This window comes from Aeribacillus sp. FSL W8-0870, from assembly GCF_037963755.1.
GTDB classification, from domain to species: Bacteria; Bacillota; Bacilli; order Bacillales; family Aeribacillaceae; genus Aeribacillus; species Aeribacillus composti.
This window is the reverse complement of sequence record NZ_CP150165.1, coordinates 3,138,060-3,368,745: the sequence shown is the minus strand read 5'-3', so window position 1 is coordinate 3,368,745 and position 230,686 is coordinate 3,138,060. Positions and strand designations below refer to the sequence as shown.

The 230,686-nt window shown below is 39.1% G+C and carries 208 protein-coding genes, 18 tRNA genes, 3 rRNA genes, 5 pseudogenes, 1 CRISPR repeat array, 1 riboswitch and 1 other annotated feature (2 of these 237 only partly in view); of the genes and pseudogenes, 151 read left to right on the top strand and 83 right to left on the bottom strand.

Annotation, left to right across the window (positions count from 1 at the left end; translation table 11 throughout):
• The 14 genes from NSU02_RS16380 to NSU02_RS16315 all read left to right on the top strand — a co-directional run.
• On the top strand, positions 1-111 hold the final stretch of the coding sequence (locus tag NSU02_RS16380; protein WP_339193309.1) for a fumarylacetoacetate hydrolase family protein. Its footprint begins 687 nt before the window's first position; 111 of the gene's 798 nt are visible here — the last part of the coding sequence; the start codon falls outside the window, past its left edge; it ends in the stop codon at positions 109-111.
• A gap of 75 nt (positions 112-186) precedes the next feature.
• Complete coding sequence (locus NSU02_RS16375) at positions 187-867, top strand: alpha/beta hydrolase-fold protein (protein ID WP_144598166.1); 681 nt, start codon at positions 187-189, stop codon at positions 865-867.
• Between the two features lie 39 nt (positions 868-906).
• Complete coding sequence (locus NSU02_RS16370) at positions 907-1,725, top strand: alpha/beta hydrolase (RefSeq protein ID WP_339193308.1); 819 nt, start codon at positions 907-909, stop codon at positions 1,723-1,725.
• A 1,000-nt stretch (positions 1,726-2,725) separates the two neighbouring features.
• Positions 2,726-4,372: a urocanate hydratase gene (locus NSU02_RS16365; RefSeq protein WP_339193307.1), complete on the top strand. Its 1,647-nt coding sequence runs from the start codon at positions 2,726-2,728 to the stop codon at positions 4,370-4,372.
• Positions 4,373-4,403: 31 nt separating this feature from the next.
• Positions 4,404-5,513: a DUF917 domain-containing protein gene (locus tag NSU02_RS16360; RefSeq protein WP_327872932.1), complete on the top strand. Its 1,110-nt coding sequence runs from the start codon at positions 4,404-4,406 to the stop codon at positions 5,511-5,513.
• Between the two features lie 26 nt (positions 5,514-5,539).
• The gene (locus NSU02_RS16355; RefSeq protein ID WP_339193306.1) at positions 5,540-6,292 is read left to right on the top strand and encodes an IclR family transcriptional regulator; all 753 of its coding nucleotides are present in this window, start codon (positions 5,540-5,542) and stop codon (positions 6,290-6,292) included.
• Positions 6,293-6,317: 25 nt separating this feature from the next.
• Positions 6,318-7,727: a dihydroorotase family protein gene (locus NSU02_RS16350; RefSeq protein ID WP_130157393.1), complete on the top strand. Its 1,410-nt coding sequence runs from the start codon at positions 6,318-6,320 to the stop codon at positions 7,725-7,727.
• Positions 7,724-8,962: a Zn-dependent hydrolase gene (locus NSU02_RS16345; protein WP_339193305.1), complete on the top strand. Its 1,239-nt coding sequence runs from the start codon at positions 7,724-7,726 to the stop codon at positions 8,960-8,962. The genes NSU02_RS16350 and NSU02_RS16345 overlap by 4 nt, the downstream gene beginning before the upstream one ends.
• A gap of 41 nt (positions 8,963-9,003) precedes the next feature.
• Positions 9,004-9,648, top strand: a complete 645-nt coding sequence (locus tag NSU02_RS16340; RefSeq protein ID WP_130157397.1) for an ABC transporter permease — start codon at positions 9,004-9,006, stop codon at positions 9,646-9,648.
• A gap of 71 nt (positions 9,649-9,719) precedes the next feature.
• Entirely contained in the window at positions 9,720-10,640 is a 921-nt protein-coding gene (locus NSU02_RS16335) for a glycine betaine ABC transporter substrate-binding protein (protein WP_130157398.1), read from the top strand.
• Positions 10,641-10,689: 49 nt separating this feature from the next.
• Complete coding sequence (locus NSU02_RS16330; protein WP_339193304.1) at positions 10,690-11,670, top strand: ABC transporter ATP-binding protein; 981 nt, start codon at positions 10,690-10,692, stop codon at positions 11,668-11,670.
• A 5-nt stretch (positions 11,671-11,675) separates the two neighbouring features.
• Positions 11,676-12,308 (top strand): ABC transporter permease, encoded by a 633-nt coding sequence (locus NSU02_RS16325; RefSeq protein ID WP_130157402.1) that lies wholly within the window; start codon positions 11,676-11,678, stop codon positions 12,306-12,308.
• A gap of 26 nt (positions 12,309-12,334) precedes the next feature.
• On the top strand, positions 12,335-13,888 hold the full coding sequence (locus tag NSU02_RS16320; RefSeq protein WP_339193303.1) for an aromatic amino acid ammonia-lyase: 1,554 nt from the start codon (positions 12,335-12,337) through the stop codon (positions 13,886-13,888).
• Positions 13,888-15,132 (top strand): Zn-dependent hydrolase, encoded by a 1,245-nt coding sequence (locus tag NSU02_RS16315; RefSeq protein WP_339193302.1) that lies wholly within the window; start codon positions 13,888-13,890, stop codon positions 15,130-15,132. The genes NSU02_RS16320 and NSU02_RS16315 overlap by 1 nt, the downstream gene beginning before the upstream one ends.
• A gap of 777 nt (positions 15,133-15,909) precedes the next feature.
• On the opposite strand, the gene NSU02_RS16310 is transcribed toward NSU02_RS16315, so the two are convergent.
• Positions 15,910-17,619, bottom strand: coding sequence for an NADPH-dependent assimilatory sulfite reductase hemoprotein subunit (locus NSU02_RS16310; RefSeq protein ID WP_339193301.1), 1,710 nt, complete (start codon positions 17,617-17,619; stop codon positions 15,910-15,912).
• A 1,216-nt stretch (positions 17,620-18,835) separates the two neighbouring features.
• Between NSU02_RS16310 and NSU02_RS16305 the strand changes: the two genes are divergently transcribed.
• Complete coding sequence (locus NSU02_RS16305) at positions 18,836-19,888, top strand: 2,3-butanediol dehydrogenase (protein ID WP_094244530.1); 1,053 nt, start codon at positions 18,836-18,838, stop codon at positions 19,886-19,888.
• 243 nt (positions 19,889-20,131) lie between these two features.
• Here NSU02_RS16305 and NSU02_RS16300 read toward each other — a convergent pair.
• Together NSU02_RS16300 and NSU02_RS16295 are read right to left on the bottom strand one after the other, a co-directional pair.
• Positions 20,132-20,966: pseudogene (locus NSU02_RS16300) on the bottom strand (class II aldolase/adducin family protein); the annotation flags it as partial.
• A gap of 870 nt (positions 20,967-21,836) precedes the next feature.
• Positions 21,837-22,256: a hypothetical protein gene (locus NSU02_RS16295; protein WP_339193299.1), complete on the bottom strand. Its 420-nt coding sequence runs from the start codon at positions 22,254-22,256 to the stop codon at positions 21,837-21,839.
• A 677-nt stretch (positions 22,257-22,933) separates the two neighbouring features.
• Between NSU02_RS16295 and NSU02_RS16290 the strand changes: the two genes are divergently transcribed.
• From NSU02_RS16290 to NSU02_RS16240, 11 genes are all read left to right on the top strand, one after another.
• Positions 22,934-23,608: a YegS/Rv2252/BmrU family lipid kinase gene (locus tag NSU02_RS16290; protein WP_327856733.1), complete on the top strand. Its 675-nt coding sequence runs from the start codon at positions 22,934-22,936 to the stop codon at positions 23,606-23,608.
• Positions 23,512-23,817, top strand: a complete 306-nt coding sequence (locus NSU02_RS16285; RefSeq protein WP_327856734.1) for a hypothetical protein — start codon at positions 23,512-23,514, stop codon at positions 23,815-23,817. Before NSU02_RS16290 ends, NSU02_RS16285 begins: the two co-directional genes overlap by 97 nt.
• 698 nt (positions 23,818-24,515) lie before the next feature.
• A complete protein-coding gene (locus NSU02_RS16280) occupies positions 24,516-26,126 on the top strand; it encodes an IS1634 family transposase (RefSeq protein WP_339192846.1) in 1,611 nt (536 codons plus the stop codon).
• A 541-nt stretch (positions 26,127-26,667) separates the two neighbouring features.
• On the top strand, positions 26,668-27,186 hold the full coding sequence (locus NSU02_RS16275; RefSeq protein ID WP_144598223.1) for a general stress protein: 519 nt from the start codon (positions 26,668-26,670) through the stop codon (positions 27,184-27,186).
• A 30-nt stretch (positions 27,187-27,216) separates the two neighbouring features.
• Complete coding sequence (locus NSU02_RS16270; RefSeq protein ID WP_066247358.1) at positions 27,217-28,047, top strand: DUF1835 domain-containing protein; 831 nt, start codon at positions 27,217-27,219, stop codon at positions 28,045-28,047.
• A gap of 14 nt (positions 28,048-28,061) precedes the next feature.
• The gene (locus NSU02_RS16265; protein WP_044895977.1) at positions 28,062-28,388 is read left to right on the top strand and encodes a YnfA family protein; all 327 of its coding nucleotides are present in this window, start codon (positions 28,062-28,064) and stop codon (positions 28,386-28,388) included.
• Positions 28,389-28,922: 534 nt separating this feature from the next.
• Positions 28,923-30,638: a M56 family metallopeptidase gene (locus NSU02_RS16260; RefSeq protein WP_339193298.1), complete on the top strand. Its 1,716-nt coding sequence runs from the start codon at positions 28,923-28,925 to the stop codon at positions 30,636-30,638.
• Between the two features lie 458 nt (positions 30,639-31,096).
• Positions 31,097-32,452: an aromatic acid/H+ symport family MFS transporter gene (locus tag NSU02_RS16255; RefSeq protein ID WP_066247353.1), complete on the top strand. Its 1,356-nt coding sequence runs from the start codon at positions 31,097-31,099 to the stop codon at positions 32,450-32,452.
• Positions 32,453-32,560: 108 nt separating this feature from the next.
• A complete protein-coding gene (locus NSU02_RS16250) occupies positions 32,561-33,016 on the top strand; it encodes a DUF3237 domain-containing protein (RefSeq protein ID WP_339193297.1) in 456 nt (151 codons plus the stop codon).
• A gap of 38 nt (positions 33,017-33,054) precedes the next feature.
• A complete protein-coding gene (locus NSU02_RS16245; protein ID WP_339193296.1) occupies positions 33,055-33,240 on the top strand; it encodes a hypothetical protein in 186 nt (61 codons plus the stop codon).
• Positions 33,241-33,252: 12 nt separating this feature from the next.
• Positions 33,253-33,345, top strand: coding sequence for a DinB family protein (locus tag NSU02_RS16240; RefSeq protein ID WP_339195824.1), 93 nt, complete (start codon positions 33,253-33,255; stop codon positions 33,343-33,345).
• 31 nt (positions 33,346-33,376) lie between these two features.
• Here the strand turns inward: NSU02_RS16240 and NSU02_RS16235 are convergent, their stop codons facing one another.
• Both NSU02_RS16235 and NSU02_RS16230 read right to left on the bottom strand, forming a co-directional pair.
• Positions 33,377-33,961 carry a DUF1648 domain-containing protein gene (locus NSU02_RS16235; RefSeq protein ID WP_339193295.1) on the bottom strand — a complete coding sequence of 195 codons (585 nt, stop codon included), beginning with the start codon at positions 33,959-33,961 and terminating at the stop codon, positions 33,377-33,379.
• Positions 33,954-34,580, bottom strand: coding sequence for a hypothetical protein (locus tag NSU02_RS16230; protein ID WP_339193294.1), 627 nt, complete (start codon positions 34,578-34,580; stop codon positions 33,954-33,956). Before NSU02_RS16230 ends, NSU02_RS16235 begins: the two co-directional genes overlap by 8 nt.
• 254 nt (positions 34,581-34,834) lie before the next feature.
• On the opposite strand from NSU02_RS16230, the gene NSU02_RS16225 reads away from it, so the two are divergent.
• On the top strand, positions 34,835-35,593 hold the full coding sequence (locus NSU02_RS16225) for a MerR family transcriptional regulator (RefSeq protein WP_339193293.1): 759 nt from the start codon (positions 34,835-34,837) through the stop codon (positions 35,591-35,593).
• Positions 35,594-36,061: 468 nt separating this feature from the next.
• On the opposite strand, the gene NSU02_RS16220 is transcribed toward NSU02_RS16225, so the two are convergent.
• Positions 36,062-36,640, bottom strand: coding sequence for a helix-turn-helix domain-containing protein (locus tag NSU02_RS16220; protein ID WP_339193292.1), 579 nt, complete (start codon positions 36,638-36,640; stop codon positions 36,062-36,064).
• Positions 36,641-36,742: 102 nt separating this feature from the next.
• On the bottom strand, positions 36,743-36,901 hold the full coding sequence (locus tag NSU02_RS16215) for a hypothetical protein (RefSeq protein WP_339193291.1): 159 nt from the start codon (positions 36,899-36,901) through the stop codon (positions 36,743-36,745).
• Positions 36,902-36,994: 93 nt separating this feature from the next.
• On the opposite strand from NSU02_RS16215, the gene NSU02_RS16210 reads away from it, so the two are divergent.
• Positions 36,995-38,176, top strand: a complete 1,182-nt coding sequence (locus NSU02_RS16210; RefSeq protein ID WP_063388773.1) for an IS701 family transposase — start codon at positions 36,995-36,997, stop codon at positions 38,174-38,176.
• A 261-nt stretch (positions 38,177-38,437) separates the two neighbouring features.
• On the opposite strand, the gene NSU02_RS16205 is transcribed toward NSU02_RS16210, so the two are convergent.
• The 4 genes from NSU02_RS16205 to NSU02_RS16190 all read right to left on the bottom strand — a co-directional run bounded on the left by NSU02_RS16205 (position 38,438) and on the right by NSU02_RS16190 (position 41,827).
• Positions 38,438-39,073, bottom strand: coding sequence for an FMN-dependent NADH-azoreductase (locus NSU02_RS16205; protein WP_311066462.1), 636 nt, complete (start codon positions 39,071-39,073; stop codon positions 38,438-38,440).
• 407 nt (positions 39,074-39,480) lie between these two features.
• The gene (locus NSU02_RS16200) at positions 39,481-39,684 is read right to left on the bottom strand and encodes a hypothetical protein (protein ID WP_063386282.1); all 204 of its coding nucleotides are present in this window, start codon (positions 39,682-39,684) and stop codon (positions 39,481-39,483) included.
• A 5-nt stretch (positions 39,685-39,689) separates the two neighbouring features.
• The gene (locus tag NSU02_RS16195; RefSeq protein WP_063386281.1) at positions 39,690-39,905 is read right to left on the bottom strand and encodes a hypothetical protein; all 216 of its coding nucleotides are present in this window, start codon (positions 39,903-39,905) and stop codon (positions 39,690-39,692) included.
• Positions 39,906-40,621: 716 nt separating this feature from the next.
• Positions 40,622-41,827, bottom strand: coding sequence for an aminotransferase class I/II-fold pyridoxal phosphate-dependent enzyme (locus tag NSU02_RS16190; RefSeq protein WP_063386280.1), 1,206 nt, complete (start codon positions 41,825-41,827; stop codon positions 40,622-40,624).
• A gap of 147 nt (positions 41,828-41,974) precedes the next feature.
• Between NSU02_RS16190 and NSU02_RS16185 the strand changes: the two genes are divergently transcribed.
• The 6 genes and pseudogenes from NSU02_RS16185 (at position 41,975) to NSU02_RS16160 (ending at position 47,807) form a co-directional block, all read left to right on the top strand.
• Positions 41,975-42,298 (top strand): antibiotic biosynthesis monooxygenase, encoded by a 324-nt coding sequence (locus NSU02_RS16185; protein ID WP_063386279.1) that lies wholly within the window; start codon positions 41,975-41,977, stop codon positions 42,296-42,298.
• Between the two features lie 215 nt (positions 42,299-42,513).
• Positions 42,514-43,488 carry a bile acid:sodium symporter family protein gene (locus NSU02_RS16180; protein ID WP_311066461.1) on the top strand — a complete coding sequence of 325 codons (975 nt, stop codon included), beginning with the start codon at positions 42,514-42,516 and terminating at the stop codon, positions 43,486-43,488.
• A gap of 336 nt (positions 43,489-43,824) precedes the next feature.
• Positions 43,825-44,778 (top strand): annotated as a pseudogene (gene serA, locus NSU02_RS16175) (phosphoglycerate dehydrogenase); the annotation flags it as partial.
• A 103-nt stretch (positions 44,779-44,881) separates the two neighbouring features.
• A complete protein-coding gene (gene hemA, locus NSU02_RS16170) occupies positions 44,882-46,111 on the top strand; it encodes a 5-aminolevulinate synthase (RefSeq protein WP_144598213.1) in 1,230 nt (409 codons plus the stop codon).
• Positions 46,112-46,209: 98 nt separating this feature from the next.
• Complete coding sequence (locus NSU02_RS16165; RefSeq protein WP_094244543.1) at positions 46,210-46,707, top strand: GNAT family N-acetyltransferase; 498 nt, start codon at positions 46,210-46,212, stop codon at positions 46,705-46,707.
• Positions 46,708-46,727: 20 nt separating this feature from the next.
• Positions 46,728-47,807: a Gfo/Idh/MocA family oxidoreductase gene (locus tag NSU02_RS16160; RefSeq protein ID WP_339193288.1), complete on the top strand. Its 1,080-nt coding sequence runs from the start codon at positions 46,728-46,730 to the stop codon at positions 47,805-47,807.
• A 299-nt stretch (positions 47,808-48,106) separates the two neighbouring features.
• Here the strand turns inward: NSU02_RS16160 and NSU02_RS16155 are convergent, their stop codons facing one another.
• Complete coding sequence (locus tag NSU02_RS16155) at positions 48,107-49,015, bottom strand: LysR family transcriptional regulator (protein ID WP_144598212.1); 909 nt, start codon at positions 49,013-49,015, stop codon at positions 48,107-48,109.
• 142 nt (positions 49,016-49,157) lie between these two features.
• Between NSU02_RS16155 and NSU02_RS16150 the strand changes: the two genes are divergently transcribed.
• From NSU02_RS16150 to NSU02_RS16135, 4 genes are all read left to right on the top strand, one after another.
• The gene (locus tag NSU02_RS16150) at positions 49,158-50,330 is read left to right on the top strand and encodes an MFS transporter (protein ID WP_066247323.1); all 1,173 of its coding nucleotides are present in this window, start codon (positions 49,158-49,160) and stop codon (positions 50,328-50,330) included.
• A gap of 105 nt (positions 50,331-50,435) precedes the next feature.
• Entirely contained in the window at positions 50,436-51,359 is a 924-nt protein-coding gene (gene glsA / locus NSU02_RS16145; protein ID WP_311066460.1) for a glutaminase A, read from the top strand.
• Positions 51,360-51,380: 21 nt separating this feature from the next.
• A complete protein-coding gene (locus NSU02_RS16140; RefSeq protein ID WP_339193287.1) occupies positions 51,381-51,785 on the top strand; it encodes a cytosolic protein in 405 nt (134 codons plus the stop codon).
• 357 nt (positions 51,786-52,142) lie between these two features.
• Positions 52,143-53,384: a trypsin-like peptidase domain-containing protein gene (locus NSU02_RS16135; RefSeq protein ID WP_082829371.1), complete on the top strand. Its 1,242-nt coding sequence runs from the start codon at positions 52,143-52,145 to the stop codon at positions 53,382-53,384.
• Positions 53,385-53,572: 188 nt separating this feature from the next.
• On the opposite strand, the gene NSU02_RS16130 is transcribed toward NSU02_RS16135, so the two are convergent.
• A complete protein-coding gene (locus NSU02_RS16130; RefSeq protein ID WP_232515608.1) occupies positions 53,573-55,045 on the bottom strand; it encodes an MFS transporter in 1,473 nt (490 codons plus the stop codon).
• Between the two features lie 285 nt (positions 55,046-55,330).
• Positions 55,331-57,094, bottom strand: a complete 1,764-nt coding sequence (locus tag NSU02_RS16125; protein WP_339193286.1) for a thiamine pyrophosphate-requiring protein — start codon at positions 57,092-57,094, stop codon at positions 55,331-55,333.
• Between the two features lie 146 nt (positions 57,095-57,240).
• Here NSU02_RS16125 and NSU02_RS16120 point away from each other — a divergent pair, with 146 nt between their 5' ends.
• The 6 genes from NSU02_RS16120 (at position 57,241) to NSU02_RS16095 (ending at position 62,616) form a co-directional block, all read left to right on the top strand.
• Positions 57,241-57,411 carry a LysR family transcriptional regulator gene (locus NSU02_RS16120; protein WP_339193285.1) on the top strand — a complete coding sequence of 57 codons (171 nt, stop codon included), beginning with the start codon at positions 57,241-57,243 and terminating at the stop codon, positions 57,409-57,411.
• A gap of 29 nt (positions 57,412-57,440) precedes the next feature.
• A complete protein-coding gene (locus NSU02_RS16115) occupies positions 57,441-58,106 on the top strand; it encodes a LysR family transcriptional regulator substrate-binding protein (protein ID WP_339193284.1) in 666 nt (221 codons plus the stop codon).
• A 103-nt stretch (positions 58,107-58,209) separates the two neighbouring features.
• On the top strand, positions 58,210-58,923 hold the full coding sequence (locus NSU02_RS16110; RefSeq protein ID WP_235600384.1) for a TerC family protein: 714 nt from the start codon (positions 58,210-58,212) through the stop codon (positions 58,921-58,923).
• A gap of 498 nt (positions 58,924-59,421) precedes the next feature.
• Positions 59,422-59,913, top strand: a complete 492-nt coding sequence (locus NSU02_RS16105; protein ID WP_066247308.1) for a DoxX family membrane protein — start codon at positions 59,422-59,424, stop codon at positions 59,911-59,913.
• 58 nt (positions 59,914-59,971) lie between these two features.
• Positions 59,972-60,187, top strand: a binding site (T-box leader).
• 57 nt (positions 60,188-60,244) lie between these two features.
• Positions 60,245-61,372 carry a glutamate 5-kinase gene (proB, locus tag NSU02_RS16100; protein WP_339193283.1) on the top strand — a complete coding sequence of 376 codons (1,128 nt, stop codon included), beginning with the start codon at positions 60,245-60,247 and terminating at the stop codon, positions 61,370-61,372.
• Entirely contained in the window at positions 61,369-62,616 is a 1,248-nt protein-coding gene (locus NSU02_RS16095) for a glutamate-5-semialdehyde dehydrogenase (protein WP_339193282.1), read from the top strand. Before proB ends, NSU02_RS16095 begins: the two co-directional genes overlap by 4 nt.
• 60 nt (positions 62,617-62,676) lie before the next feature.
• On the opposite strand, the gene NSU02_RS16090 is transcribed toward NSU02_RS16095, so the two are convergent.
• Positions 62,677-63,228, bottom strand: coding sequence for a GNAT family N-acetyltransferase (locus NSU02_RS16090; protein WP_063386267.1), 552 nt, complete (start codon positions 63,226-63,228; stop codon positions 62,677-62,679).
• A 593-nt stretch (positions 63,229-63,821) separates the two neighbouring features.
• Here NSU02_RS16090 and recX point away from each other — a divergent pair.
• Positions 63,822-64,637 (top strand): recombination regulator RecX, encoded by an 816-nt coding sequence (recX, locus tag NSU02_RS16085; RefSeq protein ID WP_339193281.1) that lies wholly within the window; start codon positions 63,822-63,824, stop codon positions 64,635-64,637.
• A gap of 3 nt (positions 64,638-64,640) precedes the next feature.
• A complete protein-coding gene (locus NSU02_RS16080; RefSeq protein WP_327848069.1) occupies positions 64,641-64,958 on the top strand; it encodes a YfhH family protein in 318 nt (105 codons plus the stop codon).
• Positions 64,959-65,373: 415 nt separating this feature from the next.
• Here NSU02_RS16080 and NSU02_RS16075 read toward each other — a convergent pair whose 3' ends face one another.
• From NSU02_RS16075 to NSU02_RS16065, 3 genes are all read right to left on the bottom strand, one after another.
• A complete protein-coding gene (locus tag NSU02_RS16075; RefSeq protein ID WP_082829369.1) occupies positions 65,374-65,529 on the bottom strand; it encodes a YpzG family protein in 156 nt (51 codons plus the stop codon).
• Positions 65,530-65,557: 28 nt separating this feature from the next.
• Complete coding sequence (locus NSU02_RS16070; protein WP_063386264.1) at positions 65,558-65,716, bottom strand: small, acid-soluble spore protein K; 159 nt, start codon at positions 65,714-65,716, stop codon at positions 65,558-65,560.
• Between the two features lie 102 nt (positions 65,717-65,818).
• Complete coding sequence (locus NSU02_RS16065; RefSeq protein WP_327848068.1) at positions 65,819-66,799, bottom strand: metal-dependent hydrolase; 981 nt, start codon at positions 66,797-66,799, stop codon at positions 65,819-65,821.
• A gap of 179 nt (positions 66,800-66,978) precedes the next feature.
• Here NSU02_RS16065 and mutY point away from each other — a divergent pair, with 179 nt between their 5' ends.
• Positions 66,979-68,085: an A/G-specific adenine glycosylase gene (gene mutY, locus NSU02_RS16060; RefSeq protein ID WP_063386263.1), complete on the top strand. Its 1,107-nt coding sequence runs from the start codon at positions 66,979-66,981 to the stop codon at positions 68,083-68,085.
• A 75-nt stretch (positions 68,086-68,160) separates the two neighbouring features.
• Here mutY and NSU02_RS16055 read toward each other — a convergent pair whose 3' ends face one another.
• A complete protein-coding gene (locus NSU02_RS16055) occupies positions 68,161-68,328 on the bottom strand; it encodes a cytosolic protein (RefSeq protein WP_339195822.1) in 168 nt (55 codons plus the stop codon).
• 103 nt (positions 68,329-68,431) lie between these two features.
• Here NSU02_RS16055 and fabL point away from each other — a divergent pair, with 103 nt between their 5' ends.
• Positions 68,432-69,181 carry an enoyl-[acyl-carrier-protein] reductase FabL gene (gene fabL, locus NSU02_RS16050; RefSeq protein ID WP_063386261.1) on the top strand — a complete coding sequence of 250 codons (750 nt, stop codon included), beginning with the start codon at positions 68,432-68,434 and terminating at the stop codon, positions 69,179-69,181.
• A gap of 84 nt (positions 69,182-69,265) precedes the next feature.
• Positions 69,266-69,409 (top strand): annotated as a pseudogene (locus tag NSU02_RS16045) (gamma-type small acid-soluble spore protein); the annotation flags it as partial.
• Between the two features lie 75 nt (positions 69,410-69,484).
• On the opposite strand, the gene NSU02_RS16040 reads toward NSU02_RS16045, so the two are convergent.
• Positions 69,485-70,300: an undecaprenyl-diphosphate phosphatase gene (locus NSU02_RS16040; RefSeq protein WP_117017367.1), complete on the bottom strand. Its 816-nt coding sequence runs from the start codon at positions 70,298-70,300 to the stop codon at positions 69,485-69,487.
• Positions 70,301-70,514: 214 nt separating this feature from the next.
• Here NSU02_RS16040 and NSU02_RS16035 point away from each other — a divergent pair, with 214 nt between their 5' ends.
• The 4 genes from NSU02_RS16035 to NSU02_RS16020 all read left to right on the top strand — a co-directional run bounded on the left by NSU02_RS16035 (position 70,515) and on the right by NSU02_RS16020 (position 76,132).
• Entirely contained in the window at positions 70,515-70,787 is a 273-nt protein-coding gene (locus NSU02_RS16035) for a YgaB family protein (RefSeq protein WP_232515610.1), read from the top strand.
• 104 nt (positions 70,788-70,891) lie between these two features.
• Entirely contained in the window at positions 70,892-71,419 is a 528-nt protein-coding gene (locus NSU02_RS16030; RefSeq protein ID WP_063386259.1) for a DUF402 domain-containing protein, read from the top strand.
• Positions 71,420-71,484: 65 nt separating this feature from the next.
• Positions 71,485-73,233, top strand: a complete 1,749-nt coding sequence (locus tag NSU02_RS16025) for an ABC transporter ATP-binding protein (RefSeq protein ID WP_339193280.1) — start codon at positions 71,485-71,487, stop codon at positions 73,231-73,233.
• 178 nt (positions 73,234-73,411) lie between these two features.
• Complete coding sequence (locus tag NSU02_RS16020; protein ID WP_066247282.1) at positions 73,412-76,132, top strand: hypothetical protein; 2,721 nt, start codon at positions 73,412-73,414, stop codon at positions 76,130-76,132.
• 687 nt (positions 76,133-76,819) lie between these two features.
• Here NSU02_RS16020 and NSU02_RS16015 read toward each other — a convergent pair.
• Together NSU02_RS16015 and NSU02_RS16010 are read right to left on the bottom strand one after the other, a co-directional pair.
• Complete coding sequence (locus tag NSU02_RS16015) at positions 76,820-77,893, bottom strand: aromatic acid exporter family protein (protein WP_066247279.1); 1,074 nt, start codon at positions 77,891-77,893, stop codon at positions 76,820-76,822.
• A 338-nt stretch (positions 77,894-78,231) separates the two neighbouring features.
• Positions 78,232-79,533: a glutamate-1-semialdehyde 2,1-aminomutase gene (locus tag NSU02_RS16010; protein WP_130158649.1), complete on the bottom strand. Its 1,302-nt coding sequence runs from the start codon at positions 79,531-79,533 to the stop codon at positions 78,232-78,234.
• A gap of 162 nt (positions 79,534-79,695) precedes the next feature.
• Here NSU02_RS16010 and NSU02_RS16005 point away from each other — a divergent pair, with 162 nt between their 5' ends.
• From NSU02_RS16005 to perR, 6 genes are all read left to right on the top strand, one after another.
• On the top strand, positions 79,696-80,730 hold the full coding sequence (locus NSU02_RS16005) for an ATP-binding cassette domain-containing protein (RefSeq protein ID WP_063386255.1): 1,035 nt from the start codon (positions 79,696-79,698) through the stop codon (positions 80,728-80,730).
• Positions 80,723-81,514 carry a hypothetical protein gene (locus tag NSU02_RS16000; protein WP_063386254.1) on the top strand — a complete coding sequence of 264 codons (792 nt, stop codon included), beginning with the start codon at positions 80,723-80,725 and terminating at the stop codon, positions 81,512-81,514. The genes NSU02_RS16005 and NSU02_RS16000 overlap by 8 nt, the downstream gene beginning before the upstream one ends.
• 4 nt (positions 81,515-81,518) lie before the next feature.
• On the top strand, positions 81,519-82,304 hold the full coding sequence (locus NSU02_RS15995) for an ABC-2 family transporter protein (RefSeq protein WP_063386253.1): 786 nt from the start codon (positions 81,519-81,521) through the stop codon (positions 82,302-82,304).
• Positions 82,305-82,444: 140 nt separating this feature from the next.
• Positions 82,445-82,849 carry an ion channel gene (locus NSU02_RS15990; protein ID WP_063386252.1) on the top strand — a complete coding sequence of 135 codons (405 nt, stop codon included), beginning with the start codon at positions 82,445-82,447 and terminating at the stop codon, positions 82,847-82,849.
• A 61-nt stretch (positions 82,850-82,910) separates the two neighbouring features.
• Positions 82,911-83,381 (top strand): thioredoxin-dependent thiol peroxidase, encoded by a 471-nt coding sequence (gene bcp / locus NSU02_RS15985; RefSeq protein ID WP_063386251.1) that lies wholly within the window; start codon positions 82,911-82,913, stop codon positions 83,379-83,381.
• Positions 83,382-83,626: 245 nt separating this feature from the next.
• A complete protein-coding gene (gene perR / locus NSU02_RS15980; RefSeq protein ID WP_186439264.1) occupies positions 83,627-84,070 on the top strand; it encodes a peroxide-responsive transcriptional repressor PerR in 444 nt (147 codons plus the stop codon).
• Between the two features lie 24 nt (positions 84,071-84,094).
• On the opposite strand, the gene NSU02_RS15975 is transcribed toward perR, so the two are convergent.
• On the bottom strand, positions 84,095-84,457 hold the full coding sequence (locus tag NSU02_RS15975; RefSeq protein ID WP_063386249.1) for a YgzB family protein: 363 nt from the start codon (positions 84,455-84,457) through the stop codon (positions 84,095-84,097).
• 1,209 nt (positions 84,458-85,666) lie between these two features.
• Between NSU02_RS15975 and NSU02_RS15970 the strand changes: the two genes are divergently transcribed.
• The 19 genes from NSU02_RS15970 to NSU02_RS15880 all read left to right on the top strand — a co-directional run bounded on the left by NSU02_RS15970 (position 85,667) and on the right by NSU02_RS15880 (position 92,146).
• Positions 85,667-87,219: ribosomal RNA gene (locus NSU02_RS15970) — 16S ribosomal RNA — on the top strand.
• 138 nt (positions 87,220-87,357) lie between these two features.
• A 23S ribosomal RNA gene (locus NSU02_RS15965) occupies positions 87,358-90,289 on the top strand.
• Positions 90,290-90,426: 137 nt separating this feature from the next.
• Positions 90,427-90,542: ribosomal RNA gene (rrf, locus tag NSU02_RS15960) — 5S ribosomal RNA — on the top strand.
• Together the 16S, 23S and 5S rRNA genes with 16 tRNA genes alongside form the textbook arrangement of a ribosomal RNA operon.
• A gap of 112 nt (positions 90,543-90,654) precedes the next feature.
• Positions 90,655-90,729 (top strand) — tRNA-Asn (locus NSU02_RS15955).
• A 3-nt stretch (positions 90,730-90,732) separates the two neighbouring features.
• A tRNA-Ser gene (locus tag NSU02_RS15950) sits at positions 90,733-90,824 on the top strand.
• Positions 90,825-90,837: 13 nt separating this feature from the next.
• Positions 90,838-90,912, top strand: a tRNA-Glu gene (locus NSU02_RS15945).
• 1 nt (position 90,913) lies between these two features.
• Positions 90,914-90,989: transfer RNA gene (locus NSU02_RS15940), tRNA-Val, on the top strand.
• Between the two features lie 108 nt (positions 90,990-91,097).
• Positions 91,098-91,174: transfer RNA gene (locus NSU02_RS15935), tRNA-Met, on the top strand.
• A gap of 2 nt (positions 91,175-91,176) precedes the next feature.
• Positions 91,177-91,252, top strand: a tRNA-Asp gene (locus NSU02_RS15930).
• Positions 91,253-91,257: 5 nt separating this feature from the next.
• Positions 91,258-91,333 (top strand) — tRNA-Phe (locus NSU02_RS15925).
• Positions 91,334-91,349: 16 nt separating this feature from the next.
• A tRNA-Thr gene (locus NSU02_RS15920) sits at positions 91,350-91,422 on the top strand.
• A gap of 12 nt (positions 91,423-91,434) precedes the next feature.
• A tRNA-Tyr gene (locus tag NSU02_RS15915) sits at positions 91,435-91,519 on the top strand.
• Positions 91,520-91,523: 4 nt separating this feature from the next.
• Positions 91,524-91,597: transfer RNA gene (locus tag NSU02_RS15910), tRNA-Trp, on the top strand.
• Positions 91,598-91,608: 11 nt separating this feature from the next.
• Positions 91,609-91,684 (top strand) — tRNA-His (locus tag NSU02_RS15905).
• Between the two features lie 12 nt (positions 91,685-91,696).
• Positions 91,697-91,771 (top strand) — tRNA-Gln (locus tag NSU02_RS15900).
• A 16-nt stretch (positions 91,772-91,787) separates the two neighbouring features.
• A tRNA-Gly gene (locus tag NSU02_RS15895) sits at positions 91,788-91,862 on the top strand.
• A 5-nt stretch (positions 91,863-91,867) separates the two neighbouring features.
• Positions 91,868-91,941 (top strand) — tRNA-Cys (locus tag NSU02_RS15890).
• A gap of 6 nt (positions 91,942-91,947) precedes the next feature.
• Positions 91,948-92,036, top strand: a tRNA-Leu gene (locus tag NSU02_RS15885).
• Positions 92,037-92,062: 26 nt separating this feature from the next.
• A tRNA-Leu gene (locus NSU02_RS15880) sits at positions 92,063-92,146 on the top strand.
• Positions 92,147-92,270: 124 nt separating this feature from the next.
• Here NSU02_RS15880 and NSU02_RS15875 read toward each other — a convergent pair.
• From NSU02_RS15875 to NSU02_RS15845, 7 genes and pseudogenes are all read right to left on the bottom strand, one after another.
• Positions 92,271-92,480, bottom strand: a pseudogene (locus NSU02_RS15875) (tyrosine-type recombinase/integrase); the annotation flags it as partial.
• A 100-nt stretch (positions 92,481-92,580) separates the two neighbouring features.
• Positions 92,581-92,931, bottom strand: coding sequence for a transposase (locus NSU02_RS15870; RefSeq protein WP_339193279.1), 351 nt, complete (start codon positions 92,929-92,931; stop codon positions 92,581-92,583).
• Positions 92,932-92,936: 5 nt separating this feature from the next.
• The gene (locus tag NSU02_RS15865) at positions 92,937-93,998 is read right to left on the bottom strand and encodes a pre-toxin TG domain-containing protein (RefSeq protein WP_339193278.1); all 1,062 of its coding nucleotides are present in this window, start codon (positions 93,996-93,998) and stop codon (positions 92,937-92,939) included.
• Positions 93,999-94,121: 123 nt separating this feature from the next.
• A complete protein-coding gene (locus NSU02_RS15860) occupies positions 94,122-94,520 on the bottom strand; it encodes a hypothetical protein (protein ID WP_063387201.1) in 399 nt (132 codons plus the stop codon).
• 23 nt (positions 94,521-94,543) lie between these two features.
• Positions 94,544-94,960, bottom strand: a complete 417-nt coding sequence (locus tag NSU02_RS15855; protein ID WP_094244561.1) for a hypothetical protein — start codon at positions 94,958-94,960, stop codon at positions 94,544-94,546.
• A gap of 381 nt (positions 94,961-95,341) precedes the next feature.
• On the bottom strand, positions 95,342-97,012 hold the full coding sequence (locus tag NSU02_RS15850) for a glycerol-3-phosphate dehydrogenase/oxidase (RefSeq protein WP_339193277.1): 1,671 nt from the start codon (positions 97,010-97,012) through the stop codon (positions 95,342-95,344).
• A gap of 398 nt (positions 97,013-97,410) precedes the next feature.
• A complete protein-coding gene (locus NSU02_RS15845) occupies positions 97,411-97,971 on the bottom strand; it encodes a glycerol-3-phosphate responsive antiterminator (RefSeq protein ID WP_066250997.1) in 561 nt (186 codons plus the stop codon).
• Between the two features lie 369 nt (positions 97,972-98,340).
• Here NSU02_RS15845 and NSU02_RS15840 point away from each other — a divergent pair, with 369 nt between their 5' ends.
• The 18 genes and pseudogenes from NSU02_RS15840 to NSU02_RS15755 all read left to right on the top strand — a co-directional run bounded on the left by NSU02_RS15840 (position 98,341) and on the right by NSU02_RS15755 (position 114,625).
• Positions 98,341-100,386 carry a sigma 54-interacting transcriptional regulator gene (locus tag NSU02_RS15840; protein ID WP_339193276.1) on the top strand — a complete coding sequence of 682 codons (2,046 nt, stop codon included), beginning with the start codon at positions 98,341-98,343 and terminating at the stop codon, positions 100,384-100,386.
• A gap of 115 nt (positions 100,387-100,501) precedes the next feature.
• Positions 100,502-101,497 (top strand): dihydroxyacetone kinase subunit DhaK, encoded by a 996-nt coding sequence (dhaK, locus tag NSU02_RS15835; protein ID WP_311066451.1) that lies wholly within the window; start codon positions 100,502-100,504, stop codon positions 101,495-101,497.
• A 54-nt stretch (positions 101,498-101,551) separates the two neighbouring features.
• Positions 101,552-102,181, top strand: a complete 630-nt coding sequence (dhaL, locus tag NSU02_RS15830) for a dihydroxyacetone kinase subunit DhaL (protein WP_311066450.1) — start codon at positions 101,552-101,554, stop codon at positions 102,179-102,181.
• Positions 102,178-102,570, top strand: a complete 393-nt coding sequence (gene dhaM / locus NSU02_RS15825) for a dihydroxyacetone kinase phosphoryl donor subunit DhaM (RefSeq protein WP_063387208.1) — start codon at positions 102,178-102,180, stop codon at positions 102,568-102,570. The genes dhaL and dhaM overlap by 4 nt, the downstream gene beginning before the upstream one ends.
• A 24-nt stretch (positions 102,571-102,594) precedes the next feature.
• On the top strand, positions 102,595-102,858 hold the full coding sequence (locus NSU02_RS15820) for an HPr family phosphocarrier protein (RefSeq protein WP_063387209.1): 264 nt from the start codon (positions 102,595-102,597) through the stop codon (positions 102,856-102,858).
• A gap of 300 nt (positions 102,859-103,158) precedes the next feature.
• Entirely contained in the window at positions 103,159-103,986 is an 828-nt protein-coding gene (locus NSU02_RS15815; protein WP_311066449.1) for an MIP/aquaporin family protein, read from the top strand.
• A gap of 35 nt (positions 103,987-104,021) precedes the next feature.
• A complete protein-coding gene (glpK, locus tag NSU02_RS15810; protein WP_311066448.1) occupies positions 104,022-105,512 on the top strand; it encodes a glycerol kinase GlpK in 1,491 nt (496 codons plus the stop codon).
• A gap of 320 nt (positions 105,513-105,832) precedes the next feature.
• Positions 105,833-106,231, top strand: a complete 399-nt coding sequence (locus tag NSU02_RS15805) for a hypothetical protein (protein WP_339193275.1) — start codon at positions 105,833-105,835, stop codon at positions 106,229-106,231.
• Positions 106,232-106,570: 339 nt separating this feature from the next.
• A complete protein-coding gene (locus NSU02_RS15800; protein WP_201108580.1) occupies positions 106,571-106,924 on the top strand; it encodes a n-acetylglutamate synthase in 354 nt (117 codons plus the stop codon).
• A gap of 176 nt (positions 106,925-107,100) precedes the next feature.
• Entirely contained in the window at positions 107,101-107,472 is a 372-nt protein-coding gene (locus NSU02_RS15795; protein ID WP_339193274.1) for a dienelactone hydrolase family protein, read from the top strand.
• Positions 107,451-107,651 (top strand): hypothetical protein, encoded by a 201-nt coding sequence (locus tag NSU02_RS15790; RefSeq protein ID WP_339193273.1) that lies wholly within the window; start codon positions 107,451-107,453, stop codon positions 107,649-107,651. The genes NSU02_RS15795 and NSU02_RS15790 overlap by 22 nt, the downstream gene beginning before the upstream one ends.
• A gap of 319 nt (positions 107,652-107,970) precedes the next feature.
• Positions 107,971-108,325: direct repeats of the CRISPR family, unit length 29 nt; unit sequence TTTTTATCTTAACTATAAGGAATTGAAAC.
• Positions 108,326-108,861: 536 nt separating this feature from the next.
• Positions 108,862-109,446, top strand: a complete 585-nt coding sequence (locus NSU02_RS15785) for a DJ-1/PfpI family protein (RefSeq protein ID WP_339193272.1) — start codon at positions 108,862-108,864, stop codon at positions 109,444-109,446.
• Positions 109,447-110,341: 895 nt separating this feature from the next.
• Positions 110,342-110,776, top strand: coding sequence for an Rrf2 family transcriptional regulator (locus NSU02_RS15780; protein ID WP_063387215.1), 435 nt, complete (start codon positions 110,342-110,344; stop codon positions 110,774-110,776).
• A gap of 82 nt (positions 110,777-110,858) precedes the next feature.
• Positions 110,859-111,971: a tRNA 2-thiouridine(34) synthase MnmA gene (gene mnmA, locus NSU02_RS15775; RefSeq protein ID WP_082829590.1), complete on the top strand. Its 1,113-nt coding sequence runs from the start codon at positions 110,859-110,861 to the stop codon at positions 111,969-111,971.
• A 132-nt stretch (positions 111,972-112,103) separates the two neighbouring features.
• Positions 112,104-113,049 (top strand): annotated as a pseudogene (locus NSU02_RS15770) (LLM class oxidoreductase).
• A 43-nt stretch (positions 113,050-113,092) separates the two neighbouring features.
• The gene (locus NSU02_RS15765; protein WP_063387218.1) at positions 113,093-113,737 is read left to right on the top strand and encodes an SDR family oxidoreductase; all 645 of its coding nucleotides are present in this window, start codon (positions 113,093-113,095) and stop codon (positions 113,735-113,737) included.
• Positions 113,738-113,854: 117 nt separating this feature from the next.
• Positions 113,855-114,142, top strand: a complete 288-nt coding sequence (locus NSU02_RS15760) for a hypothetical protein (RefSeq protein WP_327873408.1) — start codon at positions 113,855-113,857, stop codon at positions 114,140-114,142.
• Positions 114,143-114,154: 12 nt separating this feature from the next.
• Positions 114,155-114,625, top strand: a complete 471-nt coding sequence (locus NSU02_RS15755) for a TIM barrel protein (RefSeq protein ID WP_327873407.1) — start codon at positions 114,155-114,157, stop codon at positions 114,623-114,625.
• Positions 114,626-114,743: 118 nt separating this feature from the next.
• Here the strand turns inward: NSU02_RS15755 and NSU02_RS15750 are convergent, their stop codons facing one another.
• Genes NSU02_RS15750 through efeO form a run of 3 tightly spaced genes read right to left on the bottom strand, consistent with a single transcriptional unit; the run spans position 114,744 to position 118,687 of the window.
• The gene (locus tag NSU02_RS15750) at positions 114,744-116,501 is read right to left on the bottom strand and encodes an FTR1 family protein (RefSeq protein ID WP_327873405.1); all 1,758 of its coding nucleotides are present in this window, start codon (positions 116,499-116,501) and stop codon (positions 114,744-114,746) included.
• A 32-nt stretch (positions 116,502-116,533) separates the two neighbouring features.
• Entirely contained in the window at positions 116,534-117,832 is a 1,299-nt protein-coding gene (gene efeB / locus NSU02_RS15745) for an iron uptake transporter deferrochelatase/peroxidase subunit (RefSeq protein WP_327873404.1), read from the bottom strand.
• 3 nt (positions 117,833-117,835) lie between these two features.
• The gene (gene efeO / locus NSU02_RS15740) at positions 117,836-118,687 is read right to left on the bottom strand and encodes an iron uptake system protein EfeO (protein WP_339193270.1); all 852 of its coding nucleotides are present in this window, start codon (positions 118,685-118,687) and stop codon (positions 117,836-117,838) included.
• Positions 118,688-119,217: 530 nt separating this feature from the next.
• Here efeO and NSU02_RS15735 point away from each other — a divergent pair.
• From NSU02_RS15735 to NSU02_RS15715, 5 genes are all read left to right on the top strand, one after another.
• On the top strand, positions 119,218-121,068 hold the full coding sequence (locus NSU02_RS15735; protein ID WP_066250963.1) for a sigma-54-dependent Fis family transcriptional regulator: 1,851 nt from the start codon (positions 119,218-119,220) through the stop codon (positions 121,066-121,068).
• Between the two features lie 154 nt (positions 121,069-121,222).
• Positions 121,223-122,215 (top strand): thiamine pyrophosphate-dependent dehydrogenase E1 component subunit alpha, encoded by a 993-nt coding sequence (locus NSU02_RS15730; protein WP_063387224.1) that lies wholly within the window; start codon positions 121,223-121,225, stop codon positions 122,213-122,215.
• Positions 122,216-122,241: 26 nt separating this feature from the next.
• The gene (locus tag NSU02_RS15725) at positions 122,242-123,276 is read left to right on the top strand and encodes an alpha-ketoacid dehydrogenase subunit beta (protein WP_339193269.1); all 1,035 of its coding nucleotides are present in this window, start codon (positions 122,242-122,244) and stop codon (positions 123,274-123,276) included.
• Between the two features lie 77 nt (positions 123,277-123,353).
• Positions 123,354-124,571, top strand: coding sequence for a dihydrolipoamide acetyltransferase family protein (locus NSU02_RS15720; RefSeq protein WP_094244576.1), 1,218 nt, complete (start codon positions 123,354-123,356; stop codon positions 124,569-124,571).
• 265 nt (positions 124,572-124,836) lie between these two features.
• Positions 124,837-126,039 carry a transposase gene (locus tag NSU02_RS15715; protein WP_339192838.1) on the top strand — a complete coding sequence of 401 codons (1,203 nt, stop codon included), beginning with the start codon at positions 124,837-124,839 and terminating at the stop codon, positions 126,037-126,039.
• A 161-nt stretch (positions 126,040-126,200) separates the two neighbouring features.
• Here the strand turns inward: NSU02_RS15715 and NSU02_RS15710 are convergent, their stop codons facing one another.
• The 6 genes from NSU02_RS15710 to NSU02_RS15685 form a co-directional block, all read right to left on the bottom strand.
• Entirely contained in the window at positions 126,201-127,643 is a 1,443-nt protein-coding gene (locus tag NSU02_RS15710) for a sigma-54 dependent transcriptional regulator (RefSeq protein WP_144597043.1), read from the bottom strand.
• A gap of 18 nt (positions 127,644-127,661) precedes the next feature.
• Complete coding sequence (locus tag NSU02_RS15705; RefSeq protein WP_063387228.1) at positions 127,662-129,311, bottom strand: ATP-binding protein; 1,650 nt, start codon at positions 129,309-129,311, stop codon at positions 127,662-127,664.
• Between the two features lie 2 nt (positions 129,312-129,313).
• Positions 129,314-130,462, bottom strand: coding sequence for an iron-containing alcohol dehydrogenase (locus NSU02_RS15700; RefSeq protein WP_339193268.1), 1,149 nt, complete (start codon positions 130,460-130,462; stop codon positions 129,314-129,316).
• Between the two features lie 259 nt (positions 130,463-130,721).
• Positions 130,722-132,209 (bottom strand): aldehyde dehydrogenase family protein, encoded by a 1,488-nt coding sequence (locus NSU02_RS15695; protein WP_063387230.1) that lies wholly within the window; start codon positions 132,207-132,209, stop codon positions 130,722-130,724.
• A gap of 2 nt (positions 132,210-132,211) precedes the next feature.
• Complete coding sequence (adhP, locus tag NSU02_RS15690; RefSeq protein WP_063387231.1) at positions 132,212-133,231, bottom strand: alcohol dehydrogenase AdhP; 1,020 nt, start codon at positions 133,229-133,231, stop codon at positions 132,212-132,214.
• A 297-nt stretch (positions 133,232-133,528) separates the two neighbouring features.
• Entirely contained in the window at positions 133,529-135,178 is a 1,650-nt protein-coding gene (locus NSU02_RS15685; RefSeq protein WP_339193267.1) for a ribulokinase, read from the bottom strand.
• Positions 135,179-135,385: 207 nt separating this feature from the next.
• Between NSU02_RS15685 and NSU02_RS15680 the strand changes: the two genes are divergently transcribed.
• The 3 genes from NSU02_RS15680 to NSU02_RS15670 all read left to right on the top strand — a co-directional run bounded on the left by NSU02_RS15680 (position 135,386) and on the right by NSU02_RS15670 (position 138,587).
• Positions 135,386-136,474 (top strand): alcohol dehydrogenase catalytic domain-containing protein, encoded by a 1,089-nt coding sequence (locus tag NSU02_RS15680; protein WP_339193266.1) that lies wholly within the window; start codon positions 135,386-135,388, stop codon positions 136,472-136,474.
• A gap of 19 nt (positions 136,475-136,493) precedes the next feature.
• Positions 136,494-137,732, top strand: a complete 1,239-nt coding sequence (locus NSU02_RS15675; protein WP_144597047.1) for an MFS transporter — start codon at positions 136,494-136,496, stop codon at positions 137,730-137,732.
• 90 nt (positions 137,733-137,822) lie between these two features.
• Positions 137,823-138,587, top strand: a complete 765-nt coding sequence (locus NSU02_RS15670) for a DeoR/GlpR family DNA-binding transcription regulator (protein ID WP_066250948.1) — start codon at positions 137,823-137,825, stop codon at positions 138,585-138,587.
• 163 nt (positions 138,588-138,750) lie between these two features.
• On the opposite strand, the gene ssuE is transcribed toward NSU02_RS15670, so the two are convergent.
• The 4 genes from ssuE to NSU02_RS15650 form a co-directional block, all read right to left on the bottom strand.
• Positions 138,751-139,290 carry an NADPH-dependent FMN reductase gene (ssuE, locus tag NSU02_RS15665; RefSeq protein WP_117016930.1) on the bottom strand — a complete coding sequence of 180 codons (540 nt, stop codon included), beginning with the start codon at positions 139,288-139,290 and terminating at the stop codon, positions 138,751-138,753.
• Between the two features lie 279 nt (positions 139,291-139,569).
• The gene (locus NSU02_RS15660) at positions 139,570-140,331 is read right to left on the bottom strand and encodes a class I SAM-dependent methyltransferase (protein WP_063387237.1); all 762 of its coding nucleotides are present in this window, start codon (positions 140,329-140,331) and stop codon (positions 139,570-139,572) included.
• Positions 140,332-140,407: 76 nt separating this feature from the next.
• On the bottom strand, positions 140,408-140,716 hold the full coding sequence (locus tag NSU02_RS15655; RefSeq protein ID WP_339193265.1) for a hypothetical protein: 309 nt from the start codon (positions 140,714-140,716) through the stop codon (positions 140,408-140,410).
• Positions 140,717-140,936: 220 nt separating this feature from the next.
• Entirely contained in the window at positions 140,937-142,139 is a 1,203-nt protein-coding gene (locus NSU02_RS15650) for a transposase (RefSeq protein ID WP_339192838.1), read from the bottom strand.
• A 418-nt stretch (positions 142,140-142,557) separates the two neighbouring features.
• Between NSU02_RS15650 and NSU02_RS15645 the strand changes: the two genes are divergently transcribed.
• The 3 genes from NSU02_RS15645 to NSU02_RS15635 all read left to right on the top strand — a co-directional run bounded on the left by NSU02_RS15645 (position 142,558) and on the right by NSU02_RS15635 (position 146,167).
• The gene (locus tag NSU02_RS15645) at positions 142,558-142,950 is read left to right on the top strand and encodes a VOC family protein (protein WP_339193264.1); all 393 of its coding nucleotides are present in this window, start codon (positions 142,558-142,560) and stop codon (positions 142,948-142,950) included.
• 84 nt (positions 142,951-143,034) lie between these two features.
• Positions 143,035-144,198: a tryptophan synthase subunit beta gene (trpB, locus tag NSU02_RS15640; RefSeq protein WP_063387240.1), complete on the top strand. Its 1,164-nt coding sequence runs from the start codon at positions 143,035-143,037 to the stop codon at positions 144,196-144,198.
• A gap of 1,895 nt (positions 144,199-146,093) precedes the next feature.
• Positions 146,094-146,167 (top strand) — tRNA-Gly (locus NSU02_RS15635).
• Positions 146,168-146,280: 113 nt separating this feature from the next.
• On the opposite strand, the gene NSU02_RS15630 is transcribed toward NSU02_RS15635, so the two are convergent.
• Positions 146,281-146,946, bottom strand: coding sequence for a phenylalanine--tRNA ligase beta subunit-related protein (locus NSU02_RS15630; protein WP_339193263.1), 666 nt, complete (start codon positions 146,944-146,946; stop codon positions 146,281-146,283).
• Positions 146,947-147,012: 66 nt separating this feature from the next.
• Entirely contained in the window at positions 147,013-147,891 is an 879-nt protein-coding gene (locus NSU02_RS15625; protein WP_327848482.1) for an IS982 family transposase, read from the bottom strand.
• A 145-nt stretch (positions 147,892-148,036) separates the two neighbouring features.
• Here NSU02_RS15625 and queG point away from each other — a divergent pair, with 145 nt between their 5' ends.
• The 3 genes from queG to trmL are packed head-to-tail and all read left to right on the top strand — an operon-like array spanning position 148,037 to position 150,637.
• Positions 148,037-149,170, top strand: coding sequence for a tRNA epoxyqueuosine(34) reductase QueG (gene queG / locus NSU02_RS15620; RefSeq protein WP_327848606.1), 1,134 nt, complete (start codon positions 148,037-148,039; stop codon positions 149,168-149,170).
• 40 nt (positions 149,171-149,210) lie between these two features.
• A complete protein-coding gene (locus NSU02_RS15615) occupies positions 149,211-150,131 on the top strand; it encodes an amidase domain-containing protein (protein WP_339193262.1) in 921 nt (306 codons plus the stop codon).
• Between the two features lie 32 nt (positions 150,132-150,163).
• The gene (gene trmL / locus NSU02_RS15610; protein ID WP_094244585.1) at positions 150,164-150,637 is read left to right on the top strand and encodes a tRNA (uridine(34)/cytosine(34)/5-carboxymethylaminomethyluridine(34)-2'-O)-methyltransferase TrmL; all 474 of its coding nucleotides are present in this window, start codon (positions 150,164-150,166) and stop codon (positions 150,635-150,637) included.
• Between the two features lie 200 nt (positions 150,638-150,837).
• Here trmL and NSU02_RS15605 read toward each other — a convergent pair whose 3' ends face one another.
• The gene (locus NSU02_RS15605; RefSeq protein ID WP_327863191.1) at positions 150,838-151,950 is read right to left on the bottom strand and encodes a glycerol dehydrogenase; all 1,113 of its coding nucleotides are present in this window, start codon (positions 151,948-151,950) and stop codon (positions 150,838-150,840) included.
• 450 nt (positions 151,951-152,400) lie between these two features.
• Here NSU02_RS15605 and NSU02_RS15600 point away from each other — a divergent pair, with 450 nt between their 5' ends.
• Both NSU02_RS15600 and yhbH read left to right on the top strand, forming a co-directional pair.
• Positions 152,401-154,296, top strand: coding sequence for a PrkA family serine protein kinase (locus tag NSU02_RS15600; protein WP_339193261.1), 1,896 nt, complete (start codon positions 152,401-152,403; stop codon positions 154,294-154,296).
• A 198-nt stretch (positions 154,297-154,494) separates the two neighbouring features.
• Complete coding sequence (gene yhbH / locus NSU02_RS15595) at positions 154,495-155,661, top strand: sporulation protein YhbH (RefSeq protein ID WP_130156502.1); 1,167 nt, start codon at positions 154,495-154,497, stop codon at positions 155,659-155,661.
• Positions 155,662-155,930: 269 nt separating this feature from the next.
• Here the strand turns inward: yhbH and yidC are convergent, their stop codons facing one another.
• Entirely contained in the window at positions 155,931-156,707 is a 777-nt protein-coding gene (gene yidC / locus NSU02_RS15590; RefSeq protein ID WP_130156500.1) for a membrane protein insertase YidC, read from the bottom strand.
• Positions 156,708-157,187: 480 nt separating this feature from the next.
• Here yidC and NSU02_RS15585 point away from each other — a divergent pair, with 480 nt between their 5' ends.
• Genes NSU02_RS15585 through NSU02_RS15575 form a run of 3 tightly spaced genes read left to right on the top strand, consistent with a single transcriptional unit; the run spans position 157,188 to position 160,386 of the window.
• Positions 157,188-157,748, top strand: a complete 561-nt coding sequence (locus NSU02_RS15585; protein WP_063387249.1) for a biotin transporter BioY — start codon at positions 157,188-157,190, stop codon at positions 157,746-157,748.
• 11 nt (positions 157,749-157,759) lie between these two features.
• Positions 157,760-159,241: an AMP-binding protein gene (locus tag NSU02_RS15580; RefSeq protein ID WP_339193260.1), complete on the top strand. Its 1,482-nt coding sequence runs from the start codon at positions 157,760-157,762 to the stop codon at positions 159,239-159,241.
• On the top strand, positions 159,238-160,386 hold the full coding sequence (locus NSU02_RS15575; protein ID WP_130156496.1) for a thiolase family protein: 1,149 nt from the start codon (positions 159,238-159,240) through the stop codon (positions 160,384-160,386). Before NSU02_RS15580 ends, NSU02_RS15575 begins: the two co-directional genes overlap by 4 nt.
• Positions 160,387-161,227: 841 nt before the next feature.
• Here the strand turns inward: NSU02_RS15575 and NSU02_RS15570 are convergent.
• Both NSU02_RS15570 and NSU02_RS15565 read right to left on the bottom strand, forming a co-directional pair.
• Entirely contained in the window at positions 161,228-161,845 is a 618-nt protein-coding gene (locus NSU02_RS15570; RefSeq protein ID WP_117016936.1) for a DedA family protein, read from the bottom strand.
• Between the two features lie 101 nt (positions 161,846-161,946).
• Positions 161,947-162,186 carry a hypothetical protein gene (locus NSU02_RS15565; RefSeq protein WP_339193259.1) on the bottom strand — a complete coding sequence of 80 codons (240 nt, stop codon included), beginning with the start codon at positions 162,184-162,186 and terminating at the stop codon, positions 161,947-161,949.
• Between the two features lie 198 nt (positions 162,187-162,384).
• Here NSU02_RS15565 and NSU02_RS15560 point away from each other — a divergent pair, with 198 nt between their 5' ends.
• Together NSU02_RS15560 and NSU02_RS15555 are read left to right on the top strand one after the other, a co-directional pair.
• On the top strand, positions 162,385-162,960 hold the full coding sequence (locus NSU02_RS15560; protein WP_327848599.1) for an NAD(P)H-dependent oxidoreductase: 576 nt from the start codon (positions 162,385-162,387) through the stop codon (positions 162,958-162,960).
• 81 nt (positions 162,961-163,041) lie between these two features.
• Positions 163,042-163,866, top strand: a complete 825-nt coding sequence (locus NSU02_RS15555) for an aldo/keto reductase (RefSeq protein WP_094244595.1) — start codon at positions 163,042-163,044, stop codon at positions 163,864-163,866.
• Between the two features lie 441 nt (positions 163,867-164,307).
• Here NSU02_RS15555 and NSU02_RS15550 read toward each other — a convergent pair whose 3' ends face one another.
• Complete coding sequence (locus NSU02_RS15550; RefSeq protein ID WP_063387256.1) at positions 164,308-164,781, bottom strand: thioredoxin family protein; 474 nt, start codon at positions 164,779-164,781, stop codon at positions 164,308-164,310.
• Between the two features lie 299 nt (positions 164,782-165,080).
• On the bottom strand, positions 165,081-165,500 hold the full coding sequence (locus NSU02_RS15545) for a disulfide oxidoreductase (RefSeq protein ID WP_063387257.1): 420 nt from the start codon (positions 165,498-165,500) through the stop codon (positions 165,081-165,083).
• Positions 165,501-165,658: 158 nt separating this feature from the next.
• On the opposite strand from NSU02_RS15545, the gene NSU02_RS15540 reads away from it, so the two are divergent.
• The gene (locus NSU02_RS15540) at positions 165,659-166,081 is read left to right on the top strand and encodes a CBS domain-containing protein (protein ID WP_063387258.1); all 423 of its coding nucleotides are present in this window, start codon (positions 165,659-165,661) and stop codon (positions 166,079-166,081) included.
• A gap of 296 nt (positions 166,082-166,377) precedes the next feature.
• Positions 166,378-168,126 carry a phospho-sugar mutase gene (locus tag NSU02_RS15535; RefSeq protein ID WP_063387260.1) on the top strand — a complete coding sequence of 583 codons (1,749 nt, stop codon included), beginning with the start codon at positions 166,378-166,380 and terminating at the stop codon, positions 168,124-168,126.
• A gap of 342 nt (positions 168,127-168,468) precedes the next feature.
• Here NSU02_RS15535 and NSU02_RS15530 read toward each other — a convergent pair whose 3' ends face one another.
• A complete protein-coding gene (locus NSU02_RS15530) occupies positions 168,469-168,714 on the bottom strand; it encodes a YhdB family protein (protein WP_063387261.1) in 246 nt (81 codons plus the stop codon).
• A 155-nt stretch (positions 168,715-168,869) separates the two neighbouring features.
• Complete coding sequence (locus NSU02_RS15525) at positions 168,870-169,307, bottom strand: Rrf2 family transcriptional regulator (protein ID WP_063387262.1); 438 nt, start codon at positions 169,305-169,307, stop codon at positions 168,870-168,872.
• Between the two features lie 176 nt (positions 169,308-169,483).
• Here NSU02_RS15525 and hmpA point away from each other — a divergent pair, with 176 nt between their 5' ends.
• Positions 169,484-170,704, top strand: coding sequence for an NO-inducible flavohemoprotein (gene hmpA / locus NSU02_RS15520; protein ID WP_339193257.1), 1,221 nt, complete (start codon positions 169,484-169,486; stop codon positions 170,702-170,704).
• A 234-nt stretch (positions 170,705-170,938) separates the two neighbouring features.
• On the top strand, positions 170,939-172,354 hold the full coding sequence (locus NSU02_RS15515; RefSeq protein WP_063387264.1) for a SpoVR family protein: 1,416 nt from the start codon (positions 170,939-170,941) through the stop codon (positions 172,352-172,354).
• A gap of 173 nt (positions 172,355-172,527) precedes the next feature.
• Here the strand turns inward: NSU02_RS15515 and NSU02_RS15510 are convergent, their stop codons facing one another.
• From NSU02_RS15510 to NSU02_RS15500, 3 genes are read right to left on the bottom strand one after another with little or no spacing between them, the layout of a single operon-like run.
• On the bottom strand, positions 172,528-173,217 hold the full coding sequence (locus NSU02_RS15510) for a TerC family protein (RefSeq protein WP_066250886.1): 690 nt from the start codon (positions 173,215-173,217) through the stop codon (positions 172,528-172,530).
• A gap of 52 nt (positions 173,218-173,269) precedes the next feature.
• Entirely contained in the window at positions 173,270-173,545 is a 276-nt protein-coding gene (locus tag NSU02_RS15505) for a DUF1232 domain-containing protein (RefSeq protein ID WP_066250884.1), read from the bottom strand.
• A complete protein-coding gene (locus NSU02_RS15500) occupies positions 173,508-173,954 on the bottom strand; it encodes a sporulation protein (protein ID WP_063387267.1) in 447 nt (148 codons plus the stop codon). The genes NSU02_RS15505 and NSU02_RS15500 overlap by 38 nt, the downstream gene beginning before the upstream one ends.
• A 377-nt stretch (positions 173,955-174,331) precedes the next feature.
• Here NSU02_RS15500 and ytvI point away from each other — a divergent pair, with 377 nt between their 5' ends.
• The gene (ytvI, locus tag NSU02_RS15495; RefSeq protein ID WP_063387477.1) at positions 174,332-175,360 is read left to right on the top strand and encodes a sporulation integral membrane protein YtvI; all 1,029 of its coding nucleotides are present in this window, start codon (positions 174,332-174,334) and stop codon (positions 175,358-175,360) included.
• 141 nt (positions 175,361-175,501) lie between these two features.
• Positions 175,502-176,593 (top strand): AI-2E family transporter, encoded by a 1,092-nt coding sequence (locus tag NSU02_RS15490; protein WP_066250881.1) that lies wholly within the window; start codon positions 175,502-175,504, stop codon positions 176,591-176,593.
• Positions 176,594-176,668: 75 nt separating this feature from the next.
• Here the strand turns inward: NSU02_RS15490 and NSU02_RS15485 are convergent.
• From NSU02_RS15485 to NSU02_RS15450, 8 genes are all read right to left on the bottom strand, one after another.
• Positions 176,669-176,742: transfer RNA gene (locus NSU02_RS15485), tRNA-Pro, on the bottom strand.
• 60 nt (positions 176,743-176,802) lie between these two features.
• Complete coding sequence (gene crcB, locus NSU02_RS15480; RefSeq protein ID WP_063387269.1) at positions 176,803-177,165, bottom strand: fluoride efflux transporter CrcB; 363 nt, start codon at positions 177,163-177,165, stop codon at positions 176,803-176,805.
• A gap of 12 nt (positions 177,166-177,177) precedes the next feature.
• Positions 177,178-177,585, bottom strand: a complete 408-nt coding sequence (gene crcB, locus NSU02_RS15475; protein WP_339193256.1) for a fluoride efflux transporter CrcB — start codon at positions 177,583-177,585, stop codon at positions 177,178-177,180.
• A gap of 87 nt (positions 177,586-177,672) precedes the next feature.
• Positions 177,673-177,963, bottom strand: coding sequence for a hypothetical protein (locus NSU02_RS15470; RefSeq protein ID WP_339193255.1), 291 nt, complete (start codon positions 177,961-177,963; stop codon positions 177,673-177,675).
• A gap of 187 nt (positions 177,964-178,150) precedes the next feature.
• The gene (locus NSU02_RS15465) at positions 178,151-179,194 is read right to left on the bottom strand and encodes a ribonucleotide-diphosphate reductase subunit beta (protein WP_063387272.1); all 1,044 of its coding nucleotides are present in this window, start codon (positions 179,192-179,194) and stop codon (positions 178,151-178,153) included.
• 12 nt (positions 179,195-179,206) lie between these two features.
• On the bottom strand, positions 179,207-181,471 hold the full coding sequence (locus NSU02_RS15460) for a ribonucleoside-diphosphate reductase subunit alpha (RefSeq protein WP_066250873.1): 2,265 nt from the start codon (positions 181,469-181,471) through the stop codon (positions 179,207-179,209).
• A 135-nt stretch (positions 181,472-181,606) separates the two neighbouring features.
• Positions 181,607-181,786: riboswitch (cobalamin riboswitch) on the bottom strand.
• Positions 181,787-181,919: 133 nt separating this feature from the next.
• Complete coding sequence (locus NSU02_RS15455; protein WP_063387274.1) at positions 181,920-182,360, bottom strand: Hsp20/alpha crystallin family protein; 441 nt, start codon at positions 182,358-182,360, stop codon at positions 181,920-181,922.
• 145 nt (positions 182,361-182,505) lie between these two features.
• The gene (locus tag NSU02_RS15450) at positions 182,506-183,687 is read right to left on the bottom strand and encodes an IS701 family transposase (RefSeq protein ID WP_063388773.1); all 1,182 of its coding nucleotides are present in this window, start codon (positions 183,685-183,687) and stop codon (positions 182,506-182,508) included.
• Positions 183,688-184,247: 560 nt separating this feature from the next.
• On the opposite strand from NSU02_RS15450, the gene NSU02_RS15445 reads away from it, so the two are divergent.
• The 5 genes from NSU02_RS15445 to NSU02_RS15425 all read left to right on the top strand — a co-directional run bounded on the left by NSU02_RS15445 (position 184,248) and on the right by NSU02_RS15425 (position 188,851).
• Entirely contained in the window at positions 184,248-185,459 is a 1,212-nt protein-coding gene (locus NSU02_RS15445) for an ABC transporter substrate-binding protein (RefSeq protein ID WP_339193254.1), read from the top strand.
• A gap of 89 nt (positions 185,460-185,548) precedes the next feature.
• Complete coding sequence (locus tag NSU02_RS15440) at positions 185,549-186,409, top strand: branched-chain amino acid ABC transporter permease (RefSeq protein ID WP_094246385.1); 861 nt, start codon at positions 185,549-185,551, stop codon at positions 186,407-186,409.
• A complete protein-coding gene (locus tag NSU02_RS15435) occupies positions 186,410-187,402 on the top strand; it encodes a branched-chain amino acid ABC transporter permease (RefSeq protein ID WP_339193253.1) in 993 nt (330 codons plus the stop codon). It begins immediately after the preceding gene.
• A complete protein-coding gene (locus tag NSU02_RS15430) occupies positions 187,399-188,154 on the top strand; it encodes an ABC transporter ATP-binding protein (protein ID WP_339193252.1) in 756 nt (251 codons plus the stop codon). The genes NSU02_RS15435 and NSU02_RS15430 overlap by 4 nt, the downstream gene beginning before the upstream one ends.
• Positions 188,147-188,851: an ABC transporter ATP-binding protein gene (locus tag NSU02_RS15425; RefSeq protein WP_094244608.1), complete on the top strand. Its 705-nt coding sequence runs from the start codon at positions 188,147-188,149 to the stop codon at positions 188,849-188,851. Before NSU02_RS15430 ends, NSU02_RS15425 begins: the two co-directional genes overlap by 8 nt.
• 373 nt (positions 188,852-189,224) lie before the next feature.
• On the opposite strand, the gene NSU02_RS15420 is transcribed toward NSU02_RS15425, so the two are convergent.
• On the bottom strand, positions 189,225-190,514 hold the full coding sequence (locus NSU02_RS15420; protein WP_130158449.1) for a globin-coupled sensor protein: 1,290 nt from the start codon (positions 190,512-190,514) through the stop codon (positions 189,225-189,227).
• Positions 190,515-190,771: 257 nt separating this feature from the next.
• Here NSU02_RS15420 and NSU02_RS15415 point away from each other — a divergent pair, with 257 nt between their 5' ends.
• Entirely contained in the window at positions 190,772-192,133 is a 1,362-nt protein-coding gene (locus tag NSU02_RS15415) for a transposase (RefSeq protein ID WP_094245809.1), read from the top strand.
• Positions 192,134-192,761: 628 nt separating this feature from the next.
• On the opposite strand, the gene NSU02_RS15410 is transcribed toward NSU02_RS15415, so the two are convergent.
• Both NSU02_RS15410 and NSU02_RS15405 read right to left on the bottom strand, forming a co-directional pair.
• Positions 192,762-192,968 carry a DUF1657 domain-containing protein gene (locus NSU02_RS15410; protein WP_063387284.1) on the bottom strand — a complete coding sequence of 69 codons (207 nt, stop codon included), beginning with the start codon at positions 192,966-192,968 and terminating at the stop codon, positions 192,762-192,764.
• Between the two features lie 75 nt (positions 192,969-193,043).
• On the bottom strand, positions 193,044-193,259 hold the full coding sequence (locus NSU02_RS15405; RefSeq protein ID WP_063387285.1) for an alpha/beta-type small acid-soluble spore protein: 216 nt from the start codon (positions 193,257-193,259) through the stop codon (positions 193,044-193,046).
• Positions 193,260-193,508: 249 nt separating this feature from the next.
• Here NSU02_RS15405 and NSU02_RS15400 point away from each other — a divergent pair, with 249 nt between their 5' ends.
• The gene (locus tag NSU02_RS15400; protein WP_144597080.1) at positions 193,509-193,754 is read left to right on the top strand and encodes a hypothetical protein; all 246 of its coding nucleotides are present in this window, start codon (positions 193,509-193,511) and stop codon (positions 193,752-193,754) included.
• 84 nt (positions 193,755-193,838) lie between these two features.
• On the opposite strand, the gene NSU02_RS15395 is transcribed toward NSU02_RS15400, so the two are convergent.
• From NSU02_RS15395 to NSU02_RS15375, 5 genes are all read right to left on the bottom strand, one after another.
• On the bottom strand, positions 193,839-194,036 hold the full coding sequence (locus NSU02_RS15395) for a hypothetical protein (RefSeq protein ID WP_144597082.1): 198 nt from the start codon (positions 194,034-194,036) through the stop codon (positions 193,839-193,841).
• Between the two features lie 126 nt (positions 194,037-194,162).
• Positions 194,163-195,206, bottom strand: coding sequence for a YheC/YheD family protein (locus NSU02_RS15390; protein WP_339193251.1), 1,044 nt, complete (start codon positions 195,204-195,206; stop codon positions 194,163-194,165).
• Positions 195,193-196,545 (bottom strand): YheC/YheD family protein, encoded by a 1,353-nt coding sequence (locus tag NSU02_RS15385; protein WP_339193250.1) that lies wholly within the window; start codon positions 196,543-196,545, stop codon positions 195,193-195,195. Before NSU02_RS15385 ends, NSU02_RS15390 begins: the two co-directional genes overlap by 14 nt.
• A complete protein-coding gene (locus NSU02_RS15380; RefSeq protein WP_094244613.1) occupies positions 196,529-197,638 on the bottom strand; it encodes a YheC/YheD family protein in 1,110 nt (369 codons plus the stop codon). The genes NSU02_RS15385 and NSU02_RS15380 overlap by 17 nt, the downstream gene beginning before the upstream one ends.
• Before the next feature lie 53 nt (positions 197,639-197,691).
• Positions 197,692-199,053 (bottom strand): YheC/YheD family protein, encoded by a 1,362-nt coding sequence (locus tag NSU02_RS15375; protein WP_339193249.1) that lies wholly within the window; start codon positions 199,051-199,053, stop codon positions 197,692-197,694.
• Positions 199,054-199,173: 120 nt separating this feature from the next.
• On the opposite strand from NSU02_RS15375, the gene NSU02_RS15370 reads away from it, so the two are divergent.
• The 11 genes from NSU02_RS15370 (at position 199,174) to NSU02_RS15320 (ending at position 210,215) form a co-directional block, all read left to right on the top strand.
• On the top strand, positions 199,174-200,301 hold the full coding sequence (locus NSU02_RS15370) for a DUF445 family protein (RefSeq protein ID WP_339193248.1): 1,128 nt from the start codon (positions 199,174-199,176) through the stop codon (positions 200,299-200,301).
• 107 nt (positions 200,302-200,408) lie between these two features.
• Positions 200,409-202,034 (top strand): spore germination protein, encoded by a 1,626-nt coding sequence (locus NSU02_RS15365; protein WP_339193247.1) that lies wholly within the window; start codon positions 200,409-200,411, stop codon positions 202,032-202,034.
• A gap of 24 nt (positions 202,035-202,058) precedes the next feature.
• Complete coding sequence (locus tag NSU02_RS15360; protein WP_066248956.1) at positions 202,059-202,292, top strand: hypothetical protein; 234 nt, start codon at positions 202,059-202,061, stop codon at positions 202,290-202,292.
• Between the two features lie 15 nt (positions 202,293-202,307).
• Positions 202,308-203,417, top strand: a complete 1,110-nt coding sequence (locus NSU02_RS15355) for an endospore germination permease (RefSeq protein ID WP_339193246.1) — start codon at positions 202,308-202,310, stop codon at positions 203,415-203,417.
• A complete protein-coding gene (locus tag NSU02_RS15350) occupies positions 203,414-204,616 on the top strand; it encodes a Ger(x)C family spore germination protein (protein WP_339193245.1) in 1,203 nt (400 codons plus the stop codon). The genes NSU02_RS15355 and NSU02_RS15350 overlap by 4 nt, the downstream gene beginning before the upstream one ends.
• A gap of 122 nt (positions 204,617-204,738) precedes the next feature.
• The gene (locus NSU02_RS15345) at positions 204,739-205,086 is read left to right on the top strand and encodes a YlbF family regulator (protein ID WP_094244619.1); all 348 of its coding nucleotides are present in this window, start codon (positions 204,739-204,741) and stop codon (positions 205,084-205,086) included.
• Positions 205,087-205,269: 183 nt separating this feature from the next.
• On the top strand, positions 205,270-205,686 hold the full coding sequence (locus NSU02_RS15340) for a GreA/GreB family elongation factor (protein ID WP_063387297.1): 417 nt from the start codon (positions 205,270-205,272) through the stop codon (positions 205,684-205,686).
• A 173-nt stretch (positions 205,687-205,859) separates the two neighbouring features.
• Positions 205,860-207,089 carry an ROK family transcriptional regulator gene (locus NSU02_RS15335; RefSeq protein ID WP_063387298.1) on the top strand — a complete coding sequence of 410 codons (1,230 nt, stop codon included), beginning with the start codon at positions 205,860-205,862 and terminating at the stop codon, positions 207,087-207,089.
• Between the two features lie 95 nt (positions 207,090-207,184).
• A complete protein-coding gene (locus NSU02_RS15330) occupies positions 207,185-208,048 on the top strand; it encodes a Cof-type HAD-IIB family hydrolase (protein WP_339193244.1) in 864 nt (287 codons plus the stop codon).
• Positions 208,049-208,145: 97 nt separating this feature from the next.
• On the top strand, positions 208,146-209,639 hold the full coding sequence (locus tag NSU02_RS15325; RefSeq protein ID WP_339193243.1) for a coproporphyrinogen III oxidase: 1,494 nt from the start codon (positions 208,146-208,148) through the stop codon (positions 209,637-209,639).
• 381 nt (positions 209,640-210,020) lie between these two features.
• Complete coding sequence (locus NSU02_RS15320; protein WP_133309138.1) at positions 210,021-210,215, top strand: hypothetical protein; 195 nt, start codon at positions 210,021-210,023, stop codon at positions 210,213-210,215.
• Positions 210,216-210,419: 204 nt separating this feature from the next.
• Here NSU02_RS15320 and NSU02_RS15315 read toward each other — a convergent pair whose 3' ends face one another.
• Positions 210,420-210,605: a YhzD family protein gene (locus NSU02_RS15315; protein WP_339193242.1), complete on the bottom strand. Its 186-nt coding sequence runs from the start codon at positions 210,603-210,605 to the stop codon at positions 210,420-210,422.
• Positions 210,606-210,781: 176 nt separating this feature from the next.
• On the opposite strand from NSU02_RS15315, the gene NSU02_RS15310 reads away from it, so the two are divergent.
• The 4 genes from NSU02_RS15310 to NSU02_RS15295 all read left to right on the top strand — a co-directional run bounded on the left by NSU02_RS15310 (position 210,782) and on the right by NSU02_RS15295 (position 216,301).
• Positions 210,782-212,020, top strand: a complete 1,239-nt coding sequence (locus NSU02_RS15310) for a DNA repair exonuclease (protein WP_165381992.1) — start codon at positions 210,782-210,784, stop codon at positions 212,018-212,020.
• Positions 212,021-212,033: 13 nt separating this feature from the next.
• Complete coding sequence (locus NSU02_RS15305) at positions 212,034-215,012, top strand: AAA family ATPase (RefSeq protein ID WP_339193241.1); 2,979 nt, start codon at positions 212,034-212,036, stop codon at positions 215,010-215,012.
• Positions 215,013-215,092: 80 nt separating this feature from the next.
• Positions 215,093-216,037, top strand: coding sequence for a 3'-5' exoribonuclease YhaM (gene yhaM / locus NSU02_RS15300; protein ID WP_066248928.1), 945 nt, complete (start codon positions 215,093-215,095; stop codon positions 216,035-216,037).
• Positions 216,038-216,106: 69 nt separating this feature from the next.
• Entirely contained in the window at positions 216,107-216,301 is a 195-nt protein-coding gene (locus NSU02_RS15295; protein ID WP_063387307.1) for a sporulation YhaL family protein, read from the top strand.
• A gap of 272 nt (positions 216,302-216,573) precedes the next feature.
• Here NSU02_RS15295 and NSU02_RS15290 read toward each other — a convergent pair whose 3' ends face one another.
• Positions 216,574-217,410: a peptidylprolyl isomerase gene (locus NSU02_RS15290; protein ID WP_066248925.1), complete on the bottom strand. Its 837-nt coding sequence runs from the start codon at positions 217,408-217,410 to the stop codon at positions 216,574-216,576.
• A gap of 209 nt (positions 217,411-217,619) precedes the next feature.
• On the opposite strand from NSU02_RS15290, the gene NSU02_RS15285 reads away from it, so the two are divergent.
• Positions 217,620-217,706, top strand: coding sequence for a YjcZ family sporulation protein (locus NSU02_RS15285; protein ID WP_063387309.1), 87 nt, complete (start codon positions 217,620-217,622; stop codon positions 217,704-217,706).
• Between the two features lie 63 nt (positions 217,707-217,769).
• On the opposite strand, the gene NSU02_RS15280 is transcribed toward NSU02_RS15285, so the two are convergent.
• Positions 217,770-217,949 (bottom strand): hypothetical protein, encoded by a 180-nt coding sequence (locus NSU02_RS15280; protein ID WP_066248923.1) that lies wholly within the window; start codon positions 217,947-217,949, stop codon positions 217,770-217,772.
• 123 nt (positions 217,950-218,072) lie between these two features.
• Between NSU02_RS15280 and NSU02_RS15275 the strand changes: the two genes are divergently transcribed.
• A complete protein-coding gene (locus NSU02_RS15275) occupies positions 218,073-218,411 on the top strand; it encodes a DUF1878 family protein (protein ID WP_063387310.1) in 339 nt (112 codons plus the stop codon).
• On the opposite strand, the gene NSU02_RS15270 is transcribed toward NSU02_RS15275, so the two are convergent.
• From NSU02_RS15270 to NSU02_RS15235, 8 genes are all read right to left on the bottom strand, one after another.
• Positions 218,395-218,997: an HTH-type transcriptional regulator Hpr gene (locus NSU02_RS15270; RefSeq protein ID WP_066248920.1), complete on the bottom strand. Its 603-nt coding sequence runs from the start codon at positions 218,995-218,997 to the stop codon at positions 218,395-218,397. The two genes, NSU02_RS15275 and NSU02_RS15270, sit on opposite strands and share 17 nt — an antisense overlap.
• A 295-nt stretch (positions 218,998-219,292) precedes the next feature.
• Positions 219,293-219,658 carry a hypothetical protein gene (locus NSU02_RS15265; protein WP_063387312.1) on the bottom strand — a complete coding sequence of 122 codons (366 nt, stop codon included), beginning with the start codon at positions 219,656-219,658 and terminating at the stop codon, positions 219,293-219,295.
• Between the two features lie 319 nt (positions 219,659-219,977).
• Positions 219,978-220,505, bottom strand: a complete 528-nt coding sequence (locus tag NSU02_RS15260) for a tryptophan transporter (protein ID WP_063387314.1) — start codon at positions 220,503-220,505, stop codon at positions 219,978-219,980.
• 82 nt (positions 220,506-220,587) lie between these two features.
• Positions 220,588-221,667, bottom strand: a complete 1,080-nt coding sequence (serC, locus tag NSU02_RS15255; RefSeq protein WP_339193240.1) for a 3-phosphoserine/phosphohydroxythreonine transaminase — start codon at positions 221,665-221,667, stop codon at positions 220,588-220,590.
• A gap of 130 nt (positions 221,668-221,797) precedes the next feature.
• Positions 221,798-222,220 carry an HIT family protein gene (locus NSU02_RS15250; protein ID WP_063387316.1) on the bottom strand — a complete coding sequence of 141 codons (423 nt, stop codon included), beginning with the start codon at positions 222,218-222,220 and terminating at the stop codon, positions 221,798-221,800.
• Between the two features lie 686 nt (positions 222,221-222,906).
• Positions 222,907-224,118 carry an ABC transporter permease gene (locus tag NSU02_RS15245; protein WP_339193239.1) on the bottom strand — a complete coding sequence of 404 codons (1,212 nt, stop codon included), beginning with the start codon at positions 224,116-224,118 and terminating at the stop codon, positions 222,907-222,909.
• A complete protein-coding gene (locus NSU02_RS15240) occupies positions 224,102-224,851 on the bottom strand; it encodes an ABC transporter ATP-binding protein (protein WP_063387318.1) in 750 nt (249 codons plus the stop codon). Before NSU02_RS15240 ends, NSU02_RS15245 begins: the two co-directional genes overlap by 17 nt.
• Before the next feature lie 111 nt (positions 224,852-224,962).
• Positions 224,963-225,469 (bottom strand): antibiotic biosynthesis monooxygenase, encoded by a 507-nt coding sequence (locus NSU02_RS15235; protein WP_063387319.1) that lies wholly within the window; start codon positions 225,467-225,469, stop codon positions 224,963-224,965.
• A 133-nt stretch (positions 225,470-225,602) separates the two neighbouring features.
• Here NSU02_RS15235 and NSU02_RS15230 point away from each other — a divergent pair, with 133 nt between their 5' ends.
• From NSU02_RS15230 to hemY, 4 genes are all read left to right on the top strand, one after another.
• The gene (locus tag NSU02_RS15230; RefSeq protein ID WP_339195818.1) at positions 225,603-227,714 is read left to right on the top strand and encodes a PBP1A family penicillin-binding protein; all 2,112 of its coding nucleotides are present in this window, start codon (positions 225,603-225,605) and stop codon (positions 227,712-227,714) included.
• Between the two features lie 127 nt (positions 227,715-227,841).
• On the top strand, positions 227,842-228,882 hold the full coding sequence (gene hemE, locus NSU02_RS15225) for a uroporphyrinogen decarboxylase (protein WP_339193238.1): 1,041 nt from the start codon (positions 227,842-227,844) through the stop codon (positions 228,880-228,882).
• Between the two features lie 41 nt (positions 228,883-228,923).
• On the top strand, positions 228,924-229,862 hold the full coding sequence (gene hemH, locus NSU02_RS15220) for a ferrochelatase (RefSeq protein WP_311066411.1): 939 nt from the start codon (positions 228,924-228,926) through the stop codon (positions 229,860-229,862).
• Positions 229,863-229,874: 12 nt separating this feature from the next.
• Positions 229,875-230,686: the 5' portion of a protoporphyrinogen oxidase gene (hemY, locus tag NSU02_RS15215; RefSeq protein ID WP_063387322.1), read on the top strand. It continues 607 nt past the right edge of the window; the window shows 812 of its 1,419 coding nt (coding positions 1-812); its start codon is at positions 229,875-229,877; the stop codon falls past the right edge of the window.

Genomic DNA, 230,686 nt, shown 5'->3' with positions numbered 1-230,686 from the left:
GACATGATTTTAACTGGGGGCATCACTGAGGCGATCAATCTAACAGCTGGAGATACAGTAATCGGGCAATTAGATCAACTCGGAGATGTTTCGTTTAGTGTAAAAGAATAAGAATGCGGATGCCTTGCTGGCGGTATATGAGATTTCATCTATAAAATAACATTCCATATTTAAGGAGGAATTTTGATGAATAATATCTTGTCATATGAATATGAGATTCACCTCCCTTCAACCGCAGAAGAGGGAAAGAAGTATCCTGTTGTTTTCGCATTACACGGCATAGGGTATGACGAACAATACATGCTTTCATTAGTGGAAGATTTAAAAGAGGAATTTATTTTAATAGGCATTAGAGGTGATCTTCCATATGAAGATGGATATGCATATTATTATTTGAAAGAATATGGAAATCCAGAACGAAAATTGTTCGATATTAGTGTAAATAAATTAAAGAACTTTATTGAAGCTGCACTAAAAAAATATCCGATTGATTCTGACAAAGTATATTTGATTGGTTTTAGCCAAGGAGCAATCTTAAGTATGACACTCGCTTTAATATTGGGCGAAAAAATAAAAGGGATTGTTGCAATGAATGGATATATACCATCGTTTGTGAAGGAAGAATATCCATTGAAGTCTATCGAGCGGTTGTCTGTGTTTTTAACTCAAGGAGAATCAGATCATATTTTTCCTTTAAACATTGGACAGGAAAACTATGATTATTTGCGCAAACATGCAGCTTCTGTGAAATATACCATTTATCCGGCTGGACATGAAATATCACAAGACAATCAACGAGACATCGTTTCATGGCTGCGTCAGGATGCTTACAACTACGGTCAAAATAAGACGACAAATCTCGCATGATAAAAGGCATCGATTTAATAATATTGGGGGAGGTTGATTATGATAGAAACGGGAAAGTATGCTGATGTGAAAGGAATCAAAACACATTATCACGAGGACGGGAAAGGAGAACCCCTTCTTCTTATTCATGGCTCTGGTCCCGGGGTTTCTGCATGGGCTAATTGGCGTTTAGTATTTCCGCTCCTTTCCCAGCATTTTCATCTTTATGCCCCAGATGTCGTAGGATTTGGTTATACGGAAAGGCCGAAAGATATTCAATATTCCGTGAATGTATGGGTCGAACACATGATTAACTTTGTCGAGACGATGAATCTTGAGAAGGTTTCAATTATTGGAAATTCCATGGGTGGAGCTTTAGCTCTGCATATTGCAAATCGTCGCCCTGATCTTGTTAAGAAGTTAATTTTGATGGGAAGCGCAGGGATTGAATTTCCAATTACAGAGGAACTTGATGCCGTTTGGGGATATACGCCGAGCATTGAAAATATGAAAAAAATTATTGGCATTATGTCAAATGATCCAAGCATGGGGGAAAATGACAACCTGGTCAAAATGCGCTATGAAGCTAGCATTCAGGAAGGTTTTCAAGAATCGTATTCCGCCATGTTTCCGCCGCCTAGACAAAAACATGTGAATGCTTTGGCGCTTACAGAGGAACAATTGCGGGCAATAGAAATTCCGGTTTTACTCGTTCACGGAAGAGAAGACCGGGTGATCCCATTGGACAAAACAAGCTGGAAATTATCTCAAATTGTTCCTGACGCCCAACTTCATGTCTTTCCAAATTGCGGCCATTGGGTGCAAATTGAAAAAACAGAATTTTTTGCAGGTCAAGTAATAGAATTTTTGAATAAATAAGCGGATTTTTTACGTACTGCTTCCTGCTTTCAATATGTGCAAAAACCATTTTTTCTTTTCTTAACGTAATCAGAATTCGTTTAATTTAGCGAGGGGATGCTGATGATCACCGTTTGTAAAAAACATATTAAGAACGGAATAAACTTACTCAACACACCGCACGTACAAAAATTATCGCAGAAATATTGGGAGCATGAATGTATTTTTTGTGATGAACCAGCTCATTTTAAACTTTTTTATAGTACGCCTTACAGTACGTCCTATCGAAAATTCCTTTCCTTAAACAAAAATCATTCGTCGCTTACTGGTTAATTCTGAATTTAAAATAGAATCTTTTTGTTTTTAAGCCCGCGCCGGGTTTCGTTTGCTGGCTGCCCTCTGCCTATGGCAGTTTGGCTAGAGCATTCGAAGTCCGGCGTTTTAATTTATCTAAAAAACTCAATACAGGCTGAGCAGTTAATTTAAGTAAGAGAGAAGCTTTGATTCTTTAATAAAATTTTAATCTCCGTTCGATATATGAATTTGGAGATAAGCGAGATTCCCTTTTGCAGTGTCTCTGCAATATAACCCCAAATATACGCAGAGCGATTAGTCTCATCTATTTCCATTTCCATATGCGTTTACATCAGTTGAGATTAAGAAAATATGATGTCAAAAACGGTACAGTGCGCTTTTAGCATTTGGAAAGAAAAATAAATTACAAACTCTAAATTAACTAGTGTTACTCTAATGGCTTCAAGCAACAACAGAGTTTTTAATAAATTCATAGTTTTCAATTGATTAGGTTTTCTTAACAAAAACAAGATAGGCTGTAATCTTATTTTCCATAATGATTTTTAAAAATCTATTTCTCAATTTGAGCCTGTCGGCTTTAAAATATTTCTATAATAATTATTATAATTTCTATTGATTTTATGGGTATTTGCTGTTATATTATTAAAAAATGAAAATTAATTATCAATTATTGATAATTATCGAGTTTCAAATGAAGTAAGGGGGGATGAAAATGGAAGCCATACGAGCTGCAAGGGGTCCCCAGCTTCGTTGTAAAGGATGGCGGCAGGAAGCCCTATTGCGATTATTAGAAAATGTGCTAGAGAATGGGGAAAATCCTAAAGAGCTTGTCGTATATGCCGCATTAGGAAAAGCCGCTCGAAATAGGGGATCATATCAAGCGATTGTCGAGGCATTAAAAAATTTAGAGGAACATGAAACTTTAGTAATTCAGTCTGGTAAACCGATTGGTATTTTCAAGACACATGCTTATGCTCCGCTAGTCGTTATGGCGAACTGTAATTTAGTAGGGAAATGGGCAAATAGCGAAAATTTCTATGAACTTCAAGAGAAAGGATTGATTGCCTGGGGAGGTTTAACGGCTGGAGCCTGGCAGTATATCGGTTCTCAAGGGGTTATTCAAGGAACTTATGAAATATTCGCCACTATTGCTCGCAAGTATTTTCACGGCAGTTTGGCTGGCCGCTTTATTTTAACGGCTGGTTTAGGAGGAATGGGAGGTGCACAGCCGCTCGCAGGTGTAATGGCCAACGCAGCCATCTTGTGTGTAGAAGTGGATGAAGATCGAATTGATAGACGAATAGAAACAGGATATTTGCAAAAGAAAACACACAGTTTGGATGAAGCGCTGCAATGGATTGACCAAGCGAAAAGAGATAAAAAGAGTTTATCTGTTGGATTGGTTGGCAATGCCGCCCAAGTTTATCCGGAAATTTTAAAACGGGGAATCATCCCTGATATTGTGACTGATCAAACATCCGCTCACGATCTTGTGTATGGCTATATCCCGGAAAACTATACGATCGAGGAAGTACATGAAGCAAGAAAGCTAAACCCGAAAAAGCTGGCTGCTGATGCTCGCAAATCTATAGCAAAAGAAGTTCGGGCTATGCTGGAATTTAAGCGGCGCGGCGCCATTGTTTTTGATAACGGGAATAACATCCGGACACAGGCATCACAAGAAGGTGTTCATGATGCGTTCGAAATTGACATTTTCACCGAAGCATTTTTACGTCCATTATTTAGTCGAGCAATTGGACCATTTCGTTGGATTGCTTTGTCGGGGGATCCAGAAGACATTTACAAAATAGATGACTATATTCTTGAACACTTTCCTGACAATGAAATTGCGACCAATTGGATTAGGCTGGCCAAAGAGTATGTTCCATTTCAAGGATTGCCGGCGCGTATCGGTTGGTTTGGCCACGGAGATCGTACAAAACTGGCAACAGCAGTCAATGAAATGGTGCAAAAAGGCCAATTGAGCGGTCCGATTGCATTTACTCGTGACCATCTCGATGCTGCATCGATGGCTCACCCGAATATTATGACGGAACGAATGAAAGATGGAAGTGATGCAATTGCTGATTGGCCGCTTCTGAACGCTATGCTGAATTGCTCTTCAATGGCGGATTTAGTCGCTATTCATTCAGGCGGAGGTGGCTATACCGGTTATATGACAAGCGCCGGTGTAACGATAGTAGCCGACGGTACTGAGCAAGCAAGCATGAGATTAAATCTTACGCTTGATAATGATACAGGACTCGGTGTTTTACGTTATGCTGATGCAGGATATGAAGAAGCATTGGATGAGGTTGAGAAAAAAGGATTGCGGAGAATTGACATAAAGTAGTGATCAGCAACAGATAAATAGATAAGGAGGAATGATGGTTGTGCGTCAATTAACGAAAGACGACGTATTGGCCGCTGTAAAAGGAGGATCAGTCTTTGCTTCCGGCGGCGGCGGTTGGGTTGATCATGGTCTGGAAATTGGCATGGCGGCCATTGCAGTAGGAAAGCCGAAGTTAGTTTCTGTCGATGAATTGCAGGATGATGACATTATTGTCACTGCAACTGCCATCGGTGCTCCAGCGGGAACAACTGATTGGCAAATGCTTGGAAAAGATTATATAAAAGCAGTGCAGCTTGTACAAGAAAACTATAATGGAAAAGTTGTCGGTTTGATGACCCCGCAAAACGGAATGTCCAGCAGCATTAATGGTTGGCTTCCAGCCGCAGCACTTGATTTGGTTGTGGTTGATGCTACTGGGGATATGCGTGCTCATCCGACTGGTAAGATGGGGGCAATGGGGCTTGCTGGACGTTTGGATTTTGAAACGGTGCAGGCCGTTGCCGGAGGAAAACCAGAAACTGGATCGTACATTGAGTTAGTAGTCAAAGGGACGCCTGCGAAAACATCAAATATTTTGCGGACAGCATCAGATATGTCTGGAGGATTTATCGCTTGCGCGCGGCATCCTGTACCTGCTAGTTATGTGAAGCAGCATGCGGCTATCGGCGGCATAAGCCGAGCGTTAGAGCTTGGGTACGCGATTATGAATGCGGAACCGAAGGGGGCTGAAGCGGTAATAGAAACGATTTGTCAGACGACAAAAGGATATATTGTTGGAAGCGGAAAAGTGGTCAAAAAAGATGTCCATTACAAAGGCGCCTTTGATATCGGAACAATTTTGGTTGAAGGAGAGGGGAAAAAACTCACCCTTCATGTCATGAATGAGTATATGGCTGTAGATGACGAAAGAGGCAACAGGTTGACAACATATCCAGACGTCATTACAACACTCAATCCAAATACAGGGGAACCTGTCAGCGTTGGACATGTAGAAGAAGGAATGGACATCATTGTATTTAGCATTAACAAATCCAATATTCCATTGAGTTCTAGCGTGAAGGATCCTTTAGTTTACCCAGAGGTTGAGCAAGCATTAGGTATCAGCATTGCTGATTATGCTTTGGCAACTGATGAGAGTTAAGACAAAGCAGTTGGAAGGTGTAGTGAATGTCGCTAAATGGTTCGCAAACGTTAAAAAAAGCGTTAGACATTTTATTTGTCCTAGGAGAAGCAGAAACACCATTATCTGTAAGTGAAATTGCTCAACGAGCCTCAATTCCGGAGAGCACTGTCTATCGTTTATTGCAAACGTTAGAGAATAACGGAATTATTGAGAGGAAATCTAAAGGACAAATAACTCTTGGGTTACGCATTCTAGAATTAGCCCGCAGTCTAACGCAACAAATGGATCGTTATTTAAACGTAATTGCACGTCCGATAATGGAGAAAATTACTGAGAAAACGAATGAAACATCGATTCTAGCAGTTCGTTCAGGGATTGAAGTAATTTGTATAGAAAGTATCGCAAGCTCGCGCTTAATTCGATTTGCCATTGAGAATGGAAGATTGCTGCCTCTTCATCGGGGGGCATCTGGAAAAATTATTCTCGCATATGAAAATGAAAAAATAGTAGAACAAGTATTGCAAAAACTTTCGAGTGAGCAGGAGAAGAAGCAGCTCATTTCTGAATTAGAAAAAATTAGGAAGCAAGGGTACTGTATAACGATAGGAGAAGTAGATTCGGACATTTGCGGAATTTCAGCGCCTATCTTCAATTACCAGGGACGAGTTGTAGCGAGTTTGACTGTCGCAGGGCCTGCTGATCGGATTGACTTAGAAGCAAGAGAGAACATCGTTAGTGTAATAACGGATGCTGCTCATCAAGTATCGCAAAAATTTATCGAAACAGCTACTTTTTGATCATGGTCAGGAAGAGGGAGTGCAAATGGAGCAGAAAGTGTATGATCTCGTAATTGAGGGAAATATCGTGCTCCCTGATCGGGTGCTATATAATGGTTCAGTTGCTATCAAAGATGGAAAGATCGCATCTGTTTCTAAAATCAGCCATGAACGGAGATCACATAAAGTTTTGAAAGCTCATGGAAAATATGTTCTTCCAGGAGCGATTGACGCTCATGTTCATAGCTACAGCGCTTTGACAGAAGGCTTTACAGCCGCCACCCGCTCTGCTGCTGCAGGGGGAGTAACCACGATTATCGAAATGCCATATGATGCTGATCAACTTATATGCACAAAAGAAAGATATGCCGCAAAAAAACAAAAGCTATCCCAAGAGGCAGTAGTGGATGTAGCGATGCTGGCAACGATTAAACCGAAAAACGGGCTTGATCAAATTCCTCTTCTTGCTGAAGAAGGAGCATGCGGCTTCAAAGTTTCTATGTTTAATACGGATTCTGTCCGTTTTCCACGCATTGATGACGGTGAGCTGTTGGAAGCTTTTTCTCTCATAGCGAAAACCGGTTGTCCAGTTGGTGTTCATGCAGAAACGGACGAAATTGTTAGAAAATATATAGAAAAATACAAACAAAAAGGAGAGACAGACCCACGCGCTCATTGCTGGAGTCGTCCGAAAGTCGCAGAGTCTACCGCGGTTTTAACGGCGTTAGAACTAGCTTACTGGACTGGAGTTCACTTACACATATATCACTGTACGTTTCCGCGCATTTTTGAGCTGGTTCAATGGTTCCGCCAACAAGGCACTAAAGTGACCGCAGAGACGTGCACTCACTATTTGATTTTATCCGAAGAAGACATGCCTTCCTTGCACGCAAGGGGAAAAATAAATCCGCCGTTGCGGACAAAGGAAGATGTGGAACAATTATGGATTCAGCTTTCACAAGGAATGATCGATTTGGTCACTTCAGATCACGCTCCTTGGACGATTGACCGAAAAAATCATGCGGATATTTTCCAAAACTCATCAGGAGCCCCGGGAGTTGAAACGCTGTTGCCGCTGCTTTACAGCGAAGGGGTTGCAAAAGGAAGAATATCTATGCTTACGCTTGTCCATCTACTTAGTGAGAATCCAGCCAAGACGTTTGGTTTATCGCACTGTAAAGGAAGGATAGAGGAAGGGATGGATGCTGATTTAGTGGTATTAGATCCCAACCAAAGCTGGGTATTAAATGAGTCTGAGCTGCACTCTCATGCCGGATGGAGTCCTTATCACGGTTTTACTGTTCAAGGGAAAATTATTAACACATTTGTAAGAGGAAAGCTTGTATATGATGGAAAAGTCATCGGAAATCCAGGTGATGGCAAGTTCATCCACGCAGAGCACGATGCGGTTAAAAAATCATTGCAAAGTGATACAGTGAGGTGCTCTGTTCAATGAGAGTCAATACTGAGCGTTTGAAAGAAGATATTGAAGCTTTGGCTAATTTTGTCGACAAAAGTCAGATTGGTTGGACAAGAAGGGCCTTTACACCGATTTATGAAGATGCAAGGGGCTGGCTCAAGGATAAAATGAAATCATTAAATTTAGAGGTTAATATTGATGCCGCAGCCAATGTGATTGGAACTCTTCCCGGAAAAGAAAAGCATCTTCCTGTCATCATGATCGGTTCTCATATTGATACCGTCAAAGGCGGCGGAAGATTTGACGGCATCATCGGGGTTGTCGCCGGTCTAGAGATTGTTCGGTTGCTTAAAGAAAATGGAATACAGCTGCGTCATCCGTTGCAAGTGGTTGATTTTACAGCGGAAGAACCAAGTGAGTTTGGCATTTCAACGATCGGCAGCCGAGGAATGGTGAATAATTTGCCGGAAACAATGCTGTTTAGGAAAGATTTGCAAGGAATTACGCTGCGGGAAGCATTAAAGCGATCTGGAGGAAATCCAGAGCGATTGACGCTTGAAGCGCGTAAACCGGGAGATGTAGCTCTATATTTAGAGTTGCACATTGAACAAGGTCCGGTGCTTGAGCAGACAAACCATCAGCTTGGCGTTGTTCGAGGCATTGCAGGTATTCAGCGTTATCGCCTCACTGTTGAAGGAGAACCGAATCATGCTGGAACAACACCTATGAACCTAAGAAAAGATGCGCTTACTGCAGCTGCTGAGATCATTCTTTGTTTCGAACAGCTTTGCCAGGAAACCTACCAGGAAGAAGTTGTAGGAACCGTTGGAAAACTCATGAATGAACCGAATGCAGCGAATGTCATACCAGGAAAGGTGACTTGCGAACTGGAGATTCGCTCGCTGGATAAAGATATTCAAGACATGATCATAACTCAGCTCCATCATGCTGCCTTGCAAATTTCAAAGCGACGCGGGGTTTCTGTTCAATTTGACTGCTTGTCACAATCAGAACCGATTCTTGTACAAAATAATGTCCGCAGTGTAATTGAGCAGGCATGCAAAGAGGTGGCACCCACAATGTTTTTATCGAGCGGTGCCGGCCATGATGCCAATCAAATAGCTCGTATTGCTCCAATCGGTATGATCTTTGTGCCGAGTAAAAACGGCAGAAGCCACTGTCCTGAAGAATGGACTGATTATGAAGATGTCGCTTTAGGTGTGCAAGCATTGTTGAAGGCGTTGCTGCTGTTTGACCAGCAGCTGGACTGAAATGCCGGTAAAAAAATGAAAAAACGAAAGTGTGGATAGGGATGGAGTACTTAAAAGACACCGTGACCTATATTTTTGAAAATTCAGATCGTTTTTTGGAGGCTTTGCAGGTTCATTTGGGGCTTAGTTTTATCGCGTTATTGATATCAATGTTAATTTGTATTCCATTGGGGATCGTATGTGCCAAAAAGCCAAAGCTTTCAGGATTGATTATGAATGTATTCAATTCTTTACGAGTTATTCCTAGCTTGGCTATTATTGTGATCATATTGCCAATCATGGGAATGGGATTTTATCCAGCATTAATCGCTTTGATCATTCTGGCATGTCCGCCGATTACGATCAATACCTTTTTAGGATTTCGAGGAATTGATTCTTCCATTATTGAAGCTGCGTCTGGTATGGGAATGGACAGCAAACAAATTTTGACCAAAATAGAAATTCCTCTCGCTCTTCCAGTCATCATTGCTGGCTGTCGAACAGCTGCAGTCGAGATTATTGCTAGCGCAACCTTAGCTGCCTTTATTGGCGGCGGAGGATTAGGAACATTCATTGTTAACGGAATGGGAATGTATAACATTCCTCTGTTGCTAGTCGGAGCATTGCCAGTTGCTTTTTTGGCTATCTGTTCCGAAGTTTGCTTCGCAGCGGTAGAGCGTTTGGTCACGCGCTATCAAAGGGATTAGAGGAAAACATAGGTTAATTGATCTGAATATTATTTATTTTACTTTCTGTTATGAAAATAGGAGGAGTTATCATGAAAAAAAGACTTATTCTTTTATTTACTTTAGTCGTTTTACTAATATCCACGGCTGCTTGCGGCGGTCAAAAAGAATCGGAAAACACAAGTGATAAAAATGAGACGACTATCAAAGTTGGATCGAAAAACTTTACAGAATCGCTTATTTTAGGAGAGATTTATTCTCTAGCTTTGGAGGAAGCTGGTTATAAAGTTGAAAGAAAATTAAATTTAGGCGGTACAATGGTTGCTCATACAGCATTGAAAGAGGGAGAAATTGATATGTATCCGGAATATACGGGTACAGGGCTAATCAATATTTTACAAGAAAAACCTATGTCTGATCCGCAAAAAGTATATGATCTTGTATCCCAAAAATATAAAGAGAAGTTTAATCTTGTTTGGCTAGAACCAACAGATGTAAACAACTCCCAAGCTTTAGTCACGACAAAAAAAGTAGCAGAAAAGTACGGAGTAACGACTTTGTCGAAATTGGCGGAAGTCGCTCCAAAATTAAGACTGGCGGCAGTTCCAGAATTTGAAGAACGCGATGACGGTTTAAAAGGTTTGCAAAAATTTTACGGCGGGTTTCAGTTTAAATCGGTGCAATTATTTGACTACGGAATTAAATATCGCGTAATCCTTAATGATGAAGCGGATGTGACAGTCGGATTTACGACTGACGGCGATTTGACTAATGAGGAATTGGTACTGCTTGAGGACGACAAAAAGTTTTGGCCTCCATATTATGTAGCACCTGTCATTCGTGAAGAAACTTTGGAAAAAGATCCGAAAATTGAGGAAGTGCTGAATAAAGTTTCCAAACACTTGAATAATAAGGTTGTGCAAAATTTGAATGCCGAGGTTGATATTCAAAAACGTGAATACACTGAAGTAGCAAAAGAGTTCCTTGAAGAAAAAGGCATTATTAAAAAGTAATTATGCCTAAATCCGAGTGAAACCAGGAACTTTCAAAGGCGGTGGTTTCGTGTCAAACATAATTATTCAGTTTGATAAGGTGAGCAAGACGTTCCCCAAAGCCAGCAAACCTTCTGTCTATGAAACGAGCTTATCAATAGAAGAAGGAAGCTTCATCACCATTTTGGGAACATCGGGATCAGGAAAGACGACATTATTAAAAATGATAAACAGAATTCATGAGCCTTCATCAGGAAAAATTTTTGTTCAAGGAGAAGATATTACAAAAGTTCCAGTGACACAACTTAGGCGTAAAATAGGGTATGTCATTCAGCAAATCGGTCTGTTTCCTCATATGACTGTCAAAGAAAATATAGCGACAGTGCCGAGAATTTTGAAATGGGATGGAGAAAAGATCAACGAGCGCGTAGATTTTCTTTTAAGGCTTGTTCATCTGCCGCCTGAGGATTTTCGTGATCGATATCCAAGACAATTGTCTGGAGGGCAGCAACAGCGAGTGGGGATTGCCAGAGCGATGGCTAGTGATCCAGATATTTTATTAATGGATGAACCTTTTGGTGCAATTGACGCCATTACCCGTTCCAGTTTACAGGATGAACTGCTGGCAATTCAAAAAAAGATGCGCAAAACGATTCTTTTTGTGACACATGATATTGAGGAGGCGCTCAAGCTAGGGGACAAAATTATTGTGATGAATGAAGGAAAAGTCCAGCAATTTGATACGCCGATTAACATCCTTATGAACCCAGCTAATGAATTTGTCAGCCAACTTGTTAAATCAGACGATGTTTTCCAATTACTTTCTTTTTTGAAGGCAGAAAAAGCAATGGTTCCGTTGCAAGGGGAAATGCATGAAAAAAGTGTGGAAGTTTCAACGGAAACAAATCTTAAAACGGTTCTTTCTCTGTTGCTGAAAAAGGATTTAGACAATGTGGTTGTCGTCGACAATCAAAACAAACCTGTAGGACAAATTGGTCTGGAGCAATTGAAAATAAAGGATCAGGATTCCTTATATTCGGTAAGCAGGTGAAGCCTATGGTAAATTATATTACTAATTATTATGACACTATTTTGGCGCTGTTTCTTGATCACCTTCGCTTGACGTTTGGTGCGCTGGCAATTGCCCTATTATTTGCTCTTCCAGTAGGTTATCTTTTGACTCGCTGGAAGAGTCTTTCTGTACTGGTATTGTCAATATTGGGAATTATTTATGTTATTCCCAGCATGGCATTTTTTGCTTTGCTCATTCCTTTTTTAGGATTGGGCATGAAGCCGGCTATCTTTGCGCTTGTCGCTTACAGTCAGCTGATTTTGGTGCGTAATGTAATGGTTGGTTTTCAATCAATTGATCAAGCGATTATTGAGGCGGGTAAGGGAATGGGGCTTAATTGGTTTCATTTATTTTGGAAAATAGAGTTGCCTCTAGCGTTGCCAATTATTCTTGGCGGCGTACGGATTGCAGCTGTTGCGATTATTGGCATTGGAACGATTGCAGCATGGATAAACGCCGGCGGCTTAGGAGTTCTTTTATTTGAAGGTCTTTACCAAAATTCAACTCATAAGATTATCATTGGGACTATACTCGTTTCCACCTTAGCGCTCATAACGAACTATATTTTGTTAAGACTTGAGAACCGTTTGGCATTAAAAGCGAAAGGGCAGCTATAAAACATTCATAAAAGAGAGGGTTTTTCATGGGGCAACAAACAATTATCCTCGATGGCAAGTCACTCACGATTCAACAAGTTGCTCAAGTTGCTGAACAAAAGGCTGAAGTAGAAATCAGCCAGGAGGCTATGGAACGGCTTCATGCTGCCAGAGAGTTAGTGTTGAATTGGGATTCGGTCCATGCCCCTGTTTATGGATTTAATACAGGGGTTGGGATTAATAAAGATCGTCAGGTGCATGAAAAACAATATGAGCAATTCAATAGAAGTTTAATTTTATCCCACTGTATTGGTGTAAAGCCGGAAGCAGATGAGAAGACGGTTAGAGCCGCGATGCTCATTCGTTTAAATACATTGTTATTAGGTTATACCGGCGTACAGCCGGAAATAGCACAAATGTACAAACGCTTTTTAAATGAGGGAATTCATCCGGTCATACCAGAAAGAGCCTCTGTTGGGGCAGCGGATTTGGGAAATCTAGCTCATATCGGATTAGCTATGATTGGCGAGGGAGAAGTCGTTTATCGGGGAAAAAGAATGAATGCAAGCGAGGCGCTGAAGAAGGCGGGTATAAAATCAATTGTTCTCGGTCCGAAAGATGGCTTAGCCATTGCCAGCTCTAATGCTTTTGCTGCAGCCAAGGCATCGCTGCTGCTGAATGAAGTTAAACAATTAATCGACTTGTCCGACATTGTATTTGCTCTTTCTCTCGAAGGGTTGAACGGCAATATTTCCCCTTTAGATGAGTCTGTTTTAAGAATACGGCCTTTCCCTGGAAATTTAGCAAGTGCCGGATTAATAAAGGCTTGTCTTGAAGGAAGCTATTTGTCGTTGCAGCACTTAAATCGGCCGCTTCAGGATCCGCTAAGCTTCAGAGGAGCTTTCGCCGTGCACGGCGCTGTTAGGGATGCGATCGATTATACTGAACAAAATCTGCTCATACAATTAAATTCAAGCGATGATAATCCATGTGTTCTGGTGGATGAACAGCGGATATTGTCATGTTCCAATTACGAAGTAACGACTTGGGTGCTGGCAATTGAAATGCTTGGACAGGCTCTTGCACATTTGTCCAAAATATCTTGTTTCCGTACGATCAAATTGTCATCACCCAATTTTTCAGGACTGCCGCGCTTTTTATCTCCTGATAACGGTCAAAACGTATTGGCTTTTAGTACAATTCAAAAAACCTTTGCGGCGCTTGACGCAGAAATTCGCCATCTGTCTAATCCAATAAATGCTGATTTTATAGCGTTATCAGGGGAAATTGAAGATCATGCCAACAATTCTGTTCAAGTGGTTGACAAAACAGCAAAAATAGTTGATAACTTGTATTACATTTTGGGAATAGAAGCGATGCATGCTGCTCAGGCGATTGATTTGAGAAAAGATATAAGTCTTGGTCATGGAACGGAAGTGGCATATAAGATGATCAGGCAGGAAGTCCCTTTTTTAGATGCTGACAGAAACCTGTCAGTTGATATTGAGAAAATGTACAAGTTGTTGAAGTCAGGAGAAATTTGCCGTGCAGTAAGAGACAAATTAGGGGGAAATTTGTTGGGGCGTTATGAGGTGTCATAATGATCAAGATTAATGTACAGCGATTGATGAAGCATATAAAAGATTTGAGTAAATTTGGTCACGACCCTAATGGAGGCGTGACCAGATTTCCTTTTACAGCCGAGGAACGCGAAGCTAAACAATACATAGTACACTTGATGAAACAAATAGGCTTAGAGATTTACGAAGATGAAATAGGAAATTTATTCGGAAAACGTGTAGGAACTGATTCTGCTTTGCCGTCAATTTTAATCGGCTCCCACTTGGATACAGTGAAAAATGGCGGCATGTTTGATGGTGCCCTTGGGGTATTAGCCGGTATAGAAATATTACAGACGATGATGGAACAAGGCATTCAAACGAGGCATTCCATTTCAGTTGCGGCATTTACTGATGAAGAAGGAGTGCGATTCTCAACCGGTATGCTTGGCAGCCGGGCATTGACGGGGGAATTGCAAGAAGAAGAGCTGTTTCAGTATAAGGATGAAAATGGCATAAGCATTGCTGATGCGATGGTGCAATGTGGATATAATCCGAAATTAGTGCACCGCGCGCGACGTTGCTCTAAAGAATTCAAAGCTTTTCTCGAGCTGCATATTGAACAAGGAAAAGTGCTTGAAAGTGAACAAGCACCTGTAGGAATCGTTACTGGCATTGTAGGTGTCAAATGGTTAAAGGTAACCATTAGAGGAGAAGAGGGACATGCAGGAACGACACCAATGGCGATGCGAAAAGATCCAGTTACAGTAGCCGCCCGTTTAATTGATTTTGTGGAACAAAAAGCACAGCAGAGCGACGGATTGCGAGCAACCGTTGGAAGTATCCGCGTGTTCCCCGGGAGTATAAACGTTATTCCGCGTGAAGTGGAATTATTTTTCGATATTCGTCATCTATCTTGGGAGCTTATTTGTCAAATGGAAGATGATATCCAAATGTTTTTATCTGCATGCTGCAATACAAAAGGCATGACTTTTACAGTAGAAGCGACTCATGAGCTAAAACCGGTTAGCTGCTCTCCTGTATTAATCGAAGCGATACAAACAGCAGCGAAACGAACAGGGACAAAATTTCTGATGCTGCCAAGCGGAGCGGCTCATGATGCTATGATATTAGCTTCTTTAACAAAAATCGGAATGGTATTTGTCCGGTCAAAAGACGGCATCAGCCATAGTCCATTAGAGTGGTCGGATGCTGATGATATTGAAGCAGCCGCCAATATACTGCTGCACGCTCTTTTAGATATCGCCGAAGCTGAAAAAATATGAAAAGATAACATGATCTAGAGAGATTTTTTAACAATTTAGGTTTTTGCCGACGAGTAAATAGTTAGACTATCATTTTGGTTAAAGTTGCAAAAAATCGTATATAGATTTTCTTCTTGGCTGACGGCTTCTTCGCCTTTGGCAGTCCGCTTAAAGCCTCTGAACCCCAACGCTTAGTTCATGAAAAGAGGCCGCTCAGCAAGGAGAACAAATCATCCAGCCATGCGAAGCGGCCTGAAGAAGCTGCTCATTGCATCGCTTTATGGTGAACAGAAAAAACACATTTTTATGGAAGCGGATCTATCATTATTTTTAATAAGATTGTCGATACAACACTTGCTCTCTTGGTATCTTCTCTGCGGTGTGCCTCGGACTCATTTAGCTTCTTTTGAGAGTCCTTAAAAAATAATTTGTTTTTTTCCTCTTGTCATCATTATTCGAAACTATCTTCTTTACCACAATTGATTTATTCTAGGTGCAAAAACCTTTAAAGCCGCCCCGGTATGGAGCGGCCATGTTGTTTTTTTGATCTTTCTCTGCGTATGAATACGTAATTTAGCATGCCAAATTTCTGCTGCAATCCAGTTCCGGCAAGTTGGTCACAGCACTTTCAACGAAAATAACGGTCAGCTTGCTGGAAACGTAAAACTTGAAAGCTAATACACAAACTGCTTAGCGCAGGTACAGCTGTCATTGTGACGGATCACTTGCATTTGGGGGAATGTGTTATCGGATCAGACCCGGTAAATATCGTCACAACTTGTCTGTTCTTATAAAAGTTTATGACTGCTCGGTCTTGACATTGCGGAACCGATTCAAGCCAACGCGGCGGCAAAAGCTGCCGAAATCCTCACCAGGCTCACGCTCGCAAACGAACGCCTCGAGTACAGGTCGGACGGTGTCGACCAGTTGATCGAACGGTACAGTTTCCGTGAATCGTTCGTTTAGTGCTGTGCCGAGTGAATTTCCGCCTAAAAAAATATCATACTTGCCAGGTGCACGGCCGATAAAAGCGATGTTGGCGTTGTACGGGCGCGCACAGCCGTTTGAGCATCCAGTCATGCGGACGGTGATGGTCTCGTCCGAGAGGCCAAGCTCATGAAACAGCTGCTCAAACTGTGGCAACAGATCGGGCAGAGCCCGCTCCGACTCGGCCAGCGCAAGTCCGCAGGTCGGCAGGGCTACACATGCCATTGTATTTTTTCGGACTGTTGATAGCTCATGTGGAAGCGGCACTCCCGCAGAGCGCAATCGCTCTTCAATCGCCGGTCGAAATTCGTCTGGAATGCCGCTCAGGATCACATTTTGCTGCGTGGTGAGGCGAACGGTCGGACGAAATTCGCGCACAATGTTTTGAAGTGCCGATTTCAATTTCATGGTTTCAGTATCTTTAATACGACCATATGGAACGAACAGGCCAAGGTAGCTTATCCCGTCACGCTCACGGTGCCAGCCGAGATGGTCGTGCCCGTTGTGCCATTCCAGCTTTCTCGGTGGCTCTAAAGTACGCCCAAGCCTTGTCTCAACCTCTTGCCGGAACCAATCCAGTCCTCGCCGGTCGATTAAATATTTCATGCGGGCAAAACGGCGGTTTGAGCGATCTCCGAAGTCCCGTTCGATGGTCACAATGGCTACGCAAGTATCAAGGATTGTGTCTACGACATCCTTCCTGGGCACATAACAAAGCGGACTCGCCAGCCTCGGATAAGTTGTCTGAACGACCGCCGTTCGTCCCATACCGCCGCCTACCAGCACAGTATAGCCAGCAACGTGTCCGTTCTCGATATGTGCCACAAGTCCGATGTCATTGTCGTACACATCGATGCAGTTATCTCCTTCCGGTACCATCGCAACCTTGAACTTGCGCGGGAGGTATACATCACCGTACAGCGGCTCCTCAGTCTCTCCATCAGAAAGCTGAACCGGTTCGCCGTCAAGCCAGATTTCGTGATACGCATTTGTCTTAGGACTCAGCCGATCAGTCAGTGCAAGCAGATCTTCCCGCATCTCGGCGCGGAACGGCTCATCGCCTGGCTTTGCGCAACAGATGATGTTCCGCCCCGAATCGCCGCAGGCGCCAAGTGTTGTGATTAGTGATTCGTTCAGCCTTTTTATGGTAGCCTTCAAGTTCCCTTTCAGTATGCCGTGAAGTTGGATGGTTTGACGCGTCGTAATGCGCAGCGTCCCGTATTCCGAATATTCATCGGCTAAGCGATCGAACACCAAATATTGATCCGGATTCAACACCCCGCCTGGTATTCGAGCACGCACCATCATCGAGTAATGCTTCTCTTTGCCTTCTTTCAAAAGCTTGTGCCGCAAATCCCGGTCGTCCTGCTGGTAAACACCGTGAAACTTCAATACCTGTACATTTTCTTCCGAAAACATCGGTTTGCCATCTTGAAGAGCTTCCTTGATTGTCCCTCGTAAATAGCGGCTTTGTCGCTTAATCACTTCGATTTTTGATTCTTTTTTGTTTTGAGTAGACAAATACAATCACTCCTCCCTGAATTCTGATTTGTTTACTATGATATAAAGAAAAAGACGAAAACACACCATCCAAAAGGACGTCAATTTGACCCATCCACTACAAAACTTGTTATATTTTTCAGCCGATCTATATGGTGAGCTGTTAGGAGCAGTCATCAAGAAAGGAGGCGTCTCCATACGGAAATGTGTGCGGATCAGATTCAGGATTTGTGAAATCTGCGTTTGCAGGATCAGGGAAAAAATCGTTCTAGAGGATACAGATTTAATTAACACGCAAAAAAGTAAACGAATGGAATTTCTTTTTTTGCTGTAAAAGTCAGGATAAACATGGTTCTTACGTTCTTTTGGTGAAAAATCGAGGTCATTGATAACACAGAGATAAAAATACTTATTTGTACACTCATTTTCTCCATTAACCTCCTTCCCATCACCAAGATTGAGTAAGAACCATAAACATGTACATTGTTGACTGTTTAAGAGTGTACATGTTTTTTTCTCTTTAAGTGATTTTGATATGTACAATATTAATCAAGGTCGCGCATGTTAAAATCTTGTCCAATCACTTTTGTGCATTCTTAAACTAGCATTTCATTTCTGCCGATTCACCCCGCACCTTTAAATGTAATGAAGGGGGGAATCAGTTTTTTTTATCATGATATTCTTGAAATACCTTCCTATATTGTAATAAAATGAAAATAGATTCATAGAACTTTAGTTCTATCAGGAGGTGGGATGCGAAAAAACTTAGGACTTTTGTATATATGGTCAGGGAAATGAGAATTTCCTTTTTCAACCGGCATGATCCGGTAAGGAAGGGAATTTGCAAACCCTAAAACCTGTGAAAAATGTGCTTGCCCTCATAACAGTGTGTGCATGCTGCAGACAGCTGGCAGAAAACTATATGATTGATCAAATAGTCACTAAATTCAGGTAAAGAGGCATTTGGCAAATAGAACATTTGAAAGAAGAGGGCTGATTTTTATAATAAGATATTTTTGACATTTAAGGCTTAAGCTGACCTCATGATCATGGTAATTGCCGCATGACAAATATGCTCCTGTTCCATGAAGCTTGTACATATCATAGTTTGAAAAAGAGCCAATCACAAAATAAGCAATTTCTTTTATAAAATAATTTCGAATTTTTTCGATATGATAAAAATAGGACTAAAAAATGATACAATGAAAGCGATTATAAAATTGGGAGGGGAAATGAAATGAAAGCAGCAAGATGGCACAACGCTAGAGACATTCGAGTAGAGGAAGTAGAAGAACCGAAAGCAGGGAAAGGAAAAGTAAAAATTAAAGTAGAATGGGCAGGAATTTGCGGAAGCGATTTACACGAATATGCGGCAGGTCCAATTTTTGTTCCTGTTCAAGAGCCTCATCCTGTCAGTAAAGATGTGGCGCCAATTATCATGGGCCACGAATTTTCTGGTCAAGTAGTTGAAGTTGGAGAAGGCGTTACGAAAGTAAAGGTTGGGGATCCTGTCGTTGTAGAACCTATTCTTCGCTGTGGAGAATGCCCAGCTTGTAAAAAAGGTAAGTACAATCTTTGCGAATCTTTAGGATTCCACGGTTTATCCGGTGGCGGCGGCGGATTCTCTGAGTATACTGTCGTTGATGAGCATATGGTGCATAAAATGCCTGAAGGTCTTTCTTATGAACAAGGAGCATTGGTGGAGCCTGCGGCTGTAGCCTTGCATGCTGTTAGATTAAGCAAAATCAAACCTGGCGATAAAGCCGCTGTGTTTGGAACAGGTCCTATAGGTCTTCTTGTGATTGAAGCATTAAAAGCAGCTGGCGCTGCAGAAATTTATGCAGTAGAAGTTTCCAAAGAACGTTTGCAAAAAGCGAAAGAACTCGGTGCTACATCTGTCATCAATCCAATAGAGGAAGATCCGGTTCAAAAGCTTCATGAATTAACCGATGGCGGAGTCGACGTTGCGTTTGAAGTAACGGGAATACCGGCTGTTTTACAACAAGCTATTGACAGCACTGCATTTGAAGGAGAAACAGTCATCGTTAGCATATGGGAAAAAGAAGCGGGCATTCAGCCAAATAATATCGTATTAAAAGAAAGAAATGTAAAAGGAATTATTGCATACCGCGATATCTTCCCTGCTGTAATGGAATTAATGAAACGAGGCTACTTCCAAGCAGAAAAACTCGTTACGAAACGAATTAAGCTAGATGATATTGTAGCAGAAGGATTTGAAACGCTGATAAAAGAAAAAGACCAAGTGAAAATTTTGGTAAAACCAGAATAAACATTTAAGCAGAGTAGGGAGAAAACGGTGCGGACAAGCTGATGCTTCAATAGATGGATGCAATGTGAAAAACGCGGTGCACCGTTTGGCGAGCAGGGAGAAAGTTGCAGGGGATTTGCCGATGCTTAAAAATACATACAAACCAAATAAGTAAGGTTAAATCCCCTCTCTCTATCCAAATTTTTTTTCGGGAGCCTTAATCATTCCATAAAAATTCCGTTGGTTCAAAAACATGTAAATACGTTAAGACATCGGTACTTGGGGGATAATTTTGCCTTCGATACGTTCAAAGATGTCATCTTTAGTCCATGGTTTTTAAGACCAATAATAGCTTTAGAAGGCTCTTTTGAAATTCGGACAAGTTCAGCCACTGTTTTTGCAAGTTCAATTGTTCCACAAGGATAGTTAATCTCTGTAGCCTTTATGCCGTCCATCCAAGCATGAACATGTACAATCGCTCCTACCTCCGGGTGTTCTTTATAAATCATCCAGTGCTCAATAGCGTCGACAGATGCCCTTTTTGGTGTTATATTCGGGGGAACGCTTACTTTCATGGCATTTTTATCAGGATCATATCCACTTATTAAGAGAAAATCTTCACCGACTGTTTTCATATCTGCTTTGTTAATTCCGCTTGCACTCATCCAAAAGCTTTCACTGTCCCGTCTGGCACTGAGGTTTCCATAGCTTAGTCCTCCTAATCCGTAAAGTTTTTTTAAATGGCGAAGACCACGAGGTGTAAGATATTCTTCCGATGGAAATGGAGCGGGAAGTAAATTCATGCGATCAAGCTTTTTTCCGTATTCGCTTAATGATCTCGTAATCTCATCTCCGTTCCACATCTCTTCCGGAAGATCATCATAAAAATTATTGTCAATGACTAACTGCGAAGCTGCGAGCGGTTCCAATCTTTCAAAAATTTGTTTAAAAAATGTTTCTTCTTCTCCTTTTCTATACTCCAATTTATAAATACCTTGTTTAGGTGTAAGAAAATAAATATCTGTTGTTTCATTATCGTTATCTAAGATATACATAAATGATTTGCTAAAGACCTGATTAAATACGGATAGGCTGATTTCCTAAAGGTAAAAGATGTAAAAACGGGGAAAGTGTCAATCCGAAAAAAAGGGGTAGCTTTTTCGGGTTAAAAACAGGAGCGCCTGTTCTTCCGGTTGCGATTATTTGTCTAGATGCGAAAAAGTGGATTCGAAAGCCAGTAAAAGTTGTTGTTGGGCCAATGATGTATTTAGATGAACTTGAAAGTTCCATTTATACTGCATTTGCTGAGGCTGTTATGAAACTTATGATGGTGTTGCAGCAATCAAAAAAGGTTAGTCTCCCATAGCTAGAACTGATTTAGCAGGAAGAAATCAAAAATTTCCTCGAAATCTAACAGGAGGAACGGCATAGAAGCTACCATCGAAACTCAGCGAATGTGTTTGTAAATGGCTACATTTAACCATATTATTATATTAAAAAAGGGGAAAAGGGATTCTTCCTTTCCAAACAGGAGACTGCCCTATCTATCTTGCATTACACACAAAATTCTTGACGGTACCGTAAAGGACGTAAACGACATTTAGTTAGCAAATATTGATGATAACGATAACATCAAAATTTTTTTGTACTAATAAAAATAGAATGCCAAGCCATTATTAGTGTAAAAACCACTCTCCGATCAGTACTTGAAGCAAATCAGTACTCTTTTTCCACCGCTTAATCCTGTTAAGCGTAAATCCAAACAAAAGGCGGCAGATCAGAATAAAAATTGTTGCTTTGGAACAAGCCGCAAAACACTTAACGGATGGATAAATGGAAATTATATGTGGTAGCAGGAAATTAAATCAAGGGGTGTACAATAGTATAGCTTCAATATAAGCGGAGCAAATTTTCAAGCAAAAAACGGGCAACTCCATAAGGAAGCTGTCGACCGCATAAATGTATTAACTTAAGAAAACGGAAATGAAAAACGACGAATCCTTGAAAACGGGAATCGGAATCTCCTAAATCTCCGAAAACGAAATGGGAAATGCCCAAACCCTCCGAATCCACCGAAAGGAGATCCGAATCCACCAAAGCCAAATTGTCTTTCTTCTTCGTTATCTTCTTCTCGTTGGTCGCCAATAGGTACTAATAAATAGGCATGATCATTATCGGCTTTATCAATAATGCCATCATACATTTTTCCATCGTCCATTTCCAGCAAGACGTAATAATGCTTATGTCTTTTGCAAAAATCATGCTTGCTCACATGGTGATCATAATGATCCCGATCATGCATATTTTCTTCATACGGCTCCTGAGGATTCGCATATGGAACTTGATGATCTAGGTTATAAGTATAGTTCGAGTTATAATCATATTGCATGTTGATTTCTCCTTTCCTGAAATTCGATTATATTGTATTCACCTAATTTTTCTTTGCTACAAAAAATAACATTTGATTGGATATGTCAAGCAATCATCCCTTTTGCAACATAATACAACTCCTTCAATCTATGTCTCATTCATTTTTTCTGCAAAGATAGTAAAGAAGTTTTTTCTTTTGTCTTTTGTTACTCATCAAAAAATTTTTTAAAGGATTGCCAGTAAACTGAGGAAAAAACAAAGATCAATTCCTTGTATTTCAAGTGATAGCCGACGGTCATTGGGGATTTTTCCCATTGACAGCATAAATGGAGTTGTGTGAATAGATTCCTGTAAATAGGAGAAAATTGTAATAAAATAGATAGAGAATTTACAAAAAACTTGGCAAGACAGTGCATGGGAACATCTTTCATTTGAATGTGCAAACGAGATGAATGTATCAACGGATTGGTAACCAAGCAGGAAAGTGGTTGAACCGCTTAATCGGCAAACAAGCAGTTGTTGCTTTCTAATCCATCTAGAAAACTTCCGACAACCTTCTTCTGTACAAGAAGCTTCATCGAGAAACACCCACCTCTAAACGAAGTAAATGTGGAGATGATAAAACCATGCCAAATAAAACGGTTTTGGCATAATATATAAAACTTTCATATCTTTAATAAAGGAAAGATCTTTAGTATGTATTATTTTATCGTCAATAAAATCTCAGGAAACGGAAAAGGATTAAAAGTTTGGAAAAAGACTGAAAAGTTGCTGCAAGAAAAACAGATAAATTATCAAGTGCGCTTTACCAATCGTCCAAAACATGCAGCAGAAATTGCTAAGGAGTTGTCTTCTGAAAAATGTTATGCTGTTGTAGCCGTAGGAGGAGATGGTACAATCCATGATGTTGCTAACGGGTTAATCAATTCGAATATACCTTTGGGTGTTATTCCTGCAGGATCGGGAAACGATTTTGCAAGGGCTCTTGATATACCAAAGGACTATAAAAAGGCTTTAAAACGTATTTTAATGGGAAAACAAAGAAAAATTGATATTGGAAGAATTGGCAACGAATACTTCATTACTGTAATGGGGATCGGTTTTGACGGTAAAGTCGCCGAGATAAACAATGGCTCGAAATATAAAAATTGGCTGAATTTTATTAGATTAGGTAATCTTTCATATGGACTTAGCTTCTTGCATGTTTTATTAAAATATCGTCCTGTCAGCATTCAATTAATGGTTGATGGGGAGAAACTAGTTTTTTGTAATGTATGGTTAATTGCAATTGCCAATATCTCAAACTATGCGGAGGTATTAAAATATGTCCAAATGCTTGTTATAATGATGGACTATTTGACATTTGTATAGTACACGGCATGAATAAATGGGAGCTGTTGCGCACTTTTCCAAAGGCGTTTAAAGGCAAACATATACTACATCCTGGTGTAACCATGATAACAGGAAAACAAGTGGAAGTTATCTCCGAATTACCTGTTATTGTGCAAGGAGATGGCGAGATTCTCACTAAAACTCCGATGAGTGTGACGATTCAAAGAGGTGGGTTGCTTATCATTTAAATAGTGGCCGGTCATTGTAAAGATTAATGATCTTAGTGAGAACACGAATTAGGTATTTCTGTTTAGGAAGTCATTCATCATAATTAGTATAAAAATGGAAAAACAATTTAATACACATGCATTCCAAGTCTTTTCTTGTTAACTTATAAGGGATGTAAATGTCTCTCAATAAAAAGATTTTCTTAAGATAGCTTTATTATCAATTTGAAAATTGGGGAATTATAAAATCGTTATTGGACTTTAAATGCAAAAGTTATTTACTGAATGTTTGTAAATATAATAAATTTTAATCTTTTCAACGTTGCAGATATATTAGTTTTAGGCCAAAAAAAACAGTCAGGAAATTAAAATCTTTGGAAGATGTGGCGAGTTTCTGATATTTTTCGTACAAGTTTGTATTTTTTCTCAGAGTTCATGAGCGTTTGTACATTTGATTTCGCTAACGAACTGTTTGATGATTACAGCTTACTCATAACGCATTTTTTATGGATTTTAGTCTATTACTATATTAATCTGTGTCTCTTTTTTAATCTAACTTTATCTCAAGTTTGACACCATTTCACTACATGTGGATAACTAAAGGTGATTATACCAATAGTTATCCACTTTTTTTATCGAAAATATAATCATTATGTAGTGTTATGTGGATAACTTTTGTATATCCAATAATATGTAATATATGTTATACTATTAGTGCTATGTATATTCGAATTAATAAGCAAAAAAATAAAAATGGTTCTGTTCGTCAATATCTACAAATATGTCGTACATTTCGTGTAGACAATAAAGTTCGGCAACAAACGCTTTGTAATCTAGGGAGGTTAGAACATTTATTAGAGAATGGCTCTGTCGATAACATAATCGAGGGATTAGCCAAATTTTCAGAGCGTTACTTTGACCGAATTCACGGGCAAGGCTCTTCCTCTTCTGTCTCCGTGCTTTGGACAAAAGAGTTTGGGCCGGTTTATCTGTTCCGAAAGGTATGGGAAAAGTTAGGGCTTGGTCGGCTATTACGTAAAATCATGGATGATTCCGAGGCTGCTTCTCAGTATGACGAAGCCATTTTTGCCATGGTGTTAAACCGTCTCATGGATCCCAATAGTAAGCATTATATCTTCAAACAATGGATCGACACGATTTATGCAGAAGGTCTTTCAGACATCCAACTCCATCACTACTATCGTGCATTAGACTTCTTAAGTGAACAAAAAGAAAAAATTGAGGAACAACTTTATGGACATTTAACCGATTTAACCTCATTAGAAGTAGATATCGTGTTTTACGACACGACAAGCACCTATTTCGAAGGAGAGGAAGCAGACGAACTGCTGGCTCACTATGGTTACTCCAAAGATCATCGTGGAGATCGAAAACAAGTCGTGATTGGCTTATTAATGACCAAAACAGGGATTCCGATTGGGCATCAAGTCTTCCCTGGAAACATGCATGATACGAAGACATTTGGCATGGTGGTTGGAGACCTGAAGAAGCGCTATCCTATTCAGAAAGTCATTCTAGTGGGAGACCGCGGAATGGTTAGTGAAGCCAACTTAGATCAAATTCGTGAACTGGGCATGGAATATATTGTGGGTGTCAAATTACGAAAGTCGAAGAAAGCCCAAGAGCTATTATCCATCCGTGGGCCATATAAGAAGGTTCTCCCGAATCTAAAAGTGAAGTCAAAGAAAATCGATGGCGAAACGTATGTACTCTGTTACAATCCGGACGCTGAAGAACGTGATCGAGCGAGTCGTCAAGTCGTGTTAGAAAACCTTCAATCGAAGCTTGATGAACTCGGTCCATCTGGACTCGTCAAAAACCGTGCGTATTCCAAGTTTTTAACGATAGAAAAAGCATCGGCCAAAATTGATGAAGAGAAGGTATCCAATGACGAAAAGTTTGACGGAAAGTACGCCATTCGGACCAACTCGTCATTAACGGATGAAGAGGCAGCACTTGCCTATAAAGAGTTGTGGAGAGTGGAACAAGCCTTTCGTAACCTGAAGTCGAATCTAGAACTTCGCCCGATGTACCATCGAGTGGAATCTCGTATTCGAGGCCATATCATGGTTTGTTTCCTTGCGCTTGTCATGGAATCCTTTTTGGCCTATAAGCTAAAAGAAATAGGATGCCAAACAAGTGTAAAGGATATTTTGCATGATGTAAGCCAGATGAAGGCCTCGAAAATACGCGTGAATGGTGAAGAGCAAATCGTTCGTACAGAATTACAAGGTCAAGCAAATCTAGCATTTGAAGCACTTGTCACACAAGCGCCTCCTAGAGTATTAGAAAAAAACACGTGCCACTAACAAGTGTAGTGGTACGTGTTGTGGGTAAAGTCCAAAACACCAGTATTTTCGGGCTTTTCTTTAGTGTACTCTGTCAAACTTGAGTTTATTTAGAACGAGAATATGTTCGTGGATCCAAAATAATGTTTTGCTCACTTCTCATTGTAAAATTGTTGCAATTTAAATTATTTGCCAATAAATAGTTTGAAGAGAAGGCTCTTGATCGTTCAATCAAAAAATAGGAGAAAGTAAAAAAATGATAAAACATTTTCATGGAAAAGGGCAATGAATCAATTCAGAATTTTAACCCATTTTTTATTAAAAAATAAAGTACCTTAGTCAATTTTTAAACACTGCGATTCAAGTTGTGTCCTAGATGTTGGCAATGGAAAATTAGGATTGTTCGGTGCGAAAAGCACATAAAGTTTCTCCGTTAAATATCAATGAATACAGCATCTAGTGAAACAAAACAAGAGCTGAGACGTATGAAAATGGTGCTATACCGTATTTACATCCTTAACGATTAATCAGCCATCCGAGACGAAGGAACTAGGTGATGCACTTGAGGGGAAAATTGGAGAAGAGATTTTTCTATTTATATACTGGGGAGGCAATGGCAGCAGTCATTTTTTTTATCATTAGTTTCATTTGGAATAAAGTCTTTGCCCATTTGCATTTATATTCGCTGTACTCTTTTTGGATTTCGTTTTTTCTGTTAGAGTTTCTCTTATTTCAGGGTAGTGTGTATTGGTTTGCAAAATGGAAGCGATTAAAAAAAGAAAATACTGCCATAACTCCTGCTTATATCGTCCATCGATTAAAAAATATAAAGAAATGGAATACACTGTTTATCATCATTTCGCCTTTCATGTTTTTTGTCGATCTAGTCAGATGGTATCCGTCGGTACCTGCAACAGGATTGTACATAGCGGGATTTATTTATGTTTTTGCCATACTTGAGTATATAAACTATTTTCATATTCAGCTTTCATATGACAATTTTTCTGATATGAAGTACCTCTTAAAGTCGAAAAAGCTGAAAAAATCGTGTTTACGTAAAGACTTTGAAAGATTAGGATAAAGTAATAAGATAGCGGAAGGAAGATTATAAATGATACATATTCTGCTTGGCGCTTCACCTTCGGGGAGTTTAAAAATGGTCTTAAGGGATTTAGATGTGGAGAAAAAAGAGCGCGTCATTTCTTTTTGGGAAACATTCTCGGTAGGTCCGATCTGGAGACTGCATGAAGACATTGGAAAAGAAGCGAGATTTCATTGGATAAAAAATAATTTGACGGATGCATACAATGAGTTTCATGAGTATGAACAAAACTTTCAAAAAACAGTCAATGAAATAACAGCGATTCCAGAAGGATCACCTATTATGATATGGATTTCTGACAACGCTCATGAACAGACCGGATTGCGATTTGTTTTATATCTATTGAAGAATAAAAATAATGACATCTTCCTCATCAACACGACAAAGGTATATGGCGAGCTTTTTAAGAAACGAAAAGAAAAATATACTGTTTTGGATACAGGTGAAATTCCTCCTGAAAAGCTTCGATTCATATATGAACAAAGTAAAAATGAACCGCCTCTTTCCCAGCATGAAAGAGAGAATTTTGAAAAGGAATGGCTCGCTCTTGCAAATACTCGCGAAGTATTGCGAATTTGGCAAAACGGAACGATACACAGCGTTTCGGAAGATTATTATGATCTTTTCATAATAAACAGAGCGAAAAAGCTGCATAATGAAATGAAGACGAAGGATTTTATAAAATCAGTTAGATTAATCGGTGAAGTACTGGGGCATCTAGACCAATATGTAGGAGATGAATTCTTGGAATATCGGCTAAGAAAGCTGATTGAAAAGAGAGCTTTTGAAATGGAAGGCAGTCTGGAAGCTATGGCCTTCTATAGTGTTAAATTGCGATAGGAAAGTGGTGAAATATGATTTACGCCATTATTTTATTTATTCTTGCTGGTTTAGCTGAAATTGGCGGAGGGTACTTAGTCTGGCTATGGATACGTGAAGGAAAACACTACTTGTACGGAGTTATTGGTAGTATGATCTTGGTTCTATATGGGCTGATCCCTACTTTGCAAAACTTTCCTACATTCGGTAGAGTATATGCCGCTTATGGCGGCGTGTTTATTATTCTTTCTGTTTTGTGGGGATGGTGGGTTGATAAAAAAACTCCTGATATTTACGATTGGATCGGAGCAGGCATTTGTTTAATTGGAGTTTCAATCATGCTTTGGGGTCCAAGACATTAGACTGTCCATTCTGATAGGGATTTTTAATAGAATAGCTGCAATTAAATAATGTGCGAGTGAGTAAGCTTTCTCGGAACATATCGAGCATGAGCAAGACAAATTCCGTATAGGGAGTATGGCATCCTAATTAATTGACAGTTTTAGCGTTATGCTGAATGACTTTTTTCCGGTGATGCCGATAATGTGCGATTTTTTAATAAAGGCTTCAGCTTGCCGTTACACTTCAGAGATATTACAGGCTCTGAATAATGGCAACAAGCGTGGCGGAAGGTGCAATCAAAATGATTTTTTTGTTTTATTTGAATAACAGATCGCTCCCATTCCCGACCAATCCAACGAGTCTTTAAAAAATGGACGAAAATCTCCTTAATGTCAAGCTATTGCAATTTTTTTAGTATATAAAAAGATTGCTGGCGTTCTTAGGAAGCCCCTGCTGTTGAATTGGTGAAGCGAGGAATTCAATTTTTTAGAAACTTTTATAGAAAAAAAACGTTAATACATATGTAAGGAATATAAAAAAAACGGGGTGTGCTCATGATCTGGGCGTTGGTATTGATTATGCTTGGAGGAGTGTTAGCTGGTTTTTTGCATGTTTGGTTGAAAAAGCGGATATCCTTTTTTCCGTTATTGGTGATAGAAATCGTACTGTTATCTGTTCTTGCAGTCTATTTATTTATAGCATATGAATTAGGTTTTACAATTAGAGCGATGTCTAGCTTTGGATACTCTTTTCTTATGTGTTTAATCACGTTTTCCCATGAATCGGGTTACGAAAAAATAAAAAATGAAGCAAACAGAGTGGAAATTGAAAAGATTGAACTCAATAAACATTCGAGTCGGGTTTGGGTTGATGCGGCATTTGCGATGACATTCATTGGTCTATCTGTCTTATATTTTGTTTTCAATTCATACGATTCTGTTTGGTCTCTCATTTTGTTATATACGAATGTTGTAATGATTTGTCAATTGTTAAAAAAAGCTGTTCTTTATCGAAACCTTGAAGTGTATTTCAGCAAAGAAACAAATTGTATTTACATATTATCGAACATCACAGCGAAACGATATCCGCTTTCAGAACTTTCGGAAGCAAAGCTCGAGTCAAATGTTGATGTACTTAAATTATTCCCATTATTTACGATGTTTTCAACAAATGAAGATTTCACGACAAGTATGGGAAAAACATTAAAGCTAGTATTTTCAGGCGAAACTGTCTATTTTAATGCTAAAAACACTTCTTGGCTTACGACCATTGAAAGCCGGGAAGAAAAGGAACTACCGTCGGAAATTGCACAAGTTGAAGTGCTTCCATTTTATCATAAAAAAAATATAAAAAGACTTCTCGGCAAAATGTACTTTGCCATTTCCGTCAAAGGAGTCGGCGCCTACACGACATTGACTGTTATCTTATCACTGCTAAAGGTTCCTATTTGGGCGATCACGATTGCGGTCATTGTTTTGTGGATATTTAATCTTTACATTTCTGATCGATTATTAAAAATTGCATTAGACGTGAAAGAGATAGATGATCCAAATGTTTTAGCTGTTGCAGACAAAGTGCTAAGTCGGGCTGGAATTTCTGATGTGAAAGTTTTTCAAACAGAGGCGAATGAATTAAACGGTTTTGCAACTGGGGCAAACATCGGTCGATCAATGATCGTATTAACGTCGGAAACGTTAAAGCTTCCGTTGGAAGCAATCGAAGCGGTTTTTGCTCATGAAGCTGTGCATGTAAAAAAACGGGATGTCATGATCGGTCAAATTATACGTATACTTGCGCTTTTAGTAATTGTTTTATTTATTTATTGGTTATACCATTCTCTTATACTAAGAAATGAGTCTCTTCTTTTTTACATTGTTTTTGTTCTTATTTTATTCTTTCCTCTTATCCAGTCTCTTCTTTTGCAATGGATGGAAGTGCGGGCAGATCATTTAGGGGCTATATGGCTTGACAACGGAAATGATCAAATGGCAGACGGTTTAACTGCTTTAGCTGTAAAACAAGATGAGTTGACATACAAAGCAGAACGCTACAATTTAAGTAATGAAGAAAAAAATTCATCGATTGAGCGGGATTCATGGTTTTTCAGATTTCTAGAATTTCAATTTATGATCCACCCGCCAATGTATTGGCGTATTCAATCTTTAAAGGAAACTGGAACGGAATGGAACATGAAAAAAATACGAAAGTGGTGGAAAGATCGTTTTTACGAATCGCTTCCTGATAAAAAGAATAAAATGGAAAGCATGTGAATCATTTTTATCGTTTGAAATGCTTATTAAAAATTAAACGATACAAACATAACCCCCATACGAGAAATGTGACGAATTTTCATATTGAGTCGGCATTTTGAGTGCCGGCTTTTTGTATTTTATGGGTATCCGCTGATCATAATCTTTTTGTCTTCACCTTTTCCCAATGCCGGGAAAATCGTAATGAAGACTAAAACCAATTTGGTCCGCTAGCAGTCAGAGTGAAAAATAGAAGAGTATTTGTCAATCTTCTTTTCTGCAGATTTGACCACATAATTTAGGAAAATGAATGTGTTTTTTTCTACAATAAGTAGATAACAATTATGATAATGAGATGCTACAATCAACTTAAAGATAATTCAAAATATTAAGTAAAAGAGAGGTGTTTCAGATAAATTGCAAACGCTTACTTAAAATGTAAAATACAAAAAATTTTTGATGAGGAGGTCTATAATAATATGAAACGAATTAACCCAATGAACGTAATTGACAACAGCCGCATTCATTCATTCCATATTTGGCTGATTTTCTGGTTATTTATCGTTATTATGTTTGACGGATTTGATGTTGTCATTTACGGTGCTTCTGTCCCGCTGCTTATTAAGGAATGGGGAATTTCGGATGTCACTGCCGGGGCTATTGGCAGCTATACAGTTGTCGGAACAGCAATCGGTGCTGTTTTGTTTGGATTGCTATCGGATAAAATAGGGCGAAAAAATATTATTTTGTTGACTACGTTCTTGTTTAGCTTTTTCACGCTGCTCGCAGGTTTTGCAGCAAATCCTGTCTTATTTACGATCTTTCGTGTCATTGCAGGTGTTGGTCTGGGCGGAGTTATGCCTAATGTCGTTGCAATAGCAACTGAATATTCACCGCGACGGGTTCGCACAGCAATTGTTTCATTCATTTTTTGCGGTTATTCTGCAGGAGCTATTCTGGCAGCGCTTACAAGCAGGCAGCTCCTTCCTACAGTTGGATGGGAGTCAGTATATTGGGTAGGCGGAATTCCCTTATTGTTCATTCCTTTCTTGTTGAAAAGTGTTCCAGAATCCATCGACTTTCTTTTGGAAAAAGGAAAGGAAGAAGAAGCTAAAAAAATTCTTGCCAAAATTGAGCCGGGAATTAGCAGCGATGGGGAATTTGAAAAAAAGGAAAAAGTGAAAGAAGCGGGATCGCCTATTGTCAGTTTGTTTGAGGAAAAACGTGCATTCAGCACCGTTATGTTCTGGATTTCCTGCTTTAGCGCATTTGTATTAATTTATTCCATGAATACATGGCTGCCGCGCCTTATGATGGAAGTTGGCTATGATTTAAGCTCAAGCCTTGCATTTACTGCTGTCATGCAAATTGGAGCGATTGTCGGAACAGTTGTTTTCGGCCCTATAGTTGACCGGCTAGGCTTTAAAAAAGTGCTTGTTCCATTGTTTTTCTGTGGAGCCATTGCACTATCTTTAATCGGTTTTGCCAACAGTACATTCATCGCTTTTGCCCTGATTTCTGTTATTGGTGCAGCATCCGTCGGGGTTCAAAATATGGCGAACGCATTCGTTTCTCAATATTATCCTACTAATATGCGTTCAACAGCTGTAGGAAGTACAATGGCATTTGGCCGTTTAGGCGGAATAGTTGCCCCTACATTTGTCGGGATTTTACTTTCATTAAATTTACAGCCGCAATATAATTTTGCAGCTATTGCCAGTGCAGCAGTGCTTGGCGGTTTAGCAGTATTGTTCATTCAAGAGCAGCATTCAGTCTATTACAAAGAGAAAAAACAATCTGAGATAATCAATGAAGATGTAGCCGTTGAAAAATAATTTTTGTAAAGTCCCGAGGAGATATTTTCTTCGAGATTTGAAATTATTCTTAGCGGTAAAGCGATTTGTAAAAAATAAAGTCGCTCAACTTTGGAAGGGGAAAGAAAAATGCCAATAAAAATAGAGCATCTGTTAACTGCCAGCATAAAGGTAGAAGAGCCGATTATTATTGGTGATGTTGGATTAGGGATAAGGAGGGTTATTCCGATTATTGGTGGAAGATTTGAAGGCCCTAACATAAAGGGAAGAGTACTTTCCGGAGGAGCCGATTACCAATTAATACGAAAAGATGGGCTGACGGAACTGTTAGCCCATTATACAATTGAAACAGACGACGGAGTGCCTATTTATGTAGTTAATAAAGGATATAGGCACGGACCGAAAGAAATTATGAATAAGTTGATTTGCGGCGAGGAAGTTCCACAAGACTCGTATTATTTTAAAACATCTCCCGTTTTTGAAGTAGGTAATAAAAAGTATGATTTCCTTAACAAGATGATATTTGTAGGAGAAGGAATTAGAAAACCGTCCGAAGTACAAGTAGCATTTTATCAAATTCTTTAATTCATATGTTATCGGCCTTTTATCGATTTGCAAAAACAGTGAAAACCGGAAATCTGGATGTATTTGGCGAAAAATTGAAAGAGATGGAAAAAGACTTAAAAAAACTAGCAGAAATGTATACTGAAAGAACAAAAAGCCTGCTAGAATCCGTGACGAATGAGGATCTAGATCGCCAAGTCGATCTTTCCAAAATTTTTGGAGCGAAAATGTCTGGATCGCAATGATTGCAAACTGCGATGGATCATGAAATCCACCATAAAGGACAGCTGTTCGTCTATGTGCGGGAAATGGGGAATACGGCCCTTCTACGTTATGTGATGCGCGGTTGATGAAATGAACCAGATGATCATCGAACTGATGTCATCTGGTTTCTTTCAGAACTTTGTTTGTGCGGAAAGCAAAATAAATCGATGTCCCTAGTATGACAATTAAGAAAATATAAAGCGGGTAGACTCCAAGTCCATCTGCTTTTCCGAGTGCGACTTGAGCGGTTCGCCAGACCCCGAATAAAAAGAAATAAACTATTTCTGCTTGCAATAAACGGATGAAAATCCTTCCTTGATTATAAAGAAGCTTTTTTTGTTCTTTTGTAGCATTGTACTGATAATAAAATGCGTCGGGAATGCGGGACAATAATGTTGTCAAGACAAATATTCCTAGTCCTGTAAAAGGCAGAACAAGAATGAAGCCTTTTCCGCCGAATCCATCCGGTTCGCCTTTGAAATTGAAATGCCGTGGTATAGTATCCGGCAAATGCTCCCAAATGAAAATGACGTAAATGAACATTGCTGAAAGCCCAATAATTGAAAGTGTCAAAAGAACATTTTCAATTTTCTTTTTTTTCTCCACAGAGAAAACCTCCGTTTTTCCATTATCGATGTTTTCATACGTATTCACCGTTTGTTGTGTTTCATTTAATCGCAGCTGCAGGATTCTATTACTCATTTACATCCCAAGTAACTGTAAAGCTTCCTTTCAGTTTGTCGCCTGTGACGATGATATGGTAGATGCTTTTTTCTGCCGCTTTGATTTGATATGTGCTTTCGTCGACTTCTTTCATGGCGACAACGTCGCCGTCTTTGTTCAATACATGAAAACCATGTCCGCCTCCGTTATTGTTTTGAATTTTAACGGAAAACGTAATCGTTTGACCTTTTTCCGCATAAATCGGAATGGCGTGTTCTCCGTGGAAATAGTCGAAAAGTGCGATATAGCTTGAATTCCTTTTCCATTCGCGCCAATCTTTTTTTACAGTAAAATCCGTGTTTAAAATAATACACAAAATAAACGGAGCACAGATTGCAAAAATATATTTAAAAAATGCGTTTTTTCGCGCCATGTATGTTCCAAAATAAAAAACTAATGAACAAAGAGCTCCGACTGTTCCGCCAACAATCACCATCATCCATCCGAAAGGCAAAAAAATGAGATATCCTGCCAAAACGTAAAAGGCAATTTTAATGGTTCCAGTGATTTTAGGAATTTTCACAGCCAGCAGGTCAATAAAAATAGAACAAATTATTCCGTATCCGTAAAAAATGCTCCAAAGATAAGGGTTATTCAAATCTTTTGAAACTCCATACAAGTCAAAATCAGCTGCAATGAAAAAAACAGTAAAAAAAATAAACAGCGAGAATCCGGCGCCGGTGAATTTGGGTTTAACATAAGAAATAGCATTGAGGATATTTTTTTGTAAAAACACTAAGTGATCACAGCCTTATTTTATTTTCTCAATATTATGTTTATTATAACATTAATTTTTCTCTGTACATTGACGTTGCGTAAAGGTTTATGATGATCTTGTCAGGAGGTGAAAGGATGGAATATACGGTAAAACAATTAGCAGAATTGACCGGAGTTACAACAAGGACATTGCGATATTACAATGAAATTGGGCTTCTTATGCCAGCGAAAATCAATTCATCCGGATATCGCATATATGGGGAAAAAGAGGTTGATAAACTGCAGCAAATTCTTTTTTATCGAGAGCTTGGAGTTGATTTAGATACAATTAAAAAAATCATCAATTCACCATCCTTCGACAGCATGAAAGCTTTAAAGGAACACCGCGAAAAGCTTCTTGCAAAACGCAGGCAGCTAGATTCATTAATCGCAAATGTGGAGAAAACAATAGCGGCAAAGGAAGGAAGGATCACGATGAGCGATAAAGAGAAATTTGAAGCTTTTAAACAAAAATTAATTGAAGAAAATGAAAGAAAATATGGGCATGAAGTTAGAGAAAAATATGGAGGCGAAGTCGTCGATCGATCTAATCAAAAACTGAAAAACATGACAAAAGAGCAGTTCGAACAGCTGAAACAGCTCGAGGAAGAGGTCTTGAATACACTGAATAAAGCATTTGTAACTGGAGATCCAGCGAGCGAGCTGGCACAGAAGGCAGCTGATTTGCATCGTCAATGGCTCTGCTATTTTTGGGATCATTATACGAAGGAAGCTCATAGAGGAGTAACAGAGATGTATGTAGCAGATGAAAGATTTAAAGCGTATTATGATAAAAAACATCTTGGAGCAGCGGAATTTTTAAGGGATGCAGTTCGAATTTATACCATGAATTGAAAAGAATTTTTTACAATTCGGTCTTTGGAATGCTTTCTTTGATGAACCATATTTTAATTCTGTGACATCAGCTACCCATTTTTCATTTGGCTTTTCCGCTGTGAATTCACGATTCAATATATTTTCTGCAACATGTTGAGGAGTAGATCGCTTATAAGATTTTGCTTTTTTCGAATAACAGATTGTATAGCGGCAACTTTCATCAGTCTTTATGATTGAAGTTCTGACCAAGCTTTCGATTTATATTCAACGTCATTCGACGGTAACCATAGATGCCGTCAACTTGTTTTTTGCAAAATAAAAGTGAAATCCTTATGCAGTGATTTGCAATGGGGCTTTACATGGAGGAGGAGCCATGATAACCTTTTTGGTTTTGCCAAAACTGTTGAATCTGGCGCTTGGCTAAAGAATCATGGCTACAGAGGATCCATGTCAAGCCCTTGATGGATAGATCACATATATGTATATTTATTCAAAATTTTGATAAAGATATACTGCAACACTCTGTATTTTTTTCTTGCAGAAAACAGTTAACTTTCTCCTGGGAGCTTTCATATCTTTTACGATTTCTTCATTCTGAAGTTCTCGGGAGGAAGGCGAACGTTTTAACCGCTTATAGTAAGCAGCTCGTGAAATACCGGCGATTTCACATAATAAGATTATGCTTAGGTTTTCTTTCTCATGAAGTCCCCGGATTGCGATATACTTGTCTTCAAAACGAATTTGGTTTGTTTTCGCCTCCTTTCGATTTCCTCTAACTTTCTTAAAAAGATTCTCCGCACGTAAGCGTTCATTTTCTCTTTCTAACTTTTTCATCTCCAGTTTCATTTTTTCTTCTGGAGATAACTTTGCTTCTTCTTTTTTTCTTCCTCGTTTGTCTTTAAGCGCTTCTTCTTTACCATTTTCATACTTCTTCACCCATTGATATACTTGTTGATAAGAAACTTCATAAGTCTCTGCTGTTTTTTTATAATCTTTTCCGTTCCCTAAACAATCAAGCACAATTTGTATCCGTTCATTGCAAGTCGTTTTTCTTCCTTTAGTCATAGAGCTTGTCTTTCCTTTCGACGTTAAATCTCTATGGCTATTATACTTCTTCATCCATCGTTGAAGTACCGATCTACTAATACCATATGTCCTGACAATCTCTTACTGTGAGAACTCACCAGATAAATAATCTTTTACAGCTGCTTCCTTAAAACCTTTCCAAGAATTTGAACGTTCTAGACCCTCTATTCCAAATTCCTCAAATTTATTTATCCATTGCTTTAAAGAATATTTACTGTAGATGAGCAAATTCACTAACATAAATTTACATCCGAACAAAAAAGGAGACATGAACCCGATTCCTTGATTAGAATAGATGTGTCACCAAACCATTCTCAAGGAGGTTCATGTCTCATGAATAGACTACCACATCACCAAGGAATCGACAAGTTTTTCGCAATGTTGGGGCTGGCCCTTTATTTCTCTAAGCCGGTCATGAAGCATCTCGTTCATATTATCGATGCGCTGACAACGAAAGGATTTGTGGGAACCTTGACCGATCTGCATCATGAGAGCTTTCATCCCAACCATCGAACGACACTGAGCCATTTTTTCACGAAAAGCCCTTGGGATGAAGAAATCTTGCTTCGCAAACTCCAGCAGTGGATGCTTCGTCATGTGGAACGAACGGCCAAGCGAAAGAATCACCCCATTTTTGTTTCGATCGATGATACGATCTGCCGAAAAACGAAGCCTTCGTCACAGGCGAAACACGCTATTGAAGGGTGTAATTGGCATTATTCTCACGCGGACAAAAAGTCGATTTGGGGACACTCTCTCGTCTGGCTCATGGTTCATACGATGACGCAAGCCTTTCCCTTTGCGTTTCGCCTCTACGACAAGGCGGATGGGAAAAGCAAGGGTCAATGGGCCATCGAGATGCTTTCTTCTTTGGATGTGCACGGTTCTGTTTATGTGCTGATGGATTCTTGGTACCCATCGAAAACACTCGTGGAAGCCTGCCTGAAAAAAGGATTCCACGTCATTGCGATGCTCAAGACGAATCGGGTTCTTTATCCAAAAGGCATCGCCATCCAAGCCAAACAGTTTGCCCGCTATATCGAACCGAACGACACCCATCTCGTCACGGTGGGAGAAGAGCGTTATCGCGTGTATCGCTACGAGGGAGCGCTGAAAGGTCTCGATGATGCCGTTGTGTTGTTGGCTTGGAAAGCCGATCAGCCGATGACACCTGAACATCTTCACTGCGTCTTGAGCACCGACCGGGAGCTAAGCGATGAAGAGATCTTGCGCTACTATGCCCAGCGTTGGTCGATCGAATGCTTTTTTCGACAAGCGAAAGACCAGCTGAAGCTCGATGGGTACCGCGTTCGTCAACGTCGGGCGGTGAAACGGTATTGGATCTTGGTGCAACTCGCTTATGTGTACAGTATGGTCGAATCCAACAGCGATTTCTCTACCGGGCTTGACTTCCTTCGAAAGAAGAAAGGACATAGCCTCGTGGAGTTTATTTACGATGCAGCGAAACAAGATATTCCCATTGATGTCGTTAAAAAACAGCTTCATGTGGCATAAGGGGTACTCCGTTTGTCTCTTTTTACATGGTAATTATTGTAATGAAAATTGCTCAACTACAGTATTTAGTAATTTGATACCTTTTACAAAGCTCTTGAATAGTACATTCTCGGTTTTCATATGCAAGTAAAACTTCAAGTTTGAACTCTGTAGTATATTGCTTATACATAGAAAAACTCCCCCTAAAACAGATTTTTTATATTTTAATCTGTCTACCTTAAGGGGAGCATATCATGAAAGATCAGCCTCTTTATTTTTTACTTAAAACGTATGCGCTAAATCTTTTGCTCTCGCAATTGCGTTTTGTTTAATTTCCTCTGCTTTTTCAGGTTGAGCAGCGTGTCCTTCTACAAACAAGCCTTCAAATGAAGGAACACCGAAAAATTGCATCACAACAGCCAAATAGCGGTGACCCATTTCCATTTGAGCTGCTGGACCTTCTGAATAAATGCCTCCACGCGCTTGAATATGCAGGGCTTTTTTATCAGTCAATAACCCAACAGATCCTTGTTCAGTGTATTTAAACGTTTTGCCTGCAACTGCAACTGCATCAATATATGCTTTCAAGACAGGCGGAAATGAAAAATTCCATAAAGGTGTAACAAAAACGTATTTATCCGCTTCAATAAATTGTTCACAAAGCTCTGAAAGACGTCCAACTTTCGCTTTTTCCTCGGAAGTAAGCTCATCTAAGCTTTTTCCGGATCTCAGTTTCCCCCAGCCATTTAATACATCAGCATCGATTTGGGGAATATGTTCTTTATATAAATCAAGGTGAATTACTTCATGGTCAGGATTCGCTTCTTTATAGGTTTCGATAAAAGCCTTTCCTGCTGCCAAACTGTAAGATTGGGTGTCATCAAGTGGATGTGCTGTAATGTACAATACTTTTGTCAACGTAAACCTTCCTCTCTTGGTGCAATTTTAGTTTTTTAGTGAAAAAATAAAATTTATAAATTTTTATTTTGAAAATATTTATTTCGAGATAATTTTATAGGAATTTGTTTTAGATTTCAAATGATTTGTTTGCAAAAAAATCTATCCAATTTTAGTCAAATAATTTGTTTTCAGCTGTCTAATTTGTTTTTCACGTCTTATCGGTCAATAAACATGGCTGATCTACGAATGAGCCTTGATCAGTTATTTTTGATTTTGAACGCTTTCGCCGTGAAAACCGTTTTTCATCCATTTGTTTGGAATATAATTTATTATTCCCTGTAATGTGAAGCTTAGCTATTGCCATCTTCTCCTCAAATGATAAGGCAGCATTTTCTTTACGGAAAGGCAGAGTAAATGCCCGTTTCTTAAATTCTTTTCCAATAATCCCATCGTCCTTCATTTATTTCTTTTTCGATTGTTTTAATATATTTCTTTAGTTCAACGGGCATCTCGTCATTTTCCAGCTCATCCATTGTAAAAGTAATCATTTGCGCACCGCTGAAATCCATGACCTGTACAACTCTTTGCCGACCTTTAAAATATGTTAGCATAATGTGATATCTACCCATTCGTTTCACCCTATTTTTCGTTTTTTTATGGGACCAATTGAAAGAATGTTGGATCGTTTAAACGTTCGGAAAGTTTTTCGAAAGTGGCAGTAAGCGCGAATGTATTTATCGTTAAAGTCTTTTACTGTAATCAATCTTTCTGTTATTACCCCTTGATCGGTCATGTAGATCATCTTTAAAGCAAAACCGTACTTTTTGGCATTCAGCAGCAAACCGTTCATGATTTTCACCTCACAAAAAAGAACGTTTGTTCTATTTTTATTATATGCGAATATATGTTCTGATATGAAGAAGAAAATTTTGGAACGATTCATTTTTTTGGGCATCTTTCTTTAGAATGGAATGGCAGAGATTGAAATCACATGGAGAAGGGAATGCTGTTTTTTTCGAGAAGCGTGCAAGTGGGGAAGTTAAAATCATTTTAAATAAAAAATAGCTGTCAAGCGGGCCTCTATATCGATGATTTATTGACAACACATGCTGTCTTGGAGTGCGTATGTAAAACAAATCAGCTTAACTTTAAGAAGCGAGGCGGAGTGCTGTGTTGACATAACTCATCTGCTCCAAGGATGGGGAGAAACTAATCTTATTTACTATTAATACGGCAAAATTTACATCCCATTAAATAGAACTGATGAAGCAGTTATTTTTTATCATAAGCTGCCAAAGCTTGTTCAGGTAGTGTGTTCAATAGTGATATTTAGAAATGATAGATTTCGAGTGTTTCAAATTGCAAGATGTATGTTTAATAAAATCAAGATTTTTCTGCAAGCACTAGCTCCTAAAATGAAATGCATTTTTAATTGAGGCTGTACAGAAAGTCAAATCTCCATTGAAAACAAAAAATCATAAACTTTCAAAAAGATGAAAGGGGGCGTCAATAAGCCGATAAAACGGCTTATTAGACAGCCCCCGCCATTGTCCGCACATTCCTTCATTAAATTTTTTGCAGAGCTTGTCTGACATCTTCTTTTAAATCTTCGATATGTTCTATGCCGACAGAGAAGCGCACGAAGTTTGCCGGGATTCCTGCGAGCTGCATTTGTTCTTCGTTCATTGTTCCTTCCCACATCGCTGCTGTATGTACAACGAGAGACTCGACTCCGCCAAGGCTTACAGCGTTAGGAGGAAGCTTTAATGCGGAAACAAAGCGCTGTGTTTCAGCATAACCGCCCTTAATGGAAAAGGCAATAACGGCACCAAAGCCTTTCATTTGCCGCTTAGCAAGCTCGTGCTGCGGATGGCTTGGCAGCCCCGGATAATATACCCGTTCAACTTGAGGCTGATTCTCAAGAAATTCGGCTAACGCCAAAGCGTTCGCGTTAATCCGTTCGATCCGCATAGGAAGCGTGCGCAAGCCTCTCAGCAATAGCCAACCATCCATTGGCGAAAGCACTGAACCGATGGAAATATGCGTATTCCAAATACGTTCAGCTAATTCCTCGTTTGTGCAAATTACGCCAGCTGTCAAATCATGATGGCCGCCCATGTATTTTGTTGCACTATGGACAACAACATCAACCCCAAAGTCATGTGGACGCTGATTGATAGGGGAAGCAAACGTATTATCTGCGACAACGATAATTCCATGTTGGCGGGCAAGATCACACACTGCAGCTAAATCTGTCAATACCAATGTAGGATTGGCAGGCGTTTCAACCATAATAAGTTTTGTATTCGGACGAATTGCCTTTTCAAACGCAGAAGTGTCGGATTGGTCAACGAACGTCACGTCAACACCAAATTTCGGCAGCAGCTCATCCATAATTTTCGTTGTGCTCATATAATGATTTTTTTGGGCAATCACATGATCGCCTGCTGCTACAAGCGATAAAATAGTTGTCGCTATCGCTCCCATACCAGAGCCGGTTACTAAGGCTGTTTCAGTTCCTTCAAGATCTGCTACAATTTTTTGAACCCGTTCATGCACTGGGTTTCCGTAACGTGTGTAATATCGCGGATGACGAGGTGTTCCAGCAATTTCAGAAAATTCGCTTGCACTATGTGCCTGGAATGTTGCGGAATAGTAAATAGCAGGATTGACTCCTTTTTCGTCCGTTATAGAATCGTCGCCATGGATGACAATTGTTTCATCTCTGAGTGCTTGAGGATTCCGTTGTTCTTGTTCATTTCTTTTCATTATTTATTTCTCCCTTAAATCAAAGTAATTTTATAGATATTATATATCTATTATTAAAAAAAATAAAACTAGTTTGAGAATTCATTTTTGTTCATTATATGATAAAACAGTATGAAACTTTTCGTTTTGATAAGAAAGGGTGCTTGAAAAATGAATTATACAAAACGTTTAAACGAGTATTACGCCGTGATTTTCACATCGGAAAGAACAGAAGGGGACAATGGTTATGAGGAAATGGCAAAGGAAATGGATCAATTGGTGTCCAAACAGCCCGGTTTTTTAGGAGCAGAGAGTGCAAGAAATGAGAATGGGTACGGAATTACAGTTTCATATTGGGAATCATTGGATGATATCAAACGCTGGAAAGAAAATGCTTTGCATAAAGCGGCGCAGGATAAAGGCAGGAAGGAATGGTATAAACGTTATACAATCAGAATTTGCAAAGTAGAAGAGGAAAGGGTTTTCCATATTTGATAGATACTATAGCCCAGAAGAATGGCCGCTTCCCTAAAAAACCAAGGGAAAAGCATGAGACTAGGTTCATAGTAACTTCGCAAAATGTTTTGACATAGCGCTGGATTGGTGAGAAAAAATTGCATATTATATAATGAAGTAAAGATTGTTCACTATTTGTGAACATTAGGATTGCGCAACTTTTCATTTTAGCTTAACACTGGAGAGAGAGAAAAATGTTAAAAAACATAAACAGCATAATGGAAAAGATGCTTCCTTTTTTAACCCCGTCAAGTGTTGTGATCGGGATTGTATTTTCAACTATATTTGACGATTTTTCTCAGCTTGTTCCGTGGATTTTTGCTTTTATTACGTTTGCGGGCAGTTTAAATCTTAGTTTTCATGCGTTTAAGCAGGCTCTTTTGCATCCGCTGCCGATTTTCGTCGTTCTTTTGCTGCTTCATCTTTTCATCCCGCTTTGGGCGTTTGCTGTCGGCCATCTTGCTTTTCAAGAAGACAGCTTCACAATCATTGGTTTAGTTTTGGCCGTGATCATTCCAACTGGTGTTACAAGCTTTATTTGGGTATCAATCCATAAAGGAAATTTGGCTTTAGCTCTTGCTGTTATATTAATAGATACGTTTATTTCTCCTTTTGTCGTTCCTGCCAGTTTATTAGTATTGGTGGAGAGAACGGTAGAAATCGACGTATGGAATATGATGTCTGGCTTATTTTTCATGATTATCCTGCCTTCCATTTTAGGAATGCTTGTAAATGAGTGGACGAAAAAAGAATTGAAACAGCGTATTGCAGCCGTTTTAAGTCCGTTTTCGAAAATAGCCTTATCGCTTGTAGTGATCATCAACAGCGCGATAGTAGCTCCTTATTTGGCGAACCCGAATAAAAAATTAATTTTGATTGGTTTTTTCGTTTTTTTGATTGCTACAAGCGGCTACTTTTTTTCATGGATGGCCGGGCGTCTATTAAAATTTCAACAGGATGATATCATCACTTTAACGTTTACGGGCGGAATGAGGAATATTAGCGCCGGTGCAGTGCTTGCGATCACTTATTTTCCGCCGCAAGTGGCGGTACCGGTTGTCTTAGGCATGCTTTTTCAGCAGGTTTTAGCTTCTTTTTATGGACGCATGCTTGAAAAAGTTTATCACCATGCGCTTACTGAAAAAAAGTATGCGGCAAATGCAAAATGAACGCTTTTATGCAAAAAAGCATTAATAAAACGTTATGTGAGCATCCCCTTCAATTAAGGCATTTTTGCCTATATTGAAGGGGTTTTTTAAGGGCAATTTCAGGCATTGATGTGTTAATTATTTTATTCGCCAATTGGACGCAGAACTGGTAAGGAGCATCAATAATGACGTTACATGAATCAGCATTTTTTAATAGTATTTTAGTAATATTACAATTTTAACTATAAATTAACAAAAAAATTAACTTTTTTTTACAAGGAAAATAAAAGCAAATATAGAATTGCTTTGTAAGCGTGCGCTAATAGATCCTAAAAATAAATTACAGGTATTTAAACAATGTTTCGGCTACTAGTCTCTGACAAAGTGAACAATGAAGGACTGAAACCGTTGATAGAATCAGAAGCGGTTGAAGTTGTCCAAAAAAGTGTATCGGAAGCAGAAGATGAACTAAATCTTTTTGATGCTCTTTTGGTGAGGAGCAGCACAAAAGTAACGAAAGAGCTTTTAGGAAAGATGACCTCTTTAAAAATTATCGGAAGAGTCGGAGTCGGTGTAGATAACATTGATATTGATGAGGCAACAAAGCAAGGAGTAATTGTCATTAATGCTCCCAATGGAAATACCATTTCGGTAGCCGAGCATACACTTGCGATGATTTCTTCTTTGATGAGGCACATTCCGCAAGCGAATATTTCAGTTAAAGCAAAAGAGTGGAATCGGTCAGCATTTGTTGGATCTGAACTTTACGGGAAGATCTTAGGCATTATCGGTTTTGGGCGCATTGGTATTGAAGTTGCCAAGCGGGCTAAAGCCTTTGGAATGAAAGTGCATGTATTTGATCCAATCCTAACTCCAGAGAGAGCAAATAATTTCGGTGTCGAAATGCTTTTTTTTGATGAAGTTCTTTCAAGTGCGGACATAATTACAGTTCATGCACCCCTGAACGAAAAAACGAGAGGATTGTTAAATAAAGATACATTGGCAAAAACAAGAAAAGGGGTAAGGATTATCAATTGTGCAAGAGGCGGAATTATTGAAGAAGAAGCTCTTTTAGAAGCTCTAGAAAATGGCCATGTCGCAGGTGCAGCGCTTGATGTTTTTGAAGTCGAACCGCCTATTCATTCAAAATTGGCTGATCATCCGTCAGTAATTGCGACGCCGCATATAGGAGCCTCGACAAAAGAAGCGCAGTTTAAGGTCGCTGCACAAATTGCCGAGGAAGTTTTGCGATTTATAAAAGGCATGCCTGTTAGGTTTTCTGTCAATTTTCCGCCCGTTGCACAGGAGGAGAATATTAACAAACAATTGATTTTACATTAAGAGTGCGGCTGAAAAACAAAAATTACAATTCCTTCTTGAATGGAATTTATATTTATTGGAGGATGATAGAGTTATGTATACAGAAATTCTCAGCGACAAGCTAAATTCGTTGAAGGAAAGAGGGCAATACCGTGAATTTATTACGATTAACCGCATATGCGGCCAGTATCCTTTGGCGAAGTTGAATGGCAAGGAAGATGAGCAGCCTGTTGTTGTTTGGTGCAGCAATGATTATCTGGGAATGTCCCAGCATCCTTTAGTAATTGAAGCGATGCAAGAAGCAATCCGGTTAAATGGAGCCGGTTCAGGCGGATCGCGGAACATAGGCGGCACACACTACCAATACACTTTGCTTGAATCATCATTGGCTGACTGGCACGGTAAAGAGGCAGCACTCGTTTTTCCGACCGGATACAGTTCAAATGATGCAACATTACAATGCTTATTGCGTCTGTTCCCTAATTGCATAGTGTTTTCCGACGAGCTTAATCATGCCTCCATTATCAATGGGATACGAAGTGCAAAAGCTGACCGCGCCATATTTAGGCATAATGATGTCGAACATTTGGAGGAATTACTAGCTTCCCAGCCGCATAATCGAGCCAAAATCATCGTATTCGAGTCAATATATTCGATGGACGGCGATATCGCACCGATTAAGGAAATTGTGAATCTTGCTAAAAAATATAACGCACTAACATTTCTCGATGAAGTTCATGCTATCGGTATGTACGGTCCTCGAGGAGCAGGAATAGCTGCAGAGCTTGGAGTTGCCAATCTCATTGACATTATACAAGGAACAATGGCGAAGGCGATAGGAGTGATAGGCGGGTATATTACTGCATCGGAATTGCTGATTGATGCTGTCCGCTCCTTTGCATCCGGCTTTATTTTTACTACCTCCCTGCCGCCGGCAATTGTTGCTGCATGCTATACAAGCATCGGGTATTTGAAATCTTCTGATAAAGAGAGAAATGAACTGCATAGAAAGACTAATCAGCTAAGAAAGATGCTCGTTCAGGCAGGTATACCGGTAATGCCATCGAGTGTAACACACATTCTTCCTGTAATGATTAGGGATGCAAAAAAATGTAAGGCAGCTGCTCAAAGAATGCTTGAAAAACATAAAATCTATCTGCAGCCTATTAACCCGCCGACAGTTCCTGTTGGTACAGAACGGTTTCGAGTCAATGTTACACCGAACCACACTGAAGAGCAGATGTTGCAGCTAACCGATGCATTAAATGAAGTTTTTTGCCACTTTAATATTCCATTTGCACAATCGGCCGATGTGTTCGCATAATTGGTTAGAGATAACCTATTACAATTCTGAGATAAGAGTAGTCCATAGTTTTTTGCCACCCTTAACGTATACAACAGAATAGGAGAGGATATTTATTCATGGATCATAATTTAAAAATTGTTGCTAGAAAGGCAACCATCAATGATGTTGACATGCTGATTGATTTAAGGAAGCTGTTGCTCAATGAAGGGGCAGGCCACTATGTTTCGAAATCACCCGAAGAACAAATGGCATGGCAGAAAAGCTATCGGAAATGGCTTATTCACAATATACCTGCAAATGAAAAAATGGTAATTGCTGTAGCCCACTATGATGGCGAAACCGAAATATCGGCCTGTGCTATAGGAATCATTGATGAACGTGCGCCGATGAAAGGATGTTTAAACGGACTTGTTGGGTGGGTGCAATCGGTTGTTGTTCACCCTGAACGGCGCCGTAGAGGGTTTGCAGAATGTTTAATGAACTATATTTTGGACTGGTTTCAGGCCAATAATGTTGAAAAAGTTATCTTACAAACAACACCGATTGCAAAAAATTTATATAAAAAGCTCGGATTTATTGATTCAGGCGAAGAGCTTTTAATAAAAGAAATTTAAATGTTAAAGGGAGGCAACTGATGAACGTCTTAATTTGTGGTTTGGGATATGCAGGGACAAGATTTCTTAAAGCTTTTTCCAATATGAATAAAGATATTGTTGGAGCTAGAAAAATCAATTTTGCATATGTTAATAGAAATCCTAAACGCAGGGATATTCAATACTTTAAAGAGGTGGATGCTGCTATTGAACAATTTGAGCCTCACATTATTGTAATTAGTGTAAATGATGAGTTCCACATGGATATAATTAAAAAGTTGGAAGGATACAAAGGCTTTGTTATTTGCGAGAAGCCCTTGGCGAATACGAACGATGATTTAGAGCTGCTGGAAGCGAAACTTAAAAGTGTATCTGGATTCTGTCTTAACCTTATAGAACGTTACTCTGATGCAACCATCGTCTTGAAAAAGTTTGTTGAAGAGCATAATTTGCAGCTTATTCGGGCCAATTTTTACTGGGGAAAGAACAGAATGAATGATTATAGGCCAACTGTAGGTGTGATCAGCGAAATAATCCATCCGCTAGATCTTATCCAATGGATTTGTGCATCCAATACTGATCTGGAGTTAAAGTCTATTCAAGGCACTCGATCAGACTTCTCCGTATCAGGTTCTGACGTACTTGACAGTGCAGCCGTAACTGCATGTTTAGGAAAAGCGGCAATAACCGGGTATAGCAGCTTCGTAAATATTGTCCGAAAGAGAGAAGTCGATCTTGTATTCGCTTCTCCACAAAACCGTCTAATCTTTGCCAATATGGTGTTTGATACACCTGTATGGGATGTTGACCATCTTCGTATATGGGAAAGAACTCCTTTCGGAGAACAGGTCATAATGGACATGAAAACGAATATTGATGACTCGAAGCCTGAACTAAAAACAATACGCAAATTGGTAAGATTGGTTAATGATGTTGGCGGGTATGTAGTAAACGGAGCAGCTCCTTCACAACTGTTTGCTAGCCTTCAAACAGCTTTGAAGCTCCAAAAATTATTAAATACAATAGAACGTGATGCTCAGACAATTGGACCGATAAATTATGTTGTTGGTTCACAACGGGAAATTTACAACGATGAAAATGATTGGGAGCGTCTAGGCTAAATGAATGCAAAATTTCAATTGATAATAATTGTAAATTTATCGGTTTTTTGAACCAATTTTTTAACGGCAAAATGATGTTAAAGACAAAAAAAGAGGAGACAGATACAAGAGTTCTTTCCCCAATCATCAAATCGGCTGCTAAAATGCATTGAAATTTACTTTGGCAGAGAGGGAAATGATTATTTTCATTGTACTCCTGCTTCTTTTTTTATTGCGGTTATTTCAATTATTCTCCTTGTTTAATTAAGGATTTGATAGAGAATTTTAATTGCCAGTATCATTTCATGAGATTATTTCTATTAAACTTGGTGAAAAAACGGAATGACAGATTTTCTCATTAAGTTAAGAAATGCATGAACAGTTGGAGACAAATTTCCACTTTTCCACGCAAAGGCAGTTGAAGTAGTAATTGGGTTGTTGTAAATGTCGCGATAGACAACTTTATTTTTTAATACATGCTGGATAGAGGATGGTACAATCGCTACGCCCATTCCTGATGAAACAAGGGATAGGACTGTAGGCAATTCTTGTGTTTCTTGAACTACTTTAGGATGGAATCCCGCTTGATAGCAACTGTTTATCACAGTATCATAGTGGCTTTGATTTGCCTTCCTTCCCGTCAAAATAAATGAATCGCCCGCCAATTCTTCAAGATGAATCGGGGAAGTGCCGGAAGCTAGCCGATGATCCTCTGGCAGAGCAATCATCATTCGTTCTTGCCGAATAACCTCGAAATGAATTCCGTCATTTTTTATGTTGGCGGGTTGGCAAAGGATTCCTATATCAATTGCGCCCTCATGCAAAGCTTTTAATTGCTCTCTAGTTGTCAACTGTTGCAAATCTATATGAATATTAGGATATGCTTTACGATAGTGCTCTATAATTGTTGGAAGAATATCATAGGCTGATGAGGAAATGAATCCTATCGCTATTTCTCCGACCTCTCCACGGTTCACCCTTTTTACTGATTCGACAGCTTCCTCCAGATCTTTGAAAATTTGATTAACTTTTTCCAAAAACAATTGACCTTCTTTCGTCAGTTCTACTTTTCTTTTCGTTCGATGGAAAAGAGGCACGCCTATTTCTTCTTCTAATTGTCGGATTTGAAGGCTTAAAGGCGGCTGTGCCATATTTAAACGGGCTGCAGCTTTCCCAAAATGCAAATCTTCAGCAACTGTTAAGAAATATTTCAAGTGGCGCAGTTCCAATTAATCTCCTCCTTTATTAATATTTATAAGATATTAGTAGTTTTATAAATATATATTAGACATATTACATTCCGTCTTGTAAAGTGAAAAATAGATAAATCTTCCGTAAAGATAATTCCGTAAAAATGGAGGCTAAGTTATTATGCAAAAAGTTTTTCTCTTGACGATCGGTATGTTCGCTCTTGGGTTTGATGCTTATGTGATAGCTGGTTTGCTTCCGGATATCGGTGCAACTTTTCATATAACCCCTTCACAAACAGGGCAAGCCGTGAGCGTCTTTACGCTTTGTTATGCACTGGCCGCTCCGGTATTTGCAACACTGCTTGCTGGAAAACCGATGCGCAATATTTTATTGTTGGCGCTCGCAGTATTCTCGATAGGCAACGGGATAAGTGCACTAGCTTCAAATTTTTCCATGTTGCTGATTGCACGAGCAATTGCAGGCATCGGCGCCGGACTTTACTCTCCGCTAGCATCGGCAGCTGCAGCATCACTAGTGCCCGAACAGAAACGCGGCAGAGCACTTGGCATGACTCTTGGCGGCATGAGCACTGGAACAGTCATAGGAGTCCCTCTTGGACTGGTGATTGCGGAACATCTGAAGTGGAATGGAACTCTTTGGGTGATCACTGCACTAGGCTTAATTGCCATGATGGGAATTGCCATCTGGTTTCCACATTTTGCAGCTTCAGCTCCACCTTCACTCCGCCAGCGCGTCGCAATGATGACAAATAGACGGGTTGCAGCAATTGTTGGCATCACTTTTATGACCAGTGTTGCCAGCTTGGGTCTTTACACATATATTGCTGTTATTTTGAATAACTTGGCGGACATTTCCAACAACACGCCATATCTTTGGGCATGGGGAATTGGCGGCGTAGTTGGCAGTTTTTCCATCGGCGCTTTGATTGACCGGACAGGCAAACCGGGTTTGCTCATGGCAGGAATTTTGGCCATAATGGCTTTGTCCATGTTCAGTGTGCCATTCGCCCTTTCATTTCCGATCCTGTCATTTCTGCCTTTTATTCTATGGGGGGCGATGGGCTGGGCATCGCAAGCCCCGCAGCAGCATGAATTGCTTCACATACAGCCTAATCAAGGTGCAGCGGCCGTTGCTTTGAACAGTTCCGCAAATTATTTGGGCAGTGCAATAGGTTCTCTTCTTGGAGGGATAGTGATGCTGGCTGGATTGGCTCCTTCCCAACTTCCGTTTGCCGCCGGCGGCCTTGCATTAGTGACATTACTGGGACAATGGGGGATTTTATCAAGCAAAAGAAAGCATGGAAGTGAGAGAAAACAATCTATGCAACAATGACTATCTCCAGATTGAATAAACATATCATACTCATTTGTCAAATATCAAAGGGGTTGTTTATAAAATTTTATACAGCGAGCCATACTAAATAATGGTGATGGCTGAATGTACGAAAAAGAAGAATTGATCCGCTTTGTCCAAGAAGCGAAAAAGTATGGGCATCAGGGGAAAGTTGCCAGTTACATACCGGCTCTTGGCAAAGCGAATCCAAATGATTTATCTATTGCAATATATATGCCTGATGGGAGAATCATTGACGCTGGGGATGTAACGGTAAAAGTGACGCTTCAAAGCATTTCAAAAATTATCGCTTTAGCTCTTGTCATTATGGATCACGGTGAAAAGGAGGTATTCCAAAAAGTCGGGATGGAGCCGACGGGCGATCCGTTTCATTCCATTGCCAAGCTTGAGGAAACACAGCCTACAAAGCCGCTGAATCCGATGATCAATGCCGGTGCACTTGCCGTAACGCATATGATTTCGGGAAGAACGGTGAAAGAACGGCTGCAGAGACTCATTCGTTTTGTCCGCAAGCTAACAGGAAATCCAACCATTTCTTATTCGCAAGAAGTCGCTCAATCCGAATTTGAAACCGCGTTTTTAAACCGCTCCTTATGTTATTTTCTTCGACAGCATAATATTATAAACGAAGATGTCGAAGATCTGATGGAGCTTTACACGAAGCAATGCGCCATTGAAATGACATGCATCGATTTGGCGCGCATCGGCCTCGTTTTTGCGATGGATGGGCGCGATCCGTTTACAGAAGAGGAAATCATGCCCCTTGATGTAGCGCGTATTTGCAAAACGTTTATGGTCACCTGCGGCATGTATAATGCTTCGGGAGAATTTGCGATTAAAATCGGGATTCCGGCAAAAAGCGGCGTCTCAGGAGGCATACTCGCATCTGTTCCAAAAAGATGCGGCATCGGCATATTCGGTCCAGCATTGGATGACAAAGGCAATAGTCTGACCGGCATCAAACTGCTTGAATTTTTATCTAAAACATATTCATTAAGTATTTTCTAATATTTGAGGAGGAGACATACGATGCGTGAATTCACTGTTAAATTTCACCTTGAAGATGATATGGAAGAAATGAAAGTGCAAAAGCTGAGCCCGGATGATTTTGAAAGGGTGACAGAAGGAGGGACAAGACATTTGTTTGATCTCGATACAAACATTGGTTTTTTCGTCTTTTTTGACGCTGAGGACAGCGATGGCAATATGTCTTATCTTTCCCTTCGCTACGAGGAGGACGAGGAAGATCCGAGCGAATGCTACCGGTTTGAACTAAAAGACTTTTATGAATTTATAGCTCTTTATCTAAATGACTTAGAATTCGGTGATGAAGTGATGGCGGAGCAGGAGGAAGAGGAAATATACAGCCCCATTCAGCATCTTGCTCATCTTCTTTTCCATGTTGCTGAAGAAGGGAAAACAGTTGAAGTTTGAATACGTTGAATGAAATCCAGGGCATGCATACGAATTCAAATGCCAATTTTTCAGAAAGGCTTATTTTCAATCAACAACATCTATGTGTTTCAGAATTGCATTTTTTGTAATAAATGAAAGTACCGCGGGCGATCCGGATTGATGTTCACCGTTTCGTTAGGGCTTGGCAGGAGAACCGATTTTTGAAAAGTGCTTTTGAACTATGGATTTGGTGAAAAGGTAAGAGGCGCATAATATCGAGTGGCGTCCGATCTTTTTTATATTTCAATGTTTTTTTACCTTTTGTTCATCGTTTCGTCATATTTTTTGCCTAGTATGTCAATAAGACAAACGATGAAGAAGAGGAGGGCTTTTGCTATGGGATATTATGATGAAATAGATCAAAACAATCGTGTGGAAAGAAAAAAGAACAGTTTGTTGAAGCCGGTTCTTTCTTCTTTAATCAGCGGTGTTTTGGGCGGAGCTGTTGTATACGGAGCGTTGACCTACTTGCCATTCCAAGATCATAACAAAGCTTCAAATGAAACAGAGCATGCAGCGGTCAGTCAAAATACAAACGATCAGGAAGCATCTGTTAATGTTGCGAAGATTTCCAATCAAGGCGATATTGCAGAAATAGCTGAAAAACTTTCACCAGCGATTGTCGGCATTTCTAATTTGCAGCAGCAAAGGACAGATTGGTTTGGATCGCGCCAAGATTCTTCCAGCGAAGAAGTGGAAAGCGGAAGCGGAACAGGAATTATCTTTAAAAAGTCCGGCAATGATGTTTTTATTGTTACAAATAACCATGTTATTGAAGGGGCTTCTTCATTGGAGGTAACGCTTTCCAATGGCGATAAGGAAAAAGCAGAGGTAGTCGGTGCTGACTCATTGACAGACTTGGCCGTCATAAAAATTAATAACAATAGTGTTAACACAGTAGCTGAGTTTGGTGATTCCGATAATATACGAGTCGGCGATCAGGTCATTGCAATCGGGAATCCGCTTGGCAGCGATCTTTCTAGAACTGTAACAGAAGGGATTATCAGCGGAGTCAATCGCACAGTGACGATTACAACTTCTGAAGGAGACTGGGCGCTTGATGTCATTCAAACAGATGCAGCGATCAATCCAGGAAACAGTGGAGGCCCTTTAATTAACATGGATGGGAAAGTCATCGGCGTCAGCAGTATGAAAATCAGCCAGGAAGGTGTGGAAGGGCTCGGATTTGCTATTCCAAGCAATGATGTTGTGAAAGCGATCAATCAATTAATGGAAAAAGGAAAAATTGACCGTCCGTTTCTTGGAGTTGCATTATTAAATGTAAGCGAGCTTCCTGAGTATTTCCTTAGAGACACACTCAATTTGCCATCTGACGTTAAAGAAGGTGCGGTAGTTGGAAGAGTTCAGGCAAATTCTCCCGCCGATCAGGCCGGATTGCAGGAAAAGGATGTGATCGTCGCATTGGATGGGCAAAGCATTCACAACACGAGTGAGTTAAGAAAATATTTGTACAGTGAAAAGAAATCAGGAGACTCAGTCAAAGTCAAATTATATCGGGACGGAAAAGAAAAGACCGTCACAGTTACCCTTTCAAGTCAAGACTTATCGCAAACCTGATCGGGAATAGTATTAAAAAGAAAGGGCCCGCAAAAAGTCAGTTCAATTAACTTTTTGCAAAGCCCTTTTTTCAATGGAAATCTTTTTCATCAATGTGAAAATGATCTATCTCTGATAAATGAATGATACTCGCCAATTAACAACAGCATCATTTGCTTAGAAAAATTTCATCGCTATACATAACTTGTTTACATATTTGCTTCGCTAGACGAGATATTTTTTGGTTGAGCAGATTGTACAGCTTTGCTTGAGATTGCTAAAACAAATAAACAACTAATACTAATTAAAACTCCGTCCAATATTAGCGGAGCTCCCCAGCTGCCTGTGCTGTCTCTTAAATATCCTGATACGACTGGCGACAATACGGCGCCAATTTCTGCTATCAGATTCAGCATGCCAAATGCCCCGCCTTGTTTGCCTTCCGGCGCCAATTCTGCATTTAATGCATGTGAAACCGGCTGCAATGCAAAAAAAAATAATCCTGATATAAATAAAATGATTGATGTAATAATCGGGCTGCTATTTTCCGTTTGAATATACCAAGCAAAAACAAATATTGAAACAGCTAAAAGAAAAGTTAAAAGCGCTAATACATTTCTGCGGCCGTTCGGTCTATCAGCTAACAGGTCAGAAATTTTTCCGCCAAGCGGGAACCCGATAACCCCTGCTACTGCGTTAAATGAAGCTACTGCTGCTGCGGCAACTAGTGCTCCGCCGCCAAATTCTTGGACAATTGCTGTAGACCAGAATCCATACAACCATAAATGCCATAAAATCGGCAGGAAAGATAGATAAAGGAAAAACAGGTTTTTATTCATAATCAAAGGGTGCACTTCTGATTTTTTTGTTACATAAAGATATATGATCAATATGGGGGCTAAACTAGCCAAAATAAAAGCTATGACAATCGATGAGAGCCCTAATTTTGTTGATGTGAAGTATATCGCCATGATGATAACCAAAAACACAAGTGAATAAATACTTAAGTGATATAACGATTTTCCGTAAAATTCCTTCACACCAGGTGAATTTGGATCTGCTGATTGTATCAATTTTTTATCAGGCTTCATAAATTTAAACATAAGAACAGCAACGATTAAAGTAATGAATCCCATGAATAGAAAAGGAACTCTCCAAGCCTCATTTCCCATTAGAGGAACAAAAGCTTCCAGAAGAAGAGGTGTACCGATTGTTGCCAACGTTAAGCCGATAGACAGGCCAGTAATAACAACTCCCATTCCTAAGCCCATTTTTTCCGGAGGAGTGTTGAAAGCAATATAGGATCTGTCATTTGAATAAAGGATTCCTTCACCTAATCCAAGTAATACACGGAATAAAACAAACATGACGAGTCCGCCTGATAAGCCTGTGAAAAAAGTGGCGACGGCTGCCCACAAAATACTTAATATAATAATAGGGCGGTATCCAAATTTATCTCCCAAGTTTCCTCCAGGAAATTGGTTTAACATAAATCCGGCAAAAAACAAACTGCCTATTAAGCCCCCAAATTCATGAGGATTCGGGACATCTGAAAAAAATGATATTTTATGTTCTATCATCCAAGTAACAATTGGGCCTGTCGCAGTTCTGTCGATATAAGAAACAACCCATCCTAGGAACAGCATTCCCCATATTGTATGGTACCTTTCCCATTTTTTCATTATCATTTTCACTCCTATCTAGATTTAAAATTTAACATAACCTTTAGATAGCGCTTACATAAAGGGGCAAAAAGAAATAGAAAATGCTGCTGGTTGAATATAAGATCAATTGGCTGCTGGTTTTCTATATTTCGGACGATGTGCGATGAAAGGAATATAAAACTTTTTTAGCCTACATTCTTGATGATTCCATCTTGTTTTTGAACTTTCTCCGCAGCTTTAAAGTTTTGTACTTTCAACTATTCCAAATGAATTCAAATTTTAAATGCTTTTTGCTCCCGCTTTTTAAACTGTGGAATGGTTTTTTTCCTCTCTCATTTGATTTTCTTGACTAATAGCGGGCAAATATACATCTAAAACAGCGGAACGGCCAGACTTGACAGTTTTTATTGCTTCATTCAGAGCCTCTTTCAGCTCATGAGGGTTTTCTATTTTTCTTGCATAGGCGCCACCTGCAGCTTCTGCAATTTTCGAAAGATCAGCATGAGGAGTGAAATCTACGAAAAATTGATTCGTTTCATTTGCGATCCCATTCGGATGAACAGCTAAGGTTGACAGTTTCGGAGATTTCCAACCGCGATTATTATAAATTACGGTTAAAAATGGCGCGTCATATTTTTGCGATATCCAATGAACGCTCGAAGGGACGCTAAACAGATAAGATCCATCTCCAGTAAGGCTGATCACTGTTTTAGACGGGTCTGCCAGTTTTGCTCCTATCGCTGCTCCGCCGTTCCATCCAAGTCCGCCTCCGCCGCTGCCAAAAATAGAACCTGGTTTGGTCATTTGCAAATGGGTATATAATGTTTGGAAATTTGAAATGCCTTCATTGACAATAATCGTGTTTTCATCGCACACTTCCCGTATGCAGGCAGTTAAATACTCAGGCGTGATAATGTCGTCAAAAAATTGTTCAGCTTTTTTCCATTCTTCACGCTGAGCTTTATGATATTTTTCTATTTGTTTTCTCCTTTCATTTACTTGCAAGCTGTCAATGTCAGCGTTTTTAATCACTTCGTTCAACTGCCGCAAGGCCGTTTCGGCATCAGCTGCGAAAAAACGTTTTGATGGGATATACCATAATGTCATCCCTTCCTTCAGCGGATCTTCATCAATATAGTAAATCGTACAATTTGGCGATGGTTTATTATTCACTGGAATCCAAGGAACATCACTGTCAATGACCATTATAAAATCTGCTTTTTCGATTAAATCGTTTTGTGTTGAAGTATTCCACTGATATCCGCAATGAAGCGGATGATCAGATGGAAAGTTCATATAGTTTGGCACTGACTCTAAAACAGGTATCGCAAGTTTTTCACAAAATTTAACGAGTTCTTTCACCGCTTGTTTGTTTTTGCCAATATATGACGTGACAATGAGCGGATTATTTGCTGCCAGTAAATCTTTCACTAAAGGATCTATTTCTTGCGGTGCCAGTGCACGCGCTGCAATTGGTCTCCATTGCTCAGGATGAATTTCTACTTTTTCTACTTCCTCCTCCAAAACTTCTCTAGCGCTCGTCAAATATACGGGTCCTTTCGGGCTGCTTTGAGCAATTTGCAGTGCACGATGGACAATTTGTTTTACATTTTTCCCGGTGCGAATCTCATGAGTATACTTCATGTAACCCCTTACAATTCCGGGCTGATCGGGAACATCCTGAATCCAGTGAATAAATTCGTTCCTGCTTCCCCGAAGCTCCCCTTCTTGAGTATATGGAGAAGTTCCGGCAAAAATGAGGACAGGCACCCGACCTTTCCAAGCATTGTGAATGGCAGCGCCAAGGTTTTGCGTGCCGCATTCAACATGCACTAAAACAGCTTGAGGTTTCCCGCTTACTTGAGCATATCCATGTGCAGCGCTTAAGGCAACCATTTCATGTGGACAAGTAATGATTTTCGGAAAATCAATTCCCTCTTTTTCAGCTTCGGCAAGGGCTTCAATAATGGCAGGGTGATCGCTTCCTAGATTTGAAAAAATAAAGGAAACATCAGCTTCTTGTAACGCTTCTAAAAGTGCCTTGCTTGTCGTATATCGGCTGGTCAAACAACACACACCCTTTCAACATAATTTAGATAATTAATACTAGTCAGATAATTCCGTAATCAGAATTGTACTTGAAAAGAAAAGATAGTACAATACTATAATAACTATCATAATAATAGAAAATATCTATAGAAAGGAGCTATAAAATGGAGTTCCGTCTTTTGCATTATTTTGCAATATTGAGTCAAGAGCTGCATTTTACGAAAGCTGCAGAAAAGCTGGGGATTACGCAACCAACATTAAGCCAGCAAATTCGCCTTCTTGAAAACAGTCTTGATACAGTTCTTTTTCGAAGAATGGGGAAAAAATTGAATTAACGGAAAGCGGAGAGATTTTACTTGAACATGTGAAAAAAATTTTTTCTGAAATTGATCAAGCAAAAATTAAAATACATGAATTAAAAGGATTGAATCGCGGCCATTTAAAAATCGGATGTGTTGGCAATCATCATCTTTATTCTTCCTTGCTTACGTTTCACTCACAGTTTCCAAATATAAAACTCTCTGTTTACGATCTAAAAACGGAAGAAACGTTAGAAAAAATAGTCAAGTCTGAGCTCGATATAGGGATTGTCTATTTACCAGTTCATCATCCGCAAGTAGAGGTTATTAAATGGTTTTCATTAGAGTTTTTTGCCATTGTATCCCTTGATCATCCTTTAGCTGAAAAAAATTTAATATATTTGGAAGAGCTTCAATCGTACCCGATCTTTTTATTGCCCGAGCAATATGTTCTTAGACAGACGATCGATTCATTTTGTAATAAAGAAGGCATTAAGTTAAACCCAATTGTGGAATTGTCGGATACGTATTCGTTGTTAAAGATGACGCTTTTACATAACGGAATTACGATCCTGCCAAAGCTTTATGTTGAAAACAGCCCGGAGTTTTCTGTCAAGCTTTTGAAAATTGCAGACGAACTTCCGCGTAAAGAGGTTGCAATTATTTATCGAAAAGGTCTTCTTTCTTCCACTGCCATTCGAACATTTATCCAGCAGCTGACAAGGAGATGACTCATTTTAATTTTTAAATAGGTAAAATATTGGATTTGCTTTCAAAGGAAGGTAGGGATAGAATCTATACGTATACATTTTTTAATAGAGGAGCGAATAACAATTGGATTTATTTTCAGTTGGTATATCTATTTCATCTGACGCCATCATTGCCTTATTAAAAATTATTGCAATCGATATTATTTTATCCGGCGATAACGCAGTTGTAATTGCAATGGCAACGAGAAATCTGCCGAAAGAACAGCAAAACAGAGCTATATTCTGGGGGACTGGAGGTGCGGTCGCATTACGGATTTTGTTTGCATCCGTTATTGTTGTCCTGTTGAAAATCCCATTTGTCAACATTGTCGGCGGATTTTTGCTGCTTTGGATTGCTTATAAAGTTTTGGTAGATGACGGAGAAGCTGCGCATGTCCAATCTCAAAGCAGTCTGCTTAAAGCTATTCAAACGATCATTCTTGCAGATGCCGTCATGAGTTTGGATAATGTGGTTGCAGTAGCAGGTGCGGCACACGGCCATATCGGCATGATTGCGGTTGGAGTTTTGATCAGTATTCCAATTATGATTTTTGGATCAAAAGCGATCGTAAAATTAATGAACAAATTTCAATGGATTGTATATGTTGGATCTGGAATTTTAGCTTGGACCGCCGGTGAGATGATCTTTAAGGATAAACATATTGAACAATGGTTTCACATCCAAAACTTGTGGATCGAATATTTACTTATCGGAATTATGACATTGATTGTGTTAGCGATCGGTTATGAGAAAAATAAGCGTGCAGAGAAAGAAAATAAATTGCAGCATAGTGCTTAGCAGGCGGCTGTTGAAACGGCGCCTGTTTTTTTATGAAAAGAAATTCCACGTTTTAATAGATTTAGTTATGTCTAAAATTTTTGTTATCGGCAAATATGCACACTTCTGTAAAATGACGGTTTCTTTTACAACAGCTCTAATTTGCATGTAAATTCGAGGGATCGTTCTTGTGTATAAGCATTCATCGTCCAGAGAAGGTGAGTGCTTTTTTATTTTATCCACAGATATTTCAGACAATTCACAACTTATACACATTATCCATACTGTTTTTGTGGATATTATGTAACTGTTGGAGCTTAAGAAGCTGGATTTTTTTCATAAAATCCTACTATGAATGTGGATAACTATAGTAATTGTTAACAATTTGTGAAATATTTCACAAATATATTGAAGTTAAATTCAGAAAATTATATATTGAAATTGAAGAGGTTAGTGAAATATTTCACAAACTTCTTCGAAAAATAAAAGTGAAAAAACAAACAAAGGAGATGGTTGAAGATGGAATGGCTGAAAGGTCCAAAAATGGCGGTTGTCTGGGCGGCTCTTAGAATTTGGCTCGGTTATCAATGGTTTGTCGCGGGAGTCGAAAAGCTGGGTGGATTTGATGCGACAGGATTTTTAAAAGGGGCGATTGCTAAAGCAACCGGAGAACATCCGGCCGTTCAAGGATGGTATGCAGCGTTCCTTGAAAACTTTGCTCTTCCGAATGTAGAACTTTTTAATTTTATTATTCCAATTGGAGAAGTGTTAGTTGGCATCGGACTGATTTTGGGGTTGTTTACAACTCCTGCATTAATTGCTGGTGCGTTTATGAACTTGAATTTTATGTTAGCTGGAACAACAAGCACGAATCCGATTATGTACACTGAAGCAATCATTTTAATGGCAGTAGGTGCAGCTGCGTATTATTGGGGAGCTGACCGGTTTATCCTGCCGTATTTGAGAGATAAATTTACAAACAAAAAATTCAATCAACAAGCAAATGTTTAAATGCAGCAATCATCTTGACTTTTAAAAATTTTTGAAACATAATTTTAAAAAAAGTATATTTTCGGCGTTGAAAGGGGCCAGTAAATAGACTTTAGGCGAAAAAGAGAGTGAAACCCTATGGCTGAAAGGTTTCATCGCTGATAAGCTATTGAACCTACCCCTGGAGCTGTCAGGCTCATAACCTGACCGTATCCTTCGTTACAGGCTAAAGGGAGCACTAAACTAGTGCTAAAAAAGGTGGTACCGCGGATATAGACTCATATTCGTCCTTTTTCGAAAGGATGATATGAGTCTTTTTTATGACTGTCAAGCAATGAAGAGGTGTTTTTTAGTGAGGAAAAAGCGAGTGGTCGTAAAAATAGGAAGCAGTTCTTTAACAGATGACAACGGGGGACTCAGCAAAGAAAAGCTGCACGAGCATGTTGAAGCGATTGCTAGATTGAAGGAAGCAGGGTATGAAGTAATTTTAATTTCGTCAGGAGCGGTATCAGCAGGGTATGGAGATCTTGGATATCCTTCTAGGCCTGTGACAATTAGAGGAAAACAGGCGGCTGCGGCAGTGGGCCAAGGGCTGCTTATCCAGGCTTATACAGAAGCATTTAAAAAATACGGCATTGTATGTGCCCAGCTTTTGATGACAAGGAGCAATTTTCAGCATAAAGAGCAATATCAAAACGCATACGCCACCTTATCGGAGCTTCTAAAGCGGCAAGTGCTCCCGATCATCAATGAAAATGATTCGGTTTCGATTGAGGAATTGACGTTTGGAGACAACGATATGCTGTCAGCTCTTGTGAGCGGATTATTGCATGCCGATTTTCTTATTATTTTGACGGATATTAACGGTTTATATGAAGAAGATCCTACCAAAAATCCGAATGCGAAACGATTTGATTTTTTGCCGGAAGTAACAGATGAATTAATTGAACAAACAGAGGCAACATCCGGTTCGAAAGTTGGAACAGGTGGCATGAAATCAAAGCTCATGGCGGCAAAAACGGCACTTGCCCTCGGTGTATCCGTATTTATCGGGAAAGGTCAAGGAAAAGAGAAATTAATAGAAATTTTAAATGGGAACGGTGACGGAACATATATTGGCAAAAACGATTTAAGTGCTGTTCGTAATTCAAAAGCATGGATTGCTCTTCATTCGATCATATCTGGTGATGTGGAAGTCGATGATGGAGCAGTAGCGGCTATTTTGAAGGAAGGGAAATCGCTCCTTCCTGCTGGCGTTAAGCGTGTCAGCGGCAACTTTCAATCCGGAGACGTGGTGCAAATTTTAAACAAGGAACAAAAGCTGATCGGAAAAGGCATAGTCAATTATTCATCTGAAGAATTAAAAGAAATTATGGGCATGCCGAGTCAAAAAGCGATGGAAATGACAAAGCGCATACATCCTGAAGTGGTTCACCGTGATCAATTTGTAGCGATAACGAGTAAGGAGATGATGATATGAGTGAAGTGTTAACAAAAGGGAAGCTGGCAAAAGAAGCTGCTGCCAAACTGGTTGCAAAGACTACTGAAGAAAAAAACAACGCATTATCAATCATCGCTGAACAATTGCAAAAAGAAACGCCTTATATTTTAAAAGAAAATGAAAATGACATTGAAAATGGGAAAGCGAATGGTTTATCCGACGCTCTAATTGACCGTCTTCTTTTAAACGAAGAACGAATTAACGGAATGATTGAATCGTTAAGACAATTGATTTATTTGCAAGATCCAGTTGGGGAAGTGCTGGAAAGCTGGACTCGTCCGAACGGTTTACAAATCGAAAAAGTTCGGGTGCCGCTCGGAGTTGTTGGGATGATTTACGAAGCCAGACCAAATGTGACAATTGATGCCTCAAGCCTTTGCTTAAAAACAGGGAACGCTGTTCTTCTTCGCGGCAGCTCATCCGCATTGCATTCAAATATGGCGATCGTAAAGGTGATACGAGAGGCGTTAGAAAAAGCGAATTTTCCTGCCGACAGTGTACAGCTTCTGGAAGATACCAGCAGGGAAACGGCAGCGGAAATGTTCAAATTAAATGATTATTTAGATGTGCTAATTCCTCGCGGAGGGAAAAATCTGATTAAAACAGTTGTTAAAAATTCATCTGTTCCTGTGTTAGAAACGGGCGCAGGCAATTGTCATGTGTTTATTGATGAATCAGCAGACAAAAAGATGGCGATTGATATAACTGTAAACGCAAAAACACAAAGACCTTCCGTCTGCAATGCAGCCGAAACTCTTCTCATCCATGAAAATTGGAATAAGGAGTATATTCGCGAGCTCATTGAAAAGCTCGAGGAGAAAAATGTGGAGTTGCGAGTCGATCAAGCATTGTACAATGAATTCCCGCATTTGAAATTAGCGACAGAAGAAGATTGGGAAACGGAATATTTAGATTATACAATGGCAGTGAAACTTGTTTCGAATGTAGATGAAGCAATCGAGCATATTAATCGTTACGGAACAAACCATTCTGAGGCAATTATCACAGAAAATGCCGCAAATGTAGAAAAGTTTTTCAAATTAGTTGATTCCGCAGCTCTTTACCACAACGCATCGACGCGCTTTACAGACGGATTTGAATTTGGGTTTGGCGCAGAAATCGGGATCAGCACGCAAAAGCTCCATGCCAGAGGACCGATGGGACTCCCTGCACTGACTTCTACAAAATATATTATTAAAGGAAGCGGACAGATTAGAGAATAAGAAATGATAAAAAAATGGAAGCAGACATCTTGATTCGTTCGGATGTCTTCTTCCAATTTTTTATGCTTCCTTCAATCTGCTTTCTTCGTCTGTCATGAAACCGTTTCGTTTTGTATACAGTGTGTACATATCCTTTGAAATTTCAAAGATGTTGTATAAGTTTTTGTTTTCAATATGGGGAAGCTGACGAGATTCATCGGCAAGGGAGACATATGGAAGCTTCTGCGCGGCTTTCATGGAACGTTCATTGTCTTTCCGTATTTTCATAAAGATCGTTTGAATTCCAAATTCATAAAAAATCTCTTGAAAAAAAGCGTCCTTAGCAAGCTGATTATATCCTTTACCATGGTACGGCTTGCCGAGCCAAGTTCCGAGAAATCCCGTTTGGTCAAAAATATCATACAAGCTGATTGTTCCAATAGGAGAGCCCCATTCATCCAAAATGGTGCGGGAAATTAATTCCCCTCGTTCCTCTGCTTCAATCAACTGTTTTGTTATAAACATGTATTCTTCAATCGACGTTGCTTTATGACGAACATAAGGGAAGACCTCTGGATGAACCATAAGTTCGAACAACTCTTGACAATCCGCTAGATCACGTTTTTTTAACATGCTCATCCTCCTCTATCAACGAGGGCGGTTACCACGAAATCTAACGGATCCCACCCTCGAAATTTTTATTTATCAAGTAAAAATTTCGGGGTGGGAATCGAACCCACTAGAACCGGTCAAAGACCGGTGGCGCACCATTTGCCTTCCCTTAAAAACAAGTAAATTTAATTGTCAGCATTTCTTCTAGTATCATACTTGATTTCTATGGAAAAGAAAACAAAAATTTTGTAAAAAGATTATTAAGAAAATTTTACTTTTTTCTTACTACTTTAAGAGTTTCTATAAGCAGTGAATAGGGAAAAATTACAATATTTTCTTTGACAATATTTTTTTCCTTTGCTTTGATGCAATAACAGAGAGGACCGCATTTCCTGACTGAAGCAGATTTGCCTGATGCCAGCAAAATATTTAGAAATCATAATAAGAACGGTTGAATTTTGCTTCATAGTTTTATAGCATCAACGGCTAGAAAAGTCAGCAAAATGTTCCTTACAAGCTGAAAAATCTATTGTTACAGTATTCATACACTTTCATGCTTAAAACTTCCATTTATTTATTTTTTCTATGGTACTATAAAAATGAGGTGTCTGTACATGTTTATTGTAAAAATAGAAGTTCAACCTAAAAAGAAAAATCGTTTTAATATTTACGTCGATAGAGGAAACGGTGAAATATTTGCTTTTAGCGTCGGGGAAGATGTTTTAATTAAGCACGGGCTAAGAAAAGGGATGGAGCTTGATGAGCTGGATATAGATGCGATTTTGCACGAGGATCAAATAAAAGCAGCATTCAACAAAGCTTTAACTTTTCTTGGCTATCGAATGAGATCGGAAAAAGAGGTCCGTGACTATCTTGTAAGTCAAGGTATAGATGAGAGGGTTATTGAACGTGTAATGGTTGAGCTTCAATTAAAAAATTATGTAAATGACAAGGAGTTTGCGGAAGCCTTTGTAAGAACGCAAATGAAAACCACTTTGAAAGGGCCCGGCATAATAAAAGCAGAACTGGGACAAAAAGGGATTGAGAACGATTTGATAGAAGCAGCTCTTGATCTTTTCACGAAAGAAAGACAAATAGAAGCAGCGTATAAATTAGCTGAAAAGCAATTGGGAAAAAAAACGAACATATCTTTGTCGCAGCTAAAGCAAAAAATAGAGCAGGCAATGTTTAGGAAAGGTTTTTCATCCGAAGTGATTCAAGCTGTTTTAGAGATGCTGCCTTTACATGAACGTCATGACCAAGAATGGGAAGCATTATTAATACAAGGCGAAAAAGGGAAAAAAAAGTATTCCCATCTAGATATGTACACATATCGTCAAAAGCTTGCGCAATTTTTATATCGAAAAGGTTTTTCGCAAGAACTTATTCAGCAATATTTGCAAAAACACTTAGAGAAAAGCGAGGAATAGGAAATGGAAAAACGGTACAGTGAAATGACGGAATACGAGCTAAAAAATGAAATTGCCCGATTAAAAGAAAAAGCGCGCAAAGCGGAACAGCACGGAATGATCAACGAATATGCTGTCCTGGAAAGGAAAATTGCTATGGCAAAAGCATATATGCTGAATCCTGACGATTTTCCGCCAGGTGAGACGTATGAAATCGATGGAGCTCCTGGTGAATATTTCAAAGTTGAATATTTAAAAGGAGTCTTCGCTTGGGGGTATCGGTTATCATCTCCTTTAAAGGAGGAAGCACTGCCGATATCGATGTTGATTAAAAAAAAGTAATATAAATGAGAAATAAGTTGAGAACGAAAAATGAAGGAAGTTGGGGAAAAGAGTGGCCGTTGATTTCTTTCAATCGTTTTTTTCTTCCTGTTCGTGGCTATGCTTCATCGCGCCTAACTTTACATTATGGTTATCAAACTGAATACTCTCTCAATTGACCTTGAAAGGATACGGATTTCGTTTTTAGCTTGAAATCTTTTGTTAACAAATAGTATCAAAAAAAACCATATATTTAATAAGGCGAATAATGGAAATTTGTTTACTCAAGCAACGTTGAAGCTAAATATTTTCTTTATTAAATTTAATCGAGGAAATCATAGTTGAGTTTTGAATCTAGGCGATTATTTTTAAAAATTAAAAAAGGTCTGTATAAACAAGATCATGCCAAATAATGGCATGATCTCGTATTATTTATTTATGAACGTTTTCGCATTTCGTTTTCCAAAATGATTAAGCTTTGGGTTTGCTGGGTTTCCCCGTTTACTTGACGGAATGAATGTTTCGGTTTTCCCCAAGCTCCTAAAAATTCGTTTTTCTGCTTTTTTGATAAGGATGATCGGTTAGTGTCCATTAGTAAACACCTCTTGAAAGGTCAATGGTTATGAAAAATTTTTATCCCGTTCTCCTGAAGCTTTCATCCTCTCTTGAGGGTGTGTGTTAATGGTTCCGTTCGCACGACGTGACGCGAATTCCGCTTTAGCACGTGGCTCACCGTCAAATTTTTCATGCTTCGGAAATCCTTTTGCTTTATTGCGCATCGCAGATCCTCCAAGGAGAAAAAAATTTGCGCTATTGGACGCGCATAAATAGTATTTGCTTATTAGAAGCCAATATAAAAGAAAATTAAGGAAATGTCATAATCAATCAATTAGCGGTTTAAGTTTTTTCTTCATTCTTTTTTTACTGAAAATCCAACCTGTGTACGAACGAACAATGTTGAGGTCTTTATCGAGCTGTGCAACTGCTACAAAGGGATAATGACCTTTGCTGAAATAACGCAAGTCAATCAAACGGATTTCGGTATAATCAAGCTGCTCTTTTATTTGCCAATGGAAAACAGGGGAAAAATGCAAAAATGCTGAAATATTCCGGTCTTTTTTTGCGGCTTCCATTGCAGGGTGATTCGGCAGCTCTTTGCGCTCAAACTGGTCGACGATTTGAATTTCGGTAAAATTTGAATATGCAACGTAATAATGTTCTTTTGTCACAATGACGAGCTGCCACTTGCGGAATTTCATTGTTGGGTTAAATATGACGTTTTCAACATTTTTCCATCTGTTTAAGATTTTTTTCTTAATCGATCTTTGCATTAGAAGTCTAACGACATAATATAAAGCGATTATGCAATAAATAATTAAAAAGGTATAGCCCCCATGGGCGCCGGAAAGCCAAATGCCAATGCCGACAATATGAGCGATGAAGATAAACGAATCAAACGTATTAATTGTGCCCAGCGCAATCCACTTTTCAGAAAAAGGTCTGAGAGCTTGAGTGCCGTAGCCGTTGAAAATGTCGACAACAACATGAAGAACAACAGCTAATAACGTCCAAATCCATACATGGATGAGGCTGCTGCTTGGCATTAGAAAATGAATTGCTCCAGTGATTAACAGCGACCATAATAAAACTGCGGGAATTGAATGAGTTATTCCGCGATGATTTTTTAAATAAGCTGCATTATTTTTAAATTTAAGAACCGTATCAAGATCTGGTGCTTGTGAACCGATAATCGTGCCAACAAGAACTGCCTCGCTTGTCAGAAAGGAACCGCCGACAGCCGGATCCAAAGTTGCTAAACCTCCCAATGCGATTCCCATGACGAAATGTGTACCTGTATCCAAAGCCATCCTCCTTAGCTGAAAAAACAATCGTTATGATGATATTTGAATTTTTTCCATTGAACGCAAAAAACATAAATTCATTTTTTCTTTCATGCAAAAAAAAAATAATGTACGATAAATTCATAAGTTCTTTTTAGTGTAACATATTTTGAAGTGCATAATGGAGGAAATATTGAAAAATGGGTCAATCACTGCAAAAAATTGAGAATTTCGATATTAAAACATTTCAGGAGGACCTGATCGGCTGGTATATACGGGAAAAAAGAGATTTGCCTTGGAGAAAGGACCAAGATCCATACAAAGTATGGGTATCTGAAATAATGCTTCAGCAAACACGGGTGGAAACGGTTATACCGTACTTTAACAATTTTATTAAAAAATTCCCGAATGTTGAGGCGCTGGCAAATGCGGATGAAGAAGAGGTTTTAAAGGCATGGGAAGGCCTAGGCTATTATTCGCGCGCCCGAAATTTGCACAGTGCAGTGAAAGAGGTAGCAGCAAAATACGGAGGAAAACTTCCGGATGACCCGAAGCAGCTTGGAAAATTAAAAGGAATTGGGCCTTATACGAAAGGAGCAATATTAAGCATTGCTTATAACAAGCCTGAGCCTGCTGTTGACGGCAATGTGATGAGAGTGCTGTCAAGAATTTTACTGATTGAAGAAGATATAGCAAAGCCAAAAACAAGAAGAATATTTGAAGAAGCGGCTGCAAATCTTATTTCAAAAGAACGTCCTTCCGATTTTAATCAAGCATTAATGGAATTGGGAGCAATGGTTTGTACGCCGACTTCTCCGTCCTGTTTGCTTTGTCCTGTACAGGAGCATTGTCTTGCCTTTTCAGAAGGATTACAGGAAAAGCTGCCAGTAAAAACACGAAGCAAATCAACAAAGCAAGTTTCGATTGCTTGCGCGGTTTTAGTGCAAAACAACGATTTATATATTCATAAAAGACCTGACACAGGACTGCTTGCGAATTTGTGGGAATTTCCAAATTGCGAAGTTCGCACAAACAGAATTCCTAAAAGGATATATCTAGAAAATTTTTTGCGGGAAGAATACGGTGTTGAAGCGGAATTAAGCGAGCTAAAAGGAACGATTCAGCATGTTTTTTCCCATTTGACATGGAATATTAATGTTTATTTCGGCAAAGTTTGTAGCGATGAATCAATGAAAGAGCTTGAAAAAGTTTTCATCAAGGATATTGATCGATATGCTTTTCCTGTACCTCATCAAAAAATATTTGCTCTTTATAAGGAAAAAGCTGGCATACAAGTGGAGCCGTAATTCCATTGGGAAGTGAATGAAAATGCAATCGGCATGTACCGATTGCATCCATTATGCCTCTAAAAATTGGTTTAATCAGTCTTTGTTAATACCGCCGCGCGCTTCAATTTCTTCTATAATTTCACGGTGAATAGTATGACCTTCTATATTCAGGTAAGGCATAATTTGTTGAAAGGCGCGGTGATAATACTGAAGCTCTTCACTGCTCCAAGCTTGCTTCGAGATCATGGAGAGCTCTGTCATATCACGTATAGGCAATTTACAAAAACTCCTTTTTATATGTTTTTCTATATCTATTCTTTGTTACGATAGAAATAACTATTCAATACATAAGGAGATGTAAAATATGAATGAAAAAGTAGCGCTTGTCACAGGATCTTCAAGAGGAATCGGCAAAGCTATTGCCTTGAGGCTTGCTGAAAAAGGGTATCACATCGTCATTAATTATGCTCGCAGCAAATCGAAGGCGATCGAAACCGCGGAAGAAATTGAACGTCTTGGTGTGAAAACGCTTGTGGTGAAGGCAAACGTCGGAAAACCTGAAAAAATAAAGGAAATGTTTGCAGAAATTGACAAAACGTTTGGACGGCTTGATATTTTAGTAAACAATGCAGCATCTGGAGTTTTACGCCCTCTAATGGAAATTGAAGAATCCCATTGGGATTGGACGATGGATATTAATGCAAAAGCACTTCTTTTTTGTGCGCAGGAAGCAGCAAAATTGATGGAAAAACACGGCGGCGGACACATCGTGAGCATCAGCTCTTTAGGGTCTATTCGCTATTTAAAAAATTACACGACAGTAGGGGTTTCTAAAGCAGCTCTTGAAGCTTTAACTAGATATTTAGCAGTTGAATTAGCACCGAAAAATATTGTAGTAAATGCGGTTTCCGGCGCAGCTGTCGATACGGATGCATTGACACATTTTCCGAACAGGGAGGAAATTTTAAACGAAGCAAAAGAAAAGACTCCGGCTGGAAGAATGATTGAAAAAGAGGATATCGTAAATGCAGTTGAATTTTTGCTCTCTGAAAAAGCTTTCATGATAAGAGGGCAAACTTTGATCGTAGATGGAGGCATTTCCTTATTGCTGTAACTGCAAATTTTTTTGGATAAGTTTTTTCCCTCCTGGACATGATATATGACGTGGAGGTGAAAAATGATGGCAAAACAACAGCAAAACAAAACAAATGCTCAACAAGTGAGAAAGCAAAACCAACAATCAGCTCAAGGATTTGGAACAGAATTTGCTGCTGAAACAGATGCACAACAAGTAAGACAACAAAATCAACAATCTGAACAAAATAAACAACAAAATTCTTAACTATTAATTTTGAATGTTTCTTTTAAAAGAGCCAGGCAAAAAGCGGAGAACGTTTCAGCTCTCCGCTTTCTTTCATTAAAGGAAAAAAACATAGATGATGATCGCCAAAATGATCCGATAAATAGCAAATGGTGTAAGTTTAATGCGGTTGATCAGCTGCAAAAAGAATCTTATGGCCAAAAGCGCGAAAATAAACGCACTGATGAATCCGGCGATAAAAAACGGCAGGACGTCGATTGTGAAATGCTCCCAATTTTTAATAAGAGAAAGACCGCTCGCCCCCGCCATTATCGGCACAGCCATAATAAACGTAAAATCGGAAGCTGCACGATGGCTTAAACCGGCTAAAACCCCGCCGGAAATCGTTGAACCGGAACGCGAAAAACCAGGCCAAAGGGAAATGCATTGGATGAGGCCGATGGTTAGCGCTTGTTTGTATGTAATTTGATCAACCGTTTCTGCTTTCGGTTTTCTTGGACCAAATAGGTCTGCTGCAATCATTAATAATGCCCCAAACACAAGGCCGACTAATACGCTATGAGCGGAAAACAAGTACGTATCAATATAGTCTTCAAATAAAAAACCTAAGACGGCAGCAGGAAGAAGTCCTGTGATGACAAGGCCAAGCGTTAATCTTTGACCGTTTTGATGCTGCATTTTCTTAATCTGTAATAAATCGAAAAAGCGATCTTTAAATACGATCACCGCTGCTAATATTGATCCAAGCTGAATGACGACTTTAAAAGAGTTGGCGACAGGCTCTGAATATATTTCTTTAGATTTTAGAAGAATGTCATCAACAAGAATCATATGTCCAGTAGAAGAAACAGGGGCAAATTCCGTTAACCCTTCAACAATGCCTAAAATGACAGCTGTGATGATTTCCCACACGATATAGTTACTTCCTTTCTCTCTAAAAAAATCAAAGTTTGTAATGATTCAATCTTGTCAGATTGTACATAATGAATGAATGGAGAGTCAATAATAATTTTGACCTAAGCGTTCATACGACAAAACTTCTTAATTGTCTACATAACTTGTCAAAGGAATCAAGTGAAATAGTTAGAATATGTATCCATAAACATTTTATTAGGGAGGGATTCATTTGAATACATATAACCGCTTTGATCTGCTAGTTGGCGAACAGCTTGAAACGATGGATAAGCTTGTATCGCTTCAATCTAAAATAGAGCATTATCAACAAATGGAATTGGAATTTTTGAGACAAAATGATGATAAGAAATTGCGTTCTGTGCAAAAAGAAATTGAAAAAATGAAAAATGAGTTGATAGACATTCAAAAAACGTTTGAAAAGCAAACGGAAGAAGTTATTAAAATGTACCAAATCGAAATGTATGACTCGAGTCAGCCATTTTAGCGGCATGGCTCTTTTATTTTCTTTTTGAATATCAAACGTTATAATAAAGAAAAATGATTTTTTCGGATTTGAAGTGAACTGTTCATTAGAAAGTAGGGAACAAAATGGCGCTGCCAAAGGAAGGAGATATCATTCAAATACACAGTTATAAACATAATGGATGCATTCATCGTGTTTGGGAGGAAACGACCGTTTTAAAAGGATCGCAAAACTGTATTATTGGCGGCAACGATCGAACAACGGTTACCGAAGCTGACGGCAGAACTTGGATTACAAGGGAGCCGGCGATTTGTTATTTTCATGCACGTCATTGGTTTAATGTAATTGGAATGATTCGTGGTGACGGCATTTATTATTATTGCAACATCAGTTCTCCTTTTGTTTGGGATAATGAGGCATTAAAGTATATTGATTATGATTTGGATATTAAAGTGTTCCCGGATATGACCTATACACTGTTAGATGAAGATGAATATGAACGGCATAAGAAATCAATGAAATATCCGCAAGTCATTGACCGTATATTAAAGAATAATGTGAACAAATTAATTTATTGGATACGCGGTAGAAAAGGTCCGTTTTCCCCTGAATTTATCGATCAGTGGTATGAAAGATATTTAACATATTTATGATGGAAAAGTCTGTTGGAGTATCAACAGACTTTTCGCTTTGCATTGATCTGAAAGGAGAGAAATGGTTGGGTTCGATTAAACGCTATTTTCAATTTGTAAAACCATATAAAAAACAAATTTTTTTAACGATTTTCATCGGGACTATAAAGTTTGGCATTCCTTTGTTAATTCCGCTCGTATTGAAATATATCGTCGACAATATTTTAAACGGATCATTATCAAATGACGTAAAGATAGAGATGCTTCTTTTTTTAATGGGCATCATGTTGTTTATATTCCTCGTCATACGGCCGCCGATCGAGTATTATCGGCAATATTTTGCGCAATGGACGGGAAGCAAAATTTTATATGATATTCGCGATCAACTGTTTACTCATCTTCAGCGGCTGAGCTTAAGATATTATTCAAACAATCGTGCGGGAGAAATTATTTCGCGGGTGATTAATGATGTTGAACAAACAAAGACGTTTGTTATTACGGGCCTTATGAATCTATGGCTTGACCTTTTTACTATTATATTTGCCATTGGGATTATGTTTACGATGGATGTCACGTTGACCATTGTATCGATTATGTTGCTTCCTATATACGGATTGTCAGTTAAATATTTTTACGGCAGGCTTCGTCATTTGACAAGAGTTAGGTCGCAGGCGCTGGCAGAGGTGCAGGGGCATTTGCATGAGAGGGTCAGCGGAATGGCTGTCATTCAAAGCTTTGCGAATGAAGAGCATGAACAAAAAGAATTTGATCGTGAAAATCGCAATTTTCTTGAAAGGGCGATTGATCATACAAAATGGAACGCCAAAACGTTTGCTGTTGTTAACACCGTTACTGACCTAGCGCCTCTTTTCGTCATTTTTTACGGGGCTTATGAAGTGATACAAGGGAATTTAACGATCGGGACGATGGTTGCCTTTACAGCCTATATTGATCGGTTGTACAATCCTCTTCGCCGTTTGATTAATTCATCAACTACTTTAACACAGGCTTTCGCTTCAATGGACAGAGTATTTGAGTTTCTTGACGAACCTTACGATATTGTTGATAAACAGGATGCAATAACAGCAGACAAACTTTCGGGGGAAATTATTTTTGACAAAGTATCCTTTCGCTATCATGACAACGAAGAATTTGTACTAAAGGATATTCATTTAACGATTCAAAAAGGGGAGACGGTCGCTTTTGTCGGGATGAGCGGAGGGGGAAAATCCACCCTTGTGAGTCTTGTTCCGAGGTTTTGGGATGTAACGGAAGGAAAAATTTTGTTGGACGGCATTGACGTTAGAGATTATAAAGTGCAAAGCGTCAGGGACCAGATCGGCATAGTTTTGCAGGATCCTTTTTTATTCAGTGAATCGATAAAAACGAATATTTTAATTGGCAAACCAAATGCAACGGATGAAGAGGTCATAAAAGCGGCCAAAGCAGCTAACGCTCACGAGTTTATTATGAGTTTGCCTGATGGCTATGATACGAAAGTGGGCGAAAGAGGCGTGAAGTTATCCGGCGGTCAAAAACAGCGAATTGCAATTGCCCGAGTATTTTTAAAAAATCCGCCGATTTTCATTTTGGATGAAGCTACGTCTGCTTTGGATTTAGAAAGTGAACAATTTATCCAAGAAGCCCTTGATAAACTGGCAAAAAACCGTACGACCTTAATTGTTGCCCATCGTCTGTCTACAATTACTCATGCAGATAAAATTGTACTAATTGAAAACGGGAAAATTGTTGAGACCGGAACTCATGAAGAACTAATGAAAAAACGTGGACATTACTATAAACTATTTCAAATTCAGCAATTGGGTGAATGGTAAAAAATACCGCAGCAAAATGGGTAATTAGCCATTTGCTTTGAAATCCATAATATACTTTAATTTTAGCAAGACTTTTGCCAGTCAAGTTTTTCATAAATTTTTGATTCAATCCCTTTTGAAAAAACGATTTTGGTAGAATAAAAGAAAAGACTAAATTCGTATAAGAACGGAGGTTGTCATGGCGGCGGAAAAGCAGTTAATTGAAAAAAACTTTTATCAAACATTATTAAAAGAAAATGAAACGAAACATCCGATCCAACTGCTTGGGGAGCTTTTTCAAGAAGAACAAAAAAAGGTCGCATATGATCTGTCTTATGTACGATATGCTCAAGGAGAAGTATATTTCCACCACAAAGATTATGAAGCGGCAATTTTTAAATGGGAAAATATAGAGAATGAGCTGGCGCCATGGGCAAGAAAAAATATCGGAGATGCATATTTTGAATTAGGATTATTTTCATCTGCGGAAGAAATGTACCGTTCCATTGAAACGGATTCAAAAGTTCTTAAAGCAGAAGCATCGCTAAAGCTGTTTTCGCTTCACCGACTTCAAGGAGAAAAAGAAAAGGCATATGAGGCGATTCGTGATGCGGTATCGATCAACCCTGACCATGGTCAAGCATCCACCATCGCTATTCAATTTTATGAAGAACAGGAAGATTGGGACAAAGCTGTCCATCTTACGGTTGAAGAATTAATTCGGACTGAAAAAGCGGAATGGTTTCAGCGTTTGATCAATTATGTTGAACAAGGTTTTGTCAAAGAAAAAGAGCCGGATTATTTCTTTAAAGCATTAACGGTTTTATACAGAACCGACGTAGAGCAATTCGAGAAGCTTGCTGTTTCGCTGTGGCGATGCTATAAACACGATCAAAAATATTTTATTCCATGGTTAAAAACGATAAACAATCTAATTTTCAATGTGAAAGTGGACGAATTTCAGCATTGGGATGAAATATCGCGCTTTTATGAAGAATCCTATAATAAGCTTCTTGGCGGATCATATTTACTAAAAGAGCTTCAAGATATTATGCCGGACATTTTAGCCAATTGGCTGAAACTATCGACAGGAAAACAACTATCGACCGCTGCAGCAGCTGTCGTTGCATGGAGTGAAATTTACCGTTCAAGCTTAGATGAGAAAGTGATTGAAGAAGCGGAGCACGTTTTGGCATCAGGTAGTCATGATCGTGCTGATGGTCATGAAGCCAAAAAACGGCTATTTGCGAAGCTGGCCGATTGGGCGGAAATAAATCAAGTAAATCTTGGGCAGAAATATCATTGGATATTAAAAAAGATTTTTGAACAGAACGAACATTATTTGCTCATTGTTGGAGAAAGCGGTTTTGCCCGATCGCTGCTTGGCCATTCTCTTCCAAGCATTCCTTCATCAAAAATTACTATTTACTGCCATGAAGACCGGACAGACATAAAGCAAATAAATAATGAAAGCATAACAGATGTATTCGCTGAAGAAGATGCGGCAGTTCGTGAAGATGGAACAATTGTTGCGGTATGTGCGCCTAATGATTTGTTAAACGATCATAAGCTAAGTTTAATAGAAGTACCTGACATAGAGCATGTTGATCAAGAGGAGCTAAAGGAATATATACAACTGGCTGATGGGTTGGTATATGTCCATCCAGAGCATCAACCTGCTTCAGTTGAGAAAATGGTAGAAAGCCTGGCATCGATTGCTTTAAAAAAGGAGCTTCCAATTTACTTTTTGCTTGAAGATAGCGGCATGCTTCATAATCATTTTAAAGAACAAATACTTGACTTTTTCCCGGAAGCTGAATTTTTCCCATTCCCTTCAAGAAATGAAGGAGAGAAGCGGAAACAGTCCTTCGCTGAATTTATTCATTCACGTTTTCCGTTTCATCAAGATAACAAAACGGAGAAGCTGTTGTTTTTCTTGAAAAAAGCTATTAAATATGCTTATAGCAAACGGATGGAATTAGAGCAGCATTTAGAAGAAAACATCGATAAAAATAAAGAAATCGTGTCTCGATTAAAAGGATTAATACACAGCCTTGGCGATATGGAAAATGAAAAAGCTAAGGAATTGAGGCAGTCACTCCGCTCCACATTGGAAGAGATAAAAAAGGATCTTCATGATGAGTTAAGGACTATTTTGCGATCTGCATCGAAATTCATAACGGAAAACAGCGATTTCAGCCATTTACACATAGAATTGAACAAAAAAATGAACGATCAAGTGAAGGCGCATTTTGCTGAAACGCTGCTTCCAAAAATGTCGCAAAAAATGGGAGAATGGGTTTCATTTGCTGAAAGCGAGCTAAAACAATGCCAAGTCTATTTAGATGAAATGTGTGAATCGTTTAATTCATTGTACGGTCATGACCGTGTGAAGCTTATGTCTGATTTCAAAGTAGTGGATGATTGGCGGCGGGATATTGATCGTCTGACAACAGTGGTGAACATCGAAGAAGAAAATATTATGAACCGCTTTAAGCCTGCACAAGTTATATTAAAAGGAGCAGGAAAGCTGTTTTCGTCCATTGGGAAAAACAAGCTGTTTATCGCACAGCAATACAAAAAATACATTGAAACTGAAACATTCGATGATGCGATTCAATCGATGATCCGAAAATTTTTTGCTCAATTCGACTTATTTGAAAAAGGAATTGAACGAGATGTGAAAATGTTTTTCCGTGAACCTGTTCACAACCTTGAACAAATTGTGCAAGAAGGAGAGCAGCAAATTCGGACAGATCAACAACAATTGGACAGCTTGAAAACAAACCCAGAGATTTATTATGATCCGCTGACAGTTTTTGAATTAAACTTAAGACAATGTGAAATATTGAATGAATACCATTCCTTAAACAATAAAGCGGTCGAAACGAATATAAATAAGTTTTCTAGCGGAGATTAAAGCAATGCTTAGCACATTTTTAGATTAGGGGCTGTCCATAAAGTCAAATCCCCATTGAAAAACAAAAAAATCATAAACATCGATATATCAACGTTTCTAAAACATTAAAGGGGGCGTCAATAAGCCGAAAAAACGACTTATTAGACAGCTCCTATTTATTTTATTAGTAGAAGTGAAACGCAGGTCAAGACTGTCTGAGAGCTTTGAGCTCAAAAAGCTGACCGTGATTCTAAAGGAGCCTCCTTGTGATAACATCCAACAAAGCTTTGAGTTGGAAAGCTGAGAAAATACAGCTGTTCCAAATGATATAAAACTTGCCTGCGCTTGGATGATATAAGACGATTTCAATTTAACAAGATGAAGCGGTTTGGAAACAGCATTTCGGCGGGGATCAGTTGGATCTTGAAGACAAATTAAAACGCAGTCTTTATCCGCAAAGCTGCGTCCATGAAATTCCAGTTATCATTTGCAGCGGATAAAAATGAAATAAGATTTATTTCCAAGGCAGAAAAGCTACCGATACTTTTCTGAGAGAAGAGAGGTCATTCAGCTTCTCAAATAAATGAAATGATTGTCTTAAAAAAGATGAAAGACTACTGAATTCATGAATGAAATTCTGTAGTCTTTTACAATTTTTTGCTTTTTTCATCGCCTTCTGAAGGCTGTAATATACGGAGATGAACTTGTTTACTCTTCATCCTCCACATGAATTTTATTTTCTTTTTTATGGAAATGTTGAAAGCTGTTAATCAATGTATCTAAATGCTCCAATTGATCGTGATAATCAACGATGGCGGAGACTAAAGATAGTATTTGGTAAAACGAATCGGAATCTTCCGCTTCTTTTTCAAATTTCAAAAACGCTTGAATGAATTCTTTTCGGTTAAATTTGTCATAAGGAAGCAGGTCTTCATCGTGATTGTTTTTAATTTTTTTCGTTATTTTTAACAGCGCCTGCTCATGCAAAATTAATAAAAAGTCAAGCTCTGATATAAGCATTTCATGGAGCTTTCTAGGTATTTGCCGAAGTTCGTTTTCCAAGCAATGAATTTGGCGCAATGTGTAAAATGCCCTGTTCGTTGTGATAATCATCTGTCTATACAGGACAAGTTTTCTTGATTTTGGCAATACCTTCGCTTTAGAATAAGTTCGCTCTTCTTTGTAAAGCAAAAATAAATGATCAAGTTTTATCAGCTGATCTTTGATTTTGTCTATTTCCTCTTTAAGAGGGGCAAACTCAGATTTATTTCGAATATTGATCCGAATCCATTTCATAATCTCATGGGAAATTTCGGTGATTTTATGGTAAAGCTTTGTTTCGTATTTTGGCGGCATAAATATCAAATTAACAAAAAAAGCTGATAAAACCCCAAGTAAAATCGTTAAAAACCGTATGGTAGCAAACTGTACAAAATCGTCACCTGTTGTTTCAAGTATCGCAATAACCGTTACTAAAGCAATTGCGATTGTGTTTTCAATCTTTAATTTTAAACAAATAGCAATGGTAATCACTGCTGTAAGACCAATAATAAACGGGTTTGTTCCGAAAGAAATCCCGAATAAAACTGCGACAACAGCGCCGATTATATTTGCCTGAACTTGTTCAATGACGGTTAAATATGATCTATATATTGACGGCTGTATCGCAAAGATAGCTGCAATCCCTGCAAATGCTGGAGATGGAAAATGAAGCATCTCTGCCAGCATTAATGCCAGTGTAATTGCAATACCTGTTTTTAAGATACGGGCTCCAAGTTTCATGTGAATAAAAATTTTTCCTTCCTTTCATCAAAAAGGTTGTAAGCTATTCAGACTATACATTGTTTAACACGAATATTCAAGGTTATTTTAAGAGAAAGGAAAAAATTAACACTCTTGTAATATGATATGATCCTTTAATATAGACAGACCAAATAGTTACGTTGTGATCGAGCGAACTTTTGCACTTTTTTCGTACAACTGAAGAGGCGGCAGTTTTACATCACCTCCATCGTTTCCAAAAGAAATAAACAACCTGAGTCCATAAATATCGGGCTCAGGCTGCTTAAAGATTTACTTTTTCATTCTGCCTGCTTGTGCAGTAGGCGCTTTAGTAAGACTCATTTTTTGTCATGTGAAAGCTGTTTAAACGATTGTTCGACTGCCGAAATGGTTTTTTTAATGTCCTCTTCTGTATGAGCGATTGTAATAAACCAGGCCTCATATTTAGACGGCGCCAAATTAATGCCTTGATGAAGCATCAGTTTAAAAAATTTAGCAAACATTTCTCCGTCTGTTTTTTCGGCTTGCTCATAATTCGTCACCTTTTCGCGTGTAAAATATACTGTTAATGCACCTTTTAAACGGTTGATGGTGATCGGTATATTATATGATCTTCCAGCGTTTAAAATGCCTTCTTCAAGCATCCTGCCGAGCTTATCAAGATAGTCATAAACTCCTTCTTCGCTCAGCACTTCCAAACAAGCAATTCCTGCTAAGATCGATGCAGGGTTTCCTGCCATCGTCCCTGCCTGATAAGCCGGTCCTAATGGCGCCACCTGCTCCATAATTTCTTTACGGCCGCCGTAAGCTCCGATCGGAAGGCCTCCGCCGATAATTTTTCCAAGTGCGGTTAAATCAGGCTCTACATGAAGCAGATTTTGGGCACCGCCGTACATAAATCGAAACGCTGTAATAACTTCGTCAAAAATAAGCAGCGCGCCTGCTTTGTGAGTAAGCTGTTTGACTGTTTCTAAAAATCCTTCCTTAGGTTCCACAATACCAAAGTTTCCGACAATTGGTTCAACTAAAACGGCTGCAACTTCATTTCCCCATCTATGAATAGCTTGTTCAAACGCCTCCACATCATTAAAAGGTACAGTGATAACTTCTTGAGCAATGCTTTTTGGTACCCCTGCGGAATCAGGCGTTCCAAGGGTAGATGGACCTGATCCTGCTGCGACAAGCACCAAATCGGAATGTCCATGGTAGCACCCGGCAAATTTAATGATTTTATCCCTTCCTGTGTATGCACGGGCAACTCGAATTGTTGTCATTACTGCTTCTGTTCCAGAATTGACGAAGCGGACCTTTTCTAGAGAAGGGATAGCTTCTTTTAACATTTTTGCAAATTTGATTTCATGAGGCGTCGGTGTTCCATATAGGACGCCTGTCTCGGCAGCGTGCTTGATTGCTTTTGTAATATGAGGGTGTGCATGGCCGGTGATGATCGGGCCATATGCTGCTAAGTAATCGATATATTTGTTGCCATCAACATCCCAAAAATAGGCGCCCTGCGCCCGCTCCATTACAACAGGTGCTCCTCCGCCGACAGCTTTATAAGAACGGGACGGGCTATTTACCCCTCCTACAATATGTTCGAGCGCTTCTTTATGCAGCTGTTCTGATTTTGTAAAATTCATTGTTTCACCTTCTTTTTTACTTAACTGTACAGCCAAAAATATTCAAGCATCCTCGTTTATTCTAGCACTTTTCATAAAAAAGAAAAAAGGTGCATGCAAATTGTTAATTTCAAATAATTCGAGTAAACTAATGTTTGTGATTGATCGATGGAGGTTACAGCTATGAATGTCATTGAAGTAGAGAATTTGCGCAAAGAATTTAAGAGCTATTCAAGCCGCTCTGGATTAAAGGGGGCTTTTCGCGATTTATTCACTAGAAACTATAAAATCAACAGAGCTGTTAATGATATTTCCTTTACAGTGAAACAGGGAGAAATGGTGGGTTATATAGGCGAAAACGGCGCAGGGAAATCGACAACGATCAAAATGCTAACAGGGATTTTAACACCGACATCAGGGAAGGTCCTGGTGAACAATATGAATCCTCATAAGGAACGGGAAAAGTTTGTCCGGACAATCGGTGTTGTATTCGGACAGCGTTCACAGCTTTGGTGGGATATTGCTGTTCAAGAGTCATTCAGGCTTTTAAAAAAGGTATATAAAGTGTCCGATCAAGATTATAACGAACATATGGATCATGTCATTAAAACGCTGGATATCGGCCCTTTGTTAGATAAGCCGGTGCGAAAGCTGTCATTAGGGCAGCGGATGAGATGCGAGCTTGCCGCAGCATTAATTCATAATCCTCCTCTTTTATTTTTGGATGAGCCGACGATCGGCTTGGACGTTTTAGTCAAGCTGAAAATTCGTGAATTTTTGAAAGAGATAAATGCCAAATACAAAACAACGATTTTGCTGACGACACATGATATTGCGGATATAGAAGCATTGTGTGAACGCGTCATAATGCTTGATGAAGGAAAGATTATATATGACGGCTCTTTGGACCATTTGCGCGGGAATTGGGGAAAAGGGAAGCAAATTGAATTTCAATTTGCCTCTTCTGTTGATGAATCCCTTTTATTGCAATTAACGAGTGGTTTTCACGTGCAATGGATGAAGGGAGATAAAAGCAATGTTTGGATCGCGCAAATTGCGAATCATGAGGAAATGCCGGAAATCATTAGCCGCGTCATGAAGGCTCAAACTATCGTGGATCTAAGCATTAAAGAAATATCAACGGAGGAGATTATACGCAACATTTATGAAAAAGGTGATGCGAACAGTAACTTAGAAAAGGTGATCATGAATGTCTAAATATTTGGAAATGATCCGCATCCGTTTTTTAATGATGCTCGCTTACAGGACAAACTATTATTCTGGAATTCTCATATACAGCATTAATATCGGTGCTTACTACTTTTTATGGACAGCCATTTATGGGGGAAAAGAAAGCATTCAAGGTTTAGATGCAGCGCAAATGGTGACATACGTGGCAATTTCATGGATGGCAAGAGCATTTTATTTTAACAACATCGACAGGGAAATCGCAATGGAAATTAGAGAAGGAAAAGTGGCAGTGGAGCTGATTCGTCCCTACAATTATCTTGGCATGAAAACGATGCAGGCGTTTGGAGAAGGCGTTTTTCGCCTTTTCTTTTTTTCCATGCCTGGAATGGTGATTGTAAGCTTTATTTTTCCGCTCGAATTGCCGCTTGATTGGCAGGCGTGGTCTTTTTTTGCCATTTCCATATTTTTTAGTTTTGTTATTAATACAGAAATTAATTTATTGACAGGAATCTCAGCTTTTTTCTTATTTAACAACGACGGACTAATGAGAGCGAAACGCGTCATCATTGACTTGTTTTCCGGACTGCTGCTCCCCATTAGCTTCTACCCAGTTTGGGCTCAAGAAATAATGGAATATTTGCCTTTTCAAGCAATCAGTTATATTCCAAGCATGATCTTTACAAAAGGATTCCAAGAAGCTGAAATTACAGACGCTATTCTTTTTCAATTGTTTTGGTCCATTTTATTGATCATTCCAATTTGTGCTATGTGGGCGGTTGCGAAAAGAAAAATGATTATTCAAGGGGGGTGAAAAGATGTTTTATGTGTCAATGTTTTTTCAATATATCGCTCAATATTTAAAAACAAGGATGGAATACAGAGCGGATATGATTGTAGAGATATTGTCTGATCTATTGTTTCAGGCAGTAAATTTAGTTTTCATTCTCGTCGTTTTTGGACATACAGAATCGCTTGGCGGCTGGCAAAGAGATGAAATTATTTTCATTTATGGCTTTTTCTTAGTTCCTTATGCTTTATTCAGCACCTTTTTTAACATTTGGGATTTTAATGAACGATATATTGTAAACGGTGAAATGGATCGCATTTTAACGAGACCGATCCACAGTTTGTTTCAGGTGATATTGGAGAGAATGGAGCTTGAATCGCTTTTTGGCGTTATTACAGGGCTTGTTGTCATGGGGTATGCAGCAGCCCGGCTGAATCTTACTTTTCATTGGTATGACATTTTTATTTTTATTCTATTTGTATTTGGCGGCACCCTTGTCTGCGGCAGTATTTTTGTTGCGCTTGCATCGATTGGGTTTTGGTCGGATGCAAAAACATCGATTATGCCAATGATGTATAACATTGGAAACTACGGCCGCTATCCAGTAAATATTTACAACGATGTGATACGTTTTATTTTAACGTGGATTTTGCCGTTTGCCTTTGTGGGAGTTTATCCGGCTTCCTATTTTTTACGAAAAACGGATTGGTATATTTACGCTTTTTTAACTCCTGTGATAGGCCTTCTGTTTTTTATTTTGTCGGTTATTATTTGGAATATTGGAGTGAAGCGATATCGAGGGGCAGGAAGCTGATCATAGTTTCCTTTCGTTAAGCGATAAAATTCAAAGAGGCTGTTGACATCAGTTTGGTTGACGAACAAGTTTCCTTTAGCTAGTGATAAAATTCAATAAGGCTGAATAACATGTACAAACAATAATTTTCGGGGGAAATTATGGCGATTGTCGTAGGAACAGGGATAATGTTCTGTTTGGTTATGAGCATTCGAACGATGTTTTCTGCTGTGAAAAGAGGTACGTTCCTTACGTTTGAAACTGTATATTTAATTGCTTTAGTATATGCCTCTTTTTTGTTAGGATTTGGTGTGATTTATTTAATTTTAACTCAATACGGCTTTCCGATTTTAGCTGAATCTGGGCGGCCTCTTTATGGGACGTATTTAGAAAATTTAACCACCTGCTTATACTTTAGTGCAGTTACGCTGTTTTCTGTAGGCTATGGGGATATCACTCCTTTCGGCATTGGAAGGTGGATTGCAATTGTACAGGCGATGATTGGCTACATATTGCCTACGGTTGTTGTTGCCAAAACAATGATTGATATTGAGAAGAAACAATAGTTGTAACATGAAGCGAAATTCGGTACGCTGAAGATAAAATGAACAACTGGAGGGATTAGATATGGCAGCTGAAGTGGGAAAGCCTGCACCAGATTTTGAGCTGACTGCTGACACTGGAGAAAAAGTAAAACTTTCTGATTTTAAAGGAAAATATGTAGTGCTGTATTTTTACCCGAAAGATATGACTCCGGGATGCACAACGGAAGCGTGCGATTTTCGCGATAAATATGAAAGCTTTCAAGAGCTTGATGCCGTCATTTTAGGAGTAAGCCCTGATCCGCAGGAACGACATCAAAAATTTAAAGAGAAGCACGGGCTCCCTTTTTTGCTTCTCGTTGATGAAGATCATAAAGTTGCGGAACAATACGGAGTATGGAAATTAAAGAAAAACTTTGGAAAAGAATACATGGGAATCGAACGATCTACTTTTATTATAGACAAACAAGGAATATTAGTGAAAGAATGGCGAAAAGTAAAAGTGAAAGGACATGTTGAAGAAGCTCTCACATTTATTCAAAATAGAGAAGAATGACAGCAAATGATTTGCTCTGTTCACCCTATGTTGTCAAGGCGGGCATTTGTGCCCGCTTTTTCCCGTGCAAAAGCGAAAATCTTTTTCTTAAATTGGTGCATTTTTTCAATGGATAGATAAAATGTTCTACTAAATTAAACGCTCCCATTGACAAAAGTCTTATAATCAATGTACACTAATTATAAATATTATAAAGTAATAATGATACAAAATAAGAATGTTTTCAAGAAATGAGGTGCATGGCGATGTCAGACAATACGTTAAAGGAAGCTCTTGAAATTTTAAAACAAACGGGAGTCCGCATCACTCCGCAGCGTCATGCGATTTTGGAGTATTTAGTTAATTCAATGAATCATCCAACTGCTGATGATATATATAAAGCGTTAGAAGGTAAGTTTCCAAACATGAGTGTTGCAACTGTTTATAACAACCTTCGGGTATTTCGTGAAGTTGGACTGGTAAAAGAATTAACGTATGGCGATGCATCTAGTCGATTCGATTTTGTGACAACGGAGCATTATCATGTCATTTGCGAGGAATGCGGAAAAATCGTTGATTTCCATTATCCAGGTTTAGACGAGGTGGAGGATCTTGCAGAGCATGTAACGAACTTTAAAGTTAGCCACCACCGAATGGAAATATACGGGAAATGCCCTGCATGTCAGCAAAAAGAAAAAAATATGCACTGAGAAAGCTGGTAGGAAAACAAACTATCAGCTTTCTCTTTTCCTTGATTTACGATTGTACTTTTCGTCGAATTCTTTGCCTTCAAGCTCTTTATCAAGAGTCAAAGGCTCTCTGCAATACATGCACATATCCACACGACCGAGCATTTTTGTCACTTTCCCGCATGAAGGACATACAACTTGAACAGCTCTCGTCGATAGCATCCCGATCCAGAAATAGACGACAGTACTTCCGATGATGGATAATAAACCAAGCAGCATGAAAATGGTCATGACCCATACATGTTCTCTGAAAAAGATGCCTATGTACATAATGATAAAACCAACAAATACTAAACTTAAGGCAAAAGTGCGGATTTTATTTATTTTGCTTGTATATTTTTTAGCCATTGTACAAACCTCCTGAACACTACTATAGCATATTTTCACTTTTTTTTCGTCACAGAACGGCCAATTGCTAACAGTATTTCTTTTTTTATTTATAGAAGCTTTTGTTTAATGTGTTTTATTCAGACAGCGGATGAATAAATGATTTGCAGCGAATCTATATACACTTAAAGAAAGGACTCGCCATCCAGATACATTAGCTGTATTATTTAATAGAAAAAGAATGCTGCTTCTCTGCAATCCGATTATTTGGCCTTTGCTTTGCTGCTGTTGTTTATACAAACCTCCGATAAACCTTTGATTATAAAATATTATGGATTACTTAATGAAAAGGCAGCACTCAATATAGCAACAAATTTTTTAGGCAGTAGCCGGAGAATTATCGACTGATGTTTAAATAATGGAAAAATATTGTTTGACTGGAACGAGTATCTTTCCGATCTGAATCGAGCGTTAAAATACATTACCATTTCGGGGCGGAAAAGTTACCATCGTCGAAGATAATCAGGAACTCAACCAGAAGAGAGAAAGTGGAAAAATTCAGTTGAATTTGCAAAATTAATTAGACAGTGTTGGCTAAAGGAAAAGCATTGTTGATGCAAAACGATATCTTTGAAGCATATAATCATATTGTTGCTGCACTGCATCACTTGTAAAGACCGGAAGTGATCGGTTTCTGGTTGCTATATGTGCTCAAGTAAACCAAGCTGTATAAATAATTGAATTAATTGAATATGATAAAGGGCAGTATAAAAACGTTTCAAATTATTTTTATATTGCGTTTGGCTGTCTAATCCGTTCAATAGCTGATTTCTGTGCGGCTCAAAAAATGTTTTTCCGAGTTATTTGAACATCTTAAAGTCAGACTGTATTTTGCGGATTAAGTGTGCTGCTGGAATATTTAATCGAGCGGATTCAGTTGTTTAGAATCAAAGGAACAGGCGTTGGCAGTTTTTATTGATTTTTTTTAAAAAAAAGTGTTGACACTAAAATTTCATGATGATATATTATAAAGCGTCGCTGTTGAAAAGATGAATAATCTTCGAAACAGCAAAATAATCTATAAATGTAAGTTTAAAAATTTTATTCCGATTGTTGACATAACTTCATTTATCTGCTAGAATAAAAAACCTGATCGGAAATGATCTTTGAAAACTGAACAAAACGAAAAGCGTGCCTGTTGATTCTAAAAGAGCATTTGGTAACAAACTTTTTTTGGAGAGTTTGATCCTGGCTCAGGACGAACGCTGGCGGCGTGCCTAATACATGCAAGTCGAGCGAACCGAAGGAGCTTGCTCCTTTAGGTTAGCGGCGGACGGGTGAGTAACACGTGGGCAACCTGCCCTGCAGACTGGGATAACTTCGGGAAACCGGAGCTAATACCGGATAACACCGAAAACCGCATGGTTTTCGGTTGAAAGGCGGCTTTTAGCTGTCACTGCAGGATGGGCCCGCGGCGCATTAGCTAGTTGGTGAGGTAACGGCTCACCAAGGCGACGATGCGTAGCCGACCTGAGAGGGTGACCGGCCACACTGGGACTGAGACACGGCCCAGACTCCTACGGGAGGCAGCAGTAGGGAATCTTCCGCAATGGACGAAAGTCTGACGGAGCAACGCCGCGTGAGCGAAGAAGGTCTTCGGATCGTAAAGCTCTGTTGTCAGGGAAGAACAAGTGCCGTTCGAACAGGGCGGTACCTTGACGGTACCTGACGAGGAAGCCACGGCTAACTACGTGCCAGCAGCCGCGGTAATACGTAGGTGGCAAGCGTTGTCCGGAATTATTGGGCGTAAAGCGCGCGCAGGCGGTTCCTTAAGTCTGATGTGAAATCTCGCGGCTCAACCGCGAGCGGCCATTGGAAACTGGGGAACTTGAGTGCAGGAGAGGGGAGCGGAATTCCACGTGTAGCGGTGAAATGCGTAGAGATGTGGAGGAACACCAGTGGCGAAGGCGGCTCTCTGGCCTGTAACTGACGCTGAGGCGCGAAAGCGTGGGGAGCGAACAGGATTAGATACCCTGGTAGTCCACGCCGTAAACGATGAGTGCTAAGTGTTAGAGGGTATCCACCCTTTAGTGCTGCAGCAAACGCATTAAGCACTCCGCCTGGGGAGTACGGCCGCAAGGCTGAAACTCAAAGGAATTGACGGGGACCCGCACAAGCGGTGGAGCATGTGGTTTAATTCGAAGCAACGCGAAGAACCTTACCAGGTCTTGACATCCCCTGACAACCCTAGAGATAGGGCGTTCCCCTTTCGGGGACAGGGTGACAGGTGGTGCATGGTTGTCGTCAGCTCGTGTCGTGAGATGTTGGGTTAAGTCCCGCAACGAGCGCAACCCTTGACCTTAGTTGCCAGCATTCAGTTGGGCACTCTAAGGTGACTGCCGGCTAAAAGTCGGAGGAAGGTGGGGATGACGTCAAATCATCATGCCCCTTATGACCTGGGCTACACACGTGCTACAATGGGTGGTACAAAGGGCAGCGAAACCGCGAGGTGGAGCGAATCCCAAAAAACCACTCTCAGTTCGGATTGCAGGCTGCAACTCGCCTGCATGAAGCCGGAATCGCTAGTAATCGCGGATCAGCATGCCGCGGTGAATACGTTCCCGGGTCTTGTACACACCGCCCGTCACACCACGAGAGTTTGTAACACCCGAAGTCGGTGGGGTAACCCTTACGGGAGCCAGCCGCCGAAGGTGGGACAAATGATTGGGGTGAAGTCGTAACAAGGTAGCCGTATCGGAAGGTGCGGCTGGATCACCTCCTTTCTAAGGATATATACATTGAAATAGGGTGCGCTTTTCCGTTTTGTTTAGTTTTGAAGGATCATATCCTTCCTGATTGTTCTTTGAAAACTGGATAACGGAAAGACATTCACGAATAGATCGCTCATGTTAGGAAGAAACGGTTAAGTTAGAAAGGGCGCACGGTGGATGCCTTGGCACTAGGAGCCGATGAAGGACGGGACAAACACCGAAATGCTTCGGGGAGCTGTAAGTAAGCGTCGATCCGGAGATGTCCGAATGGGGGAACCCACTGCCCGTAATGGGGCAGTATCCATACCTGAATCCATAGGGTATGGAGGGCAACCCGGGGAACTGAAACATCTAAGTACCCGGAGGAAGAGAAAGCAACAGCGATTCCCTGAGTAGCGGCGAGCGAAACGGGAACAGCCCAAACCAAGAGGCGTGCCTCTTGGGGTTGTAGGACACTCGATTAAGGAGTGACAAAGGAACGGGGTAGACGAAGAGGTCTGGAAAGGCCCGTCAGAGAAGGTAACAACCCTGTAGTCGAAACTCCGTTCCCTCCCGAGTGGATCCTGAGTACGGCGGGACACGTGAAATCCCGTCGGAAGCAGGGAGGACCATCTCCCAAGGCTAAATACTCCCTAGTGACCGATAGTGAACCAGTACCGTGAGGGAAAGGTGAAAAGCACCCCGGGAGGGGAGTGAAAGAGAACCTGAAACCGTGTGCCTACAAGTAGTCAGAGCCCGTTAACGGGTGATGGCGTGCCTTTTGTAGAATGAACCGGCGAGTTGCGATTTCGTGCAAGGTTAAGCCGAAAGGCGGAGCCGCAGCGAAAGCGAGTCTGAAGAGGGCGAAATAGTACGAGGTCGCAGACCCGAAACCAGGTGATCTACCCATGTCCAGGGTGAAGGCAAGGTAACACTTGCTGGAGGCCCGAACCCACGCACGTTGAAAAGTGCGGGGATGAGGTGTGGGTAGGGGTGAAATGCCAATCGAACTTGGAGATAGCTGGTTCTCTCCGAAATAGCTTTAGGGCTAGCCTCAAGGGAAGAGTCTTGGAGGTAGAGCACTGATTGGACGAGGGGCCCCCATCGGGTTACCGAATTCAGTCAAACTCCGAATGCCAATGACTTATCCTTGGGAGTCAGACTGCGAGTGATAAGATCCGTGGTCAAAAGGGAAACAGCCCAGACCGCCAGCTAAGGTCCCAAAGTATACGTTAAGTGGAAAAGGATGTGGAGCTGCTTAGACAACCAGGATGTTGGCTTAGAAGCAGCCACCATTTAAAGAGTGCGTAATAGCTCACTGGTCGAGTGGCTCTGCGCCGAAAATGTACCGGGGCTAAACGTATCACCGAAGCTGCGGGTTGACACCGTTGGTGTCAGCGGTAGGAGAGCGTTCTAAGGGCATCGAAGCCGGACCGGAAGGACCGGTGGAGCGCTTAGAAGTGAGAATGCCGGTATGAGTAGCGAAAGAGGGGTGAGAATCCCCTCCGCCGAAAGCCTAAGGTTTCCTGAGGAAGGCTCGTCCGCTCAGGGTTAGTCGGGACCTAAGCCGAGGCCGAAAGGCGTAGGTGATGGACAACAGGTTGATATTCCTGTACCACCTCCTCACCGTTTGAGCAATGGGGGGACGCAGGAGGATAGGGCAAGCGCGCGGCTGGATGTGCGCGTCCAAGCAGTTAGGCTGGCAAGCAGGCAAATCCGCTTGCCGTGTGCTTGAGCTGTGATGGCGAGGGAAAGGAAGTACCGAAGTTCCCGATTCCACACTGCCAAGAAAAGCCTCTAGCGAGGTGAGAGGTGCCCGTACCGCAAACCGACACAGGTAGGCGAGGAGAGAATCCTAAGGTGAGCGAGAGAACTCTCGTTAAGGAACTCGGCAAAATGACCCCGTAACTTCGGGAGAAGGGGTGCTCATCAAGGTGATAAGCCATGATGAGCCGCAGTGAAAAGGCCCAGGCGACTGTTTAGCAAAAACACAGGTCTCTGCGAAACCGTAAGGTGAAGTATAGGGGCTGACGCCTGCCCGGTGCTGGAAGGTTAAGGGGAGCGCTTAGCGAAAAGCGAAGGTGCGAACCGAAGCCCCAGTAAACGGCGGCCGTAACTATAACGGTCCTAAGGTAGCGAAATTCCTTGTCGGGTAAGTTCCGACCCGCACGAAAGGCGTAACGATCTGGGCACTGTCTCAACGAGAGACTCGGTGAAATTATAGTACCTGTGAAGATGCAGGTTACCCGCGACAGGACGGAAAGACCCCGTGGAGCTTTACTGCAGCCTGATATTGAATGTGGGTACAGCTTGTACAGGATAGGTAGGAGCCAGAGACGCGTGAGCGCCAGCTTGCGCTGAGGCGACGGTGGGATACTACCCTGGCTGTACTGACATTCTAACCCGCGCCCCTGATCGGGGCGGGAGACAGTGTCAGGTGGGCAGTTTGACTGGGGCGGTCGCCTCCTAAAAGGTAACGGAGGCGCCCAAAGGTTCCCTCAGAATGGTTGGAAATCATTCGGAGAGTGCAAAGGCAGAAGGGAGCTTGACTGCGAGACCTACAAGTCGAGCAGGGACGAAAGTCGGGCTTAGTGATCCGGTGGTTCCGCATGGAAGGGCCATCGCTCAACGGATAAAAGCTACCCCGGGGATAACAGGCTGATCTCCCCCAAGAGTCCACATCGACGGGGAGGTTTGGCACCTCGATGTCGGCTCATCGCATCCTGGGGCTGTAGTCGGTCCCAAGGGTTGGGCTGTTCGCCCATTAAAGCGGTACGCGAGCTGGGTTCAGAACGTCGTGAGACAGTTCGGTCCCTATCCGTCGCGGGCGCAGGAAATTTGAGAGGAGCTGTCCTTAGTACGAGAGGACCGGGATGGACGCACCGCTGGTGTACCAGTTGTCCCGCCAGGGGCATCGCTGGGTAGCTATGTGCGGAAGGGATAAGCGCTGAAAGCATCTAAGCGTGAAGCCCCCCTCAAGATGAGATTTCCCATCGCTAAACGCGAGTAAGATCCCTTGAAGATGACGAGGTAGATAGGTCCGAGGTGGAAGCGTGGTGACACGTGGAGCTGACGGATACTAATCGATCGAGGACTTAACCAAGAAAGAGCATCTATTCGTGAAGGAACCGTTATCTAGTTTTGAAAGATCATGTTTAAAAAGGAATTGACAACTACGGTCAAAAAGTTATAATAGTAGTTGTCTATCCACTGAATGGAACAAATGAATACAATAATTTGCTTGGTGGCAATGGCGAAGAGGTCACACCCGTTCCCATCCCGAACACGGAAGTTAAGCTCTTCAGCGCCGATGGTAGTGAGGGTCTATCCCTTGTGAGAGTAGGACGCTGCCAGGCAATCACTTTACAATAGAAAAGAAGTTGTAAGTTTATTTCTTTCAATTTGATTCAGCCTATAGAAAATGAGGCATTCTACATAATAGTAATATCAGCTAGTCTTCTTTTACATTCCGCAGTAGCTCAGTGGTAGAGCATTCGGCTGTTAACCGAACGGTCGCAGGTTCGAATCCTGCCTGCGGAGCCATTTGGAGAGCTGTCCGAGTGGTCGAAGGAGCACGATTGGAAATCGTGTAGACGGTCAACGCCGTCTCAAGGGTTCGAATCCCTTGCTCTCCGCCAGAATGAAATTTTTGGCCCGTTGGTCAAGTGGTTAAGACACCGCCCTTTCACGGCGGTAACACGGGTTCGAATCCCGTACGGGTCACCATGGAGGATTAGCTCAGCTGGGAGAGCACTTGCCTTACAAGCAAGGGGTCGGCGGTTCGATCCCGTCATCCTCCACCATGTACATAGTAAATAAAATGAATATTAATGAATTTCGGCGCTAGGGCCACAGCATGTTATGATATGTATACATAATTTTTGTGTGAAGAGTGTTTATTGTTTTATCGGCGCGGGGTGGAGCAGTCCGGTAGCTCGTCGGGCTCATAACCCGAAGGTCGCAGGTTCAAATCCTGCCCCCGCAACCAATGGTCCCGTAGTGTAGCGGTTAACATGCCTGCCTGTCACGCAGGAGATCGCGGGTTCGATTCCCGTCGGGACCGCCATAAAAGGCTCGGTAGCTCAGTCGGTAGAGCAAAGGACTGAAAATCCTTGTGTCGGCGGTTCGATTCCGTCCCGAGCCACCATTATATGTATACATATGCCGGTGTAGCTCAATTGGTAGAGCAACTGACTTGTAATCAGTAGGTTGGGGGTTCGATTCCTCTCGCCGGCATTTTTTACAATCGGAGGGGTAGCGAAGTGGCTAAACGCGGCGGACTGTAAATCCGCTCCCTTAGGGTTCGGCGGTTCGAATCCGTCCCCCTCCACCATGATAGGGGCATAGTTTAACGGTAGAACAGAGGTCTCCAAAACCTCCGGTGTGGGTTCGATTCCTACTGCCCCTGCCATTTATAAGATGGCGACTGTGGCGAAGTGGTTAACGCACCAGATTGTGGCTCTGGCATTCGTGGGTTCGATTCCCATCAGTCGCCCCATATTAATATCATTGGGCTATAGCCAAGCGGTAAGGCAACGGACTTTGACTCCGTGATGCGCTGGTTCGAATCCAGCTAGCCCAGCCACCTTTTAAATTTAAGTGCGGAAGTAGTTCAGTGGTAGAACACCACCTTGCCAAGGTGGGGGTCGCGGGTTCGAATCCCGTCTTCCGCTCCAATAATGGCGGCATAGCCAAGTGGTAAGGCAGAGGTCTGCAAAACCTTTATCCCCGGTTCGAATCCGGGTGCCGCCTCCATTACAAGCCGGGGTGGCGGAATTGGCAGACGCACAGGACTTAAAATCCTGCGGTAGGTGACTACCGTACCGGTTCAAGTCCGGTCCTCGGCACCAGTGAGGAATTGCATCAATATCATTACGCCGATGTGGCGGAACTGGCAGACGCGCACGACTCAAAATCGTGTTCCCTTGCGGGAGTGTGGGTTCGACTCCCACCATCGGCATCATTAGTATCCGATATCTCACGATCAAAAATCGTGGAAGCTTTAAAACGACTGCAAACGCAGTCGTTTTTCATTTTTTGGAAAACCGGAAGAATCCGATAGAATTCGAAAAAATTTTGCACGGCTATTTTGTATGGTAGAGCTCCTCCATTGCAACGTCTACCTGCCGGGATTCTTTTTGCTCCATCTCGTCCAAAATGTGTGAATACGTCTGCAATGTTGTCACAATGTCCTTATGACCAAGATGTCGAGAAACGTATTTAATATTCACCCCTTTATATAGGAGCATTGATGCGTGAGTGTGGCGAAGGCCATAACAAGTAATTGGCTTAATCCCGATCGTACCGCCTTTGTTTTTTGTCATGTAGACACCTCATTTTTTAGTCTATTATTACTATAATAATCTGTGTCTACTTTTAGTCTAACATTACTTGTTACCTATTCTCTTCATCATACTCCAAAAATAGGTCTTGTAAATCTCCATTAATTGGTTCATTATTATTGTTAATTGTCACTTTAAACTCAATATCCTCTTCTCCTATTGATACTACCCCATCTAACACCCCTAAAATATTAGATACAGCATCCACTTCTACTTGTTCGATTATTTTAAATAATATTTCTTTATTTATATCTGATAGTTCTGAATAAAACATCAACGCTTCTTTCCAATAAGGGTCTGTAACTTCATTAATATCAGTATTATTGAATATATCTCGATAAAAATTACGATTTTCTTTTATAATTGACTGATGTAAAAGTTTAACAAACTCTTCTTTATTCATATATCTCATCTCCTTCTCATCTCTGGATACAATTGTTTATTTAATTCAATTAATTTTCGAAGTTGAGAATTAGGAATGTCTGGATATACTCTTCTTAACTCCATTATATCTCTTGCTAATAATTGTCTTACACTCTCAATTCCTTTTGAACTTCTCAAAACTATTCCCCTAGGACCTTTTCTTGTATGTCCAGCTTTTGGTATTAATATTGCTGGTGCATTATTTGGATCATAATTTCGAATGAATTTTTTCATAATTGCTTTTTGTCCAACATGATGTGCATCTAACCTCGGTACACCTTTTATTTCTTTATATAATCCTACATCATACTTACTAAATTTACCCGTACCCTTACCGTCCACCTCATCCCCAGTTTTGCCAATCATGTTAATCGCAGTTTCTTTTACTTCTTCCTTAGCCTTGCTCATCCATGCGCGGGACGCTGGACCAATTCCCGCCAAGGCTAGCTGCCATTGGACAGACGAAACGCTGGTAAGACGGTCATCCCATTGCTTATTAAAATATCGCAGCGTTTTGGTAATCGGCGCTTTCACGACTTGGAGGTACGCCGCTTGAAAGACAGACATCATTTTATCATAGCGGAGAACATATTTCATTTGCGGGACCAATTTCGAAACATCCGCTGCTATCCCGGCCGCTTTCGCTCCTTTGATCCCCGCTTTTCCAGCGATTCCTGCCCCTTTGGCTGGAGGAATGACGGACAACAATAACATTCCTCCCGTAACCAGGCGGTCCCATCCGGATATCCGTTCTCCAGTAATCGGGTCGTATTCTCCAAACAATCGATGCAAGTCATACCAGCCAAGAAGCTCCAGACCGAATTCTTTTATGTTGTCCGCGAGCGTTTGGTCTGCCTGTCTGATGGACGCGGCCGTCTGATACAGCAGTTCCTCCGCTTCATTCAGCTTTTCTCCATAGCGGTCGAGCCAATGAATCAGTTCGTCTGTAAGCTCGCGGATGGCGGCGGAACCGATGCCGGGAATCTCCATGGCTAAAAAGAGGGAATCTCCTAGGAAAGCAAGGTCCGCGCGCATTGTATAGGGCATTGCTCTATATAGTTTATTCGAAGCGCTCCTTGAGGAATAAACAATCCGCTTGAACTTTTTGTTCAAGCGGATTGTTTATTTATCGATGTATTAGGGAACCTTGCTTCACACACTATAACAAAATTACTTTACCGTAATACTAGGAGGATATATTGATAATATTTCAATTACATCATTAGAAGTTAAAAATACATAATGTTCTACCTCTCTTGACTCGTATATACCGCAACTTTCTTTATGAAACCATTTCAAGTATTCTGAGTTTTTAACTTTAAATAAAGACCAATCACTATAAAAATCTGTACCGTAATATTGATCTAAATAGTTTAGCGTTTCTAATAACGAACCTTCATCAGTATTTCTAAACGATAATACTCCTTCTTTAAAATTCACTACAACTTTTTTTTCACCATTTTCATCACTAAATTCTAAAATAACACCATCTTTACCATCCAAAAGCATATCATTATAAATTGTTGAAGGTATATCATCTAGCGGTATCCATCTTTCCCATTGTTCCATAAAACTTCCTCCATATTTGTTTTCTAGTAACGAAACTTTATTCTCTTCTTGCCATCTTGAATTTCAAGTGTAGGACGGCCATCACTACTTCTCTTTCTAACAATAACTGTTCTTCCATCCTTTAAAATACCTACTTTGAGGTCAGGCGTATCCTTAGTAATTTTAGGTCCCAACGAGTGAAAGTCATTCATTGCTTCACTAAATCCACCAGATAACTCATACTGAATAGTTCTTCCTTTTGTTGCTCTTCCAGGCTTAGCAACTTTAATTAAATCATCAACTGTTTTGCCAGTACCCTTAGTGCTAAGTTCAATGCCATCGTTGCCTGCTTTACCTTCGCCTAGATTTAACCCCGTCTTCTCACTCAGATAAGCTCGAACTTTATTCTCCAATCCATTGGTGTTCTCGTCCGGAACTTTAACGTTCCCAATCCCTTCCATGGCCAATCCCATTTGCCGGTCAGGGATTGTATTTTTCAGATTGGTCAGGCTATGTCAATTGTTGGGGTGCACTGGATGTGAAATGCTTGATACAGCTGTTCTAAGTTAGACCTTGTATTACTTTGCGTCATCTACTTCTTAAAAACTTTTTACATAATAAGCTTTCTTTAATATGATTTTTTGTATTTACGAATTTAAGAAATAACCGGTGCAAAGTTAAACACCACCATTATCGAAAAAAATCCCCTCATAAGTAAACAGTAAATTGATGCATATTTACTGTCTCCTTATAGGGGATGCTGTCAAGATTCGGCTACTTTTTCCTTTTCGTTCAAATAACCGGATAATAAAAGCCTTTGCTGCCATTATATATTTTGTCTATTATTGATTTTCATCAACAGGCGTGACGGCGTCGTGCAGATATGTTTCTAATTCTTTGCGATAACGGTTTTGCTCCTCTTCTGTCCACTCCAAGTTTTTCGCCATATATTGAATAACGGATTCCTTCCATTGGTGAACTGAATGAATTTCAAAAAATAACGATCCCGTTCTCCGGATAAAGAAGTCCTCAGGCTTTACGACCATCTCTTCTTCCAAACCATATTGAAGCTGCGCTAAAACATCAATCGGTAATTGAAACTCATCTCTTACTTTCTTTAATTCAACTGCCAGTTCAAACACCCGGTCTACATTCGTTCCATATAATCGGACCAATCTTTCCGATTGTTTTCTGCTAAATCCCAATTTTTCTCCCTGTTCAACTTTTTTAGTTACGAACGATTCAAAATTTGTTGAACCTCCGAAATCTCCTCCCGAAATCGGCAGGTTTTTCGTTCTGCAAGGGGAAAATGCTTCGTTTTCTTCCTCTTTTAATAATTTGGCAACAAGATCAACGATCGTTTCTGCCATTTTACGGTATCCTGTTAATTTTCCGCCGGCAATGGTAATAATACCTGAATCAGACGTCCAAATTTCATCTTTGCGTGATATTTCAGAAGGACTTTTTCCTTCTTCATGGATTAATGGTCTGAGCCCGGCCCAGCTTGATTCAATATCTTCCACGGTGATATGGACCGTTGGGAACATATAATTAATGGCCTTAATAAGATAATCTCGATCTTCAACAGTCATTTTAGGATGTGCAATATCCCCATCATAGAAAGTATCTGTTGTGCCAACGTAAGTTTTTCCATCACGCGGAATGGCAAACACCATTCGTCCATCAGGTGTATCAAAATAGATCGCTTGTTTTAATGGGAATCGGCTTTGGTCAAAAACAAGGTGAATTCCTTTTGACAAAATCAAATGTTTTCCTTTTAAAGAGTGATCTTTTTCCCGTAACGTATCGACCCAAGGGCCTGTTGCATTTATAATTTTCTTTGCGAACACTTGATATGATTCTCCTGTTAATTGATCAACAACTTTTACACCTACGGCTTTGCCTTGTTCATAAATAAATTCGTCTACCTTTGCATAGTTAATCGCTTTTGCACCGCATTCGACTGCCTTTTTCATAACTTCAATCGTCAAGCGGGCATCGTCAGTTCGATATTCGACATAATATCCTCCGCCTAATAATCCATCTTGCTTTAATAGAGGTTCTTTATCAATAGTTTGCTCCGCATTCAACATCGTTCTTCGTTCGCTTTTTTTCACATCAGCAAGGTAATCGTAAATTTTCAGTCCAATGGATGTGCTCCATTTACCGAATGTTCCTCCTTTATAAATCGGAAGAAGCATCCATTCAGGTGTAGTTACATGCGGGCCATTTTCATAGACGATCGCGCGTTCTTTCCCAACTTCAGCGACTAACTTCACTTCCAACTGTTTTAAATAACGGAGGCCTCCGTGCACAAGCTTCGTGGAACGGCTTGAGGTTCCTGCGGCAAAATCCTGCATCTCAAATAGAACTGTTTTCATTCCACGTGTTGTTGCATCAAGTGCAATTCCTGCACCTGTAATACCACCGCCAATAATGATGACATCAAACTGTTTTCCATCGACGTCTTTTAATATTTCTTGTCTTTGATAAGCAAATACATTTTTGTTCATTTGTTATTCCTCCTGTGATCCGTCAAAAGTCCTAAAAAAAGAGACCACATACACACTACGCTCCTTCTACAGACGTAATGCTATGTGGTCTCTCCTTGTCTCCAACCGAATATTAACTTTGAATGTATTATAGCATATTCTTCATCTTCTGAAAATTCTTTTGTATGCGAATTTAAAATTCAAAGCTTTTCCCCATAATGAACTTTTCTTTATTCAGTTGATGAAGAATCAGTGTTTGAAGACGCTATTGACACCATCGCACAAGCCATTTTTTCTTCATTCAATTGATGAAGATGGCTTGCGTCTTTCATGCCTTCTACAGCGTTTCTGAAACTGAAAGTCTAAAACTGCCGCCAAAACCTAAAGCATCGAAAAATTGGGTAGGCATTCAAAATAAATTATGACTGTTCAAATTCTTTCCATAATTGCTTATTGGATGTTGTCACGGCTGCAGCACCAGCTTGTAAAGCATTGTTGACATCGTCAATACTGCGGATAAATCCACCAGCGAAGATCGGGATTTGAATTCGTTGATGAATTTCGGCAATAATGCTCGGCATGGCGCCAGGTAAAACCTCAATCACATCGGGCTTTGTTTTTTCTAATAAGGAATAGCTTTTTTCTAAAGCGTTTGAGTCAATGAGAAAAACTCGTTGAATGGCCAATACGCCTTTTTGTTTCGCTTTCAAAACGACACTTGCTTTTGTCGAAAGCAGTCCATAGGGCTTGAAGGACTGGCATAAATATTCGGTTGCGTATTCATCATTTTTAAGACCATGTATTAAATCAACATGCAATAACAAGTTTTTACAATGCTGCTTAGAAATATTGACGATATTTTTCAACTGGGCAATATGGACATCTAATAACACACCATATGCATAGGAACTCTGAAGAAAAATTTCAAAATCCTTCATATTGCGAATCGCTGGAATAATTTTTTGATCTTTATATTCCATTGTTCGTTCCACCTTTTTTATTATTGGCAAAAAATCAGTGTGAATTCAGCTTTCAAACTTAATTGAAACAGAGAAGAGGTCTTTGCTTCAAGTCTCTAGAAAAAAAGAAATCCACAACAAAACACCCCTTCATCCAAACGACTAAAGGGAATTGATGTGGATCTCCTTCTCTCCGCTACAATTTATTAACTTATTTATAATTGTACCATAAACAAAAGCGCTGTCAAAGCAATGAGAACATCCACGCATGATCGTTTACAGGGTGAAAAAAATTTTTTAATCGTGAGATTCATAACTACTATCTTTTTCAAAAAATTTTCCAGTAATCCTGTTAACAAGTATATTAAAATGGAAAAAGGAGGGGATTTCATGTTCATTAAATTAACAGTTTACAAAAAGAACGGTCTTCATGTCCGGATGGCAGCAGCTTTTATTTCGCTGCTTCAAAATCTCATACAAAATAAAGAGATATTAAAAAAGACGTACGTTCTCTATCAGGATAAAAAAGTTCAAGTGAATAATCTATTATCTTTAGTGTCCTTAAAGATTGGACAAGGAGAGGAATTTATCCTGCATTTTGAAGAAAAAATAGACGATCAAATCGTCCAGCAGATAAAAGATTTTTTTGAACAAACGGATCTTGAAGATTCCCAGCAAGCAGAAACAGATCGACTTCTCATGGAAAATTCCATTACCCTTCATGAGGCCATATCTGCTTTACCGAATGGAATCGTCGTTGTGAATAGCGACAATATCATCACTTATGTCAATGCAGCTGCAGCAAAACTTTTGGAAAAAGATCCTCATGAGCTTATCAATCAACGTGCTGACGAAGTGATTCCCCATTCAAGATTGCATGAAGTACTGAAGACAGGAAAAATGGAATTATCCAAAAAGCAAGAAATCAACCATCATACATTGTTAACAACCCGTTCGCCAATTATTTTTAATGGAAAAACGATTGGGGCTGTTGCTATTTTTCAAGATATATCTACCATTGAGAAAATCAGTAAAGAATTGAATGAAGTAAAAGAGCTGCAGCAGCGACTAAATCTTGTTTTAAAGTCCGTCTCAGATTTAATCGGATTAACAGATAAAAATGGAAATTTTATATACAAAAATGATGAAATGGATGTTTTGTTAAAAAATTTAAACAGTGTCCCAAACATTCAATCAATAATCGGGCAACATGAATGGGAAAATATTAAAAGCACTCAAAATCAGATTATGAAACTAATTCAAGTAAACCAACAATCTAGTTATATTACAAAAATAAATCCTATTTTCGTTGACGATGAATTTCGCGGAACAGTTGCCACCATGACTCCATTCGATGATATTAAAAAGCTCCTCGAAAAAATTGATCTAATGGAGCAAAGAACGAAATATTTGGAAATGGAGCTGTCCAAACATCAAGGATTTGATGAAGCATTTCATAAGATCATAGGAAACAGCGAGACATTAAAAGATTCCTTAACAATCGCCGCAAAGGTTGCAAAAACAAATTCGACAGTGATTATTACAGGAGAAAGCGGAACAGGGAAAGAACTTGTTGCTAAGGCTATTCATGAAGCAAGCGACAGAAAGAATAACCTATTTATTCGAGTGAATTGTGCAGCCATCCCTCCTCAATTAATGGAGAGCGAATTATTTGGTTATGAAAAAGGAGCCTTTACAGGAGCGTATAAAACACATCGAGGAAAATTTGAACTCGCTAATAAAGGTACGATTTTTTTAGATGAAATCGGTGATTTAAGTTTGGATTTACAAGCAAAAATTTTACGTGTGCTGCAGGAAAGGGAAGTGGAAAGAATTGGCGGATATGCGCCCATTCAGCTTGATGTTAGGGTAATTACCGCGACTCACCGTGATCTCAAAAAAATGGTAGATGAGGGCAGTTTTCGCGAGGATCTTTATTATCGGTTGAATGTTGTCCCAATTCATCTGCCGCCTTTAAGGGCAAGAAAAGAAGATATTCCGCTTTTGGTGGAGGCGTTTCGAAAACAATTGAATGCTAGATTGGGAAAAAATATCAAAGGGTATGAAAAAGGATTTATGGAAGCATTATGCAGTTACCATTGGCCAGGAAATATTAGAGAATTACAAAATGTGATTGAACGGTTATTTAATCTCGCAGATGAAGAAATTTTGCGATGCAAGGATTTACCTTACTACATCTCGAACCCTCAATGTCAAGAAAATAAAAAAATAATGCAGAAACAGAGTATCAATTTTGGCAACGAAGTGCTGACCTTCAAAGAATATGAAAAACAAATTTTTTCGTTTGCTTGTCAATATTACCCAAGCTATAACCAATTAGCGAAAGCGCTTGGGATCACTCATAAAACGGCAGCTAAAAAAATAAGAGAATATGGATTGGAGCATTTAGTTGGGAAAAAGTATCAAATGGATTGATATTTTTTCCCAATGAACTCGCCATAAAAATATGAAAACGCATCCGTAAAGCGCTTTCGTTGTTGGCATCATTTTTGCATTAATAAAAAGTGCAAAGTTAAGAGGAGGTATGTCTATGAAAAAATTAATCAATGATCCTAATCAAGTAGTTGAAGACATGTTAGCAGGGATGGTTGCGGCTCATTCTAATCGAATGAAGAGATTGCCAAATACAAACGTAATCGTAAGAAAAGATGCACCTATTCAAGGAAAAGTTGGCTTGGTTAGCGGTGGAGGAAGCGGTCATGAGCCTTCACATGCTGGTTATGTAGGTAAAGGAATGCTAGACGGAGCGGTATGTGGAGAAGTGTTCACTTCCCCAACCCCAGATCAAATTTTTGAGGCGATTCAAGCGGTTGATAGCGGAAATGGGGTGTTATTGATTATTAAAAATTACACTGGCGACATTATGAATTTTGAAATGGCTGCCGAAATGGCTGAAGCAGAAGGAATCAACGTAGCAAAAGTGGTTGTGAATGATGATGTAGCTGTGGAGGATAGTACATATACGACAGGCCGGCGGGGAATAGCAGGTACGGTTTTTGTTCATAAAATTGCCGGTGCATTAGCGGAGAAGGGTGCAACGCTAAAAGAAGTAGAAGCAGTAGCTAAGAAAGTTGTGGAAAATGTGCGGTCAATGGGAATGGCCTTAACTCCATGCACTGTTCCAGCAGCAGGAAAACCTGGCTTCGAGCTCGGAGAAAATGAAATCGAAATTGGAATGGGGATTCACGGAGAACCTGGCATTGAAAAAACACAAATCCAGCCAGCGGATGAAATCGCACAAATACTTCTTGAAAAAATTTTAGATGACTTAAAACTTGAGGAAAACGACAAGGTTGCGGTCATGATCAACGGTCTAGGTGCAACACCATTAATGGAATTATATATTATGAACAAAAAAGTCTCTGAGGTCCTAAAGGAAAAGAACATTTATATACATGAAACGTTTGTTGGTGAATTTATGACATCGCTTGAAATGGCTGGCTGCTCTATTTCGTTATTAAAATTAGACGATCAACTCATTGAGTTGTTAGACGCACAAGCGGATACAATCGCATTCAAAAAATAGCAATCTCGCTTTCTTACAGTCTGCCTATAGAAGGAATATGAGGAGAGATGATCAATGACATTTGACGTTGAACAGGCTAAAAAATGGATCATAACTTTTAACGATAAAATTCAGGAAAATAAGGAGTATTTAACGGAGCTGGATCAAGCAATTGGCGATGGAGACCATGGATTAAATATGGCACGGGGATTTCAGGAAACCGTCAAGAAAATTACAGAAGGCAAATATGATGATCTTGGTTCTTTGTTTAAAGATGTTGGCATGACTTTAATTGCTAAAGTAGGCGGAGCTTCAGGTCCGTTATATGGAACAGCTTTCATGAAAGCTTCTCTTGCTTTAAAGGGTAAAAAAGAAGTTGATATAAAGGCTTTAGTTGAGGCATTAGCAGCATCATTGGATGGGTTAAAAGTTAGGGGAAAGGCACAAGTAGGAGATAAAACGATGATCGATGTTTGGGAGCCTGTCATTGAGTATATGAAAAATCATGAAACGATTCATTCTAAAGAGCTTACTGATTTATCTAAAGAGAAAATGGACGACACAAAAGAGCTTGAGGCAAAGAAAGGCCGTGCGGCTTATTTAGGAAAGCGTTCTATTGGTCATATTGATCCTGGGGCAGCTTCATCGTATTTATTGTTTGCTTCCTTAGCTGAATTGCTCGAAGAAGGAGAGGTGGCCCAATGAAATATGTAAGTCTTGTCTTAATTTCACATAGCTATGAAATTGTAAGCGGCCTAAAAAAGCTTCTGAATCAAGTTCAACCTGAAGTATCTGTAGCCATCGCTGGAGGGGTTGAAGGAGATATCGGAACAAATGCATTAGACATTAAGGAAGCAATTGAATCAGTCTATTCTGAGAAAGGCGTTGTCGTTTTGTTTGATTTAGGGAGTGCACTCATTAATGCTGAAATGGCTATTGAGATGCTAGAGAACAATGAAAACATTATAATAGCCGATGCTCCTCTCGTAGAAGGAGCTTATGCAGCGGTCGTTGAGGCTGGTTTGGGAAGCTCGATTGAAGAGGTCGTTCGAGCTGGCGAGAGTGCAAAGGAGCTTGTCAAAATCAATGACTAGCGAGAAAAATTAGGAGTGAACTCAATGATCGAAAAAGAGATTACAGTGACCATTGAAAATGGTCTGCATGCTAGACCAGCAGCAGATTTTGTGAAAAAAGTAAACCAGTATAAAAGCAAGGTTGAGTTAATGATCGGCGACAGAAGGATTAACGCGAAAAGTATTCTTCAGCTTATGAGCGTTGCCATAATGGAGGGACAGACGATCAAAGTGATGACTGATGGAGAAGATGAGAAAGACGCATTAGCGTTTATTGATTCTTTTCTCCAATCAGGTAAAGAATCGTAATCAAGCCTTTGCTTTTGAATTGTTGCAAAATTCATATTAGGTTCATGGGTCCCATTTCCTTTAACTTACTTCAAAACAAATAATATCATAATTCAAAAAAAAAAGTGATTGACAACGCTTTCTTTTTTGTAATAATCTGAAATCAAGTTAATATTTGTGATGGAGAAATGGAGATCCACAGTAATTCCCTGTATGCAGCCTGCATACTAAGGGGGGAATTTGCTGCGGATCTTTTTTATTGACCAAAATTGTAGTCTTTTCGCAAGAGATAACAAATATATGAAAAAGGAGGAAACTTTGATGTCTGCATTTTTAGGTGAGCTAATTGGCACCATGATTTTGATTGTTTTTGGGGGTGGAGTTGTCGGCGGTGTTGTACTTAAAAAATCAAAAGCTGAAAATTCAGGCTGGATTGTTATTACGATGGGATGGGGTCTTGCCGTAGCGATGGCGGCATATGCTGTAGGTCAATTTAGCGGAGCCCATCTTAATCCGGCTGTAACCATCGGATTAGCTGCAATCGGTTCTTTCCCATGGAGTGATGTACCGACCTATATTATTGCCCAAATGATTGGCGCATTTATCGGTGCTGTGATCGTTTATTTGCACTATTTGCCCCACTGGAAAGCAACCGATGACCAAGGTGCAAAATTAGCCGTATTCTCAACAGATCCTGCAATCAAAAATCCTGCAGCGAATCTTTTAAGTGAAGTCATTGGTACATTCATTTTGTTGCTTGGATTTTTGGCACTTGGAGCGAATAAATTTGCAGAAGGAATGAACCCGTTCATCGTTGGATTTCTCATCGTTGCAATAGGTCTCTCCTTAGGCGGAACTACGGGTTACGCCATCAATCCTGCCCGTGATTTAGGTCCGAGAATTGCTCATTTTATTCTGCCGATTCCAGGTAAAGGAAGCTCTAACTGGGGTTATGCTTGGATTCCTGTTGTAGGGCCGATTATTGGGGGAACGTATGGAGCGTTATTTTATAAATGGGCTTTTGAAGGAGTCAGTACCTCTACTTTTTGGATTTTCACAATTGTTGTAGCAGTTATCGTTGTGGCAGCGCTAGTAAGCAATAAAGAACAAAGCTTGAATGTCTATAAGAAAACGAAAGCAACACTTTAAGTTTATAATTTTAATAAAAAAATGAGGTGAAGAAAATGGAAACATATGTTTTAGCTCTAGACCAAGGAACGACAAGTTCACGTGCGATCATTTTTAATAAAAAAGGGGAAATCGTTCATATTTCACAAAAAGAATTTGCGCAATATTTTCCTAAACCAGGCTGGGTAGAGCATAATGCCAATGAAATTTGGGGTTCCATCTTATCCGTCATCGCCACTTCCTTGTCTGAGTCAGGAATAAAACCTGAGCAAATTGCAGGCATCGGAATTACGAACCAACGCGAAACAACGGTTGTTTGGGATAAAAACACAGGTCAGCCGGTATATAATGCCATTGTTTGGCAATCACGGCAAACGGTAGATATTTGTGAGGAGTTAAAGGCGAAGGGATTAAATGATACATTTCGTGAAAAGACAGGTCTGTTAATTGATGCATACTTTTCAGGAACAAAAGTCAAATGGATATTAGATCATGTTGAAGGGGCTAGAGAAAAAGCGGAAAGAGGAGAGCTTTTATTCGGAACAATTGATACTTGGTTAATTTGGAAGCTCTCGGGTGGAAAGGCACATGTGACGGATTATTCAAATGCTTCAAGAACATTAATGTTCAATATTCATGAGCTGAAATGGGATGATGAACTGTTAGAAATTTTAACCGTGCCTAAATCCATGCTTCCGGAAGTACGTCCATCTTCAGAAATTTATGCACATACAGTTCCGTATCATTTCTTTGGGCAAGAAGTTCCGATTTCTGGAGCGGCTGGGGATCAGCAAGCAGCACTATTCGGTCAGGCTTGTTTTGAAGAAGGCATGGCGAAAAATACGTACGGTACGGGCTGCTTTATGCTTATGAACACGGGCGAAAAAGCTGTTGCTTCTAACCACGGACTATTAACAACGATTGCTTGGGGATTAAACGGAAAAGTGGAATATGCTTTAGAAGGAAGTATTTTTGTTGCAGGATCTGCCATTCAATGGTTAAGAGATGGACTTCGTATGTTAAAAAATGCTGCTGATAGCGAACAATATGCAGAACGTGTAGAATCCACAGACGGTGTATATGTAGTACCGGCGTTTGTCGGATTAGGAACACCGTATTGGGACAGCGATGTTAGAGGAGCTATATTTGGTTTGACACGGGGAACGCAAAAAGAACACTTTGTTCGTGCAACTTTAGAGTCCCTTGCCTATCAAACAAAAGATGTGCTGACTGCTATGGAAGCGGATTCGGGTATTTCCTTGAAAACCTTGCGTGTAGATGGCGGGGCAGTAAAAAATAATTTTCTAATGCAATTCCAGAGCGATTTGTTAGGTGTCCCTGTTGAACGTCCTGTTGTCAATGAAACTACTGCTCTTGGAGCGGCTTATTTAGCCGGCTTGGCAGTAGGATATTGGAAAGATCAATCAGAGATCGCGACACAATGGAACATTGACCGTACATTCGAACCATCTATGAATGAAGAAAAACGTAACAAATTATATGAAGGCTGGCAAAAAGCTGTAAAAGCTGCGATGGCTTTTAAATAAAGGTTCTCAGTCAATTGTTGAGGTGCACTTGATATGAAGTGCACCTCTTTTATATGTATGGAAGGTAAATCAGTGAGCATTATTCCTTATTTCTGAGACGATCAAAGTTGCGGAAAAACCATAAAAAATTTTTTCTCGGTATAAGTTATTCATCTCAAAGTGTATTCAGCTTACTCTAACTTACGGATATAATTTTATATGAAGTATAGTATAGTTATTCTAAATTCTTTAGTATACTTCAATGAAAAAGGAATCCAAAGTTAGAAAGATGATATTTAATGTTCAAATTGGTAAGAATGCTAAAATTGCGAGATCTAGAATTGTTTCGTATAGATAATCAAGATAATGAAACTATCTGTATGCTGTTGATTTTAGATTACAGAAGACCAAGTGTTTTGGATGATTTTCCAAATTTAAAGGAAATAGAGGATGAAAATTCATTTGAAGGCGCGGAGAATTATATCCACACTGTAATAATTTCAGAGGAAAAATTAGAAGAAAATATTGTCGGTCGAATTATTGAAGTAATTGAAGGATTAGTGGAGCATAAGCCAAATTGTGACAATAACAATTCATTTTATATTAGTAAATTTCCTGATCATTTTGAGACTGGTGCACATTTAATAGAATATATTAAACCTATTTTAAATAAGATGAATTTTGGAATTGATCTAACATATATCACTGATAAACATTTCAATTATTTAACTCAAGAATAATTTTTTCATTAAAAGTAAAAGCGGTATCAAAAATGGAGATCTACTTTTAACTTCTGCTGAACTCGGGGGAACGAAAGTAAGGAATCCGGAGAAGCTAAAGGCAGAGCGATAACCCCGCCTTCTTGTACTAAAATTTAAGTTCGGCATTGGATGTATCAAGGATTCCTGCTGAATGTAGGAATCCCTTTTTGACACGATTCCGCACTAGAAAATCTGATTAAGTATTTCTCAAAGTATCCCTTGTGAAATAGTTGAACATGAGAAAATAAATTTGATGGCTAAAAAAGGATAAAACATGTGGTAAAATAGTGAAAATTAAAAATTAGAGGAGCGTTGTTTGTGATAAATTATAATGGCCGCAAGTTTGTTTCAATTGAAAATACAGATAATGGAGAAGTTTCTTCAGAAACGCTTTTTGAATATAAACAAGAAGGAAATATAATCTCAGCAACGTATAGCGGTGGAGAAATTATAAAAGGATTCTTAATTGGGATAGTAAAAGAAGATGGATGCTTAGAGTTTAGGTATAACCATGTGAATATCAAAAACGAGATTAGGGGTGGAAAATGTACTTCTACTCCAAAAATCTTACCAGATGGGCGAATTAGACTGTATGAGAATTGGAAATGGCTCGATGATAAGGAAACGGAAGGAAATTCAATTATTGAAGAAGTTGTTGAAAATAATACTTGAGTTGAAGAATAAAGATTGCTGTGTCGCCGGCAGTATAGTGATGAAAAAGTGAAAAGAGAATTTAAAGTAGGTGCAACAGCTTTGGTGGAGGAGCAATAATGATTAGCATACAAAAAGATTCTGATGCTGCAATTATCTTGTTCACGAAATTTATGGAATCAATCAACATATGAAACATGTTTGTCAATCATTATCTGAAATTCGACTTTGATGTCTTCTGTTCGAATATGTTAGAACAGGAAACTCCTTTTGATTATTCTCAAGAGGAAGATGCTTACTTTAATTTTATGGAGAACATAGGTTTTACAAACGCTTTGGTCATAATTAAAAGTTTGTTATCGGAGATTAAGGATGGATATAAAAACATATTTGTCGCCGGATTCAGTGCAGGAGCAACCGTTGCATGGCTATGTAGTGAAGAACGACTTGTTGATGGAATTATTGGGTATTATGGTTCCGTATTAGAAATTATATGGAAATATCGCCTCAATGCCCGGAATTGCTGTTCTTTCCAGAAGAAGAAAAATTGTTTAATGTTGATGAGTTAATTTTAGCTTTAGAAAACAAGCATAATGTTGAGGTTCATAAGTTGAATGGACAACATGGATTCAGTGACCCATTCTCTTTAAAATATAACGAAGCATCAGCAAAAAAAGCTTTTTACCAGATGTTGTTTTTTCTTTTGGAAACATTTAGACGTATTAACTCCGATGGAAAAGCGGACTAACTTCTTTATCTGTGGTGAAGATCCCTTCATGATTGACTAATTGGCAGGCTAGCTGGAGAAGGCAAGGGTTAGTTTCAAAACAATGACGATATTTTTTCTGGTATGAATTTTGAAACAAACGCAGTTCATCACATCGCCCAAGTGTGAAAAAAAGTCGTCGACCTCCAATCGTGTAAAAATCCCTGGAGATCGACGACAGCTGTTTTTTGAAGGAAACAGCAGAATAATGGGCCATTGCGAAAATTTTCCATGTTCGTTATAATTAAAACCAACATCCGCCATTATTTAGAAAACATACTAACATCAACGTTTTTTGGGCTTTTTATCTTAACTATAAGGAATTGAAACATATACTGCCTCATAGTAGAAGCATAAAATACGTCTCCGTTTTTATCTTAACTATAAGGAATTGAAACATGTGCAATTCTTTTGCTGTGTCTCTGAAATTCGTGTTTTTATCTTAACTATAAGGAATTGAAACTCCTGCTGTTGAGTCTGTTCAGCATGTTCAGAATCCGGTTTTTATCTTAACTATAAGGAATTGAAACGTAATATTCCTCGGCACAAAATCCCATCTGCTTGAAGTTTTTATCTTAACTATAAGGAGTTGAAACGCCATATCTTGAAGCTTCAGTGCTCGCTTTTTGCGGTTTTTAAGTATAAGGAATCAAAACTAATTGAGCATTAGTTCACTTGAAAGCGGAAGCAGTTGCCCGATCTGTGAGCAATAGTTTCTCAATTATAAAGATCAACGAATAAACATATGCAGTGCCATTTATTTTTGCCTCTTGCCTCTGTTGCATCACTTTTCTACCCTATTGATCTCTCAATGAATTTAGACATTTGATTTTATAATCGTATCTTATAAAAGGGAGAAGTCTTAAGACAGCCGATATCAATTCCTGTTTGCATACCGTGCGGGCGTTTTTCAACTCAATTGTAAATTCCTTATAAACACCCTTTCCTTTCATACACACATAAAAACAGCTTTCTTAAATAATAATCCCTCCCAACTTGATATACCTTTACTTCACGAAAATCAATCATATTCTTTAGCAGACAATAAATTTGGCGAACGATGAATGGATAAGAGAAAAAGTTATTCAGAGAGATTTCAGGTGAAAGACAAAATAAAAGCTTGTAAGTATGAAAAGCAATGCCGTATGATAGCAATAAGTTAGGCAATTTTTTCAATTTTTGGAGGTATTCTATGAAAATTGCATTTATTCTTTTTGATCGAATGACAGCTCTTGATTTTGTAGGTTTTTATGATGCGGTAACACGCTTGAAAACAATGGGTTTTAATGAAAAATTAAGCTGGACCTTGTGTGGAATGAAAGATGAAATAAGTGATGATCGGGGAATTACAGTTAAGATTCAAGAAGTGGCTCCTGATTTATCTCAGTATGATTTGTTATTTGTCCCCGGGGGATTCGGTACTCGAGAATTATTGCATGATTCTGAATTTATCGAATGGTTAAAAGCGGGCAGCAATGCGACGTATAAAGTGTCCGTTTGTACAGGTTCCATACTTTTTGGCGCTGCTGGTTTTCTTGATGGAAAGAAAGCGACGACCCATCCAAATGAGTATGATTTATTTCGATCTTATTGTTTAGAAGTTATAGAAGATCGAATTGTGAAGGACGGTTATGTTATTACTGGCGGCGGGGTCGCAACATCGGTGGATCTCGGTTTATTTATTTGTGAGCTGCTTGCAGGCAGAGAAGCTGTTCTTCGCATTCAAAAACAAATGGACTACCCATATTACAAAGTTAGGCAATATAATTTAGACTAAGTTCTTCCATAAGAAGCTTTCTTTTTTTGTTGTTATTTATTTTCAGAATTGTTATGATACTGCTTTCTCGTTGAATACTTAAATGCTGCAAATTACGGATTATCACCGGTTTTGCTTAATCACTAATTAGGCGAAGAGTTTCGGAACGATGCCTGTTTAACAGGGGTGATTTTATAGGGATTAGTATAAAATTATTTCAAACGAAAGCGCCTCAATAAATTTAGACGGGGTTTGCACAAGCAAAAGTATAAACTAGGCGAAAACCGCATGGAAATTCCGTAATTTTTGCACCAGATTGGAAGCAGATTACTCGGACTTATGCAAGATAAAACTTTCCGTACTTATGGAACTCTAAATACCGCCAACTGGATAAGCGTGGAAAAAATAAAATGAAAGCTCTCTGCTCCTCTTTGAGATTCACTTTTCAAAGAGGAGTATTTGTTTTGATAGTATTCTTTCTTAACTAGCAGGTTGCTCTCTGATGTCAGTCTATATAGACACAATGAGCAGATAATTGTATAGTAAATCTATCGATCATGTCTATAATGAAATAGCAAAAGGTTTCTGCCAATGTGAAGATTTTTTACAAAGAATTTTTTAATCGTTGCGCTACATGTAAACACTGTACATGACTAACTTTGATCGTCTGGAAATGAATCGATGCTCTGGCAAAGCTTCAGCAATCGCAGCTCATATAGTTGAATGGAATCATGATTAAAATGCTAATTTTTGTTTTTTTCTAATGAGCTTTATATCGCTTATTATCATTACTACTCGACACTAAATTTAGGCCAATGATCCGAATTTTTTTATTTGCGGCTGATGAAAAGAAGTAATTTTAAGTTGACAATATAAACTGTAATCATTATTATTACACTTAGGAGGAAGGTTCAATATGAATAGCGATTTTTCGATTGCCGTTCACTGCGTTGCGTATCTGGCTGAAAAGCAAAATCAGCGAGTAACCAGTGAAGACATTTCTCAAAGTGTTTCTGTCCACCCAGTAAGATTAAGAAAAATCTTAAGCATATTAAGAAAAGAAAATATAATTGCTTCTAAAGAAGGGGCAAAGGGCGGATTTTCGTTAAACGCTCAGCCTGAACAAATTACGTTAGACAAAATTTTTAGAATCACTAGTGAGGAAACGCTTGTGCCGAAATGTCCCGATTCCAATGACAACTGTATAATAGGCAAACATCTGTCAGATGTACTCATTCGTATTTTTCATAATGCAGAAGAACATTTTTTAAACTATTTAAAAGGTGTGACAGTCCAAGATATCATTAATGAAATTCATAATAATAGCTCAAAAAGTTCGTTTCATGCCTGAAACAAAATAGTTTGTTGCGGCAAAAATTTTTTTTAAATAAAACTGTAATCAAAAACGTTTCAGTTTTAGGAGGTGAATGATGTTGAAGAAAAAACGAGTAGTCGTCGGAATGTCTGGAGGAGTGGATTCCTCTGTAGCTGCTTACCTTCTTAAAAAAGAAGGGTACGACGTCATCGGGGTATTTATGAAAAACTGGGATGATACGAATGATGATGGTGTATGTACGGCAGCTGAGGATTATGAAGATGTTAAACGAGTTGCCAACCAACTCGGGATTCCTTACTATGGCGTCAACTTTGAAAAAGAATATTGGGATCGTGTATTTACGTATTTCATGGATGAGCTGAAGCGAGGCCGAACACCGAATCCAGATGTAATATGCAATACTGAAATTAAATTTAAAGCGTTTGTTGACTATGCTCTTTCACTTGATGCGGATTATATCGCAACGGGTCATTACGCAAGAATCAACAGAGAAAATGGCCAAATCACCTTGCTGCGTGGAAAAGATGCGAATAAAGATCAAACGTATTTTCTTAGCCAGCTAACATCGGACCATTTGTCTAAAGTTCTGTTCCCGCTGGGTGAGTTAACGAAGGGTGAGGTGCGAAAAATCGCCCAAGAATTAAACCTTATTACCGCCAATAAAAAAGATAGTACCGGAATCTGTTTTATTGGAGAACGAAATTTCAAAAACTTTTTAAAGAATTTTTTGCCGGCACAGCCTGGAGAAATTCGTTCGCTTGATGGAGAAGTGCTCGGTACTCATGATGGTTTAATGTATTACACAATCGGCCAACGAAAAGGGCTTGGCATCGGCGGCAAAGGAACAGGAGAACCTTGGTATGTCGTCGATAAAGATTTAGACAACAATGTTTTACTTGTTGCTCAAGGCAAAGACCATCCGGCATTGTTCTCTACTGGACTGATTGCATCAAACCTGAACTTGATAAATGGGGATGTTCGTCTTAGTACGTTTGCATGTACAGCTAAATTCCGCTACCGTCAAGAGGATCAAAAGGTGCGTGTCCATATTCGTCCGGATGGAACGGTGTTTGTAGAATTTGAAAAACCAGTTAAGGCTGTGACACCAGGGCAAGTAGCGGTATTTTATGAAGGTGAGATTTGTCTTGGCAGCGCCATTATTGACAAAGTGATAAAAGACGATGCTGCTATTGCCGCGGCTGCATCATAAAAAGTTCGTTACAGATATAATATATGTTTTTGTACAAATTATAAATATTGTTCATATCTGTAAAACAAATTATTTTAAACAGGGCCTTTCCTTTATATACGGCCCACCTTTTCTTAAGGAGTGGTAAAAACAATGGAAAAATTTAAAAATCATAAAGGGTATTCACGCATGTATCAAGAGAACAAACTGACTTTAGGGCTGTTCTTTCCGATTGAATCGTATATGGGGAGACGTCCCTGAGATGAATATCGAAAAGCAAATGAAGCTGGCAAAACGAGCAGAAGAGCTGAATTTCGCTTCATTGTTTGTGAGAGATGTGCCGCTGCGCGATCCAAATTTCGGAGATGTTGGACAAATGTATGATCCGTTTACGTATTTAGGGTATGTTGCGGCTCACACCGATAAGATTGCTTTAGCAACTGGAAGCATTATTTTAACGCTGCGTCACCCACTTCATGTGGCAAAAGCGGCAGCTTCTGTAGACAGATTATCTGGTGAAAGACTCATTCTCGGCGTCGCAACTGGTGACCGTCCAATCGAGTTTCCAGCATTTTCTGTGAATCCAGAAGAACGGAGCGAATTATTCCGAGAATCAGTAGCTGCTATAAGAAAGGTTTGGCGTGACCATTTTCCGACGATTAACACGACACGAGTGCATATGACAAGTGGAGATATGCTGCCAAAACCAAAATTGTCAGATATACCATTAATGGTAACAGGTCACAGTGGACAATCTCCTGAATGGATTGCTGAACATAGTGATGGATGGATATACTATCCGCGTGGAATTAAGTTTCAAAAAGCATTAATCGATAATTGGCGTTCGATAACAGAAGAATTTCAGCCATTTTCCCAATCTCTTTACATTGACTTAACGGAAGATCCAAATCATGTACCAATTCCGATACATCTTGGATTCCGTACGGGACGAAATTTCGTAATCGAATTTCTTGGAGCTTTACAGGATGCAGGTGTGAACCATGTCATCATCAACTTAAAATATGGACAGCGTCCAGTCGAAGAAGTGATTGAAGAATTAGGCGAGTATGTGCTTCCGCATTTCCTTGCTTTAACATGATAAGAAAATTTAAAAACCATCAATATGAGAAAGGATGGATATGATGAAAGTTTTGGTCATTGGAGCCAACGGGCAAGTAGGACAACAAGTAGTAAATATGCTTCATGCGCATGAACAGCATTCTGTTCGTGCAATGGTTCGAAAGCAAGAGCAATTGGAGGATTTTCAGAAAAAAGGAATTGAAGCGGTGCTCGCTGATTTGGAAGGCACTGTCGATGAAATTGCCGAAGCGGCCAAAGGCTGCGATGCGATCGTATTTTCAGCTGGTTCAGGGGGACACACAGGGGCTGATAAAACATTGCTGATAGATTTAGACGGCGCTGTAAAAGCCATGGAGGCTGCTGAAAAAATCGGAATTGAACGTTTTGTTATCGTGAGCTCATTCCAAGCCCATAATCGTCAGAACTGGCCGGAAAACCTTAAGCCATATTATGTCGCCAAACATTATGCCGACCGTGTGTTGATGAATAGCGGCCTAAATTATACGATTATTCGTCCTGGTTATCTAAAGAATGAAAAAGGTACAGGACTGGTTACCGCAGCCGAAAACTTACCTGTTGGTTACATTCCTCGGGAGGATGTAGCAAGAACGATTGTTCAAGCTCTTGATGAACCAAATACGTATAGAAAAGCATTCGATTTAATGTCAGGAGATAAAGAAATTAGCGAAGCGTTGAAATCACTGTAATGTACCGTTCAATGGAAAAGGAAGGGAGAAATTAGAAAATGGCTTACCCTTTTTACGCAATGGGATTTTGCTTTCTATAATTCAATGGGTATTTATAGTTTTGAAGCTCGATGTGAAATGTTAAAGGAAATTGGCTATGACGCAACCCATTTATCCGTCTGGCACGGAGAGCGATGGAGAGATGTAGAAAAGCTCAAAAACGTTAAGGAGAAATATGGGCTGGACGTCGCAGGCGTGTACGTTGTGTTAGATCTTTCACTAGGCGAGGACCATCCAAGAAATGCAGGCATTTTAAAGATGCTGGAGATTATGGAAGGGTGCAGCACGGTTGAGCTGGCGATTCAATCTGTCGGAGAGCATATCCGCCCTTCAGATCCAAAAGGGGACGACATCGCAGTAAAATGACTGGAAAAAGCATTGAAGATTGCCGAACGAAGAAATATTAACATTTTGCTTTACACGCATCTATCCTTCTGGATTGAACGCCATGAAGATGCAGTGAGACTATGCAAACGCCTGAACCATCCTAATCTTGGAATTGTCTTTTGCGGCTACCATTGGTATGCGGCAGATGGAACAAATCTAAAAGGAACGATTCAAGCGGTAGCTCCTTACTTAAAACAAGTAAACATGTCCGGCAGCAGCCGCAATCCGCACGGTTTTGGCGGAGTGGCAACAATCGAGCCTTTGGATGTTGGGGAGTTAGATAATTTTGCGTTGCTTGGACAGTTAAAAAAGATCGGTTATAACGGAATGATCGGCTACTTAGGTTGGAGTGAAGGCGGCGACGCTTATAGTAAGCTGAGACGTTCACTCAATGCGTTCCGTGATATGGAGCGTAGAGTTGAGGCACACCCGCACTGGGCGGATTTAAAATTAACTCCATAATGAAAAATATTGAGGTGCTAGTCGAACAATAATAAGTTCAACTAGCACCTCGTGCATTCAGCTAATGTACTGCGGTATTCACCGAAGTACATTTTTTTATTGAAGCTTTTAAGATCCTTTATTTTTCAACAACTGCCTTTTCATTTACAGCCGTTTTTTTCACATACATCGTTACGCCGATGATGATAAGAATAAGAAGCAGCTGCGGCACTACTGTTTCAATCGTCGGATAGAAACCGATTGGTTCAATATAAGGAACATTCGGCAATGAATGTGTTGGCAGCGTGTTTGCTATCTGCATGGCATGAATACTGATTCCGAGCATTTTGAATGATAATACATAAATAAGCAGTGTTGCGCCCATAAAGAACGGCCGGACGGGAATCGCTGAACTAAAGCGGATGATAATAAACCCGAGGATCACTAAGATCGCCATGGCGATAGCGATTCCTAAAATTAACTGGCTGATTTCCATCGACGGAGCCATTCCGGCATAGAAAATAATTGTTTCGGCACCTTCGCGAAAAATTGAGAGAAAACTTAGCAAGGCCATGGAAAACAAGCTTCCTTTTGCCAATGCGTGTCCGAGATGCTCTTTAATATATTGATTCCAGTGGGCGATATTTGACTTTTTGTGAAGCCAAGCGCCAACCGTCAGCATCATTACAACAGCAGTGATGCCGACGATTCCTTCGATCGATTCGCGGCTTCCGGCAACAGTTATTTTGGAGAAAAACATGTTCATGACAACAGCTAGAATAGCACTAGAAATGATGCCGCATAAAACGCCGATCCAAATCCAACCTTGTTTGTCGGCATGATTCGTTTTCTTCAAAAATGAAAGCAAACCGGCGATGATTAAAAGAGCTTCAAATCCTTCACGCAGTAAAATAAGCATAGCATCTATATACGTATAGCTTGTTTTGGCTGCGATGAGCTGAAGGGAATCATACAATTCACTAATCATCGTTTGAGCTTTTTCTACGTTTTTATTGTCAGACTGCAATAAACTGATTGCGGAGGGAATTTCAGTTTCCATGCGATTGTATAGGGAGTAGTCTTTTGTCCGAACCTCCCCTTCAACTACCGGCCATATAAGCAATATTTTGTTTAAATGTTCTGATGCCTCGGATGGGTTATGATCTTTTAGCGACTGTACGCTTTTTTCCAATAAATCTGTTACATCACTTAATGTGTATTCATTTCCAGCGGATTTCCCCGCATTTTTTCCGCTTAAAAAATTTTCAATAGAAGCTGTCAGATCCTGGAGGCTCTTTAAAGCCTTCTCTCGATCAGGCGGAGTTTGCGTCAGTGAAATTCTTAACAAAGCAAGCTGTGTTTCAATTTCGCCATACGAAACAACGCTTTCGGTACGAACAATGTTCTCGTTTGCCGTCCAAGTGGAGAGTAATTGCTGATATTTCATGGCCGCCTGATCAAAATTATTATTTTGAATCATTTTTTCGATTTCATCAATAAATTGATACATCTGTTTTAGCTTTTCTTTTTCTTTTTGCGGATCTGTCGGATTTTGTTCTTCTTCGTACGAAGTAAGCGCTTTTGATAAAGCGGACAAATTTTCACTTATTTTCGTTGCATCTTTTTCAGATTGAGCCAGGGCGTTTTTCGCATTTTTTAACTGTTTATCGACTTCAGCTGTTTTTTTGCTATCAACTGCTTTTACTTCGTTCCATTGCTGTGAGAATTGTTCCAAATTGTCCTGTACGACATCCCAGTTCGCTTCCTTTGTTTTCATGATGGCATCGCCTATCAAAACATATAAATCATCAAGGGTCTCTGCGGCTACGGCTTTATTTGAGAAAATACCCATTGTGAAAAGAATTGCGAAGGCAATAAGCCCTAATTTTTTATACATCAGTTTCAACTCCTATGAAAGAGAGAAAGGGATTATGAAAATAACGTTTCTCCAATATATCCGCCTTTTTTTACTCCAGGAAGACAGGCAAATACGGCACTTCCTCGATGGACGATATATTCGTTTAATTCGTCCATTTGCGAAAGCCGCTTTTGAATTGGGATAAATTGCTTGCTTATGCTGCGCTGAAAGCTGATAAACAATAATCCGGCATCAAATGTTCCAGTTTTTGCATCTAGTCCATCCGCATATGAATAAGAACGGCGCAAAATTTTCTGTTTTCCGTCACCGTGAGCGACTCGAACATGGGCGGTCATTGGAATGTAGTATTCTCCGTTTTCATTCTTCTTTTCAAAATCCGGCGGATCAAACTCATTTTTTTGCCCGAGGTATGCACCTGAATCCCGGTATCTGCCAAACGTATTTTCTTGTTCCTTTAAAGTAGTCCGATCCCAAACTTCGATAAACATTTGAATCCGCCTTACTACTAAATACGTTCCGTTCACGAGCCAATCAGGTCCGTCACCGGGCTGCACCCAAACGTATTGATTCATTTCAGCAGAATTTTTCACATTTGGATTCACTGTTCCATCCTTAAAGCCAAATAAATTTCGCGGCGTTTCCTTTTTCGGACTCGCTTGCTTTGTACGCTGGAAGCCGGCCTGTGCCCAGCGAAGAACCGCTTTACCGCGGGCAATTCTCGCTAAATTTCTAACCGCATGGAAGGCAACCTGCAAATCATCCGAGCATGCTTGAATACAAAGATCTCCGCCTGTCCACTGCTCTTCCAGCGAATCAAGCGGAAACTTCGGCAGTTCTTTTAGTTCATCCGGCTGCTTTTTTTGCAAACCAAATCTGTCCTTATTGTTTTTTGTAAAAAGCGTCGGGCCGATGCCGAAAGTAATGGTTAAATTTGACGCATTAAGTCCTGCAGCTTCCCCCGTATCATCTGGAGGAAGGTATTTATTATTAGCTGGATCTCCAACCGATTTGCCTTCTGTCATAGCTGCGGCAGCCTTCGTCCATTCTTTAAAAAGCTGAATAAGCTCGTTTCTGCCTTCAGCCGTCACGTCAAATGCAGCAAAATAAATGTGGTTTTGCACTTCAGTTGCAATGCCTGCCTGATGTTTTCCGTAAAACGGAACAACCGCATTTGTATTTTCTTTTTTTTGAGAGGTCGGCAACACGTCAGCCAATGCTAGCGCTCCACCAATGCCGGATGCACCGATTAGCACGCCGACTCCTCCGATGCCCGCAGCCTTCAACACATCCCGTCTTGATACGTTCTTGTTAAAGACAGATGTCGTTTCTTTTTTATCAGGTTCAGACATCGGCTATCCCTCCAGTACAACCCCTAGTTTAGAAAGAGGCTCTGCCAGTTCATTGATCGATTGGCTCAATTCTTTTACTTGATCCTTGGTCAGCTCAGTATATGAAATATACCCGTCGCCTTTTTTATATTTGTCAAGAAGTGCATAAACTGCCTGAAACCGCTGTTCGATTTCCTTAGCGAGCGCTTCATCCTTTTCCTTAAGGGCAGGGCTCATTAATTCATAAATCTTTTCAGCACCCTCAACATTGGCAACAAAATCGTATAAATCTGTATGGGAATAACGATCCTCTTCCCCGGTAACTTTTGATGTTGAAACTTCATTTAAAAGGTCGACTGCGCCGGTGATCAAAAGATCGGGTGTCACATCAACAGTTTCAACTTTTGCACGCAAAAGCTTCACATCTTTTATAAGCTGCTCAGCATATTTTTCATAGCCTTTCGTCGTATTATCAACCCAGAGTCCCTTTTCAATCCGGTGATAACCTCCCCACTCTGCATCAGGGACATCACCTTCACGAGCGTCAATTTTCGGATCGAGTTCTGCAAACGCTTCAGCAATCGGTTCAGAACGCTCATAGTGCATGCGAGCCGGCGCATAAAGTTCTTTTGCTTTTTCCACATCCCCAGCGATCACTGCATTGGCAAACTCTTCTGTCTTTTTAACAAATTCATCTATTTCAGCGATCGCAAACGTGCGATAATCTGTAGATATTTGATTTAAATCAACTTGGGAGCTTTCTTTCGCTGTATCTTTTTTTGCCGGTTCCGTTGTTGAACTTTCATTTGATTGGGAACAGCTAAACAACAAACTGCTTGATAAAAATAATATGACAGGCAATTTATAGCGTTTCATGCGATCAACAACCCCTCAAATTAATGATTTTCATTCTCAATTATATTGGGAATGAAAATCAACTTCAATAGTTTTCTTCCTGTTACTAGAACTTAAAGGTGAAAATTGTATGTCAATATTGCTCGCTAGATAAGCCTATACGTTTTACTGCATTATTGAATGACTAACATCCTCGAAATGCAAATGTTAAGATACTTCCAGAATTTCAGTCTTTCAGTTTCATATATTTGATTATGACGAAAAACCATTTAATCAATGTTTGGTCAACACAACGTTTCATTGTTTTCACCGCATCATAATAATCTGATTTTGACAATGAAAAGTTCCATGGCTGTCGCTTGGATCGTTTTCATTTTCACGATGACCTATGAAGCGTTTATCTAAAAAACTTTTCCAGACAAGTCGCTATCTAAAATAAAAAACTGTTCAGCAGTAAAAGCTTTAATTCAACGATTAGCGTATTTCAAAAGGAATTTTGCATAAAAAGTCGAATGTTCATATTGGTGGAAAATGTGGGAAGGAGGAGAAAAATGAGTATCGTTGATCCTTTGAAACACGAAATTTGGCGCCGTTTTGTTCGGGAGGGAGTATTGGATCATGGGAGGATGAATAAAAGAATTGAAGAGTCATGGTATATTTGCCGCCGACAAAATGTCGATCCTTACGATGGAAAAGGAAGGATTGTGCTCGATTCGCAGCTGTTGACGGAAAGAAGGAAAAAGAATCAAAGATTGCTTCAAATTGCTGCTCCGATATTAGAACATTTGGAAAAAGTGTTTCAAGAAACGAAATCAATTCTTCTTCTCGCTGATAGTAACGGATACGTTTTGTATATGAACGGCCATAAACAGGCCATGAACAAGGCAGAAACAATCAATTTTATTGAGGGGGTGAAGTGGACTGAAGATGAGGTGGGGACGAACGCAATTGGAACAACATTGAGGATTCGTGAACCTATTACGGTTACTGGGTTAGAGCATTACTCTCTTGCTTCTCAGCAGTGGGTATGTTCAGCCACGCCGATCTATGACGAAAAAAAAGAACTTGTCGGAATTATCGACTTATCTTACCCCATCGACTGCTCTCAATTTTCCAACCATGCCTTAGCCACTGTTGTCGCTGCAGCGTATACGATTGAACAACAATTTCACATGAGAAAAAAGGACGATATGTTGGAGTTGCTTAAATATTCATCGAAAGTGAAAAATCCTCATTTCCCTTCAATGATATGTGATGATCAAGGGAAGATTGTATGGATCAACCATTGTTTACGTTCTTTCTTCGCGAGCATGATGGATCAACCGCTTGAAGAAATTTGTGATAAAAATTGGCGAATCAAAACGAAGACTCCTATTTTTTCTTCCATTTACCATGATTTGATTGGCTATGAAGTTACCCTGCAGAAGACGAATTATCATGAAGCTTTTCCATTTCCTACAACAATTTATCACTTTGAAGGAGTAGTTGGAAAAAGCTTATCATTTCAAAATCTTTTAAAGATCTGTGAAAAAGTTGCAAAAACGGAGTCGACTGTTTGTATCATGGGAGAAACAGGAACAGGAAAAGAACTCATTGCTCGTTCGATTCATCAAAATAGTGTGAGAAAAAATAAGCCGTTTGTTGCAGTAAATTGCGGAGCTATTCCAAAGGAATTGATCGGCAGCGAGTTATTTGGTTACGTTGACGGGGCATTTACAGGAGCCAAACGGACGGGGCATAAAGGGAAATTTGTTCAGGCTGACGGCGGAACCATTTTTCTTGATGAAATCGGTGAAATACCGTCGGAAATGCAAGTAGCGCTTTTAAGAGTGCTTCAGGAAAAAGAAGTTGTACCGATTGGCGGGGAAAAGCCCGTTCCTGTTGATATAAGAGTCATAACTGCAACACATCGCAATTTATACAAATTAGTAAAGGAAGGAAAGCTGCGTGAAGATTTATTTTACCGCATTTATGTATGCACGCTTAACGTTCCGCCATTAAGAGAGCGTAAAGAAGATATCCCATTCTTTATTGAGTATTATTGTCAAAAAAATGATTGGCTCATTTCTTTTCCAGATGATGTCATACAATTGTTTTCAGCTTATCACTGGCCCGGAAATATAAGGGAGCTGTTTAACGTGCTCGAGCGTATACGAGTGGAATATGGAGACCGTATTCCATCCATTTCCCACTTGAAATCCATGCTGATTGCTTGGGAGCAAGAACAGGAAAATTCCGAAACATTCCATAAAGGTAATTTGTCGTATCGGGATCAGCTAGAAAGAGAACGCATTCTAAATATGTTGAAGAAAACAAATGGAAATATTGGTGAGGCGGCTGCTGCGTTAAATATCTCTCGAAGTACACTGTATCGCAAATTAAAAAAATATAAATTGAGCTAATTTGCGACAAAACGATAAAAATTAGGACAAAATGAGATGAAAAAAATATTTTTTATAAAGCGCTTACAAAGAATGTTGATTTGTAAGCATTTTTTTATTGGCATGATAGTTGCAAATGAAAAAAGTGAAGCCAATCAAATAGGAGGTTATCTTTATGACGATTGCCAAATCAACATCTACTCCCATTACACAAGAAAAAGCAAAATGGATATTTCAGAAAATGCATGAAATTCGCCAGTTTGAGGACAAGGTTCATGAAATTTTCAGCAAAGGAGTGCTGCCTGGCTTTGTCCATTTATATGCTGGCGAGGAAGCGGTCGCTGTAGGAATTTGCGCGCATTTAGATGACAAAGATTATATCACAAGTACGCATCGCGGACATGGACATTGCATTGCCAAAGGCTGTGATTTGAACGGAATGATGTCTGAAATTTACGGAAAGGCAACAGGATTGTGCAACGGAAAAGGAGGATCGATGCATATTGCCGATGTTGAAAAAGGAATGCTTGGGGCCAACGGAATTGTCGGCGGGGGGTTCCCGCTAGCTGTTGGGGCAGGCCTGACAGCAAAATTGAAGAAGTCGGGAGCGGTTGCAGTTTGTTTTTTCGGAGACGGCGCGAACAATCATGGAACATTTCATGAAGGTATTAATCTTGCAGCTATATGGAAATTGCCTGTTGTTTTTGTGGCGGAAAACAACGGATATGCAGAAGCGACCCCATTTGAATATGCATCCAGCTGTAAAAACATTGCGGATCGGGCTCAAGCCTATAATATCCCGGGAGAAGTGGTCGACGGCAAAGATGTGGTAGCTGTATATGAGGCGGCAGAAAGAGCAGTTGCACGAGCTCGAAATGGAGAGGGCCCGACATTAATTGAATGTAAGACATATCGGAATTACGGACATTTTGAAGGTGACGCCCAGACTTACAAATCTGCGGAAGAAAAACAAAAGCATTTACAGGAGAATGATGCAATTGCAAAATTCCGCCATTACATTCTTTCCAATCAATTAATATCCGAACAAGAATTATTAAATATCGAACAACAGGTAACAAAAGCGGTTGAGGAGGCGGTACATTTTGCTGAAAAAAGCCCGTTTCCGTCTGCTGAGGATCTTTTAAAGGACGTTTATGTATCTTATTAAATCAAAGGAGTTAGGAGGAACGAAAAATGGCAAGAAAAATTTCTTTTTCTGGTGCGGTCAATGAAGCTATGAAGCTGGCAATGCGCAAAGATCAAAATGTTATTTTACTTGGAGAAGACGTTGCAGGAGGAGCGAATGTGGATCATTTGCAGGACGATGAAGCTTGGGGAGGAGTAATGGGGGTTACGAAAGGTCTTGTTCAAGAGTTTGGAAGAGAAAGAGTGTTGGATACGCCTATTGCGGAGGCCGGCTATATTGGTGCAGCAGTTACCGCCGCAGCAACAGGACTAAGACCGATTGCCGAATTAATGTTTAACGATTTTATCGGCAGCTGCTTAGATGAAGTTATGAACCAAGCGGCAAAACTTCGTTATATGTTCGGAGGCAAGGCGAAGGTGCCTGTAACGATACGAACAATGCACGGTGCCGGCTTTCGAGCGGCGGCACAGCATTCCCAAAGCCTGTATGCCCTTTTTACCCATATACCCGGTTTAAAAGTCGTTGCTCCTTCTACACCGGCGGATGCGAAGGGACTGTTGCTTACCTCCATCTTTGACGATGATCCCGTTATCTTTTTTGAAGATAAAACACTTTATAACCTGAAAGGAGAAGTAGAGGAAGGATTTTACACGATCCCGTTTGGAAAAGCGGATATCAAACGGGAAGGCAGCGATTTGACCATCGTAGCGATAGGGAAGCAAGTGCACACGGCCTTGAAGGCTGCCGACATATTAAAAACGAGAGGAGTCGAAACGGAGGTAATTGATCCGAGAACACTGTCCCCGCTTGATGAAGAAACGATTTTATCTTCTGTATCGAAGACAGGCCGGTTAATTGTCATTGATGAGGCAAATCCTCGCTGCAGTGCAGCTGCTGACATTTCCGCTCTTGTAGCAGATAAAGGATTTGATTATCTGGATGGACCAATTAAGCTGATTACGGCTCCGCATTGTCCGGTTCCTTTTTCGCCTGCGCTGGAGGATCTTTACTTGCCGACACCGGAAAAAGTGCTTAAGGCAGCGGCTGAAATAATTGGAGACGAAGCGATCGTGACCGCATAAAAAAAGCTGTGCGTGTTGATGAATGGAGACATCAACACGCATAGCATTTCTAGTATTCATCAAAGGAGAGATGAAACATGACAGTTGAAATTATCATGCCAAAGCTGGGAATGAGCATGGAAGAAGGAACGGTAGTAGAGTGGTTAAAGAAAAAGGGCGATCCAGTAAAAAAAGGAGAACCAGTTGTGGTGATCAGCTCTGATAAGATTGAAAAGGATATCGAAGCACCGCAAGATGGCGTGTTATTAGAGATTGCTGCCGAGCAGGATGAAACAGTGGAAGTAGGAAAAGCCATTGGCTATATCGGTCAAGAAGGGGAGGTAATCAACAACATAACGAACGATGCTGCCCAAGAAGTGGCGACAACCATTTTGAAAGAAGAAAGCTTATCTTCTCAAACAACAATTCGCGTTTCACCTGCCGCCCGAAAACTAGCACGTGAAGCCGGGATTGATTTGAGCAGTATTTCGGGTTCAGGGCCAAAAGGAAGAATTACAAGAGCGGACGTTGAAAAAGCGATTCAATCGAAAAAAGCATCCCCCCATTTAGAACCTGAACAAGAAGTAGTAATCCCGACAAATAAGCCGGCGGAAGAGCAAGAAGATATTGCAGTAAAAACTGTCACTGGCATGCGTAAAGTGATTGCATCAAGGATGTTTACAAGTCTGCATCAGACAGCACAGCTGACGATTCATATGAAAGCCGATGTGACCTCTTTATTTGAGCTGCAAGAAAAGATTAAAAGCGAACTGCAGGATGAGCAGAATTTAAAATTGACTATTACTGACTTTGTAGCTAAGGCGGTCATTCTGTCGCTGCGAAATCAAAAGCAAATGAACAGTTTGTATGAAAATGGGCAGATTCAAACGTATGATTCAGTGCATTTAGGCATTGCAGTTGCATTGGAGAACGGGCTCGTTGTGCCGGTTTTGCGCCATGCCGACAAGCTTTCCTTAAACGAAATTTCGAAAAATATCAAGGAACTAAGTAAGAAGGCAAGAGAAGGAAATTTAAGCAGCGAAGAAATGAGCGGCTCGACCTTTACGATCACCAGTTTAGGGGCTTACGGCGTTGAATTTTTCACCCCGATTTTGAATCCTCCGGAAGTGGGCATTCTCGGAGTAGGAACAGCTGCGGATACGGCAGTGTTTTCAGGAGATACCATTCAAAAGAGAAAAATTTTGCCGCTCAGCTTAACGTTTGACCATCAAGTAATTGATGGAGCTCCGGCAAGCCAATTTCTCGGGCTGGTGAAAAAATATTTAGAAAAGCCGTATCAGCTTTTATGGCTGTGAGTTTTCGGCTTTCAAGCTTGCTTGATTTTTTCACTATAAAAGTAATGCGTTAATAAAACAAGCGGATCTTTCATGATCCGCTTGTTTTAGCTTACGGGCAGCATTTAATTCTCATTCACAATAATTTTTATTTATTTGAGCATTTTGCATATTTTTTGACCCAAGAGCCATAAGGATTTCAAAGACATAAAAAAGGACTTCACCCCTAAAATGTAGAATTTTTGAAGTGACGAAACCACAAAAATTCAAAAGGGAGGAAGTCACTTTGTATATTCTACAAGAAAGCCTATTTTCCTTTGAAGAACTGCAAAAATTAGAGTCAAAAGAGAAATTACCTATCTTTTTTAGCTCGCTTGATTTACGCCCTTATGCTAAACAGTTGAGAAGTTCTTCACCCCGAGGGGCTGACGGTCATTCCAGAGAAGGGATTCTAAGGGCTCTCATCGCTGCCCCACTCGAAGGCATCGACACCTTTACCGCCCTTCATCATCGATTGGATAAAGACCTTCGTTTCCGTTATCAATGCGGTTTATCGATTGATCGCCCCGCACCGTCTATCTCCACTCTCAGCCGGGTTTTTGCGGCACTTACCAAAAAAAAGCTGGCTGAAAAGATCTTCCTTGACTTGGTACAGTTAGCTCAGGAGGAAGGAATAATTGACGGCAGCCACCAGGCCATCGACAGTGCCGCCATTGATGCCTATGAAAAGAAACAGCCCAAAAAGCGTAGTGAACAAACGGGTAATGCCAATTGGGGCGCAAAATATGATTCCTTCGGCAATAAAATTACCTGGTTTGGCTATAAGATGCATCTTTCAGTCGATACCGCAAGCGAACTGCCAATAGCCATAAAAGTAACCCCTGCCCATGTGAACGATGGAGAAGTCGCACCAGAATTAATAGAGCAAGTGGCAGAGCGTACCAAATCCAAAATTGAATTTCTGATCATGGATGGCGGATATGACCAACTAAAAAACTATGAATCAGCCAAAAACATTGGAGCGCAAGCCATTATCCCGCTCAATTTGCGCAACGAAAAAGAGCCTCCTGAAGGGATTTCTTCCAATGGAACTCCGCGTTGTTCCATGGGTTATGAAATGACTTATTGGGGAGCTGATAAGGACCAGCTCAAGTTCAGATGTCCTCACGCAACCGGCAAAGTGGATTGCCCATTAGGAATGGCAGCCTGTTCATCTTCCAACTATGGAATGGTGGTAAAAGTCGACATCAAAAAGGATGTGCGCCGATATTCCAATCCGCACCGTGATACAAAACGTTGGAAAGAGCTTTACAACGAGAGGACAAGTGTAGAACGCTGTAATTCAAGAATGAAAAGCTACCTTACGGCGAACTCCCTACATGTATGGGGAATTGAAAAAGTAAAGACCCATATTTACCTGAACGCTATTGTATTACTTGTTTCAGCGCTAGCGATGGCAAAGGAAAATAAAGGGAAGAAAGCCGCTTAAAAAAATTCAATGTGAAAAATTCTGTAGGTATGCCCGAAAACAAGATTATTGTAATATTTTGTAAAATAACATGCTGGTAGCTATTTGCCGAGTGCTTTATTTTTTATACTTTTATCCAAAAAATCTAATTTTGCAAAATGCTCATTTAAGAAGTGCTTAATTTAAATTTTCCCTTTTTCATTAAGCAAATATCGTAGCTGCCGAGTTGTAATGTTTAGTGCTTCTGCTGTTTTTTTTCGATCTCCTGTATGTTTTTTAAGTGATTTGAGGACAAATGATCGGCCAATTTGTTTTTCTAATTCTTTAATGGAATCCAATACTTGTTCAAGGTCGATGTCATCTTGCTGCTTCCATAACGATAAAATATGTTTCGTCCAATTCGATAAATAAGCTTCTAAATCATCATGAACTGTGCTAGCTTTTGGAAATTTTGTTAGTTGGAAGCTGAAGCTGGTTTTTAATTTGTCGGGTAAATATTTTGGCGTAATTATGTCTGTCTCTCCATCTGCCAATGTTGCGGCTCTTTTGACAATGTTAAATAGCTCTCTTACATTTCCAGGCCAGTTATAGTTTTTCATTAGTTCAATGCTTTCATCAGAGAATGTTAGATGTGAAGCATTTATCTTTTTTAGAAAATAATCCAAAAACAGCGGGAGATCTTCTATTCTGTTTCGCAGAGGGGGAATTCTTAATTTCACTACGTCTAAACGATACAATAAATCTTCTCGAAACGTTTTTTCTTGGACAGCCTCGGCCAAATTTTTATTCGTGGCCGCAATGATCCGTGTATTCGTTTTACGGATTGATTCACCGCCTACTCTGAAATATTCCCCCGTCTCTAGTACTCTTAGCAGCTGTACTTGAATGGCCTGGCTTGCTTCACCAATTTCATCTAAAAACAATGTACCGTTATTGGCTATTTCAAATATTCCTTTTTTCTGTTTAATGGCTCCAGTAAAAGCACCTTTTTCATGCCCGAATAATTCACTCTCCAATAACGTTTCGGAAACAGCTCCGCAATTTATTCGGACAAATGGTTGATCGTATCTTAAGCTCATGTTGTGAATAAAATGGGCAAGCACCTCTTTGCCTGTTCCTGTTTCTCCTTCAATTAATACATTTATGTTTTTCTTAGCAATTTTTTCCGCCAGCTTGACTAATTCATTCATCTTTTTATTGTTGCCGATAATAAATCCAATCGTATCGGCCAGTTTGTCGGTGTTTGCTGGTGAAGAAAATTTCTCGCTATTTAATAAATCTTCTAATGTTTTCTCTAATTGGCTTATATCATCGAACGGTTTTTCAATATAATCATTTGCACCATTCTTAATGGCCTCTACAGCCGTTTTCACTGTGCTGTATCCTGTCATAATGACAGCTTTACAGGAAGGATGAGTTGCTTTTAATTGCTTAAGCAAATGAAGACCATCTGTACCAGGCAGCTTTACATCAATTAGTGCTAAATCAAAGGAATGGAGCGAAATTAAGTTGGAAAAATCTTCAGCATTCAAACCTACCTTTACATCATATCCTTTTTCTTCTAAAAGATGTCGAAAAAAGTTTCCTACTTCACGTTCGTCGTCTATTACTAGTACCTTTTTCATTGCAAATCATCTCCCTTTCTATTCGTGTCTAACTGGGAGCTTTAAAATAAATTCACTGCCTTCTCCGTATTTACTGTTCACGACAATTGTACCGCCGTGTGTTTCAGCGATCCCTAAACTAACGGACAACCCTAGTCCAGTGCCTTTTCCGGGACTTTTCGTGGTAAAAAAAGGATTAAATATTTCCTGCAAATGCTGGTTTTGAATTCCGATTCCATTATCTGTTATGGACAGTGTGATCCATTTTTTGTTGTCTTCAATTATTTCTTTTGTTTCAATCTTGATGATCTTCTTCGGTATATTTTTTTCTTCCAAGGCATCCTTTGCATTAATTAATAAGTTTAAAATGATCTGTCCGATTTGCTGAATATTTCCTTTCACATGATCTATATGCTCAGCCAGTTCTTGTTGAATGATGATATTTTGTTGTTTAAACTGGTCGCTAAAAATTCCTAATACTTGTTCCACCGCTTCATTGATAGAGCATTCTTCGAACACATATTCATCTTGACGCGAAAAAGTAAGTAAATTTTGGATAATGGATTTACACCTTTTTCCACATAAATATATGTCTGATAAAAGTTTGTAGGAGCGGTCGTCCTGTTTGAATGATCTTAATAAAAGCTGAGAATTGCCAAGGATAGCTGTTAAAGGGCTGTTCAGTTCATGTGCGATTCCGGCTGCCATTTCTCCAATAGCCGCTAATTTTCCAGACTGAATTAGTTGAGCCTCCATCTTTCGTTTTTCTGTAATATCGATAATGTAGATGATATATGAATAAACCTCATGGCTCCTATTAAAGATCGGAAATGAGCGGAATTCAAAGACGTGATTTTTTAAATGAAACTCATCAATAATATTTTCTTTGACTGAGAGATATTTTTCCTGAGTAGCTTCCTTTTTATCGATTTCTAATAACTTGTGTATATTCTGTCCGATAAGATCGGTTTTAAAATATTCTTTTGCAGAATCATTCGATTTTAATATATTTCCTTCTAAATCGGTAATAAACATCATATCTGATACCGCACGAAACGTTTCTTCCCATTCTTTTTTGGCTGTTAAGACTTTATGATAAAGACGGACATTTTCGATGCAAACGGCAATTTGATCGGATAGCTGCTGAAAAAACGCAAGGTCCGATTCATCGAAATGATTGATTTTTTTGCTTCCAATGCTTAAAAGACCGATAGCCGCTTCTTTGCTTACGAGGGGAATGACTAAGGCGCTTTGAATACCTAATGATTGATACGCCTTTTTTTCAATGAAATAATGAAGATCATTATTCATTTGGTAAAAAATTTTTTGTGACGACTCAATTGCCTGCCAATATAAAGAATCTTTTTTTGGAAAAACAAATCCAATAGGAAAATATAAAGAATTGGGAGGATATACATTTGTTAGCGTCAGCTTATCATGTTCATATAAAGATAAACTGATTCGTTCAAGCGGAAAAAAAACTTTTAGCTTTTCAAATATATTTTTGAGCATTTCATCTATTGACATATCGATATTGAAGCTTCTATTTACCTCATTTATCACCTCTAGCTGCATGTTTTTCTTTTTGAGCTCTTCAACCATGATTTTCAATTCATTATAGTAGCTTTTTTTAGAAGACTGGACACCAGTCAGCTTGCTGATCATTTCTTCTCGATCTTTTAGCAACATTTCTACCAAGCCTTTCTGAAAAGTTCTTCAATAATTTCGACAGTGACATCCCTTGGATTTGTGATCATACATGCATCATTTAAAGCAGTTAAGCTCATTTGAGGAATTTCTTCTTTTTTTACATGAATTTCAGAAAGCCTTTGCGGAGCTCCAACATCTTGAATTAATTCCTTCACAAGGTCAATCGCCTTTTTGGCTGCTTCCATTTTCGATATGTCGCAATCATTTAATCCAAGGAGATACGCAATATCTGCAAATTTTTGAGGATTTGCTAAATAATTAAATTCCATGACATGAGGCAATAAAATAGAATTCACATCGCCGTGCAAAATAGGATATCTGCCACCAACTGCATGAGACATGGCATGAACAGCTCCTAAAATGGCATTGGAAAAGGCAATTCCAGCTTGTAAACTTGCCATTGCCATATTGGTTTTCGCCTCTTTATTTAATTTAGAGGCGACAGAAGGCCGTAAATATTTAGCGACAAGCGATATAGAATTTTTGGCATGAACATCAGTTAGCGGTGTTGCGGCCAAACTAATATACGATTCAATCCCATGTGTTAAAACGTCGATTCCTGTTGAAGCAGTTAAATGGGAACTTTTTGTCACGAGTGTTTCAGGGTCAATAATAGCAATATCTGGTATTAATGATTTTGAAATGATGGTCATCTTTTTCTGTTTTTCTGTATTTAAAATAATAGAAAATTGTGAAACCTCTGATCCCGAGCCGGCTGTAGTAGGAATCATGATTTGAGGCGGGAGGGGATGCTTAATTTTGTCGACGCCTTCATAATCATGAATGACTCCGCCATTTGTCGCTAACAGAGCAATAGCTTTGGCTGCATCAATAGCGCTGCCTCCGCCAATCCCGATCACCGAATCGCATCCATATTTAAGATATATATTTCGCCCTTTATCCACTTCTGTATCCTTTGGATTAACCGTAATGTCAATGAATGTCTCGTATTTTAAACCGGCTTTCACGCAGCTATTAATGACTACATCCAGCCAGCCGGCCTCCGAAATACCGCGATCACTGACGATGAGCACATTGGATGCGCCCAAACGTAAACAGCAGTTGCCGACTTCAGAAATGGAACCGTTTCCAAATATTATCTCCGGCATGACAAATTTATGAATGTTCATTATGTCCCCCCCTTTAACATTGACAGTTTTTCCATAAATACATAATTCCATATAAAAATAAAAAAATCCTTTTAATATGTAAAAGGTAAACAAAATATGTAAGTGGCAAGCAACAATTCATTGCTTACCACAACATACTGAAAGTAGCCGGCATCCGCCAGCTACTTTCAGACAAAAATACGAAATCAAGTAGAGAAAAACGATTTGTTTTTCTCTACTTGAATTATTTAGGGGCTTATTGAGCACTCCCCTATTTTGTTTAATTCTGGGCAATCCAAACGCTTTTCACTTCTGTATAGTTGTCTAATGCATAGGATCCCATTTCTCTTCCTATGCCGGATTCTTTATATCCGCCGAACGGACTTGCAGCGTCAAAGACGTTGTAACAGTTTACCCAAACTGTTCCAGCACGGAGCTTGTTAGCAATGTAATGAGCTTTTGTAACATCGCGCGTCCAAACCCCTGCTGCTAATCCATAATTTGTATCATTTGCACGTTCAATCAACTCGTCTATATCTTCATATGGCAAAGCGGCGATTACCGGTCCGAATATTTCTTCTTTTGAAATGGTCATAGAATCTTCAACGTTGGCAAAAATAGTCGGCTCTACAAAATACCCTTGTTCGGAAGGTTTTTGTCCTCCTGTTAAAAGTTCAGCACCTTCTTCCAGCCCTTTTTCAATATATCCAAGGACTCGGTTTTGCTGCTCGGAAGAAACAAGCGGTCCCATTTCTGTATCTGCTTTTAGTCCAAATCCTTGTTTAATAGATTTTGCATGGGATACCATATCAGCCACAACATTGTCATACTGTTTCTTCTGAATGAAGACGCGGCTGCCTGCACAACAAACTTGTCCTTGGTTGAACATGACGCCATTTAAAGCACCCGGAATTGCTTTTGAAAAATCAGCATCAGGCAAAATGATGTTCGGTGATTTACCGCCTAGTTCTAACGTAACGCGTTTAAGAGATTTCGAAGCGTTTGCCATAATTAATTTTCCGACTTCAGTTGAACCAGTGAAGGCAATTTTATCAACTTGTGGATGTTTGACTAATGCATCACCTGCTGTTTCACCAAATCCGGGAACAATATTGACAACACCAGCAGGAAAACCGGCTTCTTCAATAAGTTCAGCTAAATATAAAGCAGAAAGAGGTGTTTGTTCAGCTGGCTTTAATACAACTGTACAACCGGTTGCAAGCGCGGCGCCAAGCTTCCACATTGCCATGAGCAATGGAAAGTTCCAAGGAATAATTTGTCCTACGACGCCAACTGGTTCATGACGTGTATAGTTAAAATACGGTCCATTGACTGGAATTGTTTGTCCGACAATTTTCGTAGACCATCCAGCATAATAACGCATGTGTTCAATTGCCAACGGTACGTCGGCATTGATTGTTTCACGAATCGGTTTCCCATTATCCAATGTTTCTAGCTGAGCCAGTTCTTCTTTATTTTCCTCCATTAAATCCGCCAGTTTATACATGAGCCTGCTTCTTTCTGCTGCGCTCATTCTTGACCACGGTCCTCGGTCAAACGCTTCTCTGGCTGCCTTCACAGCGCGGTCGATATCTTCAGCATCTCCTTCATAAACTGTTGCCAATCTTTCTCCCGTTGCAGGGTTAGGAGTGTCAAATGTTTTTCCTGAAGCGCTTTCAACAAAGCTGCCGTTTATATACATTTTTTTCTTGCCGGATAAAAACTTTTCAACTTTTTCTTTTAATTTAGGGGCTGCAATTGAGCTCATCATCAATCCTCCTTCAATTTTAGTACGATACGACCGTTGATTTTTCCTTTTTCCATTCTTTCAAATACTTCATTTATTTCTTCTAATTCAGCGGTTTCAACAATTGGACGGACTTTTCCGCGAGCAGCAAAATCTAATGCTTCCTGCATGTCCTTTCTTGTACCGACGATGGAACCTTTAACGGAAACGCCGTTTAATACTGTATCGAAGATCGGAATAGGCAGATCAGCATTTGGCAGACCGACAACAACTAATGTGCCTCCCCGTTTCACTGACTGATAGGCCTGTTCAAATGCTTTTTTATTCACCGCTACACTAATAGCAGCATGAACACCGCCTACTTGATCATGTATCGCTTTGACAGGATCTTCTTTTAAACCGTTGATTGCAATATCTGCACCTAAATCTTTGGCTAATTTTGATTTTTCATCACTGATATCAACAGCTACCACATTAAGTCCCATCGCTTTGGCGTATTGTAATGCAATATGACCAAGTCCTCCAATACCGTAAATGGCCACCCATTCACCTGGCCGAGCACCTGATACTTTCAACGCTTTATATGTCGTTACGCCTGCACATAAAATTGGCGCTACTTCAACTGGATCTAAGTTATCAGGAATTTTCGCCACATAATCTGCGGGAGCTTTACAGTATTCCGCATATCCGCCATCAACGGAATATCCGCCATTCAATTGATGCGGGCAAAGTGTTTCTTGACCAGTTAAACAATATTCACATTCACCACATGCAGAATATAACCATGGGATGCCGACGCGATCTCCCACTTTTATTGATTTAACTCCCTTTGCGACTTCTACAACAATTCCGACTCCTTCATGCCCCGGAATTAACGGCAATTTCGGTTTAACCGGCCAGTCACCATGGGCTGCATGTAAATCCGTATGGCACACACCGCATGCTTCGATCTTAACTAAAACTTCACCTTCCTCTAGTTTTGGTCTTTCCACCTCTTTAATTTCAAGTGCTTTTTTAAATTCGTTAACTACTGCTGCTTTCACTCAAAACAACCCCTTTCATTTTTTTTCGACTTTATATCATGCAAGAACCGTACCAAAATTGAAAGCGCTTAATTTGCGGAATATTAGAAAAATACAAAATAGATTTTTGCCGAATTTTTGGCAGACTTGAACAAAATATTGGCAGAATTGTTGCGTGAAAAGAAAAAGCAGGTTGTTCCAATGAGAAACCTGCTAAAAATATAGTGTTCAGTTTTTGCTCAAGCATGAATGATCATATTGCTTTCGGCACTGACGATATGCTTCCATGCAGATATTTTTTGGGGCGACATGTTCGGATTAAAGAGATTTTAAATCCTTCATCCAACTTTTTTTCGTAATTCCGAAATAATTGTGTAATTGCTGATATATTTGAAATAATTTTTTATATTTTTCTACATGGCTGAGAATTGGTTTGTAAGTTTTCAAAATTGGCTGTTTCATCTTTTCAACAGCCTCTTCTACGCTATCATATCCTCCATTTTCCTTGCCAGCTGCAACAGAGCCAAGAATGGCAGCGCCAACTGCAGGGGTATAATCGCTGGCTGAAACAATAATCTCTTTATTTAAAACGTCTGCATATATTTGCATGAGTAAATCATTTTTTTGGGGCAAACCACCGCAAGCAAATATTTCATTAATTTTTAATCCTGCTTGTTCATAATTTGAAATAATGATTTTTGCGCCAAATGCTGTAGCTTCCATATATGCTCTATAGATATCCTCAGGTTTGGAAGCGAGGGTCAGTCCTACAATCATTCCTGAAAGATCTGCATCTGAAAGTATAGATCGGTTTCCATTATGCCAATCTAATGCAATGAGACCAGATTGACCAGGCTCTAGGTGAGATGCCTTTTTTTCCAGTAAATCAAATACTGAAATTCCTTGTTCTTTCGCTTCTTTCATCAATGATTCCGGAACTTGTTTTGCAAACCAGCCAAATAAATCGCCTACAGCGGATTGTCCGGCTTCGTATGCAAATAATCTTGGGATAATAGAATTTTTTACTACTCCCGAAATACCCGGTATATGAATTTCTTTTTTGCTCAGCATAATATGGCAAGTGGACGTCCCCATTACCATTGTCAATTGATGCGGTTTGGATGAACCGACTCCTAATACTGCGGAATGAGCATCGATAATGGCAACGGCGACAGGCAGATTTTTCGGCAATCCTAAAAGACTTGACATTTCATCAGTGAGGACCCCAGCTTTTTCACCAATATATCCAATTTTACCTTTTAACTTTGAAGAAACAATGTTTTTAAATTCAGGATGGAGCTTTTCGAAAAATTGCACGGGAAAACCACTGTTTTCATTCCAAAAAGCTTTGAAGCCTAACGAGCAATTGCTTCTGACAACTTTCCCTGTTAACTGTGAAACAATCCAATCTCCTGCTTCCAAAAATAAGCTAGCTTTTTCATACACTTCACGATCTTTGCAAAAAACTTCATAGCATTTTGGGATAAACCATTCTGTTGAAATGTTGTAGCCGTAATTTTTTAGCCAGCTTTCTTTATGTGAAGAAGCTAATTTGAACATTTCTTCTGTTTCTTTTTTCGGTCCATGATGCTTCCATAATTTTACCCACGCATGGGGATTGTTTTGAAATTCCTTGTGAAAACATAATGGTTTTCCTTTTTCATCTACTGCGACCATAGTAGATGAGGTGAAATCAATGCCAATACCAATAATTTGTGAAGAGCTGATATTTGCATCTTTTATAGCATGAGGAATTCCTTTCATAATGACTTCTAAATAGTCGCCCGGATGCTGAAGAGCATAATCCCTGGGTAATCTCGTCCCATCGTTCGTCGGAAGCATCTCTGTAATCACTCCATGCGCATATGGAATGACACATTGTCCTTTAATAGACCCATCGTCAATGTTTACTATTAAAACTCTCCCAGATTCAGTACCGAAATCAATTCCAATAGTATATTTTTCCATACCAACCACTCCATGAAAATGCTTTCATTGTACTGATTATATTAAACTAATAAAATAAAATTTACAAGCAAAAAATTAATATAATCGAGCAAAAATAAACATATTTTTGTTCATTTATATTGACAATTTAAACAATATCGGATTATATTCATTATAAACAATCAAAAACAAGCAAGAAAGAACATAAATGAACATGGGGGATTAAGGATGACAGATGTGATTCATTCAAAGGCTTATAGGTTAATAGAGCCTGGAAAATTTAAAGAAACAGTTATTGAACATAAAGTAAAGGAAGGTGAAGTTGTCGTCCAGCCTATTTTAGCCAGTATTTGTCATGCAGACTTAAGATACTATACCGGCAAAAGAAGAAAAGAAGCTCTTAACCAAAAGCTTCCGATGGCATTATTTCATGAAGGGATTGGAGAAGTAGTCATTTCAAAAGATGAGTTTATACAAGTTGGACAAAAGGTTGCAATTGTGCCAAGCATCCCTGGTTACAGATTAGAACAAAAGAAAAAAGAAGATTGTTGTGAATCCTGCAGGAGAAATGTCGCAGATAACTATTGTAAAACTGGAGTGTTTTTAGGAAGCGGATATGATGGCATTGGTCAGGAGTTTTTAGTATTGCCAAGCGAAAATGTTGTACCAATTCCAGAAAAGCTGAAAGATGAGATTGCTGTATTAGCAGAGTTATGCTCAGTTTCACTGCATGCACTGAATCATTTGAAAGAAGAAGATTTTCATAAAGGGAAAATTGCTGTGTTCGGCGATGGACCAGTAGGATATTTAACAGCCGCAATGCTATATCATTATTTTCATATTCCTAAAAGCCAGCTATTAGTGTTTGGAGCAGTGGAAGAAAAACTGAATCAGTTTGATTTTGCCACTGTACACTTAGTTAACGATTTTCCTTTTTTAGAAGCTAAAGGGGTGACAGTTGCAATTGAATGCACAGGTGGCAAGTTTAGCGAAAGCGCTATCAACCAAGCGATTGATTTATTGGAGCCTGAAGGCAAATTGATTTTAATGGGGGTGACAGAGCAGCGTGTACCAATTAATACAAGAGATGTATTAGAAAAAGGGTTGCAGCTTTACGGAAGTTCCAGAAGTTCAAGTGAAGATTTTAAAACTTTGATGCAAGCATTTCTAAATGAAGATTATCAGAAAACTCTCTCTAAGTTGATACCGGAAAAAAGCATAGCAATCCGAAACGCAGAAGATTTAAAAAAGGCAATGGATGAAGCTGCTGAACATAAAGGGTGGAAAAAAACATATTTATCTTTTTCATGGAACTAAATAAAAGGGGTGTAAAATAATGACACAAGTAACTGGAGTGAAATGGACTGAAAAATTAGGTATACCTTCTTCGATTGCATGGGGTTATTTAGGGATTTTAATTTTCATGATGGGAGATGGACTGGAAATTGGCTGGCTAAGTCCTTGGTTAATTGATCAAGGATTTACAGTTCAGCAAACTAGCCTATTGTTTTCGGCTTATGGGGTGACAGTCGCTGTTTCTTCGTGGCTGTCCGGAGTATTAGTTGAAGCGCTTGGTACAAAAAGAACGATGTGGCTAGGGGTGTTATTTTATATACTGGGAACAATTGGATTTTTGAGTTGTGGGCTGCCGAATTTGAATATTTGGTGGATGGTTCCGTTTTATGCATTAAGGGGCTTGGGATACCCGCTGTTTGCATACTCTTTCCTAGTATGGATTGCTTACCGTGCCGATCAGGAGCGTCTCGGAACAGCTGTCGGCTGGTTTTGGTTTGTATTTACAGGAGGTTTAAATGTTTTAGGGGCTTATTATTCCGTAGTTGCAATCAAATTATTTGGGCACTATACTACGTTGTGGTCATCAATCTTTTGGGTCGTATTAGGGGCGATAATCGCATTAATAGTTAATAAAGACAAATTAGAACCAAATCAAGGAAGTTCTGCAAAAGAAAAATTATATGAGCTAATAAAAGGTGTCACAATTGTCAAGGAAGAGCCGAAAGTATTATTAGGCGGCATTGTTCGTGTCATTAATACTACTGCGCAGTTTGCATTTCCTGTTTTTTTGCCTACTTATCTTGCTGGACACGGAATTCCAACATCTACATGGTTGGCTATTTGGGGGACAATTTTTACAAGCAATATTTTATTTAATCTATTTTTTGGATATATAGGGGATAAAATTGGCTGGCGCAATACCATCATGTATTTTGGCGGTATTGGCTGCGGAGTTACTACTTTAGCTATATATTATTTTCCAGAGTGGTTTAATGGTAATATTTGGATCGTTGGCTTAGTAGCCATTTTATGGGGCGGATTGTTAGCGGGATATGTTCCGTTGTCTGCTTTAGTACCTTCGTTGGTGAAAGAGGACAAAGGAGCTGCAATGTCTGTTCTAAATTTAGGCGCTGGTTTGCCTGTTTTTGTTGGTCCTGCTATCGTTGGCCTGTTAATTGGTTCAATAGGAAATGCAGGAGTTATTTGGGTGCTGGCAATACTTTATTTTGTAAGCGCTATATTAACCAAATTTATTACATTGCCTGAAGAAACGAAATAACAAGATCTGAAAAAACATAGTCGATTGAATTCCTAAAGAAAAGAGAATAATATAAGAATAGAAAAATTTAAATTGTTAGGAAGTTCGACTATGTTAGCTCTTGAAAGGCAAAAAAAAATAGTAGAATACGTAAAGGAAAAGAAATTTGCTACTGTGGCTGAATTGGCTGTATATTTTCATGTCCATGAGGCAACGATTCGAAGAGATTTGTCGCTATTAGAATCAGAGGGAAAATTGAGAAGGACCCATGGCGGCGTTGTCATTGAGGAAGATAAAGTAAAATCGGAGCCGTCTTTTCAGGATCGGGAAACCGTTCAGTTCGAGGAAAAACGAAGAATTGGCATGCGTGCTGCACAGTTTATACAAGATGGCGAAAATATTATACTAGACTCAGGAACAACGACCGTTCATATTGCTGAAGCGATATTAGATAGAAAAAACATAACAGTGATTACAAACGATATAAATGTTGCGGCAAAGTTGCGTTTTTCAAATGGGATTAAAGTTATTGTAACAGGTGGTACGCTATATCCGGAAAGCTATATGTTAAATGGACTCATTGCTGATGAAGTGTTAGGCAATCTCCATGTGGACAAAGCATTCATCGGAACGCCAGCCCTTCATCACAAATTTGGCCTTACTCATTTTGATGAACAGATTGCTGCAACGAAGCGTTCTATGATAAAAGCTGCGAAGAGCGTCTATGTTGTAACGGATCATACGAAAGTAGGAAGGATTGCTTTGCATACTGTTGCCAGTCCAAATCAAATTGATGCGGTAATTATAGGCTCTGAATTAAGTGAGATTGAAATCAAAAAATGGGAAAATAGTGGCGTTAATCTTCATCTTGTATAAAGGAAAATTCAATATTTTACTCAAAATGCTTTCATTTTTCATTAACAATAATAATGAAAAAAGCAGATTGCACCGTACGGGCAGTCTGCTTTTAATTTACTAGCGGCAATTTTGCGAAATCAAGAACGAACAAAAAAACCTCTGAGTTTCGATTAGGAGCTGATCATGCTTTTTGTCCATTTAAAGCATTCGCAAATTCCTCTACTGCTGCGTCCAATCTTTGCACTAGCTCTTCTGACAAGCTGTATTGTTCATTTTCTTCTCTGGTTACCCAGGCATCAACGGCATAAACGCCTCCTAGAATATATCTGCCTCCCATTGTGGATAACACTGGTTTTAGCGCATAATCTATAGATAGAAGGTGAGCCAATGTGCCACCAATAAACAACGGAAGTATTGTTTTACCCAAAAGCCCTTTTTGCGGAAGTAGGTCAAGGTATGTTTTCAATACGCCTGTATAAGCTGCTTTATACACTGGGCTTGCGATGATAATTCCGTCAGCTTGTTCCACTTTTTGGTTGGCGTTCAGAATCGCCTCGCTGTCAAATTTTGCTTTGATTAAATCTTCCGCAGGCAGCTGTGCTACTTGAATGTAATCAATCTCAATTCCTTTTTGCTGCAATTGCTGTTCAGCATATTGGATTAATCCATTTAATCTTGATGATGGAAACGGACTTCCATTGATAATTACAACTTTACTCATGTACTACTATGCTCCTTTCTACGATTCTAAAAAAACATATAAATCTTATTGAAATAGTTCGCTTTATGCTATCATCATTTTTATATTCTGTCAATATATGGAGGCTCTTAGCTGTTATTCTAATAGCCTTTAATTTGAGCATAAATCAAGAGAAAATAAGAAGCAACTTTAAGCTCTTGGAGATTTAGCTTTTTCCAAAATTTTTTTGAGAAAATTACATATTGTTCACTTTCTTTTAGATTCAACAATTCGCGAAGATATGAGACGCCTCTTTACGTGTTATTCTTTAATCCCGATGACGCGAATTCGCTTATAATCGGCAAACCAGATGCCATTTTTATATATGACGTTTTTCAAGTTGTTTTCCACGTTTGTGAAGATAAGATTTTTTGTTTCGTTTGTCAAACTGTTAAACAGGCTGCCAGCGAACATTTCTATCCAATTTTTTACCCCATTCTCCCCATGTAATGGCGTTGGACGGTCAAAATGCTGGGCGAACACGACACGGAACCCCACTTCTTCCATCAACGATGAATATTCACCAATGCTTGGGAAATACCAAGGAAATTGGTCTGCTAATTCCTCCATGCCCAATTTATTCAATTCATTTCGGATGGCATCGGTAATTATTTTGACATTGCCTTTGCCGCCGAATTCCGCTACAAAACGGCCGTTCTCCTTTAAGGCCTGGTATATATTGATTAACGCCTGTTTTGGCGGCTTGATCCAGTGAAGAACTGCATTGGAGAAAACGGCATCAAACTCGTTGCGGTATCCAAGATTTAGAACATCCTTCACCTCAAAGCTTAAACCGGGGTATTTTGCTTTAGCCTGATTAATCATATTTTCTGATTTATCAATTCCGACGACGTCAACTCCTAATTCGTAAAGCTTCCAGGCTAAATCTCCCGTACCGCAGCCGAGGTCAAGAATACGTTCACCTTTTTTTGGCTCCAACAGATCAAGCAAATGCTCTCCAAATTTGGAAACAAATGAATGTTTTGCATCATACAAAGCTGCATTCCAACTGTCTTTTTTCATGTGATAGGATCCCTTCTTTCATTTGTAGTAAAAATATGGGGGAATTTTGCAAAATGCATTTCAATGGAACATTCGCTTATTTTTGGCCATTTCTAAACGGTTCCAGTACTTCATCCACCCATTGACGAAATTTTTCATACGCTTCCTCATTTGTTTGAACATTTTCTATAAATCCACCTTTAAATTTATCATAATAATGCTCTTTATTTACAAATAATTGTTGAAATTCTTCCTCTTTTAAATCATCAAAAAATAAATCCATTGTGCCATCAGTTCTTTCCCAGGCAATTCCTTCGATGAAAGGGGAAAATTCATCTTTAAAGTTGTCTACATGTAAATGATTCCCGGTGTAATTTTTCGAATGAAAGTAGTCATCCTTCTTCATGAGTGTGTCCTCCAAATTGATTTTTACATAATTTGAATTTTTTGCTAAGTATCTCGTTAAGAAAGATTACACAATATGAGCATTTTGCAAAATTAGATTTTTTGGATAAAAGTATAAAAAATAAAGCACTCGGCAAATAGCTACCAGCATGTTATTTTACAAAATATTACAATAATCTTGTTTTCGGGCATACCTACAGAATTTTTCACATTGAATTTTTTTAAGCGGCTTTCTTCCCTTTATTTTCCTTTGCCATCGCTAGCGCTGAAACAAGTAATACAATAGCGTTCAGGTAAATATGGGTCTTTACTTTTTCAATTCCCCATACATGTAGGGAGTTCGCCGTAAGGTAGCTTTTCATTCTTGAATTACAGCGTTCTACACTTGTCCTCTCGTTGTAAAGCTCTTTCCAACGTTTTGTATCACGGTGCGGATTGGAATATCGGCGCACATCCTTTTTGATGTCGACTTTTACCACCATTCCATAGTTGGAAGATGAACAGGCTGCCATTCCTAATGGGCAATCCACTTTGCCGGTTGCGTGAGGACATCTGAACTTGAGCTGGTCCTTATCAGCTCCCCAATAAGTCATTTCATAACCCATGGAACAACGCGGAGTTCCATTGGAAGAAATCCCTTCAGGAGGCTCTTTTTCGTTGCGCAAATTGAGCGGGATAATGGCTTGCGCTCCAATGTTTTTGGCTGATTCATAGTTTTTTAGTTGGTCATATCCGCCATCCATGATCAGAAATTCAATTTTGGATTTGGTACGCTCTGCCACTTGCTCTATTAATTCTGGTGCGACTTCTCCATCGTTCACATGGGCAGGGGTTACTTTTATGGCTATTGGCAGTTCGCTTGCGGTATCGACTGAAAGATGCATCTTATAGCCAAACCAGGTAATTTTATTGCCGAAGGAATCATATTTTGCGCCCCAATTGGCATTACCCGTTTGTTCACTACGCTTTTTGGGCTGTTTCTTTTCATAGGCATCAATGGCGGCACTGTCGATGGCCTGGTGGCTGCCGTCAATTATTCCTTCCTCCTGAGCTAACTGTACCAAGTCAAGGAAGATCTTTTCAGCCAGCTTTTTTTTGGTAAGTGCCGCAAAAACCCGGCTGAGAGTGGAGATAGACGGTGCGGGGCGATCAATCGATAAACCGCATTGATAACGGAAACGAAGGTCTTTATCCAATCGATGATGAAGGGCGGTAAAGGTGTCGATGCCTTCGAGTGGGGCAGCGATGAGAGCCCTTAGAATCCCTTCTCTGGAATGACCGTCAGCCCCTCGGGGTGAAGAACTTCTCAACTGTTTAGCATAAGGGCGTAAATCAAGCGAGCTAAAAAAGATAGGTAATTTCTCTTTTGACTCTAATTTTTGCAGTTCTTCAAAGGAAAATAGGCTTTCTTGTAGAATATACAAAGTGACTTCCTCCTTTTGAATTTTTGTGGTTTCGTCACTTCAAAAATTCTACATTTTAGGGGTGAAGTCCTTTTTTATGTCTTTGAAATCCTTATGGCTCTTGGGTCAAAAAATATGCAAAATGCTCAATATAACAAGATGTTTCTTGTTTACCAATTTGAAGAGCAATTTCGGAGCAGGTAACCTGCATCACGCTGCGCTTTTTAACTCCATTTTATATTTTAGAATATTTCAATTGTTTCTAGTAATGCTCTATTTCAAAAAAGATTGTAGCTTGACCCTAGGAAAATGCGATGTTGAATCATTAAACAGAAACAGGAGGCACTCCTCTTCTTAAAAACAAGGTGTCATTCCCTTATGGTAAAATGGTCGAGAAGAATGTTTATCCCTACAATCTGGCAAAGGCGGGTAAACAAAGATGAAAAAAATAATCCCTCATATTTATTTGCATAACTGTAAGGAAGCGTTGCAATATTATCAGCAAGTATTTGGAGGAGAACTTAAAAATGTAGAGACATCCGATGGAAAAGAAATGTTTAAAGATCACGAAGGAAAGTATATTCATGCCGAGCTGCATATTAACGAATCATGTGTACTTTATTTTGCCGATGTTTTCTCATCGGTGACGAAGGGGAACAATATATGGCTGACATTGGATTTGGAGTCAGAAGATGAAATAAATTCAATTTTTACAACATTAGCGAAAGACGGACAGGTCAAAATGGAATTGCAAGATACTTTTTGGAATTCAAAATATGGTGTGGTAATCGATAAATTCGGTGTAGTTTGGGAGCTAAACTATGCAAAATAATAAGCGGCAGAAATTCTAAAAATAAGTGTTTGATTTGAACATGTTTTGCTATAATTGAATAAAAGCTTAGAGGAGATGAGTAAGATGAGTCAGCAAACAGTTGAGAAGGGTTATTTTGGCCAATTTGGAGGAAGCTTTGTTCCAAAGGATTTGCAAAGAGCATTGGACATACTGGAAGAGAATTTCGAAAAATTTAAAAACGATTCAACGTTTAATGAAGAATTGGCATATTATTTAAGAGAATATGTTGGTAGAGAAAATCCGCTGACATATGCGAAAAATTTCACAGAAGCGCTCGGGGGCGCGAAAGTTTATTTAAAACGTGAAGATTTAAATCATACCGGAGCACATAAAATCAATAATGCAATTGGACAGATCTTGCTTGCCAAACGGATGGGGGCTACTAGAATCATTGCAGAAACGGGTGCTGGACAGCACGGTGTTGCAACAGCAACCGCGTGTGCGATGTTTGGAATGGAATGCACCATCTATATGGGCAAGCTCGATACAGAGCGGCAGGCATTAAATGTGTTTCGGATGGAGCTGCTTGGTGCAAAGGTAGTACCGGTTGAAAAAGGACAAGGACGTTTGAAGGATGCGGTGGATGCAGCTTTAGCTGATTATGTGGAAAATTACCAAAACACGTTTTACTTGCTTGGATCTGCTGTCGGCCCGCATCCGTATCCAACAATTGTCAAGCATTTTCAATCGGTTATTAGTGAAGAGTCGAAAAAGCAGATTCTTGAAAAAGAAGGGAAGCTTCCAACAGCAGTGATTGCTTGTGCAGGAGGAGGAAGCAATGCAATCGGAGCTTTTGCGCATTATCTGGACGAACCAAACGTAAGATTAATAGGAGTGGAGCCGGAAGAGGCACCAACGCTTACGAAAGGTGTTCCAGCTGTTATTCACGGATTTAAATGCTTAACTTTGCTTGACGAAAATAATGATCCAATGCCGACTTACTCTATTGCAGCAGGGCTTGATTATCCTGGAATTGGTCCAGAGCACAGCTATTTGAAGGAAACCGGACGGGCAGAATATGTTACGGTGTCTGGAAAAGAGGCTTTGGAAGCTTTTCAGCAATTATCTAAGCTAGAAGGAATCATCCCTGCTCTTGAAAGTTCACATGCTGTAGCATATGCGATGAAACTTGCCCCGCAACTAAGCAAGGAGGATATTGTGATCGTTAATCTCTCCGGCAGGGGGGATAAGGATGTCGAGCAAGTGTTTGAAATGTTGAAAAAATAAGGTAAAAATCGGCGTTTTTGAACGTCGATTTTTTACTTGTGCGCCCGGCATGGGTGTAATCTATAGGGTGAAAGTCCCGAGCTGCGAAGGCAGAAGTAGCAGTTAGCTTAACGCAAGGGTGTCCGTGGTGACGCGGAATCTGAAGGAAGCGAGCGGCAAACTTCCGGTCTGAGGAACACGAACTTCATATGAGGCTAGGTATCACTGGGTGAGTTTGCAAGACAAAACAAAGCCCTTTCTGCCGAAGGTGATACAGAGTAAATGAAGCAGATGGATGGAAGGAAAGATTACACTCTTACCCGGGGAGGTCTGGCTGGCACGCCAAGTAACCTTGGTAACCTATCTAGTGATAGATAGCTGAACAGTCAGAAGTCAGCAGAGGTCATAGTATTAGTTGGTCTAGAACAACTAAGAAGGACCGAACAATTAAGAGAGAATAGCCCTTGGCATTCAGTGAGTCATGATGAACACAGAAAACGTAGTACCTCACTTGAGGGAGGAAGCGGTGAATCCCGTGGGAGATCTCTTGGAGGGTGGAGTGACCACTGGCATAAAGAGAACAGCTATTCACGGAAGTTATAAAGACTTGCGTCAATTATCTTAATTGAACCGCCGTATACGGAACCGTACGTACGGTGGTGTGAGAGGACGGGAGTTAATCGCTCCCTCCTACTCGATTTAACGATTCATCAGCTGAATTTTTAGAAGAGCAAGTTGTTTATAGTAATATAAAAAAGGCAGATTTTTGATCCACCGGATAAGTGTATATTTATCTTTGAAAAAATTCTTGACAGCTCTGAAATGGGCAAGGTATGGGAGCTGTAGTCACGAAAGTGCTATAGAAAGTTAAAAGATATGGGATAAGTGCGTTCATCACATTTTTTCAATGAATCAAAATGGTGTAGCTTTTGAGGTATAGTTATCATTTGGTCTTAACTTTACTCTGATTTTATAGGAATCTTCTCAGCTCTTAGTATTTTATGTTGGTTGATAAATTTAGTTTGCGAAGGAATGACTGAGGGGGTCAATCTAACTGTTATCTAAGCTTGCCATGTTTTCGGAGTTTACATTTAAACGCCGGACATTTACCACCAGCTTTGTAAATATATGAACGAAATAAGAAAAACTTGTTGATTTAATGCTTTTTTCAGTGGTATAGGGTGTTAAATGGACAGCTTGGTATCTATTTTGTTCACAATTTCGACAAAAACATAAAAAAATGTCGTTTTTTTTACATTTTTCCGTTGCACCGTCATTTTCGCTTTGCTATAATAAAACCCGTCATTGCATTACGGCTACCACGAGCGATGCTTCGATGAATAAGCATCGAGTTGCCTCGACGCATCTCCTTCTTCGAATAAGCTGGAAGAGGAAGAGGCATGGCAAGTGCGTGTTTTTCGTCTTGATAGAAAAGAAATAATGTATGCGGGTGTAGTTTAGTGGTAAAACCTCAGCCACGAGCGATGCTTCAATGAATAAGCATCGAGTTGCCTCGACGCATTTACTTCTTCGAATAAGCTGGAAGAGGAAGAGGCATGGCAAATGCGTGTTTTTCGTCTTGATAGAAAAGAAATAATGTATGCGGGTGTAGTTTAGTGGTAAAACCTCAGCCACGAGCGATGCTTCAATGAATAAGCATCGAGTTGCCTCGACGCATTTACTTCTTCGAATAAGCTGGAAGAGGAAGAGGCATGGCAAATGCGTGTTTTTCGTTTTAAAAGAAAATCGAATAATATATGCGGGTGTAGTTTAGTGGTAAAACCTCAGCCACGAGCGATGCCTCGATGAATAAGCATCGAGTTGCCTCGACGCATTTACTTCTTCGAATAAGCTGGAAGAGGAAGAGGCATGGCAAATGCGTGTTTTTCGTTTTAATAGAAAATCGAATAATATATGCGGGTGTAGTTTAGTGGTAAAACCTCAGCCTTCCAAGCTGATGTCGTGGGTTCGATTCCCATCACCCGCTCCATACATATCATTCATCAACGCAGTGTTTCGTTTTTATAAGCAAACGAAGCATTGCGTTTTTTCATTATAGAAATTTTGTATGCTATGCCATTAAAAGAAAGAAAAGGGAGAGGCTTAAGCGAAAATTTGTTGGCGAGCATCTCCACCGTGAATTTGAACAAACATGTTTGCCATCGCTCCAAGTAATTTTTTTGCTTCTTCTGTCCGCATCGATGGCTTTAAATAAACGATATGTAAAGCGCTTGTTGTCGAAAGCTGTACTGCTGTTCGCTTAGAATCAACATAGGGGCTTCCGAAAGGTCCGTTTGCATCACAGGTTACTAGTTTATTTTCCAAATTCACTTGGCGGCCGTTGATGGCATCATATGAATCGCCATTTTTACCGATTTTTAACGTAATAGGTCCTTTTATTTTGTTTCGGTCGTAGATGCCTAACGGAATTTCATATTTCAAAGAGAAAAAATTATTTAAGTCAACTGCTGAATGGATAGACTGTAAGTATTGCTGTTTTTGAACGCGGCGAAAAAGAGCCTCATTGGATGGGCGGTATCGATTAGGATCAGTGCCAACACGCTTAAAGACTTCCCGCCATTCTCGAATGCCGTCTAATTCAACTGCATTTTTATTTTCTAGATCGAAAAAAATAGATTCTTGAAAGAAACGAAGTCTCCCTTTTAACATTTGGGGGGATTCGGATACTTGAATATGATCATACTCAATTAAGCCTATTTTAAAGTGAGGAATTCGTTGTTTGACCTCTTCAGCAATAAAAAATTCCATTGATTTCCCTCCTATTTTCAGCCATTTTATCTTAACATAGTTTATACCCATGGTGCTAGTTGAGCGTCAACGCTCAACTAGCCCAAGAACAACGAGCGAATAGGCCAATAAAATGGCATCAAGCGCCGTTTCAAATCCAGAGATCGAATTGGCGCGAATTTTCGTGATCCGAAATGAATCCACTAAAACCGAGAACGCGGTTTCGACGATTTTGCGTTTTCGTTTCATCCATTGTTTCCATTCTTTTGATTGCACCACACGTTGATTTTTTCGGGCAGGCGTCCAAAAAGCGATCTTGTATTCATCGTACAGCTTCTTTTGCAGGGCTTGGCTCACATATCCTTTGTCGCCAAGTGTATACGGATGAGGAAGTTGAGTCATCACTGTTTCCGCAGCTGTCCGATCGTGGCAGGATGCCTCGGTCAGGACATATCCCATCGGAAGCGCTTGGTCGGTAATCTGAAGATGAAGCTTAAACCCATAGTAAACCATCTTTTTGGATGCACAATACCCAATATCTGCGATTCCTTGAAATCGTTTGACGCGATACATTCGTGCGTGGTGGCAGAGTTCAATGGGTAAGCTGTCCACTACCGCATAAGCGTGATGTTGTCCACGTTTGGCGAGTTGGTGACGAATCCATTTGATCGCCCAACGCAAAGAACGGCATCGACGGTTGTATCGAGAGCGCTCTAGGAACTTTTCCTTGGTGAACAGGTTTCCAATGACAAATCGATGCCAAGCCCGTTCCGAAGTAAAACCCAGCAATTTTCCAAGAACGTGAATGGCGATGATAACCTCATCCTCTTGCTTCAACAAATGACGATTTCGACGTTGCAAATACATCTGAATACAAGACAGTTGTGCTGATACAACGAATAAGATCGCGGTATATTGCTTTTGAATTTTTGCTTGGTTTATTGTAAAATGAAAGTGCTCTTGCATGGAACTTCTCCTTTTGAATGTTTGTTCGCACTTTCATTTTAAAGGAGATCCTCATGCAAGGGCTGTTTTTATGTCTCGAGATTTTATCTAGCACCACGGGTAGTTTATATATTTTTTGAAATAAAAACAAAGGGGGTGGAGCGGTGTGGATTTCACAGTTCTCAAACAAGAAATTATTGAATACAGCAAGCAAATTGGAATCGATAAAATCGGTTTTGCGAGTGCTGATGTTTTTGAAACATTGAAGGAGCGGCTAATTGTACAGCAGCAGTTAGGATATCAGTCAGGATTCGAGGAGCCTGATATCGAAAAGCGGACAAATCCTGAGCTGCTCCTTCCAAAAGCAAAATCGATTATCTCTATAGCGTTGGCATATCCTTCAAAAATGAAAAATGCTCCCAGAAGTACAAAAAAAGAGCGGCGCGGTTTATTTTGCAGGGCTTCATGGGGGACAGACTATCACGTGATTCTAAAAGATCGGTTAAAAAAGCTGGAAAGCTTTATTTTAGAAAAAGTGGACGGAGCACAGGTTAAATCGATGGTCGATACGGGGGAGCTGTCGGATCGGGCCGTAGCAGAGCGAGCCGGTATCGGATGGAGCGGAAAAAACTGCATGATTATTACACCGGAATTCGGCTCTTATGTATATTTAGGCGAAATGATTACAAATATTCCTTTTCCTTCCGACACCCCGATTGAAGACCGATGCGGATCCTGCAACATATGTGTCGATTCATGTCCGACTGGTGCGCTCGTGCAAGGCGGGCAGCTCAATTCAAAGAAATGTATTGCTTTTTTAACGCAAACAAAAGGGTTTCTGCCTGATGAATACCGTGGGAAAATCGGAAACAGGCTTTACGGCTGTGACACTTGTCAGCTTGTTTGTCCGGAAAATAAAGGAAAGGATTTCCATATCCATTCTGAAATGGAACCGGATCCTGAAATTGCAAAACCAAAATTAAAGCCGCTTCTTCATATTTCAAACCGCGAGTTTAAAGAAAAATTCGGCCATATAGCTGGTTCATGGAGAGGAAAAAAGCCGATTCAGCGAAATGCGATCATCGCTTTAGCCCATTATAAAGATAGAACGGCTTTGCCTGATTTAATTAAACTGATGCACGAAGATTCAAGACCGATTATTCGGGGAACCGCCGCATGGGCGATTGGAAGGATAGGAGATCAATCAGTGCTTTTTGAATTAGAAAAAGCTCTGGAAAAAGAACAAGATGAAGAAGTAAAGAATGAAATTGTCAAAGGAATTGAAATGTTGAAAGCATGATTTTAATTGTCACCATCATACGTATATAGAAGAAACGAAAATGGTGGTGACAAATGTGGACGTACAGGCTGTTTATCGAAAAATAAATGAAAAGCTGCAATTTTTAGTGAACAAATCTGTCAATCACAATCGGCAGCAATCTTCAGAGCTTGAATGGTGTGAAAAGAAAAAAGAGCTGGCAGCAAAACGAAAAGCGGAAATAGTGAAAGCGACTTGTCTCATAAAATGGCCGAAACAGATCGAAGATGAGGCAACCGTTTTAGATTATTTATGTGATTACAGGCTTCTTTATAAGCAAGGTGATTTTTTATATATAGAAGAAATTGGGGAAGAGCGGGTAGCGAAGTTTTCCAATAAAGGTCATTTAATATCTGATGAAGTTAAACTAAAAGACTGTTTTCATAAAGATGAAGAGGATGATTGGACAAACGAAAAATGGCAAGAAAAAGATGAACGGGTTTCTTTTCAATATGATCGGTTGAAAAGCGTCCAATATGCGGAACGGTGGTGGAACAGCAGAAATCCGAATTATCCTTATTTTGACGTAAATTGTACAAATTATGTTTCCCAATGTTTACGTGCCGGTGATGCGCCGATGAGAGGCTACCCGAACCGGTCATCAGGATGGTGGCTTGCGAATAATAATTGGAGCTACAGCTGGTCTGTAGCTCATGCGCTGATGCTGTATTTGTCCACATCGAAAACAGGACTTAGAGCGAAAGAAGTTTCGTCTCCTGAGCTGCTTAAGCCCGGGGATGTGATTTGTTATGATTTTCAAGGCGACGGCAGATTTGACCATTCAACATTTGTTGTTGCAAAAGATAAAAGCGATATGCCGCTTGTCAATGCCCAAACATCCAACAGCCGAATGAGATATTGGTCGTACGAAGACTCAACTGCCTATACAGAAAACATTCAATATAAATTTTTTCATATCATTGATGATAATGAGGATTCTTAAAAATGTTATAATAGTTTTCGAGGTGAATCATTGTGGCATTACACGTTGTTTTATATCAACCAGAAATCCCTGCAAATACTGGAAATATTGCTAGAACTTGTGCGGCGACTAATACAGCCCTTCATTTAATTCGTCCTTTAGGTTTTTCAACGGATGATAAAATGCTTCGACGCGCAGGGCTTGATTATTGGGAATTTGTAAACATTCATTATTATGATTCTCTTGACCATTTTTTTCAGCAAAACCAGAACGGGGATTTCTACTATATAACTAAATTTGGAAAACGATATTATACGAGCTATGATTTTAGTGATCCTTCCAAAGAGATTTTCTTCATTTTTGGACGTGAAACAACAGGACTTCCAAAAGAATTGCTTGCAGAAAATGAAGATCGGTGTTTGCGCATTCCAATGACGGAAAACGTTCGGGCATTAAATTTGTCGAACACTGCCGCTATTTTAGTGTATGAGGCGCTAAGACAGCAAAGCTTTCATGGATTATCTTAAACACTTTTAGTTTTGGGCTTCTTTCGGATTGTAAATATACATTATTTTTGGCGGTTATTCTGTTCAAATATAAAGGAAGTATGAGAAGGAGCGGACTACCATAAGGTTAAAAAAGCAAATACAAAGGCCAGAGCTGTCAAAGCGCCTGGCCTTTTTTGCAGTCAACAAGGTATCCCATGAAGAAATGCCAATTCAAAACGTTATTTGCGGTGTTTTTCTTTATATGCTTTCGCATATTGATCAGCAGCAAAAATCGCATCTGCTACATCATCAGCTGTCACATTGAATGCATTATGGATTGTTTCCCCTTCTGCGGTTGCTGCTTTAGCGACTTTTAGTATATCTTCGCGTGAAGCATCTTTTAATTTAATGTCCTCCAACGTGACTGGCAAATCAAGGCTCAAATAAAGCTCAATATAGCGTTCAATTTCTTGTTGTGAATGTTCTTCGAGAGCGAGCTGGACAAGAGTACCAAATGCCACTTTCTCTCCGTGTGTCAAATGATGTATTTCGCCTTCTAACGCGGTAAATCCGTTATGAATAGCATGAGCCGCTGCCAAACCGCCGCTTTCAAAACCTAGTCCGCTAAGGAGCGTGTTTGCTTCGACGACCGCTTCTAACGCAGGGGTGACCACTTTTGCTTTTACTGATTCATAGGCAAGCTTCCCGTACTTGAATAAAGTTTGTTCACATTTTTCTGCAATTGCTTCAGCTGCAATTGTAGGGATACCGCCCGCCATCGTTTTTCCTCCGGATTTTATAACACTGCGTGCTTCCACCCAAGTTGCAAGTGCATCAGCGATTCCAGAGGCAAGTAAACGTGGCGGAGCATTAGCGATAATTTTCGTATCGACAAGTACAAGATCTGGATTCTTTTTATAAAAACGGTAGCTTTCAAATACGCCGTCATCAGAATATATAACAGAAAGAGCACTAGTTGGAGCATCAGTTGAAGCAGCTGTCGGCACAATCACTATATAAGCATCTAATTCATCCGCTACCGCTTTTGCGGTATCTAACGTTTTTCCTCCACCAACGCCGATTACAATAGTAGCTTCTGCTTTTCTTGCAATATTCGCGATTCTTTCTACCTCGTTTCTCGAAGCTTCTCCGCTAAAAACTACTTCTTCGGCTGCAATATTTCCTTTTTTTAATTCGTTTACAATTGTATGCCCAGCAATTTTCCAAACTATTTCATCAGCTATCACGACTGTCTTGTTTCCAATTCCTTCAAGATAATTCGCGATTTTTGTAATGACATTTTTACCTTGAACATATTTTGCAGGGCTGATAAATACTCTTTCTACCGCCATAATTAGCACCCCTTTTATGTTTTTGGAGTTATTTTCATGGAACTAAAACAAGCCGCAATTCCCTACCTGCTTTATCGCTTCACAAAATTATCGGGAGGACTACTTGTGAACAAATCATCAATATGCACAAAATTATTTTTTGTTGACACCAGGTTTATCGTTGTATCCTGCAGTGAAAATAGCAATTAAAAATGTGATGCAGACACCTAAAACTAAAGCAGTTTTCATGAAAAAGATCCCTCCTTCATATGTACAACGTAATCAAAAATTACTAGTTTTATTATACATTAACATTCCCAACGAGTGAAAGAATTTCCCTAAGGTTTGTCATTTTGTCAAAATTTTTTAACTCATTTTCAAATATTAAGCTAATCAAAAAGCATCTTTAAGGACATCCTCGCATAAATTGTATTAATCTGGTGCTCAAACCAACGATGGAGGAGGTCCCTGATGGATATTTTGAAAAAAATCGAAAAGCATAGAGAAATGGAAGAGCGCTTAAAATGGGAAGGCACCTTCGCTGAATATTTGGAAATATTAAAAGAAAAACCATGGATAGCCCAATCCGCCCATTCTCGCGTTTATAATATGATAAAAGATGCAGGGATTGAGGAGATTAATGGCCGAAAACGATATAAATTTTTCAACCAGGAAATTTTTGGACTGGACGAAGCATTGGAACGTCTTGTGGAAGAATATTTTCATCCCGCTGCTAAGCGGCTGGATGTAAGAAAAAGAATTCTGTTGTTAATGGGTCCTGTCAGCGGCGGGAAATCTACACTTGTCACTTTGTTAAAAAAGGGATTAGAAGAATATTCGAAAACGGATAGAGGTGCAGTTTATGCAATTAAAGGCTGCCCGATGCATGAAGATCCTTTGCACTTAATTCCGCACCATCTTCGCGACGACTTTTATAAAGAATACGGCATTCGAATTGAAGGCAATTTATCTCCGCTTAATATGATGCGCCTTGAAGAAGAATACGGCGGAAGAATTGAGGATGTTTTAGTTGAACGAATTTTTTTCTCAGAAGACAAACGGGTAGGAATCGGCACATTCAGTCCGTCTGATCCAAAATCGCAGGATATTGCCGATTTAACGGGAAGTATAGATTTTTCTACAATTGCTGAATACGGCTCAGAATCCGATCCGAGGGCTTATCGATTTGATGGAGAGCTTAACAAGGCAAACAGAGGAATGATGGAATTTCAAGAGATGTTGAAATGTGATGAAAAATTTTTATGGCATCTGCTATCTCTAACTCAGGAAGGAAATTTTAAAGCGGGCCGATTCGCGCTCATTTCAGCTGATGAGCTCATAGTCGCTCACACGAATGAAACAGAATATCGTTCATTTATTTCAAACAAAAAAAATGAGGCTCTCCATTCGCGAATTATCGTCATGCCGATCCCGTATAATTTAAAGGTTTCCGATGAAGAAAGAATTTACGAAAAAATGATTAAAGAAAGCGATGTATCCGATGTTCATATCGCTCCGCATACATTGAGAGTAGCGGCAATGTTTACTATTTTAACCCGTTTAAAGGAGCCGAAGAGATCGGATATCGATCTTGTGAAAAAGATGCGGCTTTACGACGGAGAATTGGTTGAAGGGTTTAATGCTGTAGATGTGGAAGAGCTAAAAAAAGAATATCCGGAAGAAGGAATGAGCGGCATCGATCCTCGTTACGTCATCAATCGGATTTCTTCTACCATTATTCGGAAAGAAGTGCCTTCTATTAATGCGTTAGATGTACTTCGTTCGTTAAAAGAAGGTTTATATCAGCATCCTTCGATTTCAGAAGAAGACCGTGAGCGTTATTTGAATTTCATTTCCATCGCGCGGAAAGAATACGATGAAATTGCGAAAAAAGAGGTTCAAAAGGCGTTTGTCTATTCATATGAAGAATCGGCAAAAACTTTAATGGACAACTATTTAGATAATGTTGAAGCGTATTGCAATAAAAGCAAAATCCGCGATCCGCTGACAGGCGAGGAAATGAATCCGGATGAAAAATTGATGCGTTCAATTGAGGAGCAAATCGGCATCTCAGAAAATGCAAAAAAAGCTTTCCGAGAAGAAATTTTGATTCGCATTTCAGCATATGCAAGAAAAGGGAAACGTTTTGACTACAATTCCCATGAGCGGTTGCGCGAAGCTATTCAGAAAAAATTGTTTGCTGATTTGAAGGACGTTGTGAAAATTACAACGTCAACTAAAACGCCTGACGAACAGCAATTAAAGAAAATTAACGAGGTTGTAGCGAGACTCATTGATGAATATGGATACAATTCAACATCTGCCAATGAACTTCTTCGCTATGTAGGCAGTTTACTAAATCGTTGACAATTGAAGCTGGTTTCTTTCATGATTCGCCCAATGGGCGCTATTTTTTTCAAAATTTCTAATCAAAAAAGGTGTGCAACAGCATGTCAATTTTGGAAGGTTCGAGCATATGATAGAATAATCTTTTATTTGTCCAAACGAACCCATTCGTTTGAATATAATAAAAGAATTGCCAAGTTTTTTAAGGGAGGGAAAAAAATGACATCCAAAGGGAACCATCACTTTGTTGTTTCTAGAGAGGATTGGTCCCTCCATCGTAAAGGCCATGATGACCAAGTTCGCCATCAAGAAAAAGTGCAAGAAGCGATTCGCAATAATCTCCCTGATCTTATTTCAGAAGAAAGCATCATCATGTCAAACGGAAAAAATGTAGTAAAAATTCCGATACGGTCGCTTGATGAATATAAAATTCGATATAACTATGACAAAAACAAACATGTCGGCCAAGGAAAGGGAGACAGTAAAATTGGCGATGTTGTTGCGAGGGATGGCACAAATGATGCACAAGCAGCTGGGAAAGGCGAAGGCGCTGGAGATTTGCCTGGAGAGGACTATTATGAAGCTGAAGTGTCGATTATGGACTTGGAAAAAGCGTTCTTTCAGGAACTTGAACTTCCAGATTTACAGCAAAAAGAAATGGATGAGAATATTGCTGAAAAAATAGAATTTAATGATGTTCGCCGTACAGGCCTTATGGGAAACATTGATAAAAAACGGACAATGCTTTCGGCATTTAAACGAAATGCGATGGCAGGAAAACGAAGTTTTTATCCGATATATCCGGAAGATTTGAAATTTAAAACTTGGAACGAAGTGGAAAAACCAGAGTCAAAAGCTGTTGTGCTTGCAATGATGGATACGAGCGGTTCTATGGGAATATGGGAAAAATACATGGCGAGAAGTTTCTTCTTTTGGATGATTAGATTTTTAAGATCGAAATACGAAACGGTAGATATTGAATTTATTGCCCATCATACGGAGGCAAAGGTTGTCACTGAGGATGAATTTTTTTCAAAAGGTGAAAGCGGAGGCACCATTTGTTCTTCTGCCTATCGAAAAGCATTAGCACTTATTGAAGAAAAATACTCGCCTTCCCGGTACAATATTTATCCGTTCCATTTTTCCGATGGAGATAATTTAACTTCAGATAACAGCCGATGCGTGAAGCTTGTCGAAGAACTAATGAAAATTTGCAACATCTTTTGTTACGGCGAGGTCAACCAGTACAACAGATACTCCACCTTAATGTCTGCTTATAAAAACATCAACAATCCGAAATTCCGTTATTTTGTGTTAAAGCAAAAAGCAGATGTGTTTCATGCGATGAAAACTTTTTTTAAAAAACAAGAAAGTAAAACCAGCTAAATGTGAAAAGGGGCCTGACATAGGTTCCTTCTTTTGTTTTGCAGTTTCTAGTAACAGCTGTTCAAAAAGATTTTTTGAAGGAAAAATTTCAGCAGATTCATTTGAATGTTGGAGAGAAGATAAGCACGAAGATTTTCACAGTCCCTTTCAACCAAAAAAATTTCCTCCTGCGCTAGACAGGTTATTTTACTGTCTAACGCAAGAGGAAAGATCAATTCGCTAGTTTATTCATATTGTTCGCAAAAGGTTTTTTTGTACGGCTACTGATTCTACTGTTCAGAGTTCTGGCCTTTTTCTTTTTCTATTGGTTTATAGTAGAGCTTTTGCGCAAGTAATGTTTGCAGAATAAGGAATGATCCGCTCACTGTCCAGTAAAGAGGCAAGGCAGCTGGTGAAGCAAAAGAAGCTGTTCCTATCATTAGCGGCGACAGCATTCCCATCATTTTCATCGGTCCTTGCAATTGATCTTCAGGTACCGTTCTAATGGAAACTTTAAATTGCACATAATAAATAGCTGCAGCACAAAGCGTCAAAATAAGGTCAGGTGTTCCGAGATTAAACCATAAAAATGAATGTGTTGCAATTTCTTTCGAACCGCGAATGGCATAATACAGCCCCATGATGATCGGCATTTGAATAATAATGGGAAGGCAGCCCATTTTCAATGGATTGATGTCGTGCTTTCGATAGAAATCCATCATTTCCTTTTGAATTTTTTGTTGTTCTGCTTGATCCTTCGCCTTTTTAAACCTTTCTTGCAGCTCCTTCATCTCCGGCATAACTTTCTCCATTTTCAATTTCATATTTTGCTGGTCTTTATATTGGCGAAGCATTAACGGCATAAGAATCAACCGAATCAAGACCGTAATTAAAATAATCGCGATTCCATAGCTGCCGTGAAACCAGTCCGCAAAAGTTTTAATAATAATTGAAAAAGGTTCAACGAATGTTTGCTGGAAAAAGCCTGATTGATTTGAGTTGCCAGCGCTGCATCCAGTTAGTGCAACAAAAGTGATCATGACTACGATATACAAAATATTCCGCATCTTTTTCCTCCTTATAAATAAACAAAATGTGTCTCCAACAGGGAAGGAAAAAGATGATCCTCCTTATCGTCCGGTCCCTCTTTCCGCTTTCTTTTCTTTATAAGAAATGAAAGAAAAAGGAAAGTGAAATACGGGATCTCTCTTGAAATGCTGTCAAAAAAGCTGTTTTTGAACTGTTCAAATTTCGCTTTGGCAGAAATTTGATAACCAGTACGGACATAACGATGAAAAAAGTTTAGCCCGATCTGTATGCAGATCTGCAGTGAAAGGGCGATGATTAATGTATCAAAAGTCAGCTCTAGTTCGGGCACAAGAGTCACCTCAATAGCAATTATAAAAATATTGTATCGTGAACAAGCCTAATTGTCATTTCTTTATGAAAAAACATTTTAATGTAAACTTAAATAAATTTCAGGTTTACAAAAATCGTTATTTCAACTATTATGTGATTATAAAATTTTTTCGAAAGGAGTTATTTGTATGAAGTTATATGATATGGTATTAGTATCAATGTTCGCGGCTGTTGTTGCTGTGCTCGGCCTCATACCGCCGATTGCGCTTCCGTTCACGCCAGTGCCAATCACCGCTCAAACATTGGGTGTGATGCTGGCAGGGGCAATGTTAGGATCCAAACGAGGATTTATCAGTTTATTGTTGTTTGTATTACTTGTAGGAGCCGGAGCACCGATTCTTGCTGGCGGAAGAGGCGGGCTGGCAGTATTATTTGGTCCGAGCGGTGGATATATTTTATCTTGGCCTTTTGCATCCTTTATAATAGGTTTTTTAGTTGAAAAGAATTTTGAAAAATTAGCATTTTGGAAAGTGTTAGTATTTAATATAATTGGTGGTATTTTATTTGTTTATTTATGCGGCATTTCTTATTTGTCTTGGATTGCCAATATGAATTGGATAAGTGCGAGCATATCGGCGTTGGCTTATATTCCAGGAGATTTAACAAAAGCGGTGATTTCAGCATTTTTGGCAGTAAGAATTCAAAAATCGTATCCATTGATTAAAGCTCGTAATAAACAGGCTGCTTAAGGGGTGAGCTGATGGGGATCGGGAGAAACATTAGCCAATTTGCATACGAACATCCTCAAAAACCGGCAATTCAACAAATAAATGGACGGACGGTTACATATTATGAACTGTACGAAAATATAAAAAAAATACAAACAGCTTTCATTCGATTGACAAACAAAAAAAATATAAAAGTTGGCATATTAATGGGAAACACTTCAGAATTTTTAGAAGTGTTTTTTGCCGTTATTACACTTGGCGGGATTGCTGTTCCTTTTGATCCAAAATGGAAAAAGCGCGATATCCGGCATGTATTGGAAAGCTGCCAGCTGGATATATGCATTGGAAGCCGCAATTTTTTGGAGAGGACCGGAATAAAGCATGAGAACGTCATGTTAATTGATGAAATAAAAAAAGATGTCCAAACGGATCATCACGAGAAGTGGGAAGAGTTTGATGAAGAATTGTTTTATCTCGGCTTTACTTCAGGTTCAACTGGAAAACCGAAAGGATATATGAGAAATCATAAATCCTGGCTGGAAAGCTTTAATGTAGGAGAACAAATTTTTGGATATGGAAAAAATGATGTCATCATTGCTCCCGGCCCTTTATGTCATTCGTTGTCCTTGTTTGCGGCTGTTCACGCCTTACATATCGGGGCGACTTTTTATTTGCTCCCGGCTTTTTCTCAAAAGGAAACATTCAATATTTTGTTAAAGAGAGAGGCAACTGTATTTTATGGCGTTCCAACGATGATTCAAGCTTTGCTTCAAATGATGAAAAATGAAGAGAAATGCATAATGAACAATGTAACAATCATTTCGTCTGGTGCAAAGCTTTCTTATGAAGCTAGAAAGCAGTTAAAAGAAAAGTTTCCGAACGGACAGTTGTTTGAGTTTTATGGCGCATCGGAATTAAGCTTTGTCAGTTATGTCGATGATGAAATTTTTAAAATAGCGCCAAAAAGTGTCGGCATTCCTTTTCCAGGTGTGGAAGTAGCAATCAGAAAAAAAGATGGGTCGGAAGCATCCTTTAATGAAGTTGGGGAAGTAGTCGTACGCAGCAATTTATTATTTTCAGGGTATTTCAACAACCCGATTGAAACAAAAAATGTATTGAAGGATGACGGCGCATCAATTGGTGATTTAGGGTACTTAGACGAGAACGGTTTTCTAACGATCGTTGGACGCGAGAAAAATATGTTCATCAGCGGCGGTTTAAATATTTATCCGGAAGAAATTGAAAAAGTTTTGAAGGAACGGGATGAGGTTGAGGAAGCGGTTGTTATCGGAGTAGAGGACGATTATTGGGGGCAGAAGCCGGTTGCATTTATTAAATGGAAAGAGAAAGCTCAGCATAGAAGCTTCAATGCATTAAAGCGCTATTGCCGATCTGAGCTCCCGTTATATAAATGCCCGCGAACGTTTTATGAAGTGGACGAGTTCCCTTATACATCCAGCGGAAAGATTGCGCGAAAAGAACTTGAATTCATTGTGAAAGGGGAAGAAAAATGACGATCCCTGTCATTGTTATGGCAAAAAGAACGCCTATTGGAAAAATGGGGGGAATGTTTAAAAACGTCCGCCCTGAACAACTGGCTGCTGCAGTCATCAAAGCGATTGTAGACGAGAGCGGAATCGATCCGCAGGAAATTGATGAAGTTATTTTAGGAAATGCGGTCGGTCCAGGAGGAAATATCGCTAGACTCTCACTCCTTTTAGCGGGGCTTCCCGATCAAGTTCCGGGTATTACTGTTGATCGCCAATGCGGATCAGGATTGGAAGCGGTGAATCTCGCTTGCCGGCTTGTCCAATCAGGAGCCGGCGACATTTATATTGCCGGAGGAGTCGAAAGTACAAGCCTTGCCCCTTGGAGAATTGAAAAACCTTTATCTTTATATGAAATGAAGCCACCTAAGATCTATACGAGAGCACGGTTTTCGCCGGAGTCGTTCGGTGATCCTGAAATGGGGGAAGCGGCGGAAAATGTTGCGGAAGCGTTTCAAATTTCAAGGGAAGAGCAGGACTTGTTTGCATACAGCAGCCATCAAAAAGCGGTTCAAGCGATGGAGAATGACAGATTCAGCAGTGAAATTGTCCCTGTAAATGGCATGGATCGTGATGAATGTCCAAGGAAAAGGTTGAGCTTGGAAAGGCTTCGTGCCATGAAGCCGATATTTAAAGAAAATGGCACAGTCACTGTTGGCAATTCTTGTCCATTGAATGACGGGGCTTGTGCCGTCCTTGTCATGTCTGAAAAAAAATGCCGAGAGCTTGGGCTTCTGCCCGTTCTGAAATTTGTCGATTGTACAAGTGCAGGTGTCGATCCGAACCTTTTAGGCATTGGTCCTGTTCCAGCAGTGCAACAGCTGCTGAAACGAACCGGCTTCCAAATGGAGGATATCGATTTAATCGAATTTAATGAAGCTTTTGCCTCTCAAGTATTGGCTTCTGTTAAGCAATTAAACATCCCATTGGAAAAGCTGAATGTGGGAGGAGGGGCTATTGCCATCGGACATCCTTATGGTGCTTCAGGCGCTATTCTTGTTGCAAGGCTTTGCACAGAAATGAAAAGATTGAGAGGCAAACGGGCAATCGCAACATTAGGAATCGCAGGTGGTCTGGGCCTCGCTACATTGTTTGAATTGTATGACGCATAAAACAAATCATTGGAAAGCGCGTTTTCGAAGCAGCTTTCCAATATCCTTGTGCGCCCGGCATGGGTGTAATCTATAGGGTGAAAGTCCCGAGCTGCGAAGGCAGAAGTAGCAGTTAGCTTAACGCAAGGGTGTCCGTGGTGACGCGGAATCTGAAGGAAGCGAGCGGCAAACTTCCGGTCTGAGGAACACGAACTTCATATGAGGCTAGGTATCACTGGGTGAGTTTGCAAGACAAAACAAAGCCCTTTCTGCCGAAGGTGATACAGAGTAAATGAAGCAGATGGATGGAAGGAAAGATTACACTCTTACCCGGGGAGGTCTGGCTGGCACGCCAAGTAACCTTGGTAACCTATCTAGTGATAGATAGCTGAACAGTCAGAAGTCAGCAGAGGTCATAGTATTAGTTGGTCTAGAACAACTAAGAAGGACCGAACAATTAAGAGAGAATAGCCCTTGGCATTCAGTGAGTCATGATGAACACAGAAAACGTAGTACCTCACTTGAGGGAGGAAGCGGTGAATCCCGTGGGAGATCTCTTGGAGGGTGGAGTGACCACTGGCATAAAGAGAACAGCTATTCACGGAAGTTATAAAGACTTGCGTCAATTATCTTAATTGAACCGCCGTATACGGAACCGTACGTACGGTGGTGTGAGAGGACGGGAGTTAATCGCTCCCTCCTACTCGATTCATTCGGCCAGACAAGTGGAAATAATCGCTTATCAGCGATGAATGGAATAGCTAAGCCTCAATCATCATTGCGAGCGGTATTTGTTTGATTGAGGCGAGCTAAAAGTATAAAAAACGTGCATATATTATTTTTCAGCGCTTCAGGCAAAGCGTTATGATTTGGAGCGTCGGAATCGAAAAAAATACCAAATGATGATTGCAGCAAATACAAGAACGGCGATCACAGCATAAATGATTTTTGAATAAATGTCTATGTATTCGGTAATGAGAGGCCAAGCTTCTCCTAATCCCGCGCCAACCGATACGAGAAATATATTCCATACGAGAGAACCGATCGTAGTGAAAATCAAAAATAAAACGAAATTCATGTTGGACATTCCAGCAGGAATGGAAATTAAGCTTCGCAATAACGGAATAACTCGGCAAAATAACACAGTCCATATGCCGTAACGGTCAAACCAATTGTCTGCTTTATGTATATCCTCTTTTGAAATTTTCAATATGTATCCCCAACGGTCAACAATTTTTTCCAACCTCTCAACATCTAGCAACAGACCGACGCCGTATAAAATGATTGCACCGACAACGGAGCCGCAAGTTGCCGCCAAAATAACTCCTGGAACTGTCAAGTTCGAATAAGTGGTCATAAAACCGCCAAAAGGAAGGACAATTTCGGACGGAATCGGTGGAAAAATGTTTTCTAGCGCAATAATTAAAAAAATTCCGAGGTAGCCATATTGCTCCATAAATTCTGTAATCCAGTTTTCCATTCAAGTTCCTCCTAATAAAGAACAAATTCTCTATATATTATACTAAAGAAATTGTCCAAAAAATGATCAAAAATAAAATCTAGCCAATTGACTGGATGTCCCTAAAGAAGTATATAAAGCTGATAAAGTACAAGTAGAACGGTGGACACAATGAAAATGTTTTTGGCTACTATTTGTTTTTTCTGTTTGTCGATGATTTTCAATTCTTTTTTATTTACTTTCGAGTGATTGGCTGCAATCCATTGTTTTACTTCCCATTTGTTTTGACAGGTCGCTAAATACGTTTCTCCATTTTTTCCAGTTGCATGAATAATAAAACGGCAAGTTTTTTTTGTACTCAAATAGTATTCCCAACCTTTTCAAAAAAAGATTTAGATTACTGTTATTTTATCAATTTCCAACTAACTTTCAACCTTATTTTATAATTATTTTCCATTTCAAAAATTATGAAAAATGAAAGGGGATTCATTATGTGCTGTCGTGCATGAAGTTTAACAAGAACTTTCATACTAAAAGTAACATCGTCTGGAGGTAGTTTTATGAATTCACTGATTATTTACGCCCATCCAAATCCAAACAGTTTTAATTACGCGATCTTGCAGACTACTGTACAAAAACTTCAGCAAAAGCAGCATGAAATTAGAATTCGGGATTTATATGAAATGAACTTTAATCCTGTCTTAAAAGAGGATTACTTTACAAAACACAATCCAGCCGTATCCAAAGCGATACAAGAAGAGCAAATGCATTTTTCGTGGGCAAAACAATTAATTTTTATTTATCCGACATGGTGGAACGGCATGCCCGCTATTTTAAAAGGATATATCGAAAAAATATTCACGAATGGCTTCGCTTTTACGTTTACGGATGAAGGGGCAAAAGGGCTTTTGCAAAATAAAAGAGCGATTATTTTTCAAACAACATCTCATCCGGAAAATTATTTAAAGCCGTATCAGTTAATTGCATCAATGGAGACAATCGTTGATGTCGGTATTTTAAATTTTTGCGGGATTGAAACAATCACTCATAAGTTTTTTTATTCGGTTCCTTATGTCGATGAAAATACGAAAAAGGCGATGCTAAAGGAAGTGGAAGATATTGTTGAAATGATTTAATTTTTTCGAAATATTCACTTTTTGACAGGGATCATGTATAATAGAAGTGATGCACCAAAACTAGAAAGGGAGTGGAGTTGGTTGGTCAAAAGCTTGCAAGATACGGTGACTTTACATAATGGTGTTAAAATGCCGTGGTTTGGTTTAGGCGTATATAAAGTCAATGAAGGGGAAGAAGTGATTCAAGCTGTAAAATCAGCAATTAAAGCGGGCTACCGCAGCATAGATACGGCGGCATATTATAAAAATGAAGAGGGAGTCGGAATTGCGATAAAAGAATCGGGAATACCGAGAGAAGAACTATTTATCACAACAAAAGTTTGGAATGACGATCAAGGCTACGACTCTACATTAAAAGCGTTTGATGACAGCCTAAATCGATTAGGATTAGACTATTTGGATCTATATTTAATCCACTGGCCAGTTTCAGGAAAATATAAAGAAACATGGAAGGCATTAGAACGGTTGTATAAAGACGGAAGAGTTCGGGCGATTGGAGTCTGCAACTTCCATGTTCACCATTTAGAGGATTTATTGCAAAGTGCGGAGATTAAACCGATGGTTAATCAGGTGGAATTTCATCCAAGATTAACACAGGAGGAACTTAGAAAATATTGCAAAGAGCAAAACATTCAATTTGAAGCTTGGTCCCCGCTTATGAGAGGTGGGCTTCTCGATAATGAAACTTTAGCCGAGATTGCTGAAAAATACAATAAAACGATCGCACAGGTGATTCTCCGTTGGGATCTTCAACATGAGGTCGTGACAATTCCAAAATCGACAAAAGAGCATCGAATTATTGAAAATGCTTCTATTTTCGATTTTGAACTATCTCAAGAAGATATGGAAAAAATCGATTCCCTCAATAAAAATGAGCGGATAGGTCCTGATCCTGATACTTTTTAAAAGGTAAGAAATAAGAAATCGGTAATACTACAAGCCTTTCCTATATGCTGTTCAGCAGCTTTTGAAAGGTGAAAAAATGCTTCAGCTTCAATGGAAATACATTTGTGAGCTTGAAGAAGAAATATGTTTGGAAATCTTTCCGGATAAATTGATTATTTTGCGATAGTGATTTGCAAATCATTCATCATTTTGCTGGAGCCAAGCGTATGAAGACGATTTATTGCAGTATGAACAAAATTTCTAAATATTGGAGATACGGATATTCTGTCCGCTTTTCCTGTTAAGATTGACAAAATTTGATTATTCAAAAAGCCGCTTTTGAAATAAAAGCGGCTTTAACTTTCTTGTGCAAGTTTTTGTTTTTCTCCGACAGACAATTGTTCCATATTGCCAAGCAGGCATTTACAGCTTCCATGTTTGTCATGAAAAGACAGGTTTTCCTTATTTTGATTTTGTCCAATTTTCCAGCGCTTCTCGAAAAACGCTTTTTTCCTGTGAACCGACGATACGATCGGCTTCTTTTCCGTTTACATAATGGACAAGCGTTGGAGTTGCATCAATTTTATACTCATCCCAGCCCTCTTCAAACTCAAGAAGGTTGTATTGGTAGATATCCACATTTAATTCTTTTGCCAAAGGCATTAAGATCGGTGTTGTGTTTTTACAGTGCGGGCAGGTAGAACTGAAAAAATAGACAATGACATCTTCTTGATTATTTAATTTTGTTTCTAGCTCATCCGGAAGTATGATGTTTTGATAATTTGGATCATCCAGCAGCTTGACGGTTTCAGGATGCAGGCTCGACTTTTTGTACGGATTTCCTTCCGCCTTTTGCTTATTTTGCAAATTTGTTACAATTGCCAGTGCCGCGAACAGTACAATAATGATTCCGCCGAATATAAGCAGTTTTTTCATATAATTTGGCGAGAAGACCCCGTAATTTTAAAAATTTTGGGGAAAGTATCGCCGTTATTCACTCCTTTCGTTCCTTTGCACTAAAAAATGTAAACCGATTTTCATAAATGACGGGAATGACGGCAACCGCAAAAAATAAATGTTTATCTTTCTAAGACCTCATGAACTTGCCGGATTGCGATTAAGTCTTAATATGGGTAAAAAAACATAATTGAAAGCTATAAATCCAAAGGTTTTGTTTGCTGGTCTATAGAATTTGCATCATTCGCCTCTTGAAAAATCTGAAAATAACGGAAACGTTATCCTTTCTGCCGTAAAATGAAAAAGCTTGTGAGGAAAATAATTGAAAAGCCAATTAAAGCCAAGAAAGGAATTGTAACGAATCCAAACCAATTAATGTAGTCGCTTGTACAAGGAACTCTTCCGCATGCGAGGCTATGTTCCCCCAAAAAAGGAATTTTTTGTATAGAATAATGGTAAATGGAAATCATGCCTCCCATAATGGACAAAGTTAAGGAATAGCTTGCAATTTTGTAATCCTTTTTTACTACAGCTATTCCAAGTATAACAACGAGCGGGTACATAAATATCCTTTGAAACCAGCACAATTTACATGGTTCGAAATGCATGATCTCAGAAAAATACAGGCTTCCTAAGGTAGAAATTAAAGAAGCGATCCAGCCTATCAACAGCAAATTGTCTTTTCGCTTATCATCCATCCAACTAACCTCTCTGTTTTCTTTCTAAAGGCATTATAATACATTTCCCCTGAATTAAAAATGATTTTGCGATGAAATCAATAAAACATCAGCTAAGAATTATTATCATTCATAAATTTTTACATATTGTTCAAACTATCAACGAAAGGAGTGAGACTATGGATAAAATTCGCGATATCATGTCTTCTAATGTCATTTCCGTTTCATCAAATCAAACTGTTCAGGAAGCTGCTCAGTTAATGAGACAGCATAATGTTGGTGCGATCCCTGTTGCAGATAATGGACAATTAAAAGGAATTATTACAGACCGTGATATTACGCTTCGCTCAACAGCTCAGGGCAAAAACGAAAGCACAACCGTTGCAGAAGTTATGTCGACAAACCCTGTATGCTGTAGTCCAGACGCGAGTCTGCAAGAAGCTGCCCAAATCATGGCACAAAATCAAATTCGCCGGTTGCCTGTAGTGGAAAATAATCAAGTTGTCGGCATGGTCGCATTAGGAGATTTAGCAACAAATAAGACTTCTGATGAAGCGGCAGGAGAAGCATTAACAAACATTTCTGAAAAAGATCTTCAATAACCCCTCTTGCAATCCCGGGATGGGAGTGCCTTGCTGAAAAAAGAGCGTCCGTTTGGCGCTCTTTTTTCCGTTCAGTGGCAAAGAGCTTTGTCGCTCGGTTTGTTTTTTTTCAAATGATACAAATAATACATAAATTTATAAATAACTCGAGAAATGGAAAGACGATCATTTGCGAAAAATATGTAAAAGCTGTTTCGAATAGTTCTAAAAATAGGGATGATCATCTCATTTCCATAAAATTTGTGATAAAATATTTCAGGAGAGAAAAAGAAGGGGAACTGGAGGGGTGTTAAGTTATGGCGAAATGGAAAGAAAATTATCAACGATGGATATCGAAAGAAGATATAGATCAAGAGCTAAAACAGCAATTACTAGAAAAAGCAGACAATGAACTCGAATTAGAGGACTGCTTTTATAAAAGCTTAGAGTTTGGTACAGGAGGAATGCGGGGAGAAATTGGCCCAGGCACAAATCGGATGAACATTTATACAATCCGCAAGGCTTCTGAGGGATTGGCAAGATATATTGAATCTTTTGGAGAAGAAGCCAAAAGACGCGGCGTGGTAATTGCTTACGATTCCCGCCACAAATCGCCGCAATTTGCTATGGAAGCGGCAAAAACTATCGCAACGCATGGTATTCAAACTTATGTATTTGATGAATTAAGGCCAACTCCTGAATTATCTTTTGCTGTCCGTTATTTAAACGCATTTTCAGGTGTTGTAATAACGGCAAGCCATAACCCGCCGGAATATAATGGATTTAAAGTTTACGGAGAGGATGGAGGTCAGATTCCTCCAAAAATAGCTGATGAAATCATCAAAAAAGTGAATGAAGTTGAAAATGAATTAGAAGTTGCTGTTGAAAATGAAGATATTTTAAAACAAAAAGGCTTGATTAAAATCATTGGAGCGGAAATAGACGAAGCATATAATGAAAAGATCAAAACGATTTCACTGAATCCTAATTTGGCAAAAGAAGTAGATGTAAAGGTCGTTTTTACGCCGCTTCATGGTACAGCCAATAAACCGGTTCGACGAGCTCTTCAATCATTAGGCTATCAAAATGTAACCGTCGTCAAAGAGCAGGAGCTTCCAGATCCAAATTTTTCGACAGTGGCTTCGCCGAATCCTGAGGAGCATGCAGCGTTTGAGCTAGCGATAAGAGAAGGGAAACGCATTGATGCTGATATTTTAATCGGAACTGACCCTGATGCTGACCGTTTAGGAGTTGCTGTCAAAAATGACAAAGGCGAATACATTGTGTTAACAGGAAACCAAACGGGTGCGATTTTGCTCAACTATATCCTTTCTGAGAAAAAGAAAAAAGGATTGCTGCCTGAAAATGGCGTTGTTCTAAAAACGATTGTTACGTCGGAAATAGGCCGCGCAATAGCGGAGGAATATGGACTAAAAACAATTGATACGCTTACCGGGTTTAAATTTATCGGGGAAAAAATTAAAGAATTTGAACAAACGAAACAATACAAATTTCAATTCGGTTATGAGGAAAGCTACGGATATTTAATTGGCGATTTTGCCAGAGACAAAGATGCCGTTCAAGCGGCCGTTTTAGCTGTTGAAGTATGTGCATTTTATAAGAAAAAAGGGCTCACACTTTATGACGGATTAATGGAAATTTTTAATCGATACGGGTATTACAGAGAAGGGTTAAAATCGTTAACCTTAAAAGGTAAGGACGGAGCAGAACAGATTAAGCGAATTTTAGAATCTTTCCGCCAAAATCCGCTTGCTGAAATTGCAGGTAAAACGGTTACGATTATCGAGGATTATTTAACAAGTGAACGTACATTGCTTCAATCGAACAAAAAGGAAACAATTGATTTGCCAAAATCAAATGTATTGAAATATTTCCTTGAAGACGGATCTTGGTTCTGTTTGCGGCCTTCGGGAACCGAGCCGAAAGTGAAATTTTATTTTGCTGTTCAGGCCGATTCACTGAATAATAGTGAAAAGGCATTGGAAGAATTAATAAATGCCGTAATGGAAAAAGTAAATGATATTCTGACAGTTAAAAAAGCTTAACTCCATTTCGATTGAGATCCCTTCAGTCTGTCCAATAAGTCTTAAAAATAAGAGCGAGGGAGAAAAACAAGACGTTTTTCCACCCTCGCTTTTTCGTTTACGCTCTTAAAAAAGCGGGCTAAGTCCCGAGTTTTGGCAAAGTTGATAGCCGATTATAGCAGCGGATCAATAGCCATGAAAAAAGGCTCCTGAAAAAACGGGCTTTCGGCAAAAACGATCGCCGCTTTCAGCATTGAAGCAATAACTTAAACGACTAAAACAGAAAGAAAAAGCAACCCCATTTTTCAGAAATAACTTTTCTGAAAAAAGGTTGCTTAAACTATTGAGTCACCTTTCTGGAAACTATTTCAGCGCGATTTCCGGTTCAACCTCTGTTACGTTTTCTAATGCATGGTCAATATAACGAAGTAAAGCATATAGTTTATGCTCAATAATTTGATAATCGTGTTCAAAATTATAAGCGTGTAAAAAATGCTCAATTTTTTTGGAAAGAAAATCGTCGTTTGTGCGCACCATTAAAATAATCAAATTGTCCCATTGCGAACGGTGCGTGTAATATAATGCTTTGTCGTAATCCATTTTATTCATAATAAACATCCCTCCCTAAAAGGAGTTATGTTTATTGTATGAATAAATCGGTTTTTTGTACCGTTGCAAATGTTGGACATAACAACAGCCGTTTCTTTCAAAACAAATGTATAAATGCCTCATTCAAAAAACGAAAGACCATTTAAGGCTTTTTTCTACTTCACATTAAACAAATGCTTCAATTCGTTTTGATTTATGATTAAATCAGCGAGTGTGTACTGATCCAGCACTTGTAAATAAGCTTGCAAGGCTTGCTGGAAAACATGGCGCAGCCTGCAGGCGGATGTGATCACACATTCGCTGTTTTTTTCATTAAAACATTCGACAAGATGGAAATCTTCTTCAGTTTTTCTGACCACATCGCCAATATTTATTTCGGATGCAGGACGTGCTAAACGGAAACCGCCATTTCGTCCTCGAATCGTTTCAATATACCCGTTTTTCCCAAGCTGGTAAATGACCTTCATTAAATGGTTTTTTGAAATGCCGTACACATCCGCAATTTCTTTAATATTGGATAATTCCTCTCGGTTTTTCGTGCCAATGTAAATGAGCACACGGAGCGAATAGTCAGTATAGTTTGTAAGACGCATTGGCCTCCCTCTCTTTGTCCGTACTAGCTCCATTATACACTGATGGATAATTTAGGTTCAAAAATGTGACATCTTTTCAAAAGATGTATTTAAAATATTGCTTTTAAGACGAAGATCAACTATTTTAAAGATATATATAAAATACATCTTTTTTCAAAACAAAGGAGTGCAAATTTATGTTATCCGAACGTACTATTGAAATTATAAAGTCCACCGTGCCAGTTTTAGCTAAGCAAGGAACAGAAATCACAAGTCATTTTTATAAACGAATGCTTTCCAATCATCCGGAGTTATTAAATATTTTTAATCATACAAACCAACAGAAAGGAAGACAGCAAACAGCGCTAGCAACCACACTTTATGCTGCTGCCGAGCGCATTGATCAATTGGAGACGATTTTGCCAGCTGTGAAGCAAATTGCTCATAAACACAGAAGCTTAGGGGTTAAAAAAGAACACTATCCAATTGTCGGCGAAAATTTATTAGCAGCTATGAAAGAAGTGTTAGGCGATTTAGCAACAGATGAAATTATTTCTGCGTGGGAAGAAGCTTATAACGAAATTGCAAACGTATTTATCGAATTGGAGCAACGAATGTATGCTGACGCTGAAAATATGGAAGGTGGCTGGAAAGACTTTAAGCCGTTTGTTGTTGTAGATAAAGTAAAAGAAAGCTCTGTTATTACATCGTTTTACCTAAAACCGAAAGATAATGCTGTATTGCCATCATTCCTGCCCGGACAATATGTTACCGTAAAAGTAAAAATAGACGGCCATCAATATTTGCTGAATCGTCAATACAGCTTATCAGACGCTCCTGGCAAAGAATATTTTCGAATTTCTGTTAAACGTGAGGCAGAACCGGATCAACCAAAAGGGGTCGTATCGAATTACCTGCACGATGATGTTCAAATTGGAGATGAGCTTAATATTAGCGTGCCTGCTGGCGATTTTACATTGGATGTCACGCAAAACTCGCCGGTTGTTTTCATCAGCGGCGGTGTTGGAGTAACGCCAATTATGAGCATGCTGAATACAATAGCAAAAGAAAATCCTTCTAGACCGGTTCGTTTTGTTCACTCTGCTAAAAATGAAGATGTTCATGCTTTTCGTTTGGAAGTAAAAGAGTTAATGAACAGGTTGCCAAATGGAACATCCTTTATTTGTTATACGGAGCCGTCACGTCAAGAAAGCGCCAATCATACAGGTTATATGACTAAAGACATTCTTAAGCAATTCATATCTGAAAATGCAGATTATTTTATTTGCGGCCCTGTGCCATTTATGAAAGCAGTCATTAATTATTTAAAGGAGCTGGGGGTTGCTTTTGAAAATATTCATTACGAATTTTTTGGACCAGCTCTACAAATTGCGCAGCCTGAAGGTTCGACCATTTAATGTAGTTTTTCCAAAAAAGTTTTTAATATTTGGTGCCGTGAGAAGGCACCATTTTTTTTATAAGATTGTGTATTTTTGAACAGGAATGTCTCCCTTTTTTGCTTTTCGTTTGGTGACAGGCAGTTCAAGATGTGAAATGGAAATAGTGCAATCTGACACAACGTTCAAAATGTTTTTCATCATCTCCCGTTTGTTTTCATAAATTGTTGTAAGGAAAAAGAAGGGGGATGAACAATGAACAAGGAGGATCATAAAGTTCTTCAATATGCAATTGAAGAAATAACAGAAATCGCAAAGGGGTTTGGTCTTGATTTTTATCCGATGAGATATGAAATTTGTCCAGCTGATATTATTTATACATTTGGTGCATATGGAATGCCGACTCGTTTCTCCCATTGGAGCTTTGGAAAGCAATTTTATAAAATGAAGCTCCATTATGATTTAGGTCTTAGTAAAATTTATGAACTGGTGATTAACTCAAATCCTTGTTATGCCTTTTTGCTTGATACTAATTCTCTTATTCAAAATAAACTAATTGTTGCACATGTCCTCGCGCATTGTGATTTTTTTAAAAACAATATTCGCTTTAGTAATACGAAACGGGATATGGTCGAAAGCATGGCGGCAACAGCGGAAAGAATCAAGAAATATGAACTTTTATATGGAAAAAGAGAAGTGGAAAAATTTTTAGACGCGGTTTTATCCATCCAAGAACATATTGATCCGTCTTTAGTTCGGACAAAACTTTCTTGGAGCTTGGATGATGTTGATGAGGAAGAAGAGCTTAAGACATACAAAACACCGTATGATGATCTCTGGTCTTTAGGAGAAAAAAAAGAAAAAAGTGAACAGACAATCAAGAAAAAGAAAAAATTCCCTCCCAAACCGGAGAAAGACGTGCTTTTGTTTATCGAAGAGTATAGCCGGGAGCTTGAAGACTGGCAGCGTGATATTTTAACAATGATGAGAGAGGAAATGCTATACTTTTGGCCTCAGCTTGAAACAAAAATAATGAATGAAGGCTGGGCGACGTATTGGCACCAGCGGATCATGAGAGAGCTGGATTTGACCTCTGATGAAGCAATTGAATATGCTAAATTAAATGCGGGTGTCGTACAGCCGTCAAGAACGAGCATTAACCCTTATTATTTAGGTTTAAAAATATTTGAGGATATCGAAGAAAGGTATAACAATCCGACCGAGGAAATGAAAAAGCGGGGAATTCAACCCGGTTCGGGCAGGGAAAAGCTGTTTGAGGTGCGGGAAATTGAATCGGATATTTCATTTCTTCGCAACTATTTAACAAAAGATCTTGTTATGCGGGAAGACATGTACTTATTTCAAAAACAAGGCAAAGACTATAAAATTGTTGATAAAGATTGGGAAAAAGTGCGGGATCAGCTCGTAAGCATGAGGGTGAATGGCGGTTTTCCGTACATTACGGTAATGGATGGGGATTATATGAAAAACGGCGAACTATATTTAAAACATTGGTATGAAGGGATTGAACTTGATATTAAGTACCTTGAAAAGGTGCTTCCATACATTTATCAGCTTTGGGGGAGAGGTGTCCATTTAGAAACGATTATTGAGGATAAACCTGTTTTATTTAATTTTGACGGCCGGAATGTCCATCGAAAATATTTGTAATGATGGGGCTGTCCAGAAAGTCAAAATCCATTGAAAACGAAACATCATAAACATTGATATATCAACATTGCTAAAACATTAAAGGGACGTCTATAAGCCGGAAAATCGACTTATTAGACAGCCCCACGGAATTTGTTTTTAGGCTTTAGGAAAAACGGTATCAGCATCATTTTTTAAGATGCTTCTTCTTTTGCTTCCACAGGGGAAGCTTTTTTCTTTTTTAAATATCCGGCAAAAATAACGCCTGCAACAAGAATAATGGTTAAGCCCCATTTTAGAAGCGGGTTTTCTTCAAAGAAGCCTTTTAGAAATTTTTCATCTACGATCATTTTGGCTGCTGTAAAGGCAATAACGGCAGCCCCAATTGTCACGATAACTGGGAACCGTTCAATCCATTTGATGATGAGCGTGCTGCCCCACACAACGATTGGAATGGAAATTAACAATCCGATTATGACTAAAAGGAACGATCCGTGCGCGGCACCGGCAACCGCTAAAACATTATCAAGCCCCATTAAAGCGTCTGCTACAATGATCGTTTTCATAGCGGACCAAAAGCTATTCCCGGTATCGACGTTATGTTCTTTTTTATCGATGAGAAGTTTATAGGCGATCCAAAGGAGAAGAATTCCGCCGACTAATAGCAGTCCAGGGATTTTTAAAAGCCAAACAACCGCAAGCGTCGCAATTGCCCGGATAAAAATCGCTCCAAATGTCCCCCATATAATGACCTTTGTTTGTTGGTGTTTCGGCACATTTCTAGCTGCTAAACCGATTAGAATGGCATTATCACCAGCTAAAACAAGGTCAATGATAACAATCGAAAGTAATGCTGAAAAAAACTCAGGTGAGAATAGTTCCAATATTTATCACTCCTCAAATATTTTATACTCATTTCGATGTTTTTATCCTTTGTTATGCAAGACAATATTTTTCCTGTAATTCCTTCGGAGCCATTTTGATCATTTGCTGCATGATAAAAGTAAATATAACGACATCATCCACAATTCCAATTAAGGACAGGAAATCTGGTATTGCATCGAACGGCAACAGGAAATATCCAATTATGAAAGCGATCGAGAATAGCTTTTTTTTCCTATTCACCTCCTTCGATAAGAAAAATTCAAATATAAAAGGGAAAAATGAACGAAAGTTATAAATGAACCGAATTCTTTTCCATATTTTTCTCATCGTTTTCCCCTCCACTAGGTTTATTTTTTAAAATTTGTATTGTGTCATGATCCAGACTATCGATTCCTTCTTCAAACACTAATGTTGTTTTAAAACGGTATGTTAAACTGTCTGTTGTTGCGGGAAGATGCTTTGGTAAAACAAATTCAAAAGGAATTTTTGCGCAATCAGCTGGATCGATTATGTCAGGAGCGAATAACGTAATGGAGGCGATTGATTGCTGATCAGCCTGATTGTTTATTTTCATAAGATCACATTGCAGCTGCTTAATCTTTTGAGTTATAGTGCCTCCTTTAATGTAGAGCGTGCCTGTTACTTTTTCTCCTGGAGAATACGTTTCTTTATCCAGTACAAGATCGACTGTTGCAGAGCCTATTCCGATTTTGGACATATATTTTCTAAGCAGCAACTCAAATCATCCTCCCAAAAATTGTTTTAAGATGCAAAAAGACCTTTGCCATTTTTATGGCAAAGGTCTCGCTAACAACATCCAGTTGTTCAATAAAGCCGGTGGATTCCTCCACGAAATGACGACTTTATTGTTAAGCTACTCCCCTTTGGGAATTTTTATTCTTATTCCGTTTTTCTAATTTGATTATATTGGTCAAATTGCGATTTGTCTAGTATTTTTTTTACTGAAGTAAATGTGTTTTGCAAAATGTCGAACAAATAACAATTTATAAAAATAATAAGGAATTTCAATAGTTCAAATGGAAAATCCACGATATAATAAGGATAACATGATGATTTTGAGTATAGAATAGATAGGAGAATGATGTATTGAAAATGAAAAAGTATCTTCCGCTTATCATCATTGGTATTGCCATTCTTATACTAATACCGTTCAGCATCCCGATATTGCTTGCGCTGCTTACAGCTCTTGTACTTGAAAAGCCTATCAGCATTCTCCAAAATCGATTTAAAATAAAAAGACCTTATGCAGTTTTGCTCATTTTTGTTGTTTTTTTACTCTTATTATGTATTCTAGGCTTTGGTTTGATAAACTTTATATATACAAACTTTGTGAGTTTTATAGAAAATATCCCTTTATATGTTAGAAAATTCAATCATGATTTTATTAATCCTCTTCTTGATACGTGGGAAAATTATTCCGCTTCCCTTCCAGAAGGTGTCATGACGTCTATTGAAATTTCCATTAATAATTCTGTCAATGCAGTTGACGGTCTTGTGAAGCAATTGATGGAATCGCTCATATTATTTGTTTCCGGCATTCCCGGCTTTTTCATTGAAGCGCTGATTTACTTGATTGCTCTTTATTTAATCAGTTTGGATCTGCCGAAAATATGGGCTTCGCTCGAGACCATGCTGACAGAAAAAACGAGAAATAAAATAAAATATGTTGTGAATGATCTTTATAAAGCAGGCTTCGGCTTTATTAAGGCGCAAGTTATTTTAAGTTTACTGACATTTATACTAGCTTATATTGGGTTGGTGCTGCTTCGTGTGGATTATAGCTTGATTTTGGCGATCATTATCGTGGTTGTTGACATCCTTCCAATATTGGGAACAGGATCGGTGCTGGTTCCTTGGGCTATTTATGCATTTAGCCAGGGGCAAACCAATCTCGGAATAGGATTAGTCGTCTTATTTCTTGTGATCACTGTCGTCAGACGTGCTGTCGAACCGAAAATTATGTCAACCAACATGGGAATAAGCCCTCTAGCCGCCTTGATCAGCATGTTCATTGGACTAAAGATGCTCGGTATATTAGGTTTATTTTTAGGTCCAGTTGTTGTGATTTTGTTTGAAACATTGCGAAGAGCAAACATCATAAAGCTTAACATAAAAATTTAAAAAGGTTTTCCTTAAATTTGAGCGGAAAATTTGGATTAGAAGCAATAGGAGGATTGAAAAAAATTGCTTAGAATATGTAAATACATGATATTCTAAATATTGGAATGAATGTTGCAAAATTGGATGCGGGAGGCAAGCATTTTGTTTAAATCAAAACTTCATTTTTGGACGTTAGAAATACTTTTGATCATTTTGATCTTATATTTCAGCACAAAAATATCTTTTCTTTTTGAGCCCATTGTGATCTTTATAACTACTTTGTTTTTTCCCATAATTATTTCCGGTTTTCTTTACTTTTTGTTTGCTCCGATTATTGGCTTTCTTGAAAAGCGAAAAATTCCAAGAGTGCTGGCCATTTTGATTTTGTATATCGTGTTTATCGGCGGAATTTCGATCGCCATCGGATTGGTAGGGCCTACGATTGTTAAGCAGTTTAATGATTTAATTCGAAACATTCCTTTTTATATAACAAAAACGAGAGAAATCATTGAAAACCTGTATCAAACAAGCTGGTTCCAATGGGTATTGACGCAAGATTATTTTTCCATTGAAAAAATTGAGAGCACCATTACGCAATATGCATCGAGAATTACAAATAATATTACGAATGGCGTTCAGTCCGTTTTCAGCGTTATCACAAATATAACACTCATTATTGTCACGGTGCCGTTCATTTTATTTTATATGATCAAGGACGGACATAAGCTGCCGCATCAGGTCGTAAAGTTTTTTCCGAGTGATTTCCGCGATGAAGTTATGATTATCTTAAAGGAAACAGGCGAAACCTTATCTACCTATATTCAAGGACAAATGCTTGTTTCCATGTTTGTCGGGCTCTTTACGTTTATCGGATACTTAATCATTGATCTGCCGTATGCTTTGCTGCTTGGAATAACTGTGGCAATCACCAATATTATTCCGTATTTAGGTCCGTTTATTGGGGCTGCTCCGGCCGTTATTGTCGGCTTGCTCGATTCACCTTTTAAAGCACTTCTTGCGATTATTGTCGTGACAATTGTTCAGCAAATTGATGGGAATGTGATTTCTCCGTTTATTATCGGCAAGAGGCTTGATACACATCCGTTGACCATTATTATTTTGTTGCTTGTTGCAGGAAATATCGCGGGAATTTTGGGGATGATTTTGGCTGTTCCAACATATGCTGTAACCAAAACGGTTGTGATTAACTTATATAAATTAATTAAACTGAGGAAAGGGATTAAAAAGACGTAATTCAAAATATAAGCCGCTTGAAAAAGCTCAAGCGGCGTTTTTGGTTTTAAATGATGATTTAGGAGGTTTACAGAGTCGGGATGACAGGATTCGAACCTGCGACCCCCAGCACCCCATGCTGGTGCTCTACCAAGCTGAGCTACATCCCGCTGGACAATCTGTATTATAAAGAAAAAATCAAACCATGACAATATGATTCAAATAAGTTTTTAAAATATAGCGCCTAGTTGGAAGCCGAGAAAGGCAAACAAAAGACCGAACGCATAGCTTGAAAGAAAATAGCAAATGGACACTGTTTTTTGTTTTTCTGTTAACAGCTGTTTATTTTCAAGCTGAAACGTAGAAAAGGTGGTAAAGGCTCCTAAACATCCCGTTCCAAATAACAGTAGATATGCTTCTGAAATATTCATGCCGATCAAAAGGCCGAGCAGGAAAGATCCGCTGACATTGATAATAAATGTCGCGACAGGGAACTTCATATTGCTTTTCTTTTTAATCCAATTGGTGACGATCAAGCGGGCATTAGCTCCTAAAAAACCTCCGATTCCTACAACGATAAAGTTGAAAAGCATTACTCTTCACTCCTATTCATGATCGGCCGTTCGTGCGTTGTGCTGGGAAAGCATTTTTCGGCCAAGATGATAACCAGACGAAACAAATAAATAACCGCCTATTAAGCTTGACAATGTATACATAATGGCTGTTTCCCATTTATCGGCAATCATCAATTGAATGTTCTCAAAACTAAAAGTTGAAAATGTAGTGAATGCCCCGATTAAGCCAGTACCGATCGCTGCGGCAAAATGGGGAGGAAATCCTTTTATTTTAAATACATATTCAGTCAACCATCCCAAAAGAAAACTTCCAGCCAAATTGGCTAAAAGTGTCGCTGCTGGGAAAGATCCTGTCCAAAAGCTGGAAGTCCATAGGCCGACACTGTATCGAAGGCAGGCACCTGCTATCCCGCCCAAACCGACTAATAAATAAATCATTATCTTCACCTCGCAATGGTGGAAAACAACATAGCTCTTTTTAGCCAATATGATTTTCTTAATCTTCGTGAAAACTATATTTCTTTTTTAGGGCATCGCCTTTGTAATTGCTTCTATAATGAACGCAATACAAGCTAAAAAGATGGTCAGTAAAGTTGAACATAACAATATGTTTCTGATGACGACAGCAGCTTTGTCGTATCTGCTGAAAGTTTGAAAAGCAAAATATACAAAGATGCCTAATAGAATCGAGGCAAACCAACTTATAAAGCCTGTTTTTGTAGCTAATTTTTGCCAATCAAACATCCAAAAATATAGAATAGCGAAATGAATTGTTACTAACAAAATTGACATTATGATCAAGGTTGATTTTAACATAAGATCCCCTCCGCACATATTATACCATGGCATGGAAAAATGGGATGCTTAGGTTCCCAAAAAGATAAGCTCTTTTAAAAGAAAGTAGTTGCTTATCGAACAATTCTTTCATAGCATTCCTTTTGGTTTGGCAGCAGATAAAAAAACGGGCAGTCTCTGCTGCCCGTTATCATGAGAACGTAAATTTTTACAACTCATCAAAGCCGTTATCAATCGTGTTGACTTTTGTATATTGTCTCGATTTTTGTTCAAAGAAGTCTGATTTTCCTAAGTCCACTTCTTCGTAAGCCCGTATCCATTTCAAAGGATTTGTCCGATAGCCTTCAAAAGGACGTTCGAATCCCAGCTGATTGGCACGGAAATTCGCATAAAATTTAATATAGCTCTCCACATCTTTTAAATGCAGGCCTTCAATGTCATTGCCGATAATTACACCGGCCCATTCGATTTCCAGCTCGGCTGCTTTCATAAATGTTTTCGAAACGAATTGTTTCAGTTCATCTGTATCATATTCAGGATATTGCTTCAGCACCGCTTTGAAAATTTTTTCAAACAAACCTACGTGTATTTGTTCATCACGGTTAATGTAGTTAATCATCGTGCTAGTGGCTACCATCTTTTGGTTTCTGGCTAAATTATAAAAGAATGCGAAACCGGAATAGAAAAATAAACCTTCCAGTATGACATCAAAGACGATCGATTTTAACAAATTCTCCACATTCGGATTTTCTGCAAATGCTTTATACCCGTTGGTGACAAATTCATTTCGCTTCCTTAAAACCGGTTCGTTCCGCCAATATTCAAATACTTCATCCTGTACGTTTTTAGGCACGATGCTTGAAAGAATATACGAATATGAATGGTTATGAATCACTTCCTGCTGAGCGAGCAAAATCATTAAGGCGTTTATGCTCGAGTCTGTAATATAATCAGCAACTTTTCCGGCATAATCGGTTTGAATGCTGTCTAATAAAGCTAAGAGGCCGATAATTTTTAAAAATGCGTCCTGTTCTCTTTCTGAAAGCTCAGGAAATTGCTTCACATCTTGAGCCATATTAATTTCAAAAGGTGTCCAAAAGTTTGCGAGCATCCGTTTATATTTTGGATATGCCCACGGGTAGGCGACATCATCCCAATTGAGCACGTTGGAACATTTTCCGTTCACTATTGCTGTTGAACGGTTTGGTGCATCAGGATCCATAATAACTCGTTTTGTTAATGTTTGCTCCATATTACTTCCTCCTTAACTTGCACATGATTCACATTCATAAATGTCGCTTGATGTCGAACGGACATAATACGTTGTTTTTAATCCGGATTTCCAAGCTGTCAAATGAAGCTCCAGCAATTCTTTCGCTTTAATCGTGTTTAGGACGTAAAAGTTGAAGGAAATGGACTGGTCAATATGTTTCTGGCGCACTGCATTTTGTTTGATGCTCCATGTTTGGTCGATCAAATAAGCGGATTTATAATACCAAGTCGTTTTCGCATTTAAGTCGGGAACGGTAACTGGAATTTTGTAGTCTTTCTTTTCCTCTGAATAAACTTTTTGGAAAATTGGATCGATGCTTGCTGTGCTTCCGGCTATAATGGAGGTCGATGCGTTCGGTGCGACCGCCATTAAATAGCTGTTGCGAATCCCAAAAGTCTGCACTTTTTCCTTTAATTCCTGCCATTTTTTTGACGTATAACCGCGGATTTCAAAATATCGCCCTGTATCCCACTCCGAGCCTTTAAAGAGAGGGTATGCGCCTTTTTCTTTTGCGAGCTCCATACTCGACTGAATGGTTAAATACGCAATTTTTTCATATAGTTGGTCGACAAATTGGACTGCCTCGTCGCTTTCCCATGTAATTTCCTTTAGTGCAAATAAATGATGCATGCCAAACGTTCCAAGACCGATTGCACGGTATTTTTCATTTGTAAGCTTTGCCTGTAATACCGGAATGTTATTTAAATCGATAACGTTGTCCAGCATCCGCACTTGAATAGGGATTAAACGTTCCAGAACGTTGTCTGGAACAGCCCGTGCCAAGTTGATGGAAGAAAGGTTGCAGACGACGAAATCGCCGGGCTTTTTCACAATGACAATTTTTCCATCTTCAACATATTGTTCTTCAACAGTAGTAGCACTTTGATTTTGCGCAATCTCTGTGCATAAATTGCTGCAATAAATCATGCCGGCATGCTTGTTTGCGTTTTTTCGATTCACTTCATCCCGATAAAACATAAAAGGCGTTCCCGTTTCAAGCTGGCTGATCATAATCCGTTTCATTATTTCAATCGCAGGCACTTTTTCTTTAGATAAGGAAGGATGATTCACGCACTCAAAATATTTTTCCCGAAAGCTGCCGTTACCTTTTTCTTCATCATAATAATCTTCCAGACTGAATCCCATGACTTTGCGAACTTCGTGGGGATCGAACAAATACCAGTCCCCGCGCTTTTCAACTTGCTCCATAAATAGGTCAGGAATGCATACACCTGTAAATAAATCATGGGTGCGCAGCCGTTCGTCTCCGTTATTTAATTTTGCATCTAGGAAGGCGAAAATATCTTTATGCCAAACATCCAAATAAACGGCAATTGCTCCTTTTCTTTGGCCGAGCTGGTCGACGCTCACTGCCGTATTATTTAATTGCTTCATCCAAGGAATGACACCTGATGAAACTCCTTTGAACCCCCGGATATCGCTTCCGCGGCTTCTGATTTTCCCTAAATAAACTCCAATGCCTCCGCCGCTTTTAGAAACATTGGCAATATCAGTGTTCGAATCATAAATGCCTTGAAGGCTGTCGTCTACCGTATCAATAAAGCAGCTTGAAAGCTGACCGACTGATTTTCCTGCATTAGCCAATGTAGGTGTTGCAACCGTCATATATAAATGGCTCAATGCCCAATACGCTTCCTTTACAAGATGCAAACGTTTGGACGGATGCTCGTTGATCATTAACGTCATAGCGATGATCATAAAACGTTCCTGTGGAAGCTCAAATGTTCGTTTATGAAAATCTTTAGCTAAATACCGGTCGTAAAGGGTCCTTAATCCGATGTATGTAAACAGCTTGTCCTTCTCAGGATCAATGGCATTTCCCAGCTCCATAATTTCCTCTTTTGAATAATGCTCTAGCAAAAGAGGGCTGTAGATTCCAAGATCGGTTAATGTTTCGATTAACAAATAAAAATCGCCGTAGCCCGGTTGGTTGTAATTTCTGTTTTGGCTCGCTTCATAGTAAATTTTTTCAAGAAATACGTGTGCAGCTAAAAAAGTCCAATCCGGCTCACTTTCCGAAATGTTTGCTAAAGCTTCAATAATCAGCAGGTTTGTAAATTTTTCAAGATCATCAATCTGCTGGTATTGTAGGGTTGTCGACACTCTCTCGCTGTATTCATGAAAGGAAAGGGATGGAAACTTTTTTTCAAGCTGTCTTAGATAAAGCTCCCAATCGCTCCTGTTAAAATGATTTTGAAAAACCTCGTATAGATTTAATGCTTTCGTAATATTCATCAAACATCCTCCTTATCAAAATAAAAAACCGCTCAGGAAGCTGAGCGGATCAAACGATGATTAAAAGGGAGGCAGTTTACAAGGCGAAACTACTCCATTCAAACCATCGTTTCATCTTCCCAACCCCCGAAGAATTAGAAACGTTCGGACAAAGGCAGGTCTCCTGACTCGTGCTTCATCCTACTTTGAATCCTTCCCATACGAAACGTACAGTGGATTATTCATTTCGTAGCACTCACAGTTGCGGGGACAGTTCCGGATTCTCACCGGATTCCCTTTTAAGCTGAAAACAGCACCTTTGTCGTTAGGTTTTCAATATATAGTATTTAATTGTTTTTGATTACACAATATATAGATTTTTGATGTTATATATTCATCATAATCGTACTTGGCGAAAATTGCAATAAAAAAGTGAGGCTGATTGAAATTTTGCAACCTCACGAAACAATTAATGAAACTGAATATCAATTTTCTTTTTGTTGTTTTCGGTTTGTTTTGGAATACGGATTTCCAAAACGCCATTTTTATATGTCGCGCTCACTTCTTCTTCTTTTACATTTGCCGGCAATGCAACAGCGCGGTGAAACCGCCCTACAAACCGTTCGCGTCTATGCATTTCTTCTTCCTTTACTTCTTTGCTTCTTTGAATTGTGCCGCTGATCGTAAGAACGTTGCGATCAAGATGAATGTCAACGTCTTCCTTTTTTTCAAGGCCGGGCAAATCACACGTAACAATTACTTCATTAGCAGTTTCATGAATATCAAGCCGGGGGGTATTCATAGTCTCAAAGTTTTCAAAAAAATGCGGGAAGCTTTCAGAAAAAACGCGATTCATGTTTCGTCTAAATTGGTTGATCTCAGAAAAAGGATCGTAAGGAATGAGAGCCATATGATTGTTCCTCCTTTGATTTTTTTACAGAAAATATTATTTGTGTTGAGAAGAGAAATATACATAAAGCAGAGTTTAAATTACTGTAGTTGAGCAATTTTCATTACAATAATTACCATGTAAAAAGAGACAAACGGAGTACCCCTTATGCCACATGAAGCTGTTTTTTAACGACATCAATGGGAATATCTTGTTTCGCTGCATCGTAAATAAACTCCACGAGGCTATGTCCTTTCTTCTTTCGAAGGAAGTCAAGCCCGGTAGAGAAATCGCTGTTGGATTCGACCATACTGTACACATAAGCGAGTTGCACCAAGATCCAATACCGTTTCACCGCCCGACGTTGACGAACGCGGTACCCATCGAGCTTCAGCTGGTCTTTCGCTTGTCGAAAAAAGCATTCGATCGACCAACGCTGGGCATAGTAGCGCAAGATCTCTTCATCGCTTAGCTCCCGGTCGGTGCTCAAGACGCAGTGAAGATGTTCAGGTGTCATCGGCTGATCGGCTTTCCAAGCCAACAACACAACGGCATCATCGAGACCTTTCAGCGCTCCCTCGTAGCGATACACGCGATAACGCTCTTCTCCCACCGTGACGAGATGGGTGTCGTTCGGTTCGATATAGCGGGCAAACTGTTTGGCTTGGATGGCGATGCCTTTTGGATAAAGAACCCGATTCGTCTTGAGCATCGCAATGACGTGGAATCCTTTTTTCAGGCAGGCTTCCACGAGTGTTTTCGATGGGTACCAAGAATCCATCAGCACATAAACAGAACCGTGCACATCCAAAGAAGAAAGCATCTCGATGGCCCATTGACCCTTGCTTTTCCCATCCGCCTTGTCGTAGAGGCGAAACGCAAAGGGAAAGGCTTGCGTCATCGTATGAACCATGAGCCAGACGAGAGAGTGTCCCCAAATCGACTTTTTGTCCGCGTGAGAATAATGCCAATTACACCCTTCAATAGCGTGTTTCGCCTGTGACGAAGGCTTCGTTTTTCGGCAGATCGTATCATCGATCGAAACAAAAATGGGGTGATTCTTTCGCTTGGCCGTTCGTTCCACATGACGAAGCATCCACTGCTGGAGTTTGCGAAGCAAGATTTCTTCATCCCAAGGGCTTTTCGTGAAAAAATGGCTCAGTGTCGTTCGATGGTTGGGATGAAAGCTCTCATGATGCAGATCGGTCAAGGTTCCCACAAATCCTTTCGTTGTCAGCGCATCGATAATATGAACGAGATGCTTCATGACCGGCTTAGAGAAATAAAGGGCCAGCCCCAACATTGCGAAAAACTTGTCGATTCCTTGGTGATGTGGTAGTCTATTCATGAGACATGAACCTCCTTGAGAATGGTTTGGTGACACATCTATTCTAATCAAGGAATCGGGTTCATGTCTCCTTTTTTGTTCGGATGTAAATTTATGTTAGTGAATTTGCTCATCTACAGTAAATTACTGTTTTTAATCATAAAAATATAAATAAGTCCGCTGCGTCCAAATCGTTTCGTGTTTGTTGCTTTTAAAAGCACAACCTAGCAAAACTTGGTGAACGAATGGATAGCATATTGTTGTTATTAAACAAGAGTTTACATACGAAGAAAATTAAGTAAGCTGCTTAATTGCAGCCATGCTGGGAATTAACAGATCAAGCTGGATAAATTCACAATGATTGGAAACCGCTGTGGACAACTTTATAAATTTAAAAATTATTCATTCGTTGCACATTCTGAAACAACGATGTTGTGAAGCCAATCTGCAGGCAATAATATAAAAAACAATAATAAAAAAATTTGGAATATTAAAAAATATAAAGAAGGGAGTGAAAAGCTTTTTAACCTTGCAATTCAAAAAATGAAAGCGTTTAACTAATGCTTTTAGGGGGGTATAAAATGGTGGGAAAAGGTAAATTTTGGAGTGTTCTTTTTATTACTATAATGTTGATTTTATCAGGTTGTTCAGGATCGGCTGTAAGCAATAGCAAGTCTAATTCCAGCGGTGAAAAAGATACAATCAAAATTGGCGTCATCCTTTCTTCAACTGGAACATTCGCTCCGCTTGCGGAAAGCATTAAAAACGGATTTAACCTTTATCTTGAAGAAAATGATAACAAGTTGGGCGGAAAAAAGGTGGAAATAAAATTTGAAGATGATGAAGCAAACCCGCAAGTTGCTTTAAGGAAATATCGCCAATTAGTCAAGAATGAAAAAGTAGATATACTTGTTGGACCAATTTCTTCAGCAGTCGCTTACGCATTGAGAGACGAGGTGGAGAAAGACAAAATTATATTAATTGATGCCAATGCTGCCGGAAACGATCTTTCCTGGAGCAAAAAAAGCGATTACATTTACCGCCTGTCATTTTCCAACTGGCAAAATGGCAGCAGTGCTGGAGAATATTTAGCAAAAAATGTTGGAAAAACAGCGGTAGCGATTGCACCCGACTACCCTGCAGGAAAGGAAGTTGTTTCCGCTTTTAAAGAAGCTTTTGAAGCTGCTGGCGGTAAGGTAGTAAAAGAAATATACCCTAAATTAGGAACGAATGATTTCGCAACGTATCTTACTGATGTAGCCCAAGTAAAGCCTGAACTAGTTTTTACATTCATGGCAGGCAGCGATGGAATTCGGTTTGTTCAGCAATACAATGATTTTGGCTTAAAGGGAAAAATTCCGCTGTCAGGTCCAATGGAATTTGGCGATCAACTGATCCTCGAACCTACTGGTGAAGCAGCAGAAGGAATCATTTCTGGCATCCTGTACTCGCCTTGGCTAGAAAATGAAGAAAACAAAAAGTTTGTAGAGGCATATCAGGAAAAATACGGAAAGCTGCCAAACACTTTTTCAGTGGGAGGCTATGACTCCGCAAAAGTCATAGATATAGCGATTAAAGAAGCAGGAAGCACAAATGCAGAGGATTTAATAAAAGTCCTTAAAGGGATTTCCTTTGACAGCCCACGCGGACCAATTACGATTGATCCAAAAACGAACAACCCAATACAGAATTTCTACATCGCAAAGAACACAAAAAAGGATAATCAAATTGTCCCTGAAGTACTGGAGACAGCCGAAAAAGTAACGATGCCTGAAAAAGCTCCTGCAAATTAGTCCATGTAACAGGATTGGGATCTGGGGCAAAGTTCTCCAGTCCCAATTTGTCGTTTCATAAATTGAGAAAGTGGGGGATCGTTTTGTCATTGTCTATATTTTCTGTACAGCTATTAACGGGATTAGCGTATGGGATGCTGTATTTTATGATAGCAGCAGGGTTGACGATTATTTTAGGAGTTATGAATATTGTTAACTTGGCGCACGGTACATTATTTTTACTTGGATCCTATATGGCCTTTACCTTTATGAATCAACAATTCAGTTTTTGGATTGCTTTATTGCTATCAGTTGCTGTTACGGCTGTGATCGGGATTATTATTGAAAAATTATTTATTCGGCAAATTTATGGGAAAGAGCTTGAGCAGGTGCTGCTCACATTTGGTTTAGCCTTCGTTATTGCGGATACCGCAAAGTGGATTTGGGGTACAGAGCCTCAAACGATGGCTGTCCCTGCTTTGCTCGATTCGTCGATCTCCATTGGACCGATGGTTTTCCCTTTTTATCGGTTGTTTGTTGTTTTAATTGGCTGTCTGCTAGCGCTGCTTCTTTGGTATTTTGAGAGCAAAACTAGAATCGGTGCGATTATTCGTGCAGGTGTGGATGACAGGGCAATGGTTTCAGCTCTTGGAATAAATGTTGGGGTCGTATTTACTGGAGTTTTTGCTTTCGGTGCAGGATTAGCTGCGTTGAGCGGAGTATTAGGAGGACCGTTAATCGGGATGTATACAGGTATGGAATCAGACATTCTCGTTACATCATTAATTGTTGTAGTGATCGGCGGCTTAGGTTCGTGGAAAGGCTCTTTCATTGGTGCAATTCTCATCGGATTGATTGAGACCTTCGGCAAGATTTGGTTTCCTTCATTATCAATGCTAATCGTATTTCTTCTCATGGTTGTAGTATTAATTATCCGTCCTCAAGGGCTATTTGGAAGGGAGGTGGCATAGTTGAAAAAGAATATTCTAATTTTCATTGTATTTCTGCTTATTGCTTTCGTTCTGCCCTTCGTTTTAAGTGTGTATGGGATCGATCTTGTTTCCGAAATCTTCATTATGGCTATTTTTGCCATGAGTCTTGGTTTAATAATGGGGTATGCAGGAATGGTTTCACTAGGTCATGCAGGATTTTTCGGAATTGGAGCCTATACCGTGGCACTTCTCGGACCGCATATTCCAAATTCCTACTTGTTACTATTTTTTTCTATCTGCATATCTGGTCTTCTTGCATTAGTTACTGGCGCGATATTTATACGCACTTCGAAATTTTACTTTTTAATGATTACTCTTGCTTTCGGACAATTGCTGTTTGCTCTGGCTTGGCAATTAAAGCAATGGACTGGCGGAGCAGACGGCATGAAAGTTTCCGCTCCTTTGAATCTCGGTTTTGGCGAAATTGTCAGTCCTATAGGGATTTATTCCGTAATGGCAGCAGCTTTTATTATTGTTTATTTACTGCTTAGATTTTTTGTTGAATCTCCAGTCGGTAAAGTTGTCAAAGGAATAATGGAAAACGAAGCACGAATGAGTGCATTGGGGTACGATGTACGCATTTATAAGCTTTTAACATATACATTTTCCGGAGCCCTAGCAGGATTTGCAGGATCTTTATACGGATTTTACAACCTTTTTGTAAGCCCAGATGTATCGAGTTGGATGTTTTCGGGTCAAGTTATGATGATGGTAATAATTGGAGGAGTTGGTACACTGATTGGTCCGGCAATCGGAGCTGGTCTATTCATTTTTTTACAGAACTTTATCAGCACGTACACAGAACGGTGGCCAATTATAATGGGAGCCCTGTTAGTGATTCTTGTGCTGGTTGGCAAAGGTGGAATTATCCATTGGTTTGCTTTATTGAAATCTAAGATTTTTTATAAAAAACGAAAAAATAGCGATGATTACGCTCCGCAGCATGTTGAAAAAGAGGAGGTAGTCAATTGAGTATATTAAAAGTAGAAAATATAAACAAATCATTCAAAACATTACAAGTTCTTCAAAACGTATCATTGGAAGTTCAGCCAGGAGAACGCCATGTTATCATCGGCCCTAACGGTGCGGGGAAAACAACTCTTTTTAATTGTATTACAAATGTCCTGCTAATTGACTCAGGAAAAATATTTTTGGAAGGGCAAGAAATAAGCAATATGCCTTCCAGTAAATTGGTTCATTTAGGAATGTCGCGAACGTTTCAAAAAAACAACTTGTTCGGAAATTTGACAGTCGAAGAAAATCTTCATCTTGCTTTAACAGCAACGAAACGATATCGCTACCAAATGTTTCATGCGTTGACAAAGCATATCGACCTCAAAAAAGAAACAGATGAAATCCTTGCACAATGGGAGATTTCTACACGCAGAAATGTCAAGGTGAACAATCTTTCCTATGGAGAGCAGCGGCTTCTTGAGATTCTGCTAGCGATGGCGTCTAAACCGAAGATCTTGCTTTTGGATGAACCGACATCAGGAATGTCTCCAGCAGAAACTGCACAGACAGCTGAAATGATTCAAAAGCTTCCTCGGACAGTATCTATACTAATTATTGAACATGATATGGATGTTGTATTTTCCATTGCTGACAGAATTACTGTTCTTCATCACGGAGAAGTGATATTAAGCGGCACTCCCGAAGAAGTTCGAAACAATGAAGAAGTAAGGAAAATTTACTTTGGGGGAGGTGCAAAAGCTCATGCTTGAGCTTCAAAATGTCCATTCTTACTACGGAACGAGTCATATTCTTCAAGGCGTTTCATTTTCAGTTCCAAGCAAGAAATGTGTTGCTCTTCTTGGGAGAAATGGAGCAGGTAAATCAACAACGATTCATACGATTGCCGGGCTGCTTAAACCGCGGAGGGGAAAAATTCAATTTAAGGAACGGCAGCTGAATAACCTGTTGCCTCATCAAATTTCGTGCCTTGGAATTGGATTCGTTCCACAAGGAAGGCGGATTTTCCCTTCTCTTACCATTCGTGAAAACTTGACAATGGCTGCCCGTAAAAATTTAATAGACCGAAATAATAATTGGGATTTGGAAAGGGTATATGAATTATTTCCTGTTTTAAAAGAAAGAGAAAAAAATATGGGTACTGAGCTTTCAGGCGGACAACAGCAGATGCTTGCAATCGGAAGAGCTTTGATGACAAATCCCAGCTTTTTATTAATGGATGAACCATCGGAAGGATTAGCCCCTGTCATTATCGATCAGGTCGGCGATATAGTTGTAAAACTGAAGCAGGAAGGACTTTCGATCTTAATGGTTGAGCAAAATATATCACTCGCATGCAAAGTAGCAGATGAAATTTTAATTATGAACAAAGGTACTATTGTATGGCAGGGCAGCCCAGATGAATTAATGAAAAATAATGAAATACAACATAAATATCTTGGGGTATAGAAAAACACCACATAACATTTGGAAGAATATGAGGATATATGTTCAATATACGAGCATATATCCTTATTTTTTTAATCTCCAAGCAAAACGATAACGATGTTAGAACTGCGCAAACAATTTTTATAGATCCTCGTACTATTAAATTTGTACAGAACCAAAGTACTTGTTCAGCTTTTTGTGATTCATCCAGAAAAAGAAGGTAAAACATTTGCAACAAGCGGATTTGCCGACGGTACAGGCGGTATGGTGATTTATGAAACAAACATCTCCCGGCCGCCCTCCTTTTCATCTATCTATTTTATGGTTCAGTACCAATAAAAACCCCATCTCTCCTAAGTTCGGAATGATGGGGCTCAAGCGTCTGAAAAAGAATTTATATATGATTGGCCAGCTTTTTTAAATGTTCTGAAGTCTCATTGATTTGCGCAATGAAATTTGTTATATCATCAATGATTTCAGCAAAGTTTTCGAGTTCATTTTTCGTCTTTTCAGTTTGTTCTTTATTTTTGTCGAAGGCATACAAAATATTGTCGAAGAATTGGTTCATCTCTTTCATTCTTTGCGAACCATTGCCTGTAAGCTCTGTTACTTCCACAATAGATGAAGCGATATCGTTAATTTTCGCTCTGATTTCCTCAATTAAATTGGAAACGCCAAGCACGGAATTTTTTGTTTCTTCCGCCAGCTTTCTCACTTCACTAGCAACAACAGCGAATCCTTTCCCGTATTCCCCTGCACGCGCTGATTCAATTGCGGCATTTAGAGCCAGCAAGTTAGTTTGTTCAGCAATAGAAGTAACAATCGAGACGACATGATTAATTTTTTCAGAAGTTTGTTCAAGCGACTTTATTTTTAAAGCAATATCATCTGTCCGTTCTTTTATATTGACCATTAAACCGGAGTGAAAATTCAAGTCTTCTCTCCTTGAACTGACTTCTGCTTCGGTTGATGCCGCTGTTTCAAAACGATCAACTGCAATTAAGGCAAATTGTTTGGATCGTTCGTTAATTTTTTGTATAGCTGAATTGGCTGATTCAATAAGATCAGCAAGACGAATGGAGGTTTGGGCGATGTTTTCATGAAGCTCCTGTTTTTCCTTTTCGATTTTTTGCCGTCTTTTTAAATACTCTTCATTATATGCTTCCAACACAATTTGCTGTTCAAAGTTCAACATTTTTGCAATGGTGACCACCGCTTTATGATAATCTTCCTTCGATGGACACGCTTTCGCAACAACGGAAAAAATTGATTTCTGTAATTGCTGGAATGAACTCATGTACCAGATCGTATCTAATCCAATGCGGACGTGGGCTACAGCAATCCGCTTCATTCTTGTTATATCTTCATCTGTTAAGGATCCGCTAAACATAAGCAGCACATGTTTTTTCAATCTTTCCTTCTGTTTTTCGATCGAGCTGTATTTATTAATTAAGTCAATCAAAAATTGTTCTTGATGGAGAGCATCATAAAATGCATCGATAATAAACTTTATGTTTTCTTCAATCGCATCTTTTAATATAAGAGTACAAATAAGATCATCCTTTGTTAGGCCAACCATCGCTAATTGTCTTTGATATTTTTCATCAGTCACTTCAAGTTTTACTTGTTGAAGATCTACTTGTTTTTCAAAAAGTGATGGAACTTGTTTTCTTTTTTTAAACATTGGTTGATTTCCCCTTCAAAATTCATTATTAGTGTCCACTGTATATATCGGCAGCTAAATAATAATTTTTTCGATTATTTTTTAATTTCTCAACTTTCTCACAGTAAATTGGATTTCTAAGCCTTACGGTTAATGGGTTTGTTGGTTGTTTCGAATACTTCTTGACATAAAAATTTGCAAAAAAAACACCTCAACTTTTGGTATAGTTTAATTGTCCAGAAAAAACATTACCAAAAGCAGGTGAGGTGTCTCTTATTATGATAACGAATAACAGACTGAACAATCAACTACCAAAAGAAGTAAAAGCTATATTTGATGAACTTGAAATCTTAAAATATTTAAGGAAAGTGGGAATTAACAAGGGTTTCGGTTATTCCTGCGCCTATTTATTCCAGCTAGTTTTTAGTTTAGTTTTTGAAGGCAAAAATTTGTTTCGACTTCTTCAAAGTAAAAAAGCTAAAGATTTGCCGGAAAAAAACGCTATTTATCGCTTCTTAAATAACCCTCAATACAATTGGCGCAGGTTTTTACTTGTTTTGAGTACTTTCACCATTATGAAGGTAAGTAGTTTAACGAGACACGACCGTCCGAAAGTGCTGATCGTGGACGACTCATCTTATGAACGAAATCGCAGTAAAAAGGTTGAACTGCTTGCTCGCTGTTTCGATCATTCTTCTCAAAAAATGCGTTATTACAAAGGATTTCGTATGCTTACACTCGGCTGGTCAGATGGTGCTACATTTTTGCCTATTGATTTTGCTTTATTAAGCTCTACGAATTCCCAAATCAATGGGATTGATAACCGAATCGATAAGCGTACATCCGGTTATAAGCGGCGTGTCGAAGCTTTACAAAAAGCGCCGGAAGTTATTCCCAATATGATTAAACGGGCACTTTCTCAAGGAATCGATGCCTCATACGTTTTAATGGATACATGGTTTACCCAACAGCCTTTGATCAAGTCCATTGTGGATCAAGGGTTGGATGTTATTGGAATGGTGAAGGATACAAAACAAAGATATCAAGTGAACGGTGAATGGGTGAGCCTAAAAAAACTATACCAAACAGCTAAACCATCACAACATCAAAAGGGTATTTTGCGCTCTATTCACACAACGATGGCAAATGGCGTACCTGTTAAAGTGGTATTTGTCCGTAATCGTAATAAAAAGAGACAGTGGCTAGCTATTTTGAGTACAGACTGTACTTTATCGGATCAAGAAATCATTCGTATTTATGGGATACGTTGGGATATTGAAGTATTCTTCAAAACAGTCAAATCCTTATTGAAACTCCAAAAAGAGTTCCAAGGAAGATCTTATGATTCCATGATCAGCCATACCACTATTGTGTTTACAAGGTACATTGTTTTGTCTTGGCAAAACCGAGTAAGTACAGATTATCGAACATTAGGCGGCATTTTTTATGAACTTTGTGATGAAATCGATGAACTAGATTGGGCCTTTGCACTTCAACTACTCATTGAAATTCTTGAAGATGCACTTCAAAATGTAAATCAAAAGATTAAAAAATTCATCGAAAGTCAATTACGTAAATGGATTGTAGTTTTGCCTAATTATATCAAGGCTTATTTACCAAAATTGAGCTGCGAAAGTTGAGTTAATTTTTATTCTAATTTGTTAAATTTTATATTCAAAAATGAATGATGTTTTATAAAGGCGAAGATTTTAGTATGGTGTAAAACTCATATTCGCCGAAAAGCACATTCCGAGCAAATAACCTGTAGATGATGTTGCAGCTGGCGGCATGAATCAAGAATTTTTTTATAATCGACAAAATGCGCGTGCAGTCAAGACTTCCATGATGACGCTTTCTTTAACAAAATGATCTTCAGTTTTTATTCCCTTCCCCCCAATATTTAGATATTTTAGCAAAAAGATGGAATATCTACCATAATTTTTTTGTTTTTTGAATATTAATTCGATTGTTTGGCAGTCTATCTCAATGTGATGATCTAACGGATATCTAAGGTTTTTATAGACGATTTATTACTGCAATTGTTTTTAGAAAGATCAGATTTTAAATGCTTATAACAACTGCTCGAACGAAAGGGGGAAACACGACACTTCGTGAGTGGATTTGAAAGTTGAAGAGAGGTGCGATTTTCCTGTAATGGAATGAAGCTTGGAAGGATTAGAATTAACAGAAATAGAAAGAGGAAGCTGAATTGGAAGGGTTCAAGCACAAAATGGGAAATATCAGGAGAGTGAATGGTCCCCTCCTGATTTATAGCTGTTTAAATTGCGGCTCTTCGTTTTGAATGTAATTTAGCCTCGCTTTTAAATGGTCAAGCACTTCCTGTTGTTGTTTTGCAAGGTTTTGGTATAACTGCTTAGCTTGTTGATCTTCTGTTTCCAGTGCGAAGCTATGTAAGTTCGCAACCGCACTTTCACAGCTTGAAATAGTTTCCATCAATTTTGTACCAACTGTCATTTGAAAAACCTCCTTATTCTCAAATAAAAGGAGACACGGGTAGTGCCTCCATAGCCATGAATATTAATTTTTTAGTTATTGTTGTTGGAAACCGCCAATTTGTTGTTGAGCAAGTGCAACTAAACGCTTTGTGATTTCTCCACCAACAGATCCATTGGCACGGGAAGTTGTGTCTGGTCCGAGATTTACACCGAATTCTGTTGCGATTTCGTATTTCATTTGTTCAAGCGCTTGTTGTGCACCAGGAACTAAAAGTTGGTTAGAGTTGTTGCTGCGGTTTTGTTGAGCCATAATTTTCAACTCCTTGTGAAATTTTTTTTGGCTGGGTTAGCTGGAGTTGCACCAGCGTGAATCAAAAGATTCACTGCCAAACTCGGCTTAACCCACCGGGATGTATGGTGTTCATTAAGTAGTATGAGTAGGATGTAAAAATCTATTCGAAATGAGAAATGGTAATTTCTGTTTTGTGTCGTTACTCTGTAAATCAGACTAGAAAGGGAACATTATACATAAATCAACAACAAATAAAGGAGTTTTCACATGCGAGCCTGTCCGTTATGCAATGGATTTCAGCAACTTCATAAGTATTGTTCCAAATGCGGAGGCATTTTATTAGATGCAGGGAAAATTACTGACTATTTAGATGACTACAGTGCTTATATGGAAATGGACTTGATGAAGCTTTTAGATGGAAAAAGAGATTCACTAAAAAATCATCAATGCATACATCTTTTATATTGCAGCCAATGCCATGAAGAAGAGCATGCAATCATTCAGGAAACATAACGAAAGGGGCTTTTTAAGCTTTAAGCTCTGAATTCTTTTACAGCTAAAATTTAAAAAACCTGATGTGTTTTTCAAACATCAGGCTTACTTTTCGTTAATTTTCTCTATGTCAAATGGCGGTTCTTCTTCCTCGAGGTCCCTTGCTTCTTCAATATTGGTCGCATTGTAACGGTAGTGAACAGATCCTCCTGAAAGACCCTCATTAATCATTCTGTCAATGTCCATAAACGATTGATCACGACCTTCATATAGCGAATCTTTTACTTCCTTATCTTTATCCATAACCGTATTACCCTCCTTATTCACTGGAATTATTCATTAGGTTGCTCAGGAAAAGGGAAAATTATAAAAAGAATGTATGATATCATGGATGATTACAAAAATTTGTGGCTTGTGCATCCGTTTTTATCAAGTTTTTTTGAAATCGATTCGATTTTTTGCTAAATGATGGAACAATTTGCTTAGCTGGACAATTCCGTTTTGGAATATGTCTTTTTCATCGAACACCATCGGTTTCGAATTAACCTCATAAATAAAAATATTTCCTTTTGTATCAATTCCTGCATCAATAGAAAATTCCCCAATGAATTGAAAACATTGAGAGAGTGTGCTGCCAATTTCATGGCAAATAGTTTCCATTTTTTTAGTATCGACACGGTTTTTGACAAAGGAGAAGGGAAGGATAGAGCCTCCATGTACTACATGTGTTGTGATGTTTTTAGATGCGCGCACGCCAATTCCCGAAATAACATATTTGTTTTGACTGTAATGAACGAGAATGCGCAAGTCGTATTTCTGACTGTTAATCTGATCGGAAACGATCTCCTGCTGCATCATATACGGCTCGTTTAGAATGTGTTTTATTTCTTTCCAAATATTTTCCAATGAAGATTCATTTTTTATAGAATTTACCGTTTTGATAATGTAGTTATGTTTGGATTCGGCTGTTATTTTAATGATTCCTTTCCCTTGGCTTTGTCCAACAGGCTTTAAATAAACGGAGGGGTATTTTTCAAAAAATGTATAAAAATCTTGTTTCGATGTTGCTAATTGCGATTCAGGTATGACAGGAAGAAGGTGCTTATTTTTTTGCAAACAAGTAATGACATCCCATTTATTAAAAAAATGTCTGTTGAAATATGGGATGTTTTTTTTGTTTAAAGAGCGGAAAACGAAATCTGTTTTTTGAACTGTATCGCGAAACGGATAGCGATTATAGACAACATCTGGATATAGAAACTTTTTTTTCAACCAGCGATTTTCGTTCGGTTCATATATATAGCCGACGATCGATTTTTCTTTCATGCCAGAAGGTGTAAAAACAAAGCTTGAACTGTTCTGCTCAGTCAAATGTCTTTGTATAGCTTTAAATAACGAAATGTTTCCATAAAAAGAACCGCTTCGATCGTTATCACCAGCTAAAATTCCGACGAGCATTTCATGGGGCATCATAGATCTCCTCAGTTGAAATTGTTTTTTTCATTAAATATTCGGCATATTGGAATGGAAAGCGCAATGTTAGCCGGTCTTCTTGCTGCAAATCTTTATGCATAAAAATGGAGCGGCCAGGCTTCGAGTTCGCTTCAAATAGCCATATGTTCCCGTTATTGTCGATGCCGAAATCAAAACCGATTTCTCCGATTTCACCGTCCATTTTGCGATCAATTGCCTTGCTAATAGAAAGAGCCGCGGTGGAAAGTGAACGGTAAATGTCCTCTTTATTCAGCGGCAATGATAATTCATGCAAAGATTTTATTGTTCCTCCGTTTTTTACGTGTGTTGTAGGATTTCCCTTTCCGGCCAATTTCGCAGCGATTGCACTGACAAGCCAGATTCCGTTTTCGTTCTTGTTTGTGTGCACGCGGAAATCGACAGGATTTCCACTCGATTGAAGAAGGGAAATGCCTTGTTGAGCAATATATTGATCTAATGATCGCTGTGCAAAAAAACGCTGCAAAAAGCCTTCAATAGAAGAGAACAGCTTCAACTGGCCTTTTCCGTTCTCATCATAATAGCAGCAAAGAATTGATCCATTTTTCCGATTTTTCACCAGCTTAAATATTCCTAGGCCAAGGCTTCCGTTTTCAGGTTTTAAATAAATCGTTTGAAAGCGGTTAATCAGCTGTTCAATTGTTTTTATAGACGGAGCATGATATGTCTCCGGCAAGTAATGCCTTACTGTCCCATCTTTGGATAAAATATGATGGACATCCCATTTGTTGAAAAAGCCTGAGTTGAAAAGCGGAATTGAGCGCATAAATAAGTTTTTTTTCGCAGACTGAAAGTAGTCTGAGTTTTCTACCTTCCGATTTGGAAGACGATCATAGATGACATTTGGAAATGGAACGGTTATTTTTACCCATCCGGATTCATTGAATGAATAGCCTTCAATCATCTCTAAATCCCAATGAATTTGATGTATCCCAAATACAAAACAAAAAGCGCCTGTTGAACAGCCGTTGACCACTAATTTTGAAAAAAATATCGATCTGTCGCCTAATGGGCGTAAAAGGGATTTATAAAAACCTGCTGTGAAAATGCCGACAACGGGGCCTAAAAATAGCGTTTCACTATGGACTAAAGCTTTGATCCTAATATTTTTAGGTAAAAGCAGAGATTCGGCAATATCTTTTGAAATATAAATGCTTTGGCTGTCTTCGTGATGGAGAATAGAACGGCACGCTATTTTCCGTTTGCCGAAAGAGATCGATTCGATCGTTACATGGGAAAAAGAGCTAGGAAGCAAAACGGTTTGGTTTAGGTGGTCTGCCTGTTTAATTTGATAAATCATTTATTTCCACCCCGGTTTGTAGAGAGTGTTGCAAGTAGCGGGCATAGCGGACAGGAGCTTCGTACAGAACTGTTTTTCTCGCAGGATCTGTTTTTAAAACGACATTTCTCCCTGGTTTAGAATTAATATCTAGAATCCATATCGTTTCATTTTGCAAATCAATGCCGATGTCCACACCAAGCTCAAATAAAGGAGCAAAATTTTTTTCAATTTTTTGCGGAAGATGGTGAGCAAGCTGTTCGATTTGGTTATAAATATGGTTCAATCGCTGCCTTGGAATATCTTTTTCCCATTGTTCAAGGGAAACGACAGAACCGCCTTTTGACAAGTTGGATACATACGTATGTTTTTGACCGATTCGAATTCCTTTTCCTTGCATAATCCATTGACCGAACTCGTTTTTTTGAAATAAAATGCGCAAGTCAAATGGACGCTGCTGTTTGTCCTTTAAAGGGAGCAATCGTTGAAGAATGTATGAGTCAACTTGTCTCTTCGCAAGAAATGGTTTTAATTGATTGAAATGTTTCAAACGGACGATCCTTTGATTCGCTCCAATGAAAAAGTATAGAAATAGCGTTTCCTTTTCTTTTTTAATTACAAGCACTCCTTTTCCTGAACTGCCGTGAATTGGTTTTAAGATACATTCCTCATATGATTGCAAAAATGTATAAACTTGATCGGGATGTTGGAAATATTCTGTTTCAGGAAGATATTGATAAATGAATGGATCAGTTTTTAATGTTTTATATTGTTTCCATTTATCTGGGAATCCGTAGCCTAGAAAAGAAACATTTTGTTGTATTTTTAATTTTTGAACGGCTTTTTTGTTTTGAATGGAAGCAGCATCTTTGCCATAAAAACAGCGGTCATAAATATAATGTGGAAGTTGAAAAGTACTTCGCTCCCATTTATTAGATGTTAAATTGAATGTAAATCCCGTTAACGTACCATTTGCGAATTGTACGTCCAACGGGCGAAACATAATACATTTCATATTCAATTTTTTTGCCGCTTTTGAAATATTTTTAAAATAGGCTGCTTCATGAAAATATTTATTGACTAAAAATCCGAAAGACAAAAGAGGTTCTGCCACAAATATCCGCCTGCCTCCGTTTATCTATATTTACCCAATTATTATATGAATCGTTATGAAACATCATAACCGCTTATCAAGAAACAATAACGGATGATTGCTTTGGCAGACGGACGAATGGAAGGATTGAGAGAGTATTCAATATTTTTGGATGGCTTTGTATTGACTTCTAAAATCCATGGTTTCTGATCCTCACTTACAGCCATATCAATTCCAAATTCCCCGTATTCTCCCTCCACGTTCATTTCAACTGTTTTGGCGGCTTCCAGTGCTATTTCTGAAAGAATGCTGCAAAGATGTAAACAAGTGCTTTTGTCAAAAATGTCAGATAAGATTTTTTTTATTTTATACAGCTCACCGCCTTTAGCTAAATTGCTAACAAATTGATCTTTAGCGGAAAGGCGGGCGACAGAAGAGGTTATTTTCCAGCCCTGATGATTGATTTTATGGCATAGAAACCTGAAATCAAGCGGTCGATTATCCAATTTGATTGTGTCGATTGTCTGCTGAATAATATGCGGTTCTCTTTTGAGATATGGAAAGAGATGTTTATACATTTCCTGAAAGGAATGAAAAATAATTGGTTGCTCGCTTTTACCGGGATCGGTAAAGTATATTTCGAAAAGATCGTTTTTATTTTTCAAGCGAATAATTCTTCTCCCTTGACTGCCGTTAATCGGTTTAATAAATACGTCTTGAAAATCATTTACAAACACTTGCAAATCTGATTTTTTTGTTAAAAGCATCGTTTTTGGAAGGTAGGGAAGAAGATGCTGGTTGGACGCAAAAATTTTATGAATTTCCCATTTGTTTAAGTAGCGGTGGTTAAACACCGGTATATCGTTTGCAGCTGCAAATTGCAAAAACTTCAAATATTTTTGAGAACACTCTAATTTTCTTGATCGAATCCGATTATAAATCACGTCAGGACAAGGAATGGTTTCCTTTTTCCAATTTTGATGAGATAAATGAAACCCTTTCTTCTGATTTTGCTGCAGATCAGTTAATGTTGAAATACAAAAAAATGCGCCAATTTCCGCACAGTAATTCGCCATCTCTTTACAAAAATCATCAATATTTCCAAACTGGATTTTTTCATCGTCCTGAATAGAATCAATCAATACACAAATGACCGGTCCGAGTTTGAAGGTGTTGGTGAATTTATCATACTGAAGACGAAGCGTTAAAGATTTTATAGGAAGATGAAGAGCGTTGTAAATCTCTTCACTGGCATAAAGAACGATTTTTTCGTTTCGGATGAAGGAGGCTTTTGTTTTAACTGTTTCTTGGCCGCAATGTAAGGAAAACGTTTGGATCAGTGGAAGGGTCAAAGCTTTTTGCAAAGAATCGCTTATTTCCATATAGAAACCGTTTTTTTCTTCGAGTGGAATCATTAAAATTTTTGTTTCTGCCATTTGAATTACCCCGTTTGCTTACAAATGTTAACCGATTTATAATATTAACTTAGGTAAATCATGCTATGATATCGTATGTCTGGCAGTTGATCTTGTGAATAAACAGTGAGGAAGATGCAAATGGAATTTATATTAACATCAGCTATGATGGTCGTAATTAGTGCATTTATTGGCGGTGTTACGAATTACATTGCCATTAAAATGCTTTTTCGCCCATATAGACCAATCTATTTGTTTGGAAAAAAGCTTCCCTTTACGCCAGGCCTTATTCCGAAACGCCGGGATGAGCTGGCTAGGCAGCTAGGAAAAATGGTGATCGAGCATTTAGTTACACCAGAAGGAATCAAAAAGAAAATGGAGGAGGTCTCCTTCCAGCAGAAAATACAATCATTCCTGCTTCAATCGATAGATGCTTGGCTTGCCAAACAAAAAACTTTAACGGAATTACTGGAAGAGTATGGAGTATCCAACAGCAAGGAAATGATTGCCACCCGACTTGAACGAGCGATTGAAAAAAGCATACTTCATTTTTTCAATACAGATCAAAAAGTCAGTCATTTTTTGCCGCAAGAATGGAAGAAGAACATCGAATTGCAAATTCCTAGTCTTGCAGAATGGATTGCAATGAAAGGCGTTCAATATGTTGAAAGTGATGAAGGGAAACAAGCGCTGCAAAGAATGATCGATGACTTTCTTCAACAAAAAGGAACGTTTGGCGGCATGATTCAAATGTTTTTAGGAAACTTGAATATCGCAGATAAAATTCAATTAGAAGCAGCAAAGTTTTTTCGTCATCAAGGGACGATTGATCTGATTTATTCCATTCTTTTTAAAGAATGGAGCCGATTGCTTGAAATGCCGGTTTCTGAGTTCACAAGCAGGATGGACAAAGAAAAGACAAGCTTGTCCATTGCAAAACTTATTTCGGAAAAAATACGTATCTACGAAACATTGGATAAACCAATTTCAGAGCTTATCCAGCCGTATAAACAAGCAATTATGGAAAAAATGCTGCCAGCTGTCATTTCCAGCTCTGTTCTTTATTTGCAAAACAGTGTGGAACAGATTATGAAAGCCTTCGATATCGATGAAATTGTGACGGCACAGGTAGAATCCTTCTCGGTTGAACGTCTCGAAGAAGTTGTACTGACTATTTCCAAAAGGGAATTTAAAATGATTACCTACTTAGGCGCTCTCCTTGGTGGTATAATCGGGTTCGTACAATCGATTATCATTCTGTTTATTTAATCCCATGAAAACAGGCAAACCGCCTGCTTCATGGGATTTTTTACATATTAAAAGAACAATTGGGCACTTTACAAGTAAAAGGTTCAAAAACGTTAGGGGGATTCGGCATGAGCTTTTTAAAATTTTTTAAGAAATCGATCGATAAAAAGTCATTTGAACAGCTATTAGCAGACAAGGAAAAGCAAGATAGCAGCGAGCAACCGCAAAGCAAAGAAACGATCAAACGCAGCTTGCATGAAAACTTAAAAAAAATTAGAGAAGCATTTGGCAACAGCAGCGACATTGTTACAAGGGAAATAAGAATAGGAAGACAAGGGGAAATCCGCGTCGGGATTATTTATACGGACGGTTTGATTAACAGTGAAGCGAATCATAATTTTGTTATGGAATCGTTAATGTTTGAATTGAGAAGAAATGAAGTGGATCTGAAAGATCTGGCAGGTTTGACGCTGCTCAATTATATAAAAGAAATGGTCTTGACCGTCGGTTCGATTGAAGATGTGCATGATTTCAACGTTATCACGAATGCTGTTCTGTCTGGAAAAGTTGTTTTATTATTCGATGGATACGAACAAGGCTTTGCCGTTGAAATGAAAGGCGGAAAGGAGAGGGGAGTCCAAGAGACAACAACTGAAACAACTATTCGCGGTCCTCGGGAAGGATTTACGGAAAATTTGCGTGTCAATACTTCCCTTATTCGCAGAAAGATAAAAGACCATCGTTTATGGATTGAATCAAAAAAAGTCGGAAAAGTAACAAAAACGGAAGTCAGCATTATGTATATTAAAGGGATTGTGAGAGAAGAAGTGGTGCAGGAGGTCAGAAGCAGAATTGAACAAATTGATATTGATGGAATATTAGAGAGCGGATATATCGAAGAGCTGATTCAAGATGACTCATACACGCCATTTCCAACTATTTATAATACGGAACGGCCTGATATCGTGGCAGGACATCTTCTAGAAGGCCGCGTAGCCATTTTAGTGGACGGCACTCCTTTCGTTTTAACTGTACCGTCAATTTTTGTGCAATTTCTGCAATCCCCTGAAGATTATTATCAACGCGCAGATATAAGTTCATTAATTCGTTTGCTCCGTTTTTTCGGTTTTTTCACTGCGCTCCTTGCACCGTCTCTTTATGTTGCTATTACAACTTTTCATCAGGAAATGCTGCCGACACAGCTTTTGATCAGTCTTGCCGCCCAAAGGGAAGGCGTTCCGTTTCCCGCATTTATTGAAGCATTTCTAATGGAAATTATGCTTGAAATTTTAAGGGAAGCAGGACTTCGAATGCCAAGAGCTATCGGACAAGCCGTTTCAATTGTTGGAACATTAGTTGTCGGGACGGCAGCAGTAGACGCGGGAATTGTTTCCGCCGCAATGGTAATTGTTGTAGCATTTACAGCTATCTCAAGTTTTATGGTCAGCTCGTATGACCTAGCGATCACCGTGCGGATGTTACGATTTGTTTTTATGGGGCTTGCCGCATCTTTCGGTTTGTTCGGAATTATCCTTGGATTGGTGGCGCTAGTTCTTCATTTGAGCAGTCTTCGTTCATTTGGCGTCCCTTATTTAAGTCCAATGGCTCCGTTTACGCTGGCAGATCAAAAGGACGTTTTTATTCGTCTGCCCCGCCGTCTGCTTATTTTTCGACCACGAGTTTTTAGTTCACAGCAAAATACGAAAAGAGAGAAATCACTTTTTCAAAACGAAAATCAACGAAAGAAGAAATAGATTACCTAAAGGGGTATTAAATGAATGTGGAACATAATCGGCATTCTTTTCGTTTCTGCATGTATTTTTATAATCGAAGCTCTGCTGCTATTAAAACATAAGCTCTGGAAGGATTTTATTGTGTTTATCATTTTTCTTTTTTTAGGAACAGGATTAAGTATTGCCAGATGCATTAATTTTCCTATTCCAAATCCGATTGAATTGCTCACATGGATCTACCAGCCGCTAAGCGAAGCAGTGAACAAAATATTTCAATAAGAGGTTGGTGAAGGTATGTTAGACAACGGGAAAATAACAGCAAATCAATATAAAATGTTAGTTTTATTATTTACGATTGGAAGTTCAATTCTCGTTGCTCCTACTGCATTAGTGAATGATGCGAAACAGGATGCTTGGATAGCAACCATTTTTACGGTCATCATCTCCATTCTTTTAGTGCTTATGTACATTAAAATATATTCAATTTTTCCAAATATGACTCTTGTAGAAATATGCGAGCTTTTGCTCGGAAAATGGATTGGAAAATTCGCGGTTGCATTATTTCTCATGTATGCTTTTATTTTATCGGGTGCATTGCTCAGGGAAATCGGCGACTTTACAACTACTCAAATGATGCCTGATACACCGATCGATGCTATCCATATTGTTTTTATGGGAGTCGTTGTTATGGCAACCCTTTTAGGATTAGAAGTGATTGGACGTTCTTCAGAAATCATTTCATTATGGCTATTCATCCTTTTAGCAATCTATTTCATCGCGATTTTGCCTCAAATCAAAATAGGAAACCTGCAACCGATATTGGGAGAAGGAATGAAACCGATTTTATTTGGGTTTTATCATTTTATTAGTCTGTCGTATTTAGAATTAATCGTTTTTTTAATGATTGCTCCCTTTGTCAATCATCAAAAAGGAGCAAAAAAAGGATTTTTAGTAGGCGTTATAATTGGAGGAATCCTGCTTACATTTGTTGTCATGTTTTCCATTCTTGTTTTAGGTGTCGAAAATACAGCCAGACAAATATATCCGAGCTACGCCCTGGCAAGAAAAATTGAAATTGGAAAATTTTTTCAGCGCGTAGAGGTTATTATGGCGGGAATTTGGTTTTTATCTATTTTTTATAAGCTAACCATCAGTTTTTATGCTTTTGTTTTAGGTCTCTCTCAACTATTTAAAATAAAAGATTATCGTTCGATTACTCTTCCTATTTCTATGATGCTGATTGTGTATGCGATCGCCTTCCATCCGAACATCGTTCACTTTTTTGAGTTTGTACATAATATTTGGCCTTTGTACTCTTTAACGATCGGGTTTCTTTTTCCTCTCATCCTGTTGGGTACAGCTCTAATGAAAAAACGTCAGCGTCATGTGAGGGGAAATAGATGAATAAGCGGTTGACAAGTCTTTTATTCATATTGGCGTCCATCATGTTGCTGGCAGGCTGCTGGGATCGGAGGGAGTTAAATGACATCGCAATCGTTTCAGCATTAGGAATAGACAAAGTAGATGATGAATTACTTGTAACGATACAAGTGATCAACCCGGGACAGGTAGCAACTGTAAAACAAGGGGGAATAACAAAAGCTCCTGTTAGAACATTCCAGTCGAAAGCGCGTACATTGTCTGAAGCGATGAGAAAAGTGACAACTTTCTCGCCAAGAGCCGTTTATTCAAGTCATCTCCGCATGCTGATTATTGGAGAGGATTTAGCAAAAGAAGGAATGGGGGAAATTATTGATTATGTAGTAAGGGGGAAAGAATTTCGGACAGATTTTTATCTCTCTATCGCTAAAAACACTAGAGCTGAAAACATTTTAAAAGTACTTAGCCAGCTGGAGACAATTCCCGCACATAAATTAAGTTCTTCATTAAAGTTATCTGAAAAATCATGGGGGCCTATCGAAACAATAGAAATCAATCAATTTGTCAACGAGTTAGTTTATAAAGGCATTGAACCTCATGTGATAGGTGTAGAAATAATAGGCAATCCTGAAGCTGGAGAAAAAATAGAAAATGTTGAAAAAACAAAAGCTGATGCGTATCTCAAATTTGGTAGTGTAGCTATCATGAGGAAAGATAAGTTAGTTGACTGGTTAACGGAGAAGGAAAGCAATGGTCTCCATTATGCATTAGGAAAAGTGCAAAGAGCAGTCATTAATGTGCCATGCAAAGAGAAGAAGGTGGCAATTGAAACGATCCGAACAAACAGCAAGATTCAAACAAAAGTTGACGGTCATCAGTTTAAAGGCACCATTCAGTTGCATATAGATGGGTCGGTAGCCGAAGTTCAATGCGAACGAATGGATTTGGAGAAAATAGAAACGATAAACCTTCTGCAGAAAAAAGCTGAGGAAAAGGTTAAAAAAGATATTCTGACAGCTATTCAAGCTTCCCAGAAAAAATATGAAGTAGATATTTTTGGATTTGGAGAAGCCCTTCATCGCAGCCATCCGTCGATTTGGCATAAAGTTAAAAAAGATTGGCATGCTCATTTTAAAGATATACCGGTTCATGTGGATGTTGACGTAAAGCTAAGGAGAATCGGCACAATTAATAACTCTCCTCTTCATGAAATGAAACCGTAGCTTCCCGAACTTCCAAAAAAAAATTCCTCAGGGTGTAAGGGAATTTTAAAACTTTTTTGACAGGCGGCCTTGTCATCCTTTATATTAGCTAAAAGGGCTCGCGGAGCGAGGAGGGATTAGGAGTGTCTAATATTTTATATAATTCCGCGTACGATTTGAAAAAAGCATTAGAACAAAGCAAGGAATATATTCAATTAAAAAAATTGTATGATGATGTCCAACACGATGAATCAGCGAAAAACATTTTCCACAACTTTCGCAGCACTCAATTAAACCTGCATGAAAAACAAGTAACCGGAAAAGAAATTACTGAAGAAGAAATTATTCATGCAGAAAAATGCGTTCAATTAGTACAGCAAAACGGCAAGATTGCTGCATTGTTGAAAGCAGAGGAAAGCATGAATATGCTTTTACAGAGGATAACCAGCATTATTTTGGAGCCGCTTGATGAGCTTTATAAAACAAAGTGAGTAGTAAAAGAAAAGAATATCAAATCAAGGATTTTATTGAAAAAAATAAAATATTTGGTAGTCTAGAGTGAGATGTACTTTTTGTGCATCTCTTTTTTCATTTTCAAAATTGGAGGGAACAGATCATGAACCAAAGACTCATTTTCCATTTTTTTATTAAAGAAAAAGGAGGTGGCATATTTTATGAGCCATAGTACGCTATCCAGCTTAAAAACGGCATTGCGAGAACAATTAACGCTTTTTCAGAAACAACAAAATGACAGAACTTCTCCAATCGGCCGATTTTATATGAATAATCAAAAAAAGTTTTTGCAATATGTAAGGGAATTGGAACAGCTTTTTAATCAAGAAGATGAAGATATTTTCACAAAAGTTTTTATTGGGGCGACAGTGAAAATTGTATATTTGGAAGAAGAGGATGAAGAAACATATACAATCTGTTTTCCTGAAGAAGCTGATCCTGACCAAGGGAAAATTTCATTTTTATCTCCCATCGGTAATCAGCTGCTGCTTGAAATGAGAGGAAATTCGATTGATTTAGACATACCTGGAGGAAAAACAGCTGTTAAAATTTCTGAAATCCATTATTTAGAAAAATAAATTATGAAACATGAAAGGGGAGAAATCCCCTTTCATACTCTATTCATTACCTCTTTCAGCGTCGAGCTGTAGGAATTTCTAATAAAATATTACTTGCGAAAACCTTGATTCATTGAGATACTAAAATGTAAGGGTTTACATTACGAGCCTCTGTATATTTCGGGGTGGTTGTCATGAAAGATGAAAAAATTGTCGGCAGTTTCCAATTAATGAAATCATTGAATAAATCTTTAATTCTTAATACAATTCGGACACACGGATCGATTTCAAGATCTGACATTGCGAAAGAAACAAAATTAACACCTCCAACAGTCACAAATATTGTAAATGAATTGTTGGAAGAAGGATTGGTAAAAGAGTGGCAGACCGGATCTTCCAGCGGGGGAAGAAAACCCATTTTGTTGAAAATCAACTCATCAAATTTTTATGTTTTCGGTATTGATATCAGCCCGAGGGAAATCCGATTTGCCATCACGGATTTAAACGCTCAAACACTTTTATATAAAACAATCACCATGAAAGAAGAGATGACGAGTTCACGTTTGTTCCAAATGATTGCCAAACAGCTTTACATTATGATGGATGAAGCTTGTATAGAATTAAAAAAATTTGTAGGAATTGGCATCGGTATTCATGGCAGGATTGACGCAGATGAAGGTTCAAGCGGTTTTGCTCCCCAATTGCAGCATCGAAATGTACCGTTAAAAAAAGAGCTTGAAAAAGAATTTCGTCTTCCTGTCAAAATTGAAAATGATGTTCGTGCCATGGCAATAGGCGAAAACTGGTTTGGCAGCGGGGTGGGAATTAGCAATCTTGTATGCATTAAGATCAGTCATGGAGTTGGGGCAGGTTTTATTTTAAATAAGAAGCTGTTTCATGGAACGAACGGACTAGCGGGTGAAATCGGCCATATGTTTATAGAAAGCAGCGGTTTGAAATGTTCGTGTGGGAATGACGGATGTTTAGAGGCACTTGTTGGGTCTGAAGGGATTAAACAGCGTACATTAAACAAAATATCCCTTGGGTATAAAACGAAATTAATAGAACGGACAAACGGAATGATAGAAAATGTGAACGGACAACTGATTTATGAGGCTGCATTAGAAGGAGACCTGCTTGCTAAAGACATATTAGAGGAGACTGGCAGGTATTTAGGAATTGCCATCATGAACATTATCCATTTATTCAATCCAGAGCGGATTATTATTGGGGGCGGATTGGCAAAGGCAAAGAATTTTATTTTAACTCCGATTCAAGAAGTGGTTGAACAAAGAGCTTTGACAGAGCAAGCGAAAAAAACAGAAATTGTGTTGTCAAAGCTGGGAGATCAAGCGACGGTCATTGGCGCTGTTGCCCTAGTACTAAATGAAATGTTTTCTGTTCAATATGAATCGGTGTCATAATGTTTCCCCTTCCTTTAGTACACAAAAGTTCTAATTTGTCTCACAAGGACATATTTTCATAATAGAATTTAACAACAAGAGAAGGGGGACAACACATGCTCTACCGCTTGCTTGCCTTAAATATCGACGGAACGCTCCTCCGTTCAAATGGACGCCTTCAGCATTCTACGAAGGATGCGATAGAATTTGTTCAAAAAAAGGATGTATATATTACTTTGGTGACGAACCGCCATTTTCAATCGGCAAAAAAAGTTGCAAAGGCGCTCAAAATAGACAGCCACTTAATTACTCATGGGGGAGCGTTCATCGGAAACCGTTTAGATGAACCTCTTTATGTGAAGCGAATTTCAGAAGAAAAAACATTTAATATTGTGCAAGTGCTCGAATATTTTAATTGTAATATTCGAATCATTCATGAGCGTTTTTCGATCGGCAACCGGAAAAAAATCTCTTCAAATCTTGTAAGCAAAATGCTATTGAATTCGTCAGATCCGCTTTTTTATCCAATTCAATTTGTAGGATCTCTTGCTGATGCGTTAATTGATGAGCCAGTAGCTGCCCCAAAAATTGATGTATATTTTGATACGAAGGAGGAATTGAAAGAGGCGGAAAAAACGATACTTGATTCTTTTTATGATGTAGATGTGATCGAGATTCATGACGGAAAAATTGAAATTGTTCCAAAGGGAATATCTAAACTGAATGGCTTGCAGGTACTTGGCAATCATTTAGGCATTAAGCTGGATGAAATGGTCGCAATCGGCGACGGCCTTGACGACTTGGATATGATCCAGCAGGCAGGTTTGGGGGTTGCGATGGGGAATGCTCCGTTTGAAGTAAAACGGGCAGCAGACTGGATCACGAGGTCGAATGATGAACAAGGCGTTTCATATATGGTAAAAGAGCATTTCCGAAAACAATACCCAATTAAATTTTTAAATAAAATTAAAAACAGATAAAAAACATCCGCTTCTTAGGATGTTTTTTTCGTATTGACTGAAAAAATCCCCTTTAGTACACTATAAGGAGTTTTATTCTATTCGACAAGGTGATCACATGCGCATTCAAATCAGCGGCATAAATGATGAACGTTTTATGCGGCCTCTTCAGTTAATATCTAATTTGTTTTTTGAAGAAGCCGAAATTTTTTTAAAACCTTCTGAACATGATATCGAAGCATTATTCAATTTCGAATTCAGACAAAGTGATTTTCGGTTGGCTTGCGAGCTAAAAGCAGAAGGAAAAACGTATGAAGCTTTTTTAGAAAAAAGCTTTACCGCAACAGATGAAAAAGAACAATTCAAACAAATGAAGCAGGCGGTATTGAATGTTTATGTAACAGCTCTTCAACAGTATACGGGAATTACGCAAAAATGGGAGATTTTAACAGGTGTCCGACCCACTAAGCTTTTTCATAAAAAGAAGCTTGAAGGAAGAAAAAATGAAGAAATTTATAAACAATTAAAAGAAGATTTGCTCGTATCAAATGAAAAAATTCGCATCATGGAACAAATTGTAGAAAAACAATTAACTGTTGTTCCTGATCTTTACAATTTGACAAAAGAAGTAAGCATTTATATCGGCATTCCTTTTTGCCCGACAAAATGTGCATATTGTACCTTTCCTGCCTATGCTATTGGTGGCAAGCAAGGAAAAGTTGATTCTTTTCTCGGCGGTCTGCATTATGAAATGAGAATGATCGGCGAATGGTTAAAAGAACGAGGCATCAATATTACGACCGTTTATTACGGCGGAGGGACACCGACAAGCATTACGGCAGAAGAAATGGATATGCTTTATGAAGAAATGTATACATCTTTTCCAAATGTTGATCGCATTCGGGAAATCACAGTAGAAGCCGGCAGGCCGGATACAATTACAAGAGAGAAGCTGAATGTTTTAAAAAAATGGAACATAGACAGAATCAGCATTAATCCTCAATCATATATACAGGCAACATTGAAAGCAATCGGAAGACATCATACAGTTGAGGAGACGATTGAAAAATTTCATTTAGCTAGGGAAATGGGCATCAACAACATCAACATGGATTTAATTATTGGACTGCCGGGGGAAGGGTTAAAAGAATTTGAGTTCACCCTTGAGGAGACAGCCAAATTGATGCCTGAATCATTGACTGTCCACACGCTTTCCTTTAAGCGGGCATCGGAAATGACAAAAAACAAAGAAAAATATAAAGTAGCTGAACGAAGCGAAGTAGAAAAAATGATGAATAAAGCGGTTGAATGGACAAAGGCAAATCATTATGAGCCTTATTATTTGTACCGGCAAAAAAATATTTTAGGAAATTTAGAAAATGTCGGATATTCCCGGAAGGGTTATGAGAGTATATACAATATAATCATCATGGAAGAAATGCAAACGATTATCGGATTAGGCTGCGGGGCATCAAGCAAATTGATCGACCCGGTTTCCCGGGACATCACTCATTTCGCCAATCCGAAAGATCCGAAATCGTATAACGATGGCTTTAAACATTATACAAACGAAAAAATCAAATTGCTAAACGCTCTTTATGGCGAAAATTGATAATTTTACGCTCCACATACGTATCGGGTCGTGTTGAAAGGAGGGCCCGATAGAAAACAAGAGCTTGGGAACGTCGAAAATGGAGAACGATTTCCGTATTTCCCTAAAAACACTTTAGAATAAATTTTAATAGATGAGATCGCGAGACTTAATCATAAAAGCGATTGCGCCATTAGCCTGCAACAAACGTAGCCGGCAGACTTCAGACAAAACATACAAAAGCAAGTAGAGAAATACGAGCTCTTTCTCTACTTGCTTTTATTTTTAGGACTTCTTGCACAGCCTCTGATAAATCTGTTTCATCATGTTAGCCATAATGATTTTTTAAATTAATGGGATGATATTGAAGGGGGCTCTGTGAACAAAATGGGAGATAATAAGATGTTTATCATAATTGGAATAGTCGGTCTTTTAGCTATTACTTTTTCAAATTTAGTTCTTAAATATGATGTCGTCGCGACCATTATTAGCATTGTTGTGATCGGGATTTTAGTAAGCTCCAGAACCAAAATCATCCTAATTTTTGGGAGTCAGTTTTGGAAAGAAAAATGCCCCCCACAAAATGCTGGGGACTAGGAAAAAACTGATTTTAGATGCCCACTACAATTTTTCCACACGGGTAAATGGCTAAAAAGCGTCATATCCATTTAGATATTTTAAATTAGCCTCATAAAATTTTGGGAGCAGGATGAATATAGCGGGCGGCTTATGCCGCGCAGTATTTTTGTTGTGAAAGACTTCCCCTGTCATTGTTTTGTGGACTGTCAATCCTGATAAGTTTTAGCGATGAAATAAAACAAGCCGGCCAGAAGAAGTAACTAAGCGATGCGCGGTATTTAAACATTGATGCTCCTTCAATATTTTTGAACCGATTTCTTTTGCCTCTTGTTCTGAATTTGCTTCAAACTTTTCATTTAAAAGCAGTTCTCCTTTGTTTGTAAACGCAGTTAAAAAATATGTCGGCATTTCAAACATCCTTTTTTAAAAAATATATTTCTTTTTCCTGAAAAAAAATCCTTTCAGCTTTTTTTAAAAAATTTTTTGGCAGGGGCCCGGGTACCGGGATGTATTTTTTCACATTAAAATGATATAATATGGAAAAGCAAACGTACGTTCCGGAAACGAGTGAAAAGAGGGAGACTATGACTCGCCGCATAACATTTATACATACGGCAGATTTGCATTTAGATAGTCCGTTCACAGGGCTTGAGCATTTGCCGGAAAGCATCTTTAAAAGAATTCAAGAAAGTACTTTTACGGCATTTGAACGTGTAATTGAACTGGCGGCAAAAGAAAAAGTCGATTTTATACTGATCGCAGGAGATTTGTATGATGACGAAGACCGCAGTTTGAAAGCCCAGTTGAGATTAAAGAAACAGTTTGAACGGCTCAATGAAGAAGGCATCCAAGTTTTTATTATTTTTGGAAATCATGATCATACAGGAGGTAATTGGGTTCATATTCAATGGCCTGAAAACGTTCATATTTTTTCCGATCGTGATGTAGAATGTATACCGTTTGTCCGCGACGGAAAGGTTTTAGCCAACATTTACGGCTACAGCTATCCGACTCGTTCGGTTACAGAAAATATTGTCTATAAATTTCAAAAAAGAAGCGAAGCGCCGCTTCATATCGGTCTTCTTCACGGCACCGCGTCAGGGACGGAAGGACATGAGCCGTATTGTCCTTTTACGATTCAAAATTTATTGGAAAAAGATTTTGATTATTGGGCTTTAGGACATATACATAAACGGCAAATTTTACATCGTTCCGACCCTCCGATTATTTATCCGGGAAATATTCAAGGCCGCCATAAAAAAGAAACGGGAGAAAAGGGAGTGTATCTTGTAGAATTAGCAGAAGGCGGGAAAAGCGCGTACCGATTTGTGCCGGTATTTGACATACTTTGGAATGAAATCAAGCTCTCTGTAAATGAAATAGCTGCTGTTAGCGAGCTATATGATCATATTCGAGCGGTAAAGGAACAGCAGAGACGAAATGGCTCGGCTCTTTTGACAATTATGCTAGATGGAGCTTCATCATTGTTTTGGGATCTTATGGATCAGGATCATTTGGATGAGCTTGCGCAAATATTGAATGAAGAGGAAGAAGGAAAGAACGAATTCGTTTGGATTGTTTCCATTCAACATCAAATCGTGCCGAGCGACGACTTTTTCTCCTCCTCTTACATTTCGAAAGATTTTGAACAAATTTTGGATCATTTTCATCAATTTGACGAAGCGATGGAGCCTTTATATAAAAATCGTTTATTTCGGCGTTTCTTTCAATCTTTCACAGAAAATGAAAAAGAAGAATTGATAAAAGAAGCGAAAACAATGATTTATTATGAGCTGTTTAAGCAAGAATGGAAGCGGTCGTAAAAAAGGTGATAAGATGAAAATAAAAGAACTGCATATTTATGGCTACGGAAAATTTGCAGATAAAAAAATTTCATTTTCGGATCATGGCATACAAGTCATTTACGGTTTAAATGAAGCCGGAAAATCGACGCTGATGTCTTTTATCCATAGCATGCTGTTCGGATTTCCCGTTAAACAGCATCCGGATAAACGGTTCGAACCGAAAGCGGGCGGAAAATACGGCGGGGCATTAATCATCGAATGTGAAAATTTCGGAACAGTAAAAGTGGAGCGCGTAAAAGGGAGAGCCGCAGCGGGGGATGTAACTCTTTATTTCCAGGATGGACGGACAGGAGGGGATAAAGAGCTGGCTGAAATTTTAAAAGGAACCGACAGACCAACATATCAAGCGATTTTTTCCTTTGATTTATTCGGGCTGCAAAAAGTGTATGAGCTGAATCGTGAGAAGCTGGGAAAATATTTATTTTTAACAAGTGTATTCGGGTCTGATCAGTTATATCGTTTAGAGGAGAAACTGCAGAGAGAGCAGGAGGATTTGTTTAAACCGAACGGACGAAAACCGTTGCTGAACAGATCGTTAAATAAACTGATGGAGGACTTTGCAGAACTGCAACATGCAAAAGAACAGCAGCGCGCTTACAATTTTTTGATCAAAGAAAGGGACAGCTTAGAGAAGCAGCTGAAGGACTGCCAGAACGAGAAGGTGACGCTGAAAACAGAACGGAAAAAAGTGGAAAAACAAATAGCAGTTCTTCCCCTTTTGGAAAGACGGAAAGAATGCTTGCAGCTGTTAAAAGATTTTCCTGACGGCATTCAATTCCCGGAGGACGGGTTTGTTCGGCTGGAAAAGCTTTCGGCAAGAAGAGACGAAGTTTTAGAACAGCTGGGAAGGGTGCAGGAAAAAGAAAAGGGGATCGAGGATTCCTTATCAGCCTTGAAGATCGACGGCCGTCCAGCTGACGAGACAATATTTGAGGAATTAAAAAGTCAATTTCCCCTCATCCAAAAACAATTAGAAGAACAAAAACTTTTCATTGTTCAACAACAAATGCTGGAAGGACAGATTCATGAGGAGCTCATCTATATTTTCGGCCATCAAGATGAAAATGCTATAAAAAAAATCGACACATCTGTTCGCATGAAGGAAAAAATAAAGGATGCTGCGAAGAAATATGAACAATTATTTCAAAGAAAAAAGCTTCTCGATGAACAATATGAGCGTGCCCAATATTCGCTGGAAGAATGTGAGCGCCGCATAAAAGAATACGAATCTTTTCTGCTTGATCCATCTGAAAGGGAAAGATTAATAGAGGAGCAGTCAGCCATAGAACAAGAAATGGCGCAAACGGCCGACAAACATTATTTAAAAGAGCAGATTGCCCAGTTAAAAGCAAAAATCAATGAAAGAGAAAAAAAGAATCGGGAAAAATTAAAAAAATGGAAAATTCTCACTGTATCTTTGCTATCTGTTTTTGCGTTTGCCATTGTTCTTTCGTTTGTTTATAAGAATTGGCTGTTTTTAACAGCGTTTCTTCCTTTCATCATTGTTTTCTTTTTCTTCCGTCCACAGGATGATGAGCTGTTAAAGCATTTACAAAATGAGCATGGACAGCTTGTGAAAAAACTTGATAAACAAAATGATTCCCGAATCTTGGAAAGAACGTTGCGTTTGAAGCATATTAAGGAAATATTATGGAAGGATCAGCAAGTCCGCCAAAAAATTGAGATCGAAAAGATGAATTATAAAGGTAAAGAACAAGCTTATGAACGGATTCTTTCGTTATATGATGAATGGGAACATGAAAAGTATCAATTGCAACATTTAATTTTCCCGTTTTATGAACATTTTCATCTTCCGAAAGAAGCCGAAGGATCACAATTGCTTGAGCAGTTTGAACGCATCGCAAGCTGTCAAAAGCTGATAAGAGAAAAAAGAATGTTAGAGGAAAAAGTTCGTTTGTATGAAGAAAACTTAAATCAGTTTAGAAAAAAGTTTGAGCCTTTGTGTGAATATTATAACATTCGTGCCGACTCAATTGAGAAACGCTATTCAGAACTGAGAAGAATAATGGAAGAAAATATAAAGAAACGATCGCAAAAAGAGGCATTGATGAAGCAGCTAAAAGAGGTTCAAGAGGAAAAAACAAAATTTCGTTTGACCTTTCAAAGCATTGAAAGAGAATTAGAGAAGCTGTTTCAGTCAGCCGGAGCAGCAAGCGAGGAAGAATATAGAAAAATAGGAATGCTCAAAAAAGAGAAAGAAAAAATCGAAACCGAATTAAACTGGATTGAAGGGCAGCTGCGAACGAAAGGATTATTGACATCAAGTGATATGAACGATTATCAAAATGAGAGGGCTTTGAAAGAGCGAGAAACATTTCTTGAGGAAAAAGAAGAAGAACTCGAAAAAATGGAGGATTCTATCCGGAAGAAATTAGCGGAAACAGAAATAGAGATTAGAAAAATAGAACTATCAGGTCTATATTCTGAGTTGAAATATTCGTTTGAAATGAAGCGTTCTGCAGCAAAAAAGCTTGCGAAAAAATGGGCGGCAATGGCAGTGGCAAGAGAGATGCTGAAACATACGACGAATTATGTTCGAAATGAAAAAATGCCGAAGTTGTTGCATAAAATGGAATATTTTTTCCGAATAGCAACGTCTGGGGAATACGAAAACATTTATCTGGCGGAGGGTTCGCCTTCTTTCTCAGTGAAAAGGAAAGACGGGCTTATTTTTACGGCTGAAGAACTGAGTCAAGGAACAGCTGAACAACTGTACACGGCGATCCGGTTTGCGCTGGCAGAAAGCATGCAAAAGAGAATTCATCTTCCATTAATGATCGATGACAGCTTTGTGAATTTTGACCATTTGCGCATAAAAAATATTGTGAGTATTATGAGACAGCTGTCGGATCATCATCAAATGCTGCTGTTTACTTGCCATCAGCATATATTATCTTACTTTCAAGACGAAGAAATCATTTACTTATAAAATATATTTGTTAGACCGTCGCACATTTGGTTCGTATGCTATACTATAAGTTACGAGGCGGAAAGTGGAAGGAGAATACGATGGCTAAAGGAATTATTCATTACAATGTTGGGGAGCAGGTAGATCTTTTTTTGCTGATAAAATCAGTAACAAAAGGTATTGCAAGCAATGGAAAACCTTTTTTAACGTTAATTTTGCAAGACCGTTCCGGGGAAATTGAAGCAAAACTATGGGATGTGAGCAAAGAAGATGAAGAAAATTATCTGCCTCAACAGATTGTTAAAATATTTGGCGATATCCATCATTACAGGGGAAGAAATCAACTGAAAATCCGCAACATCCGATTGGCAGAGCCGCATGAAAATTTAAATGTACAGGATTTTGTAGAAAGAGCGCCATTATCTCAAGAAGAAATGGTTGAAAAAATTACGAAATACATATTTGAAATGAAAAATCCAAACATTCAACGGATAACAAGATTCTTGATGAACAAGCATCAAAGCGCTTTTCTCTTATATCCGGCGGCGACGAAAAACCATCATGAATATGTATCAGGCCTTGCCTATCATGTTGTTTCCATGCTTGATCTTGCCAAAGCGATTGCTGACTTTTATCCGAGTTTAGACAAGGATTTATTATATGCCGGGGTCATACTTCATGATCTTGGCAAAGTAATTGAGCTGTCGGGCCCCATTTCCACTTCTTATACAGTTGAAGGGAATTTGCTTGGGCATATTTCCATCATGGTAAACGAAATTGGAGAAGCAGCGAAGGAACTTGGGATTTCCGGCGAAGAGGTCGTCATTTTGCAGCATATGGTATTGAGCCATCACGGGAAACCGGAATGGGGAAGTCCGAAAATGCCGATGGTTAAGGAAGCGGAAATTCTCCATCATATTGATAATATCGATGCAAAAATGAACATGCTGGACCGGGCGCTTGAACGAGTCAAGCCGGGAGAATTTACGGAACGGATTTTCGCTCTGGACAATCGCTCATTCTATAAACCGTCATTTCATCGATAGAGAATCATAATATAGAGCCCCTTGCATAAAATGAAATAAAAAAGCTTGTCTATGCAAGGAGGAGATGGAATGACGTTTCTGCCGTGGTGGGTATATTTATGTATTGTTGGAATTATTTTTAGTGCATATATGGCATATAAAACAGCTAAAAAAGACAAAGAAATAGAAGAAATTTTTATTGAGCGGGAAGGAAATGTATATATCGAAAGAATGAAAAAAGAAAAAGAAAAGCGAGCGAAAGAAAAGATGACATCTGCAAATTAGAAACTAAATTGTGTCAGCTTTTCTACTATGCTTTCAATTTCCTCTATCCGACCAGCGGGAGCGCGACGATTTTCGGAAAAACATCATCAAACAGTCAAAAGACATCAGACAAAACGTGAGCTGCTTTAATCCGGATAAAAAGATCCATTGTCAACCCGGCAAAGCTGGTGCAGGTTGATAAAAAAACATTTATATACGCTCACATGTTTTGAATGCTAAAAAGGGGGGACGAAGCTTTGCTTTTAGTCCCCCTTTCTTCTATATGCCATATGTTAATTTTGGGTTTCAAACAAATCTTTTAGATCTTTGTCGTTTACTTTTACATCTGCGTTTTTAATTGCTTTGTCAATAGCTTCCTGCATCAATGACGGATCAGATATTTTCTGTTTTTTGACATCTTCTTTCAGGCTGTCTTTCATTTCTTCGAATGGTTTTACCGTCTGAGTGATTTTAATAATGTGGTAACCGTATTCTGTTTTAACAGGATCGCTGATTTCTCCTTCTTTTAATTTAAATGCCACATTTTCAAATTCTTTCACCATCTGGCCTTTGCCAAACCATCCAAGATCTCCGCCGTTGGAGGCAGATCCGTCGATCGAATATTCTTTTGCCAAATCCTCAAATTTTTCGCCTTTATTAAGTTTTTCTTTTACTTCTTTCGCTGTTTTTTCATCTTCCACTAAAATGTGGCTGGCGCGTACTTTTCCTTTCAATGAATCATAATATTCTTTTAAATCTTTATCTGTAATTTTAATATTCGCTTCTGTTGCCTTCTTGCGTAGCAAGTCGACCTTCACGATTTGTCTCAAAACCTTGTCTCCGTATTGCTGAGCAATTAAATCGTACTGGGAGCCGTACTGCTGTTTCATTTTTTCGAGCTCTTCATCAATTTCTTTGTCGGAGACTTTAAATTTTTCGCTTAATACTTTTTCATGCACAAGTTCTTGTAAAACATCTTTACCAAAACGGTTTTTCAATGCTTCATAAAATTCGTCCTTCGTAATATCTCCGGCTTTTGTTTCAACGACCGCATCATTTGCACCGTTTGAACATGCATTCAAAGCGAATAAGCTGGCCGTTGCGATAACCGCTAATGCAAATTTTTTCATACTTTACAACTCCTACCTTTTTTTGTCTATCTAAAACAAATATACTCACATTTTGACATGAAACTATATGATTTGCAACTGTTTGTCCAAGTAATGGAAAAATCGTTTCGAATTTGGGTTAAGAAAATTCCAGTAAGAAGGACAAATGCCTATGCGAAAAAAAGAACAGTGCATACGATAACGTAAAGACACAAAAAGGGGGTGTCGTGATGAGCGGAGGATATGGTGGAGGCTTTGCGTTAATCGTTGTATTGTTCATCTTACTAATTATTGTTGGTGCTGCTTGGATCTATTAATGGTTTCAAAAAAGTCGGCAGAAGAGGTTTTCTGCCGGCTTTTTTAATGAAGTAAAAAAACTTTTAAGTAAAGGAAATTTCTATGTATGATGAAATTAGTAAAATGGTAATTAAGACATTAATGGTGCGGAATACGTTTGACTGTTTTTCTTCAGGGAGTTCACGAATGGAACAAAGAGCAGTTGTCAGTTTGTTTATATAAAATAGAATGAAGACGGCAAAAATGATAAAATATAATAGCATTTGAAATCCCCCCTTCCATTCATACCTATTACAATATCAAAATAATGACAAAAAAGATAGGGTTATGGGAAATTTTTGGGGAGTTTTCAGCCCCCATTATGAACCGAAGAAAGATGTGATGGAATGAAAGATTTAGAAAGAAGACTGGAAACTCTAGAATATTATATGTCTTTGTTTATGAAAATGATGAATATTGAAATGTATCCTTTCTACAAGCTCGTGATGGAAAAAGGGCTTATGAAGGAGGAAATAGAAGAGGTTTTTCGCATATGCGATGAATTAGCAAAGGAGCATAAGGAGCAAAAAGCGCAAGGATTTGTATATTTTGAAAATCTCCTTACGCTTTTTGCCGGACAGCTGACGCCAAAGCTGGATGTCAATGAAACGATCGATGCCCTTTATTTACAAGGGCTGTATACTGAATTAATGAAAGACTTAAAACGAACTATTGATTCACTGTAGTTTTTAAATAAGAATGTTCCTCCACATCTTTCTTTTTCTTGATTTTTCCGTCTTCAATGACAAAGTCATTTTCGATATTATTGAATGAGCGTTCAAAAATTGTCATGAAATCGTCTCCGTAAATGTTTCGGATAATTGCTGTAATTTCGATCATTTCAGGAAATTTTCCGTATAGATTTTGCAGCGGAAGCGCGCCTTTCAGAACGGTGTTTTTGGATGGATCATAATCTTCAAGAAGCTTAAGCAGCACTTCCTCTCCTTTTTCTGTTAATTGTATGTAAGTATTTCTTTTATCATTTTCTTTTTTGGAAAATTTTAAATAACCGCGTTCTTCTAATTTTTTCGAAAAGTTGAATGCCGTCGATACGTGCATGACCCCAAATTTTGCGATTTCTGAGATCGAGGCTCCTTTTAAATGATAGGCGATCCATAATATATGATGTTCATTGATGTTTAAATCATATGGTTTAATCCAGCGCTGCCAATCCTTTTCAATGGATTTCCAAAGCGCTTTGCTTAGCTGAGCGACACGCTGGCTGAACAGAAGTGCATCTTTTATCGTATAGCTGTCGAGCGATCTCTTCAATTTTTCCACCTACTTTGTATAATACTAACATTTTTAATATCTTCTATTATGCCAATAAAATAAAGATTTATAAAGATGTAATTTACGAAATTTTTAAATAAATAGTGAAACACTAAAAATAGTACACATAGAAGCGGTAATAAATTTTGCGAAGAATGATGAGAACGATCAAGATTTTCTATACTGTAACAATTTTTCATGATTATAAATTATAGCAAAAAAGAATTGACACCCTGCCAATTCTTTGACATGCTTAATATTTTTAATTGTAAAAGGCTTCCGCAAACTTGAAGCGTCAGTTTCTTTCTTTTTTGATTTGATCTTCTAGCTCTGTTAATTTATCTTTAATCTCTTTTACATGCAGCTCCAAATTTTTTTTATTCGGATCAATTTCCATCTGCCATGCTTGAATGGACCGATTGACATCTGCAGCGACTTCTTTAGCAATTTGCAAGCCTTCTTTCGCTGATTGTGCGATTTGCTTTTTTAACGATTTCCCATCAGATTTCAAGTCTCCAAATATGTTTTCAAGCTTATGCAAATTGCATCTGGTTTTTTTTAAAACATTGCCGTTCCTCGCTTGAGCCGTAATCAGTGCAGCTGCTCCGGCAACAACACCGCCGACGAAAAATCCATATAGAAAAGATTTGCCTTTTGACATTTTTACCACTCCTATAGTTCCTTGTTTTCAAAATCCGTCAATAAAAACATAGCCTTAGTTGAAGATGCATAAACTAAAAGTAAGGGAGGGAAATTATGGCGGGTGTTATTTTTTTATTTTTTATCATTAGCATGTTGTTTCTTGTAGGAGCTTTTTATAATTTGAAGTTAGCCAATTCTGCGAGTTCATATCCTCCAAAACATCTTCTGAAAAAGAGGGCGTCAGTTTTAGCGATTGGCGGATTAACGTCACTTTTAATAGCTTTTCTTCTTTATTATATACAATAATAAAACCCGATCATAGATCGGGTCAATCTGTTTTATTTATTTTCTGATAGAACGTTAGAACGTTTAAGAATGCTTTCAACAATGGGATAAATAATCACCATTGCAATTGTATTGATAACTGTTGCCGGCAATACAACCGCAAGGAACAATGCAGTAAATCCGGCGCCTCCTGGGAGACCTACAAGTAAGAGCGCTGCTAAAAGAAACACTGTGCCGGAAATTAATGTTCCTATGACTGTTAAAATTCCCGCCCTTGCTATTGCTTGTTTGAGTGGTTTTAAGGCTAGAAATAGAAAATATATTAAAAATGCCGTCAAAATTTTATCAATAATATTCGGAACGAGTCCGCCGGGAAAACTGGTTGTCAATCCGGATAATATGCCAGTTGCAATGCCCAGCAGACCGGCGTTTGTCATCCCAGGAAACAAGAAAATTCCTAAAAACATCATCAACAGCATCATATCCGGCTTCATCCCGTTAAATATGGGCGGCACAATCGCATGAAGAGCAACGCCGATGGCGACAAATAAAGATAAAATGACTAATTCTTTCGTTCTCATCTCTAAACTCTCCTCTTCTGTTCTCATCTTTAATAAACTTTCCACTATTATAGCGTATGATCGTTAAAGTTAGGATAGGCTTTTAATGTTTTTTTCTGAATTCTTTCATAAACTGGGCGAGCTTTTCACATGCTTCAATCGTTACCGCATTATAAATGGATGCACGGCAGCCACCGACAGAACGATGACCGGATAGACCTATTAATCGATTTTCTTTTGCCTCTTGAACAAACGCTTTTGTCAATTCATCAGACGGCAGCGTAAATGTTACGTTCATGAATGAGCGGCTTTCTTTTTCTGCATGTCCTTTGTAAAAGCCATCGCTTTCGTCTATAGCGTTATATAATATTTGAGCTTTTTGTTTGTTTCTGCGTTCAATTTCAGCTACTCCGCCTTGTTCTTTTACCCATTCAAACACTAGAGAAAGCATGTAAATGGCAAAGGTCGGTGGAGTGTTATATAAAGAGTTTTTGCTTGCATGTGTTTGATAGCTCAAAATAGTTGGTACATTTTTATTTGCTTTTTCAATTAGATCTTTTTTAATGATGACAACAGTGACTCCGGAAGGTCCTAGATTTTTTTGCGCCCCTGCGTAAATGAGATCGAACTGTTCGATATTCAGCTCTCTGCTCAAAATATCGCTGGACATATCCGCAATCAGCGGTGCATTCGTGCTTGGGAACTCATGCCATTGCGTCCCAAAAATTGTGTTGTTTGACGTAATATGCAAATACGCAGCATTTTGGAGCGAATTTGCCTCGAATTGTTTTGGGATGTGTGTGTAATTTGACTCTTTGCTTGATGCCAACACATTTGTTTCACCAAATTTTTTTGCTTCGCTTAACGCTTTTTCAGACCATGCTCCGCTTAAAATATAATAGGCGATATTTTCATTATTCAAAAAATTCATCGGGATCATGGCAAATTGCAGACTTGCCCCGCCTTGTAAAAATAACACATCATACGAATCAGGGATATTAAGCAATTCTTTCAATAAGCTTTTGGCATTATTGTGAACCTCATCATACGCCTGGCTCCGATGGCTCAGCTCCATGACGGACATGCCTGTATGATTGAAATTCAACAGCTCGCCTTGAGCTTTTTGTAATACTTCGACTGGTATAGCTGCTGGTCCTGCATTAAAATTGTATACTCGATCCACGATTCGTCCTCCTTTTAACACATTTATAAAAACATCCTATCATGAAAAAAGGAGAGGGGAAATAAAAAATTTTGTGTCGGTTAGAAAACAGTAAGGATCCTGTTGTTAGGATCCTTTAGCCGTTTATTTTTTATTGCAATCCGCCTTTTATTGTTTCAGCAAGCTGTGCAAGATCTTCTGGAGTATAATCATTTTGATGGGATTTCCATACTATGCCTAAACCATCTTCTTTTCCGTGTCGAGGAATTATGTGCATATGGTAATGAAACACTGTTTGACCGGCTTCTTCGCCATTGTTATTGATTAAATTTAATCCTTTTGGATTCAATTGTTTTTTTACTGCCTTTGCGACCTTCGTAACAGCTTCAAAAAAGTTTCTTGAGATGTCAGGTGTGAGCTCGAAAACGTTTTCTTTATGTACTTTTGGGATGACGAGTGTATGTCCTTTCGTTACCTGCATAATATCCATAAAAGCTAAAACGTGTTCATCCTCGTATACTTTTGCACAAGGAATTTCTCCGTTAATAATTTTACAAAAAATGCAATCGCTCATAATGACACTCCCCGCAATTTTTTTCTTTATTTTACCACGTGTTGAAAATGAAAGAAAACATAAAAAGGAACGAACATAAGTCCGTTCCTTTGAAGAGGGGTTTCAATGCACATGTTAAAAAAGCGATTTAAAAGTGTCTTTCGTCAACACCCCATTTTCAAATAATGAATGGTATTCCTTTTTGACACTTTAAACTTTTGTTAGAACACGACATGAAAAAATTTTAATGACAAACATCTGTTTAAGTGTGTTGTCACCCTCTTCAGTCAATAGCATACCCACTAATTTATTTTTTATGTTGTGTAAAATAAAAAAATTGAGCGTTTTTTGATGATAAATATGAAAAGGCGTTTAACGCCTCGGGAAGCTCTCAGCATTGTCATGAATTTTTTTTAAATTGGCGGCATAAGCAAAAAGCGTTAAGTCAAAAAAAACGCTCGCTCTTAAAAAAAACAATCCGGCTCCGTAAGGGAAATTTGGCTTTGTGAAATGTTTTTAGCATTCGCAGCCATCTGCCAAAACAGGTTGCTTGGAAAATGAACGCTTTTCCTCACGGTCCAAATGAAAAAGAGCTTCCTGTTGAAAATAAATTAGGACGCTTCCTTAAATGCCATAAAGTTTATTCAAACCGTCCATGAAAAACGATAAAAAACAGATGTCCAAGAAGATTCTTCCGTTCCATTCCTTTATCGTGCCAAAAACTTTCCCGAAAAGTACATATAAACAAAAATATATGCAAATAACGCATTGATTGCCAGCTGGACGCCGACAAATAAAATATTCGTTTGCGTTAATAAAACAATGGTAAGAACGGCTAGCTCAATGAAAAGAATGGTAAAAAGAAGGCGTAAAAAGCTTTTTTTCTTTATATTTTGTGGAACTGGATATAAGTCAGCGATAAAAAGAGCATCATAATGCTTGTATAAGCTCGTTAATTGAATTCCGGTTAGGAAGAGAACAGCTGCCGGCAAAATGATGCAAGATACAAGTGACAAAGGCAAAAAGATGCTGACAATAACGCCGATCATCAATAAGCGGATAAACAATCCGAAATAATCTCCTGAACGAATGAAGGATCTGGAAAACATATATAAAAATACATTTGATTGCTTGTAAGGGATGAAAGACAAAATCCAGTCCATCCATTTCCGTCTTTTTGCTTCAGCCTTCAGTTTCGGCACATCAGTAAACATATTGGCCAATCTATAAAATGATTGCAATTTGCGATTTTCCTGCAAAATTAAAAATTCCCACTGCAGCGTTTTGTTCCTCGTTATCTTGAAGAAATAAATGGTTACCAATGCCATCATGCCGTAAATAAACAGGGACAGCATGCTTTCCTTAACAGCCAAATAAATTACCGTGAAATTGACAGCATATCGGACAAACTTATCCATTATCTGGGATAACCGCTCCGGAAAATGCGTCATTTTCCATTGAATCCACAAATTCCAATATTTAATAACCGTAAGCTGGAAGATAAGGAATAAATAGTTGATGCCTTCACCTTCACCGCTTTGAAAATATAAAGGTGCAAGAATGGTTAGGCATACGATCATTTGGACAGTCTGAAGGATATAGCTGTATATACAAGCACGCTGAAAATAATGGTTTAATCCTTTTTCCATAGGCAGTAAAAAGATGATGTCAGGTTCTTTTAACAACGTGCGTACTTGCGAAAAAGTTACCGTTAATGCTAACAAGAGTGCCATTAAGAATGCTGATGGAAAATGAGGTGGGAGTTGATCAAGCCATTGCTGATACGCATAGGCTCCTCCGCCTAATAAAAACATAATCACTAAAAGCAGATGATCGTTCAGCATATAACGCAAGTATGTTTGTGTTTCTTTTATATGTGCTGCCAAACGGGCAGGCCAAATATCATTGATTGATCTCATCGTCTTGCTCCTTTGTCAGCCGAATATAAAGATCGTCCAATGTTGCACCAGGCATATTGAATTGCTCCTGCAGCTCAAGTTTAGTTCCTTGAGCCCGGACGGTTCCGTTGTGCAAAATCACAAAAGTGTCACAAAACCGTTCTGCATTTGCTAAAATGTGGGTTGACATTAAAATGCCAGCACCTTGTTTTTTCGCCTGATTCATGAGATCAAGCAGGGCGTGAATGGCTAACGGATCCAGCCCGACAAACGGTTCATCAATTATGTAAAGGGATGGCTGAACTAAAAAAGCGCACATAATCATGACCTTTTGTTTCATCCCTTTAGAAAAATGTGCCGGAAACCATTTCAACTGCTTTTCCATTCGAAATGTTTTTAAAAGAGGATCGAGCCGCTCGTTAAATGTCTCTTCACTGATCCCGTGCGCCATAGCCATCAATTGCAAATGCTCAAATAACGTCATTTCTTCGTATAAAATAGGGGTTTCAGGAACAAAACTAAATTGCTTTCGATATTGCACCGGATCTTCCTGAAATGTTTTGCCGTTAATTTTAATAGTCCCGTCACTTGGCTCCATCAAACCGATGATATGCTTGATCGTTGTGCTTTTCCCCGCACCGTTTAATCCAATTAAACCGACCATTTCATTTTCGTTTACAGTGAATGAAACATTTTTTAAAACAGGCTTATTTGTGTACCCGCCGGTAATCTGATCTACTGATAATAAAGTCATATTTTCCGCCTCTCCCCTTTATTTTTTTAAAATTAAATGAGGCTTGATGTATTTAGCCGTTTCAACGATTTTTGCATGTTTTGATCCATTCTTCTCTCTTTCCATTTTAAATCATTCCTTCTCATCTTTTACAATATAATATTTCTTTACTCGGGGTGGAGAAGGAAAAATGAGTTTATCGCTCATCCCTAAAGCTTTTTTAAAGTGGTTAGCAAAAGCTTCGTTTTGATCCCATTTGTTAAAATCTTGTTCTGTCTCCCATAAAGTGAAAATGATATAAGTGTTTTTGAAAAGAGGGCGGAGAACTCTTAAGGCAACAAAGCCCGAATGGCTTTCAATGAATCGAGATAGCTCTTTAAATTGCTGTTCAAATAGAGGTTTTCCTTCATCTGTAACAGATATATAGGTAAACACGGCAAACCCTCCATCGCTGCAGATACTTCCTCTTTTATCAATAATTTCATATTTTTTGGGTTCTTTAAAAATTGTTGTTCCTTTTGTTTCATGCATAAGGACGGCGCTTTCACCGTCATGCATGAATAACATGCATTCTGCTAGATTATTTTTTTTGATTTTGCTTAAATATTCAATAGTGCCGAAAGCTATATAAACATTCATAACAGTCACCTCGCACGAAAATCACTTGACAATTTGCGAAAAAAGTTAAACATGTTACATACTGTATCCAAAATTATACAATACTAATTATGGGAGTTAAACAGAGGTGAAAACATTGTTGAAAAAAATAAAGATGATCTCGGGAATCGTTTTATCTGCTGCTGTGTTAAGTATTATCGCATACTTTGCCATGATTTGGATAGGCGCTATCGTTGTGGATGAAAAAAAGCTTGTTTTGCATTCTGCGACCTCTTTGATCGATCAAGAAGGACGGCCCATTACGAAATTATATTTAGAAAACAGAGAGATCATCGATATTGATAAAGTTCCGAAGCATGTACAAAATGCTTTCATCGCTGTTGAAGATAAAAGGTTTTATGAGCATCACGGCATTGATTTTCGGGCAATTTCAAGGGCGCTGTTCAAGGACATTGCTGCTTTCAAAAAAGTAGAGGGCGGCAGTACAATCACCCAACAGCTCGCCAAAAATGTTTTTTTAACAAACGATAAAACGGTTTTGAGAAAAATGACAGAAGCTATCATTGCCATTTATCTTGAACAGAAATATAGCAAAAGAAAAATTTTAGAGATGTATTTGAATCAAATCTATTTTGGACATGGCGTATACGGCATCCAGTCTGCATCAAAATTTTTTTTCAATAAAGATGCCTCTGAACTGACTATTGAAGAAGGGGCGCTGCTAGCCGGCCTGCCGAAGGCTCCAGCAGCCTATTCTCCGATTTTGCACCCAGAAAAAAGCTTAGAAAGAAGAAATGCGATATTAACCTTAATGGAGCGCGAAAACTATATTTCTCCGGAGCAAGCTGTCAGAAGCCAGGGGAAAACATTAGGTCTGAATATTCATAAAACGGAAGATAAGCCTTGGCTGTCCGCCTATATTGACATGGTATTTGAGGAAGCGGAAAATAAGTATCATCTTTCAAATGAAGAACTCCTAAAAGGCGGATATAAAATTACCGTTCCGATCAATATCGATGTTCAGGAAAAAGCATTCAAAGTTTTTAAAGAAAAGGCTTATTTTCAAGGTACGAAAGATGATGCTCAAGGCGCTTTTATTTTATTAGATAATAAAACAGGCGGTGTGCTTGCTGCGATCGGCGGGCGAAATTATGTTTCCAAAGGATTTAATCGATTGACAGCGAAGCGCCAGCCGGGGTCAACGTTTAAGCCGATAGCTGTATATGCTCCGGCAATGGAGGAAGGACTTTTTCAGCCTTATTCTCTTCTAAAAGATGAGAAATTGGATTATAAAGGATACTCTCCAAGCAATTACGATGGACGTTATGACGGACATGTAACCATGTTTGATGCGCTCATTCATTCAAAAAATGCTCCTTCTGTATGGGTGCTCGATAAGCTTGGAATCGATAAAAGCAAAGAGTATTTAGAGAAAAACGGGATTTATATTGAGGATAAAGGACTGGCGATTGCTTTAGGAGGACTAAAGTACGGCGTGTCGCCGTTTGATTTGGCAAATGCATACAGAACTTTTGCCAATAATGGTCAATACAGCAAGCCGTATTTCATACAAAAAATTGTGAATGCCAACGGCGATGTAGTGGCAGAAGTAAAAAAACAAAAATATCAAGTTTTTTCTCCGCAAACCTCGTGGAATATGACGAGGATGCTGGAGCAGGTTGTTAAAGAAGGAACTGCCAAAGCGGGACAATATGAAGGAGCTTTAGCTGGAAAAACGGGTACGACATCATTTCCTGGAAAAAAGGGCGCCGTGATGGACGCATGGTTTGTCGGATATACTCCTGACGTGACGGGGGCAGTGTGGATCGGATATGACCGGACAGATGAAGAACATTTTTTAAAGGGTGGGAGCGATTATCCAACGAAAATGTTTAAAAATATTTTAAGCGGTTTGAAATTTGAGGAAAAAACATCCTTTACGATTCCGAAAAAAGTGAAAGATTTAGAAAAACCAATCAGGCTTTCACAAATCCCTTCGCTTTCCGCCACATATCAATTTCACGCACTTCAATTATTTAAAGTGACATTAAAATGGCCTGCCCAAGATGATGACCGGGTCGTATACCGAATTTATGAACGAAGCGGAGAAAGCAAGAAATTGGTCGGATCTGTAAAGGGAAAAGGAGAATATGAAATACCGTATATTAGCATTTTTTCAGAGCATTTTTATCAAGTTGTCCCTTATAATCCGCAAACCCATCAGGAAGGGGAAGGTACTGAATTTGTCAGCCCGCGCTGGGAATAACAAAATGCTGGAAAGATCTTTCGTCGATTTTATGACATTTCCCTTATATTCCTATACAATCGGGCAAGGGAAGAGGTATAGTTTAAAAAGAGTATTAGAAAGGAATCGTTTTTAAAGGGGGATTTACATGGATAGGAAGAAAAGCTTTAATAATACTTTTTTAAAAGCGTGCAGAGGCGAAGCGACGGACTATGTTCCTGTTTGGTATATGAGGCAAGCCGGGAGATCCCAGCCTGAATACCGGGCGTTAAAAGAAAAATACAGCTTATTTGAAATTACTCATCAACCAGAGCTTTGTGCATATGTCACTAGACTTCCTGTCGAGCAGTACGGGGTTGATGCCGCAATTTTATATAAAGATATTATGACGCCGCTGCCTGCCCTTGGAGTTCAAGTTGAAATTAAAGCGGGAACAGGGCCTGTTATTGAAAATCCGATCAGGTCGCTGGAGGATGTAAAAAAACTTGGTGAAATTCATCCTGAGGAAGATGTTCCATATGTTTTAGATACGATTAAGCTTTTAGTCAATGAGCAGCTGAATGTTCCGTTGATTGGATTTGCCGGAGCACCATTTACTCTTGCCAGCTACATGATTGAGGGAGGCCCTTCTAAAAATTATAACAAAACAAAGGCATTCATGTATGCTGAACCAGAAGCTTGGTTTCTTTTAATGGAAAAGCTTGCCGATATGACCATTACATACGTGAAAGCGCAAATTGACGCAGGGGTTAAAGCGGTGCAAATTTTTGATTCATGGGTCGGAGCATTAAATGCTTCTGATTATCGATATTATATTAAGCCGGTGATGAACCGCATTTTTTCGGAATTAAAGGAAAAAGAGGCGCCGCTTATTATGTTTGGAGTGGGAGCAGGACATTTAGTAAAAGAATGGAATGATTTGCCTTTAGACGTGATCGGTTTAGATTGGCGTCTGTCGATTTCTGCTGCCAGAGAAATGGGGATTTCCAAAACATTGCAGGGAAATCTTGATCCGGCAGTTTTGCTTGCGCCGTGGGATTTTGTGAAAGAACGGGTAAAGGCTATTTTAGATGAAGGAATGAAACAGCCAGGTTTTATTTTTAATCTTGGACATGGCGTCTTTCCACAAGTAAAACCGGAAACATTAAAAAAATTAACGGAATTTATTCATGATTATAAGCAAAAATAGATCGAAATAAATGATCAACTTGAATTTTGGAGGTGCACGTAATGTCGAAGAAAAAAATGGGTTTGTTAGTGATGGCTTATGGTACACCATATAAAGAAGAGGATATTGAACGCTATTACACCCACATTCGCCATGGAAGAAAGCCTGATCCAGAAAGTCTGGAAGATTTAAAAGAACGATACAAGGCGATCGGAGGCATTTCTCCTCTTGCTAAAATAACAGAGGAACAAGCGAAAGGTTTAGAAAAATATTTAAATCATATTCAAAATGAAATAGAATTCCATATGTATTTAGGATTAAAACATATTGAGCCGTTTATTGAAGATGCAGTTGAACAAATGAATAAAGATGGAATTACTGAGGCGGTCAGCATCGTTTTAGCTCCGCACTATTCGACCTTCAGCATTAAGTCGTACAACGGCAGGGCAAAGGAAATTGCAAAAAAACTCGGAGGGCCTTCCATCACTTCTATCGAAAGCTGGTATAAAGAACCGAAATTTATTGAATATTGGGCTAAACAAATAAAAGAAACGTACGCGAAAATGACTGAAGAAGAACGGGAAAAAGCTGTATTAATTGTTTCAGCACATAGTCTGCCGGAAAAAATTGTGCAATTAGGGGATCCTTACCCAGATCAATTACAAGAAACAGCTGAATTAATTGCAAAAGAAGCCGGAGTGCAGCATTTTGCTGTTGGCTGGCAAAGTGAAGGCAATACTCCGGAGCCGTGGCTCGGACCAGATGTTCAAGATTTAACAAGAGATCTGTTTGAACAAAAAGGATACCGGACGTTTGTTTATGCTCCAGTAGGTTTTGTGGCTGATCACTTGGAAGTTCTATACGATAACGATGTCGAGTGCAAGGCAGTAACAGACGAGCTTGGAGCAGCTTATTATCGTCCAGAAATGCCGAATGCAAAACCTGAATTCATCGATTGTTTAGCTACAGTCGTGTTAAAACACTTAGGAATGTCAAAATAAGAAGGAGATTTTATGGGAAGAAAAAAAGTAGCAATTGTTGGCGGGGGAATAACTGGGCTTTCAGTTGCGTTCTACTTGCAGTCAGAAATTAAAAAAAATCATCTTCCAATAGATGTTGTGCTGATTGAAGCGAAGCCGCGATTAGGAGGAAAAATAGAAACGATAAAAAGGGACGGATTTATCATTGAAAGAGGTCCGGATTCCTTTTTGGAGCGGAAAAAAAGCGCTACGCAGCTTGCAAAGGACGTAGGGCTTGGAGATTATTTGGTGAACAATGACGTGGGGCAATCTTTTGTCCTTGTTGGCGACAAGCTCCATCCGATCCCAAAAGGAGCGGTTATGGGCGTGCCAACAAATATTGCTTCTTTCGCCACCTCCGGTTTGTTTTCGTTAACTGGCAAGCTGCGGGCTTCGTTTGACCTTTTCCTGCCGAAGAAAAAAGTGGACGGAGATCAGTCATTAGGCGGATTTTTTGGCCGCAGGCTCGGCAGCGAAGTGGTTGAAAATTTGATTGAACCGCTTCTTTCCGGGATTTATGCAGGAGATATTTATAATTTAAGTTTATTAGCAATCTTTCCGCACTTTTATGAAATTGAACAAAAGCATCGCAGTTTAATTTTAGGAATGGCCAAGCAGGCGCAAAAGTCTAAACAAAAACAACAACAGGAGCAACATAAAGGGATTTTTCAAACCGTTTCAACTGGTTTGCAATCGATTGTTGAAGCAATAGAACGCCAATTGGATCATACGGTAGTGAAAAAAGGAATAAAAGTTTCGGAGATTAAAAAGGAAGATGATCTCTACCATTTGGAATTATCTGACGG

Coding starts and splice junctions, on each gene's coding strand:
- NSU02_RS16375 (WP_144598166.1), top strand. CDS start 187: ATGAATAATATCTTGTCATATGAATATGAGATTCACCTCCCTTCAACC.
- NSU02_RS16370 (WP_339193308.1), top strand. CDS start 907: ATGATAGAAACGGGAAAGTATGCTGATGTGAAAGGAATCAAAACACAT.
- NSU02_RS16365 (WP_339193307.1), top strand. CDS start 2,726: ATGAAAATGGAAGCCATACGAGCTGCAAGGGGTCCCCAGCTTCGTTGT.
- NSU02_RS16360 (WP_327872932.1), top strand. CDS start 4,404: ATGATGGTTGTGCGTCAATTAACGAAAGACGACGTATTGGCCGCTGTA.
- NSU02_RS16355 (WP_339193306.1), top strand. CDS start 5,540: ATGTCGCTAAATGGTTCGCAAACGTTAAAAAAAGCGTTAGACATTTTA.
- NSU02_RS16350 (WP_130157393.1), top strand. CDS start 6,318: ATGGAGCAGAAAGTGTATGATCTCGTAATTGAGGGAAATATCGTGCTC.
- NSU02_RS16345 (WP_339193305.1), top strand. CDS start 7,724: ATGAGAGTCAATACTGAGCGTTTGAAAGAAGATATTGAAGCTTTGGCT.
- NSU02_RS16340 (WP_130157397.1), top strand. CDS start 9,004: ATGGAGTACTTAAAAGACACCGTGACCTATATTTTTGAAAATTCAGAT.
- NSU02_RS16335 (WP_130157398.1), top strand. CDS start 9,720: ATGAAAAAAAGACTTATTCTTTTATTTACTTTAGTCGTTTTACTAATA.
- NSU02_RS16325 (WP_130157402.1), top strand. CDS start 11,676: ATGGTAAATTATATTACTAATTATTATGACACTATTTTGGCGCTGTTT.
- NSU02_RS16320 (WP_339193303.1), top strand. CDS start 12,335: ATGGGGCAACAAACAATTATCCTCGATGGCAAGTCACTCACGATTCAA.
- NSU02_RS16315 (WP_339193302.1), top strand. CDS start 13,888: ATGATCAAGATTAATGTACAGCGATTGATGAAGCATATAAAAGATTTG.
- NSU02_RS16305 (WP_094244530.1), top strand. CDS start 18,836: ATGAAAGCAGCAAGATGGCACAACGCTAGAGACATTCGAGTAGAGGAA.
- NSU02_RS16295 (WP_339193299.1), bottom strand. CDS start 22,256: ATGCAATATGATTATAACTCGAACTATACTTATAACCTAGATCATCAA.
- NSU02_RS16290 (WP_327856733.1), top strand. CDS start 22,934: ATGTATTATTTTATCGTCAATAAAATCTCAGGAAACGGAAAAGGATTA.
- NSU02_RS16285 (WP_327856734.1), top strand. CDS start 23,512: ATGGTTAATTGCAATTGCCAATATCTCAAACTATGCGGAGGTATTAAA.
- NSU02_RS16280 (WP_339192846.1), top strand. CDS start 24,516: ATGTATATTCGAATTAATAAGCAAAAAAATAAAAATGGTTCTGTTCGT.
- NSU02_RS16270 (WP_066247358.1), top strand. CDS start 27,217: ATGATACATATTCTGCTTGGCGCTTCACCTTCGGGGAGTTTAAAAATG.
- NSU02_RS16265 (WP_044895977.1), top strand. CDS start 28,062: ATGATTTACGCCATTATTTTATTTATTCTTGCTGGTTTAGCTGAAATT.
- NSU02_RS16260 (WP_339193298.1), top strand. CDS start 28,923: ATGATCTGGGCGTTGGTATTGATTATGCTTGGAGGAGTGTTAGCTGGT.
- NSU02_RS16255 (WP_066247353.1), top strand. CDS start 31,097: ATGAAACGAATTAACCCAATGAACGTAATTGACAACAGCCGCATTCAT.
- NSU02_RS16250 (WP_339193297.1), top strand. CDS start 32,561: ATGCCAATAAAAATAGAGCATCTGTTAACTGCCAGCATAAAGGTAGAA.
- NSU02_RS16240 (WP_339195824.1), top strand. CDS start 33,253: ATGGATCATGAAATCCACCATAAAGGACAGCTGTTCGTCTATGTGCGG.
- NSU02_RS16235 (WP_339193295.1), bottom strand. CDS start 33,961: ATGAGTAATAGAATCCTGCAGCTGCGATTAAATGAAACACAACAAACG.
- NSU02_RS16225 (WP_339193293.1), top strand. CDS start 34,835: ATGGAATATACGGTAAAACAATTAGCAGAATTGACCGGAGTTACAACA.
- NSU02_RS16220 (WP_339193292.1), bottom strand. CDS start 36,640: ATGACTAAAGGAAGAAAAACGACTTGCAATGAACGGATACAAATTGTG.
- NSU02_RS16215 (WP_339193291.1), bottom strand. CDS start 36,901: ATGTTAGTGAATTTGCTCATCTACAGTAAATATTCTTTAAAGCAATGG.
- NSU02_RS16210 (WP_063388773.1), top strand. CDS start 36,995: ATGAATAGACTACCACATCACCAAGGAATCGACAAGTTTTTCGCAATG.
- NSU02_RS16200 (WP_063386282.1), bottom strand. CDS start 39,684: ATGGGTAGATATCACATTATGCTAACATATTTTAAAGGTCGGCAAAGA.
- NSU02_RS16195 (WP_063386281.1), bottom strand. CDS start 39,905: ATGAACGGTTTGCTGCTGAATGCCAAAAAGTACGGTTTTGCTTTAAAG.
- NSU02_RS16185 (WP_063386279.1), top strand. CDS start 41,975: ATGAATTATACAAAACGTTTAAACGAGTATTACGCCGTGATTTTCACA.
- NSU02_RS16180 (WP_311066461.1), top strand. CDS start 42,514: ATGTTAAAAAACATAAACAGCATAATGGAAAAGATGCTTCCTTTTTTA.
- hemA (WP_144598213.1), top strand. CDS start 44,882: ATGTATACAGAAATTCTCAGCGACAAGCTAAATTCGTTGAAGGAAAGA.
- NSU02_RS16165 (WP_094244543.1), top strand. CDS start 46,210: ATGGATCATAATTTAAAAATTGTTGCTAGAAAGGCAACCATCAATGAT.
- NSU02_RS16160 (WP_339193288.1), top strand. CDS start 46,728: ATGAACGTCTTAATTTGTGGTTTGGGATATGCAGGGACAAGATTTCTT.
- NSU02_RS16150 (WP_066247323.1), top strand. CDS start 49,158: ATGCAAAAAGTTTTTCTCTTGACGATCGGTATGTTCGCTCTTGGGTTT.
- glsA (WP_311066460.1), top strand. CDS start 50,436: ATGTACGAAAAAGAAGAATTGATCCGCTTTGTCCAAGAAGCGAAAAAG.
- NSU02_RS16140 (WP_339193287.1), top strand. CDS start 51,381: ATGCGTGAATTCACTGTTAAATTTCACCTTGAAGATGATATGGAAGAA.
- NSU02_RS16135 (WP_082829371.1), top strand. CDS start 52,143: ATGGGATATTATGATGAAATAGATCAAAACAATCGTGTGGAAAGAAAA.
- NSU02_RS16130 (WP_232515608.1), bottom strand. CDS start 55,045: ATGAAAAAATGGGAAAGGTACCATACAATATGGGGAATGCTGTTCCTA.
- NSU02_RS16120 (WP_339193285.1), top strand. CDS start 57,241: ATGGAGTTCCGTCTTTTGCATTATTTTGCAATATTGAGTCAAGAGCTG.
- NSU02_RS16105 (WP_066247308.1), top strand. CDS start 59,422: ATGGAATGGCTGAAAGGTCCAAAAATGGCGGTTGTCTGGGCGGCTCTT.
- NSU02_RS16095 (WP_339193282.1), top strand. CDS start 61,369: ATGAGTGAAGTGTTAACAAAAGGGAAGCTGGCAAAAGAAGCTGCTGCC.
- NSU02_RS16090 (WP_063386267.1), bottom strand. CDS start 63,228: ATGTTAAAAAAACGTGATCTAGCGGATTGTCAAGAGTTGTTCGAACTT.
- recX (WP_339193281.1), top strand. CDS start 63,822: ATGTTTATTGTAAAAATAGAAGTTCAACCTAAAAAGAAAAATCGTTTT.
- NSU02_RS16080 (WP_327848069.1), top strand. CDS start 64,641: ATGGAAAAACGGTACAGTGAAATGACGGAATACGAGCTAAAAAATGAA.
- NSU02_RS16075 (WP_082829369.1), bottom strand. CDS start 65,529: ATGGACACTAACCGATCATCCTTATCAAAAAAGCAGAAAAACGAATTT.
- NSU02_RS16070 (WP_063386264.1), bottom strand. CDS start 65,716: ATGCGCAATAAAGCAAAAGGATTTCCGAAGCATGAAAAATTTGACGGT.
- mutY (WP_063386263.1), top strand. CDS start 66,979: ATGGGTCAATCACTGCAAAAAATTGAGAATTTCGATATTAAAACATTT.
- NSU02_RS16055 (WP_339195822.1), bottom strand. CDS start 68,328: ATGACAGAGCTCTCCATGATCTCGAAGCAAGCTTGGAGCAGTGAAGAG.
- fabL (WP_063386261.1), top strand. CDS start 68,432: ATGAATGAAAAAGTAGCGCTTGTCACAGGATCTTCAAGAGGAATCGGC.
- NSU02_RS16030 (WP_063386259.1), top strand. CDS start 70,892: ATGGCGCTGCCAAAGGAAGGAGATATCATTCAAATACACAGTTATAAA.
- NSU02_RS16020 (WP_066247282.1), top strand. CDS start 73,412: ATGGCGGCGGAAAAGCAGTTAATTGAAAAAAACTTTTATCAAACATTA.
- NSU02_RS16015 (WP_066247279.1), bottom strand. CDS start 77,893: ATGAAACTTGGAGCCCGTATCTTAAAAACAGGTATTGCAATTACACTG.
- NSU02_RS16010 (WP_130158649.1), bottom strand. CDS start 79,533: ATGAATTTTACAAAATCAGAACAGCTGCATAAAGAAGCGCTCGAACAT.
- NSU02_RS16005 (WP_063386255.1), top strand. CDS start 79,696: ATGAATGTCATTGAAGTAGAGAATTTGCGCAAAGAATTTAAGAGCTAT.
- NSU02_RS16000 (WP_063386254.1), top strand. CDS start 80,723: ATGTCTAAATATTTGGAAATGATCCGCATCCGTTTTTTAATGATGCTC.
- NSU02_RS15995 (WP_063386253.1), top strand. CDS start 81,519: ATGTTTTATGTGTCAATGTTTTTTCAATATATCGCTCAATATTTAAAA.
- NSU02_RS15990 (WP_063386252.1), top strand. CDS start 82,445: ATGGCGATTGTCGTAGGAACAGGGATAATGTTCTGTTTGGTTATGAGC.
- bcp (WP_063386251.1), top strand. CDS start 82,911: ATGGCAGCTGAAGTGGGAAAGCCTGCACCAGATTTTGAGCTGACTGCT.
- perR (WP_186439264.1), top strand. CDS start 83,627: ATGTCAGACAATACGTTAAAGGAAGCTCTTGAAATTTTAAAACAAACG.
- NSU02_RS15975 (WP_063386249.1), bottom strand. CDS start 84,457: ATGGCTAAAAAATATACAAGCAAAATAAATAAAATCCGCACTTTTGCC.
- NSU02_RS15870 (WP_339193279.1), bottom strand. CDS start 92,931: ATGAATAAAGAAGAGTTTGTTAAACTTTTACATCAGTCAATTATAAAA.
- NSU02_RS15865 (WP_339193278.1), bottom strand. CDS start 93,998: ATGCCCTATACAATGCGCGCGGACCTTGCTTTCCTAGGAGATTCCCTC.
- NSU02_RS15860 (WP_063387201.1), bottom strand. CDS start 94,520: ATGGAACAATGGGAAAGATGGATACCGCTAGATGATATACCTTCAACA.
- NSU02_RS15855 (WP_094244561.1), bottom strand. CDS start 94,960: ATGGAAGGGATTGGGAACGTTAAAGTTCCGGACGAGAACACCAATGGA.
- NSU02_RS15850 (WP_339193277.1), bottom strand. CDS start 97,012: ATGAACAAAAATGTATTTGCTTATCAAAGACAAGAAATATTAAAAGAC.
- NSU02_RS15845 (WP_066250997.1), bottom strand. CDS start 97,971: ATGGAATATAAAGATCAAAAAATTATTCCAGCGATTCGCAATATGAAG.
- NSU02_RS15840 (WP_339193276.1), top strand. CDS start 98,341: ATGTTCATTAAATTAACAGTTTACAAAAAGAACGGTCTTCATGTCCGG.
- dhaK (WP_311066451.1), top strand. CDS start 100,502: ATGAAAAAATTAATCAATGATCCTAATCAAGTAGTTGAAGACATGTTA.
- dhaL (WP_311066450.1), top strand. CDS start 101,552: ATGACATTTGACGTTGAACAGGCTAAAAAATGGATCATAACTTTTAAC.
- dhaM (WP_063387208.1), top strand. CDS start 102,178: ATGAAATATGTAAGTCTTGTCTTAATTTCACATAGCTATGAAATTGTA.
- NSU02_RS15820 (WP_063387209.1), top strand. CDS start 102,595: ATGATCGAAAAAGAGATTACAGTGACCATTGAAAATGGTCTGCATGCT.
- NSU02_RS15815 (WP_311066449.1), top strand. CDS start 103,159: ATGTCTGCATTTTTAGGTGAGCTAATTGGCACCATGATTTTGATTGTT.
- glpK (WP_311066448.1), top strand. CDS start 104,022: ATGGAAACATATGTTTTAGCTCTAGACCAAGGAACGACAAGTTCACGT.
- NSU02_RS15795 (WP_339193274.1), top strand. CDS start 107,101: ATGTTTGTCAATCATTATCTGAAATTCGACTTTGATGTCTTCTGTTCG.
- NSU02_RS15785 (WP_339193272.1), top strand. CDS start 108,862: ATGAAAATTGCATTTATTCTTTTTGATCGAATGACAGCTCTTGATTTT.
- NSU02_RS15780 (WP_063387215.1), top strand. CDS start 110,342: ATGAATAGCGATTTTTCGATTGCCGTTCACTGCGTTGCGTATCTGGCT.
- NSU02_RS15765 (WP_063387218.1), top strand. CDS start 113,093: ATGAAAGTTTTGGTCATTGGAGCCAACGGGCAAGTAGGACAACAAGTA.
- NSU02_RS15760 (WP_327873408.1), top strand. CDS start 113,855: ATGTTAAAGGAAATTGGCTATGACGCAACCCATTTATCCGTCTGGCAC.
- NSU02_RS15750 (WP_327873405.1), bottom strand. CDS start 116,501: ATGTATAAAAAATTAGGGCTTATTGCCTTCGCAATTCTTTTCACAATG.
- efeB (WP_327873404.1), bottom strand. CDS start 117,832: ATGTCTGAACCTGATAAAAAAGAAACGACATCTGTCTTTAACAAGAAC.
- efeO (WP_339193270.1), bottom strand. CDS start 118,687: ATGAAACGCTATAAATTGCCTGTCATATTATTTTTATCAAGCAGTTTG.
- NSU02_RS15735 (WP_066250963.1), top strand. CDS start 119,218: ATGAGTATCGTTGATCCTTTGAAACACGAAATTTGGCGCCGTTTTGTT.
- NSU02_RS15730 (WP_063387224.1), top strand. CDS start 121,223: ATGACGATTGCCAAATCAACATCTACTCCCATTACACAAGAAAAAGCA.
- NSU02_RS15725 (WP_339193269.1), top strand. CDS start 122,242: ATGGCAAGAAAAATTTCTTTTTCTGGTGCGGTCAATGAAGCTATGAAG.
- NSU02_RS15720 (WP_094244576.1), top strand. CDS start 123,354: ATGACAGTTGAAATTATCATGCCAAAGCTGGGAATGAGCATGGAAGAA.
- NSU02_RS15710 (WP_144597043.1), bottom strand. CDS start 127,643: ATGAAAAAGGTACTAGTAATAGACGACGAACGTGAAGTAGGAAACTTT.
- NSU02_RS15705 (WP_063387228.1), bottom strand. CDS start 129,311: ATGTTGCTAAAAGATCGAGAAGAAATGATCAGCAAGCTGACTGGTGTC.
- NSU02_RS15700 (WP_339193268.1), bottom strand. CDS start 130,462: ATGAACATTCATAAATTTGTCATGCCGGAGATAATATTTGGAAACGGT.
- NSU02_RS15695 (WP_063387230.1), bottom strand. CDS start 132,209: ATGAGCTCAATTGCAGCCCCTAAATTAAAAGAAAAAGTTGAAAAGTTT.
- NSU02_RS15685 (WP_339193267.1), bottom strand. CDS start 135,178: ATGGAAAAATATACTATTGGAATTGATTTCGGTACTGAATCTGGGAGA.
- NSU02_RS15680 (WP_339193266.1), top strand. CDS start 135,386: ATGACAGATGTGATTCATTCAAAGGCTTATAGGTTAATAGAGCCTGGA.
- NSU02_RS15675 (WP_144597047.1), top strand. CDS start 136,494: ATGACACAAGTAACTGGAGTGAAATGGACTGAAAAATTAGGTATACCT.
- NSU02_RS15670 (WP_066250948.1), top strand. CDS start 137,823: ATGTTAGCTCTTGAAAGGCAAAAAAAAATAGTAGAATACGTAAAGGAA.
- ssuE (WP_117016930.1), bottom strand. CDS start 139,290: ATGAGTAAAGTTGTAATTATCAATGGAAGTCCGTTTCCATCATCAAGA.
- NSU02_RS15660 (WP_063387237.1), bottom strand. CDS start 140,331: ATGAAAAAAGACAGTTGGAATGCAGCTTTGTATGATGCAAAACATTCA.
- NSU02_RS15655 (WP_339193265.1), bottom strand. CDS start 140,716: ATGAAGAAGGATGACTACTTTCATTCGAAAAATTACACCGGGAATCAT.
- NSU02_RS15645 (WP_339193264.1), top strand. CDS start 142,558: ATGAAAAAAATAATCCCTCATATTTATTTGCATAACTGTAAGGAAGCG.
- trpB (WP_063387240.1), top strand. CDS start 143,035: ATGAGTCAGCAAACAGTTGAGAAGGGTTATTTTGGCCAATTTGGAGGA.
- NSU02_RS15630 (WP_339193263.1), bottom strand. CDS start 146,946: ATGGAATTTTTTATTGCTGAAGAGGTCAAACAACGAATTCCTCACTTT.
- NSU02_RS15625 (WP_327848482.1), bottom strand. CDS start 147,891: ATGCAAGAGCACTTTCATTTTACAATAAACCAAGCAAAAATTCAAAAG.
- NSU02_RS15615 (WP_339193262.1), top strand. CDS start 149,211: ATGGTGGTGACAAATGTGGACGTACAGGCTGTTTATCGAAAAATAAAT.
- NSU02_RS15605 (WP_327863191.1), bottom strand. CDS start 151,950: ATGGCGGTAGAAAGAGTATTTATCAGCCCTGCAAAATATGTTCAAGGT.
- NSU02_RS15600 (WP_339193261.1), top strand. CDS start 152,401: ATGGATATTTTGAAAAAAATCGAAAAGCATAGAGAAATGGAAGAGCGC.
- yhbH (WP_130156502.1), top strand. CDS start 154,495: ATGACATCCAAAGGGAACCATCACTTTGTTGTTTCTAGAGAGGATTGG.
- yidC (WP_130156500.1), bottom strand. CDS start 156,707: ATGCGGAATATTTTGTATATCGTAGTCATGATCACTTTTGTTGCACTA.
- NSU02_RS15585 (WP_063387249.1), top strand. CDS start 157,188: ATGAAGTTATATGATATGGTATTAGTATCAATGTTCGCGGCTGTTGTT.
- NSU02_RS15580 (WP_339193260.1), top strand. CDS start 157,760: ATGGGGATCGGGAGAAACATTAGCCAATTTGCATACGAACATCCTCAA.
- NSU02_RS15575 (WP_130156496.1), top strand. CDS start 159,238: ATGACGATCCCTGTCATTGTTATGGCAAAAAGAACGCCTATTGGAAAA.
- NSU02_RS15570 (WP_117016936.1), bottom strand. CDS start 161,845: ATGGAAAACTGGATTACAGAATTTATGGAGCAATATGGCTACCTCGGA.
- NSU02_RS15560 (WP_327848599.1), top strand. CDS start 162,385: ATGAATTCACTGATTATTTACGCCCATCCAAATCCAAACAGTTTTAAT.
- NSU02_RS15550 (WP_063387256.1), bottom strand. CDS start 164,781: ATGAAAAAACTGCTTATATTCGGCGGAATCATTATTGTACTGTTCGCG.
- NSU02_RS15545 (WP_063387257.1), bottom strand. CDS start 165,500: ATGGATGATAAGCGAAAAGACAATTTGCTGTTGATAGGCTGGATCGCT.
- NSU02_RS15540 (WP_063387258.1), top strand. CDS start 165,659: ATGGATAAAATTCGCGATATCATGTCTTCTAATGTCATTTCCGTTTCA.
- NSU02_RS15535 (WP_063387260.1), top strand. CDS start 166,378: ATGGCGAAATGGAAAGAAAATTATCAACGATGGATATCGAAAGAAGAT.
- NSU02_RS15530 (WP_063387261.1), bottom strand. CDS start 168,714: ATGAATAAAATGGATTACGACAAAGCATTATATTACACGCACCGTTCG.
- NSU02_RS15525 (WP_063387262.1), bottom strand. CDS start 169,307: ATGCGTCTTACAAACTATACTGACTATTCGCTCCGTGTGCTCATTTAC.
- hmpA (WP_339193257.1), top strand. CDS start 169,484: ATGTTATCCGAACGTACTATTGAAATTATAAAGTCCACCGTGCCAGTT.
- NSU02_RS15515 (WP_063387264.1), top strand. CDS start 170,939: ATGAACAAGGAGGATCATAAAGTTCTTCAATATGCAATTGAAGAAATA.
- NSU02_RS15505 (WP_066250884.1), bottom strand. CDS start 173,545: ATGAGAAAAATATGGAAAAGAATTCGGTTCATTTATAACTTTCGTTCA.
- ytvI (WP_063387477.1), top strand. CDS start 174,332: ATGAAAAAGTATCTTCCGCTTATCATCATTGGTATTGCCATTCTTATA.
- crcB (WP_063387269.1), bottom strand. CDS start 177,165: ATGCTTTTCAACTTTATCGTTGTAGGAATCGGAGGTTTTTTAGGAGCT.
- crcB (WP_339193256.1), bottom strand. CDS start 177,585: ATGATTTATTTATTAGTCGGTTTGGGCGGGATAGCAGGTGCCTGCCTT.
- NSU02_RS15470 (WP_339193255.1), bottom strand. CDS start 177,963: ATGTTAAAATCAACCTTGATCATAATGTCAATTTTGTTAGTAACAATT.
- NSU02_RS15465 (WP_063387272.1), bottom strand. CDS start 179,194: ATGGAGCAAACATTAACAAAACGAGTTATTATGGATCCTGATGCACCA.
- NSU02_RS15460 (WP_066250873.1), bottom strand. CDS start 181,471: ATGAATATTACGAAAGCATTAAATCTATACGAGGTTTTTCAAAATCAT.
- NSU02_RS15455 (WP_063387274.1), bottom strand. CDS start 182,360: ATGGCTCTCATTCCTTACGATCCTTTTTCTGAGATCAACCAATTTAGA.
- NSU02_RS15450 (WP_063388773.1), bottom strand. CDS start 183,687: ATGAATAGACTACCACATCACCAAGGAATCGACAAGTTTTTCGCAATG.
- NSU02_RS15445 (WP_339193254.1), top strand. CDS start 184,248: ATGGTGGGAAAAGGTAAATTTTGGAGTGTTCTTTTTATTACTATAATG.
- NSU02_RS15425 (WP_094244608.1), top strand. CDS start 188,147: ATGCTTGAGCTTCAAAATGTCCATTCTTACTACGGAACGAGTCATATT.
- NSU02_RS15420 (WP_130158449.1), bottom strand. CDS start 190,514: ATGTTTAAAAAAAGAAAACAAGTTCCATCACTTTTTGAAAAACAAGTA.
- NSU02_RS15415 (WP_094245809.1), top strand. CDS start 190,772: ATGATAACGAATAACAGACTGAACAATCAACTACCAAAAGAAGTAAAA.
- NSU02_RS15410 (WP_063387284.1), bottom strand. CDS start 192,968: ATGACAGTTGGTACAAAATTGATGGAAACTATTTCAAGCTGTGAAAGT.
- NSU02_RS15405 (WP_063387285.1), bottom strand. CDS start 193,259: ATGGCTCAACAAAACCGCAGCAACAACTCTAACCAACTTTTAGTTCCT.
- NSU02_RS15400 (WP_144597080.1), top strand. CDS start 193,509: ATGCGAGCCTGTCCGTTATGCAATGGATTTCAGCAACTTCATAAGTAT.
- NSU02_RS15395 (WP_144597082.1), bottom strand. CDS start 194,036: ATGGATAAAGATAAGGAAGTAAAAGATTCGCTATATGAAGGTCGTGAT.
- NSU02_RS15390 (WP_339193251.1), bottom strand. CDS start 195,206: ATGATGCCCCATGAAATGCTCGTCGGAATTTTAGCTGGTGATAACGAT.
- NSU02_RS15385 (WP_339193250.1), bottom strand. CDS start 196,545: ATGATTTATCAAATTAAACAGGCAGACCACCTAAACCAAACCGTTTTG.
- NSU02_RS15375 (WP_339193249.1), bottom strand. CDS start 199,053: ATGGCAGAAACAAAAATTTTAATGATTCCACTCGAAGAAAAAAACGGT.
- NSU02_RS15370 (WP_339193248.1), top strand. CDS start 199,174: ATGGAATTTATATTAACATCAGCTATGATGGTCGTAATTAGTGCATTT.
- NSU02_RS15365 (WP_339193247.1), top strand. CDS start 200,409: ATGAGCTTTTTAAAATTTTTTAAGAAATCGATCGATAAAAAGTCATTT.
- NSU02_RS15360 (WP_066248956.1), top strand. CDS start 202,059: ATGTGGAACATAATCGGCATTCTTTTCGTTTCTGCATGTATTTTTATA.
- NSU02_RS15355 (WP_339193246.1), top strand. CDS start 202,308: ATGTTAGACAACGGGAAAATAACAGCAAATCAATATAAAATGTTAGTT.
- NSU02_RS15350 (WP_339193245.1), top strand. CDS start 203,414: ATGAATAAGCGGTTGACAAGTCTTTTATTCATATTGGCGTCCATCATG.
- NSU02_RS15340 (WP_063387297.1), top strand. CDS start 205,270: ATGAGCCATAGTACGCTATCCAGCTTAAAAACGGCATTGCGAGAACAA.
- NSU02_RS15335 (WP_063387298.1), top strand. CDS start 205,860: ATGAAAGATGAAAAAATTGTCGGCAGTTTCCAATTAATGAAATCATTG.
- NSU02_RS15330 (WP_339193244.1), top strand. CDS start 207,185: ATGCTCTACCGCTTGCTTGCCTTAAATATCGACGGAACGCTCCTCCGT.
- NSU02_RS15325 (WP_339193243.1), top strand. CDS start 208,146: ATGCGCATTCAAATCAGCGGCATAAATGATGAACGTTTTATGCGGCCT.
- NSU02_RS15320 (WP_133309138.1), top strand. CDS start 210,021: ATGTTTATCATAATTGGAATAGTCGGTCTTTTAGCTATTACTTTTTCA.
- NSU02_RS15315 (WP_339193242.1), bottom strand. CDS start 210,605: ATGCCGACATATTTTTTAACTGCGTTTACAAACAAAGGAGAACTGCTT.
- NSU02_RS15310 (WP_165381992.1), top strand. CDS start 210,782: ATGACTCGCCGCATAACATTTATACATACGGCAGATTTGCATTTAGAT.
- NSU02_RS15305 (WP_339193241.1), top strand. CDS start 212,034: ATGAAAATAAAAGAACTGCATATTTATGGCTACGGAAAATTTGCAGAT.
- yhaM (WP_066248928.1), top strand. CDS start 215,093: ATGGCTAAAGGAATTATTCATTACAATGTTGGGGAGCAGGTAGATCTT.
- NSU02_RS15295 (WP_063387307.1), top strand. CDS start 216,107: ATGACGTTTCTGCCGTGGTGGGTATATTTATGTATTGTTGGAATTATT.
- NSU02_RS15290 (WP_066248925.1), bottom strand. CDS start 217,410: ATGAAAAAATTTGCATTAGCGGTTATCGCAACGGCCAGCTTATTCGCT.
- NSU02_RS15285 (WP_063387309.1), top strand. CDS start 217,620: ATGAGCGGAGGATATGGTGGAGGCTTTGCGTTAATCGTTGTATTGTTC.
- NSU02_RS15280 (WP_066248923.1), bottom strand. CDS start 217,949: ATGCTATTATATTTTATCATTTTTGCCGTCTTCATTCTATTTTATATA.
- NSU02_RS15275 (WP_063387310.1), top strand. CDS start 218,073: ATGAAAGATTTAGAAAGAAGACTGGAAACTCTAGAATATTATATGTCT.
- NSU02_RS15265 (WP_063387312.1), bottom strand. CDS start 219,658: ATGTCAAAAGGCAAATCTTTTCTATATGGATTTTTCGTCGGCGGTGTT.
- NSU02_RS15260 (WP_063387314.1), bottom strand. CDS start 220,505: ATGAGAACGAAAGAATTAGTCATTTTATCTTTATTTGTCGCCATCGGC.
- NSU02_RS15250 (WP_063387316.1), bottom strand. CDS start 222,220: ATGAGCGATTGCATTTTTTGTAAAATTATTAACGGAGAAATTCCTTGT.
- NSU02_RS15245 (WP_339193239.1), bottom strand. CDS start 224,118: ATGAGATCAATCAATGATATTTGGCCTGCCCGTTTGGCAGCACATATA.
- NSU02_RS15240 (WP_063387318.1), bottom strand. CDS start 224,851: ATGACTTTATTATCAGTAGATCAGATTACCGGCGGGTACACAAATAAG.
- NSU02_RS15235 (WP_063387319.1), bottom strand. CDS start 225,469: ATGAATGTTTATATAGCTTTCGGCACTATTGAATATTTAAGCAAAATC.
- NSU02_RS15230 (WP_339195818.1), top strand. CDS start 225,603: ATGATCTCGGGAATCGTTTTATCTGCTGCTGTGTTAAGTATTATCGCA.
- hemE (WP_339193238.1), top strand. CDS start 227,842: ATGGATAGGAAGAAAAGCTTTAATAATACTTTTTTAAAAGCGTGCAGA.
- hemH (WP_311066411.1), top strand. CDS start 228,924: ATGTCGAAGAAAAAAATGGGTTTGTTAGTGATGGCTTATGGTACACCA.